The following is a 227244-nucleotide window of genomic DNA, read 5'->3' as shown; positions in this document are numbered from 1 at the left end:
GCGCCGCGCGGGCAGCCGCGCGGTTCGTGGTTTGGCAGGTCCGGACGGGTGCGCGGATAGTCCGTTTGCTGGGTTTCCCAGGTCACCAGCCCGTTTTTGACATAAATCTTCCAGCTGCATGAACCGGTGCAGTTAACACCGTGAGTGGAACGCACAATTTTGTCATGCTGCCAACGTTGACGGTATCCATCCTCCCAGTCCCGGTTGGTGTTTAGAAGCTGGCCGTGCCCATCGGCAAAGGTTTCACCCTTCTGTTTGAAGTAGCGAAACCGGTCCAGGAATTTACTCATCGGGTTTCTCCTGATATGGAGCCTGACGGCTCTCTGATAAATCGACATTGCTGGATTTGCAGCGAAGGTAACGCCATGAAAGCGGGCGGGAATTGATAGCGATCAATACGGACTGGCTTGTTAACGTGGCGCAAATTGGCAATTACCACCAAGGTGGTACAAAACTCAGTTTTTTAATTTGATGTTTTTTAAGGTTTTTTAGCGAAAAATAGCTCGCCAGACGCGGGATGGTTCACCAGGGAGGTATTAAGGGGTAGAGCGGTAACGCTGGTAAGCCATCCCTTCCCGGCTCAGTGGTCAAAACGAATAAAAACACTCATTAGTATGTTGTAACTAATAAAGCCAGTAAAAAAGGCGCCTCCCTCAGGAGTGCGCCTTTAGGAAGCGACATCGACTACGGCGAATTACTGACGCTTACGGCCGTATACCGCCCAGGTGATGATCACGCAGGCGATATAGAAGATCAGGAATACTTTCATCGCGCCGGCCGGCGAGCCGGTCAGATCCAGCGAGATACCGAACGCCTTCGGAATAAAGAAGCCGCCGATGGCGCCAATGGCGGAGATAAAGCCCAGCGCCGCCGCGGTATCGGTCGCCGCCTCGCGCATCGCCTGGGCTTCGCTGCCGCCCTGGGCCTTCACCCGGTCCATGGTCAGCTTACGGAAGATCACGGAGATCATCTGGAAGGTGGAGGCGCTGCCCAGCCCGGCGGTAAGGAACAGCACCATAAACACTGCAAAGAAGGCGATGAAGTTGCCGCCCTGGCCATTGGTCGGCAGCGTCAGGAACAGCAGCGCGCAGAAGACAGCCATCACCACGAAGTTCACCAGCGTCACGCGGGTACCGCCGAGACGGTCGGAGATCGCCCCGCCCATCGAACGCGCCAGCGCGCCAATAAACGGACCGAAGAAGGCGTAGTGCAGGATCTGCACGTCCGGGAACTGGGTTTTCGACAGCATGGCAAAACCGGCGGAGAAACCGATAAAGGAGCCGAAGGTCGCCAGATAGAGCAGCGCCATGATCCACAGATGCAGGCGTTTAAGCACCGGCAGCTGTTCGCTCAGCGAGGCTTTGGAAGCTGACAGGTCGTTCATAAAGAACCACGCCGCCAGGGTGAAGATAATCAGGAAAGGTACCCAGATCCACGCGGCGTTTTCCAGATACAGCATCGAGCCGTCAGGCTGCTGGCTGCCGGTCCCGCCAAAAATGGCAAACACCGAGACCGACACCACCAGCGGTGCGACCAGCTGCATCACGCTGACGCCCATATTGCCGAGGCCGCCGTTGACGCCCAGCGCCCCGCCCTGCTTCGCTTTCGGGAAGAAAAAACTGATGTTGGCCATACTGGAGGCGAAGTTGGCCCCGGCGAAGCCGCACAGCAGAGAGATGATGACGAAGACGCTAAACGGCGTGGAAGTATCCTGGACCGCAAAGCCCAGCCACACGCACGGCACAATCATGATCCCGGTGCTGAACGCCGTCCAGCGACGGCCGCCGAACAGCGGCACCATAAAGGCGTAAGGCACGCGCAACAACGCGCCGGAGAGCGCCGGCAGCGCGGTCAGCATAAACAGCTGATCGGTCGTAAACTGAAAGCCCACTTTGTTGAGGTTAACGGCAACGGCGCTGAACAACATCCATACGCAGAACGCCAGTAACAGACAGGGAACGGAGATCCATAAATTGCGGCTCGCCACATGGTGGCCGCGCTGTTGCCAGAATTCAGGATCTTCAGGCCGCCAGTCGGTAATGACCGAGCGATTAGCCTTCTCCGGGAGGGAAGATTGACTCATAGATACCTCTGATTATTCATATTTCCTGCCGCTACCTTAGGGGTTGCCCGGGGCGGTAAGTTGATATAAATCAAAGGAAAAGCGCGGACTAATTTGTGCAAAAATAGACCATGCTCCGAAGTGAGTAGAGAATGGTGGGAAAAAAAGTGTGGTTTTTCACACGGCTGCCGGGATGCGTATAACCCCTCTCCCAACGGTGCCTACCACCGACAATTAAGGAGTAACTCTTTGGGGGTATGGGTATACTCCAGGGGATAGCCGAGAATAAGCGCCACTCCCGGAGACACGACCGGTCAGGAGCCACGCATTCCATGTTAAAACGTCTTTTTACCCCGCTGACGCTGGTCAATCAACTGGCGTTGATCGTCCTGCTTGCCACCCTTACAGGCGTCGCCGGCATGGCGATCTCCGCGCGCCTGGTCAACGGCGTGCAGGGCAGCGCGCACGCCATTAACAAAGCTGGGTCATTACGCATGCAGAGCTACCGGCTGCTGGCGGCGATCCCGCTGAATGAACACGATCAAAAGCTGGTCGATGATATGACCGCCACCGTCTTTAGTCCGGAGCTGCAAAACTCCGCCCGCCGCGACGGACAGGAGCGCCAGCTGCAGGCCCTGCAGCAGTACTGGCAGCTGGCGCTGGCTCCCGGCATGCAGCGCGCGGTCAACCAGGCGGAGGTCGCCCAGGATGTCGCCGACTTTGTCGATCGTATCGACCAGCTGGTGACCGCATTCGACCATACCACCGAGCAGCGTATCGAACGGGTAGTCTGGATCCATCGCCTCCTCGCCATCGGCATGGCGCTACTGCTGATCTTCACCATCATCTGGCTACGCGCCCGACTGCTGCGGCCATGGAAACAGCTGCTGAGCATGGCGCGAGCGGTGAGCCAGCGTGATTTCACCCAGCGGGCGCACATCAGCGGGCGCAACGAAATGGCGACTCTTGGCATGGCGCTAAATAACATGTCGGAAGAGCTGGCGGAAAGCTACGCCGTGCTGGAGCGCCGGGTGCAGGAGAAGACCGCCGGGCTGGAACAGAAGAACGAGATCCTCGCCTTCTTATGGCAGGCCAACCGCCGGCTGCACGCCAACGCCCCGCTCTGCGAACGCATTTCGCCGGTGCTGAACGGTCTGCAGGGTCTGACGCTGCTGCGCGATATCGAGGTGCGGGTCTACGATCTGGAAGATGAAGACAACCATCAGGAGTTTACCTGCCACTCGGATAATGAATGTGATGACATGGGCTGCTACCTCTGCCCACGCAACCTGCCGCCGCTACCGGATGGCGGCACAACGCTGAAGTGGCGGCTGTCGGATGCGCATAATCAGTACGGCATCCTGCTGGCGACGCTGCCGGTTGGCCGTCATCTCAGCCACGATCAGCAGCAGCTGGTGGATACGTTGGTTGAACAACTGACCAGCACTCTGGCGCTGGACCGCCATCAGGAGAAACAGCAGCAGCTGATCGTCATGGAAGAGCGGGCCACTATCGCTCGCGAGCTGCATGACTCCATCGCCCAGTCGCTATCCTGTATGAAGATGCAGGTCAGCTGCCTGCAGATGCAGGGCGACGCTTTGCCGGTGGAGAGCCGCCAGCTGCTGGGGCAAATTCGTAACGAGCTGAATACCTCGTGGGCCCAACTGCGGGAGCTGTTAACCACCTTCCGCCTGCAGTTGACCGAGCCGGGCCTGCGCCCGGCGCTGGAGGCCAGCTGTCAGGAGTACAGCGCCCACTTCGGCTTTACGGTGCAACTTGATTATCAGCTTCCGCCGCGCTTTGTGCCGTCGCATCAGGCCATACACCTGCTGCAGATCGCCCGCGAAGCGTTAAGCAACGCCCTGAAGCATGCCAGCGCGACGGAAGTGACCGTGACGGTGTCACAACGCGATAACCAGGTCCGTCTGGTGGTGGCGGATAACGGCCGCGGCGTGCCGGACCACGCCGAGCGGAGTAACCATTACGGTTTAATTATTATGCGGGATCGCGCGCAAAGCCTGCGCGGCGACTGTCAGGTTCGGCGCCGGGAAACCGGCGGGACCGAAGTGATCGTCACGTTTATCCCGGAAAAAACGTTTTCCATCCAATAAGGAGACCCCCATGAGTCAACAGGAACGGGCAACCATCCTTCTCATTGACGACCATCCGATGCTGCGCACCGGCGTGAAACAATTGATTAGCATGGCGCCGGACATCCAGGTGATTGGCGAAGCCAGCAATGGCGCGCAAGGTATCGAGCTGGCGGAGTCGCTGGATCCGGATCTGATCCTGCTGGACCTCAATATGCCGGGCATGAACGGCCTGGAAACGCTGGACAAACTGCGTGAGAAATCGCTGTCTGGGCGGGTGGTGGTCTTCAGCGTCTCTAACCATGAAGAGGACGTTGTTACCGCCCTCAAGCGCGGCGCCGATGGCTATCTGCTGAAAGACATGGAGCCGGAAGATCTGCTGAAAGCGCTGCAGCAGGCGGCCGCCGGAGAAATGGTATTAAGCGAAGCGTTAACCCCGGTGCTGGCCGCCAGCCTGCGCGCCAACCGCGCCACCTCCGATCGCGACATCAGCCAGCTGACCCCGCGCGAGCGCGACATCCTCAAGCTGATCGCCCAGGGGCTGCCGAACAAAATGATCGCCCGCCGACTGGATATCACCGAAAGCACCGTCAAAGTGCACGTCAAGCACATGCTGAAGAAAATGAAGCTCAAATCCCGGGTGGAAGCCGCGGTATGGGTCCATCAGGAGCGAATTTTTTAAGGCGAGTCCGTCCAGGAGACGCCTGGCGCGGTGAACTTGACCAGCGGCTCGGTCAGCGCCAGGGCGATCTCATTGGATGAGACGCGCTGCCCCTGTTTATCCTCTACCACCACCGACAGGCGCCAGCGGTTCGCGGCGCCCGGTTCACTGTTCCACACCGGCATAATCACGCTCCAGCCATCGGGGCTGCGGGCATCCACCGGCGGCGTCAGGCTGAGCGCCTGGGTGTCGCCCTGCCAGTGCAGCGACTTGATACCGTGCAGACTATGGATCTGCAGCTTCAGCTGCACCGTCTCCCCGGACTGTAGATCCCAGGGCGGCGTGGCCAGATAGACCGTCAGATTTTTGCGCTGCCGATACTCCACAACCGGCAGATTATCCCGCTCCGGGCTGTCGAAGCGGCTGCCGCGCAGCGAGTTGCTGAACGCCACCTCGTCCGCCGCCAGCTGCTGCTTGAGCGGCACACCAAAGCGGTAGTTGAGCTTCAGGCCAACGTTATTCTGGCTGACGCCATTTTCCCCTTGCTTATGTTTGGCGGTCACGGTGACCAGCGGGACCGGGGTGTAATTGAGCCCGACGGAGACGGCCACCGGGTTATGGTAGCCAGTGCCGGTATGAAACAGATCGACGCTGTCGCCGAAGTATTGTTCGACGCTGACGCTGGTGTTGATGTGCTCATAAAACGGCAGTCGCGCCTGGGCGGTAACGTCATACCCTGCGGCCATCCGCTGCTCCTGGGTTTGATTCTCCCGCAGCTGCCAGTCGCCCAGCGGATGGTAGTAGTTCGCCGACAGGCGGAGATATTCTCCCCACGCCTCGGCGCCGACGCTGCCGCGAGCCAGGCTTTCGCTCAGCACCTTGTCATAAAACGAGTTATAGCCCAGCAGCCAGCCGCCGACCCGCCAGCGCTGGCCAAGCCCAATGTTGCCCACCAGATCGTTCTCGCGCCGGGTCACCGAATACTGGTTCCACGTCAGGTAGCGATCGTTATCCTGCAATGGCACGAACCAGCTCCCTTTACTGCCGGTGAACTTCCCCTCTTTATCGACCAGCAGGTCGACATTGGCGTTGCCCCATGGCGAGAGCCAGCTCTCCAGCTGGTGGCTCACTTCATTGCCGAGTTTGTTAATGGCGAACATCTGCGCCTGTTCGCCCGCCGTCAGTCCGTTATCGCTCATGCTGGCCTCGCCGAACTTCTTAGCCACTTCGGCAAAGTGTCTGGCGTCGTCATCGACCTGCGGGGCGATCCCCAAATCGGGCAAGGAAGGTTCTTCCTGGGGAGTAAAAGTGGTGTGGCTGGCGGTCAGCGCCCAGACGGGAACGCCCGGCAGCAGCAGGAGAAAGATCAGGGATGGCAGCAAACGGTACGACACAGGCATCAACTGGTTTTGCGCGGGCTCGCAGAAAAAATTGGAAGATGGTTTTAGTTTATCGTTTTTTCCCCTCTCCCGCAGCCCTGCGGACAATTCCAGGAATATGCTGAAACCGGTTGGGCAATCTGTCGCCCAACCACAGAAGATATCGCCGCGCCGTTAGGCCCCGGCGCGGGCCGGTTGCGTCGCCAGCAGCGCGTTGAGCTCCGGCACGCAGGAGCCGCAGTTGGTCCCGCACTTCAGCCTGGTGCCCAAAGCCCCGACGCTGGCGCAGCCGCTGGCGATGGCCTCGCCGATCGCCCGCTCGCCGACCCCAAAGCAGCTGCAGACAATCCGCCCCGGCGGCGCGGCGGCGGCGTCCGGTCGGCCGCTGAGCAGCGCATGGCGCCGGGCGGCATCGGACGGCGGCGTGGCGAAGGCGGCGCTTACTCCTGCGCTATCCACCGCCGGCTCGCGCGCATCGCTCCACCAGCCCAGCATCAGCCTCCCCTGATGCCACGCCAGCAGGTTCCACACTGCGCCGCCGTCTGCTATCTGCAGCTGCCAGCCGCGCTGCTCGCACCAGACCCTGAGCCACTGGCGGGCTGACGCCTCCCCGGCCAGCGAGTAGTGCAGCACTCCTGTCGCCGCCCGCCGCCGCCAGTGCCAGGCCGCAGGAAATGGCAGCGGTTCGCGACAAAACAGTTCGCTGTGCCAGGCAGGCTGCCAGGCGGCGATGGCCACCGCCGCCTGTTTACTCTCCGGCTGGGCGGAATGCGGGTCCGTGACGGCGGCCAGCAGGTTATTCACCCGCCCCTGGCGGGCGAACTGATTGTTCCAGTGCATGGGGACAAACAGCGAGCCGGGGCGCTGGCCTTCGCTGATCGCCACTTTCGCCACCATCACCCCATGGCGCGACCAGATCCGCGCCAGCCCCTCGGCGACAAGCTGGTAACGAACGGCGTCCTGCGGCGCCACCTCCACCACCGGCTCCGCGATATGCTGCATCAGCCGCGGCACGGCACCGGTGCGGGTCATGGTGTGCCACTGATCGCGGATCCGCCCGCTGTTGAGGATCAGCGGATAAAAGACATCGGTTGCCGCCCGGGTCGGCTGAGGCGTCACCGGCACCATTCGCAACCGGCCATCGCGATGCCAGCCGCGCGTGACATCCAGGTCGGCGCGGCGGCGGCTGACTGGCCAGCGGACCGGCGCCATGGCGTCCCACGCCTCGCGGCTGAGATCCGCCAGCGCGCCGATATCAAACGCCCGCTGGCCGTCGTTTTCGAAACCGGACAGCGCCGCATGCTCGCGGAAAACGTCATGCGGATGCTGCCAGGCAAACGCCTCGCGATATCCCAGCGCCTGCCCCACTCGGGCGATGATCCACCAGTCCGCTTTCGCCTCCCCCGGCGGCGGCAGAAAGCTGCGCTGACGGGAGATGCGCCGCTCCGAGTTGGTGACCGTGCCATTTTTCTCGCCCCAGGCCAGCGCCGGAAAACGGATGTGGGCGAAATGTCCGGTATCCGTCTCAGCGGCGACATCCGAGACGATCACCAGCGGACAGCCGGCCAGCGCCTGGCTCACCGCGTGGCTGTCGGGGAGGGACACCACCGGATTGGTGCCCATGATCCAGACCGCTTTCACCTCGCCGCGGCCGATGGCGGCAAACAGCTCCACGGCGGTCAACCCCGGAGTCTGCGCCAGCCGCTCGGTTCCCCAAAAGCGGGCCAGCCGCTGCAGATCGGCCGGCACAAAATCCATGTGCGCCGCCAGCATCGTCGCCAGCCCGCCGACTTCGCGCCCACCCATGGCGTTGGGTTGACCGGTCAGCGAAAAGGGGCCGCAGCCGCGGCGGCCATACTTTCCGCTAGCCAGATGGACGTTGATGATGGCATTACATTTGTCGCTGCCGCTGGCTGACTGGTTAATTCCCATGGTGTAGAGGGTGATGGCCCGCGGGGCGGCGATAAAATCGCGATAGAAACCCGCCACCTCATCGGCAGCCAGGCCGCAAAAATCAGCTACTTTCGCCACGTCCCAGCCACTCGCTTCGGCCAGCGCCTGCGCGCCATCGCGAAAACCGTCGACGCAGGCTCCAGCCTGCGCCAGGGCGTTAAGCAACCCCACGAACAGCCCGCCGTCACTTCCCGGCGCCAGCGCCAGATGGCGATCGGCGATCTCGCAGGTGGCGGTGCGTCGGGGATCGATCGCCACGATCTGCAACCGGGGATTGTCCCGCTTCGCCTGCGCCAGACGCTGGTACAGCACCGGATGCGCCCAGGCAGCGTTTGAGCCGACCAGTACCACCAGATCGCTGTTTTCCACATCCTCATAGCTACAGGGCACCACGTCGGCGCCAAAGGCCCGCTTGTAGCCGGTCACCGCCGACGACATGCATAGCCGCGAATTGGTGTCGATGTTCGCCGCGCCGATAAACCCCTTCATCAGCTTGTTGGCGGCATAGTAATCCTCGGTTAACAGCTGGCCGGAGGCGTAGAAGGCCACCGCCTGCGGGCCGTGCTGGTCGATAACCTGCTGCAGGCGAGAAGCGGTCTCCGCCAGCGCCTGAGGCCAGGTCACCTTCTGGCCGTCCACCTCCGGCGCCAGCAGCCGCCCCGCCAGGCCCGTGGTCTCCCCGAGGGCAGCCCCTTTGACGCACAGACGGCCGAGGTTGGCCGGGTGCTGGTCGTCGCCGCGCACGCTCACCCGCCCCGCGTCATCTACGCTCGCCAGCACCCCACAGCCTACGCCGCAGTAGGGACAGGTCGTTCGGATGGTATTCATCAGGAGGCCTCCGCTCGCGCCAGCAGCTGCTGGCTGCCCACCCACACTTTGCCGTTTTCCACTTTCACCGGCCAGGCGCGCACCGCCTGTTCACCGCCGTCGCACGGCCAGCCGTCGCGCAGGCGAATCCGCTGTTTGTACAGCGGGGAGATCACCACCGGTTCCCCGCCGACGTCCCCTAGCAGCCCCCGCGACAGCACGTTGGCCGCGCTGCCCGGCTCGCGGTTGTCCAGGGCATACACCCGATCGCCGAAGCGGAACAGGGCGATCTGCCGCTCGCCTAACCGGGCGCCGATCCCCGCCTGCGCCGGAATGGCGTCAAGGTCGCAAATCGCCTGCCACGGCCGGGATGGGAGTTCGCCTTCGGGCAACGCTTCAGCAGGCAACGGCTGCGGCTGACCGCGCAGATCGTGGCGCTGCACCGCCTCGTCGGGCTGGTCGCTGTTAACGAAGGAGCGGAACAGCGCCAGACGCTGAGGATCGTTGAGGGTGGTCTGCCACTCGCACTGGTAGCTGTCGACGATGCGGGCCATCTCCTGCTCCAGCTCCTCGCCAATGCCGAGGCTATCCTCCAGCACCACCTGCCGCAGGTAGGCGACGCCGCCCTCCAGGTTGTCCATCCAGGTGCTGGTGCGCTGCAGGCGGTCGGCGGTACGGATATAGAACATCAGCAGACGATCGATGCTGCGGATCAGCGTCGCTTCGTCGAGATCGCTGGCAAACAGGTCGGCGTGACGCGGTTTCATTCCGCCGTTGCCGCAGACGTAGAGATTCCAGCCTTTGTCGGTGGCAATCACTCCGATATCTTTGCCCTGGGCTTCGGCGCACTCGCGGGTGCAGCCAGAGACCGCCATCTTGATCTTGTGCGGGGCGCGTAGCCCTTTATAGCGATGCTCAAGCCGCACCGCGAGCCCGGTGGAGTCCTGCACGCCGTAGCGACACCAGGTTGCGCCGACGCAGGACTTCACCGTGCGCAGCGACTTGCCATAGGCGTGGCCGGTTTCAAACCCGGCGTCGGCCAGCTCGCGCCAGATAGCCGGCAGCTGTTCCAGCCGCGCGCCAAACAGGTCGATGCGCTGGCCGCCGGTCACTTTGCTGTAGAGCTGATAACGTTTGGCGATCTGCCCGATGGCGATCAGCCCGTCCGGCGTCACTTCCCCCGCCGCCATCCGCGGCACCACCGAATAGGTTCCGTCCTTCTGAATGTTGGCGAAATAGCGATCGTTGGTATCCTGCAGCGGCAGGTGCGCCGGCTTCAGCAGGTATTCGTTCCAGCAGGAGGCCAGCACCGAGGCCACCAGCGGTTTACAAACCTCGCAGCCGTGCCCCTGGCCGTAGCGGCTAATCAGCTGCTCGAAGGTATGGATATGGTTGACCCGCACCAGGTGGTAGATCTCCTGGCGCGACCACGGGAAATGCTCGCAGACATCTTTTTTCACTTCGACGCCCTGCGCCGCCAGCTGGTGCTCCATCACCTGTTTCACCAGCGCGCTGCAGCCGCCGCAGCCGGTGGCCGCTCTGGTACGGCTTTTTATCGCCGCCATATCCCCCGCGCCATTGTTCACCGCCTGGCAGATATCGCCTTTGCTGACGTTATGGCAGGAGCAGATCGGCGCGCTGTCGGGCAGCGCCGCCACCCCCAGCGCCTTCGGCGCGGCCCCCTCCAGCGCCGGCAGGATCAGGCTCTCCGGACGCGGCGGCAGCGCCATGCCGTTCAGCATCATCTGCAGCAGCGTGGCATAGTCGCTGGCGTCCCCCACCAGCACGCCGCCAAGCAGGGCTTTGCCGTCCTGACTGACGACGATTTTTTTGTAAACCTGCTGCGGACCGTCGGTCCATTGATAGCTCTGGCAGCCCGGCGTGCGCCCCTGCGCATCGCCAAACGAGGCCACGTCAACCCCCAGCAGCTTCAGTTTGGTGCTCATGTCGGCACCGCTAAAGCAGGCGTCCTCTCCTGCGAGGGTGGCTGCGGCGATCCGCGCCATCTGATAGCCCGGCGCCACCAGGCCGTAAATTTTATTATCCCACAGGGCGCATTCGCCTATCGCCAGCACGTCCGGGTCAGAGGTGCGGCACTGGCCATCAATGCCAATCCCCCCGCGCTCGCCGACCTGCAGCGCGCAGCCGCGGGCCAGCGCGTCCTGCGGGCGGATCCCCGCCGAGAAGACCACCATGTCGGTCAACAGCGTGCCGCCGTCGGCAAAGTTCAGCCGCAGGCCGTCGGCCTCGCTCACGATGGCGGTGGTGGCTTTGCTGGTATGCACCCCCACGCCGAGGGCGACGATCTTCTCCCGCAGCATCGCCGCCCCGCCGTTATCCAGCTGGACGGCCATCAGGTTCGGGGCAAACTCCACCACGTGCGTCTCCAGCCCCAGCTGTTTCAGGGCGTTGGCGGCCTCCAGCCCGAGCAGGCCGCCACCGATCACCACCCCGCGCTTCGCCGCGGCGGCATGGGCGGCGATGCGGTCGAGATCGTCAAGGGTGCGATAGACAAAGCACCCGTCGAGATCGTTGCCAGGGACAGGCGGAACAAAGGGATAGGAGCCGGTCGCCAGCACCAGTTTATCCCAGTGGGTTTCATGTCCCTCGGCGTCCCGCACCAGCCGCGCGTCGCGGTCGATCGTCGCCACCGCCTTGCCGAGGCGGAGTTCGATGCCGTGCCGGTGAAAGAAATCATCGGCCACCAGCGACAGCGATTCGGCGCTGCGTCCGGCGAAATATTCGGAGAGGTGCACCCGGTCGTAGGCGGCGTAACGCTCTTCGCCAAACACCACGATACGATATTGCTCATGCAGGTTGCGGCTCACGCATTGTTCGAGAAAATGGTGGCCGACCATGCCATGTCCCACCAGCACTAATACAGGTTTCGTCATCGTCATTATTCCTGCAGCCTGCGGCTGCGTTGAAGAAGGGTCAAAAAGCCAGTCCGCGGTGGCGGGCTCGTCGCTTTCCAGGCGCGCGGTGAGCGCGGCGGCGGCAGTGCAGTCGCCCATCAGCAGCACGCCGCGCAGGCGGCCGTCGCGCAGCAGCAGGCGACGATAGTGGCGGTCGATGGGGTCCCAGCTGGTAAAAATGTCATCCTGTTCGCCGGCCTGCTGCTCGCCAGCGCTAAAGAGTTCAATGCCGGTGACCTTCAGCCGAGTGCCGACGTCCTGCCAGACAAAGCCCGCGCTGGGGACGCCGCACAGGCGATCCGCCAGCACCTCGGCCTGACGCAGGCAGGGAGCCACCAGCCCCCAGGTGTGGCCGTCAATTTCGCAACATTCGCCAATGGCGCTGATCCCCGGCAGCGAGGCGGCCATCTGGCGGTCAACCACGATCCCCCGCTGGCACAGCACACCGGACTGCGCCGCCAGACGGCTGTTGGGCTGCACGCCGGTCGCCAGCACCACTCTGTTGGCGCGGAATACGCGCCCATCCGCCAGCCGCACGCCGTCGGCGTCGATGGCGGCGATCCGGCACTCCAGCACACAGCGAATGCCGCGCGCTTCAAGCTGCTGCCTGAGCTCATCGGCGGCAAAAGCGTCGGTCAGCGGCGCCATTAATCCGCTGCCGCGATGCAGGAGAGTGACCTCCCCGCCGTGGCGACGCAGCGCTGCCGCCGCTTCCACACCCAGCACCCCACCGCCAATCACCACCGCCGGGCCGGATATCGCCAGAATACGTTCCACGTCCGCCAGGGTGCGGAAGGGCATAACCTGCGGACGATCAATGCCCGGCAGCGGCGGGAAAAAGGGCCGCGAACCGGTGGCGAACACCAGCTCATCCCACGGCAGCCAGGTCTCCGCGATGCGCAGCCGCCGTTGCACAACATCGACTTCATTCACCGCTTCGCCAGACCGCAGGCACACCCCGTGCCGGGTGTACCACTCCGCCGGCAGCAACGGGAGCTGCGCCGCTGTTTTTTCGCCAGCCAGCAGCGGCGAGAGCTGGATGCGGTTATAGGCCGGGTGCGGCTCGTCGCCGACGACGGTAATGGCAAACCGCGCAGGGTCGCGCTCAACCAGCCGCTGCACCATACGGGTGGCCGCCATGCCGTTACCGATCACCACCAGTCGCCGCGTCATGACCGCCTCCTTACGCCGCTTTCGGCTGTTTTTCATACAGGAAATGGAGGATCTGCTGGCGCAGATGGTGATACCGGCTGTCGTCCGCCAGCTGAACGCGGTGGCGCGGACGCGGCAGATCGACCGAGAGGATCTCGCCGACCGTCGCTGCCGGGCCGTTGGTCATCATCAGCACCCGGTCGGAGAGCAGCACCGCTTCATCAACGTCGTGGGTGATCATGACGATGGTGGTATTGAGCTCCTGCTGAATCTGCATCACCGTGTCCTGGAGGTGGGCGCGAGTCAGCGCGTCCAGAGCGCCGAAGGGCTCATCAAGCAGCAGCACTTTCGGCTTCATCGCCAGCGCCCGGGCGATACCCACCCGCTGCTTCATGCCGCCGGAGATCTCCCCGGGCCGTTTATGCAGCGCATGACCCATCTGCACGCGCGCGAGATTGTGTTCAATCCACTCCCGACGCTCATGCTTGCTCATGGTGCGACGGAACACCTGATCCACCGCCAGCGCCACATTGTCGAAACAGCTCAGCCACGGCAGCAGCGAGTGGTTCTGGAAAACCACCGCCCGCTCCGGCCCGGGCCCGGCGATTTCCCGGTTATCGCACAGTAGTCCGCCCTCGGTAGGGGTGGTGATCCCGGCGATCAGGTTTAGCAGAGTCGATTTTCCGCAACCCGAGTGGCCGATCAGGCTAATGGTCTCCCCTTCGACGATATCGAAGGAGACATTCTGCAGCGCCAGAAACTCGCCGCTGGCGGTGTTGAAGCGCTGGCTGACGGCCTGCACCTGAATTAATGGTTTCATGTTGGCTCCTTATTTTTCCTGCCAGCTAAAGCGGCGGGCGAGCAGCATCAGACCCTGCTCCAGCAGCAGGCCGACGACGCCGATAATGACGATGGCGATGATGATGTTTTCCACATTGAGGTTGTTCCACTCGTTCCAGATCCAGAAGCCGATCCCCAGCCCGCCGGTGAGCATTTCCGCCGCCACGATCACCAGCCAGGCGATGCCGATGGAGAGGCGCACGCCGGTGAGCACCGCCGGCAGCACCGCCGGAAAGAGAATTTTGCGCATCACCGTCCACTCCGAGAGCTGGAGGACGCGGGCGACGTTGAGATAGTCCTGCGGGATCCGCCGCACGCCTTCCGCGGTGTTGATCACCATCGGCCAGATGGAGCAGATAAAAATGGTCCAGCTGGAAGCCGGCTCCGCCTTCTGGAACAGCAGCAGGCCAATCGGCAGCCAGGCCAGCGGGCTGACCGGGCGCAGCAGAGCAATCAGCGGATTAAACATGCGGGCGAAGAACAGCGAACGGCCGATCAAAAAACCCAGCGGAATGCCCGCCAGCGCCGCCAGGCCGAAGCCCACCGCCACGCGCTGCAGAGAAGCCAGCACGTTCCAGCCGATGCCCATGTCATTCGGCCCGTCCTGATAGAACGGATCGGCAAACAGGGTCAGCGCCGAGTCCAGCGTGCTCAGCGGCGTGGGAAAGCCTTTGCTGTGCATCGCCGCCAGCTGCCAGGCCAGCAGTAGCACCCCCAGCCCCAGCAGCGGGGGCAGCAGGCGCTGGATGAGCTCACGCAGCCAGCGCGTGACGGTTGGCGTGGTGCGCCGGACCTGCACCGGCGGCAGGAGAATCACTTCGCCAGGCGCGTTCTCCACGCTGACGACCGGTTGCTTACGTTGTGCCTGCTTCATCTCATGCCCCCTTACGTTGAATAGCGAAATGGCGGGCGTAGCCTTCCGGGTCGGACCCGTTCCAGACCGTACCGTCCATCAGTGTGCTGCTGCGCATCGTGGCTGCCGGCGCGCTGATCCCCCCTACCGCCTGGGCGGCAGCCTGCCAGACGTCGATGCGATTAATGCGCGACGCCACCGCGAGATAATCCGGAGCCTGTTTCAGCAGCCCCCAGCGACGAAACTGGGTGAGGAACCACATCCCGTCCGACAGCCAGGGGAAGCTCACCTCGCCCTCGGCGTAAAAGCGCATCGGATGGGGATCCTGCCAGCGGCGGCCGAGGCCGTTGTCATACTCCCCAAGCATCCGGCCGGTGAGGTATTGCTCCTTGGTATTGAGCCAGCCGCGTCTGGCGAGCAGGCGGGCCGTCTCCCGGGTGTTCTCCGCCGAGGCGGCGATCCAGCGCTGCGCCTCCATCAGGGCCGCCACCAGCGCGCGGGCGGTGTTCGGCTGGCGTTCCACCCAGTCGCGACGGGCGCCCAGCACCTTTTCCGGATGCTCGGGCCAGATATCCTGGGAAGTGGCCGCGGTGAAGCCGATACGGTCGTTTATGGCGCGGGCGTTCCACGGCTCGCCGACGCAAAAGCCGCTCATATTGCCGATGCGCATGTTCATCACCATCTGCGGCGGCGGCACCACGACGGTGCGCACATCGTTAAAGGGATCGATGCCGGCGCTCGCCAGCCAGTAGTAGAGCCACATAGCATGGGTGCCGGTGGGAAAGGTATGGGCGAAGGTGTAGCTGCCCGGCGCGCTGCGGTCGATCAGCCGCTTCAGACCGCCGAGGTCGATCACCCCTTTCTCCTGCAGTTCGCTGGAGAGGGTGATGGCCTGACCATTGCGGTTGAGGGTCATCAGATTGGCCATCGCCTGCGGCTTGCTGGCGATCCCCAGTTCAAGTCCGTACAGCAGGCCATAGAGAATATGCGCCGCGTCCAGTTCACCGGCCACCAGTTTGTCGCGCACCGCCGCCCAGCTGGCCTCCTTACTCGGCGCCAGGCTAATGCCATATTTTTTGTCAAACCCCTTCGCCGCAGCGATGGCCAGCGGCGCGCAGTCGGTCAGCGGAATAAACCCGACCCGCACGGTGGTCTGCTCCGGTCTGTCCGAGCCGCCGGCCCATGCGGCCTGCATCACGCCCGGCAGCAGCATCGCGCCGCCCAGCGCGGCCCCTGCCTGCAGCAAGCGCCGCCGTGAAATTGAAAATTTATCGCTCATATCCGCTCCACACGCGCAAAAAAAAAAGCGCCCGACAGTGCATATGCACTGCAGGACGCCTTTATCCACGGACACCCGAACCGCCATTGGTTCGTCGCCCGGACTTTTATTCACTCACTATAACTAATGCAAAGGGGATGCCAGCTTTGGCAATGGCGCACTGGCGGGCTTTTCCTTTCGCCCGGGTCGGTTTGTCAGGCAAAAGTGCACCGCCGACAGGCAGCAAATGCCCATCGGTTGTGCATCTACTCCTTTGGAGTTACTGGCCAGATCGCCTTCACCATCAGCAGCGCGCGGGCTATCTCAACCATCCGCTGATTCTTGTCCATGGCCATCTTGCGCAGCGTCTGCCAGGCCTGCTCCTCCGGCATCCCCTGGTGTGTCATCAGCAGGCTTTTCGCTTTTTCGATCAGCTTGCGTTCCTCGAGTGCGTCTTTCAGCGAAGCCAGCTGGCTGGAGAGCTGCTGCAGCTCATAGGCCTGCTGGCGCACCAGCGGCAGCAGCTGTTTATCCAGCCGCGGCGTCACGCTGTCGCTCTCCTCCCCGGCCAGCCAGCCAGGCGCGTCGTCTTCTAACAGCGCGTCGGTGGCGTCCAGCAGATCGTCGATCAGTTGCTCTTCCACTTCGCGCAGCTGCTCAAGCCGCTGGGTCTGCAGGCCGAACCAGCGCAGCGCCGTTTCCCCACCGTCTGCCGCCGGCTGGCGGGTGCAGGCGATCCGCCGCAGCTGCTCTATGTCCAGACCGGCCTGACACTGGGTAGTAAACAGCTGGACGGTCGCCGGGCTGCCCAGCGCCTGGAAGCTGTCGAAGCAGGGCTGCTGACCGTCAATACGGTCCACCAGCTGCTGGCGCAGGCTGTCGCTGAACTCGCCGCGGGTAAAGCCCAATGCTCCCAGCGCGCGCTCCTGACCCACCAGCTCTTTTCCCTGCATAAAGCTGTACAGGGCGACCATACGCCCGGCTACCGGCGGGTCGTCAATACTGTCATTGAGCTGCGGGACGATATTCAGCAGATGGCGGATAATACGGCTGAACTGCTCCGTCGCGGCTTCAGCGGCTACCTGCCGGCGGCTGACCTGCTCACGCAGCGCCGGGAGCTGCGCCAGATCGCCTACCGCCCGGGCGATGCGCCAGCACAGCGCGCTGCCGGCGACCGCGCGCGCCCGTTCGAGGGCGGCATAGAACAAGGCCAGCCGCTCATCAACCAGCGCCCCACCCGCCCGACACTCCGCCGCGTACAGCTGGCCGCCCGAGCAAAGAAAAATATTCGACGCCCCGCGCTCGCACTGCAGCATATGCACCAGCGCGCTGAGCTGACTTGCCAGCTCGCCCAGCCGGGCTAGTTGCTGAAGCTGTTGTTTTTGCAGGCGGCGCGCCAGCTGCAGCCAGGCCGTCGCCTCGTCCGCGTGACCAGTCGTATTATTCATACCCCTCCTCCGGGTTAACGCTTTATACTGCGGTAAAGCAATAACCGTGCCTTTAAGAAGGAGTTTGTATGCAACGTATTGTGATTATCGCCAACGGCGCCGCCTACGGCAGTGAATCCCTGTTCAACAGCCTGCGCCTGGCCATTGCCCTGCGCGAACAGCAGTCCGACCTCGATCTCAAGCTGTTTCTGATGTCCGACGCGGTCACCGCCGGGCTGCGCGGGCAGAAGCCGGCCGAAGGGTATAATGTGCAGCAGATGCTGGAGATCCTCACCGCCCAGCAGGTTCCCGTGAAGCTGTGCAAAACCTGCGCGGACGGCCGCGGGGTCAGCGCACTGCCGTTGGTTGACGGGGTGGAGGTTGGCACTCTCGTTGAGCTGGCCCAGTGGACCCTGGCGGCAGATAAAGTGCTGACCTTCTGAATCTGGGGTGCCGAACGGCAGGAAATATCAGGTTTCGCCACCTGAAGAGGCGAAAAAAACGTTAGCTGAATGCTTTCAGGAACAACGTCATTTTTGTTTAATCTTTATCCCTTTTTTTGATCAAAATCAGCATCCCGACCCGCGCCGTTTGGTGTGATGCACAGAGCAAAGTGTGAACAATATCACGCGAGGACTGGGTGGGCAGGATGCTGTAGCAGGACAGAAACGGGGTACAAAAATGGCGATGGTAAAAGCAAGTTTGACGTTGTTTGGCGGTGACACGCTGGTGGTGCGGTGCTCAGAGCGCTGCCATATTCATCTGATGAGCGCGAAGGTCCCTGGCGACAGCCATGCGGATATTCTGAGCGTGCAGGATCGGGACAGCGCCTATCTGACGGTGCCCTACAGCGGCACCTGGAACGTGCTTATCGACAGTCACAGCCAGTCACTGGAGCACTCCATCAGCTACGTGCCAGCCTGACCGTCACTGACAGAACACCCGCCCGGCCATGCCGGGCGTTTTTCTTTTCCGCGCGCTCAGGCCAGGCCTGGCGTCGGGCTCTCGCCCAACAGCGCGCGGACGCTGGCCACCAGATCATCAAGACTGGCGTCGTGCATCCCGAGCTTACTTAACGCCTGTTCCAGCGAAAACAGGTACTGGGCGTTGGTCCCGAGCGGCCCGCTGGCCCGGGCGATCAGCGGAGCGATGACCTGGGCGCTGGTATCCGGCTCAAACAGCGGATGACGCGGATCCATAATAAACACCAAAGCATTTACCGTTCGCCCGTCGTCCAGCTCCAGCTTGCACCAGGTGGGCAGATAGCAGCCGGTGATCATCTCTCGTTTCCACAGCAGAGTCAGCTCTTCTTCCAGCGTGTCGTCCGGCAGACGATAAGCGACGCCGGTAGTCCGGCCGCCCTCTTTCAGAGCCAGCATGCGTCCCGGCTGGCAGGCGCTTCCGCGCCCGGCGGTCAACCGCAGGCAAAACGCGCGGTGCCAGCCCGGCAGCGTGCCGGTGCAGGACTCGCGATAATTGAGCGCCGGGTTCCAGATAAGCGAACCGTAGCCAAAGATCCATACTGAGCCATCATCCGGGCGGCAGGCCAGCGTCGCCGCCAGCGAGGCTGCGCGTTGTTCTGCCGACCAGAGTAGCGATTCCTCAATAGCGCCAAACGCTGTCTTACAATCCGCATTCATCAAGAAATCACGAGTTAACACTGTTTACTACCTCCGCCACTGCCCGCTTCCCGGCGTTCGTCTCATGCATCCGTCAATATTGCTGAAATATTATCCAGCTTTATCTTTCAATAAGCAATCAGCGGGGCGCTGGCAAGCGTAAAAGCGGCGTCAGCAATTATTTTTTCTTATGCCACTTATCGTCATCGCCTTTCTCGTAGCTGTTCTTCACCGCCGCCCAGGCGACTTTGTGTGCCGTCTCTTCGCGGCTGGCGTCATCGCGCCGGTCGTCTTTATCCTTATATTGATCCCAGGCGCTGTTAAACGCTTCTTTATAAATTTCCTGCGCATGGGCAGGCAGAACATGCTTAACGCTGTCGGGTAGCTCTTGTTTACTGTGATAGGGCATTATGGCCTCCTGTTTGAGCATAAAGTTTAAGTCTGGAACGCAGGCGGCAGGCTATCAAGCCGATGATGAGTTAAAAATGAATTTTAGTAATTATCTGAATATTAATAATAAAAATAGAGTAATCGCAAATTATAATAAACTAATCAAGATATCTCTCGACACCCGTAAACTTAAGTAAAAATCCAGCGGCAATTTAGCAAAATCTGTTACTTTATCGCCCTGCGTTTTTATAATTATAACACCTGCATAAATGGAGATGGTTCATGACCCATGCACATGAGGCGGTAAAAACCCGCCATAAGGAGTCCTCCCTCGTCTTTCCGGTGCTAGCGCTGGCGGTGCTGTTTTTCTGGGGCAGCAGCCAGTCACTGCCAGTGGTTATCGCGATTAACATCCTCGCGCTGGTCGGTATTTTAAGCAGCGCCTTCAGCGTGGTCCGCCACGCCGACGTTCTTGCCCACCGCCTGGGCGAACCCTATGGCTCCCTGATCCTGAGCCTGTCGGTGGTTATCCTTGAGGTCAGTCTGATCTCGGCGTTAATGGCCACCGGCGACGCCGCGCCGACCCTGATGCGTGACACGCTCTACTCCATCATTATGATCGTCACCGGCGGTCTGGTCGGTTTTTCCCTGCTGCTGGGCGGGCGTAAATTCGCCACCCAATATATGAATCTGTTCGGCATTAAGCAGTATCTTATCGCCCTGTTTCCGCTGGCGATTATCGTGCTGGTGTTTCCCATGGCGCTGCCGGGCGCGAACTTTAGCACCGGGCAATCGCTGCTGGTGGCGGTGATTTCGGCGGCCATGTACGGTGTTTTCCTGCTTATTCAGACCAAAACCCATCAGAGTCTGTTTGTTTATGAGCATGAAGACGACGGCGACGATGACGACCCGCACCACGGTAAACCGTCCGCCCACAGCAGCGGGTGGCATACCGCCTGGCTGCTGGTGCACCTGGTGGCGGTTATCGCCGTCACGAAAATGAACGCCAACCCGCTGGAAACGCTGTTGACCAGCATGAACGCCCCGGTGGCCTTTACCGGCTTCCTGGTAGCCCTGCTGATCCTGTCGCCGGAAGGCCTTGGCGCGCTCAAAGCGGTGCTCAACAATCAGGTACAGCGGGCGATGAACCTGTTCTTCGGCTCCGTGCTGGCCACCATCTCACTGACGGTCCCGGTAGTCACCCTCATCGCTTTCCTGACCGGCAATGAGCTGCGCTTTGGCCTTGGCGCGCCGGAAATGGTGGTGATGGTCGCCTCGCTGGTGCTGTGCCATATCTCCTTCTCCACCGGACGCACCAATGTGCTGAACGGCGCGGCCCATCTGGCGCTTTTCGCCGCCTACCTGATGACCATTTTCGCCTGACCTCGCTTCCCCGCCCGGCGGAGTCCGGGCGAAAAAAAAGCCTGCCGGTTTTGACGCCGGCAGGCTTTTTAACTGATGAGGTCAGGCTTACTTGCTGGTATCCAGCTCGTCGAAGCTTTTCACCAGATCGTCAATCGCTTTCATCTGCTTGAGGAACGGCTCCAGTTTATCCAGCGGCAGCGCGGAAGGGCCGTCGCATTTCGCGTGGTCCGGATCCGGATGCGCTTCGATAAACAGACCGGCGATACCTACCGCCATACCGGCGCGGGCCAGCTCGCTCACCTGCGCACGGCGACCGCCGGAGGCAGCGCCAAACGGGTCGCGGCACTGCAGCGCGTGGGTGACGTCGAAGATAACCGGTGAGTTGTTGGAGGCTTTCTTCATCACGCCGAAGCCAAGCATATCCACGACCAGGTTGTCGTAACCGAAGTTAGCGCCGCGGTCGCAGAGGATCACTTTGTCGTTACCACCCTCGATGAACTTATCGAGGATGTTGCCCATCTGGCCCGGGCTGACGAACTGCGGTTTCTTGACGTTGATCACCGCCCCGGTTTTGGCCATCGCTTCCACCAGGTCCGTCTGGCGCGCGAGGAAGGCGGGAAGCTGGATCACGTCCACGACGTCAGCCACCGGCTGCGCCTGGCTGGCTTCATGAACGTCGGTGATGATTTTCACGCCAAAGGTCTGCTTCAGCTCCTGAAAAATCTTCATCCCTTCTTCCAGACCCGGCCCACGATAGGAGTGGATGGAGGAACGGTTGGCTTTATCAAAGGAGGCTTTGAAGACGTAGGGGATGCCGAGCTTCTGCGTAACGGTGACGTAATGTTCGCAGATACGCATCGCCAGGTCGCGTGACTCCAGCACGTTCATCCCGCCGAACAGCACGAACGGCAGGTCGTTCGCTACGTTGATATCACCAATGCTAACCACTTTTTGTTTCATAAGTTCGCCTTATCAGGGTGTAACCGGAATGGTTCCAGACTAATGCAATGTAATTTGTTTGTGCGAAATCGTGTTGATTTGTGCGCGGATCATCTCGCTAATCGGATCCTCCGGACATTGCTCGACAAAATAGCTCAGGTCCAGCAGCGCCACGTGATCGCAATCCAGCTGGGCATATATCAGCCCGCGGTCGCGGATCTCATACGGGTCTTCCGGGTTAAACTGCAGCAGCGCTTCGCTGGCGCGCAGGGCCAGCTCCATCTGCCGCTCTTCCATCAGCGCCGACTTCAGGGTGTCCAGCAGCTTGCGGATCACCTCGGCGTTATCCGCTTCGTCGAGATCTTCATTAAACAGTTCCGCCACCGGCCCGATGTTGCCCTTCAGCCATACCTCCAGAGTATGTTCGTCGAGGGTTTCGCCATTGAACGGATTAATCAGCCACATCTCTTCGCTGGTTTCCGGGTCCGCGCGCAGCAGCATCTGGGTCGGGAAGATCACCGGCACCACCGGCAGCCCCAGACGCTGGGCGATCCACAGCAGGATCGCGCCTAACGACACCGCGCTCCCCTGACGGTTGACCAGCACTTTATCCAGCCAAAGCGCGTCGGAAAGACGATAAACGCCCTGCGAGGCGCCAAAGCCCCACTCCTCGTAAAACAGCGCCAGCAGGCGTTCTATCTGGCGTTCCTGGTCCCACGAAGGCGCAATCTCCTCCTGCGCGAGGCGCAGCAGCCGCTGCAGCTCTTCCTCGACAAAACGCGTCGGAAAATCGTCGCGAACCTGTTCAGAAATGAGGACCATGCCATCACACAATGGCGCTTTGTTAAATTCGAAATCCGCTAATGACCCCATGACCTACCCCAGTATCGGTATTCTTGTGATGGCGAGTTGAATGATGATAAACAACACCACCAGCGCCAGCAGGAACGCGATAAAGCGGCTCTGCTGGCTGCGCGGACGACGACGGCCCAGCGCGATAAAACCTAATGCGATATAAATGATAACGCCAAACAGCTTTTCAGTCAGCCATGCGACGTCTTCTGTGAACGGCAGGTAGTGCGTTATCGCCATTAATCCCGCACCGCTGAGAAACAGCAGCGTATCGCTGCAGTGCGGCGCAATTCGCACCCACCGCTGGTTCAGCAGCGGGCTCTGGTGATACATCCACCAGTAACGTAAAACGAACAATCCTACCGACACCACCACGCTGGCGATGTGCAGATAGAGGACAGCCGTGAATAAGTTCATCAGCCAACGTTCTCCATGTCGGGTAAACGTCCGAGGGTCAGACGCTCATTGTCGCCATAGTCGCGACAGGTCGCGACGTCCAGATAGCCCGCTTCGCGGAACAGCGCGCGCACCGCTTCGCCCTGGGTCCAGCCATGCTCCAGCAGCATCCAGCCGCCGGGCTGCAGATACTGCCGCCCCTCGCGGATAATCTGCGCCAGATCGGCCAGCCCCTCATCGCCCGCCACCAGCGCCGTTAGCGGCTCAAAGCGCACATCGCCCTCGGCGAGATGCGGGTCTGCAGCGTCGATATAGGGGGGATTGCTGACGATCATGGCGAAACGCTGCCCGGCCAGCGCGGCAAACCAGTCGCTTTGCCGTATCGTCACGTTAGCGATGCCCAGATGGGCGGCATTACGCAACGCCAGCGCCACGGCGTCCGGCATGACGTCCACCGCGGTGATCTCACAGTCCGGACGCTCGCTGGCCAGCGCCAGGGCAATGGCGCCGGTCCCGGTGCCGAGGTCGAGAATACGGCACGGCGCGACGGGCAGACGCGCCAGCGCCTGCTCTACCAGACATTCGGTATCCGGGCGGGGGATCAGCGTCGCCGGGGAGACAAACAGCGGCAGCGACCAGAACTCCCGCTGCCCGACCAGATGGGCGATGGGCTCTCCGCGCTGGCGTCGCTGCAGGAGCGCCTCCAGCGTCGTCGCCTCGTCAGCGGAGAGCGTCGTTTCGCCGAAGGCCAGGATCCAGGTGCGCGCCCGGCCGGTGACGTGTCCCAGCAGGATCTCGGCGTCGCGTCGCGGACTGTCGCTCTCCGCCAGGCGGGCGATTGCCTGCTGCAGCCAGGCCTGAAAGGTCATCATTCCTGCTCGGACAGCGCCGCCAGCTGATCGGCCTGGTGTTCCTGGACAATCGGCTCAATCAGCATGTCGAGTTTGCCCTCCATCGCCTCATCCAGACGGTAAAGGGTCAGGTTGATGCGGTGGTCGGTCACGCGGCCCTGCGGGAAGTTGTAGGTACGGTTGCGATCGCTGCGGTCGCCGCTGCCCAGCAGGTTGCGGCGCGTGGAGGCTTCCGCCTGCTGACGCTTGGCTACTTCGGCGGCGCGGATCCGCGCCCCGAGCACCGACAGCGCCTTGGCTTTGTTTTTATGCTGAGAACGTTCGTCCTGACACTCCACCACGATGCCGGTGGGCAGGTGGGTAATACGGATCGCCGAGTCGGTGGTGTTAACGTGCTGCCCGCCCGCGCCGGAGGAGCGGAAGGTATCGATGCGCAGATCCGCCGGGTTGATATCCGGCATTTCCGCCTCCGGCAGCTCCGGCATCACCGCCACCGTACAGGCGGAGGTGTGGATACGCCCCTGCGACTCGGTGGCCGGCACGCGCTGCACACGATGACCGCCGGATTCAAATTTGAGCCGGCCGTAGACGCCGTCGCCGCTGATCTTGGCGATCACCTCTTTAAAGCCGCCGTGTTCACCTTCGTTGGCGCTGAGGATCTCCACCTGCCAGCGGCGCGATTCCGCGTAACGGGTGTACATGCGGAACAGATCGCCGGCAAACAGCGCCGCTTCGTCGCCGCCGGTCCCGGCGCGTACTTCCACGAAGGCGTTACGCTCGTCATCGGGATCTTTCGGCAGGAGCAGGACCTGCAGCTGTTGCTCCAGCTGTTCGCCTTTATCTTTGGCGTCCCGCAGCTCTTCCTGCGCCATTTCGCGCATTTCCGGATCGTCGAGCATCATCTGTGCGGTTTCAATATCCTCCTGCACCTGACGCCAGTCGGTATAGCAGCGCGCCACATCGCTCAGTTGAGCATACTCCCGCGACAGCGCGCGGAATTTATCCTGATCGGCAATCGTCGCGGCATCGCCGAGCAGCGCCTGCACTTCTTCGTGGCGCTCGTACAACGCTTCCAGTTTGGCAACAATAGAAGACTTCATAGGCGTGAATTCACCCTGTCCTGAAAATAAGAGAAAGGTGCGCTATTCCAGCCCGAGGCTGTTGCGCAGAATATGCAGGCGTTCGTCGTCCCCGTCACGGGCGGCCTGCTGAAGAGATTTGGTTGGCGCGTGGATCAGGCGGTTGGTGAGCTTACGCGCCAGATCCTGCATAATTTCCTGGGCATCGCCGCCCTGCTCCAGCGCGGCCAGCGCCTTCGCCGTCAGCTCCTCACGGACCTGCTCAGACTGCGAACGGTACTCACGAATGGTCTCGCTGGCGCTCTGCGCGCGCAGCCAGGCCATAAATTCGCTGGTCTCCTGCTCGACGATCGATTCCGCCTGCACCGCCGCGGCCTTACGCTGCGCCAGGTTATGCTGAATGATGTTTTGCAGATCGTCGACGCTATAGAGGTAGGCGTTAGCCAGTTTACCGACCTCCGGTTCGACGTCGCGCGGGACGGCGATATCCACCAGCAGCATCGGCTGGTTACGCCGCGCCTTGAGCGCGCGCTCCACCATGCCTTTGCCGATGATCGGCAGCGGACTAGCGGTGGAGCTGATAATGATGTCGGCCTCTTTCAGCCGTTCGTCGATATCGCTAAGGGCAATCACCTCGGCGCCCACTTCTTCCGCTAGCGCCTGGGCGCGTTCACGAGTGCGGTTGGCGATCACCATTTTGCGCACGTGATGTTCGCGAAGATGACGCGCCACCAGTTCGATGGTTTCACCGGCGCCGACCAGCAGCACCGTCACGCTCGACAAGGATTCAAAGATTTGCCGCGCCAGGGTACAGGCGGCGAAGGCGACGGAAACGGCGCTGGCGCCGATATCGGTTTCGGTACGCACGCGCTTGGCCACCGAGAACGATTTCTGGAACATCCGCTCCAGTTCGCTCACGTTGAGGTGGCCGCGGCTGGAATCGGCGAAGGCTTTTTTCACCTGACCGAGGATCTGCGGTTCGCCCAGCACCAGCGAATCAAGGCCGCTGGCGACGCGCATCAGATGGCTGACGGCGTCGTTATCCTGGTGCCAGTAGAGGCTTTTACGCAGGTCTTCTTCATTGAGGCCGTGGTAATTGCACAGCCAGCGGATCAGCGCTTCCTGCAGGTTATCCTGCTCTTCGACGCTGAGATAGAGTTCTGTGCGGTTGCAGGTCGACAGCACCACCCCACCCTGCACCATCGGCTGAGCCAGCAAGCTCTCCAGCGCCTTATCGAGCGTTTCCGGCGAAAACGTGACGCGTTCTCGCAGGGCGACCGGAGCTGTTTTGTGATTGATGCCAAGAGCTAAAAGGGTCATTGTGAGGGAGTAGTACCAGCGTTGCTAAGGTTAGTCTGAGTGCATCATACAGGATGCGCGTAATCAATAAAAGAGAGGCTCCCCTTTTGGAGTAATAGCCAAAGCAAGACCGCCATTAAGGTTAATTTTTTGATTTCAGACAACTTGAACGTAGACGCTATCGCCCGGCGACGCTAGCATTAAGGGTTATAAATGTAACCTGCTACACAAATCGGCCCGCTGTTCCCCTGCCGCCGGATTTCACTGTAGACATCAAGGATTTGTCATCATTATGAATCGACTGTTCCGCCTGCTGCCGCTGGCCAGCCTCGTCCTGACCGCTTGTTCTGTTCATACCCCCCAGGGGCCTGGCAAAAGCCCGGATTCGCCGCAGTGGCGCCAGCACCAGCAGGCTGTTCGCAGCCTCAACCAGTTCCAGACCCGCGGGGCGTTTGCCTATCTCTCCGACGAGCAAAAAGTCTATGCCCGCTTCTTCTGGCAGCAAACCGGTCAGGACCGCTATCGCCTGCTGCTAACTAACCCGCTGGGCAGCACCGAGCTGTCGCTGACCGCCCAGCCGGGCAGCGTGCAGCTGATCGACAACAAAGGCCAGACCTATACCGCCACCGATGCCGAAGAGATGATTGGCCGCCTGACCGGGATGCCGATCCCGCTGAACAGCCTGCGCCAGTGGATCATCGGCCTGCCGGGTGACGCCACCGACTATTCGCTGGACGATCGGTACCGTCTGCGCGAACTGAACTACACGCAAAACGGCAAAACCTGGCACGTCACCTACGGCGGCTACACCACCGATACCCAGCCAGCCCTGCCGTCTAATGTCGAGCTAAACAATGGCGCCCAGCGCATCAAGCTGAAGATGGATAACTGGATCGTGAAATGATGAGCCGCTGGCCCTCACCTGCAAAACTGAATCTGTTCTTATATATCACCGGCCAGCGGGCCGATGGTTACCACACCCTGCAGACGCTGTTTCAGTTCCTCGACTATGGCGATACGCTGACCATCGAACCGCGCGCTGACGGCGAACTGCGTCTGCTGACGCCGGTGGCCGGTGTACCGGATGAAGAAAATCTGATTATTCGCGCCGCGCGTCTGTTGATGAGCGCCGCCGGCGAAAGCGGCCGCCTGCCGGCGGGCAGCGGCGCCGATATCAGTATCGATAAACGCCTGCCGATGGGCGGCGGCCTGGGGGGCGGCTCGTCCAATGCCGCCACCGTGCTGGTGGCGCTTAACCATCTCTGGGGCTGCGGGCTTTCGGAAGATGAGCTAGCGACCCTTGGTCTGCAGCTGGGGGCCGATGTGCCGGTCTTCGTGCGCGGCCATGCCGCCTTTGCCGAGGGAGTGGGTGAAATTCTCACGCCGGTGGAGCCCGAGGAAAAATGGTACCTGGTGGCTCATCCAGGCGTCAGTATTCCGACGCCGATCATTTTTCGCGACCCGGAGCTACCACGAAATACCCCGCGCCGGTCAATTAATACGTTATTAAATTGTGAATTCAGCAACGATTGCGAGCTTATCGCAAGAAAACGTTTTCGCGAGGTTGATGCCGCGCTTTCCTGGCTGTTAGAATATGCGCCGTCACGCCTGACCGGCACAGGGGCCTGTGTGTTTGCTGAATTTAACACCGAATCCGCTGCCCGTCAGGTGCTGGACACTGCCCCGGCATGGCTAAATGGCTTTGTGGCGCGCGGAGTCAATCTTTCGCCGCTCAAGCAGGCCCTGCTCTGATTCCTGCGCTGTGATGGCGCAACGATCATGAGTCAGCCGGGGAAATTGAGTTACGGTGACAACGTCACCCTGTTCCAGACGTTGCATCGTGCTCTTTAAATACACCGACTGGATCGAATGGCGCCAGCCCGCACATTATTGGCCCATTCATCCACCACTGGACGCATGCCTGAGGTTCTTCTCGTGCCTGATATGAAGCTTTTTGCTGGTAACGCCACCCCGGAACTAGCACAACGTATTGCCAACCGCCTGTACACTTCTCTTGGCGACGCCGCTGTAGGTCGTTTTAGCGACGGCGAAGTCAGCGTACAAATCAATGAAAACGTACGCGGTGGTGATATTTTCATCATCCAGTCCACTTGTGCTCCCACCAATGACAACCTGATGGAACTGGTTGTTATGGTTGATGCTCTGCGTCGTGCTTCGGCAGGTCGTATCACCGCCGTTATCCCTTACTTCGGTTATGCTCGTCAGGACCGTCGTGTTCGTTCTGCTCGTGTGCCAATCACCGCGAAAGTGGTGGCGGATTTCCTGTCCAGCGTCGGCGTTGACCGCGTGCTGACCGTTGACCTGCACGCAGAACAGATCCAGGGCTTCTTCGATGTGCCAGTTGATAACGTGTTCGGCAGCCCAATCCTGCTGGAAGATATGCTGCAGCTGAACCTGGACAACCCGATCGTGGTTTCTCCAGACATCGGCGGCGTAGTTCGTGCTCGCGCTATCGCTAAACTGCTGAACGATACCGATATGGCCATCATCGACAAGCGTCGTCCGCGCGCCAACGTCTCCCAGGTGATGCATATCATCGGCGACGTCGCTGGTCGTGACTGCGTGATGGTCGACGATATGATCGACACCGGCGGCACCCTGTGTAAAGCGGCAGAAGCGCTGAAAGAGCGCGGCGCGAAACGCGTATTCGCTTACGCGACGCACCCAATCTTCTCCGGCAACGCAATCCAGAACATCAAAAACTCTGTGATCGATGAATTTGTCGTCTGCGATACCATTCCGCTGGCACCAGAAATTAAAGCGCTGGATAAAGTGCGTACTCTGACGCTCTCCGGTATGCTGGCTGAAGCTATTCGCCGTATCAGCAATGAAGAATCAATCTCTGCTATGTTCGAACATTAATCGAGCCGAGCACAAAAACCCGCTGCGGCGGGTTTTTTTGTCTCTGCATTTTTAATTCTTCCACAACATCATTCGGCATGCGTCAAGGCGGCAAGTGAATGAATCCCCGGGAGCGTACAGGCAGTACGTGACTGGGGTAAATGAACGCAGCCAACACAGAGGCATCCCGAAAGATGACGTGGAAATGATCAATGCCTCCTTCACCTGCCATTTAGTTGACAGATGATGCGCTCATGGATGAAACATTATTGTGAACAGATTATTTTCCTCACATGTGATGCCTTTCCGCGCCCTCATCGACGCTTGTTGGAAAGAACAGTACACCACGGCCCGCTTCACGCGTGACCTGATCGCCGGGATCACCGTCGGGATCATTGCGATTCCGCTGGCGATGGCGCTGGCGATTGGCAGCGGTGTGCCGCCGCAGTACGGCCTCTATACCTCAGCGGTGGCAGGGATTGTGATCGCCTTAACCGGCGGGTCGCGCTTTAGCGTTTCCGGCCCGACCGCCGCCTTTGTGGTGATCCTCTATCCGGTTTCCCAGCAGTTCGGCCTGGCGGGGCTGCTGGTGGCGACGCTGATGTCGGGGATCTTTTTAATTCTTTTCGGCCTGGCGCGCTTTGGCCGCCTGATCGAATATATCCCGCTGTCGGTCACCCTCGGCTTCACCTCCGGGATCGGTATCACTATCGGTACCATGCAGATTAAGGATTTTCTCGGCCTGCAGATGCCCCATGTGCCGGAGCATTATCTGCAGAAAGTGGCCGCGCTGGCGATGGCCCTGCCGACCATTAACGTCGGGGACGCCGCCATCGGCGTCGTCACCCTCGGCACCCTGATCTTCTGGCCGCGGCTGGGTATCCGTCTGCCGGGCCACCTCCCCGCGCTGCTGGCCGGCTGCGCGGTGATGCTGGTAGTCAACTTGCTCGGCGGCGATGTGGCGACGATCGGCTCGCAGTTTCACTATCAGCTGGCGGACGGCACTCAGGGCAACGGCATTCCGCAGCTGCTGCCGCAGCTGGTGCTGCCCTGGGATATGCCGGGCTCCAGCTTTACCCTGAGCTGGGCTTCGCTGCAGGCGCTGCTGCCTGCCGCCTTCTCCATGGCGATGCTCGGCGCGATTGAATCTCTGCTGTGCGCGGTGGTGCTCGACGGTATGACCGGTACCAAGCATAAAGCCAACAGCGAGCTGATTGGCCAGGGGCTAGGCAACATCGTTGCGCCGTTCTTCGGCGGAATCACCGCCACCGCGGCGATTGCCCGCTCGGCGGCGAACGTGCGCGCCGGCGCCACATCGCCGGTTGCCGCCGTGATCCACGCCCTGCTGGTGATCATGGCGCTGCTGATCCTCGCCCCGCTGCTCTCCTGGCTGCCGCTGTCGGCGATGGCCGCCCTGCTGCTGATGGTGGCATGGAACATGAGTGAGGCGCATAAAGTCATCAATCTGCTGCGCCACGCGCCGAAGGACGACATCGTGGTGATGCTGATGTGCATGTCGCTGACGGTGCTGTTTGATATGGTGATCGCCATCAGCGTCGGGATCGTGCTGGCTTCGCTGTTGTTTATGCGCCGTATCGCGCGCATGACGCATCTGGCGCCGGTCAACGTCGAAGTGCCAGACGATGTGCTGGTGCTGAGGGTGATCGGTCCGCTATTCTTTGCCGCCGCCGAAGGTTTATTCAACGATCTGGAGACCCGGATCGCCGGCAAGCGCATCGTGGTGCTGAAGTGGGACGCCGTGCCGGTTCTCGACGCCGGCGGTCTGGATGCCTTCCAGCGCTTTGTGAACAAGCTGCCGGAAGGCTGTGAATTGCGCGTATCTAACCTCGAGTTTCAGCCGCTACGCACGTTAGCGCGCGCCGGCGTCAAGCCGCTGCCAGGCCGCCTGAGCTTCTACCCCGATCGTCAGGCCGCGCTGGCTGACCTGTGATCACCCGGCGGCAGGCCCCTGCGCCTGCCGCATCAACGCCCCCGTCGCCTGTTGTAGCCAGCTCAGCACCGCCGGCGTCATCCAGGTGCCCTTCATCAAATGCGGCTCCTGCTCCATTGCCCGACGAAACTTCTGCAACGTCTGCGGCCGGGTACCGGCGTAGGACTGAAACAGCTCAAGCCACGCCCGGGCCAGCGCCTGACCCGACGCTGAATCCGGCGCTATACCCTCCCGACATGCCTGATGCAGCTTCGCCACCAGCGCTGGCCACTCCTGTAGCCGGTCGAAATAGTGCTGGCGGGTGAACGCCATCTCTTCATCGTCGAGATACCGCGCCCAGATGGCCAGTTTGCTTTCGGCAAAGGCTTCGGTGATAAAGGCGATGATGGCCGGCGTGACGCCGGTCTGTTCAACCATTTGCGGCTCGGCGGCATGCATCGCGTTCAGGCGGGTCAGAAACTCCGGGCGCCCTGCTGTATCCTGCTCCAGGCGCTCCATCCAGCGCGTCGCCAGACTCATCGCCTGCGGACTGTCCGTCGGGCAGCCGCTCGCCATCAGCGTCTGCACCTCCTCCGTTAGCTCGCGCCACGCTTGGGCGCGCTGTTCATCCTGTGCCGCAAACGGCAGCGCGGCTAACTCCTGTTGACTAAACCAACGATCGTACATTTTCATTAACTCCAGCGTCTGTAGCCAGGACTCCAGATCGGGTTCATTGCCGCTCGCCAGCGCCTCGCGCAGCGCCAACAGCCGGTCGCGCAGCCTGGCGACATCACGCAGTTGGTCATTCAGCGTCTCTATCTGCTGCGTCAGCAGCTCAGGCAGCGACAGCGTTTGCCGATCGAGATAGTCCTTGATGGTGGCGAGCGTCAGCCCGGTCTGCGCCAGCGCCTTTATCATATGCAGGCGCTGAACCGCTGACAGGTTATAGAGCCGATAGCCCGCCTCGCTTCTGGCCGAAGGCGTTAACAGCCCCGTCTGTTCATAATGATGCAGCGTACGCACCGTCAGTCCGGCGCGCTTCGCCAGCTCTCCCACCTGAATTAACATGACTGCTCCTCTCTGTGGCCAGGTCCGCTACTCTGCTGCCTGACGTAACGTCAGGGTCAAGCATAAAACGCGCTTAATATTCACTTTTGGCGGCAACCATAGCATCACGAAGCTCAGGTCGGAATGGGGGTCGTCATATGGCGGGAAAAAGAAGAAGCGATAACGAGAGTCAGAGAAAAACGCATCGGCCGCGGAAGGCCGATGCGGAAAATGCGGTTGCGGTTAGCTGTGACGATGCTGGTTACGACGGCAGCGTTTATCGTAGTGGCGCACCCACCAGTAGCGGTCGCTGACCTGCTCGTGGCCGCCAATACGGGCTCCGGCCAGCCAGAGCACAGCACCGACGAAGATGCTTAAGATAGCGCCATGCGCAAAGAATTGTGGCAGGTTAAGCTGCGGAAGCTGGTTCAGAATGGAGTAACCCACCCCCACAACCATCACCACCAACCCTAACCCCATGAGTACGTTACCGAGTAACGAAGCGTTTTTGCGTTTCATGTGTCACCTCCGGACTTTGGGTTGCCAGGGAATGTCCCCAAATCTTATAGGTGTAGTATAGACAAGGTCTCTTCTGCGGAGTGCGCCCACGATCACATTAGTGAACAGCGAATAGACAAAAATTTACAAATAAGTCTATGAACCATATCAAATTCTAATGATTTAGTGAGTAAATCATCAATGCCGGTATTGTCTTATAGCCAGAATTTTGTCAAGCGCGCCCGCAGACAGTACACTACGCGGCAGAGAATGCCCCATGCAGGATAGAAAACGTGACCATTAAACTGATTGTCGGCCTGGCCAACCCCGGTGCGGAATATGCCGCCACCCGGCACAACGCTGGCGCCTGGTATGTGGATTTACTGGCGGATCGCCATCGCGCGCCGCTGCGCGAAGAGAGCAAATTCTTCGGCTACACCTCGCGCATCAACCTGGCGGGCGAGGATGTTCGCCTGCTGGTGCCCACCACCTTTATGAACCTTAGCGGTAAAGCCGTGGCCGCGATGGCAACCTTTTATCGCATCAACCCGGACGAAATTCTGGTTGCCCATGATGAGCTGGATTTGCCGCCGGGCGTGGCGAAATTTAAGCTTGGCGGCGGCCATGGCGGCCACAACGGCCTGAAGGACATCATCAGCAAGCTCGGCAATAACCCGAACTTTCACCGCTTACGCGTCGGGATCGGCCATCCGGGCGATAAAAACAAGGTTGTCGGCTTTGTGCTCGGCAAACCGCCGGCCAGCGAGCAGAAACTGATTGATGATGCCGTCGACGAAGCGGCGCGCTGTACGGAAATCTGGTTAAAGGATGGTCTCACCAAAGCGACCAACCGTTTACACGCCTTTAAGGCGCAATAAGCCGTTGTCGTGCGGCATTTTTGCCGCGCACCGTGTATAATAGGCAAAGCTATTCAATTTTCTGCAATCTGTTCCTTGTAACAGATTGATTATCCAAAGATTAAGGTGATTTAAATCATGGGATTCAAATGCGGTATCGTCGGTTTGCCCAACGTCGGCAAATCCACCCTGTTCAATGCGCTCACCAAAGCGGGTATTGAAGCGGCCAACTTCCCCTTCTGTACCATTGAGCCGAACACCGGTGTCGTACCGATGCCCGATCCGCGTCTGGACAAGCTGGCTGAAATCGTCAAACCGCAGCGTATCCTGCCGACCACCATGGAGTTCGTTGATATCGCGGGCCTGGTTAAAGGCGCGTCCAAAGGCGAAGGTCTCGGCAACCAGTTTCTGACCAACATCCGCGAAACCGAAGCTATCGGTCACGTGGTTCGCTGCTTCGAAAACGACAATATCATTCACGTCGCGGGGAAAGTGAACCCGGCGGAAGATATCGACGTTATCAACACCGAACTGGCGCTGTCTGACCTTGATACCTGCGAACGCGCGATTCACCGCGTCTCCAAAAAAGCCAAAGGCGGCGATAAAGACGCGAAAGTTGAGCTGGCCGCGCTGGAGAAATGCCTGCCGCAGCTGGAAAACGCCGGTATGCTGCGCGCGCTGGATCTGACCAAAGAAGAGAAAGACGCCATCCGCTATCTGAGCTTCCTGACCCTGAAGCCGACCATGTACATCGCGAACGTCAATGAAGACGGTTTCGAGAACAACCCGTACCTCGATCAGGTTCGCGCCATCGCCGAGCAGGAAGGGTCTGTGGTGGTGCCGGTGTGCGCCGCGGTTGAATCGGACATCGCCGAGCTGGACGATGAAGAACGTGACGAGTTTATGGCTGAGCTGGGCCTCGAAGAGCCGGGTCTGAACCGCGTGATCCGCGCTGGTTACGCCCTGCTGAACCTGCAGACCTACTTCACCGCTGGGGTGAAAGAAGTGCGCGCATGGACCATCCCGGTAGGGGCGACTGCGCCGCAGGCAGCCGGTAAGATCCACACCGACTTCGAGAAAGGCTTTATCCGCGCGCAGACCATCGCTTATGAAGACTTTATCGCCTACAAAGGCGAACAGGGCGCGAAAGAAGCCGGTAAAATGCGCGCTGAAGGTAAAGATTACATCGTCAAAGATGGCGATGTGATGAACTTCCTGTTCAACGTCTGATCCCGCTGGCTGGCATTTCTGCCGCCATCGAGTAATAAAAAATCCACGCTCCGGCGTGGATTTTTTTTCGTGCGCCAGACGGCGCGCTACTCCACGATATGGGTCTCTTCTGCCGCTTCGTAGCCATCAACGATCTGCACAATCTTTTTTAACTCGTCCTCAATAAAAGCCGGGGTGGCGCTTTCCCCTGAGGCCGGGTGATGAAGCTCCACCGAGATGCCGCTGGCAGCATTGGTCAGCGACAGGCTAATCTCCTGCGGATCCGCCGCAGACGAGGGTCGCCCGATATGCTGCGCGATGGTCGCCGCCGCCGCGCGCGTATCGACTTCCGCGAGATGCCCCCACCTCATTTCAACATGCCCCTGCTGCCCTGCCTTTATCACCTGCAGCGTATAACCGCTTTTTGCCATTGCCATGTCTTATCCTCCGGTTTCATTGCCCGGGCGACACATTCTCAGCCCGGTTTTATCAGCAAAGTTCGAACACTTCCGCCTTGCCGTTAATGACTCTTTTCCACATAGGTCTGCATATTTTCTTTGGTCACTAACTCAAACGGGATCCAGACATGGGACTCGACTTTTTCTCCTTTAATCAGCTTCAGCGCCACCGCTAAGGCCGTTTTGCCCTGACCAACGGCATCCTGGAAGACTGTTACCTGGATCTTATCGCTGGCCAACGCTTTTAGCCCATCCGGCGTGGCGTCGATCCCGCCGATCAGCAACTTCTTCTGGCTCTTCTCCAGCGCCATCGCCGCGCCAATCGCCATCTCATCGTTGTTCGCCGCCACAATATCAATCTCTTCCCCGTTACCTGCCCAGTTCTGCATCAGATCCATTCCCTCGCTGCGGGAATAGTTGGCCGGCTGTTTCTGCACCACTTTCATCGCCGGGTATTTGGCCACCACCTGCTCTACGTCTTTGGTGCGCTGCAGCGCGCCGGCATCGGTGAGATTGCCGATCATGATGGCGACGTTGCCTTTGTAGTTTGCCAGCTTCGCCAGCGCTTCCATCTGTAATGTACCGGACTCCCGCTCGTCCGATCCGACAAACACCACGCCAGGCGGTAACGTTTTATCCCCCGGCGTCCGGTTCACATACACCAGCGGCATTCTGGCCTGCTGCGCCATCTTCGTCAGCTGCGGGGTGCTGGCGGAGTCCACGGGGTCCACGATGATGGCGTCCACGCCGGAGGCGATGAAGCTCTGCACCTGATCGGCCTGGCGTCCGGTGTCGCCGCGGGCGTCTTCGAACTGCACATCGACGTGACGGGCTTGAGCTTCTTTCTCAATGGACTGACGGATAATGGTGAGAAAGTTTTGATCGAAGTAAGCCATCGAGACGCCGATCTTATCCGCTAATGCCGAAGCGGAACTGGCCAGAAGGCCTACTAACAGGATGATTTTACAGTGCTTCATAGCATGCCCTCAGAGGTCGAAATAAAATTTTCAATATAAATACAAACGGTATATTTAAATCATTTTCAGACTACGAAGGGCGTTCGGTTCTTGCAATCATGATGTAAAGAAAATGTTGCCATGCGCACATTTTATTTTACCGCCTCACTCATCAAGGCCTCACCGGTTTCGGGGAGCGCAGCGGGCGGCGAGGCCGGCTGATTTCGCTTCAGTAGGGCATTCTCCACGATCGGCTGTTGCAGATGCAGTTCGGCGAGGCTGCCGCGGGCGGCAGACCAGGGTTGACCCACGGGGAGCGCGGCCACCTCGCGCAGCTGCTCCTCCAGCGGAACGGCGCGGTTAAGCGACTGCATGATGGCAAACACCGCCGTTTTCAGTTCGCTCACCGTCAGGTGCTTCCCCTTCTGCTCGTCGAGGGCATTGAGCTGACCGGCGAGCCGTTGCAGCTGCCGCATGCCCTCCGCCCAGCCGGTGAGGTGTTCCGCGGGCAAGCTGCTCGGCATACGGCCAGTTAATATTCGGCCGCGCCGGGTGGTTGAGCTTGTTCATTTCTGCACGCAGCGCAATAAAATCGGCCAGCGTGCGCGGGTCGCCACCGGTTTAATAGCGGAGGTCTGTATGTGTTGTCATCATGATGTCTGTCAGCGCGAGGATTAGCGAGCGTCAAGGTACTGCTGGCGGTTGAGGTGGCGGATCAACACCCGGCCATTGCCAGGCGCTACATTACCCCGTATTTTGGGTTTCCGCTGTGGGCGGATGAAGTCACGATCGCGAGAGGAACAATGAAACCGTTATTTGTCTATGGGACGCTCTGTCCCGGTCGCAGCAATGCGCATATTCTGGAGACGATCGGGGGCGAGTGGCGTCCGGGCTACGTCACTGGCACCTTTTACGCGCGCGGCTGGGGCGCTGCCGCTGATTTTCCGGGGATCGTCCTCGACGCCAACGGCCCGCGGGTCAACGGCTATCTGTTCCTGTCCGACCGGCTGGCGGCGCACTGGCCCATGCTGGACGAGTTTGAGGAGGGGTACGATCGGGTGTCGGTTGAGGTGACCACCGACGATGGACAGCAGGTCAGCGCCTGGATTTATCAGCTCCAGCCCCGGGAGTAATCCCCCGCCAGTATCGCGCTACTGGCCACAGCGGCCCAGCACGTCCGCGGGTCTGGCGTCGTTTCCGCCAATGCAGGTATACTGGCCAGATGTTTCCTAAGCTTCAGATACGCAAATGACAAAACTTACCTTACAAGAGCAGATGCTCAAAGCCGGCCTGGTCAGCAGCAAAAAAATGGCCAAAGTCCAGAGAACGGCGAAAAAATCCCGCGTGCAGGCCCGTGAGGCCCGGGAAGCGGTGGAAGAGAATAAAAAAGCCCAGCTGGAGCGCGATAAACTGCTCAGCGAGCAGCAAAAGCAGGCGATGCTGGCGAAAGAGTATAAAGCCCAGGTCAAGCAGCTGATTGAGATGAACCGCATTACGGTCGCCCGGGGCGATATCGGCTTTAACTTTACCGATAATAATCTGATCAAAAAAATCATGGTCGACAAGACCACCCAAACCCAGCTGATTAACGGCCGTCTGGCGATTGCCCGCCTGGCGGTGGATAACAAACCTGAAGGGGAGTATGCGATTATTCCGGCGGTCGTGGCAGAGAAAATTGCCCAGCGCGATGCCAGCAGCATCGTGTTGCACAGCGCCCTGAGTCAGGATGAACAGGATGAAGACGATCCGTACGCCGACTTTAAGGTGCCCGACGACCTGATGTGGTGATCGCGGGCTTCCGGCGGCAGGCGATCAGAACGAGCTTGCCTGCTGGATATGCATCGGCTCGCGGCTGACGGGATGGACAAAGCGCAGCTCGCTGGCGTGCAGCATCAGCCGCGGAGCCTGTTCCGTGCCCGGCAATTCCCGGCCGCCATACAGATCGCAGCCAAGGATCGGATAGCCCAGCAGCTGACAGTGGATCCGCAGCTGATGGGTGCGCCCGGTCTCCGGGGTAAGCGCCACCCTCGTCAGCGCCAGCGCCCTCTCCCCTTCCCGCGTCTGGTACAGGCGGTCAATGACCCGGTAGCGCGAACGCGCCGGTTTGCCGTGCCGGACACTGATCGACATGCGCGGGAAACGGGCCGGGTCTTTGGCGATCGCCGCCTCCACGACCCCCTCATCTTCCGGCAGATGGCCGCACAGCAGCGCCGTATAGACCTTACCCACCGTGCGCTGGCTGAACTGTTGGCACAGCGCAGCGTTAATCCCCTTGTTGCGGGCGACCACCATCAGACCGGAAGTGCCGAAGTCAAGGCGGTGTACCAGGGTACAGCCCGGAAAGCGCTGGACCAGTCGATGATGGACAGAGTCGAGGTTGCGCGGATCTTTGCCTGACAGGCTCAGCAGCCCGGCCGGTTTATTGATTAGCAGCAGGTGTTCATCCTGATATAAGAGGGTGATCTGGTCGCGGCACGGCGGCGCGACAAAGGTATCGATAATGGTGGACATCAGGCGGCCCGAAGAAGGAGTGGCCGGCGATAGTACCCCATTTTGTCCGCCGGTACGACGCTGGCGCACGATCCGCCCTCGCGGCGGTGTCATTTATCACCCACACTTATCGTAAAGGCATGGTCTGCGCAGGCAATGTGCTTTACACTGCGCGCTGCAAAATTTGAGTTAACCAACGAGTAAGAACGGTAATGGCGATGAACGGAACAATCACAACGTGGTTTAAAGATAAAGGTTTTGGATTTATCAAAGATGAAAACGGCGAAAACCGGTATTTTCATGTGATTAAGGTCGCCAATCCCGATCTCATCAAGAAAGACGCGGCGGTGACTTTCGAACCAACCACCAACAATAAAGGGCTGTCGGCCTACGCGGTCAAGGTCATTCCGGAGAGCAAATATATCTATATCGCCGGCGAGCGGCTGAAGCTGACCTCCATCAAGTCCTATGTGGTTTACCGGGAAGAAGAGCCGGTCGAGACCCGCGTGGATAAAGAAAACGCGGTGCTGTCGGTCGGGCTGCTGATGAACAGCATCCGGCCAAAATCCACGGTGCAGCCGGGAGAGATGCGCTCGGTGAAAAAGCTGGCGATCACCACCTTTCAGGGGACAACCCTGATCTTCTCGGAAGACGAAATCGATATCGATGCCACGGTAAAACTGCTCAAGGTTTGACGACCCGGCGTGCGGTCAGCCGCGCGCCCAGTCACCTGCCGAGCCGATTTTCGTCGCCATCGCCCCTCACCGGACGGGGCGAGGCGTCAGACAGCCGATAAGGATGCCGCCGCCATGCCCGTAAATTTTGACTTCAACGATCTCTATGCCTTTCGCGCCCTGATGGAGTATGGCAGCTTTCGGCTGGCCGCAGAATCCATTTGCCTGTCGCAGTCGGCCCTCAGCCGGCGCATCGAAAAGCTGGAGACCGCCTTGGGCAACCGGCTGTTCGAGCGCACCACCCGCCGCGTGACCCTTACGCTGTATGGACAGAATTTTGCCGAACGTTCAGAGCAGCTGCTGGCCCACGTCGAGACGGTGCTGGCGGATATCAGCCAGGTCAGCAAGGCGCGCACCGGGCTGGTGACGGTGGCGACGGTACCCTCTGCCGCCTACTACTTTATGCCGGACATCATCCGCAGCTTTCAGGCGCGTTATCCCCAGGTGCGTATCCGGCTGATTGACAGCAGCGTCGGGAATGTGATCGAGGCGGTCAGCAGCGGACAGGCTGACTTTGGGCTCTGCTTTGCCAAAAACCTGCCGGCCAGCATCGAATTCACCCCGCTGGCCGACGACCGCTATGTCGCCGCCTGTCGGCATGACCATCCGCTGGCAGGCAGGACGCACCTCAGCTGGCAGGCATATTTTGAACAGGATTATATTGGCCTCGATCGGGTCTCCGGCAACCGGACGCTGCTCGACCGGGAGCTGGCGCATCTGACGCCGGCGCGGCCAAGCATTTGCGAAACCCGCCACGTCACCACGATGCTGGGGATGGTGGAAGCGGGCATCGGCATTGCCGCCGTGCCCGCGATGTCAATGCCCGCTGGGGAGCATTCCGTTCTCCGCGCCGTGCCGCTCACCGACCCGGTGGTCACCCGCACGGTAGGCCTGATCCGCCTCAGCGGCCGTATTCAGTCCTACGTAGCGGCAGAGCTGGAGAAGCTGATTATTGAACAGTATCCTTCTGGCTGACCGGCGCAGCGGCGGCCACGCTTCGCATACCGGTGGCGTGGATGGTCTCCTGCGCCGCCGGTGAGGCCAGATAGGTCAGCAGCGCCTTTCCTTCCTGCGGGTGGTCGGCGCTGACGGTCACCGCCCCGGCAAAGCGGGTGATGTACTGCAGGTTATCCGGCAGTTCGCCGACGAAGGTTACGCCGGGCACCGGCAGCAGTTCGCTCACCTGCTGAAAACCGATCGCATAACGTCCCTTCGCCACTTCCGAGGCCACCGGAATACGCTCCACCATCTGCGCTTTGCTCTGCATCGCCTCATCAATGCCCAGGCGGTGGAACAGCGTCGAGCTGACATAGCGTCCGCTGGCGCTGTCGGAGTACGCGACCGACGGGGCAGCCAGCAGCGCCGCCCGCAGCTGGTCTGCGCTGCGGATGGCCGGCAGCGGCGCTCCCGCTTTCACCACCACGCCGATGGGCGAGTCGGCCAGCTCCCGGCGGGAATCCGGCTGCGTTCGGCCCGCTTTCTCGAGGTTGGTCAGCGCGTCGCCGACCATAATCACCACGTCCGCGTGTTCGCCCCGCGCCAGGCGGTTAGGGATCGCCTGCGGCGTTTTCCCCATTGACGGACCGGGGATCACCACGAGATGGTTGCCAGTTTGTTTTTCCCACGCCGGGGCCAGCTTTTCCAGCGCCGCTTTGAAGCCGCCGGAGATCATCACGGTGACCTCAGCGGACAGCGCGCTGCCGCCGGTGGCGGCCAGCAGCAGCGTGGCCAGCAGAGTTCCTGTCGTTTTACGCATCATCCTCTCCCTGATTAACGTGCCGTCTGCAGCGCGACGGCGCTGCGGCGATAGAGGTAGCAGGTGGCCAGCAGACCGCAGACGGCGGCAAAGCTCATCCAGTAGCCAGGGGAGGCTTTATCACCGGTATATTCGATCAGCGCCGTGGAGATCACCGGCGTGAAGCCGCCAAACACCGCGGTCGCCAGGCTATAGGCCAGCGAGAAGCCTGCCACGCGCACTTCGGCGGGCATAATTTCGGTCAGCGCCGGGATCATCGCCCCGTTGTACATGCCGTAGATAAACGACAGCCACAGCAGCACGCTCAGCATCATCAAAAAGCTCGGCGCGTTCGCCAGCATGGTCAGCGCAGGCCAGGCAGTAGCCAGCGCCAGCAGCGTCATGGCAATCAGCACCGGTCGGCGGCCAAAGCGGTCGGACAGCGCCCCACCCACCGGCAGCCAGAAGAAGTTGGAAATCGCCACCAGCAGCGTGACCAGCAGGCTGTCAGAGGCGCTGAGCATCAGCACTTTTTTGCCAAAGGTCGGCGCATAGACAGTGATCAGGTAGAACGCGGTGGTGGTCATCGCCACCATCATCATCCCCGCGATGACCACCTGCCAGTTCGCCAGCAGGGTGGCGAACACCTGGCGCATCGCCAGGTGATGGCGGCGGGCAGTAAACTCCTGAGTCTCCTCCAGCTTACGGCGCAGCACAAAAATGAACGGCACGATCAGGCAGCCAAAAAGGAACGGAATACGCCATCCCCAGTCGCTGATGGCGCTCTGCTCCAGTACGGCGTTGAGGGCAAAGCCCATCGCGGCCGCCACCATGATGGCGACCTGCTGGCTGCCCGACTGCCAGCTGGTGTAAAACCCTTTGCGGCCCGGGGTGGCGATCTCGGCCAGATAGACGGATACCCCGCCCAGCTCAGCGCCGGCGGAGAAGCCCTGCAGCAGACGGCCGATCAGCACCAGCAACGGCGCCCACAGGCCAATGGTCTGGTAAGAGGGGATCAGCACGATCAGGAAGGTGCCGGTGGCCATGATCGTCAGGGTCACAATCAGCCCTTTGCGCCGCCCTACCTTGTCGATATAGGCGCCAAGCACGATGGCGCCGATGGGCCGCATCAGAAAGCCGGCGCCAAAGACCGCAAAGGTCATCATCAGCGAGGCGAATTCACTGCTCGCCGGAAAAAAGGTATGTGCGATGTAGGTGGCATAAAACCCGAACAGGAAAAAGTCGAACTGTTCGAGAAAGTTACCGGACGTGACGCGCAGAATGGCGCCGAGCCGATCACGGGTACTCATCAGTGAGGTTGTCGAATGCATGCAGGTCTCCAGTTTGTTATCCACGCGTTGTCGCGCGCCTGTTGCTGAAGACTGAAACAGAACCCGGTATGAAATAAGCGTAATAAACGCATCCATTGATGCAATTTACGCATAAATAACATTTAGCTAATTAACATTACTTTTATATACAATCATTTAACACTTTCTGTACCCTCAGCATCGGTGGTGGAGATGAAAATGTGAGTTTTCCGTTTTGTGACCGAGGCCAGGGTACGCGGTTGCGCCCCCGACGGTATAAGACATGCCCGGTCCGGGACGGTTAACGCGATGCGCAGCGGCGACAGGTTAATAACCTGGATGTGGCCTCAGGGCGCCGGCGCCGTGGCGACGTTCCCCAGCGTCTGCAGCAGGGAGATCAGCCAGCGGGTGGCCTCGCGTTTCCCACTGCGTTTATGGGCGTAAATCTTGACGTCAAACGGGGGAACCGGAAACGGCAGCGGGAAAATGGTCAGCCGGGCGGCGCGGGCCATCGTCTCCGCCGCCCGCCGGGGCAGCGCCATCAGCAGATCGCTCTGCTCAATAATAAAGGGGGCGCTCAGCATCGAGGGCGTTTTCACCGCCACCTGCCGCGAATAGCCCTGCCGCTCCAGCTCGCAGTCCAGCACCCCCTGCCGCTCATTCCACGGGGTTACCACCAGATGACGGGCCGCAAGATAGGCGTCCAGGGTCAGCGCCGTGCGGTCAGCCTGACTGATGACCACATATTCGTCCCGCAGCCAGTTGATCTCCTCAAGATCGGGATGGGCTGGCTCGTCAGGGGTGTTGAACCCGAGAGCCAGGTCGACCTCGCCCGCCAGCAGCTCGGTCAGCGCCGGGCTATGGGGCAGATAACGAAGCTCAAACCGCAGCCCGGGCGCCTCCCGCTGCAGGCGGTGCATCAGCGTCGGAAAGACGCAGAATGCGGTGAAATCGGTGATCGCAATCTGCATGCAGTCGGTGCTGGCGCTCGGCACAAACGCCGACGGCGGCGTCAGCTCCTGATTGAGAAATTTCAGCGCCGAAGCGATAGAGGGCGCCAGCTGGCTGGCATAGACGCTGGGACACATCCGGTGGCCTTCGCGATAGAACAGCGGGTCGTTGAGGGCGCTGCGCAGCCGGGAGAGCGCATGGCTCAGCGCCGAGGTGCTCATCGCCAGCTCTTCCGCTGCCAGGCGCACCGAGCGGGAGCGATAGACCGCGTCAAACACCGGCAGCAGGTTGAGGTCAATCCGGCGCAGGACTGGATGCATAATATTCATCATTTGCTGATTTCATTGCACTTAATTCTTTTCACAATACCGCTTATGCTCTGGGTCAGCAATGTTGCTTTCCTCGATACCATTCAGACAGGACGACCCATGAGCATCACGATCCGCCAGGCCACCCCGGACGACGCCACCGCCATTTACGACATGATTTATGAACTCGCGGTCTACGAGAAAGCCCCCGAAGAGGTGGTGACGACGGCAGAGGAGATCAGAGAGACGCTGTTTGCCAGCAGCAGCAAAACTGAGGCGCTGATCTGCGAAGTGGCGGGCAAAGCGGTGGGCTACGCCGTGTTCTTCACCAGCTACTCCACCTGGCTTGGCCGCAATGGCATCTATATGGAAGATCTGTACGTGACCCCCGACTATCGCGGGATCGGCGCCGGGAAAGCGCTACTGAAAACCATCGCGCAATATGCTGTACAGCGTCAGTGCGGGCGTCTGGAGTGGAGCGTGCTCGACTGGAACCAGCCGGCGATTGATTTCTATCTGAGCATTGGCGCGCAGCCGCAGGATGAGTGGGTGCGTTATCGCCTCACGGGCGATGCGCTGCGGGCCTTTGCGGAGTAAAGCGGCTCGCCAGCAGGTCGGCGCCAGGCGTCGACCTGCTGGCCGCGGATCAGGCTTCGACCGCGCTATTCTGCAGCTGCGGACCGGCCAGCGCCAGACGCGCGCCCGCTTCGGTATCGCTGTACTGCTTAAAGTTATCCATAAACAGCTGAGCCAGACTCTCCGCCTTCTCCTGCCACTTATCCGCTGAGCTCCAGCCATTACGCGGATCCAGCACCGCGCTGTCGACTCCCGGAATGCTCTGCGGGATCGCAAGATTGAATACCGGGATTGCCTCATCGCGCAGCGGGCCGGTGGTGCCGTTGAGGATTGCGCTAATGATGCTGCGGGTATCGCGCAGCGACAGGCGTTTGCCCTCGCCGTTCCAGCCGGTGTTGACCAGCCAGGCTTCCGCACCGGATTCCGCCATCTTCGCCGCCAGGACGCTGGCGTACTGGGTCGGGTGAAGCAGCAGGAACGCCGCGCCGTAGCAGGCGGAGAAGGTCGGCGTCGGCTGGGTAATGCCACGCTCGGTGCCCGCCAGCTTCGAGGTGAAGCCCGACAGGAAATGGTACTGCATCTGCTCGGTGGTCAGACGGGAGACCGGCGGCAGGACGCCAAACGCGTCAGCGGCAAGGAAAATGACCTTCGACGGATGGCCTGCGCGGGACACCGGCTTGACGATATTGTCGATATGCGACAGCGGATAGGAGACGCGGGTATTCTCGGTTTTGCTGCCGTCGGCATAATCCACGCTGCCGTCGGCGCGCACCACCACGTTTTCCAGCAGCGCATTGCGGCGGATGGCGCCATAAATCTCCGGCTCCGCCTGCGGGTCGAGATTGATGGTCTTGGCGTAGCAGCCGCCTTCGAAGTTAAACACCCCGTCATCGTCCCAGCCGTGCTCATCATCGCCAATCAGCTGACGATGCGGATCGGTGGACAGCGTGGTTTTGCCGGTACCGGAGAGGCCGAAGAACAGCGCGACGTCCCCTGCTTCGCCACGGTTGGCCGAGCAGTGCATCGACGCGATGCCTTTCTGCGGCAGCAGGTAGTTCATGACCGAGAACAGCCCTTTTTTCATTTCGCCGCCGTACCAGGTGCCGCCGATGAGCTGAATACGCTCGCTCAGGTTAAAGGCGACGAAGTTCTCGGAGTTCATGCCCTGCGCCTGCCAGTTGGCATTGGTGCAGCCGGCGCCGTTGAGCACCACGAAGTCTGGCGTAAAGCTGGCCAGCTCGTCGGCGCTCGGCACGATAAACATGTTTTTGACAAAGTGGGCCTGCCACGCCACCTCGGTAACGAAGCGCACGCCAAGGCGGGTGTCCGGGCTGGCGCCGCACCAGGCGTCGATGATGTACAGTTTTTTGCCGCTCAGCTGGCCTGCGACCAGGCTTTTCAGGCTGCGCCACACGTCTGGCGATAATGGCTTATTGTCATTGCGGCCGAGGCCGGAGTCAGCCCACCATACGGTGTCGCGCGTCTGCTCGTCTCTGACGATATATTTATCGCGCGGCGAGCGGCCGGTGAAGATACCGGTATCCACTGCCACAGCACCAGAGTCGGTCATCACGCCGCGGGCCGCGCCGGTCAGCTCAGGGGAGGTTTCATGTGCAATAAGCAAATCGTAATCAGGGTTGTAAAACAATTCGCCGCTTGCATTAATCCCCAGCTCCTGCAGAGCCATTTTTACTGATTCAATTTGTTGTGACATGGAACTCCTGACAAACTATTTAAGGTAAGAGGCCTGGGTTATTCATTGCTTTCGTCTTCGTCGCCCGCTATTGAATAAGATAATTCCGGGGCAATGAAATAAAGCAATAAATAACCGTGAGTCGCGATTTCATATCGTGCTCATGTAGGGTCGCCGATACGCATTCATAAATCTCAACTTTCCAAAAAATGTTAACACCTGTCGATAATTATGTTAATTGCATAGTTTCTATGCGCTATGCTAAAATTGCATAGCCTTTATTGCGTTTTTGAGGACTGGATCGGTGTTGGCAAATCTGGAAGTTAAATGGCTGTATGATGTGATTGCTCTCGAGGAGTCACGCAGCTTTACCCTGGCGGCCAAAGCCCGCAATATTTCCCAGTCCTCGTTCAGCCGACGCATCCAGTCGCTGGAGGCTTCCCTCGGATTCAGCATCTTCGACCGCAGCGCCAACCCCCTGCAGTTGACCAACCGCGGGAAAATTTTTGTCGGCTATGCGCGAAATATGCTCGACGATATGGATTTTCAGATCAGCCGTATTAAAGGTTTAAATAACACCACGCAAAAAATAAGAATCGACGCCGCCCCTTCGCTGTCGGTGTTATTGCTGCCGGAAATTATCGCCGGTTACACCGACCGTAAAAATAAGACTTTTCATGTTGAATCGATTAACGTCAACGACGCCGTATTTAACCTGAAAGAAGGTAAAAGCGATTTTATCCTCTCCTTCTATAATGAAGAATTAATGAACTATCCGTTTATTAATCATAAAATTTTTGATTCTTACCTACACCTGGTCTCCCCCTGCGACGAACATGGCCGGCCGCTGTTTCATTTACATCGCGGCGTGCTGCCGCTGATGAAATACGCCAACGACAGCTATATGGGGCGCCAGGTGAACCAGGTCATCGACCGCACGCCGGAGATCACCTTCTCCCTCACCTTTGTCTCTTCCATGAGCGAGCTGCTCAAGCGCATGATCCTCAATGGCGACGGCGTGGGCTGGCTGCCGCAGTACTCTATTCAGCGCGAGCTGGACGAAGGCCGTCTGACGATCCTCGATGAGAGCCTGTCGCTGCCGATCGGCGCCTGGCTCTACCGCTCCGGCTCGCGGCTTAACCAGGCCGCCGAACGTTTCTGGCAGCACATTAAAACCCGTAACGAAGCGCAGGATTAACTCTCTCAGCCGCTGATCCCCAGATACGCCTTACGCACCTCCGGGTCGTTGAGCAGCGCCTGGCCGCTACCGCTCAGGCGGATTTGACCGTTCACCATCACATAGGCGCGGTCCGACAGGTTGAGGGCATGGCGGGCGTTCTGCTCCACCAGAAACAGCGTCATTCCCTGGGCCGTCAGCTCGCGCAGGATCTGAAATATCTGCTTCACCACCAGCGGCGCCAGCCCCAGGCTCGGCTCATCCAGCAGCAGCAGGCGCGGCCGGCTCATCAGCGCCCTGGCGATGGCCAGCATCTGCTGCTCGCCGCCGGAGAGGGTCATCGCCCGCTGTCCCCGCCGCTCTTCCAGCCGGGGGAACAGCTGGTACATCCGGGCCTTGTCCTCGGCCTGATAGCGGTTGCCGATGGCAATGGTCCCCATCAGCAGATTCTCCTCGACGGTCATATCGGGAAAAATGCGCCGCCCTTCCGGGGCTTGGGCGATGCCGTTGCTGGCGATAAAGTGGGTCGATTTCCGGCTGATCGCCTCCCCGCGATAGAAAATCTCCCCGCCGGCAATGCGCGGCTGGCCGAAGACCGACATCAGCAGCGTTGATTTACCGGCGCCGTTGGCGCCAATCAGCGCCACCGTCTCCCCCTCGTTGACGGTGAGGGAGACCTGCTTCAGGGCGTGGATCGGCCCGTAGAAGACATCCACCTCATCAAAGGCAAGCAGTGGCTGGCTCATCGGCGGGTCTCCTCTTCCTCAGCGCCAAGATAGGCGGCAATCACGCTGGCGTTGGCCTGGATCGCCTGCGGCGCGCCGCGGGCGATGACGTCCCCGTGGTCGAGCACGATGATATGATCCGAAATCTCCATCACCATCCCCATATCATGTTCGATCAATAGCACCGTGATGCCGTGCTGCTGACGCAGAAAGCGGATAATCCGGCTCAGCGCCTGGGTTTCCACCGGGTTGAGTCCGGCCGCCGGCTCATCCAGACAGATCATCTCCGGGCGGGTGCACATGGCGCGGGCGATCTCCAGCCGCCGCTGCTGTCCGTAGGAAAGCGTTCCCGCCAGACGGTTGGCACAGTCCACCATATCCACCACCTCCAGCCAGTAAAAAGCGCGATCCAGCGCCTGACTCTCCGCCTGCCGATAGCCGCGAGTATTGAGGATCCCGGCCAGCAGATGGCGGTTAACCTGGGTATGCTGGGCCACCAGCAGGTTCTCAATCACCGACATCTCGCGGAACAGGCGAATATTCTGGAAGGTACGCGCCAGGCCGGCGCGGTTCACCAGATGGGTGCCGCCGAACATCTTGTAATAGATCCGCCGCCCCAGCTGCGCCGGGTGGAGAAAATCGTCCGGGTGAAGCTTTTGCCCCAGCACCTGAATGACATCGGTGACCTTTTCCCGCGCCCGCAGCACGATGCTCCCCCCCGTCGCCCGATAAAAGCCGGTCAGGCAGTTAAATACCGTGGTTTTGCCCGCGCCGTTGGGGCCGATCAGGGCGGTGATCGACCCCCGCTCCACCTCCAGATTGACGTCATTCAGCGCTTTGATGCCGCCGAAATGCATCATCAGATGCTCAACGCGTAAGATGCTGTCGGTCATGGCGCGACTCCTTTTCGCCACGCTACCCCGCTGCGGCTGGTGCGCACCAGGCCGCGCGGCCGCCAGATCATCATCATCACCATCAGTACGCCAAACAGCAGCACGCGATATTCGTCAAACCCGCGCAGCAGCTCCGGGGTGACCGTCAGGACAAACGCCGCCAGCACCACCCCCAGGGTGGAGCCCATTCCTCCCAGCACCACAATCGCCAGGATCAGCGCCGACTCAAAAAAGGTGAACGACGTCGGGTTAACAAATCCCTGATAGCTGGCGAAGAACACCCCGGCGATGCCGGCGGTCGACGCGCCGAGCATAAACGCCGAGAGCTTGACCAGCACGTGGTTGAGCCCCATCGCCCGACAGGCGATCTCATCCTCGCGCAGCGCCTCCCAGGCGCGGCCGATGGGCATCCGCGTCAGGCGATGCTTCACCAGCAGCACCAGCATCACCACCAGGCACAGCACGGCGTAGAGAAAGATGAATTTCAGGTTGGGGTTGTAACTGACGTGGAAGAACTCATGGACGGGGATGCCGCCATCCTTAGCCCGGCGGGTAAATTCGAGGCCAAACAGCGTAGGGGACGGCACCGGTACGCCGTTAGGGCCGCCGGTGAAGCTCACCCAGTTGTTGAGCACCAGGCGGATAATTTCGCCAAAGCCGAGGGTGACGATAGCCAGGTAGTCGCCATGCATGCGCAACACCGGAAAGCCAAGCAATGCCCCGGCGAGGGCCGCCATCACCGCCCCCAGCGGCAGCATCGCCCAGAAGCCGAGCCCGAGGTACTGGTAGCCCAGCGCCAGGCCGTAGGCGCCGATGGCGTAAAACGCCACATAGCCCAGATCGAGCAGCCCCGCGAGGCCCACCACAATATTTAACCCCAGGCCAAGCAGAACGTAGATCAGCCCAAGGATGGCCACGGTCAGCAGATATTTTGTGGCGAGAAACGGAAAGACAATGGCCAGGCCCACCAGCATCGGCATTATCCAGCGCAGCCGCGAGCGGTAGCCCGGCGGCCGGACGTACACCCCGTCATCCGCCCCCTCAAAGCGGGCAATAAAGGCTTTTCCCCTGTGGCTCTGCAGCAGCAGGCTGAGCGCCAGCCTGCCGGCCATCACCACCGCCACCAGGATCGCCACCCGCGCGGGCGCGAGGGTAAAGCCATACCCTTTGAGCACCACGCCGACGATCGGGCCAAAGACAATTAATGCGCAAAGACCGGCCAGCACGCTGTCGATCAGCGCGCTTTTGATTTCCCGCGCAGGCTGGCGCGTCAGTTCACCCATAGAGCCCCCTCAGACCTTGGCCACCAGCGGACGACCCAGCAGCCCCTGCGGGCGAAAAATCAGGATCGCCACCAGCAGCGCAAAGGAAAAGACATCTTTGTAATCCGAATTCACCAGCCCGGCGAACTGGGCTTCGGCCACCCCAAGCAGCAGTCCGCCCAGCATCGCGCCCGGCAGCGAGCCAATCCCGCCCAACACCGCGGCGGTGAAGGCTTTGATGCCGATAATAAATCCGATGTAGAAGTCGAAGGTGCCGTAGTTCATGGTCACCAGCACCCCGGCCAGGCCGGCCATCGCCGCGCCGATGACAAACACCAGGGAGATCACCCGGTCGGTATTGATGCCAAGGATCGCCGCCATGCGCCGGTCCTGCTGGGTGGCACGGCAGATGCGCCCCAGCCGGGTGTACTGAATAATCCAGGTCAGGATCAGCATCCCCGCCAGCGCCGCGACGAGAATAAACACCTTGGTCCAGGTGATCTGCACCACCCCATCGCCCACCGTCATCCGCAGCGCGCCGCTGAGCAGCGTCGGGATCCCCTGCTGGTTCGGCCCCTGGCTCAGCTGGACATAGTTCTGCAGGATCAGCGACATCCCGATAGCCGAGATCAGCGGCGCCAGGCGCGTCGAGTTGCGCAGCGGCCGGTAGGCGATGCGCTCGATCGCCCAGCCGTACACGCCGGTGACCACGATGGTGAACACCAGGGTGGCGAAAATCAGCAGCGGAAAGGAGTGGATCCCGAAGAAAGAGAGCAGCGCCAGGCCGATGGCGCACAGGTAGGCGGAGACCATATACACCTCGCCGTGGGCGAAGTTGATCATGCCGATGATCCCATACACCATGGTGTAGCCGATGGCGATTAAGCCGTACACCGCCCCCAGCGTCAACCCATTGATCAGTTGTTGTAGAAAAAACGCCGTCATAGCCCCTCCAGCCGCCAGGCCGACGGCCGCCGGGATGGGTACCCGGTCGACCGCCGTCATGTGACGATTCGCAAGTCAAAAGGACAGAACGTCCTCAGGTCGTGGCCGATCAGAGCTGGTGATATTTGCCCTTGTCATCCCACTGATAGACCACGTAGTCGGACACCTTGAGGTCGCCTTTGCCATCCCAGGCTTTCTTGCCCATCACCGTCTCGACGTCGTGGTTCTTCAGCCAGTCGCTGGCTTTGGCGTTATCGGTGCCGACGGCGTTCCAGGCCGCGGCAATAGCCTGAATGGAGGCGTAGGCGTAGAGGGTATAGCCTTCTGGCTCAAAGCCGCTGGCGCGGAACTTCTCGATCACCGCTTTGCCTTCCGGGAGGGTGCGCGGGTCCTGACCAAAGGTCATCAGCACGCCGTTGGTGAACTGCGGCCCGCCGGCGGCCGTCACCAGCTCCTCGGTGACGATACAGTCGCCGGAGAAGAATTTAGCCTGCACTCCCTGCTCGCGCATCTGGCGCACCAGCGGGCCGGCCTCAGGGTGGCAGCCGCCAAAGTAGACCACGTCCGGCTTGAGGGCGCCGATCTTGGTCACCAGGGCGTTAAAGTCTTTTTCACCGCGGGAGAGGCCTTCGTACAACACTTCTTTGGTGCCCCGCTTCGCCAGCGCTGCGCGGGTGGCATCGGCCAGCCCCTGGCCATAGGTGTCTTTATCATGGATGACGGCAATTTTCTTCGCCTTCAGCACGTCCAGCATATAGTTGGCGGCAATCGCCCCCTGCTGATCGTCGCGACCACACATGCGGAAGAGATCCTTCATGCCGCGCTCGGTGATCTGTGGGTTGGTGGAGCCGGGGGTAATGGTCAGGATCCCGGCTTCGTCATACACCTCGGAGGCTGGCATCGTTGAGGAAGAGCAAAAGTGCCCCACCACGGCGGAGACTTTCGCTTCGTCCACCAGCCGGTTAGCCACCGCTACCGCCTGTTTCGGTTCGCACGCGTCATCCCCCTGCACCAGCACAATTTTTTCGCCTTTGATGCCGCCGGCGGCATTGATATCAGCCACCGCCTGCGAGGCCCCTTTCCAGTACTGGGCGCCGTAGGTAGCGTTGGGGCCGGTGAAGGGCCCGGCGACGCCGATCTTCACGTCAGCCTGGGCGTAAAAGGCCATGCTCATACAACCTGCTATCACAACATGAAGCGTCATTGTTTTCAGTTTCAAAGACATTCGGATATTCCTCAGCGATTTAGAGCCTGGCGTCATGGAATGACGCAGAAAATATCACTTACCGTGTGGTGCCGACGCAGGCGCAGCGCCAGGACGGCCAGGGTGGAAGAAGCAAAAATCCCGCCAGGTAGAGAGGGCGCGCCGGAGAGCGGACGCCCCGGTCGGTGCGCACGCGACGGCAACCCGTGCCGCATCCGGCAAGGGCGCATTCCCTTTCAGGTCAGGAGATTGGTTGCCATCACGTGGCGAGCCGGACAACGCGGTATCCGTACCGGCCCGTGAGCTAAACATAGATGCAGTTAGCGCTCGCTGCGCGCCAGCGTGGTGCAAAAATGCGAATATGATCAACAGTGGTGATTATTTTGTTGCGGTAATGTGAAGATGATAACAGGAGAGCCCGTTAAGGGCTCCCCTGTGGCCCGGCGGCCGCTCAGAGTTGGCTGGTGAACGTTCGGGAGATCACATCCTGCTGCTGCTCGCGGGTCAGCGCGTTAAAGCGGACCGCATAGCCAGAGACCCTGATCGTCAGATTCGGATACTGCTCCGGATGTTCTATCGCATCGAGCAGCTTTTCCCGGTTCAGCACATTGACGTTGAGATGCTGTCCCCCCTCCACCGTCTCCTCGTGATGGAAGTAGCCGTCCAGCAGCCCCACCAGGTTATTTTCCTGCGCCGACGGCGCTTTGCCGAGGGCCGCCGGCACGATGGAGAAGGTGTACGAGATGCCATCTTTGGCGTAGGTAAACGGCAGTTTCGCCACCGAGGTCAGCGACGCCACCGCCCCTTTGCGATCGCGGCCATGCATCGGATTGGCCCCCGGGGCGAACGGCGTCCCCGCCCGACGTCCGTCCGGCGTGTTGCCGGTTTTCTGCCCGTACACCACGTTGGAGGTGATGGTCAGGATCGACTGGGTCGGCACCGCCTGGCGCCAGGTGGGCAGCGCCTGAATTTTGCGCATAAAGCGCTCCACCAGGTCGCAGGCGATGGCATCGACGCGATCGTCGTTGTTGCCATACTGCGGATAATCCCCCTCAATGACAAAGTCCACCGCCAGCCCGTGATGGTCGCGTACCGGCTTCACCCGGGCGTACTTTATTGCCGACAGCGAATCCGCCGCCACCGACAGGCCGGCGATGCCACAGGCCATCGTGCGGTAAACGTCGCGGTCGTGGAGGGCCATCAGCGCCGCCTCGTAGCTGTATTTATCATGCATGCAGTGGATGATGTTCAGCGCGCTGATGTACTGCACCGCCAGCCAGTCCATAAAGTGGTCGAGGCTGGCCATCACGGTGTCGTAGTCCAGCACCTCATCGCGCAGCGGCGCGGTTTTCGGCCCCACCTGGATCTTCAGTTTCTCATCCATCCCGCCGTTAATTGCGTAGAGCAACGTTTTGGCCAAATTGGCGCGGGCGCCGAAGAATTGCATCTGCTTGCCGATGACCATCGGGCTGACGCAGCAGGCGATGGCGTAGTCGTCGCTGTGGAAATCGCTGCGCATCAGATCGTCGTTCTCATACTGCAGCGACGAGGTGGCGATAGAGACCCGGGCGGCGTATTTTTTAAACGCCACCGGCAGCGCCTGCGACCAGAGCACGGTCAGGTTGGGCTCCGGCGCCGGGCCCATGGTGTGCAGGGTATGCAGATAGCGGAAGGTGGTTTTGCTGACCAGGGTGCGACCATCCAGCCCCATGCCGCCCAGCACTTCCGTCGCCCAGATGGGATCCCCGGAGAACAGCGAATCAAATTCCGGGGTGCGCAGGAAACGCACCATGCGGATCTTCATGATGAAGTGGTCAATCAGCTCCTGGGCCTGCTCCTCATTCAGTAAGCCGGCGCGCAGATCGCGTTCAATATAGATGTCGAGGAAGGTGGCCGTGCGCCCCAGCGACATGGCGCCGCCGTTCTGCGACTTCACTGCCGCCAGGTAGGCGAAGTAGAGCCACTGTACCGCCTCACGGGCAGTGCGCGCCGGGTGGGAAATATCGCAGCCGTAGCGGGCCGCCATCTCCTCCATCTGCAGCAGCGCGCGCCGCTGTTCGGCCAGCTCTTCGCGCAGGCGCAGGGTGGCCTCCAGCGCCTCGCCGCGCTCCAGGGCTGGCTGCAGGTCGGCAAACTGCAGCTCACGTTCGCGGACCAGAAAGCGAATGCCGTACAGCGCCACGCGGCGGTAATCGCCGATGATCCGTCCGCGACCGTAGCCGTCCGGCAGCCCGGTCAGCACCCCGGATTTACGGCAGCGCAGCATATCCGGGGAATAGACGTCAAAAACGCCCTGATTGTGGGTCTTGCGCAGCGCCGTAAACTGATACTCAAAGTCAGGATCCATTTCGCGACCATAGGCCTCGAAGGCGCTTTTGATCATATTGATGCCGCCAAAGGGATGCAGAGCGCGCTTCAGCGGCTGGTCCGTTTGCAGGCCGACGATCTTTTCCAGCGGCTGGTTGATATAGCCCGCCGCGTGGGCGGTGATGGAGGTAGCGACATTGGTGTCGAAATCCACCGGCGCATGGGTGGCGTTCTCGACGCGGATCCCGGCCATCACTTGCTCCCAGAGGGCAGTGGTGGCCGGCGTCGCGTCGGCGAGGAAAGACTCATCGCCCTCGTAAGGGGTGTAGTTATGCTGAATAAAGTCGCGAACGTTAATCTGCGTTTGCCACGCCGTACCGCGAAAGCCCTGCCAGGCGTCGGCGTATTGTGCGTCGTGGGTGTCGATATCTACTTTCATGAACATCGTCTCTCTACAGAATAAAAAAATCAGGCCAGCGCCGCCGCGGTGTGGATCCGGCCTAAGCGGATCGCATCGAGGGCAATCATGCGCTCTTCATTGGTGGGGATAACCGCACAGCGCACCCGGCTGCCGTCGGCGGAGATCAGACGCTCACCGTCCGAATTGGGCTGCTGGTTGCGGGCGGCGTCCATCTCAAGGCCAAAGACCGCCAGCCGCTCGCTTACCAGCCGGCGGATTAGCACCGAGTTTTCGCCAATCCCGCCGGTAAAAATAATGCCGTCGAGACGCTGCAGCGCGGCGGCGTGGCCGGCGATATGGCGGGCGATGCGATGGACGAAGGTTTTGATCGCCAGGCGGGCGCGGGCATGGCCCTCATGCCAGGCCTGCTCCAGCACCCGCAGGTCGGAGGAAAGGCCGGAGATCCCCAGCAGGCCGGAGGCGGTGTTGGCCACCCGCTCCAGGTCACTGAGGGTCTGCCGGGTTTCCGCGGCAATCCACGCCATGGCGCCGAAGTCGACATCGCCGCTGCGGGTGCCCATCATCAGCCCCTCCAGCGGCGTCATCCCCATCGAGGTGTCTACGCTGCGGCCGTTGCGCACTGCGCAGACCGAGGCGCCATTGCCCAGGTGGGCGATCACCAGACCACTCTCCTGCTCCGGCAACCCGAGCAGCGCCAGGGCGCGCCGGGAGACATAGCGGTGCGAGGTGCCGTGGAAGCCATAGCGGCGCACCCCGAGGTTCTGGTAATACTCCCACGGCAGACCATAGAGAAAGGCTTCCGGGGCCAGGGTCTGGTGAAAGCTGGTATCAAAGACCGCCACCTGCATCACCTCCGGGAACAGCCGCTGCGCCGAGGCGATGCCGCTGAGGCTGGCGTAGTTATGCAGGGGGGCCAGGGACGACACCTGGCGAATATTGTCGATAACCTCCTCGCTGATAATGACCGACTCGGTGAAGAGGTCGCCGCCGTGGGCGACGCGGTGGCCAATCAGGGCCACGCTGCCGATGAGGTCGCGTTGGGCTAATGCCCCGGCAATCGCCTGGAGGGCGCCTTCGTAGCCGCGCGGCGCCAGCGCCACCGGTTTGCCGCCGTTAAGCGAGAGAGACGCCTGGTCTGCGTTGATGCCCTCGGCCACGCCGTTGAGCAGGCAGTCGCAGCTGGCGGCGTCCAGCACGGAAAATTTGATCGACGACGAGCCGCAGTTGATCACCAGAACTACCGGAAATTCAGTCATGTTGTACTCCGCGTGGCCTGAGCCGGATTAGAACAGTTTGTAAACGATGTTGAGGATGGTCAGCAGACCAATAGCGGTCACAAAGAGGTTGTCGAGACGGCCACGGTATTTGGCCAGCGAAGGCGCTTTACGAATGGCGTACATCGGCAGCAGACACAGCAGCGAGGCGATAATCGGCGCGCCCATGGCCTCAATCAGGTCGAGGATATTGGGGTTGGCATACGCCACCACCCAGGTCGAGCCCATGATGAACACCATGCTCAGGGTATTGAGCTTGCCGCTGGAGACGCGGGTTTTATCCCCTTTATAGCCGAAGCGCAGGATCAGCCCGTTCAGCCCCTCGAGGGTGCCGAGATAGTGGCCGAAGAACGATTTGAAGATGGCCACCAGGGCGATAATCGACGCGCCATATTCCAGCAGGGTGGCAAAGGTGGATTTAGTGCCCGACATCGAGGCAAAGTGATTCGCCAGATAGGAGAGCACCGGGATATTCTGCGCCTTGGCGTCCGCCATGTTCTGCGGCGAGAGGGTAAACAGGCAGCTGAAGGCGAAGAACATCACCACCGCCACCATCAGCATGCTGGCCCGGGAGATAATCTGCGAACATTTTTGTTCGGTGTACTCCCGGCCAAACTGCGCTTCATACTCTTCGCGTTTGGAGACCACAAACGAGGAGACGATCGGCGAGAAGTTGAAGGAGAACACCATAATGGAGATGCCCAGCCATACTGTCACCAGAATGCCGTCATGACCGGTTAAGGCGATATCGCTGAGGTTCACCTGGTCAATCACCGCGCTATTCCAGTAAGGGATCAGAGACAGGGAGATCACCACCAGGCTGGCGATAAACGGCCACACCAGATAGCTCATCACCTTGACCATCAGGTCTTTACCAAACCAGATGACAAACGCCATCAGCAGCAGCAGGAGCAGCGCCACCACCCCGCGGTTGAGGGCCGGCATCTGTAGCTGGTTCTCCCAGAAGGTCATGAAGGTATTGGTGATCGTGACGCCATAAATCCACAGCAGCGGGCAGATGGCGAAGAAGTACAGAAAGGTGATCACCACCCCGCCGGTTTTGCCAAAATGCTCTTCCACCGTTTCGGTGATATTGCCGGAGGGGTTAGCCCCCGACAGGCACAGCCGCGCCAGCGCCCGATGGCAATAGAAGGCAATGGGATAGGCCAGCACCAGCATCACCAGGATCGGGATCAGCCCGCCGAAGCCGGCGCGGATGGGGAAAAACAGTACCCCGGCGCCGATAGCGGTGCCAAACAGGCCCAGGGTCCAGGTGGTGTCAGATTTACGCCAGGACGAAAGGCTTGTCTGGCTGGATGCAATGCTCTCAGTCGTACTCATATCCTGTCCTCACTTCTGTATTGAATTAAGCGTCAACAAAACCCGTAATTTGCGAGACCCGCGAGAGATCGATATTGCCGCCGGAAATCAGGCTGACCGTTTTGCGGTTCTGGATATAGCTGTCTAATTTGCCGCTTAATAACGCGGCGCAGGCCAAGGCCCCGGCCCCTTCGGTGATCACTTTATTGCGCTGAATTAAGGCGACCATGCTCTGGCGAATGTCGTCCTCACTGACGAGGACGATGTCATCCACCAGCTGGCGGGCGATTTCATAGGTCAGTTTCCCCGGGCGGGCGACATCGCAGCCATCGGCTAAAGTGCCGGCGTGGCGATGGCTGGTGATCTCTCCGGCGTACCAGGAGGCGGCCATACCGTGAACATTCTCCGACTGCACGCCGATAATACGGATCGTCGGGTTAATGGATTTAATCGCAATCGCGATGCCGGCAATTAAGCCACCGCCGCCAATCGGCACGATGACATTATCCACGTCATACAGATCTTCTAATATTTCGAGACCGATGGTGCCCTGCCCGGCAATAACCTGCGGGTCGTCATAGGGGGGAATAAAAATACGGCCTTCAAGTTCAACAATATCGCTGGCTTTGGCGAGGGTATCGTTAAAATTATCGCCATGCAGCACCACCTCCGCCGAATAATCGCAGGTGGCGGCGACTTTCGATTTCGGCGCCCCTTTCGGCATCACCACTTTCCCGTCAATGCCGAGCATGGCGCAGGAGAGCGAGACGCCCTGGGCGTGGTTGCCCGCTGAGCAGGCCACCACCCCTTTGCGTTTTTCCGCCGCGGTTAACCCGCTGAGCTTATTAAAGGCGCCGCGAATTTTAAATGAGCCCGTGCGCTGCATATTTTCGAATTTAAGAAATATTTCCCCCTTGCAGCGTTCGCTAAAATAATTCGAGCGCGGCATACCCGTTTTATATATCTTTCCTGCCAGGCGTTGTTTCGCTTCGAGAATATCGTTAATCGATACCGGAAGATCGTAGGTAATATGCATGATGGCCTCTGTTTCTTAAGATAAAGTCAATAACCGGGCGTCATCCTGCTGATAACAGCGAGGATGGGTGTTGGGTTATTTAATAACTATCAGTCAGGCAATTTCTATTGGCTGCCAGTGGCGGTTGCCCTGCCCCGATGAATACTGTTTCGCCATCTCCACCAGCGACGCCGCCGCGGTTTTCAGCCGGTAATTTTTCGACCACACCGCCGCATAGCGCGCCACCGGCAAGGCCTCTTTAATGGGGATGGTGACAAACTGGCTCGAGCCGAACGGCGTGGTCATGTCGCAGGGAATGACCGTCAGAAAATCGGCATTGAGCACCAGGTTATAGATCGTCACCACCGAATCGGTATTGACGATATTTTCGCGGCGGATGCCGCTGCGCTGCAGGGTGGTCAGCAGTTCGCTGTAGTAACCCATATTGGTCTCCGGCAGCACCCACTGCTCGTGCTGGAGCGAGGCCAGGCGGACGGTGCCGTTGCCGATCCGCGCCCGGTTCGCCACCAACACAAACTCAGACTCAAACAGCGGCTCGACGTGCAGGTCCTGCAGCTTCATCTCATCGCTCAGCGTCCCGATGGCGAAGTCGAGGCGGCCGTCGCGGATTGCCGGCAAAAAGGCGGAGAGCTGCGCCTCATACATTGAGACCCGCGCCTTGGGGAAGGTCATTTTGAACTGATGCACCATCTCCGACATAAAGGTAAACCCCACCAGCGAGGGGAAACCAAAGGAGACATCCACTACCGTGCTGTTGGTCAGGGCATTCATTTCATTGACCATATTTTTCATTTCACGGGTGATTGTCTCTGACCAGTTAAGAAATACCTGCCCGGCCTCGGTGAGCGAGACGCCGGTATTTCGCCGAACGATTAACTCGCTGCCAAAATAGCTTTCCATGTCGCCAATGATTTTACTGACCGCCGGCTGAGTGAGTCCTAACGCTTTTGCTCCAGCCCCGATTGACCCGCTGCGGATCACTTCCTGGAAAACCACCAGATGCTGAGTTTTAGGCAGAGAAAAAGTATTCATCACGTCTCGCTTTCATTCCTTTGTTGACGGCGGAAAGTGTAACAAATCGCGATCACCGGGTTATGTGAGAGCTCTCACAAAGGCTCCGCCGCGGCGGATGAGCAAGAGTCACAAGTCAGAATAAATAAATTAAAATCAATACATTAAAAGCATCATGAACGCTATTTGCACGCCTTTTGTCGTGACCGAATGCGGGGATAAAAATAATTGATGGCAATAACATCGACGGCAGAATGGCGATAAAAAACACGCCTTTTGCACGCTATTTAACCAACGCTGTCAGGGTGAGAAGAGAGCCGAAAATTAAATTAATGCTGTAAAGAATAAAAAGCAGACGTAATCAACGCCCTTATTTAACGACAAGTCGGTTTGGCATCACATTTTATCTGCGGCGGGCGGGAAAAGGGCACAGGCATTATTTACATCAAAGAAACATTATATTCACAATTTAGTTTTTCTTGTGCGGCGGACGGTACGGCTTTTTCCGCCCTATCGCAGGCGGTCATACTTTGATTAAAATCAACCCTGGTAATTTATTTTTTACGGTGGCCGCTTGAGAGTCATTTGTGTTGCCGATCACAAATCCATAAAACAACCTTCCGGCTTTTCTTCCACCGCAACTGATTAACCAGCTTTTCACTATGCAAATGCAAATAACGTATTTGCCCTCCCCGCAGGCGCTCTGTAGTTTGAGCCAGGATCCCGGCGCTACTTTATCCGGGTCAGGACTTTATTATTCAGAGTGTTGAATTCCACCATGATTAAATTAACGCATCTTTGCAAAACCTACCCAGGCAGCGCCCAGCCGGCCATTCGCAACCTCAGTCTGGATATTGATCATGGCGAATTCTGCACCTTCGTCGGCCCGAGCGGCTGCGGAAAAACGACTATCCTGCGCATGATTAACCAGCTGGATATTCCCGACAGCGGCGACGTCTATATTCAGGGCGTCCGCCTCGCTGACGCTGATATTATCCAGGTCCGCCGCCAGATCGGCTTCGTGATGCAAAGCGCCGCGCTCTTTCCCCATCGTACCGTGGCGCAAAATATCGCCACCGTACCGCGGCTGGCGGGCTGGAGCAAAGCGCGGATCCGCGCGCGCATTGACGAACTGGTGGCGCTGATGTCGCTCGACAGCCATCTGCTGCACCGCTATCCGCATCAGCTCTCCGGCGGCCAGCAGGGACGCGTAGCCATCGCCCGCGCCATCGCCGCCGATCCGCCGATTTTACTGATGGATGAGCCCTTCGCCGCCATCGACCCGGTGGTCCGTGAACGCCTCCAGGACGAGCTGTTGCTGTTGCAGCAGCGGCTGCAGAAAACCATTGTACTGGTGACCCACGACATCAATGAAGCGATCCGTCTCGGCGATAAAATCGCCATTTTCCAGGAAGGCGGCGTGCTGGCGCAGTTTGATACCCCCGACCGTATTCTGGCCCACCCGGCAAGCGAGTTCGTGCGCCGCTTTATTGGTCCGGAACCCAATCTGAAGCGGCTGGGCATGATACAGGTCGGCCAGCTGCCGCGTCACGATGTCCCCCTGCTCGACGAAGCGCTAACGCCGATCGCCAGCGCCCATCCACCGCTGGCCAGCCCGCTGCGCCTGGTGCTTGACCGCCAGCGACGCCCGCTGCACTGGTTTGATCCGCTGCGAGGTCTCACCCTGCCGGTGGAGCGCCCGCTCGCCAGCAGCCACAGCCTGCGTTTTGCCTATAGCGCGCTGCTCGACGTGGCGACCGGCGTGCTGGTGCATGTGGATGGCGAAGGACAATACCAGGGGGCGGTGTCTCACGCCCTGCTGCAGCAAGTGCTCGACGGCGCGGTGGGAGTGAGACCTCATGATTGACTGGGGCTGGGTTATCGATAACCGCGCGATGATCGGCGATCTCCTCTGGCAGCATGCGCGGATGGTCCTGCTGGCGCTACTTTTCGGCTCCCTGCTCACCGGCGGCCTGTTAGCCATTACCCTGCGCTGGCCCGCGACGGCGCAGCCGCTCATCACCCTTTGCGGCGTGCTGTTTACCATTCCCTCGCTGGCGCTCTTTATTTTATTACTGCCGTTTACCGGGCTGTCGCTGACTACCTCGCTGATTGGCCTGACGCTGTACTCGTTGCTGATCCTGTTGCGCAACATGCTGGCCGGCATAGAAAAGCTGCCACAGGCGGCGCTGGAGTCGGCGCGGGCGCTCGGCTACACCCGGGGATTCCGCTTCTTCGATATCGAGCTGTGGCTGCTGCTGCCCTCCTTGTTTGCCGGGCTGCGCATTGCCTCGGTAACGCTGGTCGGCCTGGTCACCGTCACCGCGCTGATCGGCCAGGGCGGGCTGGGACAGCTGCTGCTGGCGGGTTTTAATCAGGACTTTCTGACGCCGATTATCGTCAGCCTGGTCCTGAGCCTGCTGCTGTCGCTGGTCTTTGACGGGCTGATCGCCCGTCTCGGCGACTGGCTAACGCCGTGGACGAAATGATGACACTGCTTCTCGCCACCTTTCACTGGTTGACCCAGCCGGAGCACTGGCTGGGCGACGAGGGCATCCTGCTGCGCCTGGGCCAACACCTTTATTACGTGCTGGTCAGCATGGCCGTGGCCTGCGCCATTGCCCTGCCGCTTGGTATCGCCCTGGGCTACTGGCGCAAAGGCGCCTTCGTGGTGATCAACCTGTTTAATCTTGGCCGCGCCATCCCTTCGTTAGGGCTGATTTTATTATGCATCATCGTTTTTGGCTTTAACGATATCCCGGTGCTGGCGGCGCTTATCGCGCTTTCTATTCCGCCGATTCTCACTAACACCTGGGTGGGGATTTATCACGCCGACCGCCCGCTGTGCGATGCGGCCATCGCGCTGGGCATGACCCCCTGGCAAAGCCTGTGGCAGGTGCGGATCCCGCTGGCGGCGCCGCTGATCCTCGCCGGAGTGCGCACCGCGCTGGTTCAGCTTATCGCCACGGCGGTGGTCGCAGCCTATGCCGGTCTGGGCGGGTTGGGACGATTTCTGATCGACGGACTCGGGCAACGGGATATCCCGCAGGTGATCGGCGGCTCGCTGGTGGTTTCCCTGCTGGCGATAGGCGGCGAACTGCTTTTCGCCCGCTGCGCCGGCCGCCTGGTTCATCGCCGTATTGCCGCGCCTTATTAGCGTGACACTGACATGACCCCAGCGCCTGGCGCTGATTAACCTGAAAATAAAAGAGGTATTATGAAGCAATTATTTGGCAAGGCCGTCACCGCCCGTCGATTTCGTCTCTCGTTGTTGGCCGCCGGGCTGTTCAGCCTGAGCGTTTACACCTATGCCGCCAGCGTCACGGTGGGCGGGGCCAACTTTACCGAAAGTTCCATTCTCGCCAACATCTACGCCAGCGCGCTAAAGAAAAATCATATCGAGGCCAACACCCGTCTCAACCTCGGCAACCGGGAAATTATTATTCCGGCGCTGCAGAGCGGTGAGATCGATATCGTTCCGGAATATCTTGGCGCCCTGCTCAATTTCTATAACGGCAAAACCGAGGCCACCAGCCAGCAGGACGTCAGCGCTGAGTTGGCTCAGGTCCTGCCTGCCGATTTCACTCTGTTGAACCCGGCCCCGGCCACCTCGATCACCGCCTGGGCGGTACGTGCCGAGACCGCGGAGAAATACCATCTGCGCACCCTCTCCGACCTGAAGCCCGTCGCCCCGCAGCTGGTGATCGGCGGACCGCCGGAGCTGGCGGTACGCGCCCTGGGCCTGCCGGGGCTGAAACGCGTCTATGGTCTTGAGTTCAAAGCGGTGAAATCGCTGGACATGGGCGGGCCGCTGACCCGGCTGGCGCTCAATTCGGGCAAAATCGATGTCGCGACGGTCGTCTCCACCCAGGGCAATCTGGCGAAGGAGAAATGGGTGGTTCTGGAAGATGATAAACATGAGCAACCGAGTCAGAACGTGGTGCCGCTGGTGCGCAAAGCCAGTCTGACGCCGGAGATCGGCGCCGTGCTCAATGAGGTCTCCGGCAAACTGGACAATGCCACGCTGATTGCCCTCAACCAGCAGGTAGATCTTCAGCATAAAGATCCAGCGGCCGTCGCCGACCAGTGGGTTAATGCCAACCTATCCCAACACTGACCTTCACTCCGCCACGGATGGCGTTCAGCCGCGAGTCCACGCTATGTCTACCCGACACATGATCCTGAACCTGTTCTTTTATAACCCACAGGGGGATTACCGTTTCTCCTGGCGTCACCCTGACGCGCCTGAAGCGGACATATTTACCCTCAACTATTACGCCAGTCTGGCGCGCAAGGCCGAAGCGGCGACCCTTGACGCTATCTTTGTCGCCGACCATATCGCGGTGTGGGATACGGTGCCCAGCGGCCTGACCCACTACGCCAACGCCCGGCTTGAACCCCTGACGCTGCTCTCAGCCCTCGCCGCGGTGACGGAGCATATCGGCCTGATGGCCACCGCGTCCACCTCCTATAACGAACCCTATAACCTGGCTCGCTACTTTGCCTCGCTGGATTTCCTCAGCAATGGCCGGGCAAGCTGGAATGTGGTCACGTCGTGGCTGGAAGAAGAAGCAGCAAACTTCGGTCTGGAGCAGCTTCCCCGCCACGGCACGCGCTACCAGCGGGCCAATGAATTCATCGACGTGGTCACTCGTCTGTGGGATTCCTGGGAAGATGGCGCGGCGATCTTCGATAAAGCGCGCGGATTATTTGCCGATGCCGACAAGGTGCATCATCTCGAGTATCAGGGCGAGTACTTTCGCGTGCGCGGCCCGCTCAACGTCCCTCGCCCGCCGCAGGGCCATCCACTGCTGGTGCAGGCCGGCTCTTCGGAAGCAGGGAAAGCGCTGGCCGCCGCCTGGTCCGATATGCACTTCGTGTTTATTCACTCGATCGCCGAGGGGCTGGCCTATCGCGAAGAGATGAATCAGCGGCTGCGCCAGCACGGGCGCGATCCGGCCCATTTCAAAATCATCGCCGGGGTCCTGCCGGTGGTGGTGAACTCCGACGAGGAGAAGGCGGCCCGCCAGCAGCTTAACGAGCAGCTGATGAGCGACCAGATGGCTATCGATCTGCTCTCCTCTTATCTTCGAATGGATCTCAGCGCCCTGCCGAGGGACCAGCCCCTGCCGCCGCTCCCTGATGAAGAGAGCTTTGACGGCATCCGTACCGCGCTGAAGCTTATCCGCCAGTACGATCCGCGCCTCACTCTGCTGGAGTTGGGGAAGTTGTTATTACAGAGTTCTGATAGCTGGCTGCTGCTGGGCAGCGCCGAGGAGATTGCCGCCACCTTAACGGAGACCTGGCAGGCGGGCGCCGCCGATGGGTTCAACCTGATGTTCCCGCTGCTGCCGGGAGACTTTGACCGCTTTGTTGACCAGGTGGTGCCGCTTCTGCAGCGTAACGGCGTCATGCGTGACCGCTATCCGCCCGGCACTCTGCGTGAAAAGCTCGGTCTGCCGGCGGTGGCAAACCGCTTCACCGCCCCTTCCCGCCCCGCGTTACCGCCGACGCCGTAGTCTGCCATGGCCCGCCCCGGCGCAGATCGCTGGCCGGGGCATTTTACCTATAGCTGGCTGACGCCCTGCGCCGCGGCCTCATCCCGCCACGCCAGCAGCGGAGCATAGGCCTCCCGCGACATATCGCTATAGCCGCAGATCAGCAAGGCGTCGCACAGGGGACGATAGCGCGCATCGCTCACTAACTGCTGGAGCGCTTCGCGCAGGCTGTTCAGCGTCGCCGCCGGGGTGGCGCCGGCAGTGATCAGCGGCAGCCCTGGCGCGTCCGGGCTCCAGCCGATCGCCACCAGTCCTGCCAGGGCCTGCGGCTGATGTCGCTGCAGCAGAGCGTAGGTCACACAGTCGATGGCGGCGATATCGGCGTTTTCCTGCTGCAGCTCGCGCAACGATTGCCGATGGCTGCCGCTAAACACCACAGCCGAAAAAAATCGCCCCTCCCGCGAGAGCGGCGCGACCATTTTGCGCAGCACGTTGTAGCCGGACTGCGAGTGCTCGGCATTGCACACGGCCCGGCGGCCAAAAAAGTCAGCCAGCATCCGGTGACTATCCGCTTCGCGGACCACCAGCAGGCTGCGGTAGCGGCGCCCTTCGCAACCGGGCGCGGCGTAGTGGAAGCAGCCCACCGTCTGCACCTCCGGCAGCTGGGTCACCAGCGGATAGCCACAGGTCTGACTCAGCAACAGCCTCGGCTGGCGCCAGTGGGCCAGCAGATCCTCGGGGTCATCCGCCGGCGGGTCCCCCGCCACCATCACGCCGCGTTCGGCCAGCAGCGACTGTACCGCCTGCCACAGAGCCTGGGTTTGTTGACGGTGGATGGCATACATCGGAAAGGTCATGCGTTCAGCCATGTTCTCCTCCCGCCTGCTCGCCAAAGCCCGGATGGGCGTTCACCGCCACCGCCCGGCGGCTAAAATGGCGTCGCCACTCACCGTACCCACGCACCAGGAACCCCTGATTACGCTGCAGATAGGCCGTCTGGCGATGCAGATACAGCTGACGTAAAGCGTACCAGGGAACCCCTGGCAGGTCATGATGCACCGCATGGTAGTTGAGATTGAGGAACAGCACTCGCCAGGGGAGCCCGGCCTCGTTGATCACCGAGCGGGCCAGCGGGTCATCCGCGGCCCGGTGTTCGAGAAAAGAGCGCACTTTGGTCAGGGCCAGCGCCGGGTAGCTCACCGCCAGCACAAACCACAGCGGGGAAAAACCCTGCGCCGCCATCCAGGCCAGCAGGCCCGTCAGCAGCAACAGATGCAGGCTCCACATGGCGATGGCGCGGTGGTCGCCCTCGCGGAAAGCCCGCAGCGCGCTGCGCAGGGTGTGAACGATATCCATCAGCGGCGCCAGCAGCAGACGCCCCCAGAAGGTATTGCGCAGGTGGATAAGGCGGCGTTGCCAGGCTGAGAAGCGCTGCCAGCTTTCCGCGGTCACGTAGTACGATTCGGGATCATCCTCGGGGTGCGTCAGCAGATGGTTGCGATGGTGCGCCAGATGGCTGTCGCGATAGACGCCATAGGGATACCAGACCGCCAGCGGCAGCGTCCCCAGCAGCTGGTTAAACCATGCCAGCCGGGTGGGATGCCCATGGATCAGCTCATGCTGTAAGGACATATACCAGGCGGTAAACCAGATCAGCAGCAGCGTGGCCGGAAACAGGCCCAGCGTCCGCCAGCCCGCCACGCAGGCAAACCAGCCGCCGTAAACCGTCACCAACAGCAGCCAGGTCGGCAGCTCGCTGCGCCACAGCCAGCTGCGCGCCAGCTGGCGGATCAGGATGTGCTGTTGGTCATCCACATAGACAGCCGTCTTCTTTTCCGTCACTTCCGATACCTTGCCGTGTTGCCTCGTTCCCTCCGAAGATGTGAGATAACACGTTAAATAACAAAGTATTTAATTTACTTAGCTTTGCCAAAAAGCGCGTTTGTATTTACCGCTTTCATCAACACCTGAAACTGCGGATTAAATTCGTCAAAGATCGGCAGCGCAGCGGCGCCCAGCGCGGCGGTATCAGTGCCGGTCATCCCCATTTTGACACGCTGGGCCGGCAGGTAACGCCCGCGGACGGACTGATACAGCGGCGGCAGACGCGCCAGCACTCTCTCCAGCAGCGGGGCGGGCATCATGCCGCCCACCACTACCGTCTCGGCATCGAAGACGCACTCCAGCAAATTGATCGCCTGACGCAACGGCGCCAGGATGCTGGTGATCCACTGGTCGAAAAGCGCAGCGTCCACCGACAGCAGATCCTCCGGCAGGGCGCGATAGGGATCGAGGCCGCAAAACTCATAGGCCGCCTGCAGGGAAACATAGCGCTCAAGACATCCCTCATTCCCGCAATAGCAAGGGCGACCATTCGGCGCGACCACAATATGCCCGACCTCGCCGGCGTTATGAGCATGGCCGGTATACACATGACCATCGGTAAAAATTCCGGCGCCAAGACCAGTGCCTATGTAGAGATAGACAAAGGAGTTGAGCTGCCGCGCCACGCCGTGAAAGCGTTCGCCAATGGCGGCCACCGTGGCGTCGTTTTCGAGGGTCACCGGCAGGCCGCTCAGTCGCCCGAGCTCCGCTGCTACGTCTACCCCTTCCCAGCCGTTAAGCGTCGTGGGTCCCGTCGACGAAATCCCTTCCACGCCAAAGGGCCCCGGCATCACAACCCCCATCCCCAGCACCCGCGACCAGTCCAGCGCCGGCAGCGCACGGATCTCATCCAGCACCTCAGCGAGGCGGGCAAAGGTCGCACCAGGCTGGGGCTTTTGCACCAGAATGAGTCGGCGAAAATGGACCTCGCCAGTCAGATCCACCAGCACCACAATCAGCGTCTGATGATCAAGATGGATGCCAATCGACCAGGCGCTGGCGGGATTGAGGCTCACCGGCACCGCTGGCTGTCCCCGGCCGCTGGCGCGCCGCGGTTGGTGGCTGGTCAGGAGATCCATCTGCTCCAGCTCCGCCACAATATTCGACACGGTCTGAGGGGTCAGCGCGGTCAGCCGCGCCAGCTCGGCGCGGGTCAGCTCGCCATGTAAACGCACCGCCTCAATGATCACCCGGCGGTTATGCACCCGGGCATGTTCAAGGTTTGTACCTGATGTTTTCATCGTTTCCCTTCCAGGCTGGACTGGTGAAATTTTAGCCGGCATCACAGATCTGACAACGACCCGCGCAGGCGAGCCTTCGCGATGGCATACCCTTTGCTACGCTTAGTCCCAGGGCCACTCGGGAGATGTTGCCGATAGTGTCGCCCTGATTAAATCAATCAAATTGATTTAATAAATCATAACCCCTTTCAGTACAGCACAGCGGAGAGCAAAGATGAAATACCACAGCGCACTACGGGTCAACGCCTGTCTGCTGGCGATGCTCGTTATCAGTGGGAGCGTCAGCGCAGCGACCCAGATTAATGCCCTGTTTATGACCCAGGCGGCCTATAGCGAAAACGACATTCGCGCGATGACCAGCGATTTCGAAAAGCAACATCCTGATGTGAAGGTCAACCTCGAATTCGTTCCCTACGAAGCGCTGCACGACAAGATCGTCGCCGCCCGCGGCGCGGGGGGTAACGGCTACGACGTGGTGCTGTTCGACGCGATCTGGCCGGCGGAGTTTAGCCGCTTCGATCTGCTGCAGGATGTCTCTTCACGAATTGCCCCAGACGAGCGTGAGAAGATTTTCCCCGGGGCGATGAATACCGTGGTGTATCAAGGCAAAACCCTCGGCATGCCGTGGATCCTCGACACCAAATATCTGTACTACAACAAAGCCATGCTGGACAAAGCAGGGATCAAAACGCCGCCAGTCAGCTGGCAGCAGGTGATGGACGACGCTAAAGTGCTTAAGGACAAAGGGATCGTTAAATATCCGCTGGTGTGGAGCTGGTCGCAAGCGGAAGCGCTGGTCTGTGATTACACCACCCTCGTCTCCGGCTTCGGCGGGAGCTTCTACCAGAACGGCAAGCTCGATTTTTCGACGCCCGCCTCGCTGAAAGCGGTCACGCTGATGAAAACCTCGCTCGATCAGGGGCTGAGCAACCCGGCATCACGTGAATACCTTGAGGAGGATGTGCGTAAGGCTTTCTCCAATGGCGACGCCGCCTTTGCGCTCAACTGGACCTATATGTACAACATGGCCAACGATCCGAAACAGAGTAAAGTCGCAGGTGATGTTGGCATTGTCCCCGCCCCAGGCGATACCCCGGATAAACCCGGCGCTGTCAACGGTTCAATGGGACTGGGCATCGCCAAAGCCAGTCAGCATTCGGAAGAGGCCTGGCAGTATATTCACTACCTCACCTCCCAGCCGGTACAGGACAAGTATGCCAAACTGAGCCTGCCGGTATGGAAAGCCTCGTACCAGGATCCTGCCGTTGCCAAAGGCCAGGAGAGCCTGATCGCCGCCGCCGACAAGTCGTTGAACGTGATGCTCTCTCGCCCCGAAACGGCAGATTACTCGCGCCTGTCAAACACCCTGCAACAGCAGCTTCAATCGGTACTGCAGGGTAAAGCCACGCCCGACGTCGCCCTCAAGGCGGTCGACACCAGCGCGGCCCGTCTGCGTTAAGGAGGCGTGATGCTGAGTCTGCAACGACGCGAGCATCGTCAGGCATGGGTGCTGTTAGCGCCCATGCTTATCGCGATGTTTATCCTCACTGCGTGGCCGCTGGCGCGCACCCTGTGGCTGAGTTTCACTGATACTGCGCTGGCGGGAAGCGGCGAGGCGACCCACTACGTCTGGCTGGATAATTATCTTTATGCCCTGACCGACCCGGACTTTCGCGCCGCCTTCGCGCGAACGCTCTATTTCACCGTGGTCTCGGTGGCGATTGAGGGGGCGATCGGCGTACTGGTGGCGCTGTTGTTGAATCAGCGTTTTGTCGGGCGTAATGTCCTGCGGGTGCTGGTGATCCTGCCGTGGGCGTTGCCGACGATCGTCAACGCCATGATGTGGCGGCTTAACTTTAATCCCGACTACGGCAGCGTTAACGCCCTGCTCAGCCAGCTGGGGCTGATTGACAGCTATCGCAGCTGGCTGGGCTCGCCGGATTCTGCGCTGCACGCGGTGATGCTGGCGGATATCTGGAAAAACTACCCGCTGGTCACTCTGCTGGTGCTGGCCGCGCTGCAGTCCGTCCCCGACGATCTATACGAGGCGGCGCGGCTCGACGGCGCCTCCGCCTGGCGGCGCTTTCGCGCCATTACCTTTCCGGCCATTGTGGGCCCTCTTGGCGTCGCGCTGGTGCTACGCACCATCGATGCCTTCAAAGTGTTCGACATTATCTATGTTATGACCCGCGGCGGCCCGCTGGACAGCACCAAAACGCTGAGCTTTTTTGTCTATCAGGAGTCATTCAGCTATCTGCGCGCCGGCAGCGGCGCGGCCTACGCCATGCTGATGAGCCTGATGTGCGCCGTACTGATCGCCCTGTATCTGTTTTTGCTGCTGCGTCAGCGGCGCCGGAGTATTGATGATGAAGCGTAAAGGGTACATCGTGCTGCGTTACATGGCGGCGCTGGCGGTGGCGGTCTCGATCCTCGCCCCGATGCTGTGGCTATTTTTGATGAGCGTCAGCACCACCGCGGACCTCACCCGCGTCCCGCTGGCGTGGATCCCGCGGCAGTGGGACTTTAGCCGCTATGGCCATCTGCTGTCGCTGGCCCCTGGCGAACCCGGGGCGCTGTTTCTCCCCGCGCTGGGCAACAGCGTGCTGGTGGCCGCTGGCGCGACGCTGGTCTCGTTGTTGCTGGCGATCCCCGCCGCCTTCAGCTTTTCTCGCTACCCCGGACGCGACGGCTGGCTGTACGCCGGCCTCGGCATCTATATGGTGCCGCCCGTAGCCTTTGTGCTGCCGCTCTATTTTATTCTCGAACACTTTGGCCTGCTCAACACCCGAAGCGGACTGGTGCTGGTCTATTGCTCGCTGATCGTGCCGTTTCTGACGTGGATGGTAAAAAACCAGTTCGATACCCTACCGCAGGATATCGAACAGGCGGCACGGCTTGACGGTCTGCGCATCTGGCAAGTCTTGCTGCGCATCACCCTGCCGCTGGCGAAACCGATGCTTGGCGCCGCCGCGCTGTTCGGTTGGCTGCTGGCGTGGGATGAGTTTTTCTATGCGCTACTGTTTACCAGCAACCTCGCCGCCCAAACGCTGCCGGTGACCATCGCCGGCTTCACCGCCGGCCGCGCCACCGATGACGGACTGGTGGCGGCGGTAGGCATACTCGCCTCAGTCCCTCCGCTGCTGATTGCAATCTGGTTGCAAAAATCGCTGGTCAGTGGCCTCACCAACGGGGGAAGTAAAGGATAACTATGGATAACACCAGGACACCTGTGCTCTATATCGTGGGCAATTACAATATTGATTTAGTGATGGGAACCCTGCCCCACTGGCCCGCGCAGGGAACTGAGATGATGCTCGAGCACAGCGCTCTGCGGCCCGGCGGCTCTGCTGGCAACTGCGCGCTGGCCGCCGCCGCCATGCAGCTGCCGCACTGCGCGGTCGGCTGTCAGGGCGACGACGCGTTTACCCCGTGGCTGGCGGCACAGTTTCCCGGCGATAGCGCGCGCTGGCCGCAGTATCCCTGTGAAACCTCGCTGACGGTGGCGGTCACCCATCCCAACAAAGAGCGCTCGTTCCTCAGCAACCACGGACACATTACCCGCCTGACCGCCGGGGATGTGCTGGACCAGCTGCCTGCCGCCGCTGGCGAGGGCGATATCGTGTTGCTCTGCGGCACCTTTCTCTGTACCAGGCTGCTGTCCGACTATCCGCAGCTGCTCGCCACGCTCCGCCAGCGCGGGTTTACCCTTGCCGTCGATACCGGCTGGCCGCCCCAGGGCTGGAGCGACCCGCTGCGTCATGAGGTCGACCGCTGGCTGGGCGACTGCGACTGGCTGTTGCTCAACGACGTTGAAACCCAGCAGCTGGCCGCCCGCCCCACCCTCGCCGAAGCCGCCGCAGCCCTGGCGGCACGGCTCAGCGGCAGCGGCGGGTGCGTGGTGAAGCGCGGCGCTGACGGCGCGGACTGCTGGACGACCGACAGCCATCACCATGCGCCAACCCGGCCCGTCACCGTCATCGATACCATCGGCGCTGGCGACAGCTTTAACGCGGGCTTTCTTGCCGCGCTGCTAAGCGGTAAACCGGTGCCAGAAGCGCTGCGCTGGGGAAATACCGTCGCCGCGCAGGCGATCGGCACCTCCCCGCGCCGCTATCCCGACTGGCATACCCTGCAACATCACCTTGAGGAGGCCACCGATGGCCAGTGTTGAACTGATCGATGTCGCCAAGCGATACGGCAAACAGACGGTGCTCCAGCCGCTGGACCTCACCATCCCCGACGGCAGCTTTACCGTGCTGGTGGGCCCTTCCGGCTGTGGCAAGTCGACCCTGCTGCGCCTGCTGGCCGGTCTCGAAACGCTTTCCGGCGGCACCATTCTGATGAACCAGCGGCCGGTCAACGATCTGGATCCCGCCGACCGCGATGTGGCGATGGTCTTTCAGAGCTATGCGCTTTACCCCCACCTGACGGTGGCGGAAAATCTCGCCTTTCATATGCAGGTCAAAAAGGTGGATAAGCAGCTGCAGAAAAACAAAGTGCAGCAGGTCGCCAGCCTGCTGGGCATTGATAAACTGCTGGCTCGCTATCCGCGTGCGCTCTCCGGCGGCCAGCGCCAGCGGGTGGCGATGGGCCGGGCAATGGTCAGAAACCCGCAGGTTTTCCTGTTCGATGAGCCGCTGTCGAACCTTGACGCTCAGCTGCGGATGGAGCTACGCGCGGAGATCAAATCCCTGCACCAGCGCATCAATACCACCATGATCTATGTCACCCATGACCAGGTGGAGGCAATGACTCTGGCCGATCAGATTGTGGTGATGCGCGACGGGCAGATCGTCCAGCAGGGGGCGCCGCTGGCCATTTACGACCAGCCATGCAACACCTTCGTCGCCCGTTTTATCGGCTCCCCGCCGATGAACCTCCTGCCCGGTCAGCGCGACGTGCGCAATGGCCAGCCCGGCGTCGCCTGCGGCGCGCTGTGGTTTCCGCTGGCCGAACGCTGGCATCAGGCGGTGGCGAACCAGGGCGATGCCCCGTTGATTGTCGGCCTGCGCCCGCAGGATATTCTGCCGGATGCGCATGGCGCGCTGGCAACGGTAAACATTATGGAGGTGACGGGGGAGTCCACCCTGCTGCATCTCGACTGGCAGGGTTTTCCGGTGCATGTGCAGGTTGCCGGCAGGGTGGCGGTCGCGGCGCAGCAGACGCTGGGGCTGACTCTCCGCTGCGAGAGCCTGCATCTGTTTGATGCCGCCAGCGGCGAGCGGCTGGCGGAGACGCGTTAAGGGCGAAGGGAGCCGGTCATCATCCGTGTGGCCGGGCTCCGGGCGAGGTCGTATTCCAGGGCTACTCCCCTTCCCGCTCTGCTGGCGTCCAGGCCGGCAGAGTCTGGAAGGTGTGCAACAGCCCCTCGGACCACGCCTTGCGGATGCGGTTGAAGTAGGGATCGCTGTCGGTGATGCGATGCTGCCCGGCGCTGCTCAGGCTGCCGCTGCGGTAGAGCAGCGTATCCAGCGGCAGGCCAACGGACAGATTACTGCGCAGCGTCGAGTCAATGGAGATCAAGGCGCAGCACATCGCCTGCTCCAGCGGCGTATCGATGGTCAGCACCCGATCGATGATCGGCTTGCCGTACTTGCTTTCGCCAATCTGGAAATAAGGCGTGTCGCGGGTGGCTTCAATAAAGTTGCCCTCCGGATAAATATGGAACAGACGATGGGTTTCGCCGGCGATCTGGCCGCCAAGCAACAGGTTGCAGTTGAAGTTAGTATTACTGCAGTTTTGCTGGTTGCTGCTGTCGCGCTGGATCACCTCCAGCAGCGTTTTACCGATCAGCATGGCGGCGTCGTAGAGGGAAGTCACCTGCATCAGGTTCGGCTCCTGCTGGGTACGGATCCGCGCGCTGAGCAGGCTTATCACGCTCTGGGTGGTGGCCAGGTTGCCGGCGGATTGCAGCACCAGCACCCGTTCCCCTTCCTGATGGAAAACGTGCAGCTTTTTAAAAGTGGCAATATGGTCGACGCCCGCGTTGGTGCGGGAGTCGGAAGCAAACACCAGTCCATCCGCCAGGCACATGGCCACACAGTAGGTCATTGCGGTTATTCCCGTATTATTGCTGCTGCGCCTGCTGGCTGTGTTCGCGCACTTCAGCGTTGGTTAACATAATCTCCCCGCCGCCGCCCAGCCGGGTGCCCCGTACCGGGCAGGCGTCGAGATAATCCAGTCCGGTCGCCAGCCGCAGATGCTGATTCAGGCGACGGGTATTATTGGTGATATCAAACGACAGCCAACGGCCGTCGAGCCACACTTCCGCCCAGGCATGCATCGCGACATGCTGGGCGTTATCGCTGTAGACATAGCCGCTGACGTAGCGCGCCGGGATCTCCAGCGCCCGGCAGCAGGCGAGAAAAACATGGGTATGATCCTGGCACACGCCCTTCGCCCGGGCGAAGGCGTCGGCAGCGGAGTCCTGGACCTGGGTCGCGCCGGGGGAGTATGGCATTCTTAACAGCAGATCCGCCATCAGTTGATTCAAACTCTCTTCCGCCGCATCGGGACGATAGAGGCGCTGGGCGAACTCACGGATCGCCGTATCGGCGCGGGTCAGCGGCGTACTGCGCAGAAAAACCAGCGGCGACAGCAGCTCGGCCTCTTCATCACGCGTCTCTTCCCCCTCGTCGGCGATATCGACAATCCCGCTGGCGCGAATGGTGATCTCTTTATGCGGGTTATCCAGCGTCAGCACATGCAGCACATTACCCCAGCCGTCGGTCGTGGTCACCGCCGCGCCGTCCGGCAGGGTCAGCGTCCAGGCGGTGATCGTCTGCCGTCCGGTGCTGCGCGGGGTCAGGCGCAGATACTGGGTGGAAAACTTCACTTCTTCATCGTAGCCATAGCGAGTGAGATGATCGATGACCAGTTTCATAAGGCCTCCAGATAGGTTTGTCTGATGCTGTCGGACAGGGCGTTAATTCTCCCCAGCAATCCGTTAAGCGTGGTCTGCAGGTCCGCCTGCGCCAGGTCGTCACGGGTGCTGAAGCGCAGGTCAACGTTGAGCTGATGGGCGAGGCGCAGCGGCTGATAAGAGCGATCGTTGGCGATCTTCTCCAGTTCGCCCACCAGGTCGGCAATGCTGGCGCGCAGCGAACGTGGAATATCGTTACGCAGGATCAGCAGCTCCATCACCGTTTCGCGACTGACCGGCTGGCGGTAGAGGCTGTTGTAAGCTTCGCGGGCGCTGACCGCATTGAGCAGAGTATCCAGCCGGTAGTATTCGCGCACCGGGTCCGGATCGTTGGTCAGCTGTTGATCCTTAATCAGCAGCAGCTGGGTGGTGGCGAACGCGCGCTCGATCAGCGTGCCGATACCGATAAAGCTCAGGGCGTCGTTGCGCAGCAGCGTGCCTATCACCGCTCCGCGAAACAGATGCACCCGCTCTTTCACCCACTCGAAAAAGCCGTCGCTCCCCAGTTCGCCCAGCCCCTGCTGGCGGAGGGTCCGCAGTTCGATGCGGGTGGCATTGATGCTCTCCCACACTTCGGCCGACAGACTGCCGCGCACCGCGTGCGCGTTGTTCCACGCCATCTCCACGCAGCTGTAAATACTGCAGGGGTTGTTGCCATCGAGGGCAAAAAAGTTGAGTAGATTGCTCATGGTAAAGCGGGCATGGCGCGCCTGAAACAGCTCGTGGGTCATCGACAAATTCAGCGGTAGCGCCAGATCCCGCGACTGCTGGCTGTGGCGGGGGATCATTGATAATTTCCAGGTCACGTCCAGCACCCGGGCGTAGCTCTCCGCCCGCTCAAGGTAGCGGGCCATCCAGAACAGTTCACTCGCCGTACGACTTAGCATGATGCGTCATCCTCCATCACCCAGGTATCCTTGGTTCCGCCGCCCTGCGACGAGTTGACCACCAGCGACCCTTCGGTCAGCGCCACGCGGGTCAGGCCGCCGGGCACCAGCCGCATCTCCTGTCCGGAAAGCACATAGGGGCGTAAATCGATATGCCGTGGCGACAGCCCTTCATCAACGAAGGTTGGGCAGGTCGACAGCGCAAGGGTGTCCTGGGCGATATAGTTGGCCGGATTGGCCAGCAGGCGCTGGCGGAAGGCCTCCCGCTCCTCTTTGGTGGAACGCGGGCCGACCAACATGCCGTAGCCCCCGGCGCCATGGACCTCCTTGACCACCATCAGCTCCAGATTGCTCAGCACGTAGCGCAGGTCCTCCGCTTTCCGACACTGCCAGGTGGGGATATTGCTGAGGATCGGCTGTTCGCCGAGGTAAAAGCGGATCATCTCCGGGACGTACGGATAGATCGATTTGTCGTCAGCCACCCCGGTGCCGATGGCGTTGGCCAGCACTACGCCGCCGGCGCGATAGACGGACAGCAGCCCCGGGACGCCGAGCATCGAATCGGCGCGGAAGGCCAGCGGGTCGAGCCAGGCGTCGTCGATGCGGCGATAAATCACATCCACCCGCCGCGGCCCCTCAGTGGTGCGCATATACACCGCGCCGTTTTTAATAAACAGATCGGCGCTTTCCACCAGCTCGACCCCCATCTGCTGCGCCAGGAAGCTGTGCTCGAAGTAGGCGCTGTTGAAGCGACCCGGGGTCATCACCACGACGCAGGGATCATCCACCAGCGAACTTTCGCGCAGGGTCTGCAGGAGGTAGCTCGGGTAGCGCTCCACCGGCGCAATGTGATGCTGCTCGAACATCTCCGGATAGAGGCGCATCATCATCTTACGGTTTTCGAGCATGTAGGAGACGCCGGACGGCGTGCGCAGATTATCCTCCAGCACGTAATACTGACCGTCGTTATTGCGCACCATATCGACGCCGGTGATATGGGCATAGGTGTTGTTTGGCAGGTTGATGCCCTGCATGCACGGTTGATACTGCTCGTTGGCCAGCACCTGCTCGGCCGGTATCAGCCCCGCGCGCAGGATATTCTGTTCATGATAGATGTCATAGAGGAAAGCGTTCAGCGCTTTCACCCGCTGGCGAATGCCGCGGTCAATGCGCTGCCACTCCCCGGCGGGTATGATCCGCGGCACGCTATCAAACGGGATCAGCCGCTCGGTTCCCTCATCCTCGCCGTACACGTTAAAGGTGATGCCGATACGGTGAAAAAGCAGTTCCGCTTGCGCTTTTTTCTGCCGGATAGAGAATTGATCGGTGTTGCGAAACCATTGCCACCAGGCATTATAGTGCGGCCGCTGCTCACCCTGGGCGGTCAGCATCTCGTCATAATAATGCCCGTCAGGAAGCGTTATTTTTATCATGGCCGTCTCCTCCGGTTGTACTCACTTTGTGGTAATCCCGATAAGAGATAAGCATTAATTATGCCAGGTCACACAGCGCGTCGGCGCAGCGTTACGCTGTGAGGCCATGGCTTTGAGTTGATTAAAAAACAACCAGACACTTTGCTTATTTGTGGGCGGTTTTTAGCGTTAAACGCACCAGTTTGGGGCAAGTGGATTCACGGGACGCTGAGGCTTCGCGAGCCACGCCGCGTAGCGACAGGCGGCTGAATAGCACAGAGCCTGCGCTGTGCAGGCTCTGTGTTGCTCAGAAGAAATACTTGAAGCGCAGCCGGCCGCCATAGCGGGAGTCTTCCTGGCCGTCGCCGTTGTTTGGGTTGGATTCAATCCATGATGCGTAGGCCCCAAGATAGATGTTGAAGTTCTTCATATTCATTACGTTCGGAAACAGGAACGACGCATGGATTGTGTGGATATCATAGTTGCCCGGATCGGCGATCCAGCAATTATCGTCGCAGTTAGCGATAAAATCAGCGGTGTTAAAGCTGTCGATTTTGTTATGCGCGTAAATGTAGCCCAGCTCAAAACCGTGCCACAGGGAGTTAACGCCCGCGGTAAAGTCAGTCTCATCTTCGGCATCCATATAAGCGACGTTAAGGTTGGTCACCACGCCGTCCTGCGGATCGGTTTTTTGCCCATTCCACGTCATCGTATAGCCATAGCCGGTACGGCTGGACTGGTCGACCCAGCGTCCTTTCGCATCGTGATAGCCATAGGCGTTATTTACCACGTTGCTTTCCATGGCGATGGCAGTGGAGAAGCGCCCGCTGTTCCACGCGATAACCGGGCGCAAATAGGCCACATTTTTCTCATTTTCCAGTGCGGTGCCATGATACTGCTGGTCCTGGAATAGCGTGCTGCCGTTCTCCAGCAGGGTATTCAGTTCGAAATACCAGTTATCAAGGGTTTTGCTCATCAGGAAGTTGCCGCCGCTGTTGCTCCGACCGCGCCCTTCCTTCATCATGTAAATATAGCCGTAACCGTCGCTGTACAGATCGTTGGCGGTGTTCCCGGAGTATTCCACGAACGTATCCTGATTCAACGGGAACATATCGTAGGCTTCGAAACGACCAACCTTCACCTTCCAGTCGTTCTCCTGGCCAAAAAAGAATACCGCATCATCAAGATTCATTTTGCCGTTCAGGTCGGCCAGCGGCTGGACGGAAAAACCGGCAAAACGGCCATTATCCATTTTGCGCATGCCGTCAAAACCTAACAGCAGACGGCCATTAATATCCCAGCGTTCATTATTGCCCGGCGCCCAGTCTTTATTTGCCGTGGTTTTTACCGAAGTCAGGCTCCCGCTGCTGCTGGCGCCATCCATGTTAAATTCGACATCACCATAAAATTTGATATCCCCATAGCCGGACAGCGTTAGTGTTGTCGGCTCCGCGCCCGGTGCCACGGGCTCGGCGGACTCCACTTTGACAGTTGGCGTGCTTTTCGCCACCACGCTCTGCTGTCGGGTTAAGGTCTGGATTTTCGCTTCCGCATCGGCCGCTCGTTGCTCAGCATTTATTACGCGCTGTTCCAGCTGCGCTAAACGTTTTTCAATATCCGTCGGGTGATTATTCGTCGCGGCCCAAAGGCCAGAGGAGAACAGACCACTCATAATCAGAGCCATATAGTTTACTTTCATTATTAACATCCCTAATTACATTGTTATATGTTTCATCCAGGGTATAGCCGGGCTATCCAGGGAATTACCTGCATAGCCCTCTTAATACAGCGTGGAATAATCAGGATTCGGCGAAAGTGCCGTGTTTTAAATCATTAACGATGCCGTTCATTCTGTTTTCCGTTAAGCCGTAGAATTTAATCGAGACGGCGGTAAGCACATAAAACACGGAAGGGACCAGAGTAAACAACAGCACCACGCCCTGCACCGCTGAAGCCGACTGCACCGTGGTGTTAGCGGCGTAATGGAAATAGGCCAATATCCAGCCGAGGATGGCCCCGCCGACGGCGACGCCCAGCTTGATGACAAAGATATTTGCTGCGACATTCATACCGGTAATACGCCGCTGGGTTTTCCATTCGCCATAGTTATTCACGTCGGTAATCATCGACCACTGCAACGCGCCGTTGCCGCCCTGAATGATAGAAATCAGAATATGCACGCCGAGCACCGCAATCCAATATTGTACCGGGACGATAAAGCAGACCACGCCCAGCGCGGCGGTGAGAAGATTAATCCAGAAAGAGAATCGGACCTTACAAAAGCGCGTCCCGAAGGGCTTGGCCAGCACCGAACCCAGCATGGAGGCAAACATACCGCCGAGCATGAATATGGTAATCACGTCGGCGCCTTTATGCAGGACGCTGTTAACATAATAGACGACGGCGCCACCGCGAATTACCACGGCGATCAGCATCATAAAATTGTAAACGGAAAGAATACGCCACTGATCGTTACGAAATAGTATTTTCACGTCCCGCGCGATGTTCAGGTTCTGTTCTTTAATCGGCTGCACGCGTTCTTTAGTCGTGGCGAAACAGGTGATAAACATCAGGCAGCCGATAACGCCAAACAGGGCCATCGAGACCTGAATACCGGTCGCGTGATCGCCGGGATAGAGAAAATCAGCCAGCGGTAAAATAAACGCAGTACCGAGCGCGCCGCCGATTGGGGTGATAGCGAAACGCCAGGACTGAAGCGAGAGGCTTTCGCGCGGATCGGAGGTCAGCGCCGCGCCCAGCGAGCAGTACGGAATATTAATCGCCGTATACATCAGTGTCATAAATATATAAGCCGCCACGGCGTAGGCAATTTTTCCGGAGTCGGAAAAGGAGGGAATGGAATACACCAGCACGCAGCTCACCGCAAAGGGCACGCAGATCGCCAACAGCCAGGGGCGAAAGCGGCCCCAGCGGGTTGAGGTGGCGTCAGCAATCGCGCCCATAATCGGATCGGTAATCGCATCCAGCAGACGCACCAGCAAAAACATCGTCCCCATTACGGCGGGCGGCAGGCCATAAATATCGGTATAAAAATAAGCCAGAATAGCCACAGACGAGTCAAATACGATGTGACTGGCTGCGTCCCCCAGGCTATAACCTATTTTCTCTCTGACAGAAATTTTGTCGCCAGCAGACATACACCACTCCTTTATGTAAAATGAAACCGGTTTCTGTAGTGTCTGCATTTTTTACTTATCCGCTATGCGCGGCGCCATTATGTTTTTTTATTAATTATTTATGTTTTTTAATTTATGTGATCCTGCCAGGCTTCAGTCATATTAATCCCGGTATTTTTGCCTGACAGATCACAGCCTTCATCCGTTGCGCAATTTTTAAAATGCGATAAATACGAACCTTATTGTTACAGATAAACATCCGTTCTTTTTTCGGATGCCGCTATCGAATAGCGCTTATTATTTACCCAGAAACATTCACAACAAAAATAACACCAGCCAGCATTTATATAATTAAGATTATAATATTCGGCTGAGCAGAATTGTGCCGCCTGGATAGCGACCGGTGAGCGGTAAATTCTCTGTTTTAGCGCAAAATGTTAGCTTCGACACGCGCAGCGGCGGATATTCGTCTATGGTTTTCTGATGGCCAAATGCAGTGGCACATGAGTCTGCAATGATAAGGAGAACAATCCATGACGAGTCCCTTTTCCCGTCGCCCCGCTACCCTGCCTTATGCTCTTCGTCTGGCGCTAGGGGGTGCGTTTATCGCCCTGGCGACGCTGACCGCTGAGGCTGAAGAAACCCGTCCAATCCCGCAATCACCCGATATCCTGCTCGGTCCGCTGTTTAATGATGTGCAAAGCGCGAAACTGTTTTCTGATCAGAAAACGTTCGCTGACGCCATTCCGAACAGCGATCCGCTGATGATCCTTGCCGATTACCGGATGCAAAAAAACCAGGCCAGCTTCGACCTGCGCCACTTCGTTGAGCTGAACTTCACGCTGCCGAAAGAGAACGACGCCTATGTGCCGCCCAAAGGGCAAACCCTGCGTCAGCATATCGACGGCCTGTGGCCGGTCCTGACCCGCAGCACCGTCGAGGTGGAAAAGTGGGATTCGCTGCTGCCGCTGCCTAAGCCCTACGTGGTCCCCGGAGGACGCTTTCGCGAAGTCTATTACTGGGACAGCTATTTCACCATGCTGGGTCTTGCCGAAAGCGGTCACTGGGATAAAGTCGAAGATATGGTCGCCAACTTCGCTGCGGAAATTGACACCTGGGGCCATATCCCCAACGGTAACCGCACCTATTACCTCAGCCGTTCGCAGCCCCCCTTCTTCTCCTTTATGGTAAACCTGCTGGCGACGCACGATGGCGACCAGGTGCTGAAAACCTACCAGCCGCAGCTGGAGAAAGAGTATCGCTACTGGATGGCCGGGGCGGACGCGCTGGCACCCGGCAGCGCCGACAAACGGGCAGTGCGGATGGCGGATGGCGCGCTGCTCAACCGCTACTGGGACGATAACGACACCCCACGTCCCGAGTCCTGGCTTGACGACGTCAAAACCGCCAAAAGCAACCCGAATCGTCCGGCCACCGAGATCTATCGCGACCTGCGCTCCGCCGCCGCTTCCGGCTGGGATTTCAGCTCCCGCTGGATGGACAATCCGCAGCAGCTCGCCACCATTCGCACCACCTCGATTATCCCGGTCGATCTCAATGCCCTGATGTTCCATCTGGAGAAAACCCTCGCCCGCGCCAGTAAAGCAGCGGGGGACAGCGCCGGCGCTACCCGGTACGACGCGCTGGCCAACGCCCGCCAGCAGGCTATCGAGAAATACCTGTGGAATGAAAAAGAGGGGTGGTACGCCGATTACGATCTGAAAACCCACAAGGTGCGCAATCAGCTGACCGCCGCGGCGCTGTTCCCGCTGTACGTCAATGCCGCGTCGCGCGAGCGAGCGACGAAAGTGGCGGCCGCCGCCGAGTCGCGGCTGCTCAAACCCGGCGGGCTGACCACCACCACCGTCAACAGCGGCCAGCAGTGGGACGCCCCCAACGGCTGGGCGCCGCTGCAGTGGGTGGCCGTCGAGGGGCTGCAAAACTATGGTCAGCAGAAGATCGCCATGGAGGTCACCTGGCGCTTCCTGACCAACGTGCAGCATACCTATGACAGCAAGCAAAAGCTGGTGGAGAAGTATGACGTAAGCTCAACCGGCACCGGTGGCGGCGGTGGGGAATATCCACTGCAGGACGGCTTTGGCTGGACCAACGGCGTCACCCTTAAGATGCTGGATCTGATCTGCCCGCAGGAGAAACCCTGCGATGCGCTGCCTGCTACCCGTCCGGCGCCAACGCCTTCACCGCAGGACAAACCTGTTGCGGCGCCCGCGGCTAACGACCCCGCCCCTGCGGAACCGCAAAAGACCGGCTCCTGACGCTTTGCCGCCCCCTACCAAAATCGGTAGGGGGAAGCGGTCTCCCTGCTCACTACCGTCCCGCGCAGGCCCATTCTGCGGCTCGCGGGAAACCCTTCTCCATCCCCTCGCGCTGAACAGATCACCTTTTCGCTTGATTGCATAAATACAAACAATAATAATTCGCATTACTTTTTAACGAATAATGACAGATTCGTTTTTCCCGCGGCGGCGTACAGGAGTACCAGACCGCGCAGGTTCAGGATGATCTTATGAACGTGGCTATTTCTCGCAAACGCCCGGGGCTGCTGTGCGCCCTCGCGATCGCACTTCCCTTCACCGCGCAGGCCGAAGAGACGGTGGTGGTAACGGCCAGCCCGCCGGCATCCGCCAGCGCGCCGACTGAGGGCTATAGCGCCAGCACCTCGCTCGGGGCGACAAAAACCGACCAGCCGTTAATCACCACCGCCCAGTCGGTGTCGGTTGTCACCCGCCAGCAGATGGCGGATCAGGGGGCGAATACCATCAGCCAGGCGCTGGAATATACCCCGGGGGTCTACTCCAGCTTCGGCGGCGGCGCCACCCGGTTTGACGCCATCTCCCTGCGCGGCTACCACGGCGGCGACGTCGATAACCTGTTCCTCGACGGCATGCGTCTGATGAGCGACGGCGGCAGCCATAACGTGGTGCAGATCGACCCGTGGTTTATCGAACGCGTCGATGTAATCCGCGGCCCCTCCTCCGCGCTCTACGGGCAGAGCGTGCCGGGCGGCGTGGTCAACCTGACCTCCAAGCGCCCGCAGTTCAGTCAGCAGGGCCACGTCCGCCTGACTGGCGGGACGCAAAATACCAAAGGCGCGGCCTTCGATTACACCGACGCCATCAATGAGCAGTGGGCATGGCGGCTGATCGGTATGACCCGCAGCAGCGACACGCAGTATGACCATACCCGCGAAGAGCGCTACGCCATTTCACCTTCCCTGCTGTGGCAGCCGGACAGCGATACCTCGCTGCTGCTACGCGCCTATCTGCAAAAAGATCCTTCCGGTGGCTATCATGGCTCTTTGCCGCTGGACGGCACCCGCTACGCGCACAATGGCCGTAAGCTCTCCACCAGCACCAACGAGGGCGATCCGGGAGATGGCTATCAGCGCCGCCAGCAGATCTACAGCTATGAGTTTGACCACCAGTTCACCGATGTCTGGTCGGTCTATTCCGCGGGAAGCTACACCCACACCAACGTCTCCCTCGATCAGGTCTACCAGGTCGGCTGGATAGATGACAGCGACATGCTGGCTCGCGGCTACAGCGGCTCGCGCGGTTCGCTGGACGGCTGGTCAACCGATAACCGCCTGCGCGCCGATTTCAATACTGGCGATCTGGCGCATACCCTGATCCTCGGCGCTGAATACCATCGCTTTCGCAACGATCTGTGGACCGGCGCCGGCGGCGCGGCGCCCCTTAACCCGTTTACCGGCTATACCGCCCAGACCGGGCATACCGTGACCTACAGCGATGATAATAATCGCCGTTATTACCAGACCGGGCTGTATCTGCAGGATGAGATGGTCTGGGACCGCTGGCATGTGGATGTTTCCGCCCGCTATGACCGTATCGTTTCCCAGCAGGTCAGCGATACCCTGGGCACCTCAAACCGCCGTTCAGACGACCATATCAGCGGCCGCGCCTCGCTGTTGTACGCCCTGGACAACGGTCTTTCGCCCTACCTGAGCTACAGCCAGGCGATTACCCCGGCGATGCTGCCCGGCGCTGACGGCAAACCGTTGAAACCGACCACCGCCGAACAGGTCGAAGCCGGCCTGAAGTTCCAGCCGCCGGGCAGCAGCGACCTCTATAGCATCGCGATTTACGATCTGATGCAAAAGGATGTCGCCACCCGCGACCCCAACATCGCCACCGCCACCTATATTCCGGCGGGTAAGGTCCATTCCCAGGGGGTTGAGCTGGAAGCGCACCACCAGATCACCCCGCAGCTGAGCACCCTCGCCTCGTATACCTGGAATCGTCTGCGCTTCCAGGACACTAAGGACGGTACCGACAACAACACGCCGCAGCTGACCCCGGATCAGATGGCCTCCTTCTGGGCGCGCTATCAGTTTCCGGCGGGGATCTCGCTGGGCGCCGGCGTCCGCTACATTGGTAAACAGTGGGCGGATGATGCCAACACCGCGCGGCTGCCGTCGGTCACGCTGATGGACGCCATGATGCGGGCCGACCTCGGCGTCTGGTCGCCGGGGCTGAAAGGCGCTTATGTGCAGGTCAACGCCAACAATATCGGCAATCGTGAATACGTTTCCGGCTGCTACGGCACCGGCAACTGCTACTGGGGAGCAGAGCGCAGCGTCATGGCCACCGTGGGCTACGACTTTTAACTGACAGCGTAAAGATAAGCCTCCGCCCGTGACGGCGGAGGCTTTCGTTAACAGGTGACGTCACGCTTTGATGGCTAATATTAACTTAAAGATGCCAGGCCATTATTTCACTTGCCCCCCTGTGATGAGAGGACTTAATATGCTGGCGAAAACAGGTTAGGACGCTCACAAGGAATAAAAGTGAACCCTGTCATTAGCTATCTCACCAATTTACATCCGTTATCATTTATGGGTTACCATATATTATCCACCACAGTGATATATATTCTGGTAAATATAATTATTGCGAAGACCCGCCCTACTGAAAATACCACAGCCGTTCCGGCGCCCTATTCTATCTCACCCTCTTTTTTAGCCTGGCTACGTAATAGCGCCACCAGCGTCATTCAGCTGGCCATGTTCAGGCTGTTAAGAAAAAACTATGTCACTCTCATCCATTCTGCGGACAATATTCAACTCTGCGCCAATCAGCAGTACGCAGAATGCAAAATGACCTGTGTGGAAAAAATACTGTTTGACCATTTCGCTACGCCAAAATCCAGTGACCAGGATCTGCCGCTTTCTCTGCACGTCGCCGAAAAGAACCACTGGGCCACCGATCCTCACTGCCAAGGGCTGCGGCTCAGCCCGACGCACCAAACGTGGAATATGATATTGATTGCCGCGCCCTCCCTGCTATTGATCGCCGCGCTCGCCTGGAAAACGCTTTTTGATAATCAGGCGATAATTCACTCCAGCGTGTTCAGCTGGCTGACAATGGGGATGGTTTCCGGCCTGTGGTGGCTGTGGCTGTTATGCATCACCTTAAATGCCACCCGGCTGGACCGGGAAGGGATCGCCGTTAATATCTTTCATCACTATATTGATACCCTGAAGGAGACGCTTATTGCTGACTCAGATACCCTGACCGATGAAAACGCCGATTATTGCGTGGCGATCGGTAAAACCGCCCTGCTTCCCGAAAGATTTGCTGAATATGTAAAAATCATCAACCTTATTAAGTATCCCTTTTGTCTGCAGAGGCTGGATTAACGAGGGGATGGTATGTGGAATTTTATAATGCATCTGCATCCACTGCTGTTTCTCGGCGGTTTTATACTTATCGTCCCGGGTATTTATATTGCTATTGGTATAATGATTATCCTGTCGCGGCCAGCGGCTCAGCCCCAGCCGCACGCGATGGAGGTTAGCCCCTGGCTGCTGGCGTGGCTGACCGGAGAAGGGACCCGGGTGATTCAGCTGGCAATGTTCAGCTTACTCAGTAATAAGCATCTGTGGGTCCCGGAGCCCGGGCAGGTTTTGGCTAACGGACGCTATGCAAACCACGAAATGAACGTCATTGAAAGCATACTATTTGACCATTTTGCGGTGCGAAAGCCGTGTCATGAAGATCTGCCCTGCTGCCTGAGTATCGCCGGACGTAACCTCTGGCAGGAACAGATAGCAAGTGCGGGTTTAGCCTTAAGTCCGCTGCGCCGCGGATGGAATATGCTGGCCATCAGCATCCCTTCGGTCGCCCTCGGCGTTATCGTTGCCAGTAAGACCTTTATCTGGCTCGACCTCACCGCTTACAGCATCTTCAGTTGCCTGCTCATGCCCTCGGGTTGCGTTCTGTGGGGCGGATTATGGATAGAGGCCATTAGCAAAACCATTCGTCTCGATATCAACGGCATTTCGCATCATGACGCCCATGCCTGCATCAATGCGTTACGAGAAACGTTAGCGTATAAAGGCGCGCAGGAGGATGACGCGACGGCCATGCTCTGCGTGGCGGTAAACGGCGTGGAATCGCTTCCCGAGCGCTACCGGGAATATAAAGCGTTAATAGCGCCGATTAGCGTTATCACGTCGCTGCGCACAGAGGATTAGGACCCCGCCAGGCCGGCGGGGCGAAGGTAAGGTTACATGGCGTCCAGCGCTTTCTGCAGCTTCCAGATATAGCGCGGCGCCTGCGGAGCCGGGTGTTTTTTCGCCACATGCTCGAAGAACTCATCGGCGTCGAGGTCGTTAATCTCCTCGATGGCGTCCTGCCGGTTTGACGAGAAGGTGCGCAGCAGCGCGCCAGCGCCGTTGGCATAGGAGACCACCACCGCATAGCGCATCACCTGCGGGTCTTTGATCCCCGCCAGCGGACCATTCTCCAGAATGCTCAGATAGGCGGCCCCCATCGAGATATTCCGTTCCGGGTTTTTCAGCTCACTGACCGACGGCTCGCCGCGCCAGCCCATCCGCCGGTAAACATCGCGTCCGGAGGTCGACGGCTTAAGCTGCATCAGCCCGACGGCGCCGGATTTACTCACTACCGCAGGATTACCGCCCGACTCGATGGCAATGATCGCCGTGATCAGCTGCGGATCCACGCCCCAGGCGGCGCCGGCTTTTTCACTGATCGGCATCCACTGCATCGCCCGCTTCACCGGGACCTCGGGGTTCCACGGTGGATTGGTGTAATCATGTTTCGAACTACAACCGGCCAGAAAAACGACTAAAATAAGCAACCATCTCAATTTCACACATCTATCCTTATCTACCCAAACGCCATCATGCTGCAGAACGACGGCAGCGGTACGTCCCCCGCCCGCCGACAGCCTGATGGATGACGGGTGCGGATTGAAGTTAGCCACCTGGAGATGACAATCGCCATTCCAGGCGGCATCATAACCCTTTCATTCATAGCAAGGAATTATCATGTCTCAGTTTTATCTGGTCGCGCCATCCGGTTATTGCATCAACCAGCAGGCGGCGGCCCGCGGCGTCGAGCGTCTGCAGCAGGCCGGGCACGAGGTGGCCCACCAGCAGGTCATTCCCCGTCGGCAGCAGCGTTTCGCCGGAACTGAACATGAACGGCTGGCCGATATTAACCAGCTTGCCCAGTTGCCGGGCCGCAACCGGATCGTTCTCGCGGTGCGCGGCGGCTACGGCGCCAGCCGCCTGCTGCCGCATATCGACTGGCAGGGGCTGATTGCCCGCCAGCAGCGTGACCCGTTGCTGATTTGCGGCCACAGCGATTTCACCGTCATCCAGTCGGGCCTGCTGGCCATGGGCAACGTCGTCACCTTCAGCGGGCCGATGCTCGCAGGGAACTTCGGCGCGGAGACCCTCGATCCGTTTACCGAACAGCATTTCTGGCAGGCGCTGCGCCAGCCTGAATTCACCCTCGAATGGCCGGGCGAAGGGCCGAACTGCCGGGTGGAAGGCACCCTGTGGGGCGGGAATCTGGCGATGCTGACTTCGCTTATCGGTACCCCGTGGCTGCCGGCGATCCGCGACGGCATCCTGGTGGTGGAGGATATCAATGAGCACCCGTTCCGCGTCGAACGCATGCTGCTTCAGCTGTTGCACAGCGGCGTACTGGCGGCGCAGAAGGCGGTGATCTTCGGCAGCTTCACCGGCGGCGCGCCGAACGACTATGACGTGGGATATGACCTGCCGCAGGTGTTTGATTATCTGCGCCAGCAGCTCTCTGTACCGCTGATAAGCGGACTGGAGTTTGGCCACGAGCAGCGCACGGTGACCCTGCCGCTGGGCGCGCGCGCGCGGCTGGTCAACCAGCCATCAGCCACCACCCTGACAATCAGCGGCCACCCGGTGCTGGCAGAATAAATTTCCCAGACGCATAGGCGGATTCCCTGCGAATTGTTAAAATAGTGTCACTTTTAGCCATTTTTTCACGCCAGTCAGGGAGTACGTGAACATTGGACGCCGCTGCGGTCATTAGTCTGTTTATTCTGGGTTCTGTTTTAGTAACCTGCAGTATCTTATTGAGCTCCTTTTCTTCGCGCCTTGGCATCCCGATTCTGGTCATCTTTCTGGCCATCGGGATGCTGGCAGGCATTGACGGCATCGGCGGCATCCCCTTCGACAACTACCCCTTCGCCTACATGGTGAGTAACCTGGCGCTGGCGGTGATCCTGCTGGACGGCGGGATGCGCACCCAGGCCAGCTCCTTTCGCGTCGCGCTGTGGCCAGCACTGTCGCTGGCGACGGTCGGGGTGCTGATCACCTCGGCGCTGACCGGGATGATGGCGGCCTGGCTGTTCAAACTGGATATGATCGAAGGCCTGCTGATCGGCGCCATTGTCGGCTCCACCGACGCCGCGGCGGTCTTCTCGCTGCTCGGCGGCAAGGGGCTCAACGAGCGCGTCGGCTCGACGCTGGAGATTGAGTCAGGCAGTAACGACCCGATGGCGGTCTTCCTGACCATCACCCTGATCGAAATGATCCAGCAGCACCAGACCGGCCTCAGCTGGATGTTCGCCGTGCATATCATTCAACAGTTCGGTCTCGGGATCGCCATCGGCCTCGGCGGCGGCTACCTGCTGCTGCAGATGATCAACCGCATCGTGCTGCCCGCCGGGCTCTATCCGCTGCTGGCGCTGAGCGGCGGGATCATGATTTTCGCCGTCACCACTACCCTCGACGGCAGCGGTATCCTCGCCGTCTATCTCTGCGGCTTTCTGCTGGGCAACCGGCCTATCCGCAACCGGCACGGTATCCTGCAGAACTTCGACGGTCTGGCGTGGCTGGCGCAAATCGCCATGTTCCTGGTGCTGGGCCTGCTGGTGACGCCCTCCGACCTGCTGCCGATCGCTATCCCGGCGCTGTTGCTGTCGATGTGGATGATTTTCATTGCCCGTCCGCTGTCGGTATTTGCCGGTCTGCTGCCGTTCCGCGGGTTCAACCTCCGCGAACGGGTATTTATCAGCTGGGTCGGCCTGCGCGGCGCGGTGCCGATTATTCTCGCGGTGTTCCCGATGATGGCCGGCCTGGACAACGCCCGCCTGTTCTTCAATGTCGCCTTCTTCGTGGTGCTGGTGTCGCTTCTGCTCCAGGGCACATCGCTATCGTGGGCGGCGAAAAAAGCCAAAGTGGTGGTGCCGCCCGTCAGCTGGCCCATCTCCCGCGTCGGGCTGGATATTCACCCGGAAAACCCGTGGGAGCAGTTTGTCTACCAGCTGGGCGCCGATAAATGGTGCATCGGCGCGGCGCTGCGCGACCTGCATATGCCGCCGGAGACGCGGATTGCCGCCCTGTTTCGCAACAATGCCCTGCTGCACCCCACCGGCAGCACCCGCCTGCGGGAAGGCGATATCCTGTGCGTCATTGGCCGCGAGCACGACCTGCCGGCGCTGGGCAAAATGTTCAGCCAGTCGCCGCCGGTGGCGCTCGATCAGCGTTTTTTCGGCGACTTTATACTTGATGCCGAGGCCCGCTTCGCCGATGTGGCGCAAATCTACGGCCTCGACGGCGGAGAGGAGTTCCGCGAACATCAGCAGTCGCTGGGGGAAGTGGTGCAGCAGCTGCTGGGCGCCGCGCCGGTGGTGGGCGACCAGGTGGAGTTCGCCGGGATGGTATGGACAGTCGCGGAAAAAGAGAACGATCACGTGCTGAAGGTAGGGGTACGGGTCGCGGAAGACGAGGCGGAGTGATCCGCCCCGGAACAGGTTACAGGGTCACAACCGGCACCCGCGGCGCCAGGGCGCACATCAGCTCATAGCCGACGGTGCCGCAGCTGGCCGCCACGTCGTCGATTTTAATCTCTTTGCCCCACAGTTCGACCGGCGCGCCGATCCCGGCCTGCGGACAGGGCGTTAAATCGACCGCCAACATATCCATCGACACGCGCCCGACGGTGGTGGTGCGTACGCCGTCCACCAGCACCGGCGTGCCGCTCGGCGCTACCCGTGGGTAGCCGTCGGCATAGCCGCAGGCGACGATGCCGATCCGCTGCTCCTGGGTGGTGCGATACAGGCCGCCATAGCCAATCGCTTCGCCGGGGCGCAGGTTCTGCACGGCGATGATTTCGCTGCGCAGGGTCATCACCGGCTTCAGGCCGGTGTTCGCGATATCCTGCCACTGCCCGGAGGGCGATGCGCCATACAGCACGATGCCGGGACGAACCCAGTCAAAATGCGCTTCCGGATGCCAGAGCGTCGCCGCCGAGTTGGCCAGCGAGCGTGGGCAATCCAGCCCCTCCGCCGCCTGTTCGATCCGGCGCATCGGCTCAACAATCCCCTGCGGGTTCTCCGCCTCCGCGAAGTGCGACATCAGCGTCATCTCGCCGACGTTGCTTATCGCCCGCAGCTGCTGCCAGACGGTATGCACCCGCTCCGGCATAAAGCCCAGCCGGTTCATACCGCTGTTCACCTTGAGATAGATATCCAGCGGCGCGCGCAGCTTCGCCTGCTGCAGCGCCTTAATCTGCCAGTTGCTGTGGACGCTGGTGGTTAAGCGATATTGATCCAGCACCGCCAGCTCATCGGCATGGAAGAAGCCCTCCAGCAACAGGATCGGCCCTTTCCAGCCCTGCTCGCGCAGCAGGATCGCCTCTTCCAGGTTGAGCAAGGCGAAACCATCCGCCGCGCTCAACGCACTCCATACCCGCGCCACGCCATGGCCATAAGCATTTGCTTTGACCACCGCCCACAGGCGCGACCCGGGGGCCGCGCGACGCACTATCTGTAAATTCTGCCGCAAGGCCAGCAGGTCGATACTGGCCACTACCGGACGGGTCATGCAAGCTCCTTAGTTGTGTGCGCCATGCAGATGCTGCGGACGCGCCGGGGTAAACCCGGGGCTGTAGCGGGCGACCGCCAGATCGTCGTAAGGGATCGCCGGCGTGCGGCCGGAGATCAGATCGCTGATAAGCTGCCCGGAGCCGCAGGCCATGGTCCAGCCAAGCGTGCCGTGGCCGGTGTTGAGCCACAGGTTTTTAAACGCCGTGCGCCCGACCACCGGCGTGCCGTCCGGCGTCATCGGCCGCAGGCCGGTCCAGAAGGTGGCCTGCTCAACGTGGCCGCCGCGCGGGAACAGATCGCGCACCACCATCTCCAGGGTTTCGCGACGCGGCTGCAGCAGCGCTTTATTAAAACCGACGATCTCGGCCATACCGCCGACGCGAATGCGCTGATCGAAACGGGTGATGGCGATTTTATAGGTCTCATCAAGGATAGTGGAAACCGGCGCGCCGTCTTCCTGGGCAATCGGGATGGTTAACGAATAGCCTTTCAGCGGGTAGACAGGAATATCCACCAGCCCCTTGAGCATCGCCGTCGAGTAAGAGCCAAAGGCCATGACATAGGCGTCGCCCTTGATAATCTCATCGCCGCATTTCACCCCGGCAATGCGATCGCCCTCCTGCAGCAGGGCGTCCACCGCGGTGTTAAAGCGGAAGGTGACCCCGGCCTGTTCCGCCATCGCCGCCAGACGGGTGGTAAACAGCTGGCAGTCGCCGGTTTCATCGTTTGGCAGACGCAGACCGCCGGTCAGTTTGTGGCTAACCTCCGCCAGCGCGGGCTCCACTTCCGCCAGCCGCTTCGCCTCCAGCAACTGATAGGGCACGCCGGCGTCCTCCAGCACCGCGATGTCGCGGGTGGCGTTTTCATACTGTTTGGCGGTACGGAACAGCTGCAGCGTCCCGCCCTGACGCCCTTCATACTGAATGCCGGTGGTGTCGCGCAGCGCCTTCAGGCAGTCGCGGCTGTACTCCGCCAGGCGCACCATCCGGCCTTTGTTCTCCATATAATGGCGGGTGTCGCAGTTGCGCAGCATCTGCCACATCCACTTCAGCTGGAACGACGTGCCGTCAAGGCCGATCGCCAGCGGCGCATGGCGCTGGAACATCCATTTGATCGCCTTCAGCGGCACTCCCGGCGCCGCCCAGGGCGCCGCATAGCCGGGAGATATCTGCCCGGCGTTGGCCGCGCTGGTCTCCTCTGCCGGACCGGGCTGACGGTCGATGACTGTCACCTCATGACCCGCCTGACTCAAATACCACGCGCTGGCTACCCCAACCACCCCACTTCCCAGTATGACGACACGCATAGCAACTCCGTAACAGTTAAAGAACAATCATCTAATTACAAATTGATAACTCAGTTGAAAATATTATTCAACATACGCTTTATTTATGGTGACTTAACTCACAGCAAACCGCACCAGTCCTGAGCTGTAAGATTTACGATCTCATGCTGCGCTTTATTTTTACCCAGCATTTAATTCTGCAAATGAGCACAAAAAACGGCTTTGAGATGGGGAAATCGCGAAGAAAAGCGATTGGCTGACAACACAGTTTGCTGTGCGGTGTTCTATGCTTGTTTAGAGGTTTTCCGTTCAGAGAAAACCAACAACAACGAGGGCGCGCTAATGGCTACGATTGACTCCATGAACAGGGACACCACCCGTTTAAGCGATGGACCCGACTGGACGTTCGAGTTACTGGAGACCTACCTGGCCGAAGTGGACCGGGTCGCTAAGCTCTATCGTCTTGACACCTACCCGCACCAGATCGAAGTCATTACTTCCGAACAGATGATGGACGCCTACTCCAGCGTCGGCATGCCCATCAACTATCCGCACTGGTCGTTCGGCAAAAAATTCATTGAGACCGAGCAGGCCTATAAGCACGGCCAGCAGGGCCTGGCGTATGAGATCGTCATCAATTCCAATCCCTGCATCGCTTATCTGATGGAAGAAAATACCATCACCATGCAGGCGCTGGTGATGGCGCACGCCTGCTACGGGCATAACTCGTTCTTCAAAAACAATTACCTGTTTCGCAGCTGGACCGACGCCAGCTCAATCATCGACTACCTGATTTTCGCCCGCAAATACATTACCGAGTGCGAAGAGCGCTATGGCGTCGACGAAGTGGAGAAACTGCTCGACTCCTGCCACGCGCTGATGAACTACGGCGTCGACCGCTATAAACGTCCGCAAAAAATCTCGCTGCAGGAGGAGAAGGCGCGGCAGAAAAGCCGGGAAGAGTATCTGCAGAGCCAGGTGAATATGCTGTGGCGTACCCTGCCGAAGCGCGAAGAGGAGAAGGCGATTGAGTCCGCCCGCCGCTACCCTTCCGAACCGCAGGAGAACCTGCTGTACTTTATGGAGAAGAACGCCCCGCTGCTGGAATCGTGGCAGCGCGAGATCCTGCGCATCGTGCGCAAAGTCAGCCAGTATTTCTACCCGCAGAAACAGACCCAGGTGATGAACGAGGGGTGGGCCACCTTCTGGCACTATACCATCCTCAACCATCTCTATGATGAAGGGAAAGTGACCGAGCGCTTTATGCTGGAGTTTCTCCACAGCCACACGAACGTGGTCTTCCAGCCGCCGTACAACAGTCCGTGGTACAGCGGGATTAACCCCTACGCGCTGGGGTTCGCCATGTTCCAGGACATCAAGCGCATCTGCCAGTCGCCTACCGAAGAGGACAAGTACTGGTTCCCGGATATCGCTGGTTCCGACTGGCTGGAAACGCTGCATTTCGCCATGCGCGACTTCAAGGATGAGAGCTTTATCAGCCAGTTCCTGTCGCCGAAGATCATGCGCGATTTCCGCTTCTTTACCGTGCTCGACGACGATCACAACAATTATCTCGAGATCTCGGCGATCCACAACGAAGAGGGCTATCGCGAAATCCGCAACAAGCTCTCGGCGCAATATAACCTCAGCAATCTCGAGCCGAATATCCAGGTGTGGAACGTTGACCTGCGCGGCGACCGCTCGCTGACGTTGCGCTATGTGCCGCACAACCGCGTCCCGCTGGACAAAGGGCGGCGCGAAGTGCTGAAACATGTGCATCGTCTGTGGGGGTTCGATGTGCTGCTGGAGCAGCAGAATGCCGACGGCAGCATTGAGCTGCTGGACCGCTGCCCGGCGCGGCCAAACGCGCTATAGCATTGCGGGACGTTAAAACGACGAAGGGGGCCATCGGCCCCCTTATTTTATTTATCGATCGCGAATAGCGGCTTAACGCACATTCATGGCTAAATCGCCGGGCAGCGATTTCTGCATCCGGTGCCAGATCTCGCCGCTGTCATGGCCGTAGCGACGAACCAGCTCATACACCTGATCGTGCAGGCCGCCTTCGCACACCTTCGCCAGCTGATGATAAAAGCCCAGCGCCAGGCTGCGCGCTTCCGGGCTGGAGAAGTAGTGGCGGCCGATGCGGGTATATAGCCCCTTCATGCCGTTGAGGATCAGGCCATAAATCGGGTTGCCGGAGGCGAAAGCCAGACCGCGGAAAATGTTGTAATCGAGATCGGCGAAGGCGTCGGCGTGATCTTCCACTTCCCGGGCGCTGTCCAGCACCGCCAGCGCTTTATCCGGATGCTGACGGAACGCGGTGCGAATAAAAATCGTGGAAATATTGGTGCGCACGGAGAGCAGGTTATCAATCAACTGGGGGACGCTGTCGTGATCGAGACGCGCCAGTGTTTCAAGGATATTCAGCCCGGAGGTCTCCCAGAAGTTGTTCACTTTGGTGGGTTTGCCGTGCTGAATGGTCAACCAGCCGTCACGCGCCAGACGCTGCAACACTTCGCGCAGCGTGGTGCGGGTGACACCGATCAGCTCAGAAAGCTCGCGTTCAGCGGGGAGAATCGATCCAGGTGGGAAGCGGTTATTCCAGATGCTCTCAATGATATACTCTTCCGCGAAACCCGCAGGGCTCTGCGCCTTAATGACCATAATAATATTTCCATTACACATTGTTGCAATTGCACTCATCATACCAGAGCCGCTATAGCGCAGATAGCATCGCAAGTGAATTAAAAAGGGATCGCCGTTTCATTTTCCGTTTTTACTTTACGCTTTTCCTTATCTCCCGTAACCGCCGCAGCGCTGCGAAGAAAGTTGCTTCTCATTTTGCTCAACTGGTACTCTTGCCAATAGTTACGCACAAAATCATGCACTAATTGACGGGGAAGGATTCTGTCGTGGAAATTTCTTATGGCCGCGCGCTGTGGCGCAATTTTCTTGGCCAGTCGCCTGACTGGTACAAGCTGGCATTAATCATTTTCTTAATTATCAATCCGCTGGTGTTCGCCGTGGCGCCATTTGTCGCCGGCTGGCTGCTGGTGGTTGAGTTTATCTTTACCCTCGCCATGGCGCTGAAGTGCTATCCGCTGCTGCCGGGTGGCCTGCTGGCTATCGAGGCGCTGCTGATCGGCATGACCAGCCCAGCGCACGTGCGGGAAGAGATCGCCAGCAACCTGGAAGTGCTGCTTCTGCTGATGTTTATGGTGGCGGGCATCTACTTTATGAAGCAGCTGCTGCTGTTTGTCTTTACGCGCCTGCTGTTAGGGATCCGCAGCAAGATGCTGCTGTCGCTGGCCTTCTGCCTGGCCGCTGCCTTCCTCTCCGCCTTTCTCGATGCGCTGACGGTGGTGGCGGTGGTGATAAGCGTCGCCGTCGGGTTCTACGGCATCTATCACCGCGTCGCCTCGGCGCGCCCGGACGATAGCGACCTGCTCGACGACAGCCATATCGAGCAACACTACCGCGAGGTGCTGGAGCAGTTCCGCGGCTTTCTACGCAGCCTGATGATGCACGCCGGCGTCGGGACCGCGCTCGGCGGCGTCATGACCATGGTCGGCGAACCGCAAAACCTGATTATCGCCAAAGCGGCGGGCTGGCATTTTGGCGAGTTCTTTCTCCGCATGGCGCCCGTCACCCTGCCGGTGATGGTCTGCGGTCTGTTAACCTGTCTGCTGGTGGAAAAGTATCGCCTGTTTGGCTACGGCGAACCGCTGCCGCCGACGGTGCGCAAGGTGCTGCAGGAGTTTGACGATCGCAGCCGCGCCCAGCGCAGTCGTCAGGAGCGGCTACGGCTGATTGCCCAGGCGCTCATTGGCGTTTGGTTGATCGTCGCCCTCGCTTTTCACCTGGCTGAGGTCGGCCTGATTGGCCTGTCGGTGATCATCCTCGCCACCACCTTTACCGGGGTGACCGATGAGCACGCGATTGGCAAGGCGTTCACCGAGGCGTTGCCCTTCACCGCGCTGCTCACGGTGTTCTTTGCCGTAGTGGCGGTGATCATCGACCAGCAGCTGTTCACGCCGGTCATCGAGTTTGTTCTGCAGGCCTCTCCGCACGCGCAGCTGTCGCTGTTTTATCTGTTTAACGGCCTGCTGTCGTCCATCTCGGATAACGTTTTTGTCGGCACGGTCTACATCAACGAAGCGAAAACCGCCCTCGAGCATGGCGCCATCAGCCTGAAGCAGTTTGAGATGCTGGCGGTGGCAATCAACACCGGCACCAACCTGCCGTCAGTGGCCACCCCGAACGGCCAGGCGGCATTCTTGTTCCTGCTGACTTCCGCGCTGGCGCCGCTTATCCGACTCTCCTATGGCCGCATGGTGTGGATGGCCCTGCCCTACACCCTCGTACTGACGCTGGTCGGCCTGCTGTGCGTCGAGTTCACCCTGATGCCGGTCACCGAATGGTTGCTGGCTCACGGCTGGCTGGTTACCCCCACCCTGCCGTGATCCACGCGTCGCCCGGGTTCGCCCGGGCGATTCAATAACCAGTTACGTAATATTTTCCGCCGGGCCGCTGGCGTCGGTACGGTTTTCGTTTACACTGCCATGATTTAGCATCTTCCAGGGAAATGATTATGTTGCAATATTTAAACCAGTGCTCGCGGGGACGCGGCGCCTGGCTGCTGATGGCCTTGACCGCGTTCATTCTCGAACTCGTCGCGCTGTGGTTCCAGCACGTGATGCTGCTGCAGCCGTGCGTGATGTGCATTTATGAACGCTGCGCCCTGTTTGGCATCATGGGCGCGGGGCTGGTGGGCGCTATCGCCCCTAAAACGCCGCTGCGCTATGTCGCCATGCTGATTTGGCTGTACAGCGCGGTACGTGGGCTACAGCTGGCGTGGGAACATACGATGATTCAGCTGCACCCATCGCCGTTCCAGACCTGCGATTTCGCCGCCCGTTTCCCGAGCTGGCTGCCGCTGGATAAATGGTTGCCGCAGGTGTTTGTCGCGTCCGGCGACTGTTCGGTACGCCAGTGGCAGTTCCTGTCGCTGGAGATGCCGCAATGGCTGGTGGGAATTTTCGCGGCTTATCTGGTGGTCGCTATCCTGGTGATCGTTGCTCAGCCTTTTAAAGCCAAAAAGCGCGATCTGTTTGGCCGCTAAGCCGCAGCGAGTACCGCACACTGAAACGCCCTACGGGGCGTTTTTTTGTGCCTGCCGTTCATCACTGAATCGTTTCCTGTCCGTGGTTGACCACAGACACCAAAAGGTGCATATTAAATACATCTTTTATAACCCCACAGGAGCTCACATGTCATCTTTACTGATCCCCGCAGACTGGAAAGTTAAACGCTCCACCCCGTTCTTTACCAAAGAGAACGTCCCCGCCGCTCTGCTGAGCCACCACAACACCGCGGCCGGTGTCTTCGGTCAGTTGTGCGTCATGGAAGGTTCGGTCACCTATTACGGTTTTGCCAATGAACAGGCGACGGAGCCGGAGAAAAAAGTCGTGATTCATGCCGGGCAGTTTGCCATCAGTCCGCCGCAGTACTGGCACCGCGTCGAACTCAGCGACGATGCCCGCTTCAATATTCACTTCTGGGTGGCGGAAGAAACCGACGGTGAAAACGGGCTGTTTCACGCGAAGAAAGCGTGACGGGCTTACCGCGCCCTGTCAGGCAGATTGAGGATATGGTCCTGCCAGTCGACAACGGTGGACTCGGGCACCGCTATATGGCGGACGGAGATGCGTTCGCCGTGCATCGCCGCTTTTGAGCCGGTCAGCAGCGGGTGCCAGGCCGGCAGAGGTTTGCCTTCCGCCAGCAGGCGATAGGCGCAGGTCGGCGGCAGCCATTCGAAGGTCGGCAGATTTTCACGAGTGAGCTTGATGCAGTCCGGCTCATATTCGAAGCGACGCTCGTAGTTACGGCACTGGCAGGTTTTGATATTGAGCTGACGGCAGGCGACGTTGGTGAAGTAGATCTCATCGGTATCTTCATCCATCAGCTTATGCAGGCAGCACTGGCCGCAGCCGTCGCACAGCGATTCCCACTCCGCGTCGGTCATGTCATCCAGGGTTTTTTGTTGCCAGAAAGGTTGTTCGCTCATCGGAATGTCCGTCGTTGCCAGTTAAGGGTGCACCTTATAACCAGTCTGGCACGACGATGCAAGTTTTGCCGCCCCAAAAGGCGGCAAACCGCGCTTACAGTACGCGGGTGGTGAGCGACAGGCCGTTGAAACCGACCTCCAGCTCGTCGCCGCTGTGCAGCGGTCCCACCCCTTCGGGGGTGCCGGTGAGGATCACGTCGCCGGCTTTGAGGGTAAAAAAGCGCGACATGTAGGCGATCAGCGGCACAATCTTATGGATCATGTCGGCGGTAGTGCCCTGCTGGCGCACTTCGCCGTTAATCTTCAGACTTAACGGCGTATTCTGCGGGTCGCCGTGGAACTCGGCCGCCGGAATAAAGCCGGAGATCGGACAGGCGTTATCGAAGCCTTTGGCCTTCTCCCACGGCTGCCCGGCCTTTTTCATTTTAGCTTGCAGGTCGCGCAGGGTGAGATCCAGCGCGACGCCATAGCCGGCAATCCCTTTCAGCACATGCTCTTCCGTCGCCTGACGCAGCGTACCGCCGATCAGCACCGCCAGCTCCACTTCATGATGCACCGAACCCAGCCCCTCAGGAAGCACCAACGGCTGACGGAGATCGCACAGCGCGCTCTCAGGTTTAATAAACAGCACCGGCTCTTCCGGCGTCGCACTGCCCATTTCCTTGATGTGCTTTGCATAATTGCTGCCGACGCAAACCACTTTGCTCACCGGATAATCCAGGAGCGCTCCCTGCCAGTTATGATGTTGGTACATTATTTTCCCTCGTGGGTTAATCGGATTGTTTCCCCTGTTCCGCCAGGTGTTTCTTTAGTAGATTTTCAGATGGCGGAGGAAGTTGCAGGTAATAGCCCTGTTCGCTTAGCGCCTGTTTCACTTTTTCAAGGTCGGCGTTAACCAGTTTTTTGCGCCCATCCAGCGGCAGCAGCATCGCCATTTGCGGCGTGCCGAAACCGCGCATGAGCTCGTCAGGAACGCGTGAGAAATCGTCCTTTTTTTCGACGTATAAATAGGTTTGTTCACGTTTAGTACTTCGATAGATCACACAAAACATAGTTTTACTCGGAATTAGACCCGTGGTCACTTGCCTCAATATATCAGTGACTATAACATGCCTTTTAGTCTTCGGAATATCACCGCACTTCGGCGGTCGATAAACAGCAAATTGAGTAAGGCCAGGATGTCAAATACGCCAATCGAACTTAAAGGCAGTAGCTTCACGTTATCTGTCGTTCATTTGCACGATGCAAATCCCGAGGTTATTCGTCAGGCGTTAGAAGACAAAATCGCCCAGGCTCCCGCCTTTTTACGCCATGCTCCGGTGGTGGTGAATATCGCCAGCGTCGAGGAGAGTGTCGAATGGCGCGCCGTCAACGAGGCTATCGCCGCGACCGGTTTACGCATTATGGGCGTCAGCGGATGCAAAATCCCGCGCCTGAAAACCGAAATCGACCGCGCCGGGATCCCGTTATTAACCGAAGGGAAAGAAAAAGCCCCTCGTCCGGCACCGTCCGAACCCGCCCCGCCGCCGCCAGTTGCTAGTCAGATCACAAAAACGCGTTTGATTGATCAGCCGGTACGTTCCGGTCAGCGCATTTATGCGCCACACTGTGATCTTATTGTTACAAATCATGTGAGTGCCGGTGCGGAACTTATCGCTGACGGCAATATCCATGTATATGGCATGATGCGAGGACGCGCATTGGCAGGCGCCGGTGGCGACAGAGACGCCCAGATATTTTGTACCCACCTTGCGGCGGAGCTGGTCTCCATCGCCGGGGAATATTGGCTGAGCGATAACATCCCGGCCGAATTTTATGGCAAAGCGGCACGCCTGCGTTTAGGCGAAAGCGCTTTGACAATTCAACCGTTAAATTAATCCCTTTTTAACAAGGAATTTCTATGGCACGCATTATTGTTGTGACTTCGGGTAAAGGGGGCGTTGGCAAGACCACCTCCAGCGCGGCCATCGCTACAGGTTTGGCCCAGAAGGGAAAGAAAACCGTCGTTATCGACTTCGACATCGGCCTGCGTAACCTCGACCTGATTATGGGCTGCGAACGTCGCGTCGTTTATGATTTCGTCAACGTCATCCAGGGCGATGCCACATTGAACCAGGCGCTGATCAAAGATAAGCGCACGGAAAACCTCTACATTCTTCCGGCGTCCCAGACCCGGGATAAAGACGCCCTGACCCGCGAAGGCGTCGACAAAGTTCTCGAAGAACTGAAGAAGATGGAGTTCGATTTCATCGTCTGTGACTCCCCGGCAGGCATTGAAACCGGTGCGCTGATGGCGCTCTATTTCGCTGACGAAGCCATTATCACTACCAACCCGGAAGTCTCCTCCGTTCGCGACTCCGACCGTATCCTTGGCATTCTCGCCTCCAAATCCCGCCGCGCGGAAAATGGCGAAGAGCCGATCAAAGAGCACCTGCTACTGACCCGCTACAATCCAGGCCGCGTCAATAAAGGCGATATGCTGAGCATGGAAGACGTGCTGGAGATTCTGCGCATCAACCTGGTGGGCGTGATCCCGGAAGACCAGTCAGTCCTGCGCGCATCCAACCAGGGTGAGCCTGTGATCCTCGATGCCGCGTCGGACGCAGGCAAAGCCTATGCCGATACCGTTGAACGTCTGCTCGGAGAAGAACGCCCTTTCCGCTTCATTGAAGAAGAGAAGAAAGGATTCCTCAAACGCCTGTTCGGAGGATAAATTATGGCTTTACTCGACTTTTTTCTCTCGCGAAAAAAGAACACGGCTAATATTGCGAAAGAACGCCTGCAAATCATCGTCGCCGAGCGCCGCCGCGGGGACGCGGAGCCGCATTACCTGCCGCAGTTGCGCAAAGATATCCTGGAAGTGATCTGTAAATACGTGCAGATCGACCCGGAGATGGTCAGCGTGCAACTGGAGCAGCGGGACGGTGATATTTCCATTCTTGAGCTGAACGTGACCCTACCCGAAACGGAAGAGTCGAAACCCTGACCTGCTGTTCCATCCCGAAAAAAAACCGGCTACGCCACGCGCCGCCGGTTTTTTTATGGCCTGAACCAGACCGTCCGCTAGCGCGGATAGTCGCTTAACAGCCTCTTCAGCCGTTCGGCCATCAGCTCACCACGCCAACCGGAAATCAGCTCAGGCTCAGCGGCCTGCGTTTTCAGCTGCCAGTGCCAGTTCAACAGCTGGTTGATCTGCCGACGCGACGCCAGCAGCTCCGCGCTTACGCCCTTCTCAGCGCTCACTTCCTGCACCAGCGCTTTAATATCTTTAAAGGCTTTGCGGTAGCCCGGCATGTCGATCAGATTCTGCAGCGGCGCCGGCAGGGCCGACTCCGGCAGCGCCTGTGCTTTCTCGACCAGGCTAATCAGCGTTTTGCCATGGAAGCGAATTTCGCTACCGGACAACCCGAGGCTGTCGAGCTCGCCGAGGCTGGTGGGCATATAGCGCGCCACGCTCCACAGATGCTCTTCCCGCACCACAAAGTTCACCGCCAGGTCGCGCTCACGCGCTTTGCGCAGGCGCCACTCCGCCAGCAGCTGCAGGCAGCCCAGCTGGCGGGTACGCAGCTGCCAGGCGTTGCCGATATCGCGCCAGGCCTCGGCCGGGTCGACCACCTCCTGGCGACGCTGCTGCATCAGGCGGCATTCGTCCAGTGCCGCCGATAGCCAGCCCGCGCGATCGGTCTCCGCCATTAATTGGCTGGCGATCGGCAACAGGTACCAGACGTCGGCCGCGGCATATTCACACTGACGATCGGTTAGCGGACGCGCCAGCCAGTCGGTGCGGGATTCGCTTTTGTCCAGCGCAACCCCGGAATACTCTTCCACCATCGAGGCGAAGCCCCAGGACATCGGCCGACCGCAGAAGGCTGCCAGGATCTGGGTGTCGATCAGCGGCTGCGGCATCAGGTTGAACGCGTTGAGAAAGACTTCTAAATCTTCGCTGCCGGCATGCAGGTATTTGGTCACATCCGGGTTGAGCAGCAGGTCGCGCATCGGCGCCCAGTCGGTAATCGTTAAGGGATCGATCAGAGAGACCTGGCGGCCGTCGAACAGCTGCAGCAGGCCCAGCTGCGGGTAATAGGTACGGGTACGGACAAATTCCGTATCCAGAGCGACGGCGGAGGCGGCGCTTGCCGCTTCGCAGACAGCGCGCAGGCCATCGTCGGTGGTGATCATCTGATAGTTCAAAGCATACTCTCTTAACTTGCGCCCATAAAAAACGCCGGCGTAGCCGGCGTCTGGCGACTCATTCGTTACTTAGCCTTTATTGTCCACTTTAGCGCGCGCTTCGTCACGCAGTTCTCGCCGCAAAATTTTCCCGACGTTGGATTTCGGCAGTTCGTCACGGAATTCCACCAGCTTCGGTACCTTGTAACCGGTCAAATGGCGACGGCAGAACGTAATCAGCGCTTCTTCGGTTAACGCGGCATCTTTCTTCACCACGAAGATCTTCACCGCTTCGCCGCTGCTGCCGGACGGCACGCCGATGGCCGCCACCTCAAGCACGCCGCTGTGCTGCATGACCACATCTTCGATTTCATTCGGATAGACGTTAAAACCCGACACCAGGATCATATCTTTTTTCCGGTCAACGATGCGCAGGAATCCCTCTTCATCCATCACCGCGATGTCCCCGGTGTGCAACCAGCCGTCTTTAATAATTTCATCCGTCGCGTCAGGACGCTGCCAGTAGCCCAGCATCACCTGCGGCCCCTTGATACAGAGCTCGCCCGGCTGACCCGCCGCCACTTCGTTATCGTCGTCGTCCACCAGTTTGGCTTCAGTGGAGGGCACCGGCAGGCCAATGCTGCCGCTGTGGTAGTCGATGTCGTGCGGGTTGACGCTGACCAGCGGCGAACACTCGGTCAGGCCGTAGCCCTCCAGCAGATATTGTCCGGTCAGTTTCACCCAGCGCTCAGCCACCGCCTGCTGCACCGGCATGCCGCCGCCGGCGGAGAGGTGCAGCGAGGAGAAATCAAGCTGCTGGAACTCTTTGTTGTTCAGCAAGGCGTTGAACAGGGTGTTGACCCCGGTCATGGCGGTAAACGGATATTTCGCCAGCTCCTTCACCAGCCCGGGGATATCGCGCGGGTTGGTGATCAGCAGATTCTGCCCGCCCAGCTCGATAAACAGCAGGCAGTTCATGGTGAGGGCGAAAATGTGATACAGCGGCAGCGCGGTGACCACAAACTCTTTGCCGCGATGCAGCAGCGGGCCGTAGGTGGCATTGACCTGCTCAAGGTTGGCCAGCATGTTGCGGTGGGTCAGCATCGCCCCTTTAGCCACCCCGGTGGTGCCCCCGGTGTACTGTAGAAACGCCAGATCTTCCGCAACGATCTCCGGCTTCACGTACTGCATGCGATAGCCGTGCTGCAGCGCGCTGCGAAACGAGATGGCATCCGGTAGATGGTACTTCGGCACCAGCCGCTTGATGTACTTAACCACAAAGTTCACCAGCGTGCCTTTGGCGGTGGAGAGCTGGTCGCCCATGCGCGTCAGGATCACGTGTTTCACCTGGGTCTTCGCCACCACTTTTTCCAGGGTATGGGCAAAGTTGGAGACGATGACGATCGCCGCCGCGCCGCTGTCGTTGAGCTGATGCTCCAGTTCACGCGGGGTATATAAGGGGTTGACGTTAACCACGATCATCCCGGCGCGCAGGATGCCAAACAGGGCCACCGGATACTGCAGCAGGTTAGGCATCATCAGGGCCACCCGGTCGCCCTTCTGTAGTCCTAAGCCCTCCTGAAGGTAAGCGGCGAAGGCGCGACTGCGCTCTTCCAGCTTACGATAGGTCATCACTTCACCCATATTGATAAACGCCGGTTGGTCGGCGTAGCGGGTGGTGGCATGTTCAAACAGTTCAACCAGGGATTGATAGCGGTCAGGATTTATCTCCGCCGGAACATCTGCGGGATAACGGTTTAGCCAAACCTTTTTCACTGCATCACCTCTGAAATAGTTATTCGTCGTCATCACAGCCCCTGGAAAATACATTTTGTTAACATTATATTAACTCAGCGTACCAGTTTATTAATTAGGCAATGAGCAGGTTGCGAAGCGCGTCACTATTTTTTTTCTTATTCGACTGAAAACAAAGAAACAGCGGACCGGCCGCTGTTTCTTTGAACTAACAAAAACAACAAAATCATTCGGTTACAACGTTTCTGACCTCAGCTGGGCCGGGGTTGTACCACCCCCATCCGCCATAGCCGTAACCCCAGGGGCGCGGACCCAGCATCCACGGGTCGATCGGCTGCGGGGGCATCACCACCTGCTGCACCACGTTCCAGCGTTTGTAGCCGGTGGCGTTCATCAGCATAAATTTGTAGGGCGTGCTGCCTACTTTGCCTTCGACCACTCCGGCAATCGGCCCGACCACGGTCACCAGCTGACCGCGGAAGTCCACCGGATCGAGGAAGCCATTAACATCGGCATAGATCCGCCCGCGCGAGGGTTCGCCAAGTTCCGGTCGCGCACCGCTGTCCAGCGGCACGGTAGCGATTTCTAAGCGGGTTTTCCCCTGCTGGTTCTGCACGTTGACCACCTTGCCGCCAAAGCGCGCTTCCTGACCGACGTACAGCTGCGGGGCATTCATCACCCGCACTAAATCCTGCTGCGGCGTGGGGCTGGTGCCTTTGATGGCATCCGGCACCGATACGCAGCCGCTCAGCGCAACGGCAACCGCCGCGGCCAGCAGCCAGCGAACGCCCTGTTTTTGACCCGCCATGATGCGACTCCTTTTCTCAGTCTTCTTATTACTGAGATTCACTCGCGGCCCGGAAGTTTCTTCCACGCCACCTCGTTACGCAAATAAACCGGCTCCGCTTTCTCCACGGCCACGGTTTTCCCTGCCGCCAGCAGATAACAGGCTAACGGCAGCATATCCTCTGCCGCCGGCAGTTCAATTTCGCCGCTGCTTAAGGTCAGTCCGCTCTCTTTCGCCAGATCCGGCCACGCCTGCCAACCGGTGCCGACGGTGGCCCATTCGCCGGAAAGCTGCGCCAGCCGTTCGGCCACCGCGTCCGGTTTGAGCACCGCTTCCGTCTCTTCGCCGTGCCAGACGCCCTGCTCGTCGCGCTGATACTCGGCCCAGTAGACTTCCCCCATCCGGGCGTCAATCGCCGCCAGCACGCGGGTGGCGCCGGTTTTGCGCCACGCGCCCTGCGCCATGGTGGCCAGCGTGGAAACACCGATCATCGGCAGCTCCGCGCCCAGCGCCAGCCCCTGAGCGATACCGATGCCAATGCGTACGCCGGTAAAGCTGCCAGGACCGCGGCCAAAGGCTAGCGCGTCCAGCTCGGTCAGGGTGGTGCCGCTCTCGGCGAGGACCTCCTGCACCAGCGGCAGGATACGTTGGGTATGTTCGCGGGGACAAATTTCGAAATGAGCACTAAGGGTGCCATCATTCCACAGCGCTGCGGAGCAGGCTTCTGTGGCGGTATCGATAGCCAAAATTCGCATGGGTGGTCACGCTCTCGTTACATAGTTCAGGCCTTCAGGCAGCCTGTTTTCCGGCAGACGGACAACCCGTCGCCACACCGCCCGAAGTCTAGTGGGAACCGCTAATTAACAAAATGGCGCGCAGCTTAACACATTTCAGGGCGGATTACCTTGCCGGCGGCACGGCGAGAAAGCGCACCGCCCGGCGGATATCGCGGGTTCGCGGCGCCGGCGGCAGACTGGCCAGAAAGACCGCGCCGTAGGGGCGCATCACCAGCCGGTTGTCGCAGATCACCAGCACCCCGCGATCGTCGATATCGCGGATCAGGCGGCCCACCCCCTGCTTAAGGGTGATCACCGCGTCCGGGAGCTGCACTTCATCGAACGGATCGCCGCCGCGCAGCCGGCAATCTTCCATCCGCGCTTTCAGCAACGGATCGTCCGGCGAGGTAAACGGCAGCTTATCAATGATCACCAGCGACAGCGCGTCGCCGCGCACGTCGACTCCTTCCCAGAAGCTGCTGGTGGCCACCAGCAGGGCATTGCCGGCGCTGACGAACTGCTGCAGAAGCTGGCCTTTACTGGTCTCGCCCTGCAGCAGCACCGGCAAAGTCATGGTGGCGCGGAACTGCTCCGCCAGATCGCGCATCATGGCGTGCGAAGTGCACAGCATAAAGCAGCGACCGTCGTTAGCCTCGATCAGCGGCTTGAGCATCGCCGCCAGATGGCGCGCCGCGCCGGGCTGGTTCGGCAGCGGTAGGTTACGCGGCACGCAGAGCAGCGCCTGATGCTGATAGTCAAAGGGGCTCGGCAGCAACAGTGTCTGCGCCTCGTCGATCCCCAGCCGGGCGGTGAAATGGTGCAGATCGTCGTTTACCGACAGCGTCGCCGAGGTAAAGATCCAGCTCCCCGACTTCTGCGCCATCACCTCTTTAAACTTCTCGGCCACGGTCAACGGCGTCAGCGCAAGGGTAAAGTGGCGCGAAGTGCATTCATACCAGTAACTGTAGCCCGGCTGATTGATCTCTTTCAGCCGCTTCAGGCGCCCGCGATAAAGGGTGGCGCGCTCAAAGGCGGCATCGAGCAGCGCCGAACGCCCCAGCGAGAGTTTGGCGACGTCGTAACACAGTTCAAGCGCATCATCGAGCAGCAGCAGCGCCCGCTGAATGTGGCTGTCCGCCAGCAGTTCGCGCAGGTTGCCACGGTAGCCAGGGTCCCCCAGCTGCAGGCGGAAATCCTGGGCGCTTTGCGCCAGGCGGTCGGCGCATTTTTGCAGCTGTTGAGTGTCTTTCAGTTCGGTGCGATAGGCAATGGTGATGTCTTTCGCCAGATCCAGCAGCTGGCGGCTGGAGAGCGACTGGCCAAAGTACTGGCTGGCGATATCCGGCAGCTGATGGGCTTCGTCGAAGATCATCACCTCCGCCTCGGGGATCAGTTCGGCAAAGCCGCTCTCTTTGACCACCATATCGGCAAGGAACAGGTGATGGTTGACGACCACTACGTCGGCGTCCATCGCTTTTTTACGCGCCTTCACCACGAAGCAATCTTTATACAGCGGGCAGTCGCTGCCGAGGCAGTTATCGTTGGTACTGGTGACCAGCGGCCAGGCCTGGGAATCTTCCGCCACGCTGGCGCAGGTGCTGATATCGCCATCCTGAGTTTGGTTCGACCAGGAGCGCAGGAGGATCACGTCGCTGAGGGTTTGCACCGGCAGATCGCCGCCCGCCAGCGCCTGCTGTTCCAGGCGTTCGAGGCACAGGTAGTTGGAGCGCCCTTTGAGCAGCGCCAGTTTGCCGGTGAATTTGAGCGCTTTGGCGACGGTGGGCAGATCGCGGCTGTAGAGCTGATCCTGCAGCGCTTTCGACCCTGTGGAGATAATCACCTTTTTTTTCGCCCGCAGCGCTGGCGCCAGGTAAGCGTAGGTTTTACCGGTTCCGGTCCCCGCTTCCACCACCAGCGGCCGGGAGGCCTCAATCGCTTCGCTGACCGCCACCGCCATCTGGCGCTGCGGCTCGCGCGGTTTAAATCCCGGTATGGCTTTGGCTAGCTGGCCGTCTGCTGCAAAATCGTCGATCACATTGCCCCCTGGTTATTTGGACAGTGATTATGTCAGGGAGGGCGGCGTTTCGCCAGTCCGGGTAGTGACGCGAGCGGAACATTATGGCAGTCTTGCCGCAGCTAAATGGAATGCTCAGAGAGGAATGAGAAATGACAATTACGCGTATTGATGCCGAAGCCCGCTGGTCAGATGTAGTGATCCACAATCAGACCCTTTACTACACCGGCGTGCCGGCGAATCTTGATGCCGATGCCTTCGAGCAGACCGCCAACACCCTGGCGCAGATTGACGCGGTGCTGGAAAAACAGGGCAGCGACAAGTCGCGCATTCTTGACGCCACCATTTTCCTCGCCGACAAAAGCGACTTTGCGGCGATGAATAAAGCGTGGGACGCCTGGGTGGTAGCCGGTCACGCCCCGGTGCGCTGCACGGTGGAAGCAACGCTGATGAACCCGCAGTATAAGGTTGAAATCAAAATTATCGCCGCGGTGTAATTACTCGTCTTCGTCTTCATCTTCAAAGCGCGCGACGATCCGTTCGCCGGTATGCGTCGCGCGTAGCTCTTCCGCCACCAGGGCAATCGCCTGGCCGCTGCTCATCCCCTGGGCCATCAGTTCCTGGATACGTTCGACCGCTTTTTGCTGTTGCTCGTGGCTCAGCGAAGGTAAACCTGCAAACATCTTGTACTCCTGCTACATTGTGGGGCGTAATTATTTCACGCCGTCCCCGCCTACGCCAGAGGGACGGTAACGTTCAGGATCGAGAAAGATGTTGTCCCCCGCGATTATTACCCTGCCCTGGCGCCCGGATGCCGCCGAACACTATTTTACGCCGTTAAGCGCCCTGCCCTGGGCGATGCTGCTACATTCCGGCTTTGCCGACCATCCGCATAACCGTTTTGATATCCTGGTGGCGGCCCCGCGCGCCACGCTGCTGACGCGCGGTGAACAGACCTGGGTCGATGACGGCGAGACCACTTTTGTCTCGGCGGACGATCCGCTGCAACTACTCCAGCAGCAGCTGGATCGTCAGCCGTTCACGCCGCAGCCCCATGAGGATTTGCCGTTTCTTGGCGGCGCGCTGGGGCTGTTCGGTTACGATCTGGGCCGCCGTTTTGAGCGACTTCCCACTGTGGCGCAGGCCGATATCGCGCTGCCGGATATGGCGGTGGGGATTTATGACTGGGCGCTAATCGTCGACCATCAGCGCCAGCAGGTGTCGCTGCTCAGCTATGACGACCCGCAGCAGCGTCTGCAGTGGCTGGAGGCGCAAACGCCGGCGCCAGGTGAAACCTTCGCCCTGACCTCTGCCTGGCAGTCAAATATGAGCCGCCAGCAATACGGCGAGAAATTTCGTCAGGTGCAGGCCTATCTGCGCAGCGGTGACTGCTATCAGGTCAATCTCGCCCAGCGTTTTCAGGCCCGCTACGTCGGGAATGAATGGCAGGCTTTCCGCCAGTTGAACGCCGCCAACCGCGCCCCCTTTAGCGCCTTCATCCGCCTTGCGGAAGGGGCGATTTTAAGCCTGTCGCCGGAGCGATTTATTCAGCTCCGCCAGGGGGAAATCCAGACGCGCCCGATTAAGGGCACCCTGCCGCGGCTCGATTCGCCGCTGGCGGATGCGCAGCAGGCGGAGAAGCTGGCGAACTCGCCGAAAGATCGCGCCGAGAATTTAATGATTGTCGACCTGATGCGCAACGACATCGGCCGCGTCGCCGTCCCGGGCAGCGTGCGGGTCCCTGAGCTGTTCGTGGTGGAGCCGTTCCCGGCGGTCCATCATCTGGTCAGCACCATCACCGCCCGCCTGCCGGCGACGCTGCACGCCAGCGATCTGCTGCGCGCCGCCTTCCCGGGAGGGTCGATCACCGGCGCGCCGAAGGTCCGGGCGATGGAGATTATTGATGAACTGGAACCCCAGCGACGTAACGCCTGGTGCGGGAGCATCGGCTATCTGAGCTATTGCGGCAATATGGATACCAGCATCACCATTCGCACCCTAACGGCCTGGCAGGGGCAACTGTACTGTTCCGCCGGCGGCGGGATTGTGGCGGATAGTGAGGAAGCCGCAGAATATCAGGAAACTTTTGATAAAGTTAATCGTATCCTGCACCAACTGGAGAACTAGACCATGGCGGACCGCGCCCTCAATCTGGATGACTTTCTGTCCCGCTTTCAGCTGCTGCGTCCACAGCCTTCGCCACAGGCGCTAAACCAGCGGCAGGCGGCGGTGCTGGTGCCGATCGTACGCCGGCCGCAGCCTGGCCTGCTGTTGACCCAGCGTTCGCCGTTGCTGCGCAAGCACGCCGGCCAGGTCGCCTTTCCCGGCGGGGCGGTAGATAATACCGATGCGACGCTTATCGCCGCCGCTCTGCGCGAAGCCCAGGAAGAGGTGGCGATCCCGCCAGAGAAGGTTGAGGTGATTGGCGTTCTGCCGCCGGTGGACAGTGTCACCGGCTTCCAGGTGACGCCGGTGGTGGGCATTATTCCGCCGGATCTGCACTATCACGCCAGCCAGGACGAGGTCTCCGCGGTTTTTGAAATGCCGCTCGCCGAAGCCCTGCGCCTCGGTCGCTACCATCCGCTCGATATCCACCGACGGGGCAACGACCACCGCGTCTGGCTCTCCTGGTACCAGCATTATTTTGTCTGGGGAATGACCGCCGGGATCATTCGCGAGCTGGCGCTGCAGATAGGCGCGCGCCCTTAGCTATACTGATTATGAGAGGGCGCTCTCACTATTAGTAAAATCGCGGTTATCCATTAGTTTAATTCATGTGAATAGTTGAACTGACAGGGCGCTTCCCTCTTACACTATGCGCAGTTATTACATCGTTACCGCACCCGCGGTAACCCTGTCAGGAGTATTATCGTGATTAGTCTATTCGACATGTTCAAGGTGGGGATTGGTCCCTCATCTTCCCACACTGTTGGCCCGATGAAGGCCGGTAAACAGTTCGTCGATGACCTGGTCGAAAAAGGATTGCTTAATGCAGTGACCCGCGTGGCGGTTGACGTCTACGGTTCGCTGTCATTAACCGGCAAAGGCCACCATACGGACATCGCCATTATCATGGGACTGGCGGGCAATCAGCCCGATACGGTCGATATAGACGCGATACCGGCATTTATCCGTGACGTCGAGACACGCGGCCGTCTGCTGCTGGCCAACGGTCAGCACGAAGTGGACTTCCCGGCGGATGACGGCATGCGTTTTCGCAGCGACAATCTGCCGCTGCACGAAAACGGCATGACCATTCATGCCTGGGCCGGCGAGAAAGAGATCTACTGCAAGACCTATTACTCGATTGGCGGCGGCTTTATCGTCGATGAAGAGCACTTCGGCAAAGAGAACGCCAACGAACTGCAGGTGCCCTACCCGTTTAAATCGGCGCAGGAAATGCTGGCCTACTGCAAAGAGACCGGCCTGTCGCTCTCCGGGATGGTGATGCAGAACGAGCTGGCGCTGCACAGCAAAAAAGAGATCGAGGACTATTTCGCTAATGTCTGGCAGACCATGCGCGCCTGTATCGACCGCGGCATGAACACCGAAGGCGTGCTGCCTGGCCCGCTGCGCGTACCGCGTCGCGCGTCGGCGCTGCGTCGTCTGCTGGTGGCCAGCGATAAGCTCTCCAGCGATCCGATGAACGTCGTTGACTGGGTCAACATGTTCGCGCTGGCGGTCAATGAAGAGAACGCCGCCGGCGGTCGCGTGGTGACCGCGCCGACCAACGGCGCCTGCGGCATCGTTCCGGCGGTACTCGCTTATTACGATCACTTTATCGAATCCGTCAGCCCGGAGATCTATATCCGCTACTTTATGGCCTGCGGTGCGATTGGCGCGCTGTACAAGATGAATGCCTCCATTTCCGGCGCCGAAGTCGGCTGTCAGGGCGAAGTGGGCGTCGCCTGCTCGATGGCGGCGGCGGGTCTGGCCGAACTGCTCGGCGCCAGCCCGGAACAGGTCTGCGTGGCGGCGGAGATTGGCATGGAACACAACCTCGGACTGACCTGCGACCCGGTCGCCGGCCAGGTACAGGTGCCGTGCATTGAACGTAACGCCATCGCCTCCGTGAAAGCGATCAACGCCGCGCGGATGGCAATGCGCCGCACCAGCGAACCGCGCGTCTCGCTCGATAAAGTGATCGAGACCATGTACGAAACCGGCAAAGACATGAACGCCAAGTACCGCGAAACTTCGCGCGGCGGACTGGCGATTAAAGTTCAGTGTGACTAAAGTGTTGGCTTTCGCCTGCCCCCTCCCGGTGCGCAGGCGTGAAGCGAGGGGAACTGAAAGCCCCCTGCCTTCCTGATGCGCCCTCTGTGGCGCATTTCTTTTTTCTATACCTGACGATATTCTGCCACTACAATTGCTCTATTAAATAAGCCACGCTTAACCACTCGTCCTGTCGACAGGGTGTCGCACATGCAGACTGCACAAAAAGTCATTACGGCCTATCGTCGCAAACGCATTATTGTCTGCCTGCTGGTAGCCCTGGTGACCCTGGGCGCCACCTTAGCTATCCGATTTATTTCGCAGCGTAGCGAAAATGAAGGCTATATTCGCATGGCCGCCAGCCAACGGGTGGCGGCGCTGGATAACATCCTGCGTCCGCTGAGCGCGCAGCGAACCACTCTGCTTCCTCTGGTGGGTCACCCCTGCCCGGATATCCATCTGTCGCTGCGTAAAATCGCGGCCTCGTTGCAGACCGTTCGTTCCGTCGCGCTCGTGACGTCAGGTATCGTTTACTGTTCGAGTATTTTTGGGCCGCGACAGGCGGATTTACATCGCCTGCAGCCTGCGCTTCCTGCACCCCGTCCTCTGCTGCTCTTTTCGAACGACAGCTCCTTGCTCAAAGGCTCACCGGTGCTGATACAGTGGTATCCAGCCTCGGAGAGAGGCGTGGACGGCGTGATGCTGATTGTCAATATCGAGCTGCTGGGGACCTTAATTCTCAACGAAAAATCATCCCTGATAAGCGACGTCAGCCTGCAGGTTGGCGATCGTTATTTTAGCAGCAGCCATGGGCTTCTCGAGAAAGCGCATACCCCGCCGGGAACGGTGATTTATCGCCAGCGCTCTACCGAGTTTCCGTTTATCGTCAATATCAATGGCCCTGGCGCCTCGGCGATTGCGCTTGAGGAGCTGCCCGGCGAGCTACCGCTGGCGCTGATCTTCAGCCTGTTGATGACCGGCATCGCCTGGCTGGCCACCGCCGGCAGAATGAGCTTCTCGCGGGAGATAAGCCTCGGTATTTCCGCCCGGGAGTTTGCCCTCTGGTGCCAGCCGCTGCAGGATGCGCGCAGCGGCCGCTGCTGCGGGGTGGAGATCCTGCTGCGCTGGAACAACCCCCGCCGCGGTGCGATTTCGCCGGAGGTGTTTATTCCCATCGCCGAAGGGGACAATCTGATCATCCCCCTCACCCGCTACGTGATTGCCGAAACCGCCCGCCGTCTGGATGCTTTTCCCCGCGACCGCCAATTTCATATCGCGATTAACGTCGCTGCCCGCCACTTTGCCAACGGCTTACTGCTGCATGACCTGCATAATTACTGGTTCAGCATGAACCCGGTACAGCAGCTGGTGGTCGAGCTGACCGAACGCGATGTCCTGCAGGATGGCGACCAGCACATGGCCGAAGATCTGCACCAGAAAGGCGTCCAGCTGGCGATCGATGACTTTGGCACCGGCAACAGCTCCCTGTCGTGGCTGGAAACACTGCGCCCGGACGTGCTGAAGATTGACCGCTCGTTTACCAGCTCGGTGGGGATAGACAGCGTCAATGCCACGGTGACCGATATCATTATCGCCCTCGCCAACCGGCTGAATATTATTACCGTTGCCGAAGGGGTGGAGACGCAGGAACAGGAAAGCTACCTCAGAGACCACGGTGTCGATGTGTTGCAGGGGTTTTATTATGCCCGGCCGATGCCGGTGGAGGCATTCCCGGCGTGGCTGGCCAGTCGAGAGGCAACAGAATAACGCGCCGGTCCCCGTGGGGACCGGCGCGCAGGACGATTACTCTTCTTCGTCGCTCGGCGGACGGGTGACCACCGCGCGAACCAGATCGACCCGGTAGTCATTCGCTTCCACCACGGTGAAATGCAGCGGCGGCAATGACACCACGTCGCCAATGCGCGGGATATGGCCATTGGCGGAGATCACCAGACCGGCAACCGTAGCAATATCCTCATCGTCATTGATCAGCGGATCCAGCCCCAGCGCCTGCTGCAACGCATGCAGGTCGGTCGACCCCTTAATAAGCCAGCCGTCGCCATCGATAACGATCTCCGGCGTCTCATCGGCGTCCGGGAATTCTCCGGCGATCGCTTCCAGAACGTCCAGCGGGGTCACCAATCCCTGCACCACGCCAAATTCATTGGTCACGATGACGAAACTACCGCGGGCGCGGCGCAGGACGCCGAGCAGATTGATCGGGTCCAGCGTTTCAGGTACCACGATCGCCGGGGAGGCGGAGGCCAGCGCCGCGACGTTTTCGCCCGACTCCAGAGCCACCAGCATCTCCTTCGCCCGCACGATACCAATGATTTCATCCAGTTCTCCGCGGCAGACCGGGAACAGACTGTGCGGCGACGAAAGCAGCTGACGGCGAATTTCATCTTCACTCTGCTCGGCGTCGACCCAGCTGATTTCCCCGCGCGGCGTCATGATGCTGCGCAGAGAGCGCTGAGCCAGGGTCAGCACGCCGTTAATCATGTAGCGCTCTTCTTCCGCAAAGGCGCCTTCCGGTACCGGCACCGCCGCCGGGCTGTCAGCGTCGTGGTTGACGGAGGCCTGTTTATTACGGCCGCCCATCAGACGCAAGATCGCATCCGCGGTACGGGCGCGCAGCGGCAACGTCGACTGGTGACGTACAAAGTTGCGGCGCGCCACCTGGTTAAAGAACTCAATGATGATCGAGAAACCGATCGCCGCGTAAAGGTACCCTTTCGGAATATGGAAGCCAAACCCTTCCGCCACCAGACTCAGGCCGATCATCAACAGGAAGCTCAGACAGAGCACCACCACCGTCGGGTGCTGGTTGACAAAGCGCGTCAACGGCTTGGAGGCCAGCAGCATCATGATCATCGCGATCACGACCGCTGCCATCATCACCGGCAGATGGTTCACCATCCCGACCGCGGTGATCACCGCGTCCAGTGAGAAGACGGCATCCAGCACTACGATCTGCAGTACCACCACCCAGAAACTGGCATAGCCTTTCCCGTGACCGGCATCGTGCTGGCGGTTTTCCAGCCGTTCATGCAGCTCAGTTGTCGCCTTGAACAGCAAGAAGATCCCGCCAAGCAGCATGATGAGGTCACGCCCGGAAAAGGAGAAATCGGCGATAGTAATCAGCGGCTTCGTCAGCGTCACCATCCAGGAGATCACCGACAGCAGCCCCAGGCGCATCACCAGCGCCAGCGACAGGCCGATCAGTCGCGCTTTATCACGCTGCTTCGGCGGCAGTTTGTCCGCCAGGATGGCAATAAACACCAGGTTATCAATACCGAGCACAATTTCCAGAACGATAAGCGTCAACAGGCCGGCCCAGATTGAGGGATCCATTAACAATTCCATGTGCGACTCCGGTTAGCGGCAAGGTCAGTCATCGCCATGTCATGCACGGACGCGACAATAGATGCTGAAAGATAAGCGTGATGCGTGGAGGTGGCAACCAGGTGCCAGAAAGTGAAAAGACGTCGATGACGGTCCATACTGCGGGCTATGCCCTATACTCCTGAGTAATTAAACGGAAGTTAAACATAGCAAAATATAGAGCGAAATTGGAAAAGATTTACCTGAATTTGCAATAACTAAGGCTATTTTTTGCGCTGCAAAATTATTAGCAGGCGATGCCTGATTAACGGATCTTCATCACATTAATTATTTTTTCACTGTCTAAAATAATTCGCGGTAGTAACTATTTTCTATCTTACACCCTAACTGAATCGATTTTGTCCTCAAGAGTGATTCAGGATGTATCAAAGCAGATGATGCATTCACGATAATAAAGGAGGTAGCAAGTGACGATTGCTATTGTAATAGGCACACATGGTTGGGCTGCAGAACAGCTGCTGAAAACAGCAGAGATGCTGTTGGGCGAGCAGGAAAACGTTGGCTGGATCGATTTCGTTCCGGGTGAAAACGCCGAAACGCTGATCGAGAAATACAATGCCCAGTTGGCAAAACTGGATACCAGTAAAGGCGTGCTGTTTCTCGTCGATACATGGGGAGGCAGCCCGTTCAACGCTGCGAGCCGCATTGTCGTCGATAAAGAGCACTACGAAGTTATCGCCGGCGTCAACATCCCGATGCTGGTGGAAACCTTCATGGCCCGCGATGACGATCCTTCCTTTGATGAGCTGGTCGCCTTAGCGGTAGAGACCGGCAGCGAAGGCGTGAAAGCGCTGAAGGCCAAACCGGTGGAAAAAGCGGCCCCTGCGCCCGCTCCAGCCGCGGCGCCTAAAGCCGCAGCACCGGCCAAACCGATGGGTCCGAATGACTACATGGTGATTGGCCTCGCGCGTATCGACGATCGCCTGATCCATGGTCAGGTCGCCACCCGTTGGACCAAAGAGACCAACGTCACCCGCATCATCGTCGTCAGCGACGAAGTCGCCGCGGATACCGTGCGCAAAACCCTGTTGACCCAGGTTGCGCCGCCGGGCGTCACCGCCCACGTGGTGGACGTCGCCAAAATGATCCGCGTCTACAACAACCCGATGTACGCCGGACAGCGCGTCATGCTGCTGTTTACTAACCCGACCGACGTTGAGCGCGTCGTCGAGGGCGGCGTGAAAATCACCAGCGTCAACATCGGCGGTATGGCGTTCCGCCAGGGCAAAACCCAGGTTAACAACGCGATTTCGGTCGATGCCAAAGATATTGAGGCGTTTAACAAGCTGAACGCACGCGGTATCGAGCTGGAGGCACGTAAAGTGTCCACCGACCCGAAACTGAAAATGATGGATCTGATCGCCAAGGTCGATAAATAACCCGGACGATCGCGCCCCAGTTTTCACTTTAAGACTTAATCAACAGGAGAAGTACAATGGAGATTACCCTTCTTCAGATTGTGCTGGTGTTCATCGTCGCGTGTATTGCGGGTATGGAGTCGGTGCTTGATGAATTTCAGTTCCACCGTCCTCTGGTCGCCTGTACGCTGATCGGCGCCGTTCTCGGCGATATGAAAACCGGTATTATTATCGGCGGTACGCTGGAAATGATCGCCCTGGGCTGGATGAACATCGGTGCGGCGGTTGCCCCTGATGCCGCGCTGGCGTCCATTATTTCCACCGTTCTGGTTATTGCCGGCCATCAGAGCATCGGCGCCGGCATCGCGCTGGCTATCCCGCTGGCGGCTGCAGGCCAGGTGCTGACCATCATCGTGCGTACTATCACCGTAGCCTTCCAGCACGCGGCGGATAAAGCGGCGGAGAATGGCAACCTGACCGCCCTGTCGTGGCTGCACGTCTCGTCCCTGTTCCTGCAGGCGATGCGTATCGCTATCCCGGCCGTCATCGTGGCCATTTCCGTCGGTACCAGCGAAGTCCAGGGCCTGCTGAACGCAATCCCTGAAGTGGTCACCAGCGGCCTGAACATTGCCGGCGGCATGATCGTGGTGGTTGGTTACGCGATGGTCATCAATATGATGCGCGCGGGCTACCTGATGCCGTTCTTCTACCTCGGCTTCGTCACCGCCGCCTTCACCAACTTCAACCTGGTGGCCCTGGGCGTGATTGGCGCGGTCATGGCAATCCTCTACATCCAGCTGAGCCCGAAATATAACCGCGTCGCCGGTGCCCCGGCTCAGGCGGCTGGTAACAACGATCTCGATAACGAACTGGACTAACAGGTGAGCGAAATGGTTGATATGACTAAAAATACCACCGAGAAAAAACTCACTCAGAGTGATATTCGTGGCGTGTTCATTCGTTCTAACCTGTTCCAGGGTTCATGGAACTTCGAACGTATGCAGGCGCTGGGCTTCTGCTTCTCTATGGTTCCGGCGATTCGTCGTCTGTACCCGGAGAATAACGATGCGCGTAAGCAGGCGATTAAGCGTCACCTTGAGTTCTTCAATACCCATCCTTACGTTGCCGCTCCGGTACTGGGCGTAACGCTGGCGATGGAAGAGCAGCGCGCCAATGGCGCAGAGATTGACGATGGCGCTATCAACGGCATCAAAGTCGGTCTGATGGGGCCGCTGGCCGGTGTCGGCGACCCAATCTTCTGGGGCACTGTGCGTCCGGTGTTCGCGGCCTTAGGCGCCGGGATCGCGATGAGCGGAAGCCTGCTCGGCCCTCTGCTGTTCTTTATCCTGTTCAACGCGGTGCGACTGCTGACCCGCTACTATGGCGTCGCCTACGGCTACCGCAAAGGCGTGGACATCGTGAAAGATATGGGCGGCGGCTTCCTGCAGAAACTGACTGAAGGGGCGTCAATCCTCGGCCTGTTTGTCATGGGGGCGCTGGTTAACAAGTGGACGCACGTGAACATTCCGATGGTGGTGTCAAAAATCACCGGCTCTGACGGACAGGTTCATGTCACCACGGTGCAGACGATCCTCGACCAGCTGATGCCGGGCCTGGTACCGCTGCTGCTGACCTTCGCCTGTATGTGGCTGCTGCGTAAGAAAGTTAACCCGCTGTGGATCATCGTTGGCTTCTTCGTCATCGGTATCGCAGGCTACGCTGTCGGCCTGCTGGGTCTGTAATTTCCAGGTTGTACGCCGGGGGCTAGCCCCCGGCTTTTTTTTATCAGGAGGAACGCAAAGCAATGACATTCACGGACCTGGTGATCATCCTGTTCATCCTTGCGCTACTGGCCTACGCGGTGTATGACCAGTTTATTATGCCGAGGCGCAACGGCCCGGTGCTGCTGGCCATTCCCCTGCTTCGCCGCAGCCGCGTTGACGGCCTGATCTTTGTCGGCCTCATCGCCATTCTAATCTATAACAACATCACCCAGCACGGCACCCCAATCACCACCTGGCTATTGTCTGCGCTGGCGCTGATGGGACTCTATTTATTCTGGATCCGTACGCCGAAAATCATTTTCAAACCGCGCGGCTTTTTCTTCGCCAACGTGTGGATAGAATATCAGCGAATTAAAGAGATGAATTTATCCGAAGACGGCGTGCTGGTGATGCAATTAGAGCAACGGCGGCTGCTGATTCGCGTACGAAATATCGACGATCTGGAGAAGATATACAAACTTCTTGTTTCAACTCAATGAGTTATAAATATAGCCAGCGCTATGTTTTTTCCGATTTCGTCTGGGGGATTATATAGCCATGGCTATATTTCCCCACCTGCTCTTCTGTTTTTCATTAACTATTTATTTACTTATAAATTCAAATGAAAATCGTTATCATTTGGTTATTAAAATAGCCCTCTTCTGTTATTGTTTTATATTCTAAAAATATGTTAAGGTTGCGCCCGTCGTTGGGGAGTAGCCAATTTCCTGCCCGCCAGGAAATGTACGTGTCAACATACTCGTTGCAAAACGTGGCACGTACGGGTTGAAGTGATTCAATCAGGCGAGACCATAGATACATCACTGCTGTACGTATTGCTCAGCCATTGAGCGGCTCCGCGTATATTTACTGGGGGCAGCGATGTGTCATATGGATTATCCCCGGTCAGGACAGGCACATGAATTTATCCGCAACCCTTCTTCTCGCTTTCGGCATGTCTATGGACGCCTTCGCGGCCTCTATTGGCAAAGGCGCCACCCTGCACAAACCCAAATTCTCAGAAGCAGTGCGCACCGGGCTGATTTTTGGCGCTATTGAAACCCTGACGCCGCTGGTCGGCTGGGGACTGGGCATGCTGGCCAGCCAGTTTGTTCTCGAATGGAACCACTGGATTGCCTTTATTCTGCTGGTGTTTCTCGGCGGGCGGATGATCATCGAGGGGTTTCGCGGCGACAGCGACGAGGCGTGCGAGGCGCCTCGCCGGCATGGCTTCTGGCTGCTGGTCACCACCGCCTTCGCCACCAGCCTTGACGCCATGGCGGTCGGCGTCGGCCTGGCCTTCCTGCAGGTCAGCATTGTCACCACCGCGCTGGCGATCGGCTGCGCCACCTTTATCATGTCGACGCTGGGGATCATGGTAGGTCGCTTTATCGGCCCGCTGCTGGGCAAACGGGCCGAAATTCTCGGCGGTATCGTGCTGATTGGCATCGGCAGCGAAATCCTCTGGAGCCATTTCGCCGGTTAAGCTTTACTCCTCGCGCTGCCAGCAATGGATCATAAAATCGGTCTGGCAGCCAAAGGTTGCCTGCTGACGCAGCGCGTCATGCACGTCGGCGTTGGCCCGCCACGCGAAAGGCGTCATCTGCAGCAGGGCCTGCGCTTCACTGCCCGTCAGGGTCATCGGATAAGCCAGCTGCTGCTGAGCAGCCAGGCGGAACCCCGGCATCGCTTCCGTCTTCAGCTCATGCAGGCGGATCTCATCGTAAATCAGCCCTTTCAGCTCCAGCAAATGGCGGGGTCCCGGCGTGGCGGTGATCACCCACCCGCCAGGCCGCACCACTCGCGCCAGCTCACCGGCGTTGCAGGGGGCGTAAATGCGCACTACCGCATCGAAGCTGTTATCGGAGAACGGCAGACGCTGGCTGGAGGCGACGCAAAAATTCACCTGCGGATAGCGTTTTGCCGCCGCGCGGATTGCCGGCTTCGATACGTCCAGCCCCCAGCTGCGGCTGGCGATGGCGGCAAACGCGTGGGTGTAATATCCTTCGCCACAGCCGATATCCAGTAACGCCTGAGGGGCAGCGTGCCGCAGTCGTTCAGCGATAGCGTCCCGCAGCGGCTGATAATGCCCGGCGTCGAGGAACGCCCGACGGGCCTGCATCATCTCAGCGCTGTCGCCGGGATCGCGCGACCGTTTGAACTGCACCGGTAGCAGATTGACGTACCCCTCTTTCGCCAGATCGAACTGGTGCCGCTGCGGGCAGGAATAGTGGTTGTCGCTACGGCTGAGCGGCGCGTGGCAAAGGGGGCAACTGTATGACATGACGGCTCCGGTGTCGCTGAAAGGGCGAAAGTGTAGCGCTATTCGCCCTTGCAGACCACTGTTACAGCGCCGGCGCCAGCGGGTGGCTGTCGTGCATGACGATCAGATTCTCCGCGCCTTGCGGCATACCGTCCGGCATGACGTTCTCCAGCCGCAGGACGTCGCCCATAATCTGGCTGAATACCGGAGCGGAAACGGCCCCGCCGTAATACGAGCCATTGCTGGGATCGTTCATCACTACCACCAGCGCGAACTGCGGACGGCTGGCGGGCGCCACGCCGGCGGTATAGGCCACATATTTATCAATATATTTGCCGTCCGGACCGATCTTCTTCGCCGTCCCCGTTTTTACCGCCACCCGGTAGTCGCGCACCGCCGCCTTGGTGCCGCCTCCGCCCGGGAGCGCCACGCTCTCCATCATATGCTCCACGCTGTGGACAATATTCTCCGGCATTACGCGCGTGCCAATCACTGGCGGGTCGATACGGGTGATCGACAACGGTCGTTCAATGCCGAAGCCGCCGATGGTGGCATAAACATGCGCCAGCTGGAGCGGAGTCACCATCAAACCATAGCCGAAAGCGAAGGTGGCGCGATCCAGTTGCCCCCAGTAGCGACGATGCGGCATCAGCCCAGCGCTTTCCCCGGTCAACCCCAGCCCCGTCGGCTCGCCGAAACCGAAAGCCGTATAGGTGTCAATCAGATGCTGCACCGGCATGGCCAGCGAGAGATGCGACACGCCGGTATCGCTGGATTTCTGCAGGATCCCGGTCAGGCTCAGCTCCGGATAATAGCCGACATCGCGGATACGGTGGCCGTCAAGGACAAACGGATGGGTGTCCACGACGCTGTCCGGCTGGACAATCCCCTGCTGCAGCGCGGTCATGATCACCAGCGGTTTGACGGTCGACCCCGGCTCGAAGGTATCGCTGATGGCCCGGTTGCGAAAATCATCCAGCGTTGCGGCATCGCGATTGTTTGGATTGAAGTCGGGATAGCTGGCCATCGCCAGGATCTCGCCGGTATCGATTTTGATCAGCACCGCTGCCCCGGACTCGGCTTTATTCCAGCGAACAGCGTTATCGAGGGCATCTTCCGTTACCGTCTGCAGGCGCTCATCGATACTCAACTGCAGATTATGCGCCGGCACCGGCGGTACTTCGGTAATATTCTCAATCACATTGCCATGTTTATCTTTACGCACCAGACGTCGCCCGGGTTTACCGGTCAACTGGGCGTTGAAGCTTTTCTCCACCCCTTCGATGCCCTGATTATCGACATTGGTAAAGCCCAGCAGATTGGCAGCCACGTGGCCTGCCGGATAGAAACGCCGCGATTCATCACGCAGGTAGACGCCAGGCAGATGCAGTTTATCAATCCACTCCGCCTGCTCGGGATTGATCTGCCGCGCCAGATAGAGAAAGCGGGCGTGAGGATGGCTCTGTACCCGCTGGGCCAGTTCCCCGAGGTTGAGATGCAGCGCTTCGGCCATCGCCTGCCAGCGGGGGCCGTAGCCGACGCCGCCTTTCTCCATGGTGGTCTGCGGATCGATCCAGATCGCGCTAACCGGAACGCTCACCGCCAGCGGTCGTCCTTCCCGGTCGGTGATCATCCCCCGCTCAACCGCAACGGGCTCTTCGCGCAGAGAACGCATATCCTCTTGTTTTACCAGATTATCGGGGGAAACAATCTGCAGCCAGCCCACGCGGGCCAATAGCAGTCCCAGACAACCGAGTATGGCCACACAGAGTAACCCGAAGCGAATCGGGGTAAAGCTGGCGGCGGACTTCATTTTTTTGTTTAGCACCATAGCTCCGGCATTGTTTTGCAACCAACTGATTTAACAGAAAATTAGCAAAACAGACTGCTACACAATGCTAATAAAGTTGAGTATTTGCAACAAGACGCGACGAGAGGGGGAAAAATGACATGCTTTGCAATAAAAACGCAAAAGCCCCGCACAGGCGAGGCTTTTATACAAGAAGAGTGGTCTTGTATCAGATAGCAGTTACGTTAACTGCAGCCGGACCTTTCTGGCCGTCCTGAATTTCGAACTCAACGTTCTGGCCTTCAGCCAGAGTTTTGAAGCCGTTACCCTGGATAGCGGAGAAGTGTACGAACACATCTTTGCTGCCATCAGCCGGAGTAATGAAACCAAAACCTTTAGACTCGTTGAACCACTTAACTTGACCTTTAATCTTTGCCATTTGCAAAATTCCTTAGACTGTTTTCTTCGCCTGCTGGCGTTTACATAGATAAAACTGACACATAACTGCATGAGGCACTAATTTAAGGTTCGGCAGAGAAGCGGTATTCAACGACAACGTGTTTACTCAGGACTTCTTTACTGAAAATGCCACACATAAACAGAACTGTACCTCGTTTAACCCGAAAGGTGTTATCACACACTACGTAAATAATGGCAAGCCATTTTTAAACGTGTCTCGATCGTTCGCACAAATTATAAGGTAATCCTTTGATCGCCTGCACATTTATGCGTCTTTGCCGCCCCTGGCAAGGCGCTATGGCGTTTATCAATAACGCCGGAGCGCTGCCTTGTAACTGCAACTTTTTTACCATAGCTCAACAACTTCGCTTCGTCCAGGTATGTCCGTATACGAACTGCCAGTATACGGGCGACTGACGAGCCGTGATGAATATTGATGCGCAAAATTCGTTATAACCCCAGACGAAAAATCGCTAAAGCCAGGCCAGTGTAGTGATAATAAATCCTTTCAGTCGTCTCGCTAAAAATAGTGCTAATTCTGCACCTTAATAATGAAAAAAAGATGACAGCGTCACGTTATCCGACAATAAACGCGGCGGGGATCACTTTATTTACAGCGTGTATAAAAGAGGATAGTGCATTGAGAAAGGAATAATGGAATAAGAATAAGATATTACCGACCGCTATCATGCAGGTGCGCATCATATGATGCACACCTGTCGAGGTACTTAGCGCTCTGCCACCAGGCGGATAAACTCATCCTCCCCTTTCGCCTTACCGGCGACGGTCGGCTCGACCACGTCCTCTTTTTCCGGCGCACTGGCTTCGCACAAGCGACGTAGCAGCGCATTCTGCCGCTTTTGCTGATCCAGCAGAGCCTGCAGCAGTTCTATCTGCTCATTCGCCCGCGAGCTGGCGCGGTTGACGAAGAACCATAACAACAGACCGACAAGCAGCAGCGCCACAGACACGGCCAGCGATGCCAGATTTAAGATCCCAGGATTTAGTAACTCACTCATTTCACCACCTCAAAGAGAAGGCGTTCATTCTACCACCCGCGGCGCAGAAGGAAATCAGTCGTCAGAAAAATGTCTTACCACGGGATAAATTTATTGATAGTGCAAATGCCGCTGAAAAACTGAACATCCTGGTCGCACATTACGTTAAGCATCTGAGTCCACAGCAACAGGCAGCCTGCTATGATGACTATCAGTAAAACCCACCGTAATTTTTTCACTCCACTCTCCGCATCAGTACTTTATGTCGCCAGGATAACACGGCCTTCTTAAACCGCGGCTAACTGTAATACGAAAGGCAAGTTTAGGAATCATCGACTTGTTTCAAAACGTGTTCGTGTCAAAATCACGGCAAGGATCATACAAATAATGAGGCATCAATGCGATTAATCATTCGTACTATTGTGGTCGTGGCTATCTTATGGATTGGCGTATTATTAAGCGGCTACGGGGTATTATTCCACAGTGAAGAAAACGTCGGCGGCCTGGGCCTGAAGTGTCAATATCTCACCGCCCGTGGGGTCAGTACCGCACTTTATGTGCATTCCGATAGCGGCGTGATCGGCGTCAGCAGCTGCCCGCTGCTGCGTAAAAGCGCAACCGTCGTGGATAACGGCTAAGATCCAACCGGCGACCGCGACGATAGCGCCGCGGTCGCCGAATGCTTCAGCGCGGTCAGAAGGGGTAGTCGTTGTAGCCCATCTGCTCAGAAATCTTGCGCGCCGCCTGGTGCAGCATCGCCACATATTCATGCAAACGTTCTTCAGAGAACCGTAAGGTCGGGAAAGAGATACTCAACCCGGCGATGACTACGCCGAAACGGTCGAATACCGGTACCCCAATGCAGCGTAGCCCCTCTTCCTGCTCTTCGTTATCTTCGCCGTACCCCTGCTCGCGAACGCCATCCAGCACCTTCAGCAACTCAGCGGTACTGGTGATGGTCCGCTCGGTGCTGCGTTTATACTCCACGCCGTCAAGGATCTGCTCCACTTCGCTGCGGTCGCGCCACGCCAGCAGTACCTTGCCAATCGCGGTGCTGTACAGCGGATTGCGACGGCCGATACGAGAGTACATCCGCAGGTTATACATCGAATCAATCTTGTGAATATAAACAATACTGTCTTCATCCAGCGCGCCGAGATGGATCGTCTCTTTCGTCAGTCGGGAGAGTTCCCGCATCTGAATATCGGCGCTGCGCACCAGGTCGACGTTCTGCAGCGCGCGCGCCCCCAGCTCGAACAGTTTGAGCGTGAGGGAGTATTTCTCAGACTCTCCCTCCTGCGCCACATAGCCCAGTGATTTCATGGTCTGTAAAAAGCGATAAACGGTGCTTTTCGACATCATGACGCGCTGGGACAGTTCGGTAATGCCAATTTCACGCTCTTCACCCAGCGCCTGCAGGATGCCGAAAACCTTCAATACCGAAGAGACAGAATCTGGCTGTTTATCCAAATCTGCACCTGCCATTTATCACCTCGTCGTAACTGTTTTATAAAATTTAGAACCGGTTTTTATTATAAATTCGCCGCCTCTGCGCCGCAATCATTCTTCTGCCACTTCGTTACAAATCTGCGACATACGGCGGAATAATCAATGCTAAACTCATCATTCAAAAAACCGTTTCATTTAAGACTCATTTTCACCATGGATAAAAACTCTTCCGATGGCGTGCCGCTGCCGCAGCGCTATGGCGCCATTCTGACCATTGTGCTTGGGCTGACCATGGCCGTGCTCGACGGGGCCATCGCCAACGTCGCGCTGCCGACCATCGCCAGCGATCTTAACGCCTCGCCGGCGGCTTCAATCTGGATCGTTAACGCCTACCAAATCGCCATTGTGATCGCCCTGCTACCGCTCTCTTTCCTCGGCGACATGGTCGGCTATCGTCGTATCTATAAGATAGGCCTGGTGGTGTTTATCTTTACCTCGCTGGCCTGCGCCCTGTCGCGCAGCCTCGAAATGCTAACCTTCGCCCGCGTCGCCCAGGGGCTGGGCGGCGCCGCGCTGATGAGCGTAAACACCGCGTTGATCCGCCTGATTTATCCGCAGCGCTTTCTCGGTCGCGGCATGGGTATCAACTCCTTTGTCGTCGCCGTCTCTTCAGCAGCAGGCCCGACGATCGCCGCTGCGATCCTCTCCCTCGCCTCATGGCAATGGCTGTTTTTAATTAACGTGCCTCTCGGCATCGTCGCCTTACTTCTGGCGATGCGCTTTCTGCCGCCCAACAGCGCGCGCAGCAAAATCGTCCGCTTCGATTTGCCGAGCGCCATCATGAACGCGCTGACCTTCGGGCTGTTGATCACCGCCCTGAGCGGTTTCGCCCAGGGCCAGTCCACTCAGCTGGTGCTGGCGGAGGTCGCCGCTATGCTGGTGGTGGGCTTTTTCTTCGTTCGCCGTCAGCTCACGATGCCCGTCCCGCTGCTGCCGGTCGATCTGCTGCGCATCCCGCTCTTCTCCCTCTCTATCTGCACCTCCATCTGCTCTTTCTGTGCGCAGATGCTGGCGATGGTCTCTCTGCCCTTCTTCCTGCAAACAATGATCGGGCGCAGCGAAGTGGAGACCGGCCTGCTGCTGACGCCGTGGCCGCTGGCAACGATGGTGATGGCGCCGCTGGCCGGTTATTTAATTGAAAAATGCCATGCGGGGTTGCTGGGGGCCATTGGGCTGCTGGTTATGGCCTGCGGCCTGTTCGGCCTGGCGCTGCTTCCGGCGTCGCCCAGCGATCTGGATATTATCTGGCGTATGGCGCTGTGCGGCGCCGGCTTCGGGCTGTTCCAGTCGCCAAACAACCACACCATTGTCGCCTCGGCCCCGAGCCATCGCAGCGGCGGCGCCAGCGGCATGCTGGGTACCGCTCGCCTGCTCGGCCAGAGCACCGGCGCCGCGCTGGTGGCCCTTTTATTCAACCTGCTCGGCAACAGCGGCACCCACACCGCCCTGCTGCTGGCCGGCATCCTGGCGACCGTCGCTGCGCTGATTAGCGGTCTGCGCGTCACTCAGCCGCGCGCAGCCTGACGATTAAGGACAAAAAAAATCCGCAGCCTTCGGGCTGCGGATTTTTATTTTCAGCGTCAGATTGACAGACTATTTCAGATATTCTCCGCTACGCAGCGCTTCAATACGCTTGTCCAGCGGCGGGTGGGTCATAAACAGCTCGCTCATGGACTTCGCTTTACCGTTGATGCAGAACGCCATCATGCTGCTGGCTTCCTGCGGCTCATAGCTGGTTTTCAGGCGCTGCAGGGCGGCAATCATCTTTTCGCGGCCCACCAGACGCGCCGAGCCGGCATCAGCATGGAATTCGCGATAACGAGAGAACCACATGGTGATAATGCTGGCCAGAATACCGAACACCAGCTCCAGCACCGTGGCGACGGCGAAGTAGATCAGCGGGTTGCCATTGCTGCTCTCGCCTTCATCTTCCCGGTTGCCGCCGAGGAAGCCGGCCGCAATCTGCGCGATAACGCGGGAGATAAAGATAACGAAGGTGTTCACCACCCCCTGAATCAGAGTCATGGTGACCATATCGCCATTGGCGATGTGGCTGATTTCATGGGCGATGACCGCTTCCGCTTCATCACGGCTCATGTTTTGCAACAGCCCGGTACTGACAGCGACCAGCGAGGCGTCGCGACGCGCACCGGTAGCGAAGGCGTTGATGTCAGGGGCGTGATAGATAGCCACCTGCGGCATGGCAATGCCCGCCTGCTGCGCCTGCTGCGCAACGGTGTTCATCAGCCAGCGTTCCGTTTCGTTGCGCGGCTGCTCGATCACTTCCCCACCCACAGACTTCAGCGCCATCCATTTCGACATCATCAGCGAAACGATAGAACCACCGAAGCCGAACAGCAGGGCCATAATCAACAGACCGGTCATGCTGCTGGATTGGATCCCCGTGAGGCTTAACACCAGCCCGAACACGACCATCACTGCCAGGTTCGTCAGCAGGAAAAGCGCGATTCGCATCATAATTTTCTTTTTACCTCAATTTAACAAAACGCACTATGCGATTACCCACATCGTATGGGTCAGGCTGCAATTTTCAACCATCAGCCCCCGCTAAGTCACGATAAAAACACAACTTTACATTTTGTAGCATCTTGCTGACAGCGGCAGAGCAGGTTGACATTTTGTTAGATGAGCTGAATGGCGATGACAAAGGGCATAAAAAAAACGGGCACCTCTCAGGGTGCCCGTTGGCGACTTATTGGCTGGCCGGCGGTTCCACCGCCGGGCGCGCTTTTTCGAGATGGGCGAGGTCTACCGCGATATGGACCGTCTCATCAAGATACGGATCCGGCTCCTGGTAATCCTTCGGCAAATCGTCCAGTTTTTTCAGCGGCGGTTTGCCTTCGCGTTTCAGGCGATCGTTAATCCGCGCCAGACGAATCGCATCATCCTCTTCGTTCTCTTTTTCACGCTGAGCGTAGTTCAGAGAGACGATGTTACGTTTGTCCTTCATCGCGTTATAACGGGCAATATCCTTTATGATGTACTGGAACTCAGGATCCTGGGCAATACGCTCGTCGTGGCGCTTGAGCAGTTCCGGTCCAAATGGGGTCAGATCCCCGGACTTCACGTAGGTGGCCGCGTTGATGCTATCCCACGGCAGCGCGTTGTCTTCATACTGCTCGCCGGTTTCGCGATCTTCATTGCCGGTTGGCATCATGATATCCGGCGTAACGCCTTTGCGCTGAGTACTGCCGCCGTTAATGCGGTAGAACTTCTGGATGGTGTACTGCACGGAACCTAACGCCGGCCAGTCCGGACGCAGCATCTGATCGTAGATACGATTCAACGAGCGATACTGCTGTACGGTACCTTTGCCGAAGGTCGGCTCGCCAACGATCAGCGCGCGGCCATAATCCTGCATTGCGGCGGCAAAGATCTCAGACGCCGAGGCGCTAAAGCGGTCAACCAGCACCACCAGCGGCCCTTTGTAATAGACTACACCATCGTTATCGCTGTCTTCGCGCACCTTGCCATTGTTATCCCGCACCTGCACCACCGGGCCGGACGGAATAAACAGCCCCGACAGCGATACCGCTTCGGTCAGCGCCCCGCCGCCGTTGCTGCGCAGATCGATAACGATGCTACTGACGTTCTGTTTTTCCAGCTTCTGCAGCTGCACCTTCACGTCATCGGTCAGGCCAACGTAAAAGCCCGGGATATCCAGCACGCCGACTTTTTCTTTACCAACGGTTTTCACCGACATCTTGACCGCGCGATCTTCCAGACGGATGCGCTCGCGGGTCAGGGTGACGATACGCGTCTTGGCCCCTTTGCCGGCCGGCAGGATCTCAAGGCGAACCTTGCTGCCCTTCGGCCCTTTAATTAGCGCCACGACGTCATCCAGACGCCAGCCAATGACATCGACCATCGACTTCCCGGTCTGGCCGACGCCGACGATGCGGTCGCCGACGCTAATCGCTTTGCTCTTCGCAGCCGGACCACCGGCCACCAGCGAATTAATGACCGTATAGTCATCATCCATCTGCAGTACAGCGCCGATCCCTTCGAGTGAGAGACTCATCTCGGTGTTGAACTGCTCGGTATTGCGCGGCGACAGATAGTTGGTGTGCGGGTCGATTTCGCGGGCGAAGGCGGTCATCGCCAGCGAGAAGACATCCTCGCTGTTGGTTTGCGCCAGACGACGGATAGCGAACTTGTAGCGACGGGTTAAGGTGTCGCGGATCTCTTTATCGTCTTTTCCCGCCAGCTTCAGGCTTAACTGGTCAAATTTAACCTTGGCGTCCCACAGCTTGTTCAGCTCGGCCTCGTCTTTCGGCCACGGCGCTTTGGAGCGGTCAAGGTTGAAATTGTCGTTGCCGGTAAAGTCCATCGGACGTTCCAGCACCTTCAAAGCATACTGATAGCGTTCGAAGCGGCGCTGCTGCGCCAGGTTGTAGAGGTCGTAGAAGACATCCAGTTTCCCGGTGCGCAGTTCGTCGCCGATTTGGTCTTTTTTCGCCGCGAACTTCGCCACATCGCTGGCCAGCAGCACATTATGGCTGTAGTCCAACAGGTTCAGATAACGGTCAAAAATTTTTGCCGAGAAGGCGTTGTCGAGATCGAACTGACGGTAGTGAGAGCGGGTAAAGCGCGACGTCACGCGCTCGCTCACCGTCGCGTGCTGCGGCTCTTCTTTCAGCACGGGGATTTGATCTGCACGGGTTATTTCATCAACAGCGAAAGCATGGCCTGCTATTGCCAGCAGGCCCGCAAGCGCGGTGATTTTAAAAAATGTGTTCATGCCTGGCCCGGCCTCCGTTTCAGAACACCAGGTGTTCTGCGCGTACAATCATTGACATACCAGAAGTCAGCTGTACACGAACGCCATCTTTGGTGATTTCCAGAACGGTGGCGTCCATTGCGTTATTGCCTGCTTTTACCTTCAGCGCCTGGCCGACGGTCAGAACGGAAACATCCGATACCGGAGTAAGACGCTCTTCACGCGGAGCTTTGGCCGCAACAGGACGCGGTTTACGCTGTTCAGCGCCCTCTTTACGACGCGGCTGCTGAGGACGCGGTTTACGCTCGCGGCGAACGCCTTCATCCGGCTGGCCTGCAGCGGCAGCGGCTTCGCGTTTTTTCGCCTGCTGGGCAGCGCGCTGCGCCTGAACGCGAGCTTTCGCTTCTTCCAGCTGCTGACGCGCATGGGCAATGTGCTGCTCTTCCAGTTCGCCGCACGGGTTGCCGTCCAGGTCAACGCGGATAGCGCCGGCTTTTACGCCGTAGAGATAGCGCCAGCTCGAGGTATAGAGACGTAATGCAGCGCGAAGCTGGGTTTTGCTGAGATTCATCTCACCACCCACTCGCTCAACGAGATCCTGAAAAATTCCGATTTTCAGGGGGCGCGCTTCGCCTTCAGCGCTGAAGCACTGAGGGAAACGTTCGGCCAGAAAGGCGATAACTTCTTTACTGCTATTCAACTTAGGTTGATTTTCCATGAAATTTCCTGATTACAACGGACGTAGCCAACAAGCCGCAGGCATGAACAGGCGACATTATAATGACGTCCTCGCTAAATGCTACGTTATCCGTTGATTATCCCACGACACGGGTAAAGATTTTTTGATAATCAGTGGCCGCGATAAGTTTTTCCAGATGCTCGACCAGCGTGCGCAACCCCTGCTCATCTTCAGCAGTGAAGCGGCCGTAAGCCGGACTGTCGATATCCAGCACGCCGATAATCTGGTCGTTCACGCGCAGGGGGAAGACAATTTCCGAATTACTGGCGGCATCGCAGGCAATGTGGCCGTCAAAGGCGTGGACGTCCTCGACGCGCTGCACCTGGGCTTGCGCCACCGCCGCGCCGCATACGCCGCGCCCAACCGGGATCCGGACGCAGGCCAGTTTGCCCTGGAACGACCCCAGCACCAGGGTATCGCCTTCCAGAAGATAGAAACCGGCCCAGTTGACCTCGCCCAGTCGTTCAAACAGCAGCGCGCTGGTATTAGCGATCATCGCCAGAAAACTGGTTTCACCTGCCATTAATGCCTGGAAATCGCGGTTCAAATCCGCGTAAAATTCTGTTTTGCTCATTATATCTTCACTTGGTTGTCTTACTGCCTGATACGTACAGCCTACTAAAATAAGCATTAAATGCGCTTGGGCTCAAGATGAATTCATTCATAGGTTAAGATAGTGAGATACATTCATTCCTGTACGTAATAAATGCCGATAAAAACATCCACCCTTAAGCCTGCGAATAAGATGGTCGTGCATGCCGTCAGCTCGCCGCTTCCCTATGCGCATTATCAGCGCTGTACGCAGTGTGACATGCTGTTCCGCTTACCGGTGCTCAAACGCAACCAAAGCGCCTGGTGTCCACGCTGTAACGCGAAGGTGCGCGATGGCCGCGACTGGTCGCTGACCCGTCTGGGCAGCATGGCCCTGGCCATGCTGCTGTTAATGCCCTTTGCCTGGTCCGAACCCCTACTGCGCCTTCACCTGCTGGGGGTTCGCATTGACGCCAACGTCCTGCAGGGGATTTGGCAGATGACCGCGCAGGGCGACCCGCTTACCGCCGCGATGGTGCTGTTTTGCGCGGTGGTCGCCCCGGTACTGCTGGTGGTCTCGATTAGCTATCTGTGGCTGGGCAACGTGCTGGGGATGAACCTGCGCCCGGTGCTGCTGATGCTCGATAAGCTCAAGGAGTGGGTGATGCTGGATATCTATCTGGTGGGCATCGGCGTCGCCTCCATCAAGGTGCAGGATTACGCCTTTCTGCAGCCCGGCATCGGCCTGGTGGCGTTTATCTCCCTGACGCTGCTGAGCATCCTGACGCTTATCCATATGAACGTCGAAGAGCTATGGGAGCGCTTCTATCCCGAACGGCCGGCGACCCGCGCCGATAACAATCTGCAGGTGTGCACCGGCTGCCACTACACCGGCTACCGCGACGCCCGCGGCCGCTGCCGACGCTGCCACACGCCGCTGCACCATCGCCGGCCGCAGAGCCTGCAGCGCAGTTGGGCGGCGCTGATTGCCTCGCTGGTTTTCCTCCTACCGGCCAACCTGCTGCCGATCTCTATCATCTACGTCAACGGCGCGCGCCAGGAAGACACCATCCTCTCCGGGATCATCTCCCTCGCCAGCAGCAATATCGCCATCGCCGGCGTGGTGTTTATCGCCAGTATTTTGGTGCCATTCACCAAAGTTATAGTGTTATTTACCCTGCTGCTCAGCATACAATTCAAGTGCGAGCAGGGGCTGCGCACCCGCATCCTGCTGCTGCGGCTGATAACCTGGATTGGCCGCTGGTCGATGCTGGATCTGTTTGTTATCTCACTCACCATGTCGCTCATTAATCGCGATCAGCTCCTCGCCTTTACGATGGGGCCGGCCGCGGTTTACTTTGGCGGCGCGGTAATTTTAACTATTCTTGCAGTTGAATGGCTGGACAGCCGCTTACTTTGGGACGCACATGAGTCAGGAAACGCCCGCTTCGCAGACTGAAGCCAGAATAAAAACCAAACGTCGTATCTCGCCATTCTGGCTGTTGCCGGTCATCGCGCTGCTGATTGCCGCCTGGCTCATCTGGACCAGCTTTGACGACCGCGGATCGACGATTACTATCGATTTCCAGTCTGCTAACGGCATCGTGCCGGGGCGGACGCCTATCCGCTATCAGGGGGTGGAAGTCGGTACCGTCCAGGATATTAGTCTCAGTAAAGACCTGAGCAAGATTGAAGTTTCCGCCAGCATCAAGCGCGATATGAAAGAGGCGCTGCGCAAAGATACGCAGTTCTGGCTGGTCACGCCGAAAGCCTCTCTGGCCGGCGTGTCGGGCCTCGATGCGCTGGTGGGCGGGAACTATATCGGCATGATGCCGGGCAAGGGCGAACCCGAAGATCACTTCGTCGCCCTCGACACTCAGCCAAAATACCGTATCAACAACGGCGAGCTGATGATCCACCTGCAGGCGCCCGACCTTGGCTCTCTGAGCAGCGGCTCGCTGGTCTACTTCCGTAAGATCCCGGTCGGGCGGGTGTATGACTTCACGCTGAATGATAATAATCAGGGGGTCACCATTGATGTGCTGATCGAGCGCCGGTTCACCAACCTGGTGAAAAAAGGCAGCCGTTTCTGGAACGTCTCTGGGATCAAAGCCGATGTCGGCCTGAGCGGGGCCAAAGTGCAGCTGGAGAACCTTTCCGCGCTGGTGAACGGTGCCATCGCCTTTGACTCCCCTGCCGATTCGCAGGTCGCGTCGCAAAACGATGACTATCATCTGTATGAAGACCTGGCGCACAGCCAGCGCGGGGTGGTGGTGACCCTTGACCTGCCTGACGGCGACGGCCTGAAAGCGGGCTCGACGCCGCTGATGTATCAGGGGCTGGAAGTGGGCCAGTTAAGCAAACTGAATCTTAACCCCGGCGGCAAAGTCACTGGCGAGATGACCGTCGATCCAAGCGTGGTGACCCTGCTGCGGGAGAAAACGTTGATTCAGATGAAGAAGCCGAAGATCTCCCTCGATAACCCCAGCGTCAGCGCCCTGCTCACCGGCAATACCTTTGAGCTGGTGCCCGGCGAAGGCGAGCCGCGTAATCACTTCTCCGTCATGCCAGCGGATAAAGCGCTGCTGGAGGAGCCCAATGTCGCCACCGTCACCCTTTCGGCGCCGGAGAGCTACGGGATCGACGGCGGCCAGCCGCTGGTGCTTCACGGAGTGAAAGTCGGCCAGGTGCTGGAGCGCAAGCTGACGGCCAAAGGGGTAACCTTCCAGGTGGCGATTGCCCCGGAATACCGCGATCTGATTCGCGGCGACAGCAAGTTTGTGGTGAACAGTCGTCTGGACGTCAAAGTGGGACTTGATGGCGTGCAGGTGCTGGGCGCCAGCGCCAGCGAATGGGTGAACGGCGGGATCCGGGTGATCCCGGGTGAAAAAGGCGAAATGCAGAGCAGCTATCCGCTGTACGCCAACCTCGAAAAGGCGCAGGAAAACAGCCTGAGCGAAGTGCCGACCACCACCCTGAGCCTCTCCGCTGAGACGCTACCTGACGTTCAGGCTGGCTCGGTGGTGCTGTATCGTAAATTCGCCGTCGGCGAGATCATCGCCGTCAAACCGCGCAAAGACGCTTTCGATATCGATCTGCATATCAAGCCCGAGTACCGCTACCTGCTGACCAACAACAGCGTCTTCTGGGCGGAAGGGGGCGCGAAGGTTAAACTTGACGGCAACGGACTCACCGTTCAGGCCTCGCCGCTGGCCCGCGCCATAAAAGGGGCGATCAGTTTCGACAACCTCAACGGCAGCAGCGCCAATGCGCGGCTGAATAACAAACGCATCCTTTACGCTTCTGAAACGGCGGCGCGCGCCGTGGGCGGCCAGATCACCCTGCATGCGTTCGACGCCGGGAAGATGGCGGCCGGGATGCCGATTCGCTATCTCGGCATCGATATCGGTCAGATCCAGTCGCTGGAGCTGATCACCGCCAAAAACGAGGTGCAGGCGAAAGCCGTGCTTTATCCGGAATACGTCGGCACGTTTGCCCGCGCCGGGACCCGCTTCTCGGTGATCACCCCGCAGATCTCCGCCGCGGGCGTGGAGCATCTCGACACCCTGTTCCAGTCCTATATTAACGTTGAGCCCGGACGCGGCCCGGCGCGCCGCGACTTTGAGATCCAGGATACGACGATCAGCGACTCGCGCTATATCGACGGCCTGAATATCGTGGTGGAAGCGCCGGAGGCCGGATCGCTCGGCATCGGTACGCCGGTGCTGTTCCGCGGCCTGGAAGTCGGGACGGTGACCGGTCTGTCGCTGGGATCGATGTCTGACCGGGTCATGGTTAAGATGCGCATCAGCAAGCGCTACCAGTACCTGGTGCGCAATAACTCGGTGTTCTGGCTGGCCTCGGGTTACAGCCTCGACTTCGGCCTGGTTGGCGGCGTGGTGAAAACCGGGACCTTCAATCAGTTTATCCGCGGCGGGATCGCCTTTGCCACGCCGCCGGGTACGCCGCTGGCGCCGAAGGCCCAGGACGGCAAGCACTTCCTGCTGCTGGAGAGCGAGCCGAAAGAGTGGCGGGAGTGGGGCACCGCCCTGCCGCAGTAATCCTCGCCTCCCCTTCTCCCGCCCCGGCAAACGCCGGGCGCGGGCAGACACAAACCTCACGCCCCGGTGTCCTGCACCGGGGCGTTTGTGCTAAACTGCGCACCCTTTTTTTCTGTGGTGCGCTGCCTGTGGCCGAAAATACTGTCTATTTCCCTGAAGCGTTTCTCGCTCAAATGCGCGCGGCGATGCCGGCGCACCTCTCTTTCGACGAATTTATCGCCGCCTGTCAGCGCCCGCTACGCCGAAGTATTCGCGTCAATACGCTGAAAATCAGCGTCGATGATTTTCTCTCTCTGGTCGCCCCCTATGGTTGGCAGCTGACGCCGGTCCCCTGGTGCGAGGAGGGATTCTGGATCGAGCGGGACGACGACGACGCGCTGCCGCTGGGCAGCACCGCCGAACATCTCAGCGGTCTGTTCTATATACAGGAAGCAAGCTCAATGCTGCCGGTCGCCGCCCTGTTCGCCGATAACCCGCAGCCTGAACGGGTCATGGACGTTGCTGCCGCTCCGGGGTCGAAAACCACCCAGATCGCCGCCCGGATGGGCAATGCGGGCGGCATCCTGGCGAATGAGTTCTCCGCCAGCCGGGTGAAAGTGCTGCATGCCAACATCAGCCGCTGCGGCATCAGCAACGTCGCCCTGACCCATTTCGACGGCCGGGTGTTCGGCGCGGCATTGCCCGAAGCCTTCGACGCCGTTCTGCTTGATGCCCCCTGCTCCGGCGAAGGGGTGGTACGCAAAGATGCGGACGCGCTGAAAAACTGGTCGCCGGAGAGCAACCTCGACATCGCCGCCACCCAGCGCGAGCTTATCGACAGCGCTTTCCATGCCCTGCGCCCCGGCGGGACGCTGGTCTATTCGACCTGCACCCTTAACCGCGAAGAAAATCAGTCCGTCATTCACTGGCTGCTGTCCCGCTACCCGCAGGCGGTGGCGATCCAGCCGCTGGGAGAGCTGTTTCCCGGCGCGGCCGATGCCTTAACCGCCGAGGGATTTCTGCATGTCTTCCCGCAGATCTTCGATTGTGAAGGCTTCTTTGTCGCCCGCTTGCGCAAGACTGCGGCGATCGATCCGCTCCCGGCGCCGGGCTACAAGGTCGGCAAGTTCCCGTTTGCGCCGCTGAAGGGCCGGGAGGCCGCCGCGGCGACCGCCGCCGCCCGCGCTGTCGGGCTGGAATGGGACGCGAGCCACACGCTGTGGCAACGGGATAAAGAGCTGTGGCTATTTCCGCAGTCTATGGAGCCTCTGTTTGGTCAGGTGCGGTTTTCGCGCATTGGCGTGCGTCTGGCGGAACTGCACAATAAGGGTTACCGCTGGCAGCATGAGGCGGTTATTGCCTTTGCCGCGCCGCAGCGCGCCTTCGAGCTGACGCTGGAGGAAGCGGAGGAATGGTATCGCGGACGCGACGTCTATCCGCAAACCCCGCCAGCGCATGATGAAGCCATTGTCACCTTCCAGGGCGTGCCGCTGGGCCTGGCCAAGCGCGTCGGCTCCCGTCTGAAGAACAGTTACCCGCGCGAGCTGGTACGCGATGGGAAACTTTTTGCCGGCAAGGTGTGACGCCGCGCAAAAAATACGCACTTTTTGACTGGCGGTTTTCCCCCCATTGACTACGCTGAAAAATGACGGCCGCAACTGGTCGTACCACAACTCAGCTGAAAAAATGGGGTGAAGCGATGAGTAAAACCAATGTCCGCATCGGCGCGTTTGAGATAGACGATGCCGAACTGCATGGTGAACATCAGGGTGAGCGAACGTTAAGCATTCCCTGCAAATCCGATCCAGATTTATGTATGCAGCTTGACGCCTGGGATGCCGACACCAGCGTTCCCGCGATTCTCAATGGTGAACATTCCGTCCTCTACCGTAAACATTACGACCGCCAGTCCGATGCCTGGGTCATGCGCCTTGCCTGACGCCAATGAACCCGTCGCCTGAGACGGGTTATTTATTTCCCCGTCCCGCCGTCATCCCCTACACTAAACAGTATGTCCCCCCGAACATGAGGCCAGGATGTTTGCCTTAGTGTTGTTTATTTGCTATCTGGATGGCGGCTGCGAGGACATTGTGGTTGACGTCTACCGCGAGGAAACGCAGTGCCTGGTGGCAATGGAAGATCAGCGGATCCGCCACGGCGGCTGCTACCCGATAGAAGATTTTATTGACGGCTTCTGGCAACCCGCCAGCGAATACAGTGACTTTTAGTCTGCCGACTGCAGCGCCACCAGCGTCAGCGTGCCGCCGAACACAACGCCGGTGTCAATATAGTGTTGATTGTCGTAGTCATAACGCGCGCGAAGCGGCGTATGGCCAAACCAGAAATGGTCAGCCCCGGCGATAGCGCCATGACGCCCCGCCAGATGTTCACTCAGACGATGGCGGCTCCACAGAACCCGCTGGGGATCCACCGGCTGCTGCCAGCGATAGACCGGCGCCGGATAATCGGCATGGGCGATCACATGCCGCGCTTTTGCGCACTCCACTTCAATAATCAACGGCAGCCGCTGACAGCGCGCCAGCAGGCGATCGACGTCATCCCGCTGCCGCACGTTGCTCCGGGCGTACCAGTCGCCGCCGTTCATCTGCCAGAGCGTCATATCTCCGCTCTCCAGCGCCTCGAGCGCCATCTGCTCATGATTCCCGCGCACGGCCCGGAACCAGCGGCTGCGCAACAGGCCGAGACAGTCAGCGCTTTGCGGCCCGCGATCGATCAGATCGCCCACCGAGATCAGCAGATCGGCCCAGGGATCAAAGCGCAGTCGGCGCAGGCGCGCCATCAGCAGCGCAAAGCAGCCATGCAGATCGCCCATCAGCCAGATATTACGCCAGTCTCTGCCATTAATACGCTGATACATATAATTACCTCTCTGCTGTAATTATAGGTAATTCCAGCTTATAGCCGCTGTTTTTTATTTACACCTCAATCGATTTTAAACAAACGGCAAATATAGTCGGCCAGAGGATTAAGCTTATCAGCGCCTCGTTTTAAAATAGCAGGAAATAACAACGAGGTGTTTATCGTGACAGACAATAGCCTGCATTCATCCAGCGTGCTTACGCCGCGCTCGCATCTCATTGCCGATCTGGTGATGGGTAGATTAACACCCGCACCTATATGGCGGCAGAAAAATTACCGCTTTAAATTTCTGCTGCGCACGGCATTATTTTATAGCCCGACTAAAGCGATGCTGGAGGCGCTGAGCGCTCGTGACGATTTTAACCAGCTGCTGGCGGCGCAGGCGACGCTGCCGGGGAAAGTGCACCGTCAATATCTAACGCGCGATCTCAACGCCTGGCAGCGGGCGATGGCGGTAATAAGCCATTATCGCTACGTCGATACCCTGCGCGGTTCCCGGCTGGCGCATGCCATGACCGCAGTGTGCGAGGTCCCGTTGCTGACGCTCAATGGAAAGGATGAGCGCCAGTTTTCCCTCTCGGCCTCTTCGGCCGGGAAGGCCGAGCGTGAGGGTGAAACCACCCTGTGGCTGCGCGACAGCGATCATACCCTGCTGGCCAGCGCCACCTTCAGCGTGACCTGGGATGGCGAAGCCTGGCAGCTGATCATCGGCGGCTTGCAGGGACCGCGACGCCACGTTTCTCACGAGGTGATCAAGCAGGCGACCCGCGCCTGCTACGGTCTGTTCCCGAAGCGCCTGCTGCTGGAGTTTATCTGGCTGCTGGCCGCTCGCAGCCATATCGCAGCGATTTACGGCGTTAGCGATAATGGCCATGTGTTTCGCGCCCTGCGCTATCGCCTGAGCAAGGGGCGCCATTTCCACGCCAGCTACGACGAATTCTGGCAATCCATCGACGGCAAGCCGGAAAGCCCCTGGCGCTGGCAGCTACCGCTGCGTCTGGAAAGAAAACCGCTGGAGAGCATCGCCAGTAAAAAACGGGCCGAATACCGGCGTCGATTCCAGCTGCTGGATCAGCTGGCGGAGCAGGTGGCAATATTGACGCAGCCGCTGCCGGGCGAGTAATTTCACGACCAGTGAACTCGCCCCGTCACGCGGCGTTTGCTTATTATGTTCTTATTTCGCTACTATCATGGTCCCCGCAGACCACTGGATAGTCGTTAGCATGATGAGTAAAACCGAAATTTTCCTGCTGATTATTCTCGCGGTCGTCCTGCTGGGCAGCATATGGTTTATTTTCAGCGATGAAATTTGGCTTCTACTCTGCTATCTGGAAAGTCAGATATTTCCCACCTTCAGCGTTCCGGAATAATACCGGACGCTCGGAACTACGCCCCTCAATATTATTTCCCGCCCTTTCGTGGGGCGCGGACGGCTAATCGCATGAATTGCCAAATCAATAAGGTTTTGTTTATTCTATTTATCATACAAATATGTATACTAGCAGCCTTCCGATGTTGGCCCGCCAGTTAACCTGCACGCCGGGCCTGTTTAGGTGCAGGTTTTTTCTTTTCCTCTCCCCTCGCTTACGGTTCCGCCTTCCCCATACCGTTCTTCCGCAGGATGCAATTTGTGTGTAAATGAATTGTGTATGCTAAAAACGGTGTGCTATAACGGGACATCCAGAGGCCAGCCTGGTGATTGACTGAATTGACTGACAGGATGTCGCTGGTGATCGCGAAAGCAGACAGATTAAGATAAAAAGAGACCGAATACGATTCCTGTATTCGGTCCAGGGAAATGGCTCTTGGGAGAGAGCCGTGCGCTAAAAGTTGGCATTAATGCAGGCTAAGTCGCCTTGCACTATAAGAATAGTTTAACGCGTCAGCTTTTCCAGTCTGCGGCCAATGTGGCCGAATAATTCCTGGAAAAGTGGGCGCTGCCAGCCAAAAAACCGCCACTGCCGTTGTCCGGCAAGGGCGGTTTTTTTTATGCCATTACAGCGAGATAGCGCGAAAATCTAGCAGAGCTTCTGCGCGCGCTCGATAAACGGCGCGAGGCTCATTTTTTGCCCAGGATGCTGCGGATCGTCGATCTGGATCACTGAGATCGGCTGGGCGGTGGTTTTGCCGGCTTTGACCTGCTGCTCAGCCACCTCATTGAGCGGATACTGGACCAGAGTGCTCGGGTTGATAGCGTAAAGGGCATTGCCCGGACGACAGGTCAACATCACCTCTTCACGGTTGAACGCCCAGCTCTCCTTCCCTACCTCAAAGCGGCTCACGGTGATAATTTGCGGCGCCGCCAGTGCAGCGCCGGAGCTTGCCAGTAACAACATGGTCAGAACAATTTTTTTCATGATTTTGCCAGTTAATTCAATAAGGTTCCCAGGTGGCAAACAGACTGACGGCCAGCAGCGCCAGCGCGCCCAGCCCTATCTCAGCCTGCGTGGTTCGCAGGATCAGACTTTCCGCCCGCGAACCGCTTGCCGACATGCGCGGTACCAGAACATACCTGTTCACTAACGCAATTACCACCATCCCGGCCACCAGCGCACATTTGATCAACAGCAGACGTCCCCAGGGCGATGCGCCAATCATCCCTCCCTGGATCAACAGCGCATTGATCGCCCCGCTGGCAAGGGTGCCGGCGACGGCCAGATGCCCGTAACGTGAAAAGCGCGCCATGGTATAGACCGCGGCCTGCCGCCAGCGCCCCTGCGCCAGGCGCAGGCAATAGATAAAGGGCAACAGGCCGCCGAACCAGCTGGCAACGCAGAAGAGGTGGACAGCATGATTAGTCCGCTGCAGGGCGCCGAGTAAACCATCATGCATGGCGGCATGCCCTACCCCAGCGGAAAGCAGCAGCTGGGCCGCCAGCAGGGCCACCAGCTGGCGAGCGCCATGTCGGGGACGGATCCACACTACGGCGAGGGCGATCCACGCCAGCAGGATCTGCCAGATCCACACCCCGCCGAAGCGGGTGCCCGCCACCGCCTGCCAGACGGCGGGTTGCCAGACATCCGCCCAGCCGTCGCCCATCAATCCCCCCTGCAGCAGATACAGCGCCAGGGTAGAGAGGGCGCCGATCAGCAGCAGCGGGCGCAGCAGCGGATAGAAGCGCAGCATCAGTACGCGTCGCAGCGGCACCGGCGCCCACCAGGCGCCATACAGCACGCAGCCAAAAGCCAGCATCAGGGTGATAAAGTGCCCAAAGCGCAGAGTAATGTAGAGCCCGGTCAGCATCGCTTACTTCACGCTAAAGGTGTATTGCCCTTTGGTTTTATGGCCATCCACTGAGACCACATGCCAAGCCACCGTGTATTCTCCCGGCGGCAAGGTTTCCGCTACAGGCACGGTGACCTGGGCGGGGTTGTCGGCGCTGCGGGTCAGTTTGCCGGTGGCCACCGCATGCTGCTGTGGACCGGTGACAGTCACGCCGCTGAACGCGGGTTCAATGCCTTCGGAGAAACTGAGCGTCAACGTCTGCGGGGAGGCCGCCAGCTGCGCTCCGGCGGCGGGGATCTGCTGCTGCAGGTGAGCGTGGGCGAGCGCGCCCGCCGCGGTTAATAGCCCGGCAAACGCAACGGAGAGGCGCAATGCGCGTCCAGCAAGAAGTCGCATATTCGTCATTCCCTTTTGTTATGTCTGTAGCACAGAGAATAACCCTGTATAATGGCAGAGTCGAGCCGGGCGTCAGGCCCTGACCGGGTTTACAAGCAGAGTGGAGTGTATGATGGAAAGAAATCTGGCCAAAATTTCGCAAGATGAGATGGATAAAGTTAACGTCGATCTCGCCGCCGCCGGCGTCGCCTTTAAAGAGCGGTATAATATGCCGGTGGTCGCTGATTTGGTCGAGCGTGAACAGCCCGCCCATCTGCGCGACTGGTTCCGCGAACGGCTGATCGCCCATCGGCTGGCCTCCGTTTCACTGTCCCGCCTGCCCTGGGAGCCGAAACAGAAATAATGCCTACTTGCCCCCTCGCCGTCGGTTGGCAAGCCCGTCCAATTACTTTACGCTTATTGTTTTGCTCTGGAGCGAGCCATGCTGCGCGTCATTGATACCGAAACCTGCGGACTGCAGGGGGGCATCGTTGAAATCGCCTCGGTCGACATTGTCGACGGGCAAATCACCAATCCCATGAGTCATCTGGTGCGTCCTGACCGCCCCATCAGCCCGCAGGCGATGGCTATCCACCGGATTACCGAAGAGATGGTCGCCGATAAGCCGTGGATTGAGGAGATTATTCCGCACTATCATGGCAGCCCGTGGTACGTCGCGCATAACGCCAGCTTCGATCGTCGGGTGCTACCGGAGATGCATGGCGAGTGGATCTGTACGATGAAGCTGGCCCGCCGGCTGTGGCCGGGGATCAAATACAGTAATATGGGGCTCTATAAATCACGTAAGCTGAACGTGGCCACGCCGCCGGGGCTGCATCACCACCGGGCGCTGTATGACTGCTATATCACCGCTGCGCTGCTGCTGGATATCATCAACGTTTCCGGCTGGACGCCTGACGAAATGGCCGATATCACAGGTCGGCCGGCGCTGCTCACCACCTTTACCTTCGGCAAATATCGCGGTAAAGCCGTCGCCGAGATTGCTGAAAACGATCCAGGCTATCTGCGCTGGTTATTCAACAATCTCGACCGCATGAGCCCCGAGCTGCGCCTCACGCTCAAGCATTACCTTGGGGAATAGCCCCTACACTGCCGCTTTCCCCGGCAGTGTCCCTTGCGCCAGGGCGATGAAAAAGGCGTACTCCAGCGCCACCCCCTCATAGCTTTTAAAGCGCCCGGATTTTCCGCCATGCCCGGAGTCCATATCGGTGCAAAGCAGCAGCAGGTTATCGTCGGTTTTCAGTTCACGCAGTTTTGCCACCCACTTCGCCGGCTCCCAGTATTGCACCTGGGAATCGTGCAGCCCGGTGGTCACCAGCATATGCGGATACGCCTGCGCCTTCACGCCGTCGTAGGGGCTGTAGCTTTTCATGTAGTGGTAATAGGTTTCATCCTGCGGGTTCCCCCACTCTTCAAATTCGCCGGTCGTCAGCGGAATGGTCTCATCCAGCATGGTGGTCACCACGTCGACGAACGGCACCTGAGCTATTACGCCGTGGAACAGCTCTGGACGCTCGTTAACGGCCACCCCCATCAGCATCCCGCCGGCGCTGCCGCCCATGCCATAGCAGAGCCGCGGGTCGCCGTACCCCTGAGCCAGCAGCGCGTCGCAGACGTCGAGATAGTCGTTAAAGGTATTTTTCTTACACAGGAATTTACCGTCCTCATACCACTGCTGACCCAGCTCGCCGCCGCCGCGGACGTGGGCGATGGCGTAGACAAAGCCGCGGTTGAGCAGGCTCAGCCGACTGGCGCTGAAATCGGCATCGATACTGTCGCCATACGAGCCATAGCCATAGACCAGCAGCGGATTGCTCCCTTTACGAAAATGGTCGCGATGGTAGACCAGCGAGACCGGGACTTCGACGCCATCGCGGGCGGTCACCCACAGGTGCTCGCTCTGATAGCAGCGGGTGTCCAGCCCCTTCACCTCCTGCTGCTTGATCACCCGTCGTTCGCCGGTATCCATATCCAGTTCAAACAGGGTGTCGGGCGTCGTCATCGAGGAGTAGCCGTAGCGCAGGCGCGACGTTTCGGGCTCCGGATTATAGGCAAGCCAGGTGACATAGGCCGGATCGTCAAAGGCGATCCCCACCACCTCCCGGGTCTTGCGGTTAATCTGCCGCAGACTGGTCAGGCCGCGCTGACGCTCCTCGACGACCAGCCAGTCGGTAAACAGGGTAAATCCTTCAAGCATCACGTCGTGACGCGGCGGGATCAGCGTGGTCCACTGATCTTCATCGCGTAGCACGGTACGATAGAGACCAAAATTCTTCCCGTCCCGGTTGGATCGCAGATAGAAGGCGTGCTGATAGTGATCGAGGCTATATTCATGATCTTTACGCCGCGGCAGGAAGCAGACCGGCTCAGCGTCTGGCAGTTCGGCGTTGAGCAGCAGTACTTCGCTGGTGGTGGCGCTGGAGAGATAAATCACCACGAACTGCTGGGATGTGGTTTTATGCACGCTGACGTAGAAGGTCTCATCTTTTTCCTCGTAGACCAGCACGTCGCTCTGCGCCGGCGTCCCGACGGTGTGGCGCCAGACCTGATAAGGAAGCAGCGTGGTGGGATGTTTACGCACGTACCACACAAAGCGTGAATCGTTGCTCCAGGCAAAGCCGGAGGTGACATTTTCCAGGGTCTCCGGATACCACTCGCCGTTGCTGAGGTCGCAAAAACGCAGACCGTACTGGCGACGGGAGAGATAATCTTCCGCCACCGCCATCAACTGGTTGTTGGGCGCAATACCCAGCCCGCCCAGGGTGTAAAACTCGCTCTTTGCCGCCCGCTGGTTGGCATCAAGCAGGATCTCCCACTCGTCCCACTCTTCTTTCAGCACCGACTGTCGCTGGTAGATAGCGTATTCGCAGCCCGGCTCATACACCTGCCGGTAGCGAAAGCCGTTTTTACTATAGGGGGCAGAGACTTCCCGCTGCGGAATGCGGTCGATAATCTCTTTCAGCAGACGCTCCTGCAGGCTGAGCTGCGAATCCATCACTTGCTTGCCGTAGGCGTTTTCCGCGTGCAGATATTCCAGCACATCAGGCCGCGCGCGTTCATCGTCGCGCAGCCAGTAATAGTTATCGATGCGTGTATCGCCATGCAAGGTCATGGCGTGAGGGATCCGTTTGGCTTTAGGTCGCATGTTATTCTTCTGCTGCTTTTTCGTGACACAAGAGCATTCAGGCCGCAGGGTGGCGCCTGAATGATGACGTGTCTATAAGGGTGGCAAAAGACGCGGGCGATGCAAGCGAAACGTGATAATTTAAACGCTTAGCGCCTGTTTTTGTGACTGGATGTCCTGTTCGATGTCGGCCCGGACATCTTTTGGCAACGCCAGAGCCTCACCCAGGGCGTTGAGATAGCTGCGCTCCATAAAGTGGTCGATATCAATCACCGCGCAGCTGACGTAGTAGATCTCCAGCGCCTCCTGCGGGTCAACGATGCCCTCGGCGAGACGCTGCGGATCCAGCGGCTGAGCCAGCGCCTGGTCAATCAGCACCCGGGCCTGCACGTCAATATTGGCCTCCCAAAGCTGGGCTTCAATCCTCGCCCGCTCGTGATCGTCGATATGACCATCGCTTTTGGCGGCAAACACCAGGGCGGTGATCAACCGCACGCTGCGCGGATCGACCTCCGTCGGCGCCGCCGCCGTCTCGGGTGTCGGAGCGGGCGTGTTCTGAGCGCGCATTTTCTGCTGATACTTGTTCCACAATACGGTACCCGCCACCGCCCCACCGCCAGCCAGCAGCGCGCTGGTGCCATATTTCGCCAGCAGCTTGCGTGACGATTTGCTGGCCACCAGCAGCCCCGCCAGCCCGCCGATGGCGCCGGGCAGCAGGGCGCTCCCTTTTGACGACTCGCCGGACGGCGACGCGCCCTGCTGTCCGAGCAGCGACTGCAGTTGATTTAGCCAGTTAGCCATGGTTTTCCTCTCAGGTGACAAACACTGTTATCAGCCTAAACGACGCGATGTCAGGAAATGTTAGACATGGCTAAAGATGCGCAAAGGTGCGCGCGGCGGCGGCACCGGGTCCAGCCGACCGACCGACCGACCGACCGACCGACCGACCGACCGACCGACCGACCGACCGACCAACCGACCAACCCATCAGCCCATCAGCGGCTGACCGCCAGCCATCAGGCCGCTTTGGCTTTCCGCGTTTTGGCAGCCGGCGCGGCGGCCTCTTCCGCCGGGGAGGCCTCAGCGTCCGTTGACGGCGCGGGCGCATCGTGCGCAGTCGCATCCTGCTCCGGCAGTCTGCCGGCGCGCAGAATATGCTGCAGCGCCTCTTTACGCTCCGCCAGCCACATCGCCATGGTATCGCGCTGGGCATCGTCCATTTCCAGCGGCGATGCTACCAGCCAGTCATTCAGCACCTCTGCCAGATCGAGCATTTTGTCGTAAGCGTCGGCCTCTTTTTTGCTGGCAAAAGACATTTTTTCCTCACCTTCGCGGATCACTACATATTTAATTTCAACCGCCATGCTGCAGCCTCTTAGCACTGTATTTTTATACAGTATAGCAAATTTCCCTTCCGGACTCAACTCACGCGCATAAAGACAGACGCAAACGTTTTCGTTTATAATCGACCGCATCTTTTTTTACTGCGGAAGAGAGTTATGACTGTATTAGGCACCGCGCTGCGCCCGGCAGCCACCAAAGTTATGCTGTTAGGCTCCGGCGAGCTGGGTAAAGAAGTCGCCATCGAATGTCAGCGTCTGGGCATTGAAACTATCGCCGTCGACCGCTACCCCGATGCCCCGGCGATGCAGGTCGCCCACCGCGCCCACGTCATCAATATGCTGCACGGCGAAAGCCTGCGCGCGCTGATCGAACAGGAAAAACCCGATTACATCGTGCCGGAGATCGAAGCTATCGCCACCGATACCCTGGTCGAACTGGAGCAGGCCGGGCAGAAAGTGGTCCCCACGGCGCGGGCAGCGAAGCTCACCATGAACCGCGAAGGCATACGCCGTCTGGCGGCCGAAGAGCTGCAGCTCCCCACCTCCAGCTACCGTTTCGCCGACAGTGAAGAAGCCTTCCGCGCGGCGGTAGCAGAGATCGGCTTGCCGTGCATCGTCAAGCCGGTGATGAGCTCCTCCGGTAAAGGTCAGAGCTTTATCCGCTCGGCTGACCAGCTCAGCGAAGCCTGGCGCTACGCCCAGCAGGGCGGCCGCGCCGGCGCCGGGCGGGTGATCGTCGAAGGGGTGGTGAATTTCGACTTTGAAATCACCCTGCTCACCGTCAGCGCCGTCGATGGCGTGCATTTCTGCGCCCCGGTCGGTCATCGTCAGGAAGATGGCGATTATCGTGAATCCTGGCAGCCGCAGCAGATGAGTGACCTGGCCCTTGAACGCGCGCAGAATATCGCCCGTAAGGTGGCGCTGGCGCTGGGAGGGCATGGCCTGTTCGGGGTGGAGCTGTTCGTTTGCGGCGATGAGGTGATCTTCAGCGAAGTCTCCCCGCGCCCGCACGACACCGGAATGGTGACGCTTATTTCGCAGGATCTCTCGGAATTCGCCCTGCACGTTCGCGCCTTTCTTGGATTGCCCGTCGGCGCTATCCGCCAGTATGGTCCGGCCGCTTCCGCAGTGATCCTTCCGCAGCTGACCAGTCAGAACGTCAGCTTCGGCCAGCTGCAGTCGGCCGTCGGAGCTGGCCTGCAGCTGCGTCTGTTCGGCAAGCCGGAGATTGACGGCACCCGTCGTCTGGGGGTGACCCTCGCCGTCGCCGATTCGGTGGAAGAGGCTGTGACGCGGGCTAAAACCGCCGCCGCGGCGGTTATCGTCGAAGGGTAAAGACAAAAAAAACCGGTCGCGTTGCCGCTGACCGGGTTGTTGACCTTGAGGCGCGGTTTACTTCGCGCCTTCCACCGCTTCACGCGCCAGGGTGGTGATGCGATCGTAGTCGCCAGCTTCCAGGGCGTCGGCCGGCACCAGCCAGGAGCCCCCGATGCACAGCACGCTGTTCAGCGCCAGGTAATCACGGTAGTTAGCCGGGGAGATACCGCCGGTCGGGCAGAAACGAATGTGACCGAACGGACCCGCAATCGCCTGCAGCGCTTTCACGCCGCCGTTGGCTTCCGCCGGGAAGAATTTAAACTCTTTCAGACCGTACTGCATGCCCAGCATCAGCTCGGAGACGGTGCTGATCCCCGGGATCAGCGGAATAGTGCCGTCTTCGGTCGCCGCTTTCAGCAGAGATTCGGTCAGCCCCGGGCTGATAGCGAACTGCGCGCCGGCTTCCGTTACCGCTTTCAGCTGCTCGACGTTGGTCACCGTGCCCGCGCCGACAATCGCATCCGGCACTTCTTTAGCAATCGCGCGGATCGCCTCCAGGGCGCACTCGGTGCGCAGAGTCACTTCCAGGACGCGCACGCCGCCCGCGACCAGCGCTTTCGCCATCGGTACCGCGTGTTCCAGCTTTTTCACTACGATAACCGGGACAACCGGACCGGAGGTGAGGATTGCTTCTGCTGTTGTTTTCCAGTTTTTCATCAGGATTTTCTCTCGCCAGATCTACAAATTAAATCGTCTTAAAAAGTGATGCAGGTTGCGCCCTGCTCCGCGCCAGAGAGCTTCTCACGCAGCGCCCCAAACATCTCCCGACCGGTTCCTACGCGCGACGCGCTGAGGTCAGGGATATGCGGCTGACGCGCCGCCAGTTCGGCATCGTCCACCAGCAGCGTCAGTTCCCCCGTCTGCCCGTTCACGCGAATAAGGTCGCCATCGCGCACTTTCGCCAGCAACCCGCCGTCATAGGCTTCAGGCGTGACGTGGATGGCTGACGGGACTTTACCGGAGGCGCCAGAGAGTCGGCCATCGGTCACCAGCGCTATTTTGAAACGGCGGTCCAATAATACACCAAGTGGCGGCATAAGTTTATGTAATTCTGGCATCCCGTTCGCTTTTGGCCCCTGATGACGGACCACCACCACGCAGTCTTTGTCCAGCAGACCCGCTTCAAAGGCCGGCAACACATCGTGCTGGCTCTCGAACACCACCGCCGGCGCTTCGATCACCTGGTTCTCAGCCGGGACTGCCGAGGTTTTCATGACCGCGCGTCCCAGGTTACCGCTCAGCACCTTGGTGCCGCCGTGACGGGAGAACGGTTTCTCGAATGTCGCGATGACCTGATCGTCAAGCGGCGCCGTCGCCCCTTCCCGCCAGTCCAGCTCGCCGTTGTTGAGCCACGGCTCGAGGGTGTAGCGCGACAGACCGAAGCCAGCGACGGTGTGAACGTCCTCATGTAGCAGGCCGCCTTTCAGCAGCTCGCGCACCAGAACCGGAACGCCGCCCGCTGCCTGGAAATGGTTGATATCCGCCGGACCGTTGGGGTAAAGGCGCGCCAGCAGCGGTACCACGTCTGACAGGTCGGAGAAATCATCCCAGTTAATGATAATGCCCGCCGCGCGGGCCATCGCCACCAGGTGCATAGTGTGGTTGGTGGAGCCGCCGGTCGCCAGCAGCGCCACAATGCCGTTGACCACCACTTTTTCGTCAAACATTTTGCCCAACGGCATCCACTCGTTGCCATTGCCGGTCATGCGGGTGACCTGGCGCGCGGCGGCGGCGGTCAGCGCTTCCCGCAGCGGAGCATCCGGATGGACAAAGGACGAGCCCGGCAACTGCATGCCCATAAACTCCACCACCATCTGGTTGGTGTTCGCCGTACCGTAGAACGTACAGGTTCCCGGCGCGTGGTAAGAAGCGGCTTCGGATTCCAGCAGCGCCATGCGGTCAACTTTGCCCTCCGCGTACAGCTGGCGAATGCGAACCTTTTCTTTATTAGGCAGGCCGCTGGCCATCGGACCGGAGGGAATAAAGACCGACGGCAGGTGGCCGAATGAGAGCGCCGCCATGGTCAGTCCGGGCACAATTTTATCACACACGCCGAGGTACAGAGCGCCATCGAACATGTTATGCGACAGGCCGATGGCCGCGGACATGGCGATCACTTCGCGACTCAGGAGAGAGAGCTCCATGCCGTCCTGTCCCTGGGTCACGCCATCGCACATCGCCGGCACGCCGCCGGCCACCTGACCGACCGCATTGGCGCTGTGCAGCGCTTTGCGAATGATATCCGGGTAGTGTTCATAGGGCTGGTGCGCGGACAACATATCGTTGTAGGAGGTGATGATGGCGATGTTGTTGCGCAACATGCTTTTCAGAGAGGCTTTGTCGTCGGCCTGACAGGCCGCGAAACCGTGAGCCAGATTGCCGCAGGCCAGTTGCGCACGATGCACGGTGTCGGTTTTGGCCTGGTTAATCCTTGCGAGGTAAGCCGCGCGGGTATCACGCGACCGTTCGATAATGCGATTTGTTACCCGTAACATTGTCGAATTCATAAAGGCTCCTCAAAATTTTATCTGTCCGGCCGCTGCGAGATGACGTGTTTTGGTGTCCGAAGCCACCAACACCAGCGCTCAGGGGCAAAATGTCTGAAGGCAGTGTAATAAAAAAAGCCCCGTGGGTGAATCCTCACGGGGCTTAAAAGATTAAAAAGCGTGCGACTTTCTGCGTCAGATCATGTTACCGGTAAAATAACCCTGACGGATAAGATCGCGAGCTTACTCAAACTCGTTCCACGAGCGCCCATCGCGGGTGATCATGGCCACCGAGGCCACCGGTCCCCAGGTCCCGGCCTGATACGGTTTCGGCGCATCGCGGTCGGCCGCCCAGGCTTCGGTGATGGAGTCCACCCACTTCCATGCCTCTTCCACTTCATCGCGGCGGACGAACAGCGCCTGGATACCGCGCATGGTCTCCAGCAACAGACGTTCATAGGCATCGGCCAGATGCGTCTGGTTGAAGGTTTCGGAGTAGCTCAGATCCAGCTTGGTAATCTGCAGGTTGTGCTTATGGTCGAGGCCCGGCACTTTGTTCAGGACCTGGATATCCACCCCTTCGTCCGGCTGCAGACGAATGGTCAGCTTGTTCTGCGGCAGCTCCTGCCAGGTCTCTTTAAACAGGTTCAGCTCCGGCGTTTTGAAGTAAACCACCACTTCGGAACATTTGGTCGGCAGACGTTTGCCGGTACGCAGATAGAACGGTACGCCAGCCCAGCGCCAGTTATCGATATCAACGCGGATCGCCACGAAGGTTTCGGTGTTGCTGGTTTTGTTCGCCCCCTCTTCTTCGAGGTAGCCTGGCACTTTTTTGCCCTGGGCAAAGCCGGCGGTGTACTGGCCGCGAACGGTTTTCTCGCGCACATTGGAGCGGTCAATACGGCGCAGGGATTTCAGCACCTTGACCTTTTCATCACGGATGCTGTCGGCGCTGAGATCGGACGGCGGCGACATGGCAATCATGCACAGGATCTGCAGCAGGTGGTTCTGGATCATGTCGCGCATCTGTCCGGCCTGGTCGAAGTACCCCCAGCGCCCTTCAATGCCTACCTCTTCCGCGACGGTGATTTCCACATGATCGATGGTACGGCAGTCCCAGTTATTGACGAACAGAGAGTTGGCAAAGCGCAGCGCCAGCAGGTTGAGGACTGTCTCTTTTCCGAGGTAGTGGTCGATACGGTAGACCTGGCACTCTTCAAAAAACTCGCCGACCTGATCGTTGATTTCCTGCGAGGTTTCCAGCGAGGTGCCCAGCGGTTTTTCCATAACCACGCGCGCAGGCTTGGCATTGAGCTTCGCTTCGCCCAGACCTTTACAGATGGCGCCAAAGGTGCTCGGCGGCATGGCGAAATAGTTGATGGTGACGCGATTCTTTTGGTCCAGCATGTCACCCAGGCGGGTGAAGCCGCTGGTGTCATTGACGTCAAGATTACAGAACTCCAGGCGGCCGCTCAGGGAATCCCACAAACCTTCATCAATTTTTTCCTTCATGAAGGTTTCCAGCGCTTCGCGCACCACTTTGGTGTAAGCCGCTTTATCCCAGTCGGCACGGCCGACGCCAATGATCCGGGTGTCGGCGTGGATCTGGCCCGCCTTTTCAAGCTGATACAGGGAAGGCAACAATTTACGCCGCGCCAGGTCGCCCTTCGCGCCGAAAATGACCAGGTCGCATGCCTGGGCCGTTTGCGTTACCGCCATGTCATTCTCCTCAGTTGATAGTCTGGTGCTTTTGCCAGGCTATATTTGTAATTTTCTTACACTGCACTGTACTGTGTTTACCTGTTTCCCGAAAGCCTTCCCCTCCGTTTGCAGCGGGAAAACCGCACAGGGTGAAAACATTCGGCGATGATTTAGGCATTTGGCTGATATTGTTCGTTGTTTGTACCTGTTTCAGGTCAGTAAAATACGACTCTGATCATGTAATGAAAAAAAACAACATTTTTTCCCGTCATTCCTCACCGCTTGCGCTTGCGGAGGGGTATATTCTTGCTAAAACGCCCGATGATTTCACCCATTAATGAAATCGTTTCCATTGATGAGCGCCCTGTTACTAATGAACATGCTGGAAAAAATCCAGTCCCGACTGGAACACCTTAGCAAATCTGAACGCAAAGTGGCGGAAGTGATCCTTGCCACCCCCGCGCAGGCCATTCATTCGAGCATCGCCGCCCTCGCCCTTGAGGCCGGAGTGAGCGAACCGACCGTCAATCGCTTCTGCCGTAGTCTCGAAACCCGCGGCTTTCCTGACTTCAAACTGCATCTCGCCCAGAGCCTTGCGCACGGCACGCTCTATGTTAACCGCAATGTTGATGAAGACGACAGCGTTGAGTCATACACGGGAAAAATATTTGAATCGGCCATGGCGAGTTTAGATCAGGTCCACCATTCTCTCGACATGTCGGCGGTGAATCGTGCGGTGGATCTGCTGACTCAGGCAAAAAAAATCGCCTTTTTCGGCCTCGGCTCCTCGGCGGCGGTCGCTCATGACGCGATGAACAAATTTTTCCGCTTTAACGTGCCGGTCATCTATTCCGACGACATTGTCCTGCAACGCATGAGTTGTATGAATTGCGATGACGATGATGTGGTGGTGATTATCTCACATACCGGAAGAACCAAGAGCCTGGTAGAGCTGGCGCAGCTGGCGCGTGAAAACGATGCCATGGTGATCGCTCTCACCTCCCCCGGCTCGCCGCTGGCCCGGGAAGCCACGCTGGCCATTACCCTGGATGTGCCGGAAGATACCGACATCTATATGCCGATGGTCTCGCGTCTGGCCCAGTTGACCGTCATTGACGTGCTGGCGACAGGCTTTACCCTGCGCCGGGGGGCAAAATTCAGAGATAACTTGAAGAGGGTCAAGGAAGCGCTGAAGGAATCGCGTTTTGATAAAGAACCGTTCGTACCCAGTGATAATCAATAAAAGTTGATAACAAGCAGTACCCCATTACACCTTCGATAACGATCCGGCTGTGCGACGTTGCAGGCTGGCGCTACCGAATCCATGTTCACGCAACACCAAAGTTGTATCAGTCAACGGAGTATTACATGTCCAGAAGGCTTCGCAGAACCAAAATCGTTACTACCTTAGGCCCGGCAACTGACCGCGATAACAACCTGGAAAAAGTTATCGCCGCGGGCGCAAACGTAGTGCGTATGAACTTCTCTCACGGCACCCCGGAAGATCATCAGCTCCGTGCCGATAAAGTGCGTGAGATTGCGGCAAAACTGGGCCGTCACGTGGCCATCCTCGGCGACCTCCAGGGACCAAAAATTCGCGTATCGACCTTCAAAGAAGGCAAAATTTTCCTCAACGTCGGCGACAAATTCCTGCTCGATGCCAACCTCGGCAAGGGCGAAGGCGATAAAGAGAAAGTCGGAATCGACTATAAAGGCCTGCCGGCGGACGTCGTGCCTGGCGATATCCTGCTGCTCGACGATGGTCGTGTGCAGCTGAAAGTCCTCGAAGTTCAGGGGATGAAAGTCTTCACTGAAGTGACCGTTGGCGGCCCGCTGTCCAATAACAAAGGGATCAACAAGCTCGGCGGCGGCCTGTCTGCCGAAGCGCTGACCGACAAAGACAAGGCCGATATCGTCACCGCCGCTAAAATCGGCGTCGACTATCTCGCCGTCTCCTTCCCGCGCTGCGGCGAAGACCTGAACTACGCCCGTCGCCTGGCGCGCGATGCCGGCTGTGATGCGAAAATCGTCGCCAAAGTCGAGCGTGCGGAAGCCGTCTGCGATCAGGACGCCATGGACGACGTGATCCTCGCCTCCGATGTGGTGATGGTTGCCCGCGGTGACCTTGGCGTCGAAATCGGCGATCCGGAGCTGGTGGGCATCCAGAAAGCGCTGATTCGTCGTGCACGTCAGCTGAACCGTTCCGTCATTACCGCCACCCAGATGATGGAGTCGATGATCACCAACCCGATGCCGACCCGTGCGGAAGTCATGGACGTGGCCAACGCCGTGCTGGATGGTACCGATGCCGTGATGCTCTCCGCGGAAACCGCTGCCGGCCAATACCCGTCGGAAACCGTGGCCGCGATGGCGCGCGTGTGTCTGGGCGCCGAAAAAATCCCGAGCCTCAACGTCTCCAAACACCGTCTGGACGTCCAGTTCGACAACGTGGAAGAAGCGATTGCTATGTCGGCGATGTATGCCGCCAACCACCTGAAAGGCATCACGGCTATCATCACCATGACCGAATCAGGCCGCACCGCGCTGATGACCTCGCGCATCAGCTCCGGTCTGCCAATTTTCGCTCTCTCCCGCCACGAGCGCACCCTGAACCTGACCGCCCTCTACCGCGGGGTGACGCCGGTGTTCTTCGACAGCCAGAATGACGGGGTGGCCGCTGCGCACGATGCCGTCAATCTGCTGCGGGACAAAGGCTACCTGGTCTCCGGCGATCTGGTGGTTGTTACCCAGGGTGACGTGATGAGCACCATCGGCAGCACCAACACCACGCGTATCCTCACCGTCGAGTAAGCCTCGGTGTCTACCTGCCAGCGATACGGCTGGCAGGTTTTTTTTTGCCCTCCGGCAGGCTACACCATCCAGCTCAGTAATAGCGTCGCGGCGATCACCGTCGACGCCCCGCCGATACGCGTCGCAATCTGTGCAAACGGCATCAATCCCATGCGGTTTGAGGCCGAGAGAATGGCCACATCCCCCGTTCCGCCTAACCCGCTGTGGCAGCTGGTGACAATGGCGGCTTCCACAGGATACATATTTAGACGTGAAGCGATAAAGAACCCGCTCAGCGCCATGGCAATGACAATTGAGCCGCACACCACGACGTAGCCAACGGAGAAGACCGATACCACGCTCTCCAGCGGTACATACAGCATGCCCAGGCCGATCATCAGCGGCCACACCAGCGCGGCGGAGACGAACTTGTAGCAGCTGTGCGCCCCCAGCTCCATCGCCGCCGGGATAACTTTGGTATATTTGCAGAATACCGCCGCCAGAATCATCAGCACCGGCCCCGGAATATGCACCACCTTCTCCAGCAGGCCGCCGACAATAAAAAAGGCACAAATCATCAGCAACCCGGCGCCCATGAGCTGAAAATCGGTCGGCTGCGTACTCTGATTCTGCGCAAAGACGCTGTTATCTTCATGGCTGCGGATCAGTAGCCCGTTGCCGGACAGCGCCGGGCGACGGGCGCCCATGCGGGCCAGAAAGCCGGCGCAGATAATGGCGAAGATGTTACCCACCACCGCCGCCGGCGCCAGCTGGGCCACGTAGACATCAGGCGTCTGCCCGAGGATCGCCGAATAAGCCAGCGACAACGGCAGGATCCCTTCGCCAATGCCGCCGCCGATAATCGGCACAATGATAAAGAAGAAGGTGTGATACAGACTGTAGCCGAATAAGCTGCCCACCAGCAGGCCGGTGGCGATTGCCGCGCCGGTCCCAACTACCAGCGGGACAAACATGCGCACCATCCCCTGGATCAGAATCGTGCGGTTCATTCCCAGGATACTGCCGACCACCAGGCAGGCGATGACGAAATAGAGGAGATTGGCCTCCTTCATCAGTAAATGCACGGTATCGAGCGTATGCGCTTCAAACACGCCAAAGTAGACCAGCACTGAGGGCATCATCAAACACAAAATCGCCGGACCGCCAATATCTTTTAACACCGGCACCATGCGGCCAATTTTCGCCAGCGCGAACCCCTGGGTCATGATGACCGCCAGTCCGCCAATCATGTTTTTTGGCAACAACCCCGCGCCCGCGGAGAGCGCCACTATCGCGGCGATACCGATGAACAGCGTTAATGGCACAGCGCCGACTTCGATATTGGCGAAAAGTCGAGTCGCTTGCCCGTTTGGCAATGTTTTATCTATCGGTTGGTTGAGTGAATTATTTTTCATATTTTTACCTGAATAATAAAGAGGTCACGTAGGGTCAGGATGCAATATTAAAATTGCGCAGCACTATGAATTCAAAAGCGCTAAACGCCGTATCAACTAAATACACCGAAACGGTAACACAGGACTTTAAAACTAAAAACGACAACCGTATTAACGCTGTCGGCTTTGTGACTGAACCATAAAGTTTATTTTAAGTAATTTAATTTATTATCACGAAGCTAAAGTTATCGCCCGCTAAAATAATTATTCCTGTTAATGCAACCCCATGATTTAATCCTCTTTTCCCTATTTGTAACTAAAGTAGCCAAGGCGAAATTATTTAAATCCAGATGACTGTGATGGCTATCACCTTTTAAATATTAGGGGATCGTTAGATTGGCAGCACAACAAACCGATAATATATGTCAGGACATTTTATGCCTTCACTGCTCTTGCAATCTCTTTTCCCGTTGGTATTTATCATGCTGCTCGGATGGCTTAGCGGCAAACTCGGCTATACTCGCCGTGAGGACGCATCCGTTCTCGCCACGGTAGTTATCCGCTTTGCGCTTCCTTTTCATCTTTTTATCGGCGCATTACATACCAGCCCGGATAAAATAAAAAACTTCACCTTTATGGCGGTGCTGGTTATCGGTCTGATGGGGTCGTATTTTCTTACGCTACTGATCTCGCGCTATGTTTTTCGTCATGATATTAAAACTAGCGCGATTCAGTCGCTGGTTTGCGCCTTCCCCGATATGGCCTACTTCGGCGCTCCCGTGCTGGCGGTGCTGATAGGTCCGGAGGGCTTTCTCGGGGTGCTTATCGGAAACCTGGTGACCAGCGTGTTGATGATCCCTCTGACCATCATCCTGATCCGCATGGGAGACCAGCCCGGAGACGCTGGGGCTCCCCAGCTCCACGCCGGGCAGTTGATCCTGCAAAACCTGCTGAAAGCCGTGAGAAACCCCATTGTCTGGATCCCCATTTCCGGCGTACTGCTCAGCCTGGCCGGGATCCAGCTGCCGCATCTGCTCAGCGTACCCGTTGAAATGGTGGGTAAAATCGCCGGCGGTCTGTCACTCTTCGCCCTTGGGCTGCTGTTTTACGGTGAACGTCCGACGGTCAATATTCAAACCTGCACCAACATCAGTATTAAAAACCTGATCCAGCCGGCCATGATGGCGCTGGCCGGGCTGGCCTTTGGGCTCAGTCATACCCTGATGCAACAGGTTATTATCATCGGCGCGACGCCTTCCGCTATCGCGGCAGGGATGTTTGCCCTGCGCAGCGATACCTATATTGAACCCGCCTCATCTTCTATTTTGCTGGGCACCGCCATCGGCGTGGTCACCGAAGCCGTCATGATTTATCTCATTTCGTAATCACGGAAATAAAATACCTAGACATCAGGCAATGTTTTAATTTTATATTCAGGAGTCATGTCATGTTAGCCACAGAAACCTTATACACGCCCTATAATGGTGCCGTCCTGCTGGAAAACCCGTTATTAAATAAAGGCCTCGCGTTTACGGAAAGCGAACGCACAGCGTTTAATCTTCAGGGACTGTTACCGCACAATGTGGAAACCATTGAAGAACAAACCGAGCGCGCATGGGGCCAGTTTTGCCAGTTCAAAAAAAGTATTTCGCGCCATATTTATCTCAGAAATATTCAGGACACCAACGAGACGTTATTCTATAACCTGCTGCGCAGCCATATGAAAGAGACGCTGCCGATTATTTATACCCCGACGGTGGGTGAAGCATGCGAACATTTTTCAGAAATATATCGCCGAGGACGCGGCCTGTTCATCTCCTGGCCCAACCGTCACCATATTGACGAGATGCTGCAGGGATTTTCCCGCAACGATATCAAAGTCATCGTGGTGACCGATGGCGAGCGTATTCTGGGGCTGGGCGACCAGGGGATTGGCGGGATGGGGATCCCCATCGGCAAACTCTCGTTATATACCGCCTGCGGGGGTATTCATCCGGCATCAACGCTGCCCATTATGTTAGATGTCGGTACCAACAATCCGCAGCATCTGGAAGATCCGCTGTATATGGGCTGGCGACATCCGCGCATCAGCGACGAGCAATACCTGGAGTTTATGGACATGTTTGTCCATGCCGTTCAACAGCGCTGGCCGAATGTCTTGCTCCAGTTTGAAGATTTTGCCCAAAAAAATGCCACGCGACTGCTCAACCGCTATCGACACCAGCTGTGCTGTTTTAACGATGATATTCAGGGAACCGCCGCCGTGACGTCGGGGACGCTGATCGCCGCCGCCGCCGCCGCCGGGACGCCGCTCCGCGATCAGCGGGTGGTTTTCCTTGGCGGCGGTTCGGCCGGATGCGGCATTGCGGAAAAAATCATTGCGCTGATGGTGGATGATGGGCTCTCAGAGACGGAAGCACGCCGCCGCATCTTTATGGTTGACCGCTTTGGTCTGCTGACTGATCAGATGCCTAATCTGCTCGATTTTCAGCGCGAGCTGGTCACCCCCCGAGCCAGTATCGCCCACTGGGATACCGAGGCGGCCCAGCTGTCGCTGATGGATGTCGTACGCAACGTCCACCCTACCGTGCTGATCGGCGTGTCAGGCCAGCCGGGGCTGTTTAGCGAAGAGATAGTGAAAGAGATGCATCGGCACTGCCCGCGTCCGATTATTATGCCGCTCTCTAACCCCACTTCCCGGGCCGAGGCCCAGCCGAAGGATCTGCTGGAGTGGACTCGGGGTAGCGCGCTTATCGCCACCGGCAGCCCGTTCGACCCCGTCTTCTATGACGGCAAAACCTACGACATCGCCCAGTGCAATAACGCCTATATTTTCCCCGGTCTGGGGCTGGGGATCCTTGCCAGTAAAGCCGAGCGCGTCACCGAAGCAATGCTTATCACCTGCAGTAAAACGCTGGCCGCCCACTCGCCTCTGGCGACCCGCGAAACCGGCGGGTTGCTGCCGCCGGTAGAAGAGATCGAAATGATTTCCCGGGCCATTGCCGCTGATGTCGCCCGCGCGGCTCAGCAGGACGGCGTAGCGCCGCAGATTGACGAGGTGCAACTGGCGGCGAATATCGATAAAACCTTCTGGCGAGCGCGCTACACCGCGTATAAACGTTCGTCATTGTGATCGCTCATCTCGCGGGAAGCCGGCAGGCTTCCCGCCACTCGGGGGAACTACTCATGTTCAATGTGCTGATTGTCGATGATGATCCCATGGTGGCCGAACTGAACCAGTTATTTATCAGCCGGGTAGCTGATTTTCACTGCTGTGGAGTAGCGGCGACGATCGCCGACGCCAAAGCGATGCTAAGCCATCTGTCGCAGGTCGATCTGCTGCTGCTGGATGTCTATATGCACCAGGAGAGTGGCCTGGACCTGCTGCCAGCGCTTCGCGCTGAGGGGCGGAATATTGACGTCATCATGATGACGTCCGCTGCCGATGCGCTCACCGTCCAGACGGCACTGCGCTATGGCGTGGTTGATTACCTGATTAAACCGTTTCAGTTGTCGCGCTTTGAGGAGGCGCTGCGGACCTGGCGCAATAAACGCGATGCGAAGCAAGCGAAATCCTGCTACGCCCAGGCGGATATCGACACCCTGCTACGCCGCGGGGTTCTGCAACAGGACGGTCCCCGCCGCTTGCCGAAAGGGCTGACGCCGCAAACGCTTCGCCTGGTGTGCCGGTGGATAATCGCGCATCAGGCGCGGGATTTTTCAACCAATGAGCTGGCGGCGGCGCTGCAGATCTCCCGAGTATCGTGCCGCAAATACCTGATCTGGCTTGAGCAGATCAACGTGCTCTTCACCAGCAATCACTACGGCATCACCGGCCGCCCGGAGTATCGCTACCGGCTTGTGGCCGAGAGCGTGATGTTGCTGACGCAATATAGCCAGTGAGCCTGGAATGCCCACTGGCGCGCTTGCAGTCTACTTCTTAGGGTACAGCTCTTTGCGTTTGTAGGGCTCGATTTCACCCGGCTTGCGCGTCTTCAGCAGCTTCAGGATCCAGGTGTACTGCTCGGTGTGCGGCGTAACAAACACCTCCACCTCTTCGTTCATCCGCCGGGCGATTGTTGTATCGTCAGCGTCCAGCAGATCGTCCATCGGCGGGCGCACCAGCACCGTCAGGCGATGCGTCTTGCCATCGTAGACCGGGAACAGCGGAACGACGCGGGCGCGGCATACCTTCATTAAGCGGCCAATCGCCGGCAGGGTGGCCTTATAGGTAGCGAAGAAATCCACAAACTCGCTGTGCTCGGCGCCGTGATCCTGATCGGGCAAATAGTAGCCCCAGTAGCCCTGGCGCACCGACTGAATAAACGGTTTGATCCCGTCGTTGCGCGCATGCATCCGTCCGCCAAAACGACGACGCACGGTATTCCACACGTAATCGAAGACCGGGTTGCCCTGGTTGTGGAACATCGCCGCCATCTTCTGCCCACCGGAGGCCATCAGCATCGCAGGGATATCCACGCCCCATGCATGCGGGACGAGGAAAATCACCTTCTCGTTATTGCGCTGCAGCTCGTCGATGATCGCTTTACCCTGCCAGTCGACGCGGGCGAGAATTTTCTGCGGATCGCGCAGACCCAGCTCGGCCATCATCACCATCGCCTGCGGCGCCGAGGCGTACATGGCGTCGATGATCGCTTCCCGCTCGTGCTCGCTTTTTTCCGGGAAGCAATACAGCAAATTAATCTGCGCCCGGCGGCGCGAGCTTTTCGCCAGACGCCCGACCAGACGACCGAGTTTGCCGAGGAGCGGATCGCGGAAGGATGGCGGCGTCAGCGCAATACCGGCGAAGGCAAAAACACCCAGCCAGGCGCCCCAGTAGCGCGGCAGTAAAAAAGATTTTTCAAACTTAGGGATAAACTCAATATTATTTTTTTTCGTTTCCATGCCCAATCCGCAGATCGACTGCTTAATCAAGATAATGGGATAGTGTAGCGAGACGTTGGGTATCCTACAAAAGAAAAAGCCGGCGCCCTGGGGCACCGGCTTTCCACTGACCGGTGGTTAGTCAAACCGCAGCTGCGGAACGACCTCTTTGACCTGCGCCAGATAATCGGTACGGTCGGAACCGCTCAGCCCTTCGGTACGCGGCAGTTTCGCCGTCAGCGGGTTGACCGCCTGCTGGTTGATCCACACTTCGTAGTGCAGGTGCGGCCCGGTAGAGCGTCCGGTATTCCCCGATAGCGCAATACGATCGCCGCGCTTCACTTTCTGCCCCGGCTTCACCAGCAGCTTACGCAGGTGCATGTAGCGAGTGGTATAGGTACGGCCGTGGCGGATCGCCACGTAATACCCGGCGGCGCCGCTGCGCTTGGCCACCACCACTTCGCCATCGCCCACTGCCAGCACCGGCGTTCCCTGCGGCATCGCAAAATCGACGCCACGGTGCGGCGCGACGCGCCCGGTGACCGGATTCAGACGACGCGGGTTAAAATTAGAGGAGACGCGGAACTGACGCGCCGTCGGGAAACGCATAAAGCCTTTCGCCAGCCCTGTCCCGTTGCGGTCGTAGAATTTACCGTCTTCGGCACGGATGGCAAAGTAGTCCTTACCGTCGGAGCGCAGACGCACGCCGAGCAGCTGGCTTTGCTCGCGTTTGCCGTCAAGCATTTCGCGGGACATCAATACCGAGAACTCATCGCCTTTCTTCAGCTTACGGAAATCCATCTGCCACTGCATGGCCTTGATCACCGCGCTGATTTCCGTGCTGGTCAGCCCGGCATCGCGCGCGCTGGAGACAAAGCTGGCGCCGACGGTGCCCTTCAGCACGCTGTTGACCCAGTCGCCTTTCTGCAGCTCGCTGCTCATTTTAAAGCCGTTATCCACGCGGGTGTAGGTGCGGGTTTCGCGGCGGGACATCTCCCAGGTCAGACTCTGCAGATCGCCGTCGGCGGTCAGGGTCCAGGAGAGCTGCTGGCCAATCTTCAGATTACGCAGCTCTTTATCGGCGGAGGAGAGCTGGGCGATATCACCCATATCGATACCGTACTGATTCAGGATGCTGCTGAGGGTATCGCCGGTCGACACCACGTATTCGTGCCCGCCGGCATCGCTATCGGCTTTTTCGTCGAGTTCATCCTGAGGAATGGCTTCTTCTTCCTGCGGGGCCTGATCGATCGGCTCGGAGGCTTCCGGCAGCAGGGAGCGGATCTCGCTTTTTTCCAGCTCAATGGTTCTGACGATGGGGGCGGATTCCGGGTGGTAAATGTAGGGTCGCCAGACGGCGACCGCTAAGGTAAGAACGCTAAGCGACCCCAGCATAACGCGATGAGGTCGTGGCAGATTGTTAAATGCCTGAGTGACAGCGCGGGCTATCTGTTGCACGTATTCACTTCCTCGTTAATCTCCTTTCAGGCAGCTCGAATACTGATTCGCCAGTTGGGTGAGGAATTGCGGGTAACTCGCTTTACCCAGCTTAATTCCGCTACCCAGTGGATCCAGGGTCCCCATGCGCACAGACGTGCCCCGGGCAACAGCTTCGATAACCGCTGGCCTGAACTGTGGCTCAGCAAAAACGCAAGTGGCTTTCTGCTCAACCAGTTGTGTTCTGATTTCGTGTAAACGCTGCGCACCAGGCTGTATTTCAGGGTTGACGGTAAAATGCCCCAGCGAGGTTAAACCGTAGTGTTTTTCAAAGTAACCGTAGGCGTCATGAAAAACGAAATAGCCCTTTCCTTTCAGCGGTGCCAGCTCATTGCTAACCTGCTTGTCGGTCGCCGCCAGCGCGGCCTCGAACTGCTGCAGGTTGCTGTCGAGTTTGGCTCGACTCTGCGGCATAAGTTCCAATAATTTATCGTGGATTGCAACCGCCGAAAGCCGCGCTATCTCTGGGGATAACCACAGATGCATATTGTAGATACCGTGATGGTGATCGCCGTCACTTTTTTCCGCTGCGCCATGGTCATGACCATGATGATCGTCATCATCGTCAGCGCCGGCGATCAGCAGCGGTTTGACCCCATCCAGCTCAGCGATGGTCACCTTTTTATTCGCCGCAATGCTTTGCGTCGACTTATCCATAAAGGCTTCCATTTCCGGACCGATCCACACCACTAAGTCTGCGTTCTGTAAGCGTTTTACATCGGAAGGACGCAGGGAATAATCATGCTCAGAGGCACCATCGGGCAGCAGCACCTGGGTGTCGGTGACCCCATCTGCGATGGCTGCTGCGATAAAGCCCAGCGGTTTCATGGAAGTCACCACGGCGGCGCTGGCCTGCGGTACCTGTGCGAACAAAAAAACAGCGCTAAGTCCAGCGCAAAGAAGCGTATTTTTATGTAACATAATGCGTCTAGTCATCGAAACGAGTGAGTGTGATGTGATATTATAACATTCACTAGCTTGTGCAACCCCTAAATGATTATGACAAACCTTGTAACGCTGGAAAATGTCTCGGTGGCCTTTGGCCAACGCCGCGTGCTGTCTGACATCTCGCTGGCTCTCACGCCAGGCAAAATATTAACCCTGCTGGGGCCCAACGGCGCCGGTAAATCGACGCTCGTGCGGGTGGTTCTCGGGCTGGTAGCACCGACACAGGGTGTTATCAAGCGCGAAGAACGCCTGCGGATCGGCTATGTACCGCAGAAACTGCATCTGGACGCCACGCTGCCGCTGACCGTCAGCCGCTTCCTGCGTTTACGTCCAGGCACCCGCAAAGACGACATCCTGCCGGCGCTGAAGCGCGTGCAGGCCGGGCACCTGATCGACGCGCCGATGCAAAAACTTTCCGGCGGCGAAACCCAGCGCGTGCTGCTGGCCCGCGCCCTGCTCAATCGTCCGCAGCTGCTGGTGCTGGATGAACCGACCCAGGGCGTCGACGTCAATGGCCAGGTGGCGCTCTACGATCTTATCGACCAGCTGCGCCATGAGCTGGACTGCGCGGTGCTGATGGTCTCCCACGACCTGCATCTGGTGATGGCCAAAACCGACGAGGTATTATGCCTGAACCAGCATATCTGCTGCTCTGGCGCACCGGAAGTCGTCTCGATGCATCCGGAGTTTATCTCCATGTTCGGCCCGCGCGGCGCGGAACAGCTGGGGATCTACCGCCATCACCATAATCACCGCCACGATCTTCAGGGGCGAATTGTATTGCGTCGGGGAAACAGCCGCTAATGATTGAACTTCTCTTACCTGGCTGGCTGGCCGGGATGATGCTGGCCTGCGCCGCCGGCCCGCTGGGCTCCTTTGTGGTCTGGCGCCGCATGTCCTATTTCGGCGATACGCTGGCGCATGCGTCGCTACTCGGCGTCGCTTTCGGTTTACTGCTTAACGTCAATCCGTTTTATGCGGTGATCGCCGTGACCCTGCTGCTGGCCGGCGGGCTGGTATGGCTGGAAAAACGGCCGCATCTGGCGATTGATACCCTGCTGGGCATCATGGCGCACAGCGCGCTGTCCCTTGGGCTGGTGGTGGTCAGTCTGATGTCTAACGTCCGCGTCGATTTGATGGCGTATCTGTTCGGCGATCTGCTGGCGGTCACGCCGCAGGATCTGATCGCCATTGCTATTGGCGTGGTGATTGTGATTGGCATTCTGCTCTGGCAGTGGCGGAATCTGCTGGCGATGACCATCAGTCCGGACCTGGCGTTTGTCGATGGCGTGAAGCTGCAGCGGGTCAAGCTGCTGTTGATGCTGGTCACCGCCCTGACTATCGGCGTGGCGATGAAGTTCGTCGGGGCGCTGATCATCACTTCTCTGCTGATTATCCCGGCCGCTACCGCCCGCCGTTTTGCCCGCACGCCGGAGCAGATGGCCGCCGTGGCGGTGGGCGTGGGCATGCTGGCCGTCACCGGCGGGTTAACCTTCTCAGCTTTCTACGACACGCCGGCCGGGCCGTCGGTGGTGCTGAGCGCTGCGGTGCTGTTTATTCTCAGCATGACGAAAAAAGCCGCCAGCTAAAAGTGAATAAGCCCGGTCGCGCTGCTGACCGGGCTTCACCATGAACGGCTCAACCACAACGCGCTACGGCATTTCCGGCGGCGTAATCCCGAAATGGTTCCAGGCGCGCACCGTCGCCATTCTTCCCCGCGGCGTACGCTGTAGAAAACCCTGCTGAATTAAGTAGGGCTCCAGCACATCTTCAATGGTTTCCCGCTCTTCGCCAATCGCGGCGGCGAGGTTATCCAGCCCCACCGGCCCGCCGAAGAACTTATCTATCACCGCCAGCAGCAGCTTGCGGTCCATATAGTCGAACCCTTCCGCATCGACGTTGAGCATATCCAGCGCCTGGGCGGCAATGTCGGCGGAGATAGTGCCGTCGTGGCGCACTTCCGCGAAGTCACGCACCCGGCGCAGCAGACGGTTGGCAATACGCGGCGTGCCGCGTGAACGGCGGGCCACTTCCAGCGCGCCATCGTCGCTCATCTCCAGCCCCATATGGCGGGCGCTGCGGCTGACAATATGCTGCAGATCGGGGATCTGATAGAACTCCAGACGCTGCACGATGCCAAAGCGGTCGCGCAGCGGCGAGGTCAACGAACCGGCCCGGGTGGTGGCGCCAATCAGGGTAAACGGCGGCAGGTCGATTTTAATCGAGCGCGCCGCCGGCCCTTCGCCAATCATGATATCCAGCTGGTAGTCTTCCATTGCCGGATAGAGCACCTCTTCCACCACCGGCGAGAGGCGATGGATCTCATCGATAAACAGCACATCGTGTGGTTCGAGGTTGGTGAGCATCGCGGCGAGATCGCCCGCTTTCTCCAGCACCGGGCCGGAGGTGGTACGCAGATTCACCCCCATTTCATTGGCGACGATATTGGCCAGGGTGGTTTTCCCCAACCCTGGCGGGCCAAAAATCAGCAGGTGATCGAGGGCGTCGCCGCGCAGCTTCGCCGCCTGGATAAAGATCTCCATCTGCGAACGCACCTGCGGCTGGCCGACATACTCTGCCAGCAATTTTGGGCGGATGGCGCGGTCAGCGGCCTCTTCGAAGCCGCTGCTGTCTGCCGATACCAGCCGGTCTGCTTCAATCATCCCTTACCTCACAACGCGGCGCGCAGCGCTTCGCGGATTAGCGTTTCACTGTTGGCGTCCGGACGCGCGATCTTGCTGACCATCCGGCTGGCCTCCTGCGGTTTATAGCCCAGCGCGACCAGCGCGGCAACCGCTTCCTGCTCGGCATCGTCCGCCGTCGGGCCTGCCGGCGAGGTTAGCACCAGATCGGCCGCCGGGGTGAACAGATCGCCGTGCAGCCCTTTGAAGCGGTCTTTCATCTCGACGATCAGGCGTTCAGCGGTTTTTTTACCAATCCCCGGCAGCTTCACCAGCGAGGCGACCTCTTCCCGCTCAACGGCGTTGACGAACTGCTGCGCCGACATGCCGGAGAGGATCGCCAGCGCCAGCTTTGGCCCTACGCCGTTGGTTTTAATCAACTCTTTAAACAGGGTACGCTCCTGTTTATTGTTAAACCCATACAGCAGCTGGGCATCTTCACGCACCACAAAGTGGGTGAAGACAATCGCCTCCTGCCCGGCCTCCGGCAGCTCATAAAAGCAGGTCATTGGCATGTGCACTTCATAGCCGACGCCCGCCGTTTCCAGCAACACCAGCGGGGGTTGTTTTTCGAGAATGATGCCTCTGAGTCTGCCTATCACGTGGGGCTCCTGCGTTATGGTCTAAGTATCTGGCGGTATCATAAAAAAAGGCTGGATAGATATCCAGCCTGATTTGCGATTATCGTAAGCGCCCTCGCGCCAGATTGAGCCGGGTCTCGCTGATCTGAGCGGCATTCTGGCTGACATGGCAATGGGTGATGGCGATCGCCAGCGCATCCGCCGCATCCGCCTGCGGATTGGCAGGCAGCTTGAGCAAAGTGCGCACCATGTGCTGGACCTGACTCTTTTCAGCGCTGCCAATGCCGACAACCGTCTGCTTAACCTGGCGGGCGGCGTATTCAAACACCGGTAGCGACTGATTGGTCGCCGCCACGATCGCCACCCCGCGCGCCTGCCCGAGCTTTAACGCCGAGTCGGCATTCTTGGCCATAAAGACCTGCTCAATGGCGAAAAAGTCGGGCTGGAACTGGGTGATGATCTCCGTCACCCCGGCGTAGATCAGCTTCAGCCGCGACGGCAGATCGTCCACTTTGGTGCGGATACAGCCGCTGCCAAGGTAGCTCAGCTGCCGGCCGACCTGACGGATCACGCCATAACCGGTAACGCGCGACCCCGGGTCAATGCCGAGAATAATAGCCATCACGCGCCTCCGGTGAACCGTGGATGCGGCTGCATCACAGGGTGGCTGCGACCTCGTCGGAGATCTCGCCGTTATGGTACACTTCCTGCACGTCGTCGCAGTCTTCGAGCATATCGATCAGACGCAGCAGCTTCGGCGCCGTCTCGGCATCCATATCCGCTTTGGTGGACGGGATCATCGAGACTTCAGCAGCGTCGGCTTTCAGGCCAGCGGCTTCCAGCGCGTCGCGCACGGCGCCCATCTCTTCCCATGCGGTGTAGACGTCGATCGCGCCGTCGTCATAGGTCACCACGTCTTCAGCGCCAGCTTCCAGCGCCGCTTCCATGATAGTGTCTTCATCGCCTTTCTCGAAGGAGATGACGCCTTTTTTGCTGAACAGGTAGGAGACAGAACCGTCGGTGCCGAGATTACCACCGGTTTTAGTGAAGGCGTGACGCACTTCCGCAACGGTACGGTTACGGTTGTCAGACAGACATTCCACCATCACCGCGGTGCCGCCAGGGCCATAGCCTTCGTAAATGATGGTTTCCATGTTCGCGTCTTCATCGCCGCCGACGCCGCGCGCGATGGCGCGGTTCAGGGTGTCGCGGGTCATGTTGTTAGACAGCGCTTTATCCACCGCCGCACGCAGACGCGGGTTGGACGCCGGATCGCCGCCGCCCAAACGCGCTGCGGTAACCAGTTCGCGAATGATTTTCGTAAAGATTTTACCGCGCTTGGCATCCTGTGCCGCTTTGCGGTGTTTGGTGTTGGCCCATTTACTATGACCTGCCATAAAAAACTCTCCAAAAAGCGCGCCCTTTCAGGCGGCGTTAATTACAAATTCTTCAATCGCCTGCCGATTGCTCCACGACTTGGTCAGCGCAGCGGCTTCCGTCGCGCTGACCCAGCGGTAGGCCAGATGTTCGGTAAAGGTAATTTCCCGCTCATGAGGCAGCGCAAGACAGAACCAGAATTCCGTATTTCGCTCCACTCCCGGCGCATAGCGATGACGCAAATGAGAAAAGATCTCAAACTCCACCGTGCGCTGACAGTCGATTAAGGTCAGTTGCTCGCAGGCAACGTCAATGGCGACCTCTTCCTTTACTTCACGCGCGGCAGCCTGCAGCGCGGTCTCTCCTGCTTCCAGGCTGCCGGTGACCGACTGCCAGAACGCGGGATCGTCGCGCCGCTGCAACATCAGCACCCGTTTCGTATCTTCGGCGTAAATCACCACCAGCACCGAAACGGGCAGCTTAAATGACATATTACTTGTTCTCCAGAGACGCTTTTGCCTCTTTCTCCACAACCTGAATGCCCAGTTCACCGAGCGCCGCCGGATTGGCGAAGCTTGGCGCTTCGGTCATCAGGCAGGCGGCCGCGGTGGTTTTCGGGAAAGCGATAACGTCGCGGATGTTATCGGTACCGGTCAGCAGCATGGTCAGACGGTCAAGACCGAACGCCAGGCCCGCATGCGGCGGGGTACCGTATTTCAGCGCATCGAGCAGGAAGCCGAATTTCTCACGCTGCTCTTGCTCGTTAATGCCCAGAATACCAAATACCGTCTGCTGCATGTCGCCGCGGTGGATACGCACCGAACCGCCGCCGACTTCATAACCGTTAATCACCATATCGTAGGCGTTGGCCACGGCCTCTTCCGGCGCGGCTTTCAGCTCGTCCGCCGTCATATCTTTAGGCGAGGTGAACGGATGGTGCATCGCCGTCAGGCCGCCTTCGCCGTCGTCTTCGAACATCGGGAAGTCGATCACCCACAGCGGCGCCCATTTGCTCTCGTCAGTCAGGCTCAGGTCTTTACCCAGCTTCAGACGCAGCGCGCCCAGCGCGTCGGCCACCACTTTCTTATTATCGGCGCCGAAGAAGATCATGTCTCCGTCCTGCGCGCCGGTGCGGTCAAGGATCGCTTCCACGATTTCAGCGGTGAGGAATTTGGCCACCGGGCTGTTGATCCCGTCCATGCCTTTGGCACGCTCGGTCACTTTAATATAGGCCAGCCCCTTCGCGCCGTAGATCTTCACAAAGTTGCCGTATTCGTCAATCAGCTTGCGGGTCAGAGAAGCCCCGCCCGGAACGCGCAGCGCCGCCACGCGCCCTTTCGGATCGTTGGCCGGGCCGGCAAAGACCGCGAACTCCACCGATTTCAGCAGGTCGGCGACGTCCACCAGCTCCATCGGGTTACGCAGATCCGGTTTATCGGAACCGTAGCGACGTTCGGCTTCGGCGAAGGTCATGATCGGGAAATCGCCCAGGTCGACGCCTTTAATCTCCAGCCACAGCTGACGCACCATCGCTTCCATGATCTCACGCACCTGCGGCGCGGTCATAAAGGAGGTTTCCACGTCGATCTGGGTAAATTCAGGCTGACGGTCGGCACGCAGGTCTTCATCGCGGAAGCATTTGACGATCTGATAGTAGCGGTCGAAGCCGGACATCATCAGCAGCTGTTTAAACAGCTGCGGCGACTGCGGCAGCGCGTAGAATTTGCCTTTATGCACGCGGGAAGGCACGAGGTAATCGCGGGCGCCTTCCGGGGTAGCTTTGGTCAGCATCGGGGTTTCGATGTCGAGGAAGCCATGGTCATCCATAAAGCGGCGCACAAAGCTGGTGATTTTCGCGCGGGTCTTCAGACGCTGCGCCATTTCCGGACGACGCAGGTCGAGGTAGCGGTATTTCAGACGCGCTTCTTCGGTGTTGACGTGATTGGAGTCCAGCGGCAGCGATTCTGAGCGGTTAATGATCGTCAGATCGGAAGCCAGCACTTCGATAGCGCCGGTGGCCATGTCCGCGTTGATGTTTTTCTCTTCACGCGCGCGAACGGTGCCAGTGACCTGAATGCAGAACTCATTACGCAGTTCAGAGGCTAACTTCAACGCATCCGCACGATCCGGATCGAAAAACACCTGAACGATGCCTTCGCGGTCGCGCATATCGATAAAAATGAGGCTACCGAGATCGCGACGGCGGTTGACCCAACCACACAGAGTCACCTGCTGCCCAACGTGGGACTGTCGAAGCTGTCCGCAATATTCTGTACGCATGAGATATCCCTTAACTTAGCCGTCGGCGGATTGTCGTCTGCCCTGCAGGCGACGAGGTCGCAGCTTTAGCTGATGTCACAACTGAATGAAAAAAGGCGGCTATTATACTGGAAATTCTGTCGTTCGATAAGTCCGACGCACGATGTACGCTGCTTTGCTGCGCGCTTAACGTCCACACTCACATAAATTAACAAAATTTGTTACCCTTTTGCTGAAGCCGCAAAGGTATTGTAGCCGCCTGACAACAGATGAAGATACGGGGATACCATGTTAGAACTCAATGCGAAAAACACGGCGCTGGTGGTGATCGATCTGCAGGAAGGCATTCTGCCTTTCGCCGGCGGCCCACATCGGGCTGACGAGGTGGTGGCGCGCGCCGCTCGCCTGGCAGACAAATGCCGGCAACAGGGTTCGCCGGTGATCATGGTCCGCGTCGGCTGGTCGGCCGATTTCGCCGAAGCGCTGAAACAGCCTGTCGACGCTCAGGCCGGGGCGCATACGCTGCCTGAGAACTGGTGGACCTATCCGGCCGCGCTGGGTAAACAAGAGCGCGATATCGAAGTGACCAAACGCCAGTGGGGCGCGTTCTATGGCACCGACCTTGAGCTTCAGCTGCGCCGCCGCGGTATCGACACCATTATTCTCTGCGGCATCTCCACCAACATCGGCGTCGAATCCACCGCCCGCAACGCCTGGGAGCTGGGCTTTAACCTGGTCATCGCCGAAGATGCCTGCAGCGCCGCCTCCGCCGAACAGCATCAGGGCAGCATGAAGCATATTTTCCCGCGCATCGGCCGCGTGCGCAGCACCGAGGAGATCCTCGCCGCGTTATGATTTATATTGGGCTTCCCCAGTGGTCGCACCCGAAATGGGTGCGCCTTGGCATCACCAGCCTTGAAGAGTACGCCCGCCACTTCAATTGCGTCGAGGGCAACACCACCTTGTATGCGCTGCCCAAGCCGGAGATTGTCGCCCGCTGGTACGAGCAGACCCACGATGACTTCCGCTTCTGCTTTAAATTCCCGGCGACTATCTCGCACCAGGCCGCCCTGCGCCATTGCGACGAGTTAAGTAGTGAATTCTTCACCCGCCTGGCGCCGCTGGCCTCGCGCATCGGCCAGTACTGGCTGCAGCTGCCGGCGACCTTTGGTCCTCGCGATCTCCCCGCGCTATGGCACTTTCTCGATGGGCTGCCGAAGGATTTCACCTACGGCGTCGAAGTTCGTCACCCCGAGTTCTTCGCCAAAGGGGAAGCGGAACAGCAGCTCAACCGCGGGCTGCACCAGCGCAACGTCAACCGCGTGATCCTCGACAGCCGCCCGGTCCACAGCGCCGCGGCCACCAGTCCGGCGATGATCGACGCGCAACAAAAGAAACCGAAGGTGCCGGTGCATGCAGTGATGACCGCCCGGCAGCCAATGGTGCGCTTTATTGGCGGCGACGATATGGTCCATAATCGGGAACTGTTTCGCGTCTGGCTGCAGACGCTGCCGAAATGGCATCAGTCGGGGACGCCGTGGCTGTTCCTCCATACCCCCGACATTGCTTACGCGCCGGCGCTGGTGGATACCCTGTGGGGCGATCTGCGCGCTGCCCTGCCGGCGCTAGGAAATGCGCCGTCGATTCCGCAGCAATCTTCTCTTTTCTGATATCCTGCTATCATATCCGGAGCCATCTGCCAGAGTTAAAGGGAGTTTTCGTATGGTCAGCGCGCTGTATGCCGTTTTAGGTGCGTTATTGTTAGTGAAGTTCTCATTTGACGTGGTGCGTTTGCGCACCCAATACCATGTAGGCTATGGCGACGGCGGCTTCAGCGAGCTGCAGGTCGCCATCCGCGTTCACGGCAATGCCGTCGAATATGTGCCGATTGGCCTCATTTTGCTGTTATTTATGGAGATGAACGGCGCCCAGACCTGGATGGTGCACGTTTGCGGCATTTTATTGATCCTCGGACGACTAATGCACTCCTGGGGTTTTCATCACCGTGTCTACCACTGGCGCCGCTCCGGCATGAGCGCCACCTGGTGCGCGTTGTTGCTGATGGTGCTGGCCAATCTCTGGTATATGCCCTGGGAGTTGGTTTTCTCCCTCCGTTAGCGCACAATACGCCGTTTTCGTTTTTTCGGGTTTAACGTTATGTCTCACCGCGATACGCTTTTTTCCGCGCCGATTGCCAGCCTCGGCGACTGGACCTTTGATGAACGGGTTGCTGAAGTCTTCCCCGATATGATCCAGCGTTCTGTGCCTGGCTACTCCAATATCATCTCGATGATCGGCATGCTGGCCGAGCGCTTCGTTCAGCCCCACACCCAGGTTTACGATCTTGGCTGTTCGCTGGGCGCCGCCACTCTTTCCGTGCGCCGCAATATTAGCCACCCGGGCTGCCGCATTATCGCCATCGATAACTCCCCGGCGATGGTGGAGCGCTGCCGTCGCCATATTGACGCCTATAAAGCACCGACGCCGGTCGAGGTGATTGAAGGGGATATCCGCGATGTGGCCATTGAAAACGCCTCGCTGGTGATCCTGAACTTTACCATTCAGTTCCTTGAGCCGGGCGATCGCCAGGCGATCCTCAATAAAGTCTATCAGGGGCTGAATCCCGGCGGCGCGCTGGTGCTCTCGGAGAAATTTAGCTTCGAAGACGCCCACGTCGGCGAGCTGCTGTTCAATATGCATCATGACTTTAAGCGCGCGAACGGCTACAGCGAGCTGGAGATCAGTCAAAAACGCAGCATGCTGGAAAATGTAATGCTGACCGACTCTGTGGAAACCCATAAAAAACGCCTGCGTCAGGCTGGGTTCGAACATGCCGAACTGTGGTTCCAGTGCTTTAACTTTGGCTCGCTGGTGGCAGTAAAATCCGGGGAGCAGGCATGATCGACTTCAGTAACTTCTATCAGCTGATCGCCAAAAGCCCGCTGTCTCACTGGCTGGAGACGCTGCCTGCCCAGGTAGCCGCCTGGCAGCGCGAGGCCCTGCACGGCAAGTTTCGCGAATGGGAGCGCGCCGTTGAGTTTCTTCCGGAATTAACGCCCTGGCGTCTGGACCTCCTGCACAGCGTCACCGCCGAAAGCGAAACGCCGCTCAGCGAAGGCCATCGGCTGCGGATAGAAAATCTGCTGAAAAACCTGATGCCATGGCGCAAAGGGCCTTATTCGCTGTACGGCATCAACATCGATACCGAATGGCGCTCCGACTGGAAATGGGAGCGCGTCCTGCCGCACCTGTCCGATCTTAGCGGACGAACCATCCTCGACGTGGGCTGCGGCAGCGGCTATCACATGTGGCGGATGATCGGCGCCGGCGCGCATCTGGCGGTCGGCATCGATCCCACCCAGCTGTTCCTGTGTCAGTTTGAAGCGGTACGTAAGCTCCTCGGCAACGACCAGCGGGCGCATCTCCTGCCGCTGGGCATCGAGCAGTTGCCGGCGCTGGAGGCCTTCGACACCGTGTTCTCGATGGGCGTGCTCTACCACCGCCGCTCGCCGCTGGATCATCTGTGGCAGCTGAAAGATCAGCTGGCGCCGGGAGGCGAGCTGGTGCTGGAGACGCTGGTGGTCGAAGGGGATGAAAATACGGTGCTGGTTCCGGGCGACCGTTATGCGCAGATGCGCAACGTCTATTTTATCCCCTCGGCGGCGGCCCTGAAAATGTGGCTGGAGAAGTGCGGATTTATCGATGTGCGCATCGTCGACGCCTGCGTCACCTCGACGGAGGAGCAGCGGCGCACAGAATGGATGACCAGCGAATCGCTGGCCGATTTCCTCGACCCGCGGGATCAGCGCAAAACCGTGGAAGGCTATCCGGCGCCATTACGGGCTGTGATCATTGCCACTAAACCGGAAACCCAGCAGTCGCTGGCAAAAAAAGCGAGATAAAAAAAGGCCCCTGTTTAATGGGCAGGGGCCTGGTACGGGCAATCATCATATTGGGCGACATGATGTGCAGCAAAAACCGTTTAACTTCTGTTAGCGGAAATTATCTTTTTCATCTCCGCCACCGCTGCGCCATTCACGGCGTAGCGTCTGTATTCGTCCGCATCGGGATCGGCTGACATCGAAACGCCTGGATGACGAAAGCGCATTTCCGATGGCAACCACTGGCCTGCAGAGCTATGAACCTCTTTCACCCCCGCCTGCAGAAACAGCGGCAGGTTCGCGGCGCGCACTCCCGCACCGGCCATAATGATTGGAGTATCCCCTGCGGCAATAAGTTCCGTAATTAATGAAATACCTTTCTCCGCCGAGGATTGCTGACCGGAAGTCAGGATACGTTTAACCCCCAGCTCACCCAGCGTCTTCCAGGCCTGACGCGGGTCGGCGCACAGATCGAACGCGCGATGAAAGGTCACCGCCAGCGGCCCGGCCGCAGCCATTATTTTTTTCATCCGCGGGATATCGACCTGACCATCGACATCCAGTACGCCGGTCACCAGCCCGGGAAAGCCGAGCTCCCGCACCATGCGGATGTCGCTAAGCATCGCGGCGAACTCCTCTTCGGTATAGCAGAAGTCGCCGCCACGCGGGCGGATAATCGGATGCACCGGGAGAGTAATCGCCTCGCGGACCGAGACCAGCACCCCGTAAGAGGGGGTTAATCCCCCTTCCTGCGGCGCGGCGCAGAGTTCAATACGATCGGCGCCGCAGCGCTCAGCTTCCCTGGCGCACGCCATGCTGTAACAACAAACTTCCAGTACCGCCATTCCTCACTCCCTGATCCAGACAACTTTCTTAGCATGTCATGATTTCACGCGGCAGACGCCGCGCAGCTTCACACTGTTACGTATCGGCTTGCTCGCTGGCGACGATTTGTTCAATAGACCACGGATGAAATTTGACCGTCACGCTGCCGTCGGTGACCGCCAGGGTGGGATTCGGCAGGCGCTCGTGTTCCCCTTTCGGCGAGCTGGTTTTGACGACGATCCCCGGCTGGCTGAGTCCGTCATCGGCCAGCAGCGCCAGAGCGCGGGCATTTAAGGTAGCCGGATCGCCGGGCAGGACAATTTCGATATGCTCCCAGCCTTCATGGGGATAGCGCTTTTCACCCGGCCACGGCAGCTCAACGATATGGAAGCGCCAGTGCGCCACGCAGACCGGCTCCGCCAGTTTAAACAGGCAGATAGGCCGGCCGTTGATTATATTCTCCGACAGCAGAGTGCCGCACTGCGCCAGACCGCTGCGCCAGCGCTCCGCGGTAGCGTTCTGATGACAGCGCAGGGAGATATGGTCGGCGTCGAGTCCGCCGATCTCCAGTCCCAGTCGCGCAGCGAAGCGCTGCAGCGCATCGGAAAATCGCGGGAGATCCGCCGTAATATCGGCCAGTTGTTCAATCTGCTGCCAGTTCGCCATGGGTTTGCTCGTCAATTAGGTTCGTCAATAATAAAAAGGCTAATCTACCGTGTTTCCGGCCGCGGACCAACCGCCACCCTGCCGATGCGTGACTGACCGGCGATGGATTGCCCACGCCGCCGGGCCGCGCGCGATGCTGACGGACGGGGACAAATGCAGTATACTCCCGCCCTAATTTGTCCACATTCCGGCGCCGCCTCCCTCGGGGGCTGGCGCATTACACGTAAGGTATTCCGGTGAATATTCAGGCTCTTCTCTCAGAAAAAGTCAGCCAGGCCCTGATCGCGGCAGGCGCGCCTGCCGATTGCGAACCTCAGGTCCGCCAGTCAGCAAAAGTTCAGTTCGGTGACTATCAGGCCAACGGCGTGATGGCTGTCGCCAAAAAACTGGGCATGGCGCCGCGACAACTTGCAGAGCAGGTACTGTCTCATCTTGACCTCAACGGCATTGCCAGCAAGGTTGAAATCGCCGGGCCGGGCTTTATCAATATTTTCCTTGACCCCGCGTTCCTGGCGGACAACGTCAACCGCGCGCTGCAGTCCGAACGCCTGGGCGTCGCCACGCCGCAGGTACAGACCATCGTCGTCGACTACTCGGCGCCGAACGTGGCGAAAGAGATGCACGTCGGCCATCTGCGTTCGACCATCATTGGCGATGCCTCGGTCCGTACCCTGGAGTTTCTAGGCCATAAGGTGATCCGCGCCAACCACGTCGGCGACTGGGGCACCCAGTTCGGCATGCTGATCGCGTATCTGGAAAAACAGCAGCAGGAAAACGCCGGTGAGATGGCCCTGGCCGACCTCGAAGGTTTCTATCGCGAAGCGAAAAAACACTACGACGAAGACGAAGCCTTCGCCGAGCGTGCGCGCAGCTACGTGGTTAAGCTGCAGGGCGGCGATGAGTACTTCCTGCAGATGTGGCGTAAGCTGGTCGACATCACCATGTCGCAGAACCAGATCACCTACGATCGCCTGAATGTGACGCTGACCCGCGATGACGTGATGGGCGAAAGCCTGTACAACCCGATGCTGCCGGGGATCGTCGCCGATCTGAAAGCCAAAGGGCTGGCCGTTGAGAGCGAAGGCGCCACCGTGGTGTTCCTTGATGAGTATAAAAACAAGGAAGGCGAACCGATGGGCGTCATCATCCAGAAAAAGGATGGCGGCTACCTCTATACCACCACCGATATCGCCTGTGCGAAGTATCGCTATGAAACGCTGCACGCCGACCGCGTGCTCTACTACATCGACTCCCGTCAGCACCAGCACCTGATGCAGGCGTGGACCATTGTGCGCAAGGCAGGCTACGTGCCGGACTCCGTGCCGCTGGAGCACCATATGTTCGGCATGATGCTGGGTAAAGACGGCAAGCCGTTTAAAACCCGCGCCGGCGGCACCGTGAAGCTGGCGGATCTGCTGGACGAAGCGCTGGAGCGCGCGCGTCGCCTGGTGGCCGAGAAGAACCCGGAGATGTCCGCTGATGAGCTGGAAAATCTGGCGAAAGTGGTGGGTATCGGCGCGGTGAAATATGCCGACCTGTCGAAAAACCGCACCACCGACTACGTTTTCGACTGGGATAATATGCTGGCGTTCGAAGGCAACACCGCGCCGTATATGCAGTATGCCTATACCCGCGTGCTCTCCGTGTTTCGCAAAGCCGGCATTGATGAAAACGCCCTCACCGACGCGCCGGTGGTAATTGCGGAAGATCGCGAAGCCCAGCTGGCCGCGCGCCTGCTGCAGTTTGAAGAGACCCTCTCCGTGGTCGCTCGCGAAGGGACGCCGCACGTGATGTGCGCCTACCTCTACGATCTGGCGGGCCTGTTCTCCGGTTTCTACGAGCACTGCCCGATCCTCAGCGCGGAGAGCGAAGCGACCCGCAACAGCCGCCTGAAGCTGGCGCTGCTGACGGCGAAAACCCTCAAGCTGGGTCTTGATACCCTCGGTATCGAAACCGTCGAGCGTATGTAAAACCAACCCGGCGAAAGCCGGGTTAGTTTTTTCAGGCGCCGCGCCAGCGGGCTCTCTTGCTCAGAAATACTTGCGCAGATACTCGGTCAGACAGAGGATCGCCATCGCCTGGCCGTAGGGCATCGAGGTGAGTGGGATCTGGCGATAGAAATCGAGGTCTGACCCCATTCCGGTGCCAAAGGAAGTCTGCAGCAGCTCCCCCTGCGGCGATATATTCTGCACAATTCCGCGAATCGCTTTTTCTGCCACCCCGGCATAGTGCTGCCCGACATATCGCTTGCGCACCGCTTTAAGTATGCCGTAGGCAAAGCCGGCGGTCGCCGAAGCCTCAGGATAAGAGTGCGGGTCGTCCAGCAGGGTATGCCACAGGCCGCTGTCATCCTGGCATTTCGCTAAAGCGGCAATTTGCGCGTTCAGCACCTCGGTCAGATAGCGCCGTACCGCATTCCCTTCTGGAAGATCCACTAACTCAAGAAAATCCGGGATCACCATGGTTAGCCAGCTGTTGCCCCGTGCCCAGCGCGCCCGGGCAAAGTTATGCCGACCGTCATAGCTCCAGCCGTGAAACCACAGTCCGGTTTCCCGGTCCATCAGGTTTTGCACATGAAGCAGGAACTGATAGGTCGCCTCCTCCACATACTGCGGACGGTGAAGCAGCTTGCCTATTTTGGCTAACGGCAACACGGTCATCATCAGCGTGTCATCCCACATTTGCTGGTGGTTCTCTTCCGCCAGGGTGATGTGCTGCATACCGCCCTGCTCGGTACGCGGCATCTCATACATCGCCCACTCCGCCCAGCTCTCCAGCCACGGCAGATACGCCTTACACCCGGTCTCTTCAAAGCGATAAGCCAGGGTCAGGAACGGCGCCATGGTGTTGACGTTTTTGGTCGTTGCCCCCTCGGCGAAGCGGTCGGCAAACCAGCGGTCGATGATATCGCGCATCTCGATATCGCCGGTTTGCTGATAATACTGATAGATGCCGTACAGTCCGACGCCGTGGGTCCACTCCCAGCCGGCCCAGCCTTTGGTATCAATAACGCGCCCGTCATCCAGGCGCAGTAAAAATTGCCCGCTCTCATCCTTAATATTCACCAGGTTTTGCGTCACGTTGCGGATCAGCGCCTGCAGTTCGCTGCGGGCGATAAAACGCTCAGGCTGACAGAGTAATGGGCTATGTTTGACCGGCCAAACTTTCATGTTGTTAACCTCGGGTATATGTCGAATTCAAAGCGCCGCCCTGGGTGAGCGCCGGGGCAGCAGGTTTATGACGATTCAGATAGCCAATATTGTTATTCCCCCACAGGCAGTCGTAGGGCATCCCCGCCAGCATCTCGACCACCGCGCGGTGTTCCGCACTGGTCAGCTCCGGCCGGGCGTGACCGCTTTCGCGCATTCTGAGGGTTTCGCTGCGCAGGACGCTGTGGGTGTGCAGATTGAGTTTGAAGCGCAGTGAAACGAGGAAGCCGCAGGCTAACACCACCAATGTACCGACGCTGAGGATCAGCAGAATGGTATGGCTGACCCCTTCAGGCTGTATTTTTTGCCCGGAGACAAACCCCGACAGTTGCATAATGATGCCCACCAGCATCACCGCCCCCGCCTGCGAGGCTTTGCGGGTCAGGGTCATGATGCCGGCAAAAATCCCCTCCCGGCGCTGGCCGGTGATCGCTTCGTCGACGTCGGCAATATAGGTGTAGGTATTCCACGGCACGTAGTTAATCCCACCGCGTCCCAGTCCGGCGACAGCAGAGATGAGCAACAATAATGAATAGACGTCGCTCAGTCCGGCGTAATAGAGCAGCGCATAGGAGAGCGAACTCAGGCCAAAGAGGACCACCACCATGCGGTACGACGGCGCGGGGCCAAAGCGAATGCACAGCGGGATCATGGCGATCACGGCAATAAACTGGAAAATCGCCATCGTCCCCAGCAGATTCGAGGCGACAGAAGCTTCCTGCATCAGAACAAAGACCACGTAATAGGTAAACACGGCATTGAAGACGTCCTGGGCGATATAGCCCCCCAGATACATGCCGAGGTGCTGGCGGAAAATTTTTATCCGCAGCGTAGAGCTCAGCTCAATCACCAGGCGATTGAGGCTCTGGGCGAGAGTGAGGTTCTGTTTTTCCGCTTCCGCCCGCAGCGCCGCCTCTGACCAGGCCTCACGCGGCCGCTCCCAGGTGAAACACCAGACGAAGGTCAGCATCACCGCGCACAGGACCGAGAACACCAGACTGGCATAAAAGAACGAGCTGGCATTGTCTTTGCCGAGCCAGGTAAGGAGGATCCCCGGCAGAAAGGAGGCTAAAATCGCCGACATTTGCGCCATTGAGATGCGCGCGCCGGAGAATTTGGTTTTCTGTTTAAAGTCATCGGTCATCTCCGGCACCAGCGTCTCGTAGGGCACCAGAATCATGGTGTAGACCATATCAAACAGCAGATAGGTGACCAGGTAGTACCAGAATCCCATCTCGCCGACCCACATCGCCGAGTAGCTGAATACGCAGGGGATGCCGAGCAGAATAAAGAATTTTCTGCGGCCGAAGCGCTTGCCGAGCCAGGTGGTGCCGAAGTTATCGGTGAGAAAGCCCATCAGCGGGCTCACCACCGCATCCAGTACGCGGGCGGAAGCGAATATAAGCGTGGCTTCTATCGGGGAGAGTCCGCAGAAGGTGGTGTAAAAGTAGAGCAGCCATGCGGCGGTTAGCGCCGTGGTGCCGGCGCCGAGAAAATCGCCCGCGCCGTAGGCCAGGTAGTTAGCCAGTCCAATCTTTCGTGTTTTCATCGCCGTGATCCTGTGTCTTTTTTTAAGAGAACGCCGACAATCTTTCCGGATTTGCCACCGGAAGGGAGTGGGTACCTGGCTACACTAAAAGCAGTGAAACGACGTTACCTTTGTGTTTTTGCCACGGAAGAACCGCCGATGGCAAAATGACAAAGAGACGATGTCTCAACTTCACTCATTTATAAAACAGCATTTCTTTTAAATAAAAAATTAGGTTCATTTATGTGATCTTGTCGGGGAAACACGGACTGGCGAAGAGCGTCGCAAATCACGGGAGCGGCCCTTGCGTAGCAGGGTAAACAGGAGTAAAGAAGGAAAGAAAGGGTTATTCCGCGTATCTCAAGGAGGCCAGATGCCTTATTCACATCTGCTGGTTGCCGTCGCGCCAACGCCGGAGAGTCAGGTATTAATTAAAAAAGCGGTGTCAATTGCCCGCCCCGTGAACGCGAAAGTGAGCTTTATCACCCTCGCCACGGATCCGGAGCTGTATAACCAGTTCGCCGCGCCGATGATGGAAAATCTGCGCGAGGTGATGCAGGAAGAGACGCGTGATTTTCTCAACGAGCTGGCGCGTCACGCGGACTACCCGATAGAAAAAATGACCATCGCCTGCGGCGAACTGGGCCATCATATTAAGGACTTCTGCCGGTCACACCAGGTCGATCTGGTGATTTGCGGCAATCATAATCATTCCCTTTTTTCGCGCGCCACCTGCTCGGCGAAAAATATCGTCGGCAGCTGCGGCGTCGATGTCCTGCTGGTTTCCCTTGAAAAGGGCTAACGCCGGTTAGCCCTTTTCCTGAACTAGGCCAGTTTAGGGAACGTGGCTATCTTCCCCCGCAGGCGGCTCTCCTCGCTGCGCGGCGAAATATGCTGCAGATCGTCGACAAAGCGCGCCTGCCAGTTATGAATATCATTCTCTCTGATCACATCCAGCATCGCGGAATGACGGGCAATACGTTCCGCCAGCGGCATGCTTAGGGCGCGATCCAGCGCGGCGGCAACCTCGTCGCGATCGTAGGGATTGACGATCAGGGCGCTGTTCAGCTCCTGCGCCGCGCCGGCAAACTGCGACAGGACCAGTACGCCAGGGTTATCCGGATCTTGCGCCGCCACGTATTCCTTCGCCACCAGGTTCATGCCATCGCGCAGCGGCGTCACCAGCCCAACGTCAGAGTAGCGGAAGACCTTCATCAGCAGCTTACGGTCAAAATGCTGGTTCAGATAGTAAAGCGGAGTCCAGCCAAGCTGGCCGAACTGGCCATTGATGCGTCCGGCTGCGGTTTCCAGCTGGTGGCGGATATCCTGATAGGCCTGCACATCGCCGCGGGACGTCGGCGCGATCTGGGTATAACGGATCTTGCCGTGATGATGAGGATACTTCTCGAGCAGCGTCTCATAGGCGAGAAACCGCTCCGGCAACCCTTTCGAGTAGTCAAGGCGCTCCACTGAGAAGATATTCTTCACGTTTTTGAGCTCGTTTTTCAGCTGGACCAGCTTCGGCGGCAGCGGACCTTTGGCGTTGCGCGTAATCTCGTCCGGATCGATCCCTATCGGATAAACCTCGGTGCTAAACGCTTTACCCCACGCCTGATAGCGTTTGTCTCCGAGGTCGGAGAGTCGGGTCTGCATGGCAATGCTGTCGAGAAAGGCGGTTCTGTCGCTTTCAGTCTGGAAGCCCAACAGATCGTAGTCGCACAGTTGCTCCAGCAGCTCAGCGTGCGGCGGTAGCGCATTAAAAATCTCCGGCGTCGGGAAAGGAATATGCAAGAAGAAGCCGATGCGGTTGTTGACCCTGCGCTTGCGCAGTTCGCTGGCGAAGGGCAGCAGATGGTAATCATGGATCCACAACGTATCATCTGGCTCGATCAGCGGTAGAAGCTTGTCCGCCAGCATGGCGTTAACTCGCTGATATCCCTCCCAGGCTTCGCGCTGGAAGCTGACCAGATCAAGACGATAGTGGAAGGCCGGCCACAGCACGGCGTTAGAGAACTGGTTGTAGTATTCATCATGGTCACGTTCGTTAAGGTTGAACGATGCCCATGAAATATTTCCGCGGGAGACCTGCTTCAGCGGCTGCTGGTCATCGCCAATTTCGCCGCTCCAGCCAAACCACAGACCCCCTGCCGCTTTCAGTGCCCCCAGGATGCCGACGGCCAGACCGCCAGCGCTCGATTTTTTATCGTCCGGTAAGGCGATACGGTTAGAGACTACGACTAAACGACTCATGGTCATCCCTCCTTTCGGTTTGCGCGTCATACGCCAGATGTTGCAACCACGTCCTTACGGCGGCGGCATCCGCCAACCGCCAGTGCGCCTGAGTTTCCCCGGCGCCAACTTTTATCGACATTCCCTGCAGTTGATTCACCACGCTGAATCCCGCCTCGTCGGTCAAATCATCGCCGACAAAAACCGGTTCGCGACCGGCAAACGGCGCTTCCTGCATGAAGGCAGTGATCGCCTCCCCTTTGTTGACACCGCGGGGTTTAATCTCCACCACGCACTTGCCAAGCTGCAGCGCCAGCAGCGGGTAGCGCTGAACAATGCGCTGCGCCAGCTCCAGCACCGCGGTCTGCTGCTGCGGGGCCTGACGGTAGTGCAGCGCGAAGGCCATCTCTTTACTCTCCAGCTCGCACCCGGGGAGCGCCTGCAGCGCCGAGCTCAGCTCAGCCGCGATTTCATCCCGCAGGGCCGACGGCAGAGAGACAATATAGGTTTTACCATTGATATCACGGCGCTCGGCCCCGTGAACGCCGGCCAGCGGTAGCCGCCAGGGATGGGTCAGCGCGTCAAGTTCAGCCATTGAGCGCCCTGAAATCAATGCCACCGCCCCGCCCTGCTGCCGGGCCAGCGCGTTGAGCGCCTGCAGCGTGTTGTCGGGTATCACCACCTGATCGGGGTGCGGCTGGATATCGGCAAGAGTACCGTCGAGGTCAAAGAAAAAAGCGTAGTTTCCGGTTAGCGCAGGCGGTACAGATATCTGGTTATCCACCCTGTTTCCTCCTTATCATGGCCAGCCGAAGCTGGTTGTTAATTATATGTTAGCCATGTAAGTATAGACAGTGTGACCAACCTCGCCATTTTTGATAGATACCGCCAGCGAAACGGGCGCTGGCGGCAATTACTCTGTAGACTTAAAAGTTATGCCTGAAATCAGGCCGCACGTTTGGCTTTTTGTTTGTAGCGGTCAAAGATCACCGCCGCCAGCAGGATGACCCCGCGCACGACGTATTGCGAGAACGGCGAGATGTTAAGCAGGTTCATCGCATTCTCCACGGTCCCGAGGATCAGGATCCCGGCCACCACGTAGGAGATCTTGCCGATCCCGCCCTTCAGCGACACCCCGCCCAGCACACAGGCCGAAATAACAATCAGCTCATAGCCAATCGAAGTCATCGGCTGGCCGCTGGTCATTCGCGACGCCAGGATAATCCCCGCCGCGGCGGACACCAGACCGGAGAGCACAAAGATAATAATCTTGGTGCGCACCACCGGAACGCCGGCCAGACGCGCCGCCTCTTCGTTGCCGCCTATAGCCAGCGTATTACGGCCAAAGGTGGTTTTGTTTAGTAATAATCCGAAAACCACCAGGCAGGCGACCGTCAGCCAGATCGGCGCCGGCAGACCAAACCAGTTGGCGTAACCGAGGGTGAAGAAGCGCTCATCTTCGATCCCCACCGCTTTACCGTCGGAGATAATGTAGGCCAGGCCGCGGACAATCTGCATAGTGGCCAGCGTGGTGATCAGGGCGTTTATCTTCAGACGGGCAATGACAAAGCCGTTGACCAGGCCACTGACTGCCCCCAGCAGCAGACCGGCGGCAATCCCCAGCCACAGGCTTTCGCTCAGGTTAATCACCACCGCGGTAGTGACCCCGGCACAGGCGATAACCGACGCCACCGACAGGTCGAAATCGCCGGAGGCCAGGCAGAAGAGCATGCCGCAGGCCACCATCCCGGACATCGAGATCGCCAGCCCCAGCCCCTTCATATTGACGAATGAGGCAAAGTTAGGCACAAAAATTACGCAGCCGATAAACAGCACCGCAAACACCACCAGCATGCCAAACTGATCCCAGATACGGGCGAAGCTAAAGGCAGAGCGGGTAGCGCCGGACGTAGTCACTGATGACATCATTTACTCCTTACTCAGGCGACAGCCTGACTCACTTTTGGCATCGCAAGGCTTAACGCCTGCTGTTCATTGGCTTCTTCATGCAGCAGTTCGCCGGCGACTTGCCCTTCACGCATCACCACGATGCGGTCGGCGACGCCCAGCACTTCCGGCAGGTCGCTGGAGGCAAATACCACGGCGACACCGGCGGCGGCGAGGCCATATATCACGTTGTAAATTTCATGTTTGGCGCCGACATCGATGCCGCGGGTGGGCTCATCGAGCAGGATCACCTTCATCTCTTCCGACAGCCAGCGGCCAAGGATCGCTTTCTGCTGGTTGCCGCCAGACAGGTTCATGATCAGCTGTTCCGGGCCCGGCGTTTTAATGTTCAGCGACTGGATATGCTGATCGGCGTTGTCCGCCTCCCAGGCGTTGTTGATCAGGCAGCCGGCGTGGATATGCTTGCGCCGGGCGCTGATATTGATATTGTCGCGCACGGAGTGAACCGGAATAATCCCCTCCGCTTTACGATCTTCCGGACACAGCATCATCCCGGCCTGGATGGCCTGGGCCGGTTTGCGGATGTCGACGGGCTGGCCATCGATATACACCTGACCGCCGGTGATCCGCGTCCCGCCGAACAGACCTTTCATCAGTTCGCTGCGCCCGGCGCCCACCAGCCCGAACAGGCCGACGATTTCGCCACTGCGCACCGAGAGGCTGACCGGCGTGCGCACGCCCGGGGCTTTGACCTCCTCCAGACGCAGCCGCTCTTCGCCATAGGGACGAGGTTTCCAGCCGTAAATATCACCCAGATTGCGCCCGACCATCGCCTGGACCAGCGCGTCGTGGCTGACGCTCGACATATCGTCAAAGGTGCAGACGTAGCGACCATCCTTAAAGACGGTGATGGCATCGCTGAGGGCAAAAATTTCTTCCATCCGGTGTGAAACATAGATGATGACCCGCCCCTCCTCCCGTAGCTCGCGGATAACGCGAAACAGGTTGTCGATCTCCCGGGCGGAGAGCGAGCTGGTCGGTTCATCGAAGGCGATAATCTTGGCGTTACGCGCCAGCGCTTTGGCAATCTCCACCATCTGCCACTGGCCAATGGAGAGATACTTCAGCGGCGTCTCCGGGTCGATATCCAGCCCCAGATGCTCCAGCTGCAGACGGGCCTCATAGTTGAGCAGCGAGCGGTTGACGATGCCGCCTTTGTGCGGCAGCTGGCCAAGATAGATATTTTCGGCGACGGTCATCTCCGGGATCAGATGCAGCTCCTGATAGATAATCGCCACGCCGGCGTTGAGCGCCGCCATCGTATTAGTGAACGCCATCTGCTGGCCGCCGATCTGCAGGTGGCCAGCGGTGGGGATGTAGTTACCGCTGAGAATTTTCAACAGCGTCGATTTGCCTGCGCCATTTTCGCCCATCAGCGCGTGGATCTGTCCTGGGTAGCAGTCAAAACTGATATCGGACAAGGCCTTTACGCCAGGGAACGTCATGGTGATGCCGCGAAATGAGAGATAAGGGGTAGACTGTTGCATAACGACTCCGCTCTTCTGCACTCAGCCCCCGCCGCGGCGGGGGCCAGTTCAACCGGGCTGTTACAGCCCTTTTTTCGCCAGCTCTTCTTTGAAGTTATCGCGGGTAATCAGCACCACATCGGTCACCGCAGTGAACTTCGGCGGCTCAACGCCCTTGGTGACCCAGTTGTAGAGCATTTCACTGGTTTTATAGCCATGGATGTCCGGGCTTGGCAGCAGGGAGCCATAGAAGCCGGTCGGCTGCGCCTTCGACAGTTCGTTGACGGCATCCACGCCGTTGATGCCAATACCAATCACATCCGGCGCTTTAAAGCCCTGCCCTTCTGTGGCACGCACGCCGCCAAGCACAGTGTTATCGTTCATCCCAACGATCAGCCAGTGTTTCACCTGCGGGTGCTGGACCAGCATTGAGTTACCGGCGTCAAACGCCCCCGGGATATCGTTAGATTTTGTCGGAACGCGGTAGATTTGCGCTTCCGGGAAGCCGGCCGCCTTCAGGGCATCGATGGAGCCGGTGGTGCGACGACGGGCGGTGTCCAGCTCATCGGCGGTGATGGCCATCACCGCAGTGTCTTTGACATCCCAGCCGCGTTTCTGCATTTCTTTATACAGCTCCTGTCCCTGGCGGGCGCCAATTTCGCTGGCCGCCATCATCACCAGCGGCACGCTCTCCATCGGTTTACCTTTGGCGTTGACGAACTGGTCATCGACGGTAATCACCTTCATGTCATAGCCGCGTGCTTTAGCGACTATCGCCGAGCCGAGCTTAGGATCGGGGGTACAGATGACAAAGCCCTTCGCGCCGCTGGCCGCCAGGCTATCGATGGCGTTCAGGGTTTTCTCACCATCCGGTACCGCTATTTTAATGACGTCAAAGCCTAAATCTTTTCCTGCTTTATCAGCAAATTTCCACTCGGTCTGGAACCATGGCTCTTCCGGCTGTTTCACCAGAAAACCTAATTTAAGGTTTTCCGCCATAGCTGATTGTGACATAACCGCTGCGAGACCAATGGCCGCCAGCGCTTTAGTAAATTTGTGCATGGTAAACTCCAGCTTTAATTCGCTTTCATGTAGGGAAAAATCGGAATTAACTTTTTTATCAGCATCAAAACAAGGCATTAGAAAAATCGCATCCCCTACTGCCGTTGTTAGAGTAGTAATACCCGGAAATTATTTCTCCATACGAGAGCATTATCACATCGCGGAATTACAGTAATTGCGTACATAGATTTAGCAAAAAAAGACATAAAAAAAGACATAATTGTCATACAATTTAACCAGTGAATAGCAGGATCATCTATACCACCAGCAGGCTTATCCTTGTGATGTCAGTGGGTGTTTAACAGAGGGTTACGGCACTGTTATAACCAGCGGCTAAGGGGGTCGCAGCGGCGGTCGACTGCCCGCCGGCGCTGTTGTGCAACAGACGCGCGCCGCCAGTCCAGCGTCGGCCGTTTTATATCGCGATAAAACGGATCTTTTGCGTAATTTATTCCGAATTGATAAAAGATATTCCCGCTGCATAGAAAAGCCTGCAACAAAAAATAAAAATAATTATCATCACAACGAAACATTGCCCTCTGAAATAACTTATAGCTTTGAGTTATACGATGAATCTCGTAGTCAAATATCTATAACTTATACCTGACACACCGCACCCACGCCCCAGCCTGAGCCGCAATCCCACTGCATGTCGTCATGCAGGAATAATGGTGTAACAAAACGTAAATTATCCATCTTGAGAGTTTTCTTAATCGCATTCAGCGAGTATTCTTAAATTGTCGGCAAGTGGAAAAATTACCCGACTCATACGGAATGTGTAGAGTTTTATTATTCTGCAACAGTGCAGCGCGTCACTCTTTTATCCTGTTGTTTGCTCCAGGAACCGTTGACGCGCACCAGTAACCCCTTCCCGGTTAATAAGGATATTTTTATGGCAGTTCCAGGAATGGCACAAAAGCTAAACACCCAGATGAACCTTGAGTTCCACGCCTCTAACGTTTACCTGAACTTAAGCGAGTGGTGTGCCCGGCATCGCTTCGACGGCGCCGCGACATTTCTGCGCAACCGCGCGCAATGCAGCATCACCCTCACCATGCGCGTATTTGACTATCTGAAAAAAGCCGGCAGCTGGCCGATAGTCAATCCCGACCGCGCCTGTAATCCCGAATGTACCTCGCTGGAAGATCTCTTTACCCAAACCCTGGTCGATTACCGCCAGCGGAGCAGTATGCTGAGCGGTCTCGCCGAGGAAGCCAAAGCGCAGAGCGATGACAACACCTGGCGTTTTCTGACCCGCCTGGCGGAAGAGCAGCAGCAGGATGGGCTGCTGCTGCAAAGCGTGCTCGAGGAAATTCGCAATGCCGACAAAGCCGGGATAGGTATGGAACAGACCGATCGCCGTCTGATGACCCTCGTCGGAGCGTCACAGAACCCCCACTAATCAGACGCGCCGGGCCTTTCTCGCCCGGTCAGGGGGAGCGCGTTCGCGCTGCCCCGCCCTGTTTATTAATCCGTTCTTGCTATTCTTCCCTGCTATTTATTCCTCAAACGAATAAAAAAGTTTTAACTCGATCCCATTCCCTCGTCACCGTTACCCCTTAGGGGGGATTAGTGAGCGCGGTCACTTTTTGTTGAGTCATAAAGAAATATAAAAACACTGTTTCAAAAATATAAAACACGAGGTTTATTTTTTATGGCTAGATACACGGCTTCAGCCTCTGAAGGGCTGCAGGGAAGACCGATCTTGTTACGCCATCAGTTAGCCTACGGCGGCGGTAATCTGTTAGGGAGTGGCGCACTGGCGATAAGCGGAGCATGGCTACTCTATTTTTATACGACCTTTTGCGGCCTGACGCTGATCGAGGCCTCATTTATCTTCTCCGTCGCCAGCATCATCGACGCCATCAGCAACCCGCTGATGGGCTATCTGACGGATAATTTTGGCAAAACGCGGTTAGGCAAGCGCTTTGGACGTCGGCGCTTCTTTTTGCTGATCGGCATTCCTCTGATGCTGTTCTACCCGCTGCTATGGGTAGAGGGCCTGAGTTTCTGGTACTACCTGTGTACCTATGTGGTGTTTGAGATCATCTATACCTCCATCATGGTGCCCTATGAGACGCTGGCGACAGAGATGACCGATGATTTCTCGCTACGCTCAAAGCTCACCGGCTATAAAGCCATCTTCGGCAAGCTGGCCAACTTCCTCGCCGCGTTTATTCCCGGACAGTTCATTCTGCTGTACGGCAAAGATTCCGCCACCCCTTTCTTCCTCACCGGGCTGACCTATGGCGCGATCCTGATCGTCGCGATTACCTGCCTGTGGCTGTGCAGTTGGGAGCGCGAGCGTGCGGAAGCCGTGGATACCAGCGCGAAAAAGGGGCTGCTGAGCACCCTGCTGTCGCTGGCGAAAGACATGCGTTCCACCTTTTATCTGCGCGTGTTCCGCAAACATCTCGGTATGTACCTGTGCGGGTTTGGCGCGGAATGGCTGTTTGCCTCCATCTTCACCTATTTCGTGATATTCGTTCTGCAGCACGATCCGGCAATGGTGGCCGGGCTGAACAGCCTGAACTCGATTCTGCAGCTGATCTCCACCGCGCTGTTTATCGGCCTGTGTGTGAAAAAGGGCTTTAGCAAACCCTATATCCTCGCGCTGGGGATCGTGATTTTCGCAGTCCTGCTGTATACCTCGCTGTGGTTCTTCCATCTGCCGTCAGGCCTGGCGACAGTGCTGATGTTCGGTATTACCGTGCTGTTCGGCCTGGGGACCGGCGGGGTTTACTATATTCCCTGGACCGTTTACACCTTCCTCGCCGACGTCGACGAAATCTACACCGGACGCCGCCGGGAAGGCATCTATGCCGGCGCCATGACCTTTTCAGGGAAAATTCTGCGCTCGATTGTGGTGTTTTCGATGGGGGCCATCCTGAGCTTTTACGGTTTCCAGTCAAAAGCGCACAGCCAACCGGAAAGCGCCGTGACCGCCATCGCGGTGGTATTCTGCGTCGGTGTCGTCGCCTTAGCCCTGGCCGCCATCGTCTTCAGTAAGCAGATGAAACTGGACCGTAAAGCTCATCTGGTGGTTCTGCAGGAAGTCGCGCGGATTAAAGCTGGCGGTAAAATCAGTGATATTGCGCCGGAGGTGCGGGCAATCGTTGAGGATCTGGTTGGCCATCGCTACGAAGAGTGCTGGGGCAACAGCAAATTGTTTAAAACCGCTGAGCCTGCGCCAGTGCAGACCGTGGTTTCTCATTAAAGAAAAAGGCCCCGGCGGTAATCCGCGGGGCCGGTTATTAATGCGTTTCTTCCTGCGGGGTAAACTTCAGCTCAATCAGGGCAATCGCTTTTTGCACCGCGCGAAGCGTCACCGGGTCGGCAGAAGCCGGGTGACTGGCGAAGTCGATGGCTTTCAGCTGACTGGTCATTTTTTCACGCACTTCCACCGGCGCGATGACGTCAATCACGTCGAGGATCTGCTTGATAACCAGCTGGCAGGCAACCACATCGGAAACCAGCTCGTCGTGTTCGGTAAGATGTTGAGACATTAATTACTCCTTTTTTCAGGAGCGTAATAGTACCCTAAATCGATAACGATAATAAAACCTGCCGCGGCAGGTTTTTTTCACCACCCGAGTGGCTGGCGGCGCCTCTGCTGCCGCTTTGCCGAGGATCCCCTTGATGGCAGCGACAACATGAACACCGCGATCTCTTCCGGTAACGAACGTGCCTTTTCAGCCCCGGCGCTGCTGGTGGCTGGCGCCTTTTTTATGGAGTTTCTCGACGGGACGGTGATCGCTACCGCCCTGCCCGACATGGCGAGAGATTTTGGCGTCACCGCCGTCGAGCTTAATATCGGCATCAGCGCCTATCTGATAACCCTCGCGGTGCTGATCCCGGCCAGCGGCTGGATCGCCGATCGCTTCGGCGCCCGGGCTATCTTCACCCTCGCCCTGGCCATTTTTACCCTTGCCTCGATCTTTTGCGGCCTCTCCAGCGAGGTGCATACCTTTGTCGCCATGCGTATCCTGCAGGGGATCGGCGGCGCGCTGATGGTCCCCGTCGGCCGTCTGGCGGTACTGCGCACCACGCCGAAACACCTGCTGATCAAGGCCATCGCCACCCTCACCTGGCCGGCGCTGGTGGCCCCCATTATCGGCCCGCCTTTGGGAGGGTTTATTACCCGCTACGCCAGCTGGCACTGGATCTTCTTTATCAATGTCCCGCTGGGCGTTGCGGCGATTATCCTGTCGCTGCGCATCATTCCTGATATCCGCGAAACGGCGCGGCGCGCCTTCGATATGACAGGATTTATCACGACCGCGGTGGCGATGGTTAGCCTGGTCACGGCGATGGAACGGCTCGGCGATCGTCAGCCGCAGTTCTGGCCGACGCTGGCCCTCGCCGCGCTGGGCTTCGGCTGTCTGTTATATTCCATTCGTCATTTCCGCCGGGCGGCGGCGCCTATGGTTCGTCTCGACGCCCTGCAGGTGCCGACGTTCCGGGTGACGATGTACGGCGGCTCGCTGTTCCGGGCCTCCATCAGCGCGGTCCCCTTTCTCCTGCCGCTGCTGTTTCAGGTGGGGTTCGGCATGGATCCCTTTCACTCCGGTCTGCTGGTGCTGGCGGTATTTGTCGGCAATTTAACCATTAAACCCGCCACCACGCCGCTGATCCGCTGGCTGGGCTTTCGTCGCCTGCTGTTGATCAACGGCGCGCTGAACGTCTGTTCGCTGCTGGCCTGCGCGCTGCTCACGCCACAAACCCCGGTCTGGGCGATCATGCTGATCCTTTATCTCGGCGGGGTGTTTCGCTCTGTCCAGTTCACGGGCGTGAGCACGCTGGCCTTTGCCGATGTCCCCGCCGCGCAGATGAGCGATGCCAATACCCTGTTCAGTACCGCGTCGCAGCTGGCGGTGGGGCTGGGGATCACGCTTGGGGCGATCGGCATTCGCCTGGGGGAACAGGTCGGCGACTGGCTGCACCTTTCCGCCGTGCCGGGGATCAGCTTTCGCCTGGCATTTGTGTTTATCGCGGTGATCTGTTTGGTGGGGATGATCGACAGCCTGCATCTGGCTAAAACGGCAGGCAGCAGCGTGTCGGCGAAGAAAACCTGAATGATGGAAGGGCCAGCGGCGCTGGCCCTGATAACGATTACCCGACGATCTGACGGACGAACGCTTCGATCGCTTTATCCTGGCAGTTTTCGAAGAAGCATTGCTGGAAGCGAGGGCCAGAGACCGCAGTTTTCACCAGCTCCGGATCGATGGCGCGCAGGGTGTCGAGATAATTTTCTTTGACTACCGCCGCTTTGACCTGGTTGAGGATCCCGGCATTACGCACCTGCGGTTCTTTGCGCTCCGGCGGGTAGCCTTCCCCGTTACGACCGGTAAAGGCTTTTTCAAAGATAAAGCGCACATTCAGCTCGGCGCCCCACCCGAAACCTTTGGCAAACGGCAGCGACAGCGCGTTACCGTTGTTGATCTGGGCAAACAGGAACGCGTCCGCCGGGTCGATACAGTAGCCGCAGACCACGCCAGGATGGATGTTCAGCGACATCAGCGCTCCCTGGCCGGTACCGCAGCCGGTGACCACGAAGTCAACCGCCTTCGAATTCAGCAGGATGCTGGCCATGATCCCGAGGTGAATATAGGTCAGATGATGATCGTTCTCATCGCTCATACCGACGTTAAAGACCGGAAATCCTTTTTCGTCGGCAACCGCGTTAAGCTCCTTGAGGATGATGGCGTTTTTGTTCGCCTGGCTGTTCTCCATCATCAGTGCAATCTTCATGGTTTACTCTCCTGAATGCTGTGCGGGCCTGCCCGCAGAATGTCATTGGCGTTGACTGCACTCTACTACCTGGAAAACAAACTTTCAAATTTTATGAAAAGTTGTTTTAAAAATTACGCAGCGCTTCACACTTTCACCGCCTCTGCCGCTCAGGTTACCGTGTCGCCCCTCATCAGGACCACTCCGCATGGCGCTCCCCACCAGGCAACCCGCAGAGGGCGTCGTTTCGCCTCCGCAAAAAACTAATAATAAATTAAAACCATTCTCATTTATTATTAAATTGCCAATGCGTGTTATTCCCATTAGCATTTTAAATAAATCCTTTTTAAATTTACTTTTTGCAAATAATTAAATAACAAATTATAGTGGCAGCCGATAACATCTATTTTTTAATTCCAGGAGCGCGACGATGCTGAAAACGGAAATGATCGACAAACTGAATGAACAGATGAATCTTGAACTTTATTCTTCTCTTCTTTATCAGCAGATGAGCGCCTGGTGCAGTTACCATAGTTTTGAAGGGGCTGCGGCCTTCCTGCGCCGCCATGCCCAGGAAGAGATGACCCATATGCAGCGCCTGTTCGACTACCTGACCGACACCGGCAGCCTGCCGCGCATCAACGCCATCGCCTCCCCGTTTGCCGAGTATGCGTCACTGGATGAACTGTTCCGCCAGACCTATGAGCACGAGCAGCTGATCACGCAAAAAATTAATGAACTGGCGCACGCGGCTATGACCAGTCAGGATTACCCGACCTTTAATTTCCTGCAGTGGTATGTCGCCGAACAGCATGAAGAAGAGAAATTATTTAAATCGGTAATTGACAAACTGACCCTCGCCGGGAAAAGCGGTGAAGGTCTGTACTTTATCGACAAAGAGCTGGCCACTCTCGATACGCAGAATTAATTGCTCGCGCCGCGACGCTTCTCCGTCGCGGCATTTTTAATGCTGGCAAATCTTATTTTCTGCGGTGGTAAACCCTGTCGCTCTGGCAATAAATTTACCTTTTTGCTCTAAAAACGCCACCAGCTCCGCAGCGCTCAGATTTTCCGCCGAACAGGTGTGAAAGCGCGCCTCTGCGCCAAAGCGACGGTGTATGGCCGCCTCCAGCGAAGCTGCCGTCCAGCACTCCCCCGACGCCAGCATCATCTGCAGCACTTCATGACCATGTATAGAAGACATAACCCCTCCGGAAAAAAACGTCAGCTTAGGCCAGACCGGCGGCCCGCGCCTTGCGCCAGCGCAGGCTTTCGCCCTTTCGAATTCGTAAATTTTTGATTACACTGCTTGTAACCCTGATTTGACGAAAGACGCAATATCCCCTACTCTGCGCGGCATAAATTATTGTGATTTGCTGTAGGGATAGCGAAAAGCGTGAAGAACCGCACTCTGGGCAGTATTTTAATCGTAGCCGGCACCACAATCGGTGCAGGAATGTTGGCAATGCCATTGGCCGCCGCAGGCGTCGGGTTTACCGTCACGCTGGGTTTACTTTTCACCCTGTGGGCATTGATGTGCTATACCGCCCTTTTGCTGCTGGAAGTCTACCAGCATGTCCCTGCCGATATGGGGCTCGGTTCTCTGGCGGCGCGCTATCTGGGCCGTTACGGACAGTGGATCACCGGGTTGTGCATGCTGTTTCTGTTATACGCCCTCACGGCGGCCTACATCAGTGGCGCCGGCGAATTACTCGCTTCCAGCCTCAACCAGTGGCTGGACTGGCAGCTGCCGCCGGCCGCAGGCGTACTGATCTTCACCCTGCTCGGCGGGGCGGTGGTGTGCATTGGCACCGCGCTGGTCGACCTGTTCAATCGCTTCCTGTTTAGCGCCAAAATCGTCTTCCTGGTGATTATGCTGGCCCTGCTGATGCCGCACATTCATCAGGTGAATCTCCTCACGCTGCCGGTTGAGCAAGGCCTGGCGCTGTCGGCCATTCCGGTGATCTTTACCTCCTTCGGCTTTCACGGCAGCGTGCCGAGCATCGTCAGCTATCTGGGGGGCGATATCCGTAAACTGCGTCGGGTGTTTATTATCGGCAGTTTTATTCCGCTGGTGGCCTATATTTTCTGGCAGCTGGCGACGCTGGGCAGTATTGACGCCCCAGCCTTTACCGCCCTGCTGGCGCAACATGCCGGTCTGAACGGTCTGCTGGAGGCGATCCGCGAAGTGGTAGCGTCACCGCACGTGGAGCTGGCAGTACACCTGTTTGCCGACCTTGCGCTGGCGACCTCCTTCCTCGGCGTCTCGCTCGGGCTGTTTGATTATCTGGCCGATATGTTTCAGCGCAAAAACAACGTCAGCGGGCGTCTGCAGAGCGGGATGATCACCTTTTTGCCGCCGCTGGCGTTCGCCCTGTTCTATCCCCGCGGCTTCGTCATGGCCCTGGGCTACGCCGGGGTGGCGTTGGCCGTTCTGGCCCTGATGTTACCGGCCATGCTGGTCATGAAGAGTCGCCGACTGCATCCGCAGGCCGCCTGGCGGGTGGCCGGCGGGGCCCCGGCGCTGTGGCTGGTCCTGCTGTGCGGGATCGGCATCGTGGCGATCCAGTTCTGCATCGTCGCCGGGCTGTTACCGGCGGTGGGATAAAAGAAGGGGCCAGCCGGCCCCTTTTTCATTTCGCTAAGCAACACTGCTTATACTTTTTACCGCTGCCGCACGGGCAGGGATCGTTACGTCCGACTTTCGTCTCATTTCTTACCGGCTGCGGGACCACCTCCGGCTGCGGATTCGCCATCCAGTACTGGTAAAGCGCCAGCGCCGCCGGGGTGATACGCTCGATACTGGCGATAAATTCATCCGCCGTCAGATTATCCAGCGCGGAAAACTGTTCTTCGCTACCGTGAAGCGCAATCGCCTCCAGCTCAGGCTGAAGTTCAGCGGGTAGCGTCGACCAGTCGCTCAGCGCCACGCCGCGCAGATAGCCAAAACACCACTCTTCAACGATGGTTAGCTCCTGACCTTCCGCTTCGCGGGTGCCGAACAGCGGTTCGAACTGATCGGGATAAGACTCAAGCCGTTCGGCGATATCGCTCATATGCTGCAGCGTCAGATTGACAAAGCGATCGCGCTCGCGGTCGTTGGCCCAGCGTGGCACATTATCTGCGCCACCCCAGATCGCCAACAGCCACTGGGCGGGTTCAATAGCGGTGGGCGCCGAGAGGATCGCCGTCAGCAGGCCATCCAGTTCAGAGACATCCAGAATAGCGCCTTCGGTGGCGTATTTCGCCAGCGTCTCGTCCAGCCATTCCAGTTCGTTTTCGTTTAAGGGTCCGGTATTCATTTACAGGCTCGCATGGTAAAAATCGGGCCTACAGTAGCCGAAATGCCGGCAGAAAGCCACCCGGCTGCGCCCATTGCGCCTGCGCCGACCCGACACAATCAGGCCAGCCCTTGTAGCGCCGCCGCCACGTCGCGACAGGCCTCCTCCCCTAACGGCAGCAAGGGGCGGGGAAGCGAGTCAGGGTCGCACAATCCCAGGATGGCCGCAGCGGCGGCGATCACCCGCAGGCTGCCGCCGTAGCGGTCAAAGCACCGCCAGAGGGGCGCCAGTTGCTTATTCAGCGCCGCCACCTGTTCCGCGTCGCCGTGACGGATGGCTTTTACCAGCGCCAGTGAGATCCGGGGAAAGAGTCCGCCGCAGACCGAGTACCAGACCTCACAGCCGGCCTGCAAGCCCGCTGTCGCCCGGACGTCACCGCTCACGCCAAGCGTGACGCCGCAAGGCAGATGACGACGCAGCGCCGCCACCCGTTCGCTGGCCTGTGGCGCGGGCAGACCGGGAATTTTAATCGAGGCGATGGCCGGTAAGGCGGCAATGCGCCCCTGCAGCTCATCCGATAACGTCACATGGGTGGTACGGGGATTGTCATACAGGCAAACCGGCACCGAGGCATGCCGGCAGACCTCCTCGTAAAAAGCATAGATCTCCTCCGCAAACAGCGGCTGATAGGACATCATCGGCAGGAGCAATGCATCCGCCCCGGCCTGCTGGGCATCTTCCACCAGCCGCAGCACCTCGCTGGTGGCGATGGCGCCGACGCCGACCATCATCGGGGTCGACCCGGCATGCGCCTTTGCCACCTGCACGACCCGCTTGCGCTGCTCACGACTGAGATAAGCGTAGCTGCCGGTTGAACCTAAGATGCCCAGGGAGTCGACTCCCGCATCGGTAAGACGAGCAAGAATACGAATAAACGCTTTTTCATCGATATTTTGCTGATGCAGCGGCGTCAACGGAAATGCGCAAAGCCCTGTGAACATGATGCCTCCGGCAGGCTGGGAGAAGTGTCCGGACGATAGTAGCAGGGAGAGATGGTTTTGTCCTGGGACAAATGAGCGATTGCCGGTGACAATGGAGTGGTTCTCCACTACGTGGCGATCCTATTCGCGATATTGCCGCTGTCAGCCCAGGCATCGATAGCCACCCGATTCTGCCGAGGATATTCAACGACGCCGTTCCCTGCAGTCGCTATTTTTTGCTGCATTGCCAATCTTGAATCAATTTGCCATAAGACCGCATGATTGATGTTGTTATATATAAGCAGCAATTAAATAAGGTACCACTACGGCTTCAAATGGATAAAAAATGGCAGATGACAACCAGGAAAAATATCTAAAAATATGATTAATAAAGTCAACGTATAAAATATTACTGGGTCGACCTGGAGATCCTCACGCAACTTCTGACAAGCCGCTTGCAGAATCAGCGCAACTTCTTAACGCATCGCTGATAAACAGTGACGAGTTCAAGGGATTAACAACATCCAGAATGGCATTCGAGAATATGTGTCTCCCGCCACATTGTGTATCAGGGACGGAGACTCAAAAGCGGTTGGCTGTAAAGCACATTGTGTCGCCAGGAAGCCATTGTTTAACATCGCGGACACTGAAAAAATTCAATCTGAAAACACCACACTGCCTTTTGACTGGATTTTTTCCTGCCCCGCGATGGTCATCGATTGCCTGAAGGACGATTTTCACCCATCGCGATCCCTCGAACCGTTTAGGCGTATTACGTCCGGGCAGTAAAGAGGTTCAGGAACATATTAAAAAGCGCGGATGGCAAGCTTTTTGTCATTTGCTGCAGAGAAGAGATCATTCTTGTAAAGGTGCCCCCGGCATTAGTCGCCGAACTAGCTCAGCATACGACGAACTTCTATCTGTTAGCTTTTTCACTGCGGAAACCCTCTCATATTCAACTGGAGAGCATCGCTTCTGGGGACAATTATTCGCTATATCGTTATCCCCCTGAGTCTGAAGAAAAATTTACCGGCAAATTCCCCTCGCTTACGGATGAGATGGTATTTATATCGGCAGTACTTTCTTTCAACCTCGAACTATAGAGACGGTTTCAACGCCGGTCCGCTGTCTCGTCTTGTACCCAATCGCTTCCTCCCTGCTGGCCTGGGGGAGCGAGATCGTCCCGAACGCCTTATCCCCCACCCGTTAAGCCGATTATCCACCGCGACCCGGACCTGCTTCACTACGGTAAGCTTCTATGCCAGAAGTCTGTGCCAACCACAGACCTTGACTTCAAGCCTCTCCTTGCCCGGAGTCAGAACGCCATACCGTATCATCAGGCGCAGGCTTAGCCAGTGACAATAATTCGGGTGTAGCGCAAGATGGACAAGAGAAACAGGATGACATGTCGTGATGAAGAGGGATTTAAAAACAAAAAAACCACCCGTAGGTGGTTTCACGACACTGCTTATTGCTTTGATTATTCTGCTTTTATCCCAATGGTACCCGGAGTGGGACTTGAACCCACACAGCGCGAACGCCGAGGGATTTTAAATCCCTTGTGTCTACCGATTCCACCATCCGGGCTCGGGATATAAAGTGGAGGCGCGTTCCGGAGTCGAACCGGACTAGACGGATTTGCAATCCGCTACATAACCGCTTTGCTAACGCGCCTTTGATACTGAAGCACCCGCCTATGCCGATGCTATTAATTTGGAGCGGGAAACGAGACTCGAACTCGCGACCCCGACCTTGGCAAGGTCGTGCTCTACCAACTGAGCTATTCCCGCATCATCAAGTTATTTGCTAATCACTTGATTTTGTTATCGTCTGGAAGACTGTGCCGCCGTTCGATGCGTTGCATTCTACTTATCTCTCGCGGTGAGTCAACGGTATTTTTCGCAACTTTGCATCGTTTGCTGAAAATAACGGCGAAACGATCACTGATCAAGCAAATCGCCGCGCGCCGCGTTCAAATATTGCAGCATCGACCACAGCGTCAGCACCGCCGCCACGAGGAAAAGCGCGATCCCTGCCCATTCCACCCACGGATAAGGACGCCACAGCATCCACACCAGGGCGGTCATCTGCGCGGTGGTTTTTACTTTGCCAATCCACGAGACCGCCACGCTGCTGCGTTTTCCCAACTCCGCCATCCACTCGCGCAGCGCGGAGATAATAATTTCCCGGGCAATCATCGTCGCCGCCGGCAGCGTGACCCACCAGGTGTGATAGTGCTCAGCGACCAGCACCATGGCGATAGCCACCATGACTTTATCGGCCACCGGATCGAGGAAGGCGCCGAACCGGGTACTCTGGTTCCAGCGACGGGCGAGGAAACCATCAAACCAGTCGGTCACAGCGGCAACAAAGAAAATCAGCGCGCAGGCAAACGGCGCCCAGCTAAAGGGCAGATAAAACGCCAGCACAAAGAACGGGATCAGGATGACGCGGAACAGAGTAAGCAACGTAGGGATATTAAATTGCATAGTGACGGGTAACTATCTGTTGTAAGTAAAAATTAGCCCTATGTTGCTACAGAGCCCCTAATGTTTCAACGAGTAGAAGATCTTTTCTGCCAGAGCGTGAGAGATGCCCGGTACTTTGGCAATTTCTTCGACGCTGGCCTGCTGCAGCCCCTGCAGTCCACCCATGTACTTCAGCAGCATCTGGCGACGCTTCGGCCCCACCCCCTCGATAGTCTCAAGCGAGCTGGTGTTCTTCACTTTCGCCCGTTTTTTGCGATGGCCGGAGATTGCATGATCATGCGATTCATCGCGGATATGCTGGATCACGTGCAGAGCCGGCGAATCCGGCGGCAGGCTAAACCCCTCGCCTTCCGGCTCAAAGAATAACGTTTCCAGGCCGGCTTTACGATCGCTACCTTTCGCCACGCCCAGCAGCAGCGGATGATGTTTATCCCAGGGGACGTCCAGCTCCGCAAATACCGCTTTCGCCTGCGCCAGCTGCCCCTTGCCGCCGTCTATCAGGATCACATCAGGAATCTTGTTGTCATCAATCGCTTTGCCATAGCGACGGCGCAGGACCTGATTCATCGCCGCATAGTCATCGCCCGGGGTGATGCCGGCGATATTGTATCGCCGGTACTCCGCGCGCAGCGGACCATTGCTGTCAAATACCACGCAGGAGGCGACGGTCTGTTCGCCCATGGTGTGGCTGATATCAAAGCACTCCATCCGCTTCACCGCCGGCAGCTCCAGCACGGAGGCCAGCGCCTGCAGACGCTGATGAATGGTCGATTGCTGAGACAATTTGGTGGTTAACGCCGTCGCGGCATTGGTGCGCGCCAGCTTAAGATAACGCGCCCGGTCGCCGCGCGGCCTGGTCTGCACATGGATTCGACGCCCCGCCAGTTCTGACAGCGACTCGGCCAGCAGCGTCTTATCTCCGAGGTTAAAGTCGAGCAAAATTTCCCCCGGCAGCGTGCGCATCTGGCTGCCCTGCAGATAGAACTGGCCGACAAAGGTCTCGACGACCTCGCCCAGCTCGGTGCCGCCAGGCACTTTCGGGAAGTAGCTGCGGCTGCCCAGTACTTTACCCTGGCGGATAAACAGTACATGGACGCAAGCCATGCCGGCATCGAAGGCAACCCCGATCACGTCAAGATCGTCGCCGGTGTTAGAGACAAACTGTTTCTCAGTCACGCGGCGGACGGCCTGAATCTGGTCGCGAATGCGCGCCGCCTCTTCAAACTCAAGGTTCTGGCTCGCCTTCTCCATCCGCGCGATGAGCTGAGTCAGCACCTGGTCATCTTTGCCGGCAAGAAACAGCCGCACATACTCCACCTGCTGTGCATACTCGTCTTCACTGACCAGCCCCGCCACGCACGGCCCGAGGCAGCGGCCAATCTGATACTGTAGACAGGGACGGGAGCGATTGCGGTAGACGCTGTTTTCACACTGACGGATGGGAAAGATCTTCTGCAGCAGCGCCAGGGTCTCGCGCACGGCATAGCCGTTGGGAAAAGGACCAAAATACTCGCCCTTCGCATGTTTGGCGCCACGATGCATCGCCAGACGCGGATGGGTATCGCCGCTGAGGAAAATAAAAGGATACGACTTATCGTCGCGCAACAGCACGTTGTACCGCGGCTGGTACAGCTTGATATAGTTGTGCTCAAGCAGCAGCGCTTCCGTCTCGGTATGGGTGACGGTCACGTCGATTTGCGCGATCAGCGCCACCAGCGCTTCCGTTTTACGCGACGCGAGGTTGCTGCGGAAGTAGCTGCTGAGCCGCTTTTTCAAATCTTTGGCTTTGCCAACATAGATGACGGTTCCGCCAGCATCATACATCCGATACACACCGGGCTGGCTAGTTACCGTTTTCAGGAAAGCTTTTGCGTCAAAAACATCACTCACTGGCTTGCTAACGACTCCGCATTACACAGGCCATGGCGAATTGCCAGGTGGGTCAGCTCGACATCGCCATGAATGTTCAATTTGCTGAACATCCGATAGCGATAGCTGTTAACCGTTTTAGGACTCAGATTCAGCTGCTCTGAGATCTCATTCACCTTCTGACCTTTGGTGATCATCAGCATAATCTGCAATTCGCGTTCAGACAAACTGGCAAACGGCGATTCTGTTTTTTCCGGTTCAATCTGACTTAACGCCATTTGCTGAGCAATATCAGAGGCAATATAACGTTGCCCTGACGCGACGCAGCGAATCGCATTCACCACTTCCTGTGGCGCGGCGCCCTTACTGAGATAACCTGCCGCCCCCGCCTGCATGACCTTGGCAGGTAAGGGATTCTCAGTATGCACGGTCAACATGATCACTTTCGTGCCCGCTACCGAGCGCGCAATTTTGCGCGTCGCTTCCAGACCCCCGATCCCGGGCATGTTCATGTCCATCAGGACGACATCGGCGGAATTAGCCCGGCACCACTTGACGGCGTCTTCGCCGCAGCAGGCTTCGCCAGCGACTTTAATCCCTTTTATATCTTCCAGAATGCGTCGTATCCCTGCGCGCACCAGTTCGTGGTCATCAACAAGAAGAACGTTGATCAAAGGAATAATCTCCAGAATGAGGGATAACGCTACTGATACTTTATCTCCCACATATTACCGGGTTTTATTGCTATTTTAAAAGGCAAAAAAATGCCCTCGCCTCGATTTGGCTCTCATTTATGGCAATGTCTGTGCACACTCAGTGGAAAGTCATTGCGAACAGTCGGTTGCACGAGTCTTATTTTTTAACAATCCCCATACAGAAGGCACAAAAAACACAACAGATTACGTAGCGCATAAATACGAAGCTAAATATGTAACAATTATTAACGTACTAAATAGATAGTGGCAATTATTGGCCTGACGATGGCTATTACGTCTTATCTGAAGCATAAAACCATTCACAGCTCAGATGAGAGAACAGAAATTAAGCACTCCTTTTTTTTCTGTCGCTTGTGGTATACTGCGCGGCCTTCACATTGAGTAGAGCGCAATAGCGCAGCGAGTAAACGAGGATATCGATGAGCACACCAGATTTTTCCACTGCAGAAAATAATCAGGAACTGGCGCAGGAAGTCTCCTGCCTGAAAGCGATGATGACGCTGATGCTGCAGGCGATGGGCCAGGCAGATGCGGGTCGCGTGATTATTAAAATGGAAAAGCAGATCGCGCAGATGGAAGATGAGGCTCAGGCCGCCGTATTCTCCAGCACCGTTAAGCAAATTAAACAAGCTTATCGGCAGTAATCCTGTACCGGCTGAAAGTATGACTGACAGCCGGTATCACGTCTGGCACGCAGAACGGCAGGCGCCTTCAGATTAACCCTGTCGCCACAGCGTAACAGGCAATTTGCGTTTTATTCGGCGCGTTAAATTTCCGTTGCATATTCTTCTGATGGAAATTGACCGTATTTTCCGAAATCGAGAGGATCATCGCCACCTCCGCAGAGGTCTTTCCTTCCGCGGTCCATTTGAGGATCTCCAGTTCGCGCCGGCTGAACTTCATCTCCGGCGGCATCACCATCTCATCTTCAAGACGCAAGAGCGTCAGCAGGCTCAGCTCCGTCAGCGTTCGCAAGCGCAGCTCCAGCTCATCTTCAGCATAAGCGTTCGGCAAACGGTTGTTCGCGGAGACGGAGAGAAAACCCTGAGCATGATTCGGCAACGTCAGGCACTGTGTCACCCCTTTTTGCAGACCATGGTCGCGCGCGCCGTCCCATAACGCCTGCGCATCGCGAAACAGCCCATCTTCCCACGGCAGATGGCCACGCATAAAATTCTCCGGGCGTAATACGGGATCTATGGCGAAATAATTCTCTGCCTGGTAATGAGACATCCATGCGCGGGGATAGGTCGACTGAAACGTGACGCGGGGGCGAGTGAAAGGCACCGGGTGACGCACACAAAGCGTATAGAAATCATATTCCAGCGTTTCTGTTTCTCGTTGCAGGAGATTATAAACCTCCTGAGCGGCGGCCATGGACTGAAATTGATGCAGCATATCCCGCCGCCAGCTGAAAAAATCATTGTCCCTCATAGCTGTGCAAATAACTCCTGATTGATAATCATTATTATAAATACAGAAAACTAACACATAAATCTTATTTATATGTATAAAATATCGTAGCTGTCGCATTTATTAGCCTGAAGACTTGCCTTTTCCCAGTTCGCTGCGCTGAAACTAAGGCCCCTCCCTTCATTTTCTACACCCTACAAGGGGGGATGGGAAGCGGTGTATACGGCCAGGGGAGTAAATAGCACAAAGACGTGACGATGGGGTGTTACCCCAGCGTGGAATTGGACTCATTGCGGCGGCTCACACGAAGGCGAGCCGCCGCGCCTGCGCCTGCTCTATTGCATCAGGAATTTTTCGAGGAACTGGCGGGTTCGCGGCTGCTGAGGCGAGGCGAACAGCGCTTTGGCCTCGCCTTGTTCAACGATGCGTCCCTGATCCATAAAAATCGCCCGATCGGCAACGTCGCGAGCGAAGCTCATTTCATGGGTCACGATAACCATGGTACGTTTCTCCTGCGCCAGCTGGCGGATGGTATTGAGCACCTCCCCTACCAGCTCGGGATCGAGAGCCGAGGTCGGTTCATCAAACAGGATCACGTCCGGACGCATGGCCAGCGCGCGGGCAATCGCGACCCGCTGCTGCTGCCCGCCAGAGAGGCGGCGCGGATAGCTGTTCTCTTTGCCGCTGAGGCCCACTTTCGCCAGCAGATCGCGCGCCCGCGCCATCGACTCCTGCTTGTCTTCACCTTTTACGATGACCGGCCCTTCAATGATGTTCTCCAGCACCGTCCGGTGGGGAAACAGGTTGAAGTTCTGGAAGACAAAGCCAACGTGCTGGCGCAGCCGACGGATAAGCCCTTTTTGCGGCCCGAGGCTGCGACCAGCGTCGATCGTCACATCGCCGACGCGGATAGTGCCGCTCTCCGGTTGCTCCAGCAGATTAATGCTGCGCAGCAGGGTGGTTTTACCCGAGCCGCTGGGGCCGATGATTGCCACCACTTCGCCTTCCTGCACCTCGAGGTCGATACCGTGGAGCACCGTCTGGCCATGGAATTTTTTCACCAGGCTTTTTACTTCAATCGCACTCATTTCGGATCACGCTCCTGGCGGTTCAGCTGGTTTTCAAAATAGTTCTGCAGCGAGGAGAGTACCGTCGCCATCACCCAGTAGATCAGAGAGGCGGCCAGATACATGGTGAAGACCTCCAGCGTACGCGAGGTGATAAGCTGCGCCTGACGGAACAGCTCCGGCACCTGGATCGTCGCCGCCAGCGAGGTATCTTTTACCAGGCTGATAAAACTGTTAGAGAGCGGCGGCAAAGCGACCCGCGCCGCCTGGGGTAAAATAGCCCGACGCATCGTCTGCCACGGGGTCATACCGATACTGGCCGCCGCTTCCCATTGCCCTTTGTCAATCGAGGCGATGGCCGCGCGCAGGGTTTCCGCCGCGTAGGCCGCCGTGTTCAGCGATAAGCCGATCATCGCCGCCGGGATCGGGTCAAGCTCAATGCCAAACTGCGGCAAGCCGTAGTAGATCATGAACAGCTGGGCGATAAGCGGTGTCCCGCGAAAAATGGAGATATACATGCGCGCCAGCCATTTTACCGGCCAGAGGGTCGACATGCGCATCAGTGCCAGGATAAAGCCCAGCACCAGGCCGAAAAACATCCCGCCAATGCTCAGCTGCAGCGTAAAGACGGCGCCTTTCAGCAGAAAAGGCGCAGAATCGATGACCAGTTGAATACTTTCTTGCATGCTGTGGTTTCTGTATTAGAGGTGAGGATGATAGGCAAACAGCGCCGGCGCTCCGCCGGTATGGACGAACAAAATCGGCCCTTCATCCTTAAAGCGTTTCTGCGTAATGCCATCGATAAGTCCGGCCATCGCTTTGCCGGTATAAACCGGGTCGAGCAAAATACCTTCCAGTTGCGCCAGCAGCTTCACGGCGGCCATTCCTTCCTCATTTGGCGTCCCGTAGCCTGGGGCAAAGTAATCGTCCCACAGGATGATGTCGGCTTTCGCCTGCAGCTCAAGGCTGTTGGCCACGGCCTGCTGCAGCGCTACCACTTTCGGCAGCTGGTCGGCAACCGCGCGCGACACCGTCACCCCAATCAGTTCCGCCTGCGGCATAAGCTGTTCAAGGCCGACCGCCAGTCCGGCATGGGTGCCGGCGCTCCCGGAGGCGACCACCACCGACGAAATCTCCACCGCGTCTTCGCACTGCTGGGCGATTTCCAGCGCGCTTTCCACATAGCCTAGCGCCCCAAGGGCGTTTGAACCGCCGACCGGAATGACATACGGGCGGTACCCCTGCGCTTCGATACGGGTCGCCAGCTCGTCGAGCTGCGCAGCGGGATCGGTCAGGGCATCGCACATCTCAACCTGGGTATTAAACAGATCCAGCAGCAGGCGGTTGCCATTGCTCAGATAATTCTCCGCACGGGTGCCGATGGGATTTTCCAGCAGCGCCACGCAGTGCAGGCCCAGTTTGGCGGCGACCGCCGCCGTCTGGCGCACATGGTTAGACTGGATCGCGCCGGCGGTAATTAAAGTATCCGCCCCTTCGCGCAGCGCATCGGCGGCGAGAAACTCCAGCTTGCGCAGTTTGTTTCCCCCCATCGCCAGCGGCGTCGTATCATCACGTTTGATAAAAATTTCGCGCCCGAGGTGATCGGACAGACGCGGCAGATACTCCAGCGGCGTCGGCGCGCCGATCAATTCCAGACGCGGAAAGCGGGTTAAATTTTGCAGTGACATGGCCCCTCCTGACTCAGTTATGCTTCATTATGCACGCAGTTACGCGCTAAATAAAAAAAGGCGCTTCCAGGAGCGCCTTTTTTCACCGCTGGCCTTTATTTTGTCACGTCAGCGCCAAACCATTTCTCTGACAGGGCCTTCAGGCTGCCATCTTTCTGCATATCCGCGATCGCGCCATCTACCGCTTTCAGCAGGTCATCGTTGCCTTTGCGCAGTGCAACGCCAGCTTCCTGACGGGAGAACGCTTCGCCGGTTACCGCCAGCGTGTTGTTAGTTTTCTTCACCAGATCCAGCGCCGCCAGACGGTCAACCAGAATCGCGTCAATACGGCCTACGCGCAGATCCTGGTATTTGGTCGGATCGTCATCATAGGTGCGGACATCCACGCCCTGGACGTTCTGACGCAGCCACTCTTCATAGTTAGTGCCCAGCCCGACGCCCACTTTCTTGCCTTTCAGATCCGCCGCGGTTTTAATCGCGCCTTCGTTGCCTTTCTTCACCAGCGCCTGCACACCGGAGATCGTGTACGGGGTGGAGAAATCGTATTTTTTCTTACGTTCATCAGAGATAGTGACCTGGTTAATCACCACGTCAATGCGCTTGGAATCCAGCGAGGCCAGCATACCGTCCCACTTGGTCGGTTTGAGGTCAGCCTTCACGCCCAGATGTTTCGCCAGCTCGTTGGCGAACTCCACTTCAAAGCCGGTCAGCTTACCGTCATCGCCCTGGAAGCTAAAAGGAGGATAGGTGCCTTCGAGGCCCACGCGCAGGGTGCCGCGCTCTTTAATCTGATTGAGCAGGTTTTCCGCCGCAAAAGTTTTCACGCTAACGCCAGCCATCAAAACAACGGCCATCGCGCCCATCAGCGCCTGACGACCCAGAAGTGCTAATTTCATAGATACCCCGAAGGTTAAGATTTTCCTGTAGTGTAAAGCGCTTAACGGCCCGACACCAACATCGTTACGCTACATCTTATGCAAATTTATTATATATGATCCGCTTTAGGGTATAGCGAAATTCAGGGCTTTCCTCACCCGTTTTGCGGGATATCTCCCATACTGCAAAGGTCAGCCTGTTGACGTCTGGAGCATGGAAGATGAAAAACCCCACCTTGTTGCAATGTTTTCACTGGTACTACCCCGCCGGCGGCGAACTGTGGCGTGAAGTCGAAGCGCTGGCCCCCAGTCTTAACGAAATCGGCATCAATATGGTCTGGTTGCCCCCCGCCTACAAAGGCGCCTCGGGCGGCTATTCCGTCGGCTATGACACCTACGATCTCTTCGACCTCGGCGAGTTTGATCAAAAGGGCTCTGTCGCCACCAAATATGGCGATAAGACCCAGCTGCTGGCGGCGATCAACGCCCTGAAGGAGCACGACATCGCCGTGCTGCTGGACGTGGTGGTGAACCATAAAATGGGCGCCGATGAAAAAGAGGCCCTGCGCGTGCAGCGCGTTGATGAGCAGGATCGCACGCAAATTGACGAGACGATCATCGAGTGCGAGGCATGGACTCGCTATACCTTCCCGGTGCGCGCCGGACAGTATTCGCAGTTTGTCTGGGACTACAAGTGCTTTAGCGGCATTGACCACATCGAGAATCCGACGGAAGACGGTGTATTTAAAATCGTCAACGACTACACCGGCGAAGGCTGGAATGAACAGGTCGATGACGAGCTTGGCAACTTCGACTACCTGATGGGCGCCAATATCGATTTTCGTAATCACGCCGTCACCGAAGAGATCAAATACTGGGCGCGCTGGGTGATGGAGCAAACCGGTTGCGACGGTTTTCGTCTTGACGCTGTGAAGCATATCCCCGCATGGTTTTACAAAGCGTGGATCGAGCATGTTCAGGAGGTAGCCCCGCAGCCGCTGTTTATTGTTGCGGAATACTGGTCCCATGAAGTGGAAAAGCTCCAGCAGTATATCGATCTGGTCGAGGGCAAGACGATGCTGTTCGACGCCCCGCTGCAGATGAAATTTCATGAAGCGTCCCGCCAGGGGCGCGATTACGACATGAGCCAGATTTTCAGCGGGACGCTGGTGGAAGCCGACCCCTTCCATGCCGTCACCCTGGTCACCAACCATGATACCCAGCCGCTGCAGGCGCTCGAGGCGCCTGTTGAGCCATGGTTTAAACCGCTGGCCTATGCGCTGATCCTGTTGCGTGAAAATGGCGTACCCTCGGTCTTCTATGCCGATCTCTTCGGCGCCTCCTATGAGGATACCGGCGGCGACGGACAAACCTACGCCATAGAAATGCCCGTTATCGAACAACTCCACGAGCTGATCGACGCCCGTCAGCGTTTTGCCCACGGCGTGCAGACTCTCTGGTTCGATCACCCCAACTGCATTGCCTTCAGCCGCAGCGGCACGGACGAGGATCCCGGCTGCGTGGTGGTGATGTCCAATGGTGATGAGGGAGAAAAGACCCTGACGCTGGGCGAGAATTATGGCAACAAACGCTGGCGGGATTTCCTGGGCAATCGGGAAGAGATTGTCGAAACCGACGGCGAAGGCTGCGCCACCTTTACCTGTAACGGAGGAAGCGTCAGCGTGTGGGTGCTGGAGGCGGTGCTGTAGTCATCTGACGCCGGACGGGCCAGCGGTGGCCCGCCGGAATCTTAGTGCGCGGTGGTCGGCGCGCTGACTGGAGCGGTGGCACGCGCTTTAGCCCACGCTTTCTCGCACTCCGGGGTGAGACGTTCAACGCGGGTCAACGTCATACGATCGTAGGAAAGGGTGTTGCCCTCGCGCTCGATCGGGTAGATATCCAGGGAAGCGGTCACGTTGTAGATATCGCTATCGCGGTTCATCAGTTTCCCCGGCTGGGCGATCACGCGCTGCCACTGGCGGCAGTCGAAGGTGTCCCCATCTTTGGTGACGATCAGGCTGGCGATGGCGTCCGGACTCATCATCTCACTTTGCGGCCCTTTCGTCTGCCAGTAGCCTTCCAGGCCTGCCGGCGCGGGGGCTTTAACAACGTCTTCGTAACGATCAACCTGCACGCATCCGGCCAGCGCCACCACCATGCCAGCAAAAACTAACTGTTTCATCATTCATCCCACAAGCTGATAAAAAAGTATTGTGGCATTAAAGCGTTAAGCCTTCCACCCCCGCTGCGGGCGGAGAAGCCGGGTAAAACACGGCCAGGCATCGCGACCTTCATATGAAATAAGGAAATTCTGAAAGTAAAAGAATCTTTGGCGCCTAACCATAGCAGCCACGGGCACTTTTTGTTTTTAATTCGCTCACACTACCGGTTCTCGACTTTACTTTAAGAGTTTTCCTGGCAAATTATATGCAGAGATGCGGAATAGTTTAATGGAACTAATGGGTTCTTTCTTAAACCTACTATTATTACCGCCCGCAAGGACTGCTTCGCACAGCCAGTGCGAAGTGTATATCGTTACGTGTTGATTGAGGATGGGTCATGTCAACGATGATTATGGATTTGTGCAGTTATACCCGGTTAGGACTTACGGGATATCTGACCAGTCGGGGAATTAAAAAACAGGAAATCGTTGAGGTCAACTGCGCTGAGGATCTGCACAGGCACTGTGCGTCATGTTGCCCGGCGGTGGTGTTTCTGAATGAAGATTGCTTTGTGCATGATGATGAAAGTAATAACATTATTCGCCAGATCATCACGCAAAATCCGGCGACGCTGTTTGTGATTTTTATGTCGCTGGCGAACATCCATTTTGACCGCTATCTGCGGGTACGTAAGAATCTGCTAATCAGTTCAAAATCGATCACCCCAAAAGACCTTGATGTCATTCTGGTTAATTATCTTAAATACAAGAACACGAGCCTGGGGCAGTTGAATTTACCGACGTTGTCGCTAAGCAAAACAGAATCAAATATGCTGCAAATGTGGATGGCCGGGCATGGTACTTCGCAAATTTCAACGCAAATGAACATCAAAGCGAAAACGGTATCATCGCACAAAGGTAATATTAAAAAGAAAATACAGACGCATAATAAGCAGGTGATTTACCACATCGTTCGGCTGACCGAAAACATTACCAGTGGTATTCAGGTGAATCTACGCTGAAACAAACTGGCGGTGGTCCCGCCAGTTCGGTTTTACGAGATTTCTTTTTCCACGAAGATCCCATCCGGGTGCCCTATTTCATTGAAAAACCAGATCCCCAGGGGATAGTCTTCCAGCGAAACCAGATACATCGTCCCTTCGCTAAACGACTCAATTGCCAGCACTACGCCCGATCGACGTGGGCCACCGTCGGTCTTCACCGTGACACGATCGTTCACCTGCATAATCCATCTCCTCTCTATTTTCAGCCAGTGTAGAACAAAACCACGCCGCTCGCAGCGTCGCGGCCGGTGACTGGCGTTTTTTTAGACCGACTATACTTAAAAAGGCTTGAGCGACGCTCAGCGAGGGGGGTAATGATGAAGAACCGATTGACAGACCAGACCGGGAACGACGTTGATGTCAACGTTGATGCTCTGCTGGCGGCGATTAATGAGATCAGCGAAAGCGAAGTCCACCGCATCCTCGATGACCCTCAGCGCGCCAGTATTGATGGCCGCGGGGCGCATACCTGGCGCGAACTGGCGGAGGCATTTGAACTCGATATTCATGATTTCAGCGCCAGTGAAGCCAACCGCTAGTGATTGGCGAAAAAAATCCCGACTCGCAGGAGTCGGGATCAAACTTGCTAATGCAAGAAGCACTTGAAAATTCGTTACACCGGGAAATCCGATGCGTTGAAACATTATCCTCAATTATTTTGCATGACAAGAGATATTCATGACGCAAAATATTGAGAAAGTCGGCGCTTCGCAGCAGAAAGGGCTGCAAGGCTGATGCGAGAAGGCTTAGCCGCAAACCGGTTTCATCCGATAGTACGATCGCCAGACATTACTTTAAGATAAATCTCAAATCCGCTGGCGCGAGCGAAACGTTTTACTCACGCTTCGCTGCGAAAACAGACCTGGTTGCGGCCATTCTGCTTGGCGAGATACAGTCGACCATCGGCGACCGACTGCAGCGCTTCAAAGTGATACTCTCCCTGCTCTTCGCTGGCGCTTACCCCTAACGACGCGCTGACCCGCAGCGTCACGTTGTTATGCAAAAAGACCTCCCGGCCATGAATACGCAGGCGTAGCCGCTCCGCTATCGCCGCCGCTTCCTGCAGCGTGGTATTCGGCAGCACGACACAAAACTCCTCTCCCCCCACGCGGCCCAGCAAATCGCCTTCCCGCACAGTGCCGGCAAGGGTACTGGCCACCATCGACAGCACCCTGTCACCCGCCTGATGACCATAGCGATCGTTAATGCTCTTAAAGTGATCCAGATCGAGCTGGATCACCGCCAGCGGTAGTCCGCTGCGCTGGCAGGCGCTGGCGAGCGCCATCGCCTTTTCAAACAGCGCCCCGCGATTGAGCAGGCGGGTTAAGGCATCGTGCCAGGCCTGCCACTCCAGAGAGGTCTGGAGGACGCTCATATTGCGGACCATACGGCGGATCACCAGCCAGGAGAGCAGCAGCATCAAGGTGAAGAGGATCCACATCAGGGTCAGGGCGATGGTGATGGTGCCAAAGTTGCCGCGTACGCCTTCCCGCAGGGTGTGGATCCGCAGCAGCACGCCGTCAAAATTCCGTAGTTTGGCCCAACTGATATAGCGCGTCAGCAGACGCAGGCCGCCCTGGTTATCATGGGCAAACGCGCGGCTGAGCAGCTCCTGCTCGCGCGGCGACAGCAGCGTCAGGACATTCCCCGGCGCAGAGGAGGCCAGCAGGCTAAGATGGCTGTCATAAAGCTGGTATTCCCCCTCCTGCCCGCCCTTCATCGCGCTGATTAAAAATGCTTTTATTTCGCTGACTGAGAAATCCATCGCCAGCACGCCGCGCCAGTAACCGGCAAAATCCAGCGGTATCGAGGCGGTAACCACCTGCTCTTCCAGCTGTGGGTCATCGTCAGGAAAGGTTTGCCAGATAACGCCGCGGTACGGATTGTTCCGCTGGGTCTGCCGGGTAAACCAGAGGGCGCTGATAGCGCGCGAATAGTGCGTCTTCACCTGCGATTCATCGCGCAGCGGCAGGGTCGAGGTGAAAAAGCCGCTGCGGGAGATATATTGCATCCGCTCGGCAAAATCGCGGTCATGCTGCGTCAGATTTAACAGATAACCCAGCTCCAGCGTCGCCATCAGTTCATTGACCACCAGCGGATCGTCCGGCAAGAGCAGCGGGTGCTCCCTGACGACGCTCTCCGAGACGCCAAACACCGGCAGCGTCCGGCGGTTCGGGAGCGCCACCCGCCAAATCTCCTGATGGCGCTGGTTCAGATAGCGCTGGCTGGCCTCGTGCAACACATCGACGTCGAGGGGGCGTTCAAGTGCGGACTGCATACCGTGGCGAAAAAACATCATCCTGTCGATGTTAAACTGCAGCAGCCCATCCATTTCATGCGCGACGTTAGCCAGATTATTGCGCTGGTTCGCCACGTAGGCCTCTTCCAGGACGTTGATTTCACGCCAGATCAACAGCGTGGAGAAAAATAGCACCACGATAAAACAAACGTTAACCACATGTGCCGGGCGAGTCAGGAAGTAGAGCTTTTTCAACTTCAACCGCAGTGGCTTATCCATCTTTCTCTCGTAGTACGTTGCGCAAACCTGACGTTGTCAGCGCACGCGGTTTCTGTCGATACCGGACGCGCTTTTTAGCGTAGACCACGCGGCGCCAATCCGCTGCGCCGCACCTGACTACTTCGCCGCGCCACGCAGGCGGCTCACCGCCTTGACGCCGGCCAGTACCACCGCACCGATGATAAAACCCAGCACCAGATTGACCACCATCGGCAGCAAGGCGGCCAACATGCCGCCCAGGCCCGCGCTCCAGTGCTCAATGGCATGGTGCAGCGGCGCAATACCGTGGACCACAATCCCGCCGCCAACGAGGAACATGGCCAGCGTCCCGACGACAGAGAGCAGTTTCATCAGCCAGGGAGCCACGGCCAATAACCCTTTGCCCAGCCACTGCGCCAGCGTACTGCGTTTCTCCGCCAGCCAGTAACCCATGTCATCCAGCTTGACGATCACCCCCACCAGGCCATAGACCCCGACGGTGACCAGAATCGCGATCCCTGAGAGAATGAGGATCTGATTCAGCAGCGGCGCTTCCGCGACAATGCCGAGGGTGATGGCGACAATTTCCGCGGACAAAATAAAGTCGGTGCGAATCGCCCCTTTTACTTTGTCACGCTCAAAGGCCAGCGGGTCACGATCCGCCAACGCCTGAAGACGCTGCTGCCGTTGCGCTGGGTCCTCCTTGTGCTTACGCGCTTCCAGACTGTGGAGCACCTTCTCCACCCCTTCAAAACAGAGAAACGCGCCACCCACCATCAGCAGCGGCGTGATCGCCCAGGGAATAAAGGCGCTGATCAGCAGGGCCAGCGGCACGAGGATGATTTTATTGACGAACGACCCTTTCGCCACACCCCAGACCACGGGCAGCTCACGATTTGCCCGCACGCCGGTCACCTGTTGGGCATTCAGGGAAAGATCGTCGCCCAGCACCCCCGCCGTTTTTTTCGCCGCCAGCTTGCCCATCATGGAGATATCGTCCAGCAGCGTGGCGATATCATCAAGTAATGTTAAAAGACTACTTCCTGCCAAAATGATTTTCCTTCTCTTTTCATCAATGTCTCCCTCGAGTATGCGTTAAAAAACGGCCGCTGCCCAAGGTACAATTAGTCAATATAAATTTAACAACCTGGCGCAAATTAAGCGCTCGCCAGCAGGATAGTTTTCACGTTTACTATATGTCCCCTTTCTATCTCTGCACCGTCGTGAGGAAGTATGTCTACCCGTCAGCTGTTACCGCTTATCGGGGCGCTGTTTGCGCTGTATATCATTTGGGGCTCTACCTATTTCGCCATCGCCGTCGGCGTCGCCAGCTGGCCGCCGCTGATGATGGCCGGAATTCGCTTTCTCTCTGCCGGCGTGCTGCTGCTGGGATGGCTGTTGGCCACCGGCCATAAACTGCCGGCCCGCAGGCCGTTGCTTAATGCCGCGCTGATCGGGGTTTTGCTGCTGGCCGTCGGCAACGGCTTTGTCACCTTGGCCGAACATCAGCACGTTCCCTCCGGGATCGCCGCGGTGATGGTCGCCACCGTTCCGCTGTTCACCCTGTGCTTCAGCCGCTTTTTCGGCATCACCACTCGGAAGCTGGAGTGGCTGGGGATTGCCATTGGCCTCGCGGGTATTGTGATGCTTAACAGCGGGGGCAACCTGAACGGCAACCCCTGGGGCGCACTGCTGATTCTGATTGGCTCTCTGAGCTGGGCCTTCGGCTCGGTTTACGGCTCGCGGATCGTGCTGCCGACCGGCATGATGGCGGGGGCAATCGAGATGCTCGCCGCCGGGATCGTCCTGCTGGCCGCCTCATGGCTGAGCGGTGAAACCTTAACCCGCATTCCGTCGTGGTCCGGGATCGCCGCCGTAGCCTATCTGGCTATCTTTGGCTCGCTGATTGCCATCAACGCCTACATGTTTTTGATCCGCAATGTCACCCCGGCGGTGGCCACCAGCTACGCCTATGTCAACCCGGTGGTAGCGGTTCTCCTTGGCACCGGATTCGGTGGCGAAAGCCTGTCACTGATCGAGTGGCTGGCGCTGGCGGTGATTATTTTCGCCGTAGTGCTGGTGACGCTGGGCAAATATCTCTTCCCGGTTCGCAGCGAAGCTACTCCTTGTAAGGCGTCGAAATAAGCGCCAGTTCGCGGATCCCCTGGGTGTCGATCTGCGCGTCGTGTCCGGCGCCGCAGATCCACTCTTCCAGACGCTCGGTGAGCGCCTCGTCATTCAGCTTCAGGCGACCGCGCAGGGCGCACTCCCAGACGATAAGCACCCGCCAGCCCTGCGCGGCCAGCTTTTGCCGGTCACGGGCATCGCGCGCTACGTTGCCGGCGATCTTGTCCAGCCAGAACGCCGTCCGGGTGGCCGGCACCTTAAACAGGTAACAGTCATGGTGGTGCCAGAAACAGCCGTGGGTAAAGATGACGCAACGGTAGTCGGGTAAAGCGAAATCGGGGCGCCCCGGCAGCTCGCGATCCTGAGCAATAAAGGTGAATCCCGCCTGAGTCAACAGCGTCGCTATCCGCTTTTCGATCGCCGTATCGCGCGTGGCGATAGCCCGCATATTTTTACTGCGTGTGGCTTTATCGTGAACATCCGCCATCGTTATCATCCGCTTCGCGACGCGCCACCGCCTGAGCGATGCGCGGGGCCAGGAGCTTCGCCACCGCGGCGAAGACCGGAACCACTACCGAGTTGCCGAACTGACGATAGGCCTGGGTATCCGACACCGGGATGCGGAAACGCGCCCCCTGAGGCGATTCGAAGCCCATCAATCGGGCGCATTCCCGCGGCGTCAGCCGACGAGGACGCCGCTGTTGATTCTGCGGATCGTCAAAATGCGTCTCGCCCAGCGGCCGGTCCCAGCCGCGATCGACGAGAATTTCGGCGCCATCTTTATAGTAGCGGGCGGAGAGCGTCCGGGCCACGCTGTGGGGATTCGCGGGGTCCACCAGGCCATAACCAAAGCCATTGCCCCGCGCCTGATGCTTGCGCGCATAGCGATAAAGATATTTCCACAGTACCGGCGTGAGGATAAATTTGGCATCCACCGTCGGCTCCAGCAGCTCGCCAAACGTTGGCCGAACCGCCGGGTAAAGCGCCGCGATATCGCGCAGCGTAAACCCTTCGTGCAGGTGCAGATCGCGACGGAAGCCTACCAGCACGATGCGCTCCCGGTGCTGTGGTAAGAAATGGCGCCCGTCGATCACTTTCGGATCGTCCGGCCCGCTATGCCCGGCGTCAGCGACCTCATACCCCAGCTCATCCAGTGTCTGCATGATGATGAGGAAGGTGCGTCCCTGATCGTGACTTTTGAGATTTTTAACATTCTCCAGCACAAAGATCGCCGGCTGACGGGCGGCGATAATTCTCACCACATCAAAAAACAGCGTCCCCTGGGTTTCGCAGGCAAAGCCGTGGGCGCGACCCATGGCATTTTTTTTCGATACGCCGGCGAGTGAGAAAGGCTGGCAGGGAAAGCCGGCCAGCAGCACATCATGCTGCGGGATAGTCTCGCGGATATGCTGCGCCGCCTCGTCATCGCTAACGTCGGGGCGATGGCTGAGGGTGATATCGCGGATATCTTCATTGAAACGGTGTTGCTGCGGATCGCAATACCAGTTGGCCTTATAGGTGCGCACCGCATGCTTATTCCACTCGCTGGTAAAGACGCACTGCCCGCCGATGGCTTCAAAACCGCTGCGGATCCCGCCGATACCGGCAAACAGATCGACAAAGCGGAACACATAGTGCGGATGATGGGCCGGCGGCGCCGGCAGCAGCGTTGCCAGATGAGCGACCTCCTGCGGACGCAAACGCCCCGCCGCGCGGCCGAGGGCCGCCACGCGCTTGAGGATCGCCGCGCTCCAGTGCTGCTCCCCGACGCTAACCAGCTCGGCGACCAGCGTTTTCACATCGTAGATCGTCATCAGCTGACGCAGCAGCGCCTGAGCCTCTTCACCGGCCTGCTCCGTCAATGACAACGACCTGTTTTCCTTGATTAACTTTTGTGGCATATCCTCAACCAGCGCGGACGATTTTTGCAGAGAGTACCATAAATCACTGGTCGGTTGACGGCTGTGGTGCAAAGCGGCGTAAAACCGCCTCATCCAGCGCCATAGGCTCCCCCTTCAGCTCCGCGCTGATCTTGGCCATAAACTCAACGAGGAAGCGCGCATTATGCTGCGCCATAGCCCTTCCTGCGGCGGTCTGCATGGTTTCCGGCAGGCGCAGGAGTTTGCACTGGAAATGGTCGAGGGCATATTTTCTGTCATCCAGCGCTCGCCGGTCGGCGAAAGGATCGTCGGCATCAAACAGAATGGTGTTCAGGGCGCCGGCGACGGCGAAGACCCGCGCCAGGCCAATCGCCCCAAGCGACTCGAGACGGTCGGCGTCCTGGACGATTTTCGCCTCCAGCGTGCGCGGCGGGATCGCCGCGCTAAAGCTGTGCGCCTCAATAGCATGGCTGACCGCCGCATAGCGGTCTGCGGGAAAATCGGTAAACGACGACTGCAAAATCGCAAGGGTTTTCTCGGCAGCCATCATCGAAGAGCGGCTTCGCTCCGGATGATTTTTAGGCAGACTGACAATGTCATGAAAATAGCAGGCCGTGAGAAGCACCAGCCTGTCGACTTCCACCTCCCCGGCGGCCAGCCGGGTGGCGGTGGCCCAGACGCGACGAAAATGGGACAGATCGTGCGCCGCATCCTCCTGGGCGTGGTGCGTCAGTATCCAGTGCTCAAATCGTTGCTGCCAGTCTACCAGGTTCATAGGCGTTCCTTATCTGAAGGTCAGCCTCGAGCATAGCAACTTTACGACCGATGATCCCGCCTGCTTCTGGCGGGCCGTGTATACCAGACGACAGCACCTAGGATCGCGCCAATGCCGGCGAGCACCAGCATCCCCAACAGGGCGCCAAGCCATTTCCCTGCCATTGTGCCAAAGTCGCCCTCCGCGCTGGCGCCGGGAACGCTGTGAATTTTCCCTACCACCCACCAGTAACGCACAATGACCCAGACACAATATCCGCAAAAGGCATACAACGCCCAGAGCGCGAGTTTGCCGCCCGGGCTGCGTTTTGCCTGCTCTTCCATCTCATTCTTCTCCGTGACAAATCATACTACTGTCACCCAAAACGTGACACGCATCACATTATACCGCCAACCTGCGCCACAGGCAGCAGTTTCATCCTTGTCTTCTGCACCTACTTATCACTTATGCTGCCAATGGAAATACCCAAGGGTTTGTTCTTTATTACTTACCCACAGGATTAAACATTAACGACATCAACCATGCCGCGTATTGTACTTATCTTCCCCGGCGAGTTTGACTCATAAATTATATTTAAATGCTGAATAACCCTCTCGCCGTAAATTTATACAAATAATTTCATTTGGTTAACCGAGCCCGCAACAAAACAACATAACCCATTGCTATATAATAAAATAATAATAAAAGAAGATTCATTTAAATTTAATATAACGAACCATTTGGAAATATTTTGCAATATCTTACATTATTTATTTACATATTTTATTTTAAATAAAAATGAACCTGGTCGTTAGTATCTGATAGTCATTCCGGAGGGATTGTCATAATTCACAGAAATTATTATTAAAAGGGAATATATAATGAAAAGAAAAGTACTGGCTCTCATGGTTCCGGCATTATTAATGGCCAATGCCGTTAATGCCGCGGAAATCTATAACAACAACGGCAACAAACTGGACCTTTACGGGAAAGTCGCCGGCCTGCACTATTTCTCAGACGACACTTCAGAGGACGGCGATCAGACCTATGCACGCTTTGGCATCAAAGGCGAAACGCAGATCGCTCCCGAGTTAACCGGCTACGGTCAGTGGGAATACAATATCAAGGCCAATACCAGCGAAAATGAAGGAGCGAATTCCTGGACCCGTCTGGCCTTCGCCGGTCTGAAGTTTGCTGACTATGGCTCACTGGACTATGGCCGTAATTACGGCGTGGTGTACGACATCGAATCCTGGACTGATATGCTGCCAGAATTCGGCGGCGATACCTACACCCAGACCGACGTCTACATGACCGGCCGCACCAACGGGGTGGCCACCTACCGTAACAGCGATTTCTTCGGCCTCGTCGACGGCCTGCATTTCGCCCTGCAGTATCAGGGTAATAATGAAAACGCCGGTTCTGGCGAAGGCACTAACAACGGTGGTGCTCGTAAACTGGCGCGGGAAAATGGCGACGGGTTTGGTATCTCCAGCTACTACGATCTCGATATGGGCATCAGCTTCGGGGCCGCCTACTCATCTTCCGACCGTACCCATAACCAGCTGGCGGCAGCACGTAGCAGCCATATTTATGCCAACGGTGATAAAGCCGACGCCTGGACCGTCGGCGCCAAATATGACGCCAACAACATCTATCTGGCCGCCATGTATGCGGAAACCCGCAACATGACCTTCTACGGCAACGGCGCTATTGCCAACAAGACGCAGAACTTTGAAGTCGTCGCCCAGTACCAGTTCGATGAGTATAATTTACCGCTGCGTCCGTCTGTGGCCTATCTGCAATCAAAGGGTAAAGATCTCTACTCCTCTTCTCGCTTCGGCGACAAGGATCTGGTCAAGTATGTCGACATCGGCATGACCTACTACTTCAATAAAAATATGTCCACCTATGTGGATTATAAAATCAATCTGCTGGACGAAGACGATCGCTTCTACAGCAACAACGGTATCTCGACCGATGATATCGTGGCCCTCGGTCTGGTTTACCAGTTCTGATCCCCATCTAAGCCCGCGCTCAGCGGGCTTTTTCTTGTTCCCGCTCCGTTGAGATCACTCTTTTCGACATTGCCGCTTTCCAGGCGTACCTTCCCTCTTTATGATGCGTTTAAGCTCGTTCGGGCAAATTGCGGCGGTAAGACCACACAAGGACAAGGCAAAGTACCGCGTCTTTACGCTGAAACCAGGACGATGATGATGGCGATACCCCAGCGCAGGCGTTATACCTGAAGCTAACGGTATTATTGAAGGGGAATGGTCAGAGAAAGAATAGTGGCGGAGAGAGGGGGATTTGAACCCCCGGTAGAGTTGCCCCTACTCCGGTTTTCGAGACCGGTCCGTTCAGCCGCTCCGGCATCTCTCCGCTGTTGTGGTTGCTATAATGCCAGGATCTTTGGCATTTTAATAGCTCCCGTTTCGGTAATCGTGTTCAAGTGACGACTTTGCGAGCAATATGATGTTTAAATGGCCCTGGAAAGCAGATGATGAGTCCGGCAACGCAGAGATGCCCTGGGAGCAAGCGCTTGCCATTCCGGTTTTAGCCCACCTTTCGCCCGCTGAGCAGCATAAGCTGACGCAGATGGCTGGCCGTTTCCTACAGCAAAAACGTCTGGTAGCGCTTCAGGGACTGGAGCTGACTCCGCTGCATCAGGCGCGGATAGCTATGCTCTTTTGCCTGCCGGTACTTGAGCTGGGGATAGAGTGGCTGGACGGTTTTCATGAAGTGCTGATCTACCCTGCCCCGTTTGTCGTGGATGATGAATGGGAGGATGATATTGGCCTGGTCCACAACCAGCGGGTGGTGCAATCGGGGCAAAGCTGGCAGCAGGGTCCCGTGGTGCTGAACTGGCTGGATATTCAGGACTCCTTTGATGCGTCAGGCTTTAACCTTGTGGTGCATGAGGTAGCGCATAAGCTCGATACGCGGAATGGCGATCGGGCCAGCGGGGTGCCGCTGATCCCACTGCGCGAAGTCGCCGGCTGGGAGCACGATCTCCACGCGGCGATGAACAACATTCAGGATGAGATAGATCTGGTGGGGGAAAGCGCAGCCAGCATTGACGCCTATGCCGCCACCGATCCCGCTGAGTGCTTTGCCGTCCTATCGGAATATTTTTTCAGCGCGCCTGAACTGTTCGCGCCCCGCTTCCCGGCCCTGTGGCAGCGTTTTTGCCATTTTTACCGCCAGGATCCGCTGGCGCGCAGACGGGAGAATGGCCTGCAGGACGAAGACGATCGGCGCACTGTTCACTAAAACAACGTATTGAGCTAAATTTAGCCATTTGAATCAGCAAGTTAATTTTAGTGTTGACACAAAAATGCCGGGCCAGTAGTATGCGCCTCGTTCACACGATTCCTCTGTAGTTCAGTCGGTAGAACGGCGGACTGTTAATCCGTATGTCACTGGTTCGAGTCCAGTCAGAGGAGCCAAATTTAAAAAGCCTGCTTTTAAGCAGGCTTTTTGCTTTTCGGGCCCCGCCGGGCCGCCATCCCGCATCAAGGCTTAACTTTTTCCACCGCTACAAACTCCCCTGCGCCGCTGTGGCGCTGATATTCACCGGCATGCCGGAGCGGCGCTGCAGGGTTTGCTCGGCCTGCGAAGGACTCACTCCCGGCCCCTGAGTAAATTCGCGCAGCGCCGAGGTCATCGGCAAGGGGACTTTTCTGTCGGATTCAAATTCCGCCCGGTTGCGCGACAGCGGCTCGTGCACCTCCAGCCAGTGGCTGCCATCCGGTTCCACGGTGTACTTCACCGGCTGATCGATCAGCTGGACGCGCGTCCCCACCGGTACGTTATCAAACAGGAATTTAATGTCGTCATTGCGCAGGCGGATGCATCCCTGGCTGACGCGCAGCCCGATGCCAAAGTTGGCATTGGTGCCGTGGATGGCGTACAGCCTGCCGATATAGATCGCATACAGCCCCATCGGATTATCGGGGCCGGGCGGCACCATCGCCGGCAGGGTTTTGCCCTCTTTCGCATATTCACGGCGGGTATTGGCGGTCGGTACCCAGGTGGGCCCTTCCTGCTTGCGCTCTACCGCCGTCACCCAGTTACGCGGCGTTTCGCGTCCCGCCTGGCCAATGCCGATTGGCAGGACTTCCACGCTATTGCCCAGCGGCGGGTAATAATAGAGGCGCATCTCGGCGACGTTGATGACGATCCCCTCCCGCACGGTGTCAGGCAGGATCAGCTGTTGCGGAATGGTCAGCGTCGAACCGGAGTGCGGCAAATAGACATCGACGCCGGGGTTAGCTTCCAGCATATTGCTCAACCCCTGGCCGTACTGGGCGGCAAAACTTTCCAGTGGTTGAGTGTTATTCTCCGGCACGGCAATGGTAAATGCGCTGCCCACCAGACGGCTCCCCTCCGGCGGCAGCGGATAGCTAACGGCCAGTGCGCTGTGGCTGGCGAGCAGCATCAGCGCCGAACAAAGTAATTTCACACGCCGCATCGTCATTTTCCCTTCCTCAGTCGCGACTCTCATGTGTGAATTATAGCGGTATTTCCTCTCCCCGATCCGCTGGCCAGCATTTCCTTAAATCTGATAGTCGATAGCGGCCTCTTCCGGCTCCATCGCCTGGCGCTTGATCTCATCCAGCGACAGTCCGGCATTGCACAATTCGATAAAACGCCAGACGTAATTACGCTGTAGCTGGCCCCGCTTCAGTCCCAGCCACACGGTATTGGCATCAAACAGATGGCGGGTATCGAGGCGCGTAAAGGTGTCCGCTTCGCGGGCATCCCCGGACTGCTCGGCGACCAGCCCGACGCCCAGCCCCAGCTCGACGTAGGTCTTGATGACATCGGAATCCTGGGCGCTCAGCACAATATCCGGCATCAGCCCTTTGCGGTTGAAGGCCTCATCGATCCGCGAACGGCCGGTGATCCCCTGGCGATAGGTGATTAACGGCCAGCGGGCAATCGCCTCCAGCGTCAGAGGAGACACCTGGGTCAGGGGATGGTCTTTGGGTACCAGCAGGCTGTGATGCCAGCGGAACCAGGGGAAAGCCGCCAGCGTCGGGTCGTTGCTCAGACGCTCGCTGGCGATGCCGATATCCGCCCCGCCGTTATGCAACAGCGCTTCGATTTCCTGCGGGGTGCCCTGCACCAGCTCGACGCGAACGTCGGAGAACAGCTCGCGGAAAGCTTTAATCACCGGGGGCAGGCTGTAGCGCGCCTGAGTGTGAGTGGTGGCGATGGTTAAGACGCCGGAGGCATCATTAGTGAAGAGATCCGCCAGCCGCCGGACGTTGCTGGCTTCATTGAGGATCCGCTCGGCAATGGATAACAGCGCTTTACCCGGCTCGGTCATGCCTAACAGGCGTTTGCCGCGACGGATAAAGATCTCAATCCCCAGCTCCTCTTCCAGTTCCCGGATATGGCGGCTGACGCCTGACTGCGAGGTATAGAGCATATTCGCGACTTCCGTCAGGTTGTAATCCTGACGGGCCGCCTCACGGATAATTTTCAGTTGCTGGAAGTTCACCCTTTCCTCCGGGCCAATGGACTTAACGTATCTGCTATTGTTAAAGTCTGTTGTCCCGGGTAACAAATAATAAAAACCAGCAACTTATTCCTTAAGAGAATATAGCCTAACTCACCAGCTGCAGTTCGCGGTTCTCCAGCGATGGACGGCTCACCAGAGACAGCAGGATCTCCTTCACCGCCTGCGCCTGCGGCGACAAACCGCCGCGCGCCGACATGTTCAGCGACAGCGACAGGCTCATTGACGGCGTGCTAATCCGCGCCATCCAGCCGTTCGCCGCGCCGCACAGGGAGCGGGCAGCGGATTCCGGCAGGACCGTCGCCCCCATGCCGCTGGCGATGGCCGCGGTCAGGGTGGTAATGGATTCAATCTCGCCGATAATTTTCGCCGACAGCCGACGCAGGGTGAACGCTTCGGTGACCCGCGCCCGTACAGCGCTGTAGTCGCGCGGCAGAAACAGGTTCATCTCCGCCACCGCCGTGAGGTCCACGCTCTGCCCCGGGCAATCGCGGGTACCGACCAGGTAGAGATCTTCTTTCAGCAGCGGCTGGCTGACGATGCCGGCCACCGGCGAACGCTCATACAGCACCGCCATATCCAGCTGGCCCGCCAGCAGCTTGTCATTCAGCGCCGTGCCGCTGCTCTCCTGCAGATAGACCATCACCTCGGGCAGTTCATTACGCACCGTCTGCAGCAACGGCATAGTAATGGCGGAGGCCGCCGTGCCCGGCGCCAGGCCGATCGAGACCTGGCCACGCAGCGTCTGACCGACGTTATTGACCGCCAGCTGCGCCTGCTCACACTGGCGCAGGATGGTCCGCGCATGGGTATACAGGATTTTACCGGCTTCCGTTGGCGTGACCCCTCGCTTAGTGCGTATCAGCAGCTGCTGGTCCATTTCACCTTCCAGGGTCGCGACCTGCTGGCTGAGGGCCGGTTGGGCGATGTGCAAGACTTCAGCGGCCTGGGTCAGACTGCCGATATCGACGATTTTCACAAAATATTTCAGTCGTCTTAAGTTCATTTTGCCTCCTGTAAGGAACGCCAGCGTCAACGCTGGAAGTATGATGAAACTGGTTTTGCAATTTGCTTGCCAGCTTTTCATTTCCGCTGCCGCTGCCCGCCACAGGCGGTGTTATAAGGGATAGTGATAGCAATCCGGTTTTTATTTGCCTGGTAAGCAGATTGTGGTATGCCCCATTAGGGGTACATTCGCACTACAACGGTGCAATCTGCTTAAAAAAACAGCGCACGAGTGAGGGTTGCTGAAATTGTCAGCAGTCGAACGCAATTCTTTGAATCAGGCTTTGACAAGGCCGGGTGGCATCGTTAATATGCGCCCCGTTCACACGATTCCTCTGTAGTTCAGTCGGTAGAACGGCGGACTGTTAATCCGTATGTCACTGGTTCGAGTCCAGTCAGAGGAGCCAAATTTAAAAAAGCCTGCTTTCGAGCAGGCTTTTTGCTTTTCCGCGCCAGCTGCGCGGCCGGAGGGCGAAGGATCCCCCTCCAGCAATGGCGCCCCTAGCGCAAACTCTCTTCCTTCAGGTCTATCTCCCGCAGCACCTCATAAAAGGTGATATCGCTAATGTTGTGGGCGCGACGCAGCCGGAACAGCTCCTGACGCTGGGCGATAATGACCTCTCTTTGCATATATTTCTCCAGCCTGGCGCGCTTCGCCAGCTCCAGCCCGACGTCCTGCCCTTCGTCATTGTCGTTATAGTGAAGCCGACGCTGGTAGGTTTCCAGCAGCATATTGCCGGCATCCGCCCGCAGGGCCTGCTCAGTGGGATCCTCCACCGGCTCGTCGAGTAGCGCATTTAGCCGGTTGATGGCCACTTCGGTCATGACGGCGCCAATATCGTCCTTGCCGGTGTCATGGGGTAAATCATCGGCAAGATAGCGGGTCATGAACGGCAGACCGATAGCCGCCACCACCAGCGACATCAGGATCACCGCCATTGAGAGAAAGATCAGCAGTTCGCGGCCCGGGAATGGTGAACCATCCGCCAGCACCGCCGGCAGCGTCAGAATACCGGCGAGCGTCACGGAGCCTTTGACCCCCGCCAGCGCCATGACGGCGAGGATGCTGAATCGCGGACGGACGGTGATGGCCTTGCCCCGGCGTTTACGGCGAAAAATGGTCAGCGTCATCGACAGCCATACCCAGGCGAAACGCATCAGACCGAGCGCGAGAGTGATGGCCACGGCGTACAGCAGCAGATACCAGGGCGAAGGGACGCCGGCCTGGCTGGCTACCGCCGGCAACGTCCTGAGCATGCGGGGCAACTGCTCGCCCAGCATCAGGAAGATCATCCCATTGAGGGTAGTCTGCAGCATGGACCACACCGCGCTGCTTTTCATGCGCGTCGCGGGAAGCCGTGGCCCCGACAGCTGCTCATAGTGCATCGCAATGCCGGCGGCGACGGCGGCAAGAATGCCGGAGACATGGAACGCCTCGGCCAGCAGGTAGGCGGCGAAGGGGATAAGCAGGCTGATCAGGATCTGGATGGCCGGCTCCTCGCGGGTGCGCCGCACCAGAAAGTTATTACATTTGCCGGTGACCCACACCACCACGAGCCCACTGAGGATGCCCCCGAACGCCATCAGGAAAAACTTCATCACCGCCTCTCCCGGTGAGAAGCTGCCGGTCAGCACCGCGGCGATGGCGAAATTAAAAGCGACGAGACCCGAAGCATCGTTTAACAGCGACTCCCCTTCGAGGATATGCGCCATCCGGGAAGGCAGCGGCGAGCTGGCGGTCATTGCCGATACCGCCACCGGATCGGTGGGTGACAGAATCGCCGCCAGGGCGAACCCCGCCGCCACGGTAATCGCCGGAATAAGCCAGTGAATAAACAGGCCAATACCGAGGATAGTCACCATCACCAGGCCTATCGCCAGCGACAGAATCGGCTTCATATCGCGGAAAAACGCGTCTTTCGGGATCCGCCAGCCATCGAGGAAAAGCAGCGGCGGGATAAACAACAGCAAAAAGATGTGCGGATCGAAATCGACCTGAAAACCACCGGCGGCCAGCGCGGCGCCCGCCGCAATCTGGATCAACGGCAGCGGCACTTTAACGGGCAGAAGATGGGAAATGAACACCGTCACCACGATGGCCATCATAAAGACCAGCACAATAGCGATTAGCGACATTCCTCCCCTCCTTTGACG

Annotated in this window: 214 protein-coding genes, 6 tRNA genes and 5 pseudogenes (1 of these 225 running past the window's edge); 93 read left to right on the top strand and 132 right to left on the bottom strand. The window is 58.4% G+C overall.

The features are described from left to right. Positions 1-290, bottom strand: the start of a protein-coding gene (locus ABLV76_RS01390; protein ID WP_348878141.1) for a nitrate reductase subunit alpha. It extends 3454 nt beyond the left edge of the window; the window shows 290 of its 3744 coding nt (coding positions 1-290); the start codon lies at positions 288-290; the stop codon falls past the left edge of the window. A gap of 404 nt (positions 291-694) precedes the next feature. After that, positions 695-2083: a NarK family nitrate/nitrite MFS transporter gene (locus ABLV76_RS01385; RefSeq protein WP_004203185.1), complete on the bottom strand. Its 1389-nt coding sequence runs from the start codon at positions 2081-2083 to the stop codon at positions 695-697. A 311-nt stretch (positions 2084-2394) separates the two neighbouring features. Between ABLV76_RS01385 and narX the strand changes: the two genes are divergently transcribed. Continuing rightward, positions 2395-4173: a nitrate/nitrite two-component system sensor histidine kinase NarX gene (gene narX, locus ABLV76_RS01380; protein WP_348878140.1), complete on the top strand. Its 1779-nt coding sequence runs from the start codon at positions 2395-2397 to the stop codon at positions 4171-4173. A 10-nt stretch (positions 4174-4183) separates the two neighbouring features. Next, positions 4184-4834, top strand: coding sequence for a two-component system response regulator NarL (narL, locus tag ABLV76_RS01375; protein WP_002910198.1), 651 nt, complete (start codon positions 4184-4186; stop codon positions 4832-4834). Here the strand turns inward: narL and ABLV76_RS01370 are convergent. The 7 genes from ABLV76_RS01370 to nasR form a co-directional block, all read right to left on the bottom strand. After that, positions 4831-6213, bottom strand: a complete 1383-nt coding sequence (locus ABLV76_RS01370) for a YchO/YchP family invasin (protein WP_064149755.1) — start codon at positions 6211-6213, stop codon at positions 4831-4833. The two genes, narL and ABLV76_RS01370, sit on opposite strands and share 4 nt — an antisense overlap. Positions 6214-6366: 153 nt before the next feature. Continuing rightward, a complete protein-coding gene (locus ABLV76_RS01365; protein ID WP_109938715.1) occupies positions 6367-8973 on the bottom strand; it encodes a nitrate reductase in 2607 nt (868 codons plus the stop codon). Further along, complete coding sequence (gene nirB / locus ABLV76_RS01360) at positions 8973-13040, bottom strand: nitrite reductase large subunit NirB (RefSeq protein WP_109938716.1); 4068 nt, start codon at positions 13038-13040, stop codon at positions 8973-8975. Before nirB ends, ABLV76_RS01365 begins: the two co-directional genes overlap by 1 nt. A gap of 10 nt (positions 13041-13050) precedes the next feature. Continuing rightward, on the bottom strand, positions 13051-13839 hold the full coding sequence (locus ABLV76_RS01355) for an ABC transporter ATP-binding protein (protein ID WP_043520495.1): 789 nt from the start codon (positions 13837-13839) through the stop codon (positions 13051-13053). Positions 13840-13848: 9 nt separating this feature from the next. Next, positions 13849-14733: a nitrate ABC transporter permease gene (ntrB, locus tag ABLV76_RS01350; protein WP_004203197.1), complete on the bottom strand. Its 885-nt coding sequence runs from the start codon at positions 14731-14733 to the stop codon at positions 13849-13851. A 1-nt stretch (position 14734) separates the two neighbouring features. Next, on the bottom strand, positions 14735-15991 hold the full coding sequence (locus ABLV76_RS01345) for a CmpA/NrtA family ABC transporter substrate-binding protein (protein ID WP_348878139.1): 1257 nt from the start codon (positions 15989-15991) through the stop codon (positions 14735-14737). Positions 15992-16236: 245 nt separating this feature from the next. Continuing rightward, on the bottom strand, positions 16237-17418 hold the full coding sequence (gene nasR, locus ABLV76_RS01340; protein ID WP_043520499.1) for a nitrate regulatory protein NasR: 1182 nt from the start codon (positions 17416-17418) through the stop codon (positions 16237-16239). Between the two features lie 68 nt (positions 17419-17486). Here nasR and ABLV76_RS01335 point away from each other — a divergent pair, with 68 nt between their 5' ends. Next, the gene (locus ABLV76_RS01335) at positions 17487-17840 is read left to right on the top strand and encodes a DsrE/DsrF/TusD sulfur relay family protein (protein WP_002910380.1); all 354 of its coding nucleotides are present in this window, start codon (positions 17487-17489) and stop codon (positions 17838-17840) included. Positions 17841-18078: 238 nt separating this feature from the next. After that, on the top strand, positions 18079-18321 hold the full coding sequence (locus ABLV76_RS01330) for a DUF1883 domain-containing protein (protein WP_002910387.1): 243 nt from the start codon (positions 18079-18081) through the stop codon (positions 18319-18321). A 56-nt stretch (positions 18322-18377) separates the two neighbouring features. Here ABLV76_RS01330 and ABLV76_RS01325 read toward each other — a convergent pair whose 3' ends face one another. After that, positions 18378-19058, bottom strand: coding sequence for a gamma-glutamylcyclotransferase (locus ABLV76_RS01325; protein WP_004203203.1), 681 nt, complete (start codon positions 19056-19058; stop codon positions 18378-18380). Between the two features lie 136 nt (positions 19059-19194). Beyond that, a complete protein-coding gene (chaB, locus tag ABLV76_RS01320) occupies positions 19195-19425 on the bottom strand; it encodes a putative cation transport regulator ChaB (RefSeq protein WP_004203206.1) in 231 nt (76 codons plus the stop codon). Positions 19426-19688: 263 nt separating this feature from the next. On the opposite strand from chaB, the gene chaA reads away from it, so the two are divergent. Continuing rightward, the gene (gene chaA / locus ABLV76_RS01315) at positions 19689-20789 is read left to right on the top strand and encodes a sodium-potassium/proton antiporter ChaA (RefSeq protein WP_004203207.1); all 1101 of its coding nucleotides are present in this window, start codon (positions 19689-19691) and stop codon (positions 20787-20789) included. Between the two features lie 87 nt (positions 20790-20876). Here the strand turns inward: chaA and kdsA are convergent, their stop codons facing one another. From kdsA to hemA, 6 genes are read right to left on the bottom strand one after another with little or no spacing between them, the layout of a single operon-like run. Beyond that, positions 20877-21731, bottom strand: coding sequence for a 3-deoxy-8-phosphooctulonate synthase (kdsA, locus tag ABLV76_RS01310; protein ID WP_062914093.1), 855 nt, complete (start codon positions 21729-21731; stop codon positions 20877-20879). 39 nt (positions 21732-21770) lie between these two features. Then, positions 21771-22583, bottom strand: a complete 813-nt coding sequence (gene sirB1 / locus ABLV76_RS01305) for an invasion regulator SirB1 (RefSeq protein ID WP_017899847.1) — start codon at positions 22581-22583, stop codon at positions 21771-21773. Positions 22584-22586: 3 nt separating this feature from the next. Next, positions 22587-22979, bottom strand: coding sequence for an invasion regulator SirB2 (gene sirB2 / locus ABLV76_RS01300; RefSeq protein WP_348878138.1), 393 nt, complete (start codon positions 22977-22979; stop codon positions 22587-22589). Then, entirely contained in the window at positions 22979-23827 is an 849-nt protein-coding gene (prmC, locus tag ABLV76_RS01295) for a peptide chain release factor N(5)-glutamine methyltransferase (RefSeq protein ID WP_017899848.1), read from the bottom strand. The genes sirB2 and prmC overlap by 1 nt, the downstream gene beginning before the upstream one ends. Further along, positions 23827-24909 (bottom strand): peptide chain release factor 1, encoded by a 1083-nt coding sequence (gene prfA, locus ABLV76_RS01290; protein WP_004203214.1) that lies wholly within the window; start codon positions 24907-24909, stop codon positions 23827-23829. The genes prmC and prfA overlap by 1 nt, the downstream gene beginning before the upstream one ends. A gap of 42 nt (positions 24910-24951) precedes the next feature. Beyond that, positions 24952-26208: a glutamyl-tRNA reductase gene (gene hemA, locus ABLV76_RS01285; RefSeq protein WP_002910404.1), complete on the bottom strand. Its 1257-nt coding sequence runs from the start codon at positions 26206-26208 to the stop codon at positions 24952-24954. 271 nt (positions 26209-26479) lie between these two features. Here hemA and lolB point away from each other — a divergent pair, with 271 nt between their 5' ends. From lolB to dauA, 4 genes are all read left to right on the top strand, one after another. Beyond that, a complete protein-coding gene (gene lolB, locus ABLV76_RS01280) occupies positions 26480-27091 on the top strand; it encodes a lipoprotein insertase outer membrane protein LolB (protein WP_004203216.1) in 612 nt (203 codons plus the stop codon). Continuing rightward, positions 27091-27939, top strand: a complete 849-nt coding sequence (ispE, locus tag ABLV76_RS01275; RefSeq protein WP_072500815.1) for a 4-(cytidine 5'-diphospho)-2-C-methyl-D-erythritol kinase — start codon at positions 27091-27093, stop codon at positions 27937-27939. Before lolB ends, ispE begins: the two co-directional genes overlap by 1 nt. A gap of 183 nt (positions 27940-28122) precedes the next feature. Next, positions 28123-29070 (top strand): ribose-phosphate diphosphokinase, encoded by a 948-nt coding sequence (prs, locus tag ABLV76_RS01270; RefSeq protein WP_002910407.1) that lies wholly within the window; start codon positions 28123-28125, stop codon positions 29068-29070. A gap of 250 nt (positions 29071-29320) precedes the next feature. After that, positions 29321-31000, top strand: coding sequence for a C4-dicarboxylic acid transporter DauA (gene dauA, locus ABLV76_RS01265; protein WP_004203219.1), 1680 nt, complete (start codon positions 29321-29323; stop codon positions 30998-31000). On the opposite strand, the gene ABLV76_RS01260 is transcribed toward dauA, so the two are convergent. After that, the gene (locus ABLV76_RS01260; RefSeq protein ID WP_023318571.1) at positions 31001-32047 is read right to left on the bottom strand and encodes a MerR family transcriptional regulator; all 1047 of its coding nucleotides are present in this window, start codon (positions 32045-32047) and stop codon (positions 31001-31003) included. It abuts the gene before it with no gap. A 222-nt stretch (positions 32048-32269) separates the two neighbouring features. Continuing rightward, a complete protein-coding gene (ychH, locus tag ABLV76_RS01255; RefSeq protein ID WP_002910437.1) occupies positions 32270-32545 on the bottom strand; it encodes a stress-induced protein YchH in 276 nt (91 codons plus the stop codon). Between the two features lie 272 nt (positions 32546-32817). On the opposite strand from ychH, the gene pth reads away from it, so the two are divergent. Together pth and ychF are read left to right on the top strand one after the other, a co-directional pair. Beyond that, a complete protein-coding gene (pth, locus tag ABLV76_RS01250) occupies positions 32818-33402 on the top strand; it encodes an aminoacyl-tRNA hydrolase (protein ID WP_004180389.1) in 585 nt (194 codons plus the stop codon). Between the two features lie 117 nt (positions 33403-33519). Further along, positions 33520-34611, top strand: a complete 1092-nt coding sequence (gene ychF, locus ABLV76_RS01245) for a redox-regulated ATPase YchF (protein ID WP_348878137.1) — start codon at positions 33520-33522, stop codon at positions 34609-34611. A gap of 86 nt (positions 34612-34697) precedes the next feature. Here the strand turns inward: ychF and ABLV76_RS01240 are convergent, their stop codons facing one another. The 3 genes and pseudogenes from ABLV76_RS01240 to ABLV76_RS01230 all read right to left on the bottom strand — a co-directional run. Continuing rightward, a complete protein-coding gene (locus ABLV76_RS01240) occupies positions 34698-35027 on the bottom strand; it encodes a DUF1869 domain-containing protein (protein WP_004203225.1) in 330 nt (109 codons plus the stop codon). A gap of 83 nt (positions 35028-35110) precedes the next feature. Beyond that, the gene (locus ABLV76_RS01235; RefSeq protein ID WP_004203227.1) at positions 35111-36025 is read right to left on the bottom strand and encodes a sugar ABC transporter substrate-binding protein; all 915 of its coding nucleotides are present in this window, start codon (positions 36023-36025) and stop codon (positions 35111-35113) included. Between the two features lie 131 nt (positions 36026-36156). Further along, positions 36157-36519 (bottom strand): annotated as a pseudogene (locus tag ABLV76_RS01230) (VasL domain-containing protein); the annotation flags it as partial. 288 nt (positions 36520-36807) lie between these two features. Between ABLV76_RS01230 and ABLV76_RS01225 the strand changes: the two are divergent. Both ABLV76_RS01225 and ABLV76_RS01220 read left to right on the top strand, forming a co-directional pair. Then, a complete protein-coding gene (locus ABLV76_RS01225; RefSeq protein ID WP_004203231.1) occupies positions 36808-37137 on the top strand; it encodes a gamma-glutamylcyclotransferase family protein in 330 nt (109 codons plus the stop codon). Between the two features lie 115 nt (positions 37138-37252). Next, the gene (locus ABLV76_RS01220) at positions 37253-37792 is read left to right on the top strand and encodes a DUF2058 domain-containing protein (RefSeq protein WP_004203232.1); all 540 of its coding nucleotides are present in this window, start codon (positions 37253-37255) and stop codon (positions 37790-37792) included. 24 nt (positions 37793-37816) lie between these two features. Here ABLV76_RS01220 and ABLV76_RS01215 read toward each other — a convergent pair whose 3' ends face one another. Beyond that, positions 37817-38515, bottom strand: coding sequence for an RluA family pseudouridine synthase (locus tag ABLV76_RS01215; protein WP_032456279.1), 699 nt, complete (start codon positions 38513-38515; stop codon positions 37817-37819). Between the two features lie 191 nt (positions 38516-38706). On the opposite strand from ABLV76_RS01215, the gene ABLV76_RS01210 reads away from it, so the two are divergent. After that, positions 38707-39189: a cold shock domain-containing protein gene (locus ABLV76_RS01210; protein WP_004203243.1), complete on the top strand. Its 483-nt coding sequence runs from the start codon at positions 38707-38709 to the stop codon at positions 39187-39189. Between the two features lie 114 nt (positions 39190-39303). After that, entirely contained in the window at positions 39304-40203 is a 900-nt protein-coding gene (locus tag ABLV76_RS01205) for a LysR family transcriptional regulator (protein ID WP_017899856.1), read from the top strand. Here the strand turns inward: ABLV76_RS01205 and ABLV76_RS01200 are convergent. The 3 genes from ABLV76_RS01200 to ABLV76_RS01190 form a co-directional block, all read right to left on the bottom strand. Continuing rightward, complete coding sequence (locus ABLV76_RS01200) at positions 40178-40987, bottom strand: substrate-binding domain-containing protein (protein WP_074194058.1); 810 nt, start codon at positions 40985-40987, stop codon at positions 40178-40180. The two genes, ABLV76_RS01205 and ABLV76_RS01200, sit on opposite strands and share 26 nt — an antisense overlap. Positions 40988-40998: 11 nt before the next feature. Continuing rightward, positions 40999-42294, bottom strand: coding sequence for an MFS transporter (locus tag ABLV76_RS01195; RefSeq protein ID WP_004203248.1), 1296 nt, complete (start codon positions 42292-42294; stop codon positions 40999-41001). Positions 42295-42620: 326 nt separating this feature from the next. Continuing rightward, positions 42621-43553, bottom strand: coding sequence for a LysR family transcriptional regulator (locus ABLV76_RS01190; protein ID WP_348878154.1), 933 nt, complete (start codon positions 43551-43553; stop codon positions 42621-42623). Between the two features lie 99 nt (positions 43554-43652). On the opposite strand from ABLV76_RS01190, the gene ABLV76_RS01185 reads away from it, so the two are divergent. Next, positions 43653-44129: a GNAT family N-acetyltransferase gene (locus tag ABLV76_RS01185; protein ID WP_004203250.1), complete on the top strand. Its 477-nt coding sequence runs from the start codon at positions 43653-43655 to the stop codon at positions 44127-44129. A gap of 49 nt (positions 44130-44178) precedes the next feature. Here the strand turns inward: ABLV76_RS01185 and pckA are convergent, their stop codons facing one another. Next, positions 44179-45822 (bottom strand): phosphoenolpyruvate carboxykinase (ATP), encoded by a 1644-nt coding sequence (pckA, locus tag ABLV76_RS01180; RefSeq protein ID WP_004203251.1) that lies wholly within the window; start codon positions 45820-45822, stop codon positions 44179-44181. Positions 45823-46105: 283 nt separating this feature from the next. Here pckA and ABLV76_RS01175 point away from each other — a divergent pair, with 283 nt between their 5' ends. After that, positions 46106-46999, top strand: coding sequence for a LysR substrate-binding domain-containing protein (locus ABLV76_RS01175; RefSeq protein ID WP_004203253.1), 894 nt, complete (start codon positions 46106-46108; stop codon positions 46997-46999). 5 nt (positions 47000-47004) lie between these two features. Here ABLV76_RS01175 and ABLV76_RS01170 read toward each other — a convergent pair whose 3' ends face one another. From ABLV76_RS01170 to ABLV76_RS01150, 5 genes are all read right to left on the bottom strand, one after another. After that, entirely contained in the window at positions 47005-47724 is a 720-nt protein-coding gene (locus ABLV76_RS01170; RefSeq protein ID WP_032456283.1) for an ABC transporter ATP-binding protein, read from the bottom strand. Next, entirely contained in the window at positions 47721-48596 is an 876-nt protein-coding gene (locus ABLV76_RS01165) for an ATP-binding cassette domain-containing protein (protein WP_004203255.1), read from the bottom strand. Before ABLV76_RS01165 ends, ABLV76_RS01170 begins: the two co-directional genes overlap by 4 nt. Then, positions 48593-49879: a high-affinity branched-chain amino acid ABC transporter permease LivM gene (gene livM, locus ABLV76_RS01160; protein WP_004203256.1), complete on the bottom strand. Its 1287-nt coding sequence runs from the start codon at positions 49877-49879 to the stop codon at positions 48593-48595. Before livM ends, ABLV76_RS01165 begins: the two co-directional genes overlap by 4 nt. A 9-nt stretch (positions 49880-49888) precedes the next feature. Further along, positions 49889-50803: a branched-chain amino acid ABC transporter permease gene (locus ABLV76_RS01155; protein ID WP_017899862.1), complete on the bottom strand. Its 915-nt coding sequence runs from the start codon at positions 50801-50803 to the stop codon at positions 49889-49891. A 109-nt stretch (positions 50804-50912) separates the two neighbouring features. Then, positions 50913-51971: a branched-chain amino acid ABC transporter substrate-binding protein gene (locus ABLV76_RS01150; RefSeq protein ID WP_025999207.1), complete on the bottom strand. Its 1059-nt coding sequence runs from the start codon at positions 51969-51971 to the stop codon at positions 50913-50915. Positions 51972-52260: 289 nt separating this feature from the next. Here ABLV76_RS01150 and ABLV76_RS01145 point away from each other — a divergent pair, with 289 nt between their 5' ends. Then, a complete protein-coding gene (locus ABLV76_RS01145; protein WP_032425919.1) occupies positions 52261-52407 on the top strand; it encodes a hypothetical protein in 147 nt (48 codons plus the stop codon). A 51-nt stretch (positions 52408-52458) separates the two neighbouring features. Here the strand turns inward: ABLV76_RS01145 and pflB are convergent, their stop codons facing one another. From pflB to tdcA, 5 genes are all read right to left on the bottom strand, one after another. Further along, positions 52459-54753 carry a formate C-acetyltransferase gene (pflB, locus tag ABLV76_RS01140; protein ID WP_017899864.1) on the bottom strand — a complete coding sequence of 765 codons (2295 nt, stop codon included), beginning with the start codon at positions 54751-54753 and terminating at the stop codon, positions 52459-52461. A gap of 29 nt (positions 54754-54782) precedes the next feature. Then, positions 54783-55991 carry a propionate kinase gene (tdcD, locus tag ABLV76_RS01135; protein ID WP_017899865.1) on the bottom strand — a complete coding sequence of 403 codons (1209 nt, stop codon included), beginning with the start codon at positions 55989-55991 and terminating at the stop codon, positions 54783-54785. A gap of 27 nt (positions 55992-56018) precedes the next feature. Next, the gene (tdcC, locus tag ABLV76_RS01130) at positions 56019-57350 is read right to left on the bottom strand and encodes a threonine/serine transporter TdcC (protein ID WP_004203264.1); all 1332 of its coding nucleotides are present in this window, start codon (positions 57348-57350) and stop codon (positions 56019-56021) included. Between the two features lie 25 nt (positions 57351-57375). After that, a complete protein-coding gene (tdcB, locus tag ABLV76_RS01125; RefSeq protein WP_004203265.1) occupies positions 57376-58365 on the bottom strand; it encodes a bifunctional threonine ammonia-lyase/L-serine ammonia-lyase TdcB in 990 nt (329 codons plus the stop codon). Between the two features lie 93 nt (positions 58366-58458). Beyond that, complete coding sequence (gene tdcA, locus ABLV76_RS01120) at positions 58459-59397, bottom strand: transcriptional regulator TdcA (RefSeq protein WP_004203266.1); 939 nt, start codon at positions 59395-59397, stop codon at positions 58459-58461. A gap of 197 nt (positions 59398-59594) precedes the next feature. Here tdcA and ABLV76_RS01115 point away from each other — a divergent pair, with 197 nt between their 5' ends. The 6 genes from ABLV76_RS01115 (at position 59595) to ABLV76_RS01090 (ending at position 64895) form a co-directional block, all read left to right on the top strand. Beyond that, positions 59595-59717: a hypothetical protein gene (locus ABLV76_RS01115; RefSeq protein WP_032447029.1), complete on the top strand. Its 123-nt coding sequence runs from the start codon at positions 59595-59597 to the stop codon at positions 59715-59717. A 437-nt stretch (positions 59718-60154) separates the two neighbouring features. After that, entirely contained in the window at positions 60155-61243 is a 1089-nt protein-coding gene (locus ABLV76_RS01110; protein ID WP_017899866.1) for an ABC transporter ATP-binding protein, read from the top strand. Continuing rightward, the gene (locus ABLV76_RS01105) at positions 61236-61865 is read left to right on the top strand and encodes an ABC transporter permease subunit (protein ID WP_004203268.1); all 630 of its coding nucleotides are present in this window, start codon (positions 61236-61238) and stop codon (positions 61863-61865) included. The genes ABLV76_RS01110 and ABLV76_RS01105 overlap by 8 nt, the downstream gene beginning before the upstream one ends. Then, the gene (locus ABLV76_RS01100) at positions 61865-62533 is read left to right on the top strand and encodes an ABC transporter permease (protein ID WP_004203269.1); all 669 of its coding nucleotides are present in this window, start codon (positions 61865-61867) and stop codon (positions 62531-62533) included. The genes ABLV76_RS01105 and ABLV76_RS01100 overlap by 1 nt, the downstream gene beginning before the upstream one ends. 60 nt (positions 62534-62593) lie before the next feature. Continuing rightward, entirely contained in the window at positions 62594-63493 is a 900-nt protein-coding gene (locus ABLV76_RS01095; protein WP_032456285.1) for an ABC transporter substrate-binding protein, read from the top strand. Beyond that, the gene (locus ABLV76_RS01090; RefSeq protein WP_306052944.1) at positions 63471-64895 is read left to right on the top strand and encodes an LLM class flavin-dependent oxidoreductase; all 1425 of its coding nucleotides are present in this window, start codon (positions 63471-63473) and stop codon (positions 64893-64895) included. Before ABLV76_RS01095 ends, ABLV76_RS01090 begins: the two co-directional genes overlap by 23 nt. Positions 64896-64942: 47 nt before the next feature. Here the strand turns inward: ABLV76_RS01090 and ABLV76_RS01085 are convergent, their stop codons facing one another. The 3 genes from ABLV76_RS01085 to ABLV76_RS01075 form a co-directional block, all read right to left on the bottom strand. Continuing rightward, on the bottom strand, positions 64943-65743 hold the full coding sequence (locus ABLV76_RS01085; RefSeq protein ID WP_348878136.1) for a PhnD/SsuA/transferrin family substrate-binding protein: 801 nt from the start codon (positions 65741-65743) through the stop codon (positions 64943-64945). After that, on the bottom strand, positions 65736-66716 hold the full coding sequence (locus ABLV76_RS01080; RefSeq protein WP_348878135.1) for a fatty acid desaturase: 981 nt from the start codon (positions 66714-66716) through the stop codon (positions 65736-65738). The genes ABLV76_RS01085 and ABLV76_RS01080 overlap by 8 nt, the downstream gene beginning before the upstream one ends. A gap of 74 nt (positions 66717-66790) precedes the next feature. Further along, positions 66791-67999, bottom strand: a complete 1209-nt coding sequence (locus tag ABLV76_RS01075; RefSeq protein WP_004203282.1) for an ROK family transcriptional regulator — start codon at positions 67997-67999, stop codon at positions 66791-66793. A 214-nt stretch (positions 68000-68213) separates the two neighbouring features. On the opposite strand from ABLV76_RS01075, the gene ABLV76_RS01070 reads away from it, so the two are divergent. From ABLV76_RS01070 to ugpC, 5 genes are read left to right on the top strand one after another with little or no spacing between them, the layout of a single operon-like run. Then, positions 68214-69458 (top strand): extracellular solute-binding protein, encoded by a 1245-nt coding sequence (locus tag ABLV76_RS01070; RefSeq protein ID WP_017899870.1) that lies wholly within the window; start codon positions 68214-68216, stop codon positions 69456-69458. 9 nt (positions 69459-69467) lie between these two features. Then, positions 69468-70376: a sugar ABC transporter permease gene (locus ABLV76_RS01065; protein ID WP_017899871.1), complete on the top strand. Its 909-nt coding sequence runs from the start codon at positions 69468-69470 to the stop codon at positions 70374-70376. After that, positions 70366-71205: a carbohydrate ABC transporter permease gene (locus ABLV76_RS01060; RefSeq protein ID WP_004203287.1), complete on the top strand. Its 840-nt coding sequence runs from the start codon at positions 70366-70368 to the stop codon at positions 71203-71205. The genes ABLV76_RS01065 and ABLV76_RS01060 overlap by 11 nt, the downstream gene beginning before the upstream one ends. Before the next feature lie 2 nt (positions 71206-71207). Continuing rightward, positions 71208-72170, top strand: a complete 963-nt coding sequence (locus ABLV76_RS01055) for a carbohydrate kinase family protein (protein ID WP_004203288.1) — start codon at positions 71208-71210, stop codon at positions 72168-72170. Beyond that, positions 72157-73242 (top strand): sn-glycerol-3-phosphate ABC transporter ATP-binding protein UgpC, encoded by a 1086-nt coding sequence (gene ugpC / locus ABLV76_RS01050; protein ID WP_069135304.1) that lies wholly within the window; start codon positions 72157-72159, stop codon positions 73240-73242. Before ABLV76_RS01055 ends, ugpC begins: the two co-directional genes overlap by 14 nt. A 61-nt stretch (positions 73243-73303) precedes the next feature. Here the strand turns inward: ugpC and ABLV76_RS01045 are convergent, their stop codons facing one another. From ABLV76_RS01045 to ABLV76_RS01020, 6 genes are all read right to left on the bottom strand, one after another. Beyond that, positions 73304-74050, bottom strand: a complete 747-nt coding sequence (locus tag ABLV76_RS01045) for a proteasome-type protease (RefSeq protein ID WP_004203290.1) — start codon at positions 74048-74050, stop codon at positions 73304-73306. Positions 74051-74066: 16 nt separating this feature from the next. Continuing rightward, positions 74067-74882, bottom strand: a complete 816-nt coding sequence (locus tag ABLV76_RS01040; RefSeq protein ID WP_004203291.1) for a transglutaminase family protein — start codon at positions 74880-74882, stop codon at positions 74067-74069. Beyond that, on the bottom strand, positions 74879-75808 hold the full coding sequence (locus ABLV76_RS01035; protein WP_057215996.1) for an alpha-E domain-containing protein: 930 nt from the start codon (positions 75806-75808) through the stop codon (positions 74879-74881). The genes ABLV76_RS01040 and ABLV76_RS01035 overlap by 4 nt, the downstream gene beginning before the upstream one ends. After that, positions 75802-77241 carry a circularly permuted type 2 ATP-grasp protein gene (locus tag ABLV76_RS01030; protein ID WP_004180417.1) on the bottom strand — a complete coding sequence of 480 codons (1440 nt, stop codon included), beginning with the start codon at positions 77239-77241 and terminating at the stop codon, positions 75802-75804. Before ABLV76_RS01030 ends, ABLV76_RS01035 begins: the two co-directional genes overlap by 7 nt. Positions 77242-77527: 286 nt before the next feature. Beyond that, on the bottom strand, positions 77528-78919 hold the full coding sequence (locus ABLV76_RS01025) for a carbohydrate porin (RefSeq protein WP_114466109.1): 1392 nt from the start codon (positions 78917-78919) through the stop codon (positions 77528-77530). A 100-nt stretch (positions 78920-79019) separates the two neighbouring features. Continuing rightward, complete coding sequence (locus tag ABLV76_RS01020) at positions 79020-80378, bottom strand: glycoside-pentoside-hexuronide (GPH):cation symporter (RefSeq protein WP_348878134.1); 1359 nt, start codon at positions 80376-80378, stop codon at positions 79020-79022. Between the two features lie 512 nt (positions 80379-80890). On the opposite strand from ABLV76_RS01020, the gene ABLV76_RS01015 reads away from it, so the two are divergent. From ABLV76_RS01015 to ABLV76_RS01000, 4 genes are all read left to right on the top strand, one after another. After that, positions 80891-82633, top strand: a complete 1743-nt coding sequence (locus ABLV76_RS01015; protein ID WP_348878133.1) for an alpha,alpha-trehalase — start codon at positions 80891-80893, stop codon at positions 82631-82633. Between the two features lie 251 nt (positions 82634-82884). Next, complete coding sequence (locus ABLV76_RS01010; protein WP_080841587.1) at positions 82885-85005, top strand: TonB-dependent siderophore receptor; 2121 nt, start codon at positions 82885-82887, stop codon at positions 85003-85005. 489 nt (positions 85006-85494) lie between these two features. Next, the gene (locus tag ABLV76_RS01005) at positions 85495-86037 is read left to right on the top strand and encodes a hypothetical protein (protein ID WP_225983755.1); all 543 of its coding nucleotides are present in this window, start codon (positions 85495-85497) and stop codon (positions 86035-86037) included. Positions 86038-86064: 27 nt separating this feature from the next. Then, positions 86065-86874: a TIGR04222 domain-containing membrane protein gene (locus ABLV76_RS01000; protein WP_227524528.1), complete on the top strand. Its 810-nt coding sequence runs from the start codon at positions 86065-86067 to the stop codon at positions 86872-86874. A 32-nt stretch (positions 86875-86906) separates the two neighbouring features. Here ABLV76_RS01000 and emtA read toward each other — a convergent pair whose 3' ends face one another. Next, entirely contained in the window at positions 86907-87518 is a 612-nt protein-coding gene (gene emtA / locus ABLV76_RS00995) for a membrane-bound lytic murein transglycosylase EmtA (protein ID WP_004203299.1), read from the bottom strand. A gap of 175 nt (positions 87519-87693) precedes the next feature. Between emtA and ldcA the strand changes: the two genes are divergently transcribed. Further along, the gene (ldcA, locus tag ABLV76_RS00990) at positions 87694-88608 is read left to right on the top strand and encodes a muramoyltetrapeptide carboxypeptidase (RefSeq protein WP_017900195.1); all 915 of its coding nucleotides are present in this window, start codon (positions 87694-87696) and stop codon (positions 88606-88608) included. Positions 88609-88700: 92 nt separating this feature from the next. Next, positions 88701-90434, top strand: a complete 1734-nt coding sequence (locus tag ABLV76_RS00985; RefSeq protein ID WP_004203303.1) for a potassium/proton antiporter — start codon at positions 88701-88703, stop codon at positions 90432-90434. Between the two features lie 16 nt (positions 90435-90450). Here ABLV76_RS00985 and dadX read toward each other — a convergent pair whose 3' ends face one another. The 3 genes and pseudogenes from dadX to ABLV76_RS00970 all read right to left on the bottom strand — a co-directional run bounded on the left by dadX (position 90451) and on the right by ABLV76_RS00970 (position 93074). Continuing rightward, a complete protein-coding gene (dadX, locus tag ABLV76_RS00980; RefSeq protein WP_004203306.1) occupies positions 90451-91521 on the bottom strand; it encodes a catabolic alanine racemase DadX in 1071 nt (356 codons plus the stop codon). Positions 91522-91530: 9 nt separating this feature from the next. Then, positions 91531-92829: a D-amino acid dehydrogenase gene (locus tag ABLV76_RS00975; protein WP_023318600.1), complete on the bottom strand. Its 1299-nt coding sequence runs from the start codon at positions 92827-92829 to the stop codon at positions 91531-91533. A 98-nt stretch (positions 92830-92927) separates the two neighbouring features. Further along, positions 92928-93074: pseudogene (locus tag ABLV76_RS00970) on the bottom strand (hypothetical protein). Between the two features lie 76 nt (positions 93075-93150). Between ABLV76_RS00970 and ABLV76_RS00965 the strand changes: the two are divergent. Next, a complete protein-coding gene (locus ABLV76_RS00965) occupies positions 93151-94683 on the top strand; it encodes a SpoVR family protein (RefSeq protein WP_004203310.1) in 1533 nt (510 codons plus the stop codon). A gap of 72 nt (positions 94684-94755) precedes the next feature. Here the strand turns inward: ABLV76_RS00965 and fadR are convergent, their stop codons facing one another. After that, positions 94756-95475, bottom strand: coding sequence for a fatty acid metabolism transcriptional regulator FadR (gene fadR / locus ABLV76_RS00960; RefSeq protein ID WP_004203311.1), 720 nt, complete (start codon positions 95473-95475; stop codon positions 94756-94758). Positions 95476-95723: 248 nt separating this feature from the next. Here fadR and nhaB point away from each other — a divergent pair, with 248 nt between their 5' ends. The 3 genes from nhaB (at position 95724) to ABLV76_RS00945 (ending at position 98426) form a co-directional block, all read left to right on the top strand. Continuing rightward, a complete protein-coding gene (gene nhaB / locus ABLV76_RS00955) occupies positions 95724-97274 on the top strand; it encodes a sodium/proton antiporter NhaB (RefSeq protein WP_004203313.1) in 1551 nt (516 codons plus the stop codon). 128 nt (positions 97275-97402) lie between these two features. Further along, positions 97403-97933, top strand: a complete 531-nt coding sequence (gene dsbB, locus ABLV76_RS00950; RefSeq protein ID WP_004203315.1) for a disulfide bond formation protein DsbB — start codon at positions 97403-97405, stop codon at positions 97931-97933. A 148-nt stretch (positions 97934-98081) separates the two neighbouring features. Beyond that, positions 98082-98426, top strand: a complete 345-nt coding sequence (locus ABLV76_RS00945; protein ID WP_032456303.1) for a DUF1971 domain-containing protein — start codon at positions 98082-98084, stop codon at positions 98424-98426. A gap of 5 nt (positions 98427-98431) precedes the next feature. Here the strand turns inward: ABLV76_RS00945 and ABLV76_RS00940 are convergent, their stop codons facing one another. The 3 genes from ABLV76_RS00940 to ABLV76_RS00930 all read right to left on the bottom strand — a co-directional run bounded on the left by ABLV76_RS00940 (position 98432) and on the right by ABLV76_RS00930 (position 99930). Next, entirely contained in the window at positions 98432-98878 is a 447-nt protein-coding gene (locus tag ABLV76_RS00940) for a YcgN family cysteine cluster protein (RefSeq protein WP_017900197.1), read from the bottom strand. A gap of 94 nt (positions 98879-98972) precedes the next feature. Next, positions 98973-99632 (bottom strand): fumarylacetoacetate hydrolase family protein, encoded by a 660-nt coding sequence (locus tag ABLV76_RS00935; RefSeq protein ID WP_023318603.1) that lies wholly within the window; start codon positions 99630-99632, stop codon positions 98973-98975. A 16-nt stretch (positions 99633-99648) separates the two neighbouring features. Further along, positions 99649-99930, bottom strand: a complete 282-nt coding sequence (locus ABLV76_RS00930; RefSeq protein ID WP_004203320.1) for a YcgL domain-containing protein — start codon at positions 99928-99930, stop codon at positions 99649-99651. Between the two features lie 126 nt (positions 99931-100056). Between ABLV76_RS00930 and minC the strand changes: the two genes are divergently transcribed. Genes minC through minE form a run of 3 tightly spaced genes read left to right on the top strand, consistent with a single transcriptional unit; the run spans position 100057 to position 101864 of the window. Then, a complete protein-coding gene (minC, locus tag ABLV76_RS00925; RefSeq protein WP_004203323.1) occupies positions 100057-100755 on the top strand; it encodes a septum site-determining protein MinC in 699 nt (232 codons plus the stop codon). A gap of 23 nt (positions 100756-100778) precedes the next feature. Further along, positions 100779-101591 carry a septum site-determining protein MinD gene (gene minD / locus ABLV76_RS00920; RefSeq protein WP_002910900.1) on the top strand — a complete coding sequence of 271 codons (813 nt, stop codon included), beginning with the start codon at positions 100779-100781 and terminating at the stop codon, positions 101589-101591. 3 nt (positions 101592-101594) lie between these two features. Further along, positions 101595-101864, top strand: coding sequence for a cell division topological specificity factor MinE (gene minE, locus ABLV76_RS00915; protein WP_004103270.1), 270 nt, complete (start codon positions 101595-101597; stop codon positions 101862-101864). A 77-nt stretch (positions 101865-101941) separates the two neighbouring features. Here the strand turns inward: minE and rnd are convergent, their stop codons facing one another. The 5 genes from rnd to ABLV76_RS00890 all read right to left on the bottom strand — a co-directional run bounded on the left by rnd (position 101942) and on the right by ABLV76_RS00890 (position 108401). Then, positions 101942-103057 carry a ribonuclease D gene (gene rnd, locus ABLV76_RS00910; protein WP_075201731.1) on the bottom strand — a complete coding sequence of 372 codons (1116 nt, stop codon included), beginning with the start codon at positions 103055-103057 and terminating at the stop codon, positions 101942-101944. A gap of 81 nt (positions 103058-103138) precedes the next feature. Then, a complete protein-coding gene (gene fadD, locus ABLV76_RS00905; protein ID WP_004203326.1) occupies positions 103139-104824 on the bottom strand; it encodes a long-chain-fatty-acid--CoA ligase FadD in 1686 nt (561 codons plus the stop codon). Positions 104825-105029: 205 nt separating this feature from the next. After that, positions 105030-105611 (bottom strand): Slp family lipoprotein, encoded by a 582-nt coding sequence (locus ABLV76_RS00900; protein ID WP_032456304.1) that lies wholly within the window; start codon positions 105609-105611, stop codon positions 105030-105032. 38 nt (positions 105612-105649) lie between these two features. Beyond that, positions 105650-106345: a tRNA (adenosine(37)-N6)-threonylcarbamoyltransferase complex dimerization subunit type 1 TsaB gene (gene tsaB, locus ABLV76_RS00895; protein WP_017900203.1), complete on the bottom strand. Its 696-nt coding sequence runs from the start codon at positions 106343-106345 to the stop codon at positions 105650-105652. A gap of 145 nt (positions 106346-106490) precedes the next feature. Further along, a complete protein-coding gene (locus ABLV76_RS00890) occupies positions 106491-108401 on the bottom strand; it encodes an ATP-dependent DNA helicase (protein ID WP_004175456.1) in 1911 nt (636 codons plus the stop codon). 131 nt (positions 108402-108532) lie between these two features. Here ABLV76_RS00890 and ABLV76_RS00885 point away from each other — a divergent pair, with 131 nt between their 5' ends. Next, positions 108533-108877 carry a RidA family protein gene (locus ABLV76_RS00885; RefSeq protein ID WP_002910910.1) on the top strand — a complete coding sequence of 115 codons (345 nt, stop codon included), beginning with the start codon at positions 108533-108535 and terminating at the stop codon, positions 108875-108877. On the opposite strand, the gene ABLV76_RS00880 is transcribed toward ABLV76_RS00885, so the two are convergent. Further along, positions 108878-109063: a YoaH family protein gene (locus ABLV76_RS00880; protein ID WP_004203339.1), complete on the bottom strand. Its 186-nt coding sequence runs from the start codon at positions 109061-109063 to the stop codon at positions 108878-108880. Between the two features lie 88 nt (positions 109064-109151). Between ABLV76_RS00880 and pabB the strand changes: the two genes are divergently transcribed. The 4 genes from pabB (at position 109152) to ABLV76_RS00860 (ending at position 114362) form a co-directional block, all read left to right on the top strand. After that, positions 109152-110507 (top strand): aminodeoxychorismate synthase component 1, encoded by a 1356-nt coding sequence (gene pabB / locus ABLV76_RS00875; protein ID WP_064187735.1) that lies wholly within the window; start codon positions 109152-109154, stop codon positions 110505-110507. A gap of 3 nt (positions 110508-110510) precedes the next feature. Next, on the top strand, positions 110511-111089 hold the full coding sequence (locus tag ABLV76_RS00870; protein ID WP_004203342.1) for a CoA pyrophosphatase: 579 nt from the start codon (positions 110511-110513) through the stop codon (positions 111087-111089). A 162-nt stretch (positions 111090-111251) separates the two neighbouring features. Next, positions 111252-112616, top strand: a complete 1365-nt coding sequence (gene sdaA, locus ABLV76_RS00865) for an L-serine ammonia-lyase (protein WP_004203344.1) — start codon at positions 111252-111254, stop codon at positions 112614-112616. Positions 112617-112805: 189 nt separating this feature from the next. Continuing rightward, entirely contained in the window at positions 112806-114362 is a 1557-nt protein-coding gene (locus tag ABLV76_RS00860) for an EAL domain-containing protein (protein ID WP_043520546.1), read from the top strand. A 36-nt stretch (positions 114363-114398) separates the two neighbouring features. Here ABLV76_RS00860 and yoaE read toward each other — a convergent pair whose 3' ends face one another. Next, positions 114399-115961 (bottom strand): CNNM family cation transport protein YoaE, encoded by a 1563-nt coding sequence (gene yoaE, locus ABLV76_RS00855; protein WP_004203354.1) that lies wholly within the window; start codon positions 115959-115961, stop codon positions 114399-114401. A 446-nt stretch (positions 115962-116407) separates the two neighbouring features. Between yoaE and manX the strand changes: the two genes are divergently transcribed. From manX to mntP, 5 genes are all read left to right on the top strand, one after another. Continuing rightward, positions 116408-117379, top strand: a complete 972-nt coding sequence (manX, locus tag ABLV76_RS00850) for a PTS mannose transporter subunit IIAB (protein WP_004203357.1) — start codon at positions 116408-116410, stop codon at positions 117377-117379. Between the two features lie 56 nt (positions 117380-117435). Continuing rightward, positions 117436-118236 carry a PTS mannose/fructose/sorbose transporter subunit IIC gene (locus ABLV76_RS00845; RefSeq protein WP_004203359.1) on the top strand — a complete coding sequence of 267 codons (801 nt, stop codon included), beginning with the start codon at positions 117436-117438 and terminating at the stop codon, positions 118234-118236. 12 nt (positions 118237-118248) lie between these two features. Next, positions 118249-119100 (top strand): PTS mannose transporter subunit IID, encoded by an 852-nt coding sequence (locus tag ABLV76_RS00840; RefSeq protein ID WP_004145526.1) that lies wholly within the window; start codon positions 118249-118251, stop codon positions 119098-119100. Positions 119101-119162: 62 nt separating this feature from the next. Then, positions 119163-119621: a DUF986 family protein gene (locus ABLV76_RS00835; protein ID WP_004203361.1), complete on the top strand. Its 459-nt coding sequence runs from the start codon at positions 119163-119165 to the stop codon at positions 119619-119621. 419 nt (positions 119622-120040) lie between these two features. Then, positions 120041-120607, top strand: coding sequence for a manganese efflux pump MntP (gene mntP, locus ABLV76_RS00830; RefSeq protein WP_017900206.1), 567 nt, complete (start codon positions 120041-120043; stop codon positions 120605-120607). Between the two features lie 3 nt (positions 120608-120610). On the opposite strand, the gene rlmA is transcribed toward mntP, so the two are convergent. The 6 genes and pseudogenes from rlmA to mgrB form a co-directional block, all read right to left on the bottom strand. Next, on the bottom strand, positions 120611-121405 hold the full coding sequence (gene rlmA, locus ABLV76_RS00825) for a 23S rRNA (guanine(745)-N(1))-methyltransferase (RefSeq protein WP_048324825.1): 795 nt from the start codon (positions 121403-121405) through the stop codon (positions 120611-120613). A gap of 61 nt (positions 121406-121466) precedes the next feature. Continuing rightward, positions 121467-123215, bottom strand: a complete 1749-nt coding sequence (gene ftsI, locus ABLV76_RS00820; RefSeq protein WP_004203364.1) for a peptidoglycan glycosyltransferase FtsI — start codon at positions 123213-123215, stop codon at positions 121467-121469. A gap of 187 nt (positions 123216-123402) precedes the next feature. After that, positions 123403-123612, bottom strand: a complete 210-nt coding sequence (gene cspE, locus ABLV76_RS00815; protein ID WP_001062678.1) for a transcription antiterminator/RNA stability regulator CspE — start codon at positions 123610-123612, stop codon at positions 123403-123405. 85 nt (positions 123613-123697) lie between these two features. After that, a pseudogene (locus ABLV76_RS00810) lies at positions 123698-123769 on the bottom strand (DUF2627 domain-containing protein); the annotation flags it as partial. A gap of 591 nt (positions 123770-124360) precedes the next feature. Beyond that, the gene (locus tag ABLV76_RS00805; protein WP_004203366.1) at positions 124361-124651 is read right to left on the bottom strand and encodes a YebO family protein; all 291 of its coding nucleotides are present in this window, start codon (positions 124649-124651) and stop codon (positions 124361-124363) included. Positions 124652-124725: 74 nt separating this feature from the next. Continuing rightward, positions 124726-124869, bottom strand: a complete 144-nt coding sequence (gene mgrB / locus ABLV76_RS00800; protein WP_002911375.1) for a PhoP/PhoQ regulator MgrB — start codon at positions 124867-124869, stop codon at positions 124726-124728. A gap of 159 nt (positions 124870-125028) precedes the next feature. Between mgrB and ABLV76_RS00795 the strand changes: the two genes are divergently transcribed. Then, positions 125029-125268, top strand: coding sequence for a YobH family protein (locus ABLV76_RS00795; RefSeq protein ID WP_004203368.1), 240 nt, complete (start codon positions 125029-125031; stop codon positions 125266-125268). Positions 125269-125323: 55 nt separating this feature from the next. Here ABLV76_RS00795 and kdgR read toward each other — a convergent pair whose 3' ends face one another. Next, positions 125324-126115, bottom strand: a complete 792-nt coding sequence (gene kdgR, locus ABLV76_RS00790) for a DNA-binding transcriptional regulator KdgR (protein ID WP_004203369.1) — start codon at positions 126113-126115, stop codon at positions 125324-125326. A 177-nt stretch (positions 126116-126292) separates the two neighbouring features. On the opposite strand from kdgR, the gene ABLV76_RS00785 reads away from it, so the two are divergent. Next, complete coding sequence (locus ABLV76_RS00785; protein WP_004203370.1) at positions 126293-127663, top strand: MFS transporter; 1371 nt, start codon at positions 126293-126295, stop codon at positions 127661-127663. A 69-nt stretch (positions 127664-127732) separates the two neighbouring features. On the opposite strand, the gene htpX is transcribed toward ABLV76_RS00785, so the two are convergent. From htpX to ABLV76_RS00765, 4 genes and pseudogenes are all read right to left on the bottom strand, one after another. Further along, on the bottom strand, positions 127733-128617 hold the full coding sequence (htpX, locus tag ABLV76_RS00780; RefSeq protein WP_004203371.1) for a protease HtpX: 885 nt from the start codon (positions 128615-128617) through the stop codon (positions 127733-127735). A 235-nt stretch (positions 128618-128852) separates the two neighbouring features. Further along, positions 128853-130901: a carboxy terminal-processing peptidase gene (gene prc, locus ABLV76_RS00775; protein ID WP_348878132.1), complete on the bottom strand. Its 2049-nt coding sequence runs from the start codon at positions 130899-130901 to the stop codon at positions 128853-128855. 19 nt (positions 130902-130920) lie between these two features. Then, complete coding sequence (proQ, locus tag ABLV76_RS00770; RefSeq protein ID WP_004203375.1) at positions 130921-131598, bottom strand: RNA chaperone ProQ; 678 nt, start codon at positions 131596-131598, stop codon at positions 130921-130923. 81 nt (positions 131599-131679) lie between these two features. Then, a pseudogene (locus tag ABLV76_RS00765) lies at positions 131680-132193 on the bottom strand (GAF domain-containing protein). 132 nt (positions 132194-132325) lie between these two features. Between ABLV76_RS00765 and yebS the strand changes: the two are divergent. From yebS to ABLV76_RS00740, 5 genes are all read left to right on the top strand, one after another. Next, on the top strand, positions 132326-133609 hold the full coding sequence (gene yebS, locus ABLV76_RS00760) for a membrane integrity lipid transport subunit YebS (RefSeq protein ID WP_117129927.1): 1284 nt from the start codon (positions 132326-132328) through the stop codon (positions 133607-133609). Continuing rightward, positions 133578-136211, top strand: a complete 2634-nt coding sequence (locus ABLV76_RS00755) for a PqiB family protein (RefSeq protein WP_017900210.1) — start codon at positions 133578-133580, stop codon at positions 136209-136211. Before yebS ends, ABLV76_RS00755 begins: the two co-directional genes overlap by 32 nt. A gap of 128 nt (positions 136212-136339) precedes the next feature. After that, positions 136340-137773, top strand: coding sequence for a 16S rRNA (cytosine(1407)-C(5))-methyltransferase RsmF (gene rsmF / locus ABLV76_RS00750; RefSeq protein ID WP_348878131.1), 1434 nt, complete (start codon positions 136340-136342; stop codon positions 137771-137773). A gap of 116 nt (positions 137774-137889) precedes the next feature. Then, positions 137890-138129 carry a YebV family protein gene (locus ABLV76_RS00745; protein ID WP_002911393.1) on the top strand — a complete coding sequence of 80 codons (240 nt, stop codon included), beginning with the start codon at positions 137890-137892 and terminating at the stop codon, positions 138127-138129. A gap of 97 nt (positions 138130-138226) precedes the next feature. Continuing rightward, positions 138227-138418, top strand: coding sequence for a YebW family protein (locus tag ABLV76_RS00740; protein ID WP_002911395.1), 192 nt, complete (start codon positions 138227-138229; stop codon positions 138416-138418). Here ABLV76_RS00740 and pphA read toward each other — a convergent pair. Then, entirely contained in the window at positions 138415-139068 is a 654-nt protein-coding gene (pphA, locus tag ABLV76_RS00735) for a protein-serine/threonine phosphatase (protein WP_348878130.1), read from the bottom strand. The genes ABLV76_RS00740 and pphA overlap by 4 nt on opposite strands. A 156-nt stretch (positions 139069-139224) precedes the next feature. Between pphA and ABLV76_RS00730 the strand changes: the two genes are divergently transcribed. Continuing rightward, positions 139225-140193: a VirK/YbjX family protein gene (locus tag ABLV76_RS00730; RefSeq protein WP_004203383.1), complete on the top strand. Its 969-nt coding sequence runs from the start codon at positions 139225-139227 to the stop codon at positions 140191-140193. 103 nt (positions 140194-140296) lie between these two features. Beyond that, positions 140297-140440, top strand: coding sequence for an Ecr family regulatory small membrane protein (locus ABLV76_RS00725; protein WP_032425946.1), 144 nt, complete (start codon positions 140297-140299; stop codon positions 140438-140440). Positions 140441-141088: 648 nt separating this feature from the next. Here ABLV76_RS00725 and ABLV76_RS00720 read toward each other — a convergent pair. From ABLV76_RS00720 to yobA, 3 genes are read right to left on the bottom strand one after another with little or no spacing between them, the layout of a single operon-like run. Then, positions 141089-141427, bottom strand: coding sequence for a YebY family protein (locus ABLV76_RS00720; protein ID WP_002911404.1), 339 nt, complete (start codon positions 141425-141427; stop codon positions 141089-141091). 16 nt (positions 141428-141443) lie between these two features. After that, the gene (copD, locus tag ABLV76_RS00715; protein WP_004203385.1) at positions 141444-142313 is read right to left on the bottom strand and encodes a copper homeostasis membrane protein CopD; all 870 of its coding nucleotides are present in this window, start codon (positions 142311-142313) and stop codon (positions 141444-141446) included. Positions 142314-142316: 3 nt separating this feature from the next. Continuing rightward, positions 142317-142691, bottom strand: coding sequence for a CopC domain-containing protein YobA (yobA, locus tag ABLV76_RS00710; protein ID WP_004203386.1), 375 nt, complete (start codon positions 142689-142691; stop codon positions 142317-142319). A 112-nt stretch (positions 142692-142803) separates the two neighbouring features. On the opposite strand from yobA, the gene ABLV76_RS00705 reads away from it, so the two are divergent. After that, on the top strand, positions 142804-143034 hold the full coding sequence (locus ABLV76_RS00705; protein WP_002911406.1) for a DNA polymerase III subunit theta: 231 nt from the start codon (positions 142804-142806) through the stop codon (positions 143032-143034). Positions 143035-143112: 78 nt separating this feature from the next. Continuing rightward, a complete protein-coding gene (gene exoX, locus ABLV76_RS00700) occupies positions 143113-143772 on the top strand; it encodes an exodeoxyribonuclease X (protein WP_004203387.1) in 660 nt (219 codons plus the stop codon). Positions 143773-143775: 3 nt separating this feature from the next. On the opposite strand, the gene ptrB is transcribed toward exoX, so the two are convergent. From ptrB to ABLV76_RS00685, 3 genes are all read right to left on the bottom strand, one after another. Beyond that, positions 143776-145836 (bottom strand): oligopeptidase B, encoded by a 2061-nt coding sequence (gene ptrB, locus ABLV76_RS00695; RefSeq protein ID WP_348878129.1) that lies wholly within the window; start codon positions 145834-145836, stop codon positions 143776-143778. 120 nt (positions 145837-145956) lie between these two features. Further along, on the bottom strand, positions 145957-146616 hold the full coding sequence (locus ABLV76_RS00690; protein WP_348878128.1) for a tellurite resistance TerB family protein: 660 nt from the start codon (positions 146614-146616) through the stop codon (positions 145957-145959). Between the two features lie 215 nt (positions 146617-146831). Next, on the bottom strand, positions 146832-147179 hold the full coding sequence (locus ABLV76_RS00685) for a YebG family protein (RefSeq protein ID WP_004203390.1): 348 nt from the start codon (positions 147177-147179) through the stop codon (positions 146832-146834). A 135-nt stretch (positions 147180-147314) separates the two neighbouring features. Here ABLV76_RS00685 and purT point away from each other — a divergent pair, with 135 nt between their 5' ends. Continuing rightward, the gene (gene purT / locus ABLV76_RS00680; RefSeq protein WP_348878127.1) at positions 147315-148493 is read left to right on the top strand and encodes a formate-dependent phosphoribosylglycinamide formyltransferase; all 1179 of its coding nucleotides are present in this window, start codon (positions 147315-147317) and stop codon (positions 148491-148493) included. Between the two features lie 57 nt (positions 148494-148550). Here the strand turns inward: purT and ABLV76_RS00675 are convergent, their stop codons facing one another. The 4 genes from ABLV76_RS00675 to ABLV76_RS00660 all read right to left on the bottom strand — a co-directional run bounded on the left by ABLV76_RS00675 (position 148551) and on the right by ABLV76_RS00660 (position 152900). Then, the gene (locus ABLV76_RS00675; protein ID WP_002911423.1) at positions 148551-149192 is read right to left on the bottom strand and encodes a bifunctional 4-hydroxy-2-oxoglutarate aldolase/2-dehydro-3-deoxy-phosphogluconate aldolase; all 642 of its coding nucleotides are present in this window, start codon (positions 149190-149192) and stop codon (positions 148551-148553) included. Between the two features lie 38 nt (positions 149193-149230). Beyond that, positions 149231-151042 (bottom strand): phosphogluconate dehydratase, encoded by a 1812-nt coding sequence (gene edd / locus ABLV76_RS00670; protein WP_004203393.1) that lies wholly within the window; start codon positions 151040-151042, stop codon positions 149231-149233. A 222-nt stretch (positions 151043-151264) separates the two neighbouring features. Beyond that, complete coding sequence (zwf, locus tag ABLV76_RS00665) at positions 151265-152740, bottom strand: glucose-6-phosphate dehydrogenase (RefSeq protein WP_348878126.1); 1476 nt, start codon at positions 152738-152740, stop codon at positions 151265-151267. A gap of 10 nt (positions 152741-152750) precedes the next feature. Then, the gene (locus tag ABLV76_RS00660; RefSeq protein ID WP_032425929.1) at positions 152751-152900 is read right to left on the bottom strand and encodes a hypothetical protein; all 150 of its coding nucleotides are present in this window, start codon (positions 152898-152900) and stop codon (positions 152751-152753) included. Positions 152901-153059: 159 nt separating this feature from the next. Between ABLV76_RS00660 and ABLV76_RS00655 the strand changes: the two genes are divergently transcribed. After that, complete coding sequence (locus tag ABLV76_RS00655; RefSeq protein ID WP_072096624.1) at positions 153060-153965, top strand: MurR/RpiR family transcriptional regulator; 906 nt, start codon at positions 153060-153062, stop codon at positions 153963-153965. A gap of 125 nt (positions 153966-154090) precedes the next feature. After that, positions 154091-155533, top strand: a complete 1443-nt coding sequence (gene pyk, locus ABLV76_RS00650; protein ID WP_002911440.1) for a pyruvate kinase — start codon at positions 154091-154093, stop codon at positions 155531-155533. Positions 155534-155592: 59 nt separating this feature from the next. Here pyk and ABLV76_RS00645 read toward each other — a convergent pair whose 3' ends face one another. Next, positions 155593-156927, bottom strand: a complete 1335-nt coding sequence (locus ABLV76_RS00645) for a 2-hydroxycarboxylate transporter family protein (RefSeq protein WP_348878125.1) — start codon at positions 156925-156927, stop codon at positions 155593-155595. A 416-nt stretch (positions 156928-157343) separates the two neighbouring features. Between ABLV76_RS00645 and ABLV76_RS00640 the strand changes: the two genes are divergently transcribed. The 3 genes from ABLV76_RS00640 (at position 157344) to dcuR (ending at position 160809) form a co-directional block, all read left to right on the top strand. After that, a complete protein-coding gene (locus ABLV76_RS00640) occupies positions 157344-158291 on the top strand; it encodes an AEC family transporter (protein ID WP_135683315.1) in 948 nt (315 codons plus the stop codon). A gap of 62 nt (positions 158292-158353) precedes the next feature. Beyond that, positions 158354-160039, top strand: a complete 1686-nt coding sequence (locus ABLV76_RS00635) for an NAD-dependent malic enzyme (RefSeq protein WP_004203398.1) — start codon at positions 158354-158356, stop codon at positions 160037-160039. Positions 160040-160092: 53 nt separating this feature from the next. Continuing rightward, positions 160093-160809 carry a two-component system response regulator DcuR gene (dcuR, locus tag ABLV76_RS00630; RefSeq protein WP_135683314.1) on the top strand — a complete coding sequence of 239 codons (717 nt, stop codon included), beginning with the start codon at positions 160093-160095 and terminating at the stop codon, positions 160807-160809. Positions 160810-160839: 30 nt separating this feature from the next. On the opposite strand, the gene lpxM is transcribed toward dcuR, so the two are convergent. The 3 genes from lpxM to znuA all read right to left on the bottom strand — a co-directional run bounded on the left by lpxM (position 160840) and on the right by znuA (position 164208). Then, entirely contained in the window at positions 160840-161811 is a 972-nt protein-coding gene (lpxM, locus tag ABLV76_RS00625; protein WP_017900217.1) for a lauroyl-Kdo(2)-lipid IV(A) myristoyltransferase, read from the bottom strand. A 117-nt stretch (positions 161812-161928) separates the two neighbouring features. Then, complete coding sequence (gene mepM, locus ABLV76_RS00620; RefSeq protein WP_004203403.1) at positions 161929-163248, bottom strand: murein DD-endopeptidase MepM; 1320 nt, start codon at positions 163246-163248, stop codon at positions 161929-161931. Between the two features lie 15 nt (positions 163249-163263). Then, positions 163264-164208: a zinc ABC transporter substrate-binding protein ZnuA gene (znuA, locus tag ABLV76_RS00615; protein WP_032431085.1), complete on the bottom strand. Its 945-nt coding sequence runs from the start codon at positions 164206-164208 to the stop codon at positions 163264-163266. Positions 164209-164286: 78 nt separating this feature from the next. Here znuA and znuC point away from each other — a divergent pair, with 78 nt between their 5' ends. Beyond that, on the top strand, positions 164287-165039 hold the full coding sequence (gene znuC / locus ABLV76_RS00610) for a zinc ABC transporter ATP-binding protein ZnuC (RefSeq protein WP_025999238.1): 753 nt from the start codon (positions 164287-164289) through the stop codon (positions 165037-165039). Further along, entirely contained in the window at positions 165039-165824 is a 786-nt protein-coding gene (gene znuB / locus ABLV76_RS00605) for a zinc ABC transporter permease subunit ZnuB (protein ID WP_004203408.1), read from the top strand. Before znuC ends, znuB begins: the two co-directional genes overlap by 1 nt. A gap of 63 nt (positions 165825-165887) precedes the next feature. On the opposite strand, the gene ruvB is transcribed toward znuB, so the two are convergent. The 6 genes from ruvB to aspS all read right to left on the bottom strand — a co-directional run bounded on the left by ruvB (position 165888) and on the right by aspS (position 171154). Next, positions 165888-166898, bottom strand: a complete 1011-nt coding sequence (gene ruvB / locus ABLV76_RS00600; protein WP_004203409.1) for a Holliday junction branch migration DNA helicase RuvB — start codon at positions 166896-166898, stop codon at positions 165888-165890. 8 nt (positions 166899-166906) lie between these two features. Next, positions 166907-167518, bottom strand: a complete 612-nt coding sequence (gene ruvA / locus ABLV76_RS00595) for a Holliday junction branch migration protein RuvA (RefSeq protein WP_002911454.1) — start codon at positions 167516-167518, stop codon at positions 166907-166909. Between the two features lie 79 nt (positions 167519-167597). Next, entirely contained in the window at positions 167598-168119 is a 522-nt protein-coding gene (gene ruvC / locus ABLV76_RS00590; RefSeq protein ID WP_004203412.1) for a crossover junction endodeoxyribonuclease RuvC, read from the bottom strand. A 34-nt stretch (positions 168120-168153) separates the two neighbouring features. Then, complete coding sequence (locus ABLV76_RS00585; RefSeq protein ID WP_002911459.1) at positions 168154-168894, bottom strand: YebC/PmpR family DNA-binding transcriptional regulator; 741 nt, start codon at positions 168892-168894, stop codon at positions 168154-168156. 27 nt (positions 168895-168921) lie between these two features. Further along, on the bottom strand, positions 168922-169365 hold the full coding sequence (nudB, locus tag ABLV76_RS00580; RefSeq protein WP_002911477.1) for a dihydroneopterin triphosphate diphosphatase: 444 nt from the start codon (positions 169363-169365) through the stop codon (positions 168922-168924). A gap of 1 nt (position 169366) precedes the next feature. Next, positions 169367-171154, bottom strand: a complete 1788-nt coding sequence (gene aspS, locus ABLV76_RS00575; protein WP_004203416.1) for an aspartate--tRNA ligase — start codon at positions 171152-171154, stop codon at positions 169367-169369. Between the two features lie 267 nt (positions 171155-171421). On the opposite strand from aspS, the gene ABLV76_RS00570 reads away from it, so the two are divergent. From ABLV76_RS00570 to cmoB, 5 genes are read left to right on the top strand one after another with little or no spacing between them, the layout of a single operon-like run. Further along, a complete protein-coding gene (locus ABLV76_RS00570; RefSeq protein ID WP_064183807.1) occupies positions 171422-171988 on the top strand; it encodes a hydrolase in 567 nt (188 codons plus the stop codon). Then, the gene (locus ABLV76_RS00565; protein ID WP_004203419.1) at positions 171985-172803 is read left to right on the top strand and encodes a DUF72 domain-containing protein; all 819 of its coding nucleotides are present in this window, start codon (positions 171985-171987) and stop codon (positions 172801-172803) included. The genes ABLV76_RS00570 and ABLV76_RS00565 overlap by 4 nt, the downstream gene beginning before the upstream one ends. 52 nt (positions 172804-172855) lie before the next feature. Next, positions 172856-173251, top strand: a complete 396-nt coding sequence (locus tag ABLV76_RS00560) for an MAPEG family protein (protein ID WP_004203421.1) — start codon at positions 172856-172858, stop codon at positions 173249-173251. Positions 173252-173290: 39 nt separating this feature from the next. After that, positions 173291-174034 (top strand): carboxy-S-adenosyl-L-methionine synthase CmoA, encoded by a 744-nt coding sequence (gene cmoA / locus ABLV76_RS00555; protein ID WP_004203422.1) that lies wholly within the window; start codon positions 173291-173293, stop codon positions 174032-174034. Then, positions 174031-175035 (top strand): tRNA 5-methoxyuridine(34)/uridine 5-oxyacetic acid(34) synthase CmoB, encoded by a 1005-nt coding sequence (gene cmoB, locus ABLV76_RS00550; RefSeq protein ID WP_017900222.1) that lies wholly within the window; start codon positions 174031-174033, stop codon positions 175033-175035. The genes cmoA and cmoB overlap by 4 nt, the downstream gene beginning before the upstream one ends. An 80-nt stretch (positions 175036-175115) precedes the next feature. On the opposite strand, the gene cutC is transcribed toward cmoB, so the two are convergent. Together cutC and ABLV76_RS00540 are read right to left on the bottom strand one after the other, a co-directional pair. Next, entirely contained in the window at positions 175116-175859 is a 744-nt protein-coding gene (gene cutC, locus ABLV76_RS00545) for a copper homeostasis protein CutC (protein ID WP_023318626.1), read from the bottom strand. 76 nt (positions 175860-175935) lie between these two features. Next, complete coding sequence (locus ABLV76_RS00540) at positions 175936-176505, bottom strand: VOC family protein (protein WP_048295107.1); 570 nt, start codon at positions 176503-176505, stop codon at positions 175936-175938. A 236-nt stretch (positions 176506-176741) separates the two neighbouring features. Here ABLV76_RS00540 and argS point away from each other — a divergent pair, with 236 nt between their 5' ends. After that, positions 176742-178475 carry an arginine--tRNA ligase gene (argS, locus tag ABLV76_RS00535; protein WP_004203428.1) on the top strand — a complete coding sequence of 578 codons (1734 nt, stop codon included), beginning with the start codon at positions 176742-176744 and terminating at the stop codon, positions 178473-178475. A gap of 60 nt (positions 178476-178535) precedes the next feature. On the opposite strand, the gene ABLV76_RS00530 is transcribed toward argS, so the two are convergent. Beyond that, positions 178536-179675 (bottom strand): glycoside hydrolase family 105 protein, encoded by a 1140-nt coding sequence (locus tag ABLV76_RS00530; RefSeq protein WP_048295108.1) that lies wholly within the window; start codon positions 179673-179675, stop codon positions 178536-178538. Between the two features lie 4 nt (positions 179676-179679). Next, the gene (locus tag ABLV76_RS00525; protein ID WP_017900226.1) at positions 179680-181263 is read right to left on the bottom strand and encodes an MFS transporter; all 1584 of its coding nucleotides are present in this window, start codon (positions 181261-181263) and stop codon (positions 179680-179682) included. Between the two features lie 352 nt (positions 181264-181615). Here ABLV76_RS00525 and uspC point away from each other — a divergent pair, with 352 nt between their 5' ends. Further along, on the top strand, positions 181616-182044 hold the full coding sequence (gene uspC, locus ABLV76_RS00520; RefSeq protein ID WP_004203433.1) for a universal stress protein UspC: 429 nt from the start codon (positions 181616-181618) through the stop codon (positions 182042-182044). A 23-nt stretch (positions 182045-182067) separates the two neighbouring features. Here the strand turns inward: uspC and otsA are convergent, their stop codons facing one another. The 5 genes from otsA to ABLV76_RS00495 form a co-directional block, all read right to left on the bottom strand. Then, positions 182068-183492, bottom strand: a complete 1425-nt coding sequence (gene otsA / locus ABLV76_RS00515) for an alpha,alpha-trehalose-phosphate synthase (protein ID WP_284127340.1) — start codon at positions 183490-183492, stop codon at positions 182068-182070. Next, positions 183467-184255, bottom strand: coding sequence for a trehalose-phosphatase (otsB, locus tag ABLV76_RS00510; RefSeq protein ID WP_004203436.1), 789 nt, complete (start codon positions 184253-184255; stop codon positions 183467-183469). The genes otsA and otsB overlap by 26 nt, the downstream gene beginning before the upstream one ends. 161 nt (positions 184256-184416) lie before the next feature. Next, positions 184417-185397, bottom strand: a complete 981-nt coding sequence (araH, locus tag ABLV76_RS00505; RefSeq protein WP_004203438.1) for an L-arabinose ABC transporter permease AraH — start codon at positions 185395-185397, stop codon at positions 184417-184419. Between the two features lie 14 nt (positions 185398-185411). Beyond that, complete coding sequence (araG, locus tag ABLV76_RS00500) at positions 185412-186926, bottom strand: L-arabinose ABC transporter ATP-binding protein AraG (RefSeq protein ID WP_004203440.1); 1515 nt, start codon at positions 186924-186926, stop codon at positions 185412-185414. Positions 186927-186986: 60 nt separating this feature from the next. Next, a complete protein-coding gene (locus ABLV76_RS00495) occupies positions 186987-187967 on the bottom strand; it encodes an arabinose ABC transporter substrate-binding protein (protein WP_004203441.1) in 981 nt (326 codons plus the stop codon). A gap of 892 nt (positions 187968-188859) precedes the next feature. Here ABLV76_RS00495 and ABLV76_RS00490 point away from each other — a divergent pair. Beyond that, positions 188860-189369, top strand: a complete 510-nt coding sequence (locus tag ABLV76_RS00490) for a non-heme ferritin-like protein (protein ID WP_032425947.1) — start codon at positions 188860-188862, stop codon at positions 189367-189369. A 103-nt stretch (positions 189370-189472) separates the two neighbouring features. Here the strand turns inward: ABLV76_RS00490 and ABLV76_RS00485 are convergent. Further along, a pseudogene (locus ABLV76_RS00485) lies at positions 189473-189607 on the bottom strand (succinate dehydrogenase). A gap of 65 nt (positions 189608-189672) precedes the next feature. Here ABLV76_RS00485 and ABLV76_RS00480 point away from each other — a divergent pair. Continuing rightward, the gene (locus ABLV76_RS00480; RefSeq protein WP_004203444.1) at positions 189673-191184 is read left to right on the top strand and encodes an MFS transporter; all 1512 of its coding nucleotides are present in this window, start codon (positions 189673-189675) and stop codon (positions 191182-191184) included. Between the two features lie 37 nt (positions 191185-191221). On the opposite strand, the gene ABLV76_RS00475 is transcribed toward ABLV76_RS00480, so the two are convergent. Continuing rightward, complete coding sequence (locus ABLV76_RS00475; RefSeq protein ID WP_004203448.1) at positions 191222-191473, bottom strand: DUF2766 family protein; 252 nt, start codon at positions 191471-191473, stop codon at positions 191222-191224. A 147-nt stretch (positions 191474-191620) separates the two neighbouring features. Between ABLV76_RS00475 and ABLV76_RS00470 the strand changes: the two genes are divergently transcribed. Next, a complete protein-coding gene (locus ABLV76_RS00470; protein WP_049092171.1) occupies positions 191621-193042 on the top strand; it encodes an MFS transporter in 1422 nt (473 codons plus the stop codon). A 37-nt stretch (positions 193043-193079) separates the two neighbouring features. Here ABLV76_RS00470 and ABLV76_RS00465 read toward each other — a convergent pair whose 3' ends face one another. Next, positions 193080-193718: an RpiB/LacA/LacB family sugar-phosphate isomerase gene (locus ABLV76_RS00465; RefSeq protein WP_004203450.1), complete on the bottom strand. Its 639-nt coding sequence runs from the start codon at positions 193716-193718 to the stop codon at positions 193080-193082. Positions 193719-193905: 187 nt separating this feature from the next. Between ABLV76_RS00465 and ABLV76_RS00460 the strand changes: the two genes are divergently transcribed. Then, the gene (locus ABLV76_RS00460; RefSeq protein WP_032447041.1) at positions 193906-194070 is read left to right on the top strand and encodes a hypothetical protein; all 165 of its coding nucleotides are present in this window, start codon (positions 193906-193908) and stop codon (positions 194068-194070) included. Between the two features lie 57 nt (positions 194071-194127). After that, the gene (ftnA, locus tag ABLV76_RS00455) at positions 194128-194625 is read left to right on the top strand and encodes a non-heme ferritin (protein WP_004203451.1); all 498 of its coding nucleotides are present in this window, start codon (positions 194128-194130) and stop codon (positions 194623-194625) included. Between the two features lie 36 nt (positions 194626-194661). On the opposite strand, the gene ABLV76_RS00450 is transcribed toward ftnA, so the two are convergent. Next, on the bottom strand, positions 194662-194901 hold the full coding sequence (locus ABLV76_RS00450) for a YecH family metal-binding protein (RefSeq protein WP_004203452.1): 240 nt from the start codon (positions 194899-194901) through the stop codon (positions 194662-194664). A gap of 192 nt (positions 194902-195093) precedes the next feature. On the opposite strand from ABLV76_RS00450, the gene tyrP reads away from it, so the two are divergent. Next, positions 195094-196305: a tyrosine transporter TyrP gene (tyrP, locus tag ABLV76_RS00445; protein ID WP_004203453.1), complete on the top strand. Its 1212-nt coding sequence runs from the start codon at positions 195094-195096 to the stop codon at positions 196303-196305. Between the two features lie 25 nt (positions 196306-196330). On the opposite strand, the gene ABLV76_RS00440 is transcribed toward tyrP, so the two are convergent. The 8 genes from ABLV76_RS00440 to uvrY all read right to left on the bottom strand — a co-directional run bounded on the left by ABLV76_RS00440 (position 196331) and on the right by uvrY (position 202990). Next, entirely contained in the window at positions 196331-196999 is a 669-nt protein-coding gene (locus ABLV76_RS00440; RefSeq protein ID WP_004203454.1) for a YecA family protein, read from the bottom strand. A 98-nt stretch (positions 197000-197097) separates the two neighbouring features. Continuing rightward, positions 197098-197979, bottom strand: a complete 882-nt coding sequence (locus ABLV76_RS00435) for a dihydrodipicolinate synthase family protein (RefSeq protein ID WP_017900232.1) — start codon at positions 197977-197979, stop codon at positions 197098-197100. Positions 197980-199458: 1479 nt separating this feature from the next. Beyond that, a tRNA-Leu gene (locus ABLV76_RS00430) sits at positions 199459-199545 on the bottom strand. Between the two features lie 13 nt (positions 199546-199558). Next, positions 199559-199632: transfer RNA gene (locus ABLV76_RS00425), tRNA-Cys, on the bottom strand. Between the two features lie 40 nt (positions 199633-199672). Beyond that, positions 199673-199748, bottom strand: a tRNA-Gly gene (locus ABLV76_RS00420). A gap of 150 nt (positions 199749-199898) precedes the next feature. Further along, a complete protein-coding gene (gene pgsA / locus ABLV76_RS00415; protein WP_004141115.1) occupies positions 199899-200447 on the bottom strand; it encodes a CDP-diacylglycerol--glycerol-3-phosphate 3-phosphatidyltransferase in 549 nt (182 codons plus the stop codon). Between the two features lie 57 nt (positions 200448-200504). After that, the gene (gene uvrC, locus ABLV76_RS00410; protein ID WP_004203456.1) at positions 200505-202337 is read right to left on the bottom strand and encodes an excinuclease ABC subunit UvrC; all 1833 of its coding nucleotides are present in this window, start codon (positions 202335-202337) and stop codon (positions 200505-200507) included. Then, a complete protein-coding gene (gene uvrY / locus ABLV76_RS00405; RefSeq protein ID WP_002911539.1) occupies positions 202334-202990 on the bottom strand; it encodes a UvrY/SirA/GacA family response regulator transcription factor in 657 nt (218 codons plus the stop codon). Before uvrY ends, uvrC begins: the two co-directional genes overlap by 4 nt. 461 nt (positions 202991-203451) lie before the next feature. On the opposite strand from uvrY, the gene ABLV76_RS00400 reads away from it, so the two are divergent. Then, positions 203452-203676, top strand: a complete 225-nt coding sequence (locus ABLV76_RS00400) for a DUF2594 family protein (protein WP_004203457.1) — start codon at positions 203452-203454, stop codon at positions 203674-203676. Between the two features lie 67 nt (positions 203677-203743). Here the strand turns inward: ABLV76_RS00400 and sdiA are convergent, their stop codons facing one another. The 5 genes from sdiA to tcyJ all read right to left on the bottom strand — a co-directional run bounded on the left by sdiA (position 203744) and on the right by tcyJ (position 208096). Further along, positions 203744-204466: a transcriptional regulator SdiA gene (sdiA, locus tag ABLV76_RS00395; protein ID WP_004203458.1), complete on the bottom strand. Its 723-nt coding sequence runs from the start codon at positions 204464-204466 to the stop codon at positions 203744-203746. 314 nt (positions 204467-204780) lie between these two features. Beyond that, positions 204781-205533, bottom strand: a complete 753-nt coding sequence (tcyN, locus tag ABLV76_RS00390; protein ID WP_004203465.1) for an L-cystine ABC transporter ATP-binding protein TcyN — start codon at positions 205531-205533, stop codon at positions 204781-204783. Continuing rightward, positions 205530-206198, bottom strand: coding sequence for a cystine ABC transporter permease (gene tcyL, locus ABLV76_RS00385; RefSeq protein WP_004203466.1), 669 nt, complete (start codon positions 206196-206198; stop codon positions 205530-205532). The genes tcyN and tcyL overlap by 4 nt, the downstream gene beginning before the upstream one ends. 15 nt (positions 206199-206213) lie before the next feature. Beyond that, positions 206214-207200 carry a D-cysteine desulfhydrase gene (gene dcyD / locus ABLV76_RS00380; RefSeq protein WP_004203467.1) on the bottom strand — a complete coding sequence of 329 codons (987 nt, stop codon included), beginning with the start codon at positions 207198-207200 and terminating at the stop codon, positions 206214-206216. Between the two features lie 95 nt (positions 207201-207295). Next, positions 207296-208096 carry a cystine ABC transporter substrate-binding protein gene (gene tcyJ, locus ABLV76_RS00375; protein ID WP_004203468.1) on the bottom strand — a complete coding sequence of 267 codons (801 nt, stop codon included), beginning with the start codon at positions 208094-208096 and terminating at the stop codon, positions 207296-207298. Between the two features lie 200 nt (positions 208097-208296). On the opposite strand from tcyJ, the gene amyA reads away from it, so the two are divergent. Further along, complete coding sequence (amyA, locus tag ABLV76_RS00370; protein WP_004203469.1) at positions 208297-209784, top strand: alpha-amylase; 1488 nt, start codon at positions 208297-208299, stop codon at positions 209782-209784. 41 nt (positions 209785-209825) lie between these two features. On the opposite strand, the gene yedD is transcribed toward amyA, so the two are convergent. Then, positions 209826-210260: a lipoprotein YedD gene (gene yedD, locus ABLV76_RS00365; RefSeq protein ID WP_072140493.1), complete on the bottom strand. Its 435-nt coding sequence runs from the start codon at positions 210258-210260 to the stop codon at positions 209826-209828. 374 nt (positions 210261-210634) lie between these two features. Here yedD and rcsA point away from each other — a divergent pair, with 374 nt between their 5' ends. Then, positions 210635-211258, top strand: coding sequence for a transcriptional regulator RcsA (gene rcsA / locus ABLV76_RS00360; RefSeq protein ID WP_004203475.1), 624 nt, complete (start codon positions 210635-210637; stop codon positions 211256-211258). A 32-nt stretch (positions 211259-211290) separates the two neighbouring features. Here rcsA and dsrB read toward each other — a convergent pair whose 3' ends face one another. Then, complete coding sequence (gene dsrB / locus ABLV76_RS00355; RefSeq protein ID WP_004203477.1) at positions 211291-211482, bottom strand: protein DsrB; 192 nt, start codon at positions 211480-211482, stop codon at positions 211291-211293. A gap of 135 nt (positions 211483-211617) precedes the next feature. Here dsrB and yodD point away from each other — a divergent pair, with 135 nt between their 5' ends. Then, a complete protein-coding gene (gene yodD, locus ABLV76_RS00350; protein ID WP_004203478.1) occupies positions 211618-211839 on the top strand; it encodes a YodD family peroxide/acid resistance protein in 222 nt (73 codons plus the stop codon). A gap of 299 nt (positions 211840-212138) precedes the next feature. Here the strand turns inward: yodD and dgcQ are convergent, their stop codons facing one another. Both dgcQ and ABLV76_RS00340 read right to left on the bottom strand, forming a co-directional pair. Further along, the gene (gene dgcQ / locus ABLV76_RS00345; protein ID WP_348878124.1) at positions 212139-213818 is read right to left on the bottom strand and encodes a cellulose biosynthesis regulator diguanylate cyclase DgcQ; all 1680 of its coding nucleotides are present in this window, start codon (positions 213816-213818) and stop codon (positions 212139-212141) included. 117 nt (positions 213819-213935) lie between these two features. After that, positions 213936-214847 (bottom strand): DUF808 domain-containing protein, encoded by a 912-nt coding sequence (locus ABLV76_RS00340; protein WP_023318643.1) that lies wholly within the window; start codon positions 214845-214847, stop codon positions 213936-213938. Between the two features lie 183 nt (positions 214848-215030). Here ABLV76_RS00340 and yedA point away from each other — a divergent pair, with 183 nt between their 5' ends. Beyond that, positions 215031-215942 carry a drug/metabolite exporter YedA gene (yedA, locus tag ABLV76_RS00335; RefSeq protein ID WP_126494248.1) on the top strand — a complete coding sequence of 304 codons (912 nt, stop codon included), beginning with the start codon at positions 215031-215033 and terminating at the stop codon, positions 215940-215942. On the opposite strand, the gene ABLV76_RS00330 is transcribed toward yedA, so the two are convergent. The 4 genes from ABLV76_RS00330 to drpB all read right to left on the bottom strand — a co-directional run bounded on the left by ABLV76_RS00330 (position 215917) and on the right by drpB (position 218902). After that, complete coding sequence (locus ABLV76_RS00330) at positions 215917-216411, bottom strand: very short patch repair endonuclease (RefSeq protein ID WP_094311917.1); 495 nt, start codon at positions 216409-216411, stop codon at positions 215917-215919. The two genes, yedA and ABLV76_RS00330, sit on opposite strands and share 26 nt — an antisense overlap. Next, complete coding sequence (locus tag ABLV76_RS00325; RefSeq protein WP_348878153.1) at positions 216392-217792, bottom strand: DNA cytosine methyltransferase; 1401 nt, start codon at positions 217790-217792, stop codon at positions 216392-216394. Before ABLV76_RS00325 ends, ABLV76_RS00330 begins: the two co-directional genes overlap by 20 nt. A gap of 76 nt (positions 217793-217868) precedes the next feature. Beyond that, a complete protein-coding gene (locus ABLV76_RS00320; protein WP_004203487.1) occupies positions 217869-218579 on the bottom strand; it encodes a phosphohydrolase in 711 nt (236 codons plus the stop codon). Positions 218580-218620: 41 nt separating this feature from the next. Beyond that, the gene (gene drpB, locus ABLV76_RS00315) at positions 218621-218902 is read right to left on the bottom strand and encodes a cell division protein DrpB (RefSeq protein WP_004203489.1); all 282 of its coding nucleotides are present in this window, start codon (positions 218900-218902) and stop codon (positions 218621-218623) included. 537 nt (positions 218903-219439) lie between these two features. On the opposite strand from drpB, the gene ompC reads away from it, so the two are divergent. Then, a complete protein-coding gene (gene ompC, locus ABLV76_RS00310) occupies positions 219440-220576 on the top strand; it encodes a porin OmpC (RefSeq protein ID WP_004203491.1) in 1137 nt (378 codons plus the stop codon). A gap of 274 nt (positions 220577-220850) precedes the next feature. Here the strand turns inward: ompC and ABLV76_RS00305 are convergent. Next, a tRNA-Ser gene (locus ABLV76_RS00305) sits at positions 220851-220940 on the bottom strand. A 90-nt stretch (positions 220941-221030) separates the two neighbouring features. Here ABLV76_RS00305 and mtfA point away from each other — a divergent pair. After that, positions 221031-221831 (top strand): DgsA anti-repressor MtfA, encoded by an 801-nt coding sequence (gene mtfA / locus ABLV76_RS00300; RefSeq protein WP_072140495.1) that lies wholly within the window; start codon positions 221031-221033, stop codon positions 221829-221831. Between the two features lie 100 nt (positions 221832-221931). After that, a tRNA-Asn gene (locus tag ABLV76_RS00295) sits at positions 221932-222007 on the top strand. An 89-nt stretch (positions 222008-222096) separates the two neighbouring features. Here ABLV76_RS00295 and ldtA read toward each other — a convergent pair. From ldtA to nac, 3 genes are all read right to left on the bottom strand, one after another. Further along, complete coding sequence (gene ldtA / locus ABLV76_RS00290) at positions 222097-223038, bottom strand: L,D-transpeptidase (protein WP_053810174.1); 942 nt, start codon at positions 223036-223038, stop codon at positions 222097-222099. A 78-nt stretch (positions 223039-223116) separates the two neighbouring features. Beyond that, positions 223117-224067: an HTH-type transcriptional regulator Cbl gene (gene cbl, locus ABLV76_RS00285; RefSeq protein WP_004180456.1), complete on the bottom strand. Its 951-nt coding sequence runs from the start codon at positions 224065-224067 to the stop codon at positions 223117-223119. A 106-nt stretch (positions 224068-224173) separates the two neighbouring features. Next, the gene (gene nac / locus ABLV76_RS00280) at positions 224174-225091 is read right to left on the bottom strand and encodes a nitrogen assimilation transcriptional regulator NAC (RefSeq protein ID WP_004203498.1); all 918 of its coding nucleotides are present in this window, start codon (positions 225089-225091) and stop codon (positions 224174-224176) included. 330 nt (positions 225092-225421) lie between these two features. On the opposite strand from nac, the gene ABLV76_RS00275 reads away from it, so the two are divergent. After that, a tRNA-Asn gene (locus ABLV76_RS00275) sits at positions 225422-225497 on the top strand. A 94-nt stretch (positions 225498-225591) separates the two neighbouring features. Here ABLV76_RS00275 and ABLV76_RS00270 read toward each other — a convergent pair. Beyond that, positions 225592-227226 carry a Na+/H+ antiporter gene (locus tag ABLV76_RS00270; protein ID WP_023290300.1) on the bottom strand — a complete coding sequence of 545 codons (1635 nt, stop codon included), beginning with the start codon at positions 227224-227226 and terminating at the stop codon, positions 225592-225594. Between the last annotated feature and the right edge of the window lie 18 nt (positions 227227-227244).

The sequence above is a fragment of the Klebsiella sp. GB_Kp047 genome (assembly GCF_040065235.1).
GTDB lineage: Bacteria > Pseudomonadota > Gammaproteobacteria > Enterobacterales > Enterobacteriaceae > Klebsiella > Klebsiella quasipneumoniae.
Note: the sequence above shows the minus strand (reverse complement) of the source record. Positions and strands in the feature narration are given on the sequence as shown.

Excerpts from the sequence above, each read along its gene's own strand:
- ldcA (WP_017900195.1), top strand. The coding sequence starts at position 87,694 with ATGTCTCAGTTTTATCTGGTCGCGCCATCCGGTTATTGCATCAACCAG.
- pgsA (WP_004141115.1), bottom strand. The coding sequence starts at position 200,447 with ATGCAATTTAATATCCCTACGTTGCTTACTCTGTTCCGCGTCATCCTG.
- ABLV76_RS00460 (WP_032447041.1), top strand. The coding sequence starts at position 193,906 with ATGGCGCTCCCCACCAGGCAACCCGCAGAGGGCGTCGTTTCGCCTCCG.
- prmC (WP_017899848.1), bottom strand. The coding sequence starts at position 23,827 with ATGACCTTTCAGGCCTGGCTGCAGCAGGCAATCGCCCGCCTGGCGGAG.
- ABLV76_RS01330 (WP_002910387.1), top strand. The coding sequence starts at position 18,079 with ATGGCGATGGTAAAAGCAAGTTTGACGTTGTTTGGCGGTGACACGCTG.
- ABLV76_RS01200 (WP_074194058.1), bottom strand. The coding sequence starts at position 40,987 with ATGATGCGTAAAACGACAGGAACTCTGCTGGCCACGCTGCTGCTGGCC.
- prfA (WP_004203214.1), bottom strand. The coding sequence starts at position 24,909 with ATGAAGTCTTCTATTGTTGCCAAACTGGAAGCGTTGTACGAGCGCCAC.
- ABLV76_RS00635 (WP_004203398.1), top strand. The coding sequence starts at position 158,354 with ATGTTAGCCACAGAAACCTTATACACGCCCTATAATGGTGCCGTCCTG.
- cmoB (WP_017900222.1), top strand. The coding sequence starts at position 174,031 with ATGATCGACTTCAGTAACTTCTATCAGCTGATCGCCAAAAGCCCGCTG.
- ABLV76_RS00450 (WP_004203452.1), bottom strand. The coding sequence starts at position 194,901 with ATGTCTTCTATACATGGTCATGAAGTGCTGCAGATGATGCTGGCGTCG.
- ABLV76_RS00525 (WP_017900226.1), bottom strand. The coding sequence starts at position 181,263 with ATGAAAACACGAAAGATTGGACTGGCTAACTACCTGGCCTACGGCGCG.
- yobA (WP_004203386.1), bottom strand. The coding sequence starts at position 142,691 with ATGCGACTTCTTGCTGGACGCGCATTGCGCCTCTCCGTTGCGTTTGCC.
- ABLV76_RS01155 (WP_017899862.1), bottom strand. The coding sequence starts at position 50,803 with ATGACGGCGTTTTTTCTACAACAACTGATCAATGGGTTGACGCTGGGG.
- tdcB (WP_004203265.1), bottom strand. The coding sequence starts at position 58,365 with ATGCATATTACCTACGATCTTCCGGTATCGATTAACGATATTCTCGAA.
- dcuR (WP_135683314.1), top strand. The coding sequence starts at position 160,093 with ATGTTCAATGTGCTGATTGTCGATGATGATCCCATGGTGGCCGAACTG.
- ABLV76_RS00720 (WP_002911404.1), bottom strand. The coding sequence starts at position 141,427 with ATGAAAAAAATTGTTCTGACCATGTTGTTACTGGCAAGCTCCGGCGCT.
- ABLV76_RS01365 (WP_109938715.1), bottom strand. The coding sequence starts at position 8,973 with ATGAATACCATCCGAACGACCTGTCCCTACTGCGGCGTAGGCTGTGGG.
- ABLV76_RS01170 (WP_032456283.1), bottom strand. The coding sequence starts at position 47,724 with ATGAGCCAGCCACTGCTTGCCTTTGATGAGGTGGATGTCTTCTACGGG.
- dgcQ (WP_348878124.1), bottom strand. The coding sequence starts at position 213,818 with ATGGATAAGCCACTGCGGTTGAAGTTGAAAAAGCTCTACTTCCTGACT.
- ABLV76_RS01165 (WP_004203255.1), bottom strand. The coding sequence starts at position 48,596 with ATGACCGACAGCATCTTACGCGTTGAGCATCTGATGATGCATTTCGGC.
- ABLV76_RS01005 (WP_225983755.1), top strand. The coding sequence starts at position 85,495 with ATGACCTGTGTGGAAAAAATACTGTTTGACCATTTCGCTACGCCAAAA.
- tsaB (WP_017900203.1), bottom strand. The coding sequence starts at position 106,345 with ATGCGAATTTTGGCTATCGATACCGCCACAGAAGCCTGCTCCGCAGCG.
- ABLV76_RS01355 (WP_043520495.1), bottom strand. The coding sequence starts at position 13,839 with ATGAAACCATTAATTCAGGTGCAGGCCGTCAGCCAGCGCTTCAACACC.
- nudB (WP_002911477.1), bottom strand. The coding sequence starts at position 169,365 with ATGTCATTTAAGCTGCCCGTTTCGGTGCTGGTGGTGATTTACGCCGAA.
- ABLV76_RS00870 (WP_004203342.1), top strand. The coding sequence starts at position 110,511 with ATGGCGGACCGCGCCCTCAATCTGGATGACTTTCTGTCCCGCTTTCAG.
- ABLV76_RS00840 (WP_004145526.1), top strand. The coding sequence starts at position 118,249 with ATGGTTGATATGACTAAAAATACCACCGAGAAAAAACTCACTCAGAGT.
- ABLV76_RS00685 (WP_004203390.1), bottom strand. The coding sequence starts at position 147,179 with ATGGCGGTTGAAATTAAATATGTAGTGATCCGCGAAGGTGAGGAAAAA.
- ABLV76_RS01055 (WP_004203288.1), top strand. The coding sequence starts at position 71,208 with ATGGATAACACCAGGACACCTGTGCTCTATATCGTGGGCAATTACAAT.
- ftsI (WP_004203364.1), bottom strand. The coding sequence starts at position 123,215 with ATGGTGCTAAACAAAAAAATGAAGTCCGCCGCCAGCTTTACCCCGATT.
- ruvC (WP_004203412.1), bottom strand. The coding sequence starts at position 168,119 with ATGGCTATTATTCTCGGCATTGACCCGGGGTCGCGCGTTACCGGTTAT.
- yedD (WP_072140493.1), bottom strand. The coding sequence starts at position 210,260 with ATGATGAAACAGTTAGTTTTTGCTGGCATGGTGGTGGCGCTGGCCGGA.
- znuC (WP_025999238.1), top strand. The coding sequence starts at position 164,287 with ATGACAAACCTTGTAACGCTGGAAAATGTCTCGGTGGCCTTTGGCCAA.
- ABLV76_RS00860 (WP_043520546.1), top strand. The coding sequence starts at position 112,806 with ATGCAGACTGCACAAAAAGTCATTACGGCCTATCGTCGCAAACGCATT.
- ychF (WP_348878137.1), top strand. The coding sequence starts at position 33,520 with ATGGGATTCAAATGCGGTATCGTCGGTTTGCCCAACGTCGGCAAATCC.
- ychH (WP_002910437.1), bottom strand. The coding sequence starts at position 32,545 with ATGAAACGCAAAAACGCTTCGTTACTCGGTAACGTACTCATGGGGTTA.
- ABLV76_RS01195 (WP_004203248.1), bottom strand. The coding sequence starts at position 42,294 with ATGCATTCGACAACCTCACTGATGAGTACCCGTGATCGGCTCGGCGCC.
- dadX (WP_004203306.1), bottom strand. The coding sequence starts at position 91,521 with ATGACCCGTCCGGTAGTGGCCAGTATCGACCTGCTGGCCTTGCGGCAG.
- ABLV76_RS01240 (WP_004203225.1), bottom strand. The coding sequence starts at position 35,027 with ATGGCAATGGCAAAAAGCGGTTATACGCTGCAGGTGATAAAGGCAGGG.
- ABLV76_RS01345 (WP_348878139.1), bottom strand. The coding sequence starts at position 15,991 with ATGAGCGATAAATTTTCAATTTCACGGCGGCGCTTGCTGCAGGCAGGG.
- ABLV76_RS00745 (WP_002911393.1), top strand. The coding sequence starts at position 137,890 with ATGAGTAAAACCAATGTCCGCATCGGCGCGTTTGAGATAGACGATGCC.
- dsrB (WP_004203477.1), bottom strand. The coding sequence starts at position 211,482 with ATGCAGGTGAACGATCGTGTCACGGTGAAGACCGACGGTGGCCCACGT.
- ABLV76_RS01225 (WP_004203231.1), top strand. The coding sequence starts at position 36,808 with ATGAAACCGTTATTTGTCTATGGGACGCTCTGTCCCGGTCGCAGCAAT.
- aspS (WP_004203416.1), bottom strand. The coding sequence starts at position 171,154 with ATGCGTACAGAATATTGCGGACAGCTTCGACAGTCCCACGTTGGGCAG.
- ABLV76_RS01035 (WP_057215996.1), bottom strand. The coding sequence starts at position 75,808 with ATGCTAAGTCGTACGGCGAGTGAACTGTTCTGGATGGCCCGCTACCTT.
- kdsA (WP_062914093.1), bottom strand. The coding sequence starts at position 21,731 with ATGAAACAAAAAGTGGTTAGCATTGGTGATATCAACGTAGCGAACGAC.
- otsA (WP_284127340.1), bottom strand. The coding sequence starts at position 183,492 with ATGAGTCGTTTAGTCGTAGTCTCTAACCGTATCGCCTTACCGGACGAT.
- rlmA (WP_048324825.1), bottom strand. The coding sequence starts at position 121,405 with ATGTCATACAGTTGCCCCCTTTGCCACGCGCCGCTCAGCCGTAGCGAC.
- ABLV76_RS00940 (WP_017900197.1), bottom strand. The coding sequence starts at position 98,878 with ATGAGCGAACAACCTTTCTGGCAACAAAAAACCCTGGATGACATGACC.
- ABLV76_RS00945 (WP_032456303.1), top strand. The coding sequence starts at position 98,082 with ATGTCATCTTTACTGATCCCCGCAGACTGGAAAGTTAAACGCTCCACC.
- copD (WP_004203385.1), bottom strand. The coding sequence starts at position 142,313 with ATGCTGACCGGGCTCTACATTACTCTGCGCTTTGGGCACTTTATCACC.
- ntrB (WP_004203197.1), bottom strand. The coding sequence starts at position 14,733 with ATGAAGCAGGCACAACGTAAGCAACCGGTCGTCAGCGTGGAGAACGCG.
- ABLV76_RS00465 (WP_004203450.1), bottom strand. The coding sequence starts at position 193,718 with ATGAAGATTGCACTGATGATGGAGAACAGCCAGGCGAACAAAAACGCC.
- ABLV76_RS00320 (WP_004203487.1), bottom strand. The coding sequence starts at position 218,579 with ATGAACCTGGTAGACTGGCAGCAACGATTTGAGCACTGGATACTGACG.
- ABLV76_RS00560 (WP_004203421.1), top strand. The coding sequence starts at position 172,856 with ATGGTCAGCGCGCTGTATGCCGTTTTAGGTGCGTTATTGTTAGTGAAG.
- znuB (WP_004203408.1), top strand. The coding sequence starts at position 165,039 with ATGATTGAACTTCTCTTACCTGGCTGGCTGGCCGGGATGATGCTGGCC.
- ABLV76_RS00585 (WP_002911459.1), bottom strand. The coding sequence starts at position 168,894 with ATGGCAGGTCATAGTAAATGGGCCAACACCAAACACCGCAAAGCGGCA.
- ABLV76_RS01210 (WP_004203243.1), top strand. The coding sequence starts at position 38,707 with ATGGCGATGAACGGAACAATCACAACGTGGTTTAAAGATAAAGGTTTT.
- ABLV76_RS01190 (WP_348878154.1), bottom strand. The coding sequence starts at position 43,553 with ATGAATATTATGCATCCAGTCCTGCGCCGGATTGACCTCAACCTGCTG.
- ABLV76_RS00740 (WP_002911395.1), top strand. The coding sequence starts at position 138,227 with ATGTTTGCCTTAGTGTTGTTTATTTGCTATCTGGATGGCGGCTGCGAG.
- purT (WP_348878127.1), top strand. The coding sequence starts at position 147,315 with ATGACTGTATTAGGCACCGCGCTGCGCCCGGCAGCCACCAAAGTTATG.
- araG (WP_004203440.1), bottom strand. The coding sequence starts at position 186,926 with ATGCAACAGTCTACCCCTTATCTCTCATTTCGCGGCATCACCATGACG.
- yodD (WP_004203478.1), top strand. The coding sequence starts at position 211,618 with ATGAAGAACCGATTGACAGACCAGACCGGGAACGACGTTGATGTCAAC.
- ABLV76_RS00565 (WP_004203419.1), top strand. The coding sequence starts at position 171,985 with ATGATTTATATTGGGCTTCCCCAGTGGTCGCACCCGAAATGGGTGCGC.
- tdcA (WP_004203266.1), bottom strand. The coding sequence starts at position 59,397 with ATGAATACTTTTTCTCTGCCTAAAACTCAGCATCTGGTGGTTTTCCAG.
- chaA (WP_004203207.1), top strand. The coding sequence starts at position 19,689 with ATGACCCATGCACATGAGGCGGTAAAAACCCGCCATAAGGAGTCCTCC.
- ABLV76_RS01370 (WP_064149755.1), bottom strand. The coding sequence starts at position 6,213 with ATGCCTGTGTCGTACCGTTTGCTGCCATCCCTGATCTTTCTCCTGCTG.
- tcyL (WP_004203466.1), bottom strand. The coding sequence starts at position 206,198 with ATGCAAGAAAGTATTCAACTGGTCATCGATTCTGCGCCTTTTCTGCTG.
- ABLV76_RS00690 (WP_348878128.1), bottom strand. The coding sequence starts at position 146,616 with ATGGCTAACTGGCTAAATCAACTGCAGTCGCTGCTCGGACAGCAGGGC.
- ABLV76_RS00805 (WP_004203366.1), bottom strand. The coding sequence starts at position 124,651 with ATGAGTGAGTTACTAAATCCTGGGATCTTAAATCTGGCATCGCTGGCC.
- ABLV76_RS00845 (WP_004203359.1), top strand. The coding sequence starts at position 117,436 with ATGGAGATTACCCTTCTTCAGATTGTGCTGGTGTTCATCGTCGCGTGT.
- ABLV76_RS00755 (WP_017900210.1), top strand. The coding sequence starts at position 133,578 with ATGAGTCAGGAAACGCCCGCTTCGCAGACTGAAGCCAGAATAAAAACC.
- ABLV76_RS01040 (WP_004203291.1), bottom strand. The coding sequence starts at position 74,882 with ATGAAACTGGTCATCGATCATCTCACTCGCTATGGCTACGATGAAGAA.
- ABLV76_RS00475 (WP_004203448.1), bottom strand. The coding sequence starts at position 191,473 with ATGTCTCAACATCTTACCGAACACGACGAGCTGGTTTCCGATGTGGTT.
- ABLV76_RS00975 (WP_023318600.1), bottom strand. The coding sequence starts at position 92,829 with ATGCGTGTCGTCATACTGGGAAGTGGGGTGGTTGGGGTAGCCAGCGCG.
- narX (WP_348878140.1), top strand. The coding sequence starts at position 2,395 with ATGTTAAAACGTCTTTTTACCCCGCTGACGCTGGTCAATCAACTGGCG.
- ABLV76_RS00880 (WP_004203339.1), bottom strand. The coding sequence starts at position 109,063 with ATGTTTGCAGGTTTACCTTCGCTGAGCCACGAGCAACAGCAAAAAGCG.
- ABLV76_RS00330 (WP_094311917.1), bottom strand. The coding sequence starts at position 216,411 with ATGGCGGATGTTCACGATAAAGCCACACGCAGTAAAAATATGCGGGCT.
- dsbB (WP_004203315.1), top strand. The coding sequence starts at position 97,403 with ATGTTGCAATATTTAAACCAGTGCTCGCGGGGACGCGGCGCCTGGCTG.
- ABLV76_RS01085 (WP_348878136.1), bottom strand. The coding sequence starts at position 65,743 with ATGGCTGAACGCATGACCTTTCCGATGTATGCCATCCACCGTCAACAA.
- mtfA (WP_072140495.1), top strand. The coding sequence starts at position 221,031 with ATGATGTTTAAATGGCCCTGGAAAGCAGATGATGAGTCCGGCAACGCA.
- ABLV76_RS01105 (WP_004203268.1), top strand. The coding sequence starts at position 61,236 with ATGATTGACTGGGGCTGGGTTATCGATAACCGCGCGATGATCGGCGAT.
- htpX (WP_004203371.1), bottom strand. The coding sequence starts at position 128,617 with ATGATGCGAATCGCGCTTTTCCTGCTGACGAACCTGGCAGTGATGGTC.
- minC (WP_004203323.1), top strand. The coding sequence starts at position 100,057 with ATGTCAAATACGCCAATCGAACTTAAAGGCAGTAGCTTCACGTTATCT.
- ABLV76_RS01150 (WP_025999207.1), bottom strand. The coding sequence starts at position 51,971 with ATGGCCTTTTACGCCCAGGCTGACGTGAAGATCGGCGTCGCCGGGCCC.
- lpxM (WP_017900217.1), bottom strand. The coding sequence starts at position 161,811 with ATGGAAACGAAAAAAAATAATATTGAGTTTATCCCTAAGTTTGAAAAA.
- ABLV76_RS00725 (WP_032425946.1), top strand. The coding sequence starts at position 140,297 with ATGAGTAAAACCGAAATTTTCCTGCTGATTATTCTCGCGGTCGTCCTG.
- yebS (WP_117129927.1), top strand. The coding sequence starts at position 132,326 with ATGCCGATAAAAACATCCACCCTTAAGCCTGCGAATAAGATGGTCGTG.
- ABLV76_RS01260 (WP_023318571.1), bottom strand. The coding sequence starts at position 32,047 with ATGTTAATTCAGGTGGGAGAGCTGGCGAAGCGCGCCGGACTGACGGTG.
- zwf (WP_348878126.1), bottom strand. The coding sequence starts at position 152,740 with ATGGCGGTAACGCAAACGGCCCAGGCATGCGACCTGGTCATTTTCGGC.
- sirB1 (WP_017899847.1), bottom strand. The coding sequence starts at position 22,583 with ATGGGGTCATTAGCGGATTTCGAATTTAACAAAGCGCCATTGTGTGAT.
- sdiA (WP_004203458.1), bottom strand. The coding sequence starts at position 204,466 with ATGAGGGACAATGATTTTTTCAGCTGGCGGCGGGATATGCTGCATCAA.
- ABLV76_RS00795 (WP_004203368.1), top strand. The coding sequence starts at position 125,029 with ATGCGATTAATCATTCGTACTATTGTGGTCGTGGCTATCTTATGGATT.
- tcyN (WP_004203465.1), bottom strand. The coding sequence starts at position 205,533 with ATGAGTGCGATTGAAGTAAAAAGCCTGGTGAAAAAATTCCATGGCCAG.
- ABLV76_RS00530 (WP_048295108.1), bottom strand. The coding sequence starts at position 179,675 with ATGAAAGTTTGGCCGGTCAAACATAGCCCATTACTCTGTCAGCCTGAG.
- ABLV76_RS01025 (WP_114466109.1), bottom strand. The coding sequence starts at position 78,919 with ATGAAAGTAAACTATATGGCTCTGATTATGAGTGGTCTGTTCTCCTCT.
- yedA (WP_126494248.1), top strand. The coding sequence starts at position 215,031 with ATGTCTACCCGTCAGCTGTTACCGCTTATCGGGGCGCTGTTTGCGCTG.
- ABLV76_RS00900 (WP_032456304.1), bottom strand. The coding sequence starts at position 105,611 with ATGGCGGGTCAAAAACAGGGCGTTCGCTGGCTGCTGGCCGCGGCGGTT.
- pphA (WP_348878130.1), bottom strand. The coding sequence starts at position 139,068 with ATGTATCAGCGTATTAATGGCAGAGACTGGCGTAATATCTGGCTGATG.
- ompC (WP_004203491.1), top strand. The coding sequence starts at position 219,440 with ATGAAAAGAAAAGTACTGGCTCTCATGGTTCCGGCATTATTAATGGCC.
- ABLV76_RS01020 (WP_348878134.1), bottom strand. The coding sequence starts at position 80,378 with ATGTCTGCTGGCGACAAAATTTCTGTCAGAGAGAAAATAGGTTATAGC.
- kdgR (WP_004203369.1), bottom strand. The coding sequence starts at position 126,115 with ATGGCAGGTGCAGATTTGGATAAACAGCCAGATTCTGTCTCTTCGGTA.
- ABLV76_RS01010 (WP_080841587.1), top strand. The coding sequence starts at position 82,885 with ATGAACGTGGCTATTTCTCGCAAACGCCCGGGGCTGCTGTGCGCCCTC.
- uspC (WP_004203433.1), top strand. The coding sequence starts at position 181,616 with ATGCCTTATTCACATCTGCTGGTTGCCGTCGCGCCAACGCCGGAGAGT.
- ABLV76_RS00645 (WP_348878125.1), bottom strand. The coding sequence starts at position 156,927 with ATGAAAAATAATTCACTCAACCAACCGATAGATAAAACATTGCCAAAC.
- ABLV76_RS00495 (WP_004203441.1), bottom strand. The coding sequence starts at position 187,967 with ATGCACAAATTTACTAAAGCGCTGGCGGCCATTGGTCTCGCAGCGGTT.
- proQ (WP_004203375.1), bottom strand. The coding sequence starts at position 131,598 with ATGGAAAATCAACCTAAGTTGAATAGCAGTAAAGAAGTTATCGCCTTT.
- yoaE (WP_004203354.1), bottom strand. The coding sequence starts at position 115,961 with ATGGAATTGTTAATGGATCCCTCAATCTGGGCCGGCCTGTTGACGCTT.
- ABLV76_RS01090 (WP_306052944.1), top strand. The coding sequence starts at position 63,471 with ATGCCAACCTATCCCAACACTGACCTTCACTCCGCCACGGATGGCGTT.
- ABLV76_RS01335 (WP_002910380.1), top strand. The coding sequence starts at position 17,487 with ATGCAACGTATTGTGATTATCGCCAACGGCGCCGCCTACGGCAGTGAA.
- pflB (WP_017899864.1), bottom strand. The coding sequence starts at position 54,753 with ATGAAAGTAGATATCGACACCCACGACGCACAATACGCCGACGCCTGG.
- nirB (WP_109938716.1), bottom strand. The coding sequence starts at position 13,040 with ATGACGCGGCGACTGGTGGTGATCGGTAACGGCATGGCGGCCACCCGT.
- ptrB (WP_348878129.1), bottom strand. The coding sequence starts at position 145,836 with ATGCGACCTAAAGCCAAACGGATCCCTCACGCCATGACCTTGCATGGC.
- ABLV76_RS01015 (WP_348878133.1), top strand. The coding sequence starts at position 80,891 with ATGACGAGTCCCTTTTCCCGTCGCCCCGCTACCCTGCCTTATGCTCTT.
- chaB (WP_004203206.1), bottom strand. The coding sequence starts at position 19,425 with ATGCCCTATCACAGTAAACAAGAGCTACCCGACAGCGTTAAGCATGTT.
- ispE (WP_072500815.1), top strand. The coding sequence starts at position 27,091 with ATGAGCCGCTGGCCCTCACCTGCAAAACTGAATCTGTTCTTATATATC.
- ABLV76_RS00835 (WP_004203361.1), top strand. The coding sequence starts at position 119,163 with ATGACATTCACGGACCTGGTGATCATCCTGTTCATCCTTGCGCTACTG.
- ABLV76_RS01205 (WP_017899856.1), top strand. The coding sequence starts at position 39,304 with ATGCCCGTAAATTTTGACTTCAACGATCTCTATGCCTTTCGCGCCCTG.
- ftnA (WP_004203451.1), top strand. The coding sequence starts at position 194,128 with ATGCTGAAAACGGAAATGATCGACAAACTGAATGAACAGATGAATCTT.
- ABLV76_RS01000 (WP_227524528.1), top strand. The coding sequence starts at position 86,065 with ATGCATCTGCATCCACTGCTGTTTCTCGGCGGTTTTATACTTATCGTC.
- ABLV76_RS00785 (WP_004203370.1), top strand. The coding sequence starts at position 126,293 with ATGGATAAAAACTCTTCCGATGGCGTGCCGCTGCCGCAGCGCTATGGC.
- nac (WP_004203498.1), bottom strand. The coding sequence starts at position 225,091 with ATGAACTTAAGACGACTGAAATATTTTGTGAAAATCGTCGATATCGGC.
- ruvB (WP_004203409.1), bottom strand. The coding sequence starts at position 166,898 with ATGATTGAAGCAGACCGGCTGGTATCGGCAGACAGCAGCGGCTTCGAA.
- livM (WP_004203256.1), bottom strand. The coding sequence starts at position 49,879 with ATGGGTGAACTGACGCGCCAGCCTGCGCGGGAAATCAAAAGCGCGCTG.
- dcyD (WP_004203467.1), bottom strand. The coding sequence starts at position 207,200 with ATGTCACTGCAAAATTTAACCCGCTTTCCGCGTCTGGAATTGATCGGC.
- cspE (WP_001062678.1), bottom strand. The coding sequence starts at position 123,612 with ATGGCAAAGATTAAAGGTCAAGTTAAGTGGTTCAACGAGTCTAAAGGT.
- ABLV76_RS01060 (WP_004203287.1), top strand. The coding sequence starts at position 70,366 with ATGAAGCGTAAAGGGTACATCGTGCTGCGTTACATGGCGGCGCTGGCG.
- ABLV76_RS00705 (WP_002911406.1), top strand. The coding sequence starts at position 142,804 with ATGGAAAGAAATCTGGCCAAAATTTCGCAAGATGAGATGGATAAAGTT.
- ABLV76_RS00935 (WP_023318603.1), bottom strand. The coding sequence starts at position 99,632 with ATGTACCAACATCATAACTGGCAGGGAGCGCTCCTGGATTATCCGGTG.
- ABLV76_RS01095 (WP_032456285.1), top strand. The coding sequence starts at position 62,594 with ATGAAGCAATTATTTGGCAAGGCCGTCACCGCCCGTCGATTTCGTCTC.
- ABLV76_RS01030 (WP_004180417.1), bottom strand. The coding sequence starts at position 77,241 with ATGATAAAAATAACGCTTCCTGACGGGCATTATTATGACGAGATGCTG.
- sirB2 (WP_348878138.1), bottom strand. The coding sequence starts at position 22,979 with ATGAACTTATTCACGGCTGTCCTCTATCTGCACATCGCCAGCGTGGTG.
- ABLV76_RS00640 (WP_135683315.1), top strand. The coding sequence starts at position 157,344 with ATGCCTTCACTGCTCTTGCAATCTCTTTTCCCGTTGGTATTTATCATG.
- ABLV76_RS01100 (WP_004203269.1), top strand. The coding sequence starts at position 61,865 with ATGACACTGCTTCTCGCCACCTTTCACTGGTTGACCCAGCCGGAGCAC.
- ABLV76_RS00930 (WP_004203320.1), bottom strand. The coding sequence starts at position 99,930 with ATGTTTTGTGTGATCTATCGAAGTACTAAACGTGAACAAACCTATTTA.
- ABLV76_RS01065 (WP_017899871.1), top strand. The coding sequence starts at position 69,468 with ATGCTGAGTCTGCAACGACGCGAGCATCGTCAGGCATGGGTGCTGTTA.
- ABLV76_RS01235 (WP_004203227.1), bottom strand. The coding sequence starts at position 36,025 with ATGAAGCACTGTAAAATCATCCTGTTAGTAGGCCTTCTGGCCAGTTCC.
- hemA (WP_002910404.1), bottom strand. The coding sequence starts at position 26,208 with ATGACCCTTTTAGCTCTTGGCATCAATCACAAAACAGCTCCGGTCGCC.
- tdcC (WP_004203264.1), bottom strand. The coding sequence starts at position 57,350 with ATGAGTACGACTGAGAGCATTGCATCCAGCCAGACAAGCCTTTCGTCC.
- ABLV76_RS00435 (WP_017900232.1), bottom strand. The coding sequence starts at position 197,979 with ATGTTCACAGGGCTTTGCGCATTTCCGTTGACGCCGCTGCATCAGCAA.
- ABLV76_RS01070 (WP_017899870.1), top strand. The coding sequence starts at position 68,214 with ATGAAATACCACAGCGCACTACGGGTCAACGCCTGTCTGCTGGCGATG.
- ugpC (WP_069135304.1), top strand. The coding sequence starts at position 72,157 with ATGGCCAGTGTTGAACTGATCGATGTCGCCAAGCGATACGGCAAACAG.
- ABLV76_RS00570 (WP_064183807.1), top strand. The coding sequence starts at position 171,422 with ATGTTAGAACTCAATGCGAAAAACACGGCGCTGGTGGTGATCGATCTG.
- araH (WP_004203438.1), bottom strand. The coding sequence starts at position 185,397 with ATGTCATCAGTGACTACGTCCGGCGCTACCCGCTCTGCCTTTAGCTTC.
- ABLV76_RS00270 (WP_023290300.1), bottom strand. The coding sequence starts at position 227,226 with ATGTCGCTAATCGCTATTGTGCTGGTCTTTATGATGGCCATCGTGGTG.
- minD (WP_002910900.1), top strand. The coding sequence starts at position 100,779 with ATGGCACGCATTATTGTTGTGACTTCGGGTAAAGGGGGCGTTGGCAAG.
- ABLV76_RS00490 (WP_032425947.1), top strand. The coding sequence starts at position 188,860 with ATGGCAGTTCCAGGAATGGCACAAAAGCTAAACACCCAGATGAACCTT.
- rcsA (WP_004203475.1), top strand. The coding sequence starts at position 210,635 with ATGTCAACGATGATTATGGATTTGTGCAGTTATACCCGGTTAGGACTT.
- ABLV76_RS00540 (WP_048295107.1), bottom strand. The coding sequence starts at position 176,505 with ATGGCGAACTGGCAGCAGATTGAACAACTGGCCGATATTACGGCGGAT.
- ABLV76_RS00660 (WP_032425929.1), bottom strand. The coding sequence starts at position 152,900 with ATGCCTAAATCATCGCCGAATGTTTTCACCCTGTGCGGTTTTCCCGCT.
- pabB (WP_064187735.1), top strand. The coding sequence starts at position 109,152 with ATGTTGTCCCCCGCGATTATTACCCTGCCCTGGCGCCCGGATGCCGCC.
- tdcD (WP_017899865.1), bottom strand. The coding sequence starts at position 55,991 with ATGACTGAATTTCCGGTAGTTCTGGTGATCAACTGCGGCTCGTCGTCG.
- ABLV76_RS00885 (WP_002910910.1), top strand. The coding sequence starts at position 108,533 with ATGACAATTACGCGTATTGATGCCGAAGCCCGCTGGTCAGATGTAGTG.
- ABLV76_RS01045 (WP_004203290.1), bottom strand. The coding sequence starts at position 74,050 with ATGACCTACTGTGTGGCCATGTGCCTGGCGGATGGACTGGTGTTTGCT.
- cutC (WP_023318626.1), bottom strand. The coding sequence starts at position 175,859 with ATGGCGGTACTGGAAGTTTGTTGTTACAGCATGGCGTGCGCCAGGGAA.
- ABLV76_RS00675 (WP_002911423.1), bottom strand. The coding sequence starts at position 149,192 with ATGAAAAACTGGAAAACAACAGCAGAAGCAATCCTCACCTCCGGTCCG.
- ABLV76_RS00655 (WP_072096624.1), top strand. The coding sequence starts at position 153,060 with ATGAAATCGTTTCCATTGATGAGCGCCCTGTTACTAATGAACATGCTG.
- narL (WP_002910198.1), top strand. The coding sequence starts at position 4,184 with ATGAGTCAACAGGAACGGGCAACCATCCTTCTCATTGACGACCATCCG.
- rnd (WP_075201731.1), bottom strand. The coding sequence starts at position 103,057 with ATGATCACCACCGACGATGGCCTGCGCGCTGTCTGCGAAGCGGCAAGC.
- ABLV76_RS00965 (WP_004203310.1), top strand. The coding sequence starts at position 93,151 with ATGGCTACGATTGACTCCATGAACAGGGACACCACCCGTTTAAGCGAT.
- exoX (WP_004203387.1), top strand. The coding sequence starts at position 143,113 with ATGCTGCGCGTCATTGATACCGAAACCTGCGGACTGCAGGGGGGCATC.
- tcyJ (WP_004203468.1), bottom strand. The coding sequence starts at position 208,096 with ATGAAATTAGCACTTCTGGGTCGTCAGGCGCTGATGGGCGCGATGGCC.
- amyA (WP_004203469.1), top strand. The coding sequence starts at position 208,297 with ATGAAAAACCCCACCTTGTTGCAATGTTTTCACTGGTACTACCCCGCC.
- lolB (WP_004203216.1), top strand. The coding sequence starts at position 26,480 with ATGAATCGACTGTTCCGCCTGCTGCCGCTGGCCAGCCTCGTCCTGACC.
- pckA (WP_004203251.1), bottom strand. The coding sequence starts at position 45,822 with ATGTCACAACAAATTGAATCAGTAAAAATGGCTCTGCAGGAGCTGGGG.
- ABLV76_RS00400 (WP_004203457.1), top strand. The coding sequence starts at position 203,452 with ATGAGCACACCAGATTTTTCCACTGCAGAAAATAATCAGGAACTGGCG.
- minE (WP_004103270.1), top strand. The coding sequence starts at position 101,595 with ATGGCTTTACTCGACTTTTTTCTCTCGCGAAAAAAGAACACGGCTAAT.
- ABLV76_RS01385 (WP_004203185.1), bottom strand. The coding sequence starts at position 2,083 with ATGAGTCAATCTTCCCTCCCGGAGAAGGCTAATCGCTCGGTCATTACC.
- edd (WP_004203393.1), bottom strand. The coding sequence starts at position 151,042 with ATGAATTCGACAATGTTACGGGTAACAAATCGCATTATCGAACGGTCG.
- ABLV76_RS00470 (WP_049092171.1), top strand. The coding sequence starts at position 191,621 with ATGAACACCGCGATCTCTTCCGGTAACGAACGTGCCTTTTCAGCCCCG.
- ABLV76_RS01215 (WP_032456279.1), bottom strand. The coding sequence starts at position 38,515 with ATGTCCACCATTATCGATACCTTTGTCGCGCCGCCGTGCCGCGACCAG.
- cmoA (WP_004203422.1), top strand. The coding sequence starts at position 173,291 with ATGTCTCACCGCGATACGCTTTTTTCCGCGCCGATTGCCAGCCTCGGC.
- ABLV76_RS01075 (WP_004203282.1), bottom strand. The coding sequence starts at position 67,999 with ATGAAAACATCAGGTACAAACCTTGAACATGCCCGGGTGCATAACCGC.
- ABLV76_RS01110 (WP_017899866.1), top strand. The coding sequence starts at position 60,155 with ATGATTAAATTAACGCATCTTTGCAAAACCTACCCAGGCAGCGCCCAG.
- mntP (WP_017900206.1), top strand. The coding sequence starts at position 120,041 with ATGAATTTATCCGCAACCCTTCTTCTCGCTTTCGGCATGTCTATGGAC.
- fadR (WP_004203311.1), bottom strand. The coding sequence starts at position 95,475 with ATGGTCATTAAGGCGCAGAGCCCTGCGGGTTTCGCGGAAGAGTATATC.
- ABLV76_RS01220 (WP_004203232.1), top strand. The coding sequence starts at position 37,253 with ATGACAAAACTTACCTTACAAGAGCAGATGCTCAAAGCCGGCCTGGTC.
- ABLV76_RS01185 (WP_004203250.1), top strand. The coding sequence starts at position 43,653 with ATGAGCATCACGATCCGCCAGGCCACCCCGGACGACGCCACCGCCATT.
- pyk (WP_002911440.1), top strand. The coding sequence starts at position 154,091 with ATGTCCAGAAGGCTTCGCAGAACCAAAATCGTTACTACCTTAGGCCCG.
- znuA (WP_032431085.1), bottom strand. The coding sequence starts at position 164,208 with ATGTTACATAAAAATACGCTTCTTTGCGCTGGACTTAGCGCTGTTTTT.
- ABLV76_RS00440 (WP_004203454.1), bottom strand. The coding sequence starts at position 196,999 with ATGAATACCGGACCCTTAAACGAAAACGAACTGGAATGGCTGGACGAG.
- drpB (WP_004203489.1), bottom strand. The coding sequence starts at position 218,902 with ATGGAAGAGCAGGCAAAACGCAGCCCGGGCGGCAAACTCGCGCTCTGG.
- nasR (WP_043520499.1), bottom strand. The coding sequence starts at position 17,418 with ATGAATAATACGACTGGTCACGCGGACGAGGCGACGGCCTGGCTGCAG.
- prc (WP_348878132.1), bottom strand. The coding sequence starts at position 130,901 with ATGAACACATTTTTTAAAATCACCGCGCTTGCGGGCCTGCTGGCAATA.
- ldtA (WP_053810174.1), bottom strand. The coding sequence starts at position 223,038 with ATGACGATGCGGCGTGTGAAATTACTTTGTTCGGCGCTGATGCTGCTC.